We start from the raw sequence: 163,891 nt of genomic DNA on the forward strand, positions 1-163,891 counted from the left end.
TGTAGATCAGTGGGATTGGGAAATGGTTATGTCTCCCGAAAACCGAAACTTAGAATTCTTGAAACAAATTGTAAACAGAATATATGCTGCATTGGTAAGAACAGAGTATTTAGTATATGAGATATTCCCTACTATCACTCCTATTTTGCCTTGCAACATAAAATTCATACATGCAGAAGAGTTATTGCAAATGTATCCGGACCTCCCTGTAAAAGAGAGAGAAAACAAAATAGCAAAAGAATACGGAGCCGTATTCATCATTGGTATTGGCGGAGAGCTTAGCAATGGCAAACCACACGACGGACGAGCTCCCGACTATGACGACTGGACTACCAAGTCCGAAAACGGATACAAAGGACTCAACGGAGATCTTATCGTATGGAATCCTGTTTTGGAACAAGGCATGGAACTATCATCGATGGGAATACGTGTAAATAGAGAAGTACTATTGGAGCAGCTTCAGATATCAGGTCAGGAATCGAGAAAAGAGCTTTATTTCCACAAGCGTTTGCTAAACGAAGAGCTCCCACAATCGATAGGCGGCGGAATAGGACAATCGCGACTATGCATGTTCTACCTCAGAAAAGGGCATATCGGGGAGATACAAGCCGGACTATGGCCTAAAGAAATGTGCTCTGAAGCACTAAAGCTGGGCATGCCATTAATATAGTTCTGCACAGGCATGTTTTTTAAATAAATATTTTTACTTAACTTTATAATCTGGAGGATGTTTTTTATAACTAAGAACATCCTTCGATATGTTTATAACTTACATTCAGATTATGGAGAAAAAAGTAACGATTTTTTGTACAAACACAAATACATATCAGGACTTTCCTGCAGGAAGCAATCTTATAAAAATATTGGAAGGCTTTGACGTCAAGTCAGAATCTACCATCGTAAACGCAAAAGTCAATAATAAAACCGAACCTCTCGACTATTGCGTGTATCACAACAAAACGGTAACCTTTGTAGACCTAACAAGCCCATCGGGCATGCGGGCTTATGTACGCTCGCTTTGCTTTCTGCTGGCAAAAGCTGTTTCCGAAACTTTCCCCGAAGCTCAGCTTTATATCGAGCACCCCATATCGCTGGGTTACTTTTGTAAGATCAGCGACCGAGGTACGATCGACGAAAAAGCAATAGTGGCCATAAAGACAAAAATGCAACAATATATCGAGGCCGATATGCGCTTCGAAGCCGTTGAGGAAGAAACCGACAAAGTAGTGAAAATGTTCCGAAACAGAGGGTTTGAAGACAAAGCCTTGCTTCTCGAAAGTTCGGGAGAATTATACTCCAAATATTATAGGCTCAACGGATCGGTCGACTATTTTTACGGATGCCTCGTGCCTTCTACAAAATATATTCACCTCTTCGGGCTCGAACTCTACAATGATGGCTTGTTGCTACGTGTACCAAACCGAAGCAACCCGATTGAACTTGAACCTGTCATTTCGCAAGATAAAATGTACAATGTATACAAAGAGCATCTCAAGTTTCTGAATATCATTGGGCTCGATAATGTGGGAGATATGAACAAAGCGAATAAGATGGGTACAATGCCTAATATCATAAAGGTATCGGAAGCCTATCAGGAGAAGAAGATAGCAAATATTGCTACCGAAATAGCAGCACGGGCAAAAGAGGGTGTCAAGGTAGCACTTATATCCGGCCCTTCATCGTCGGGAAAAACAACATTCCGAATGCGGCTGGAAGTACAGCTGATGGTTAACCTCTTAAAACCGGTAGGACTATCGCTCGACAATTATTTTGTAGATAGGGAATTAACCCCTTTGGACGAAGATGGAGATTATGACTTCGAATCATTGTATGCATTGGATATAGCTAAGTTTAATGAAGACCTTCAGAAATTACTGAAAGGGGAGGAAATAGATTTACCGACATTCAACTTCACAACGGGAAAACGAGAGTATAAAGGAGACAAACTCCTGCTTGAAGAAAACTCAATCCTTGTGATCGAAGGCATCCACGGACTTAACCCCGAACTGACAAGAGATATACCTGACAACCAGAAATACAAGATATATGTATCTGCCCTCACTACCATTTCGTTAGACAACCACAACTGGATACCAACGGCAGACAACCGACTATTGCGCAGGCTGATACGCGACTATAAATACCGAAGCTATTCGGCAATCGACACTATTTCGCGTTGGCAGAGCGTACGCAGAGGTGAGGATAAATGGATTTTCCCATATCAGGAAAATGCTGATGTAATGTTCAATTCGGCTATGATGTACGAACTGGCAGCACTGCGCCGCCATGCCGAACCTGTATTGATGCAAGTACCCAACAGCGCACCCGAATATGCGGAAGCCCATCGGCTACTTAAGTTCCTGAGATACTTCAACTACATCAACGACAAAGAATTACCTCCTACATCTTTATTGAGGGAGTTTCTTGGAGGAAGCAGCTTCAAGTATTAGGATATAAAATAAAGAGTCGCAAAAGGAAGAATAGTATTACTTACTTTGTCATTTTAAATGAATACATCATTCTCTTTTGCGACTATTTTTATGATCAATGGAATCTAAATCCCAACACCTAGTCAGCTCTCAAAGCCTCAACAGGCTGTATAGAAGCTGCTCGATTGGCGGGCCACAATATCCCCGCTACAATAATCAATATCATCACCATCAGCGCAACTACCAACGCAATCAATATACGCTCGATAGAAACAGGAACTCGCCAAACGTCTAAAACATCACCGATAAGCATATTTATATAGACAATAAAAGCGGGAACGATAGACAAAGACATCAGGCACAACCCCTCCAATATCATATGGAGACGCACTTTTCCCTTATCTGCGCCTACCACCATACGGATACCAATCTCACTTCGACGCTGATATGTTCGCAACCAGAATGTACCGAAAACACCCAGAAACACAGTAATAAGTACAAAAACGACGACATAAACCATAGGCAGGATAGACTCCCTGATTTCTTTTCCTACAACATCCTCTCTAAACTTAGAAGAAGGTGTAACAGACGCTACATAAAGATTATTTTCTCGCAGACGGTCGCCCATATCATTCTGAAAATTATCCTGAAAATGCTTTGCACTCCCCGACTTAACACGAATAGAAATATCAACTCTGGTTACATCATTTTCTTTGCTCCAATCTTCAAGCCTTGAATTTGTTATAATCTCAAAGAAAGCTCCCTCGTATGGGAAAAACTCCTGACGCTTCATTATGCTACTAACAGCTATAACTCGGTTGGGATTCGTTCCTCGACCTCCCTCTTCGGGAAAAAAAACATCCCTTCCTATGGCAGCATTTGCGCTCCCATAGAGCTGCTCTGCAATATCCTGTGTCAGAATAATTTGATTCTGCCCGCTTTCTTGAACCCGAATAGGCTTATCATCAGCTGTACGGATACGAAATACATCAAAGTAAGAAGGAGTGACATACCTATCGCGAATAGCTTTTGTGATAACAGAATCCACTTTCAACGAGGCCCACACACCTCCCATCGAGTAAGGCGCCGAATGAAAAGATATTGCCACAGCTTCTACATCGGGATATAATTTTATCCGATCCAGCAAGCTGAGTAATGATTCCGTTGGGGTTTGTGTAATCTGCTCGGGCGCAACATAATTAGGGGCAATAGGGGATAGTGCTTTTAGTTTCAGCACGTAAGTATTATCTATATCAAAGCCTTTAGGTTCCAGATAGTTTTTAGCCCTGACATACAAAAAGTCGGACATAAGCAGTAGAAAGAGAAACACAACAATCAACTCCAATATCAGCCAACCATTATGCCGACGCTCTATCCATATTTGTTTAAAAAGATTCTTTATCATCGTTAATTGTTTTTTAATTCTCAGTATTTAATGACTCTACGATTTCTGCTTTGGCTATTCTCCATGCAGGCAAGATGGTAGACAGGATATTAATGAGCAGACAAACTAATATGGCGGCAACAAAAAGAGTAGGTTTCAGAATCATAGACCAATGCACGTTAACATCAGGATACCCCAACAAACTATCTTTTGCCATATATAAGAATAAGATAGACACTCCCACCCCGATAACACTTCCGATGAAGGTGATTGCAAAATTCTCTATAATAAGTTGCCCGATAATCTTTGTAGATGTTGCACCAAAAGCCTTTCTCAACCCAATCTCGGGGCTTCGCTTTTTAATTTGAGAAAACATAATACCCAAGAGGTTAAATATAGGCAAGAAAAGAAATAAAGCAGCAAGCGAGAGCATTCCCGAAAAATTACCATCCAGATGGTCGCCCTGCACATAGTAAAACATGCGTTGAGTACTCGTAATAGGCTGCTTCCATATATTGGCTTTGAATTCTTTCTGTCCCGAGTTAAAAGTAGCCACCCTACTTTGGGCTTNNAGTATGGCATCAAAATCACTCTTAGATTTAGCCAATATAAATACTTGAAATTCACCACCTATCCCTTCGGTAAAGTCAGCTTTCATCACCTCATCATTCAGCGAATAAGGAGTCCAGATTTCACCATAGGCTTCACTAACGGCATCACTTACAGAAGCTACAACTCCTAAGACTTTATAATCGACATAGTCTAATTGCATGGTTTTACCGGCAACATCCGTTGTTCCGAAAAATTCTCGTGCCACTTTATCGCTTATCACGGCTACCGGCATAGCCGAAGCAAACATCGACTCTGTATAAGAGGTTCCGTTTATAAAATGGAAATCGAATATTTTCCAAAAGTTTACATCCGTTCCTCTTACATCACATTCCCTGATCTTTTTATTGCCTTGAACCGAGGCTTGCTTTTGTGTCACATTAGAGGTAACAGCTGTCACTACCTCCGGAATTGTCATTTTATAAAAACACTGCTGCACGATATTATATCCCATTCCACCTCCACTATACCCTACATTATCTTTATTAAGACCTTCTATTACATCTATATAAAGCATTCTACCTCGTTCCGAAACCGGCGAAAAAGAAGCCGTTTTTATCTGATAAGTCAAGACCAAAATCATCATTGTGGCTACAGCTAAAACAGTACCTAAAATAGTAAAAAAGCCTACTAGAGGATTTTCCCTCAGCCCGGCGATTGCTTGTTTAAAATACTGCTTATACATACTCAATGCTTTTTATTTTATTACTGCTCTGTAAAACGAACAACAAAATAGAGTTGCTAATATTTATCCTCATACATTATTACTTAATCATCGGTCGATATATTTATTCCGAAGTATATAATCAAACGTCCTGCCAAAAACATAAATACCTAATAAACAAATAAATAACCAATAAATCAGTGTTCGATTTCGGACACTTTGTACGATTATGCTTTATCAAATTCGAAAATTACAATAAAAATAAACACGCAAATAGTTCGCTAAACAACCTTAAAGTTTTAAATTTGCATAACCATTGTTCATGTCAGATACACAAAAGTACCCGACAACCTAACCGCTAATTGAGAATTAAGCATATAGAGATTAGCAGAGCCTAATACTTCTAAAATTTAAATTTTCTAATCATGGGACTAAAAAAAATCTTATATCTGATATTATTGATTGCAACAGCTACAGCCTGCGATGACGATACACAAAGTAACATTAAAGAGATCCGAGCTTTTAGTGTAAACGCAATAGAAGCTACAATAGACCAAACAAATAAAACGGTAAGACTAACCCTGCCGAAGGGAAGTGACTTAAAAAAGATAAAACCGACGATTAAAGTATCGCCCAAATCATCCGTAAGCCCGAATTCAGAAATGGAGCTGGATTTCACCAATCCTGTAAAATATATAGTAACGGCAGAGGATGGCTCTCAGCAAGAGTATCTTGTGACTATAACCACGGCAAAATCATCAGATAAATACATCCTTGTTTTCAAGATCGGTCAGAACTCAGGCGACGTAGATTGGCAAAAAAACAGGGTAGACGCCGAAGTTCCCGTGGATACAGATTGGACTAAAATAACGCCTACAATAACCGTGTCGGAAGGTGCGACGATATATCCTGCTTCGGGAACAGAAGTTGACTTTACGAATCCCGTAAAATATACTGTTACAGCAGAAGACGGCAGCAAGGTTGAATATGTGGTTACAATATATGATGCCATCTCAAGAGCCACACCCGTTGCAGTATCTACAATGATAGAAACAGTAGATAAAGAGTCAACCCGCTATTATTTTTCATACAACTGGGCAAGAGAAATACAAGAGTATGCCACCGGGCATTCAGCACCACGGTTTATAACCAAATTTATCTACGACAAGGGAAAAGTAAGCGAGATACTCATTACTGAAGAAAACGAGCCGGAAGTAATAAGTGTTATATCCGATCTAAGTGTTACCTATCCCGACAACAAGACGGTTAACCTCACTGATAAAGCAACAAATGCGATATCTAAAATAAAATTGAATGATTGGGGAAAAGTAACCGAGTATACAAAAAACAATGGAGATATCGAAAAATTTGAATATGACAAACAGGGAAATATAATAAAGTATACGCATGCAAACGGAGACTTCGAAACAATGACTTTCGAAAACAGAAACGGTGCATTCAAAGACAGTTTCAAGCAACAATGGCTATCACTGTTCACAGTATCACCGGCCAAGGCAAATCCTCAGCAGATTACCTCTGTAACTACATACACCAAAGACGGACAACTCAAAGAAACAATTAATTATAAAAATCAATACAACATCACATACAACCTCTATCACTATTCTTATACAAGTGAAGGTGTAAAAACAAGCGTCAGTTTCTTCTACGAATAATAAATACAATAAAAGCGATTGCAAACCAAAAATGTAATCGCTTTTGATATGTCCTTAACACTTAGCTATTGAAGCTAAGATCGCATCGTATACAATTAATTATGCCCGGAATGAGGTACAGGCACAACAACAGGCACAGGAGTCCTATTGGGAGTACCGGCAAACCATTCTACTAATTTATCATTCAGAAAACGAATTGTATAGCTATTTCCATACAAGTTGTCGGAGTATGCAATTGTCTCCAAGTCACCCTCGGGAACCGCAACAGCCTCAAGGTGTGTATAGCTCGTACCCAACACATTCACAACCTCTTGCTTGGTCATGCCCAATCTGAGTTGTTTTACTTTCGAGTCTAAACTCCACACTCCACAAGAACATAGAGCAACCGTACAGAATAAAATAAACAGGAAAAATTTATTCAGTAGTATCCTTTTCATAGCATGTATTTTTATGATGTATCCTTGTTATTAAGACAAAAATACGAAGAAAAGGTTTAAATGTAAAAGTTTTAAAAATATAGTAAGAAAAATAACAAACAAGAATTTATCCTTTCAGTTTGTTTTGATTCTTATAAGATATAACAAACCCTCTTGGGATTATATTATTATGATTCTAACAATCCGGAAATTTCATTATTCGCCAATATCATGTTATCAAGAATTTTCTCCAAATTATTCTTCAATTCTCGCGAAAAACTATTCAATAATTGCAGATGAATTTCAACATGGCAATCGTCATCGATACCCAGAATTGTTTTAATACCTTTATATTTCAAATTAATATTTGCTGCAATATTAAGCATCTCCCCTCTCTTGTCTTCGGGTAGTTCGTAGCTGTGCAGGTTATAAAGGATCAGGCTGAACATTTCAGTCTCTAAAGGTATACAAACTACATTCTCGATATCGGCTCCAACAACATTATGAAGCGGACGAATACTAAATGTATTTCCGTTATAAATAAAAGTGATAAAGCGATCAACATGACACTCAGGAAATAAACCTCTCTCTTGTAAACAATTGTAGAATTCATTTTTAATGTCCATTTTTATTTTATTTACGCCTTTCTGTTCCCCTCGAAAGACAGGATAAATATATATGGAAGCGTGGGAATCAGCCGTACTATCACATTCAGAGGTATCGCCAAACACCCATCGCATAGATAGACAACTAACCCCACGCTCATATATAATTCATACTAAAAAACGTATAAACCAAATGAACGTGAGAGCCAATTGCTACTACCCCTATGCGATTAAAATTTGGCGATTTTCCGAATATGGGATAATACCTTAACACTTCTCGTTTAAAATCTATATAATCCCAATACAATCCGCTGACAGATTAGAATTAACACAAATTTAGACGAAATGCGCGACCCTTCAAAATATTTCAAATCAATAGTTTCGATAAAAAACGAATTTGTTAAATTATCATATCAATATTCACTAATGAACAAATAGCTGGCTATACGCTTCGTTATAATTCTTTATTTTGCTTGCAATTTCACACAAAAAGTCACATCTTCAAACAGAAGACATCCCCCCCTTATTTAAATACTGAATTTGATATATTGGAAGAATTTCTGTAGACAGAAAACATTGACAACTTTATTCACACTTCAGTAGTAAGCGATCTGCTTTTTGTAAAATTCATGTACAATCTCAATACCCATAATCGTGGTTGTGTTAACGTTCTTACAATACCCTACTAACTTTACACCTAAAAGCAGTATTTTTTAGGACAAAAAAAGCAACTACATTTCTGTAATTGCTTTTCTGTCATCAGAGCGGAAGACGGGGCTCAAACCCGCGACCCTCAGCTTGGAAGGCTAATGCTCTATCAACTGAGCTACTTCCGCAATGTATAATTTGCATCTCAAAAAGTGGGCAGTGAAGGATTCGAACCTCCGAAGACGTAAGTCAGCTGAGTTACAGTCAGCCCCAGTTGGCCGCTTTGGTAACTGCCCTTTTTGCTTTGCGGATACAAAGGTAATACTTTTATTTATTCCTCCAAATTTCTACGGTAAAAATCTATCATTTTTATCGCAGTTATTGCGCATTCATCCCCTTTGTTACCATGCTTGCCTCCGGCACGATCTATAGCCTGCTGCATGTCGTCGGTAGTTAAAAGTCCGAATATGAATGGAATATCATAGCGAATATTCATATCTGCGATACCCTGAGTTACGCCACTGCATACATAGTCAAAATGTGGAGTATCTCCTCTTACTACGCATCCGATAACGATAACGGCATCCACCGGCTTATTTTCTGCCAGATGTTTTGCACCAAAAACAAGCTCAAAACTTCCCGGAACAAAGTCGATCAGAATATTTTCTTCTTTCACCCCATGCTTTTTCAATGTGCTATACGCTCCATCAAGCAAAGGCTTCGTTATATTCTCGTTCCATTCCGATACCACGATACCGACTGTCATTTCTACTCCACTGGGCACTGTAGCCGGATCGTACGATGATAAATTATGGTATGCTGTTGCCATTTTTTATATATTTTGTTAGGCTGCAAAGATACCGATTGTAAACAAATATCCAAAACTCAAAAAAGCTTTATCGATCAAAAGCTTTATCTAAAAACTTTAAACAACTTCTTTAATTCTTAATTTTTATCAATTAGCGAAGTAGATTGCAAAGATTTAACTAATTTCGCACACTATATAATAAGGTATTACAAATCATTACAATGAAAGTAAAAATCATAAATAAATCGCAACATCCCCTTCCCGAGTATGCCACCCCTTATTCAGCAGGAGTAGACCTCAGGGCTAATATAGAAAATCCGATCACGCTAAAACCCCTCGAAAGAACGATGGTTCCTACAGGGCTCTATCTGGAACTACCACAGGGCTACGAAGCGCAAATACGCCCTCGCAGCGGATTGGCTGCCAAACACGGATTGACCGTACTGAACTCTCCGGGAACAATAGATGCCGACTATCGGGGCGAAATCCGTGTTATCTTAGTCAACTTATCCAACGACAACTTTGTTATAAACAATGGTGAACGAATTTGCCAGATGGTTATAGCCCAACATGCGCAAGTAGTATGGGAAGAAGTAGACTCGATCAGTGAGACTGAGCGTGGCGACGGAGGATTCGGACACACAGGAAAAAAATAAAAAAGAACTATATTCTTATATGAAAAGAACTATATACAGCGTCCTTCTCTTCTTATTTGTTGTCTCAGCATTCTCCGATCTATCGGCACAGAAGAAGACCGTCAAAAACAGTGTCGTATCTCAAGCCCAAGACCTGCCGATGGCTAAACTGTCGGAAGATGACAAGCGCAAGTTTGACTATTACTTTCACGAGGCTATGAATGCCAAAGCGACAAGTAAATTTGACTCGGCATTCGACCTTTTGGGATACTGCTTGGCTATCGATTCTACCAATGCCAATGTGTATTACGAATTGGGGAATTATTACAATTCGCTGGATAATAAAAATAAGGCATTGGATTTCTATCGTAAGGCTACAAGTTACGACGGAAGCAACTTCTATTACAACATGGCCTATGCAAGCCTTTGCCTAGAGTTTAAGCAATATAGCGACGCTATAGAACAGTTCGAAAAGCTTCTTGTATCCAACCCCGACAACTCGGACTTATATGTATATCTGTCGGAAGCCTATCGCATGGATGGAAACATACACAAGGCGATATCGACCCTCGACAAGATGGAGCAAATAGTAGGACTGAACGAAAAGATCAGCCTGCATAAGTACCAACTGTATACAGCGATAAAACAAGAGAGCAAGGCTTTTGCAGAAATACAAAAGTATATAGACAAATATCCGTACGAAATAAAATATCAGATATTGCTTGCCAACTTATACTTGCAAGCAGGGAAAAACAATGAGGCGTACATGGTCTACAGTAAAGCAAAATCCATCGACCCCGAAGATCCTTATCTGATATCGTCACTTGCTGAATATTACGAAAGAACAAACAACAAAGAGGCAGCCGAAGAAGAACTTCACACAGCCCTTATGAGCCGCAAGATGGAGATCGACACCAAGTTGGCTATTCTGGCTCAGTATGTAGGCACTTTGCAGCAAAACAGACAGGATACGAAGGTCGCCAATCAGCTGTTCGACTCCTTGATGGTACAACATCCGCAAGAGCCGAAGCTAAACCTCATGTATGGCAATCTGCTGATGATGCAAAACAAAAAAGAGGAAGCACGATTCCAATATCAGGTATTTGCAGAAGCCAATCCAACTAACCCGGTAGGATGGGAGCAACTGCTGAGCACAGCATTTCCTGATAGCTTAGACATGACAATCAGAGTTTGTAAGCAAGCCATATCATACAACCCCGAACAACCTCAGTTTTACTTCTACTTGGGTATTTCGGAGTATATGAAAGATGATTATAACACTGCACTGGAAACACTTCAAAAAGGAGTGGTATATGTAGACGAAGAAAACGTATCTCTTCTATCCGACTTCTACGGGCAAATAGGTGACCTGTATTACCACCTCAACAAGCTCGACAGCGCATTCCTTACCTACGACAAAGCGATAGAGTATAACCCAAACAACATGGGTGTGCTCAACAATTATAGCTATTTTCTTTCCGTAGCCAAGAAAAACTTGGACAAGGCAGAGAGAATGAGTAGCGTTACGGTAAAAGCAGAACCAACAAACCCTACCTATTTGGATACCTACGGATGGGTATTGTTTGAGCAAGGAGCTTACACGATGGCAAAAATATATATAGAAAACGCCATAAAGTATAGCGAAGAAAAAAAGACAGAAATCAGCAGTGAAGTACTCGAGCATTACGGCGATGTACTATACAAAACCGGAGAGACCGAAAAAGCACTGAAATACTGGATAAAGGCAAAAGAGAAAGGTGACAGCAAGTCGAAAACGCTGGACAAAAAAATTGAAACAAAAACTTACTTTGTCGAAAAATGAAACTATCCAACAGATATATACTTATAGTACTTGTCACTCTGGCAATACCTTTTGCTATCAGCAGTTGCGGATCGAAAAAGACGCTGACTACAGGAGGCACATTAGCCGAGAAAAACAACAATGAAGTGATTGCCGACGCCCTGAGATCGGAGCTCGATTATAAAACGCTGACCACAAAAGGCAGTATCGAGTTCAAGTCGGGCAAATCGTCACAAAAAGTTCCTGCGGTATTTAAAATAATAAAAGACAGTATACTTCAGGCTTCGGTACGAATACCGTTTATAGGGGGAGAGGCTATGCGCATCAACTTCACGCCCGACAGTATAGTTATTATAGACCGCCTAAAAAAACAATACATGGCCGAACGCTACAAAGACTCGAAAGTAGTTGCAGGCTTCGACTTCAATTATTACAACCTTCAGGCACTGTTTACCAACAGGTTGTTTATCCCCGGATATAAAGAGGTAGTAAATAAAGACTTCGGCAAATTTAAAGTTACTTCAACAAACGATACGTATCTGATGCAAACAAAAGGCAAAAGCGATTTGTTGTACAACTTCCAAGTTGATGCGTCCGACAGAATTATATCTACTCTTATCATTCAGGAGAAAAAGAATGTTTCCATCCAATGGGATTACAGCAACTTTATCAAAGACAACAATCGTGTATACCCCACAAATATGGAAGCGAAGGTTAGCTTTGCAAAAAAACAAGCCAACATCAATATTTCATACGACAATCTGGATATAGATAAAGACTTTAGTGTAGATACATCGATTCCTTCTAAATACAAAAAAGTTGGATTTTCGGATATTATAGGAGCTTACATAAAATTGAAATGAGAAAAACACTTCTCTTACTCACACTCGTCGTTAGTATTTCTTCTTTTGCTCAAACAGCCAAAATAAAAGAACTGGAGCAGCAAAGGAAAGATGCCTTGCGTGAGATTTCAAATACTGATAAGCTACTGCGTGAAACCAAGAAAACAACAACAAACCTCCTAGACAGAATAAAACTGATCTCGAACCAAATATTTTCGCGTCAAAAAGTATTAGGCCTTCTCGAACAGGAAGTGAGCGGTATATCTGCCGAAGAAATACAGATAGGGAAGGAAATTGTAATTCTCGAAGCCGAGCTTAAAGCGAAGCAAGCCAATTACGCCAAAGCAATCGATGCCATGCAACGCAACAGGCAAGGAGAAAACAAATTACTGTTTATCCTATCGGGCAAATCACTCACCGAATCGTACCGAAGAATGCGTTACCTGAGAGAATACTCGGAGTGGAGAAGTCAGCAGGCTGACGAGATAAAAGAAAAGAGCGAAACGCTCAAAGAAAGAAAAGAAGCGTTGAAGAAAGTAAAGACCGAAAAGGTGACGCTAATCAATCTTCGGTCTTCGGAACAAGATAAACTAAAGAAAGAAGAAACAAATTATCAGCAAGAGGTTAGCGAAGCACAAAGCAAACAGAAAGACCTCCAAAAAATACTGACTCAGAAGAGAAAGCAAGCCGAAGCCCTCGACAGACAAATAGCCAAGCTCATAGCCGAAGAGGTAGCCCGTCAGGAACGTGAAGCAAAACGAATAGCTGAGGAAAAAGCACGTGCAGAAGCAGCGAAAAATAATAATGCGACAACCAATAATAAGAATAAGACTCGGACTAGATCGAGTGAAAGCAGAACAACAACACGTACTCCTGTTGCCACTTCTACTCCCGAAAATATAACATTATCGAACAACTTTGCGGCAAATAAGGGTAGACTTCCTTACCCTATATCTGGAAACGCAACCATCACCACACGTTTTGGTACACACCAGCACAGCAAATGGAATGTAACCACCTCAAGCGGAGGTATAGACATTCGATCTCAGGCGGGAGCCGATGCCAAATCGGTATTTAATGGTGAAGTAACTTACGTAGCCGCAATTCCGGGATATAATACCTGTATCATTGTCCGTCATGGAAACTATTACACCTTCTATGGCAATATACAGAGCATATATGTGAAACAAGGTGATACCGTAAAAACCGGCCAGTCGTTGGGTAAAGTATATACCGATCCCGACACGGGCTACTCTCAAATGCATTTCCAACTCTGGCAAGGTACAAACAAGATGAATCCTGAACCTTGGCTAAGATAATGGATATGGAGAGAGACAGTTTTATCGAATTACCAATCATCACAGACCATCGGGGCAAGCTTACCTTTGCCGAAATAGGGCAGCATATACCGTTCGATATCTCTTGTGTTTCGCTGATTACGCAAAAGCAAGACTTAGAAAAGAACGAGCAGATATTGATTGCCTTGCAAGGCGTTGTAGAAATATCCGTTAACGATAGAAGATATACTCTCGACGAGCCTCACCAAGCACTTTATATTCAAGATAAAAGCGAGATAAAAAACATATCCGACAATGCTGTTGGCTTGATTATTTCATCAAAAAAGAATACTAAAGCTTCCGCTAAAAAAGCTTCTTCGTCAAATAGATATACAGTATCAGATTGTGCGCTGATCCCTCTGGAGGAGAATATAAATATAGCAAACGATATCCCCTTTTCAGTAAAGCGTGTTTTCTATATCTATGATATCCCCGAAGGAGAAAGAAGAGGGATGCATGCCCATAAACTTTGTCACGAAATACTGATTGCTATAAATGGCAGTTTCGTAGTAGAGTTGAATGACGGGATAAATAAAAAAACAGTTACCCTTGATAGCTGTTCTTACGGGCTTCATATTCCTCCCGGTATATGGGCGTTAGAGACAGAGTATTCGACCAACGCAAGATGTATGGCATTAGCATCGGACGAATACGATCCTATGAATTACATTCATTCTTATTCAGATTTCATCAAATACCGTCAGGATGGAAATTAAAATATACACGCCCGACTTCAAGCTCGAATGGGATAATTTTGTTCGCAATTCGAAAAATGGCACATTTCTTTTATATCGGGATTTTATAGAATATCACGGCAACCGCTTTAGAGACTATTCTCTACTCTTCTTCGAAAAAGGGAAATTGATTGCTCTTCTGCCCGGACATCTCGAAAACAAAGTGTTTTATTCTCACAAGGGATTGACATACGGCGGTATGATAATGAGCAAGGACACAAAAGCAAAAAATATATTATCTGCATTTGAGTACCTTACCATCACATTTCGCAGGCAAGGGATAAAGAAGATTGTTTACAAAGCTATTCCTCATATCTATCATCAGCAACCAGCAGAAGAAGACCTGTATGCCCTCTTTCGCAACAAAGCAGAGCTTACAGAACGAAATATATCATCGTCGATACTCATCTCCGAAAAAATAAAATATTCGGAACTACGAAAACGAGGGATAAAAAAAGCCGAAAAGAGCGATCTGAAAGTAAAAAAATCTGACAATTGGGAAGGTTTTTGGAAAATCTTGGAACACAATCTGCAAACACGATACAACAAGCAGCCGGTACATTCTCTGGAAGAAATTCTTTTATTGAAAAAGAAATTCCCTAAAAATATACATCTCTTTACGGTAAAAAATAAGGATAAAGATATAGTTGCAGGCTGCCTTATTTTCGAAACCAAAACAGTCGCACATATCCAATACATTGCAGCATCGGACGAAGGAAAGAAGAAGGGAGCTACAGATTTGCTGGTAGATCACATAATCAGTGAAGCATATCCCGACAAGAAGTATTTCGACTATGGGGTTTCCACCGAAGACAGTGGACTGTATCTCAACGAAGGACTGATAGAACAAAAAGAAGGGTTCGGAGCGAGAGCCACAGTATATGATATTTATACGATCAATCTCTAAAAATCAAAATTATAATTAGCGATATATTTACGCTTCCTGATATATCTACAAGTCCTTTATAATATAGAAAAAGAATATTTACATAGATGAATTTAAATTCTTTTATACGAAAAAAGAGCATCGATAGCATCTCTGGCGAGGGCGATTCTATGGGCTCGGGAATGAAAAGAGTACTCGGTGTGAGAGACCTGACGCTTTTCGGTATTGCTGCCATTGTGGGCGCAGGTATTTTCAGCACGATAGGACGTGCAGCTTTTCATGGAGGACCGGCAGTGTCGCTCCTTTTTGTTTTTGTTGCCATAGCCTGCATTTTCACAGCGCTGTGTTATGCTCAGTTTGCATCTATGATATCAGTGAGCGGTAGTGCATACACATACACCTATGTGTCGTTAGGCGAAATATTTGCATGGACAATAGGCTGGGCGCTGATACTCGAATATGCCGTATCGAATATGGTGATAGCAATTTCGTGGTCGGAATATTTCACCACCCTGCTGCAAGGGTTTGGCGTACAGTGGCCCGACTGGCTTGCCATAGGATACGCCACGGCATACAAAGCCCATAATGCAGTGTTGCATGGAGGTACAGACCTGCCTGCACACATACTAAAGGCTGCCCAAATATACCAGAATGCTCCCGAACTATTCGGCTCAAAAATATTGATCAACCTGCCTGCGGGACTTGTAGTTACCGCACTTACTTTTCTTGTCTTTTTGGGAATAAAGGAATCTAAAGCGCTCAACAATTTGCTGGTATATCTCAAGATAGGGATAATACTGGCCGTAATCCTTATCNNCAAGCCCGAAAACTGGTCTCCCTTTGCGCCAAATGGCATACAAGGCGTTCTCGGGGGTGTGGCTGCTGTATTCTTTGCCTTCATCGGCTTCGACTCTATATCTACCACAGCCGAAGAAAGCAAAAATCCACAACGGGACATGCCTCGTGCAATGCTTTACTGCTTGGGGATATGCACCATATTGTATGTTGCGATAGCACTTGTACTCACGGGAATGGTAAACTATAAAAACTTGGGTGTAGACGACCCTTTAGCATACGTATTCCAATTGGTAAATATGGATTTTGTGGCAGGGGTAATATCTTTTACAGCGATAATTGCTATCACGAGCGCAATACTTGTCTTCCAGATCGGACAGCCCCGTATATGGATGACAATGAGCCGCGACGGATTGCTATGGCCTAAGTTCTCGAAAATCCATCCCAAATACAAGACTCCGTCCTTCTCCACTATCATTACAGGAGTTGTAGTGTGTATACCATCTTTGTTTCTCGACATGCAATTTGTGGTCGATCTTACCAGTGTAGGCACATTCTTTGCATTTATCCTTGTGTGTTCGGGAGTGCTGTTTCTCGATCATAAAGGAGAAAGCAAAAAAGCTAAATTTAAGGTTCCCTACATAAATGGACAATATATCATTTTTATATTATTCATAGTTGGAGTATCTTTGTTTATTGGTAAAACCGATTATACAGAGGTTGTCGCCAGAAAACCCTTGCTGATAGTCTTTTGGGCTGTTTGGCTGGGATTGTCTGTTGCGGCATTCAGATATAAGTTTTCGTTGCTCCCCGTATTGGGAATCCTTACCAATTTATATCTGATGACAGAGCTGGGATGGTCAAACTGGGTAATGTTCCTTATATGGCTTGCAATCGGATTGATCATATATTTTGGATATGGATACAAAAAAAGTAAATTAACATTGCAAAGAGAACAGATAGGCAACCCGGGAGATTTAATGTAACATTATCAATCTCAACGAACAGTTGTTGCCATACATACAAAAATAACAAATAGGTCTGCGACCCTAAACATAACAGAATGAAAGAGAAAGAAATGATTTTCGGCATACGTGCTGTAATAGAAGCCATAGAAGCCGGAAAAGAAATAGATAAAGTAATTGTAAGACGTGAACTTCAAGGAGACCTTTCGAAGGAATTGTTTGCTTTGCTGAAATCACGAGACATTGCGGTGCAACGTGTACCCAACGAACGCCTCGACCGTTTTACACGCAAAAACCATCAGGGAGTAATTGCCTTCCTTTCGGCTATCACATACGAGCATATCGAAGACATCATTCCTTTCTTGTATGAGCAAGGGAAAGACCCTTTCATTTTGGTGCTGGATGGAATCACCGATGTGCGCAACTTCGGAGCTATTGCACGCACATGTGAAGTAGCGGGTGTAGATGCAATCGTTATACCGGCAAAGGGTAGCGTAACCGTAAATGCCGATGCCATAAAGACATCAGCAGGAGCATTGCTCAAAATTCCTGTATGTAAGGAGCAAAGCCTTACCAATGCGATTCAGTTCCTGAAAAATAGCGGAATAAAAGTAGTTGCAGCCACCGAGCGTGGTGCTGACGACTATACAGCTGTTGATTACTCTGGTCCAATAGCTTTTGTGATGGGTGCGGAAGACACGGGAGTATCGAACGACAACTTGAGAATAGCAGACAATCTTGTAAAAATACCTCAATTCGGCACAATAGGCTCTCTCAATGTATCTGTTGCCGCCGGAGTACTGATCTATGAAGTGATACGCCAGAAGGGCATAAAATAATTTTCATCATTCAAACTCAGCGTACAATGAAAAAAATAATTTCAACGAATAATGCACCTGCGGCAATAGGGCCATACAGTCAGGCTGTAGAAGTAAATGGTATGGTATTTCTTTCGGGACAACTTCCTATCGATCCGGCAACGGGTGATTTTCCCGAAGGTGGTGCTAAGGAACAAACCGAACAATGTTTCAAAAACATTAAAGCGATCCTTGCCGAAGCAGGTCTTACAACCGATAATATCATAAAAACTACCGTATTGCTAAACGACATAGCTCACTTTGGAGCAATGAATGAGGTGTATGCTACACAATTTTCGGGAACATTCCCCGCACGTTCGGCTTTTGCTGTCAAAGACCTGCCAAAAGGAGCATTGGTGGAAATAGAAGTAATCGCAGCCAAATAATATTTTATAAAAAAATCTTTACAGTAAAATAACCTCGTAATAATTGCGTTTCTCTGTTGTAGAAACTCAAAAGAATGACTGTTGACGAAAAATATATGTATCGTTGCCTGCAACTGGCACTCAATGGAAAAGGATTTGTAAGTCCCAATCCGATGGTGGGTGCTGTGGTAGTTCACAACGATAAGATAATAGGAGAAGGCTTTCACCGTGAGTATGGCAAAGCCCATGCCGAAGTGAACGCCATCGCCAGCGTGAAAGACAAATCATTGCTCAAAGAGTCTACCATCTATGTATCACTCGAACCATGTGCACACCAAGGAAAAACACCTCCATGTGCCCAACTGATCATCGACAACCAGATTCCGCATGTAGTTATCGCATGCCTCGACCCCTACCCTGCTGTTTCGGGACGAGGAATAAAGATGCTGCAAGATGCCGGCATAAAGGTTGATATAGGAATATTAGAGCGGGAAGCATGGGAGCTAAACAAAGAATTCTTTACCATACAAACAAAAGGCAGGCCATATATATACCTGAAGTGGGCACAGACTCAGGATGGTTTTATAGACAAAGCCAGAGACGAGAAAGACATTCCTCAGCCAACGCCGATATCGAATGAGTTTTCGAAAATGCTTGTACATAAGAAAAGAGCAGTTGTTCCTGCAATTATGATAGGTACAAATACAGCAATAAAAGACAATCCGTCGCTCACAACACGACATTGGTATGGAAAAAACCCCGTACGTGTTATACTCGACAGGCAAGGACGCATACCGCTCGATTATACGATTTTTGATGGAAAAGTAGAAACGATTGTATTCACCGAAAAGGAGTCTTTTCCGAAGCTGGAGAAGGTTACTTTCATCCAAATTCCATTCGACGAAAATGTATTGGAAAACATATTCACGACGCTTAAAAAGCGGAAAATCACTTCGGTACTCGTTGAGGGAGGACAAGAACTGCTTCAAAATATTATAGATAAACGATTGTGGGATGAAGCCTTCATAGAAATTTCGGGCATTACATTCAACAATGGAGTACGAGCTCCCATCATTGCGGGGCATGTCTTAAATGAGATAAATTGGGGGGCTTCTAAACACATTCATATACGTTTAGCCTAACCATAAAATTATATAAATATTAGATTTGTTGACGCATAAGCCGAAATTCTTTCTATTTTTGCACATTGATATTGAATAAAACTGATTAAAATAATGAAGTTGAAGAAATTTTCTTACCTACTACTTTTCGTAACTTTTTCACTCATTGCATTAAGTTCTTGTAATGATAATAATACGACTACTACAACTGAAGGCGGTTCTGCCGATGCTCAGATTTATTCGTTCAAGTTGTCAGCCATAGCGGTATCTTCTATCGACTCTGTCAACTATCCTATAATGGCAAAAACCAAATTTTCAATCGATCAGAGTCGAAACCTCATTTACAACATAGACTCATTGCCATATAAAACAAAAATAAAGAAATTTGCCACTACGCTCACATACTCGTCTTACGGCATCGGTAAGCTTCAGCTCGTATACCCCGATTCTATTGCAGAATGGAACGGTACAGATTCTATCAACTATGCATTAAATCCTAAAATCAAGGTATATGCGGCAAATGGTCTCGACAGCAGAGAGTATACGATAGATATACGAATACATAAAATAGACCCCGATACAATTATATGGCACAAGGTAGGTACACTACCCGATGCAGTTGGAATACAACAAAAAACAGTATTGAAAGACAATGACTTCTATACATTTACTGTTGCAGACGGCAACCTAGCTGTATATAAAGCATCAAAAAGTGCTCTTGCATGGTCTAAACATCCAATAACAACAGGACCTTCGGCTGCAAATATTGTAATAGAAAGTATAACACTATTCAACAATACGTTCTATGTTGTAGATAAGAACAATCAATCATACAGTTCTACCGATGGTATCAATTGGACAGCCAAGAACAACGAAGTAAAAGCTATTTATGGCGTATTACCGGGAGCCACTGCAGCAAAAGATTCACTCTTAGTAGCTACGGAGCAAGACGGTAAATACTACTTCGCTAAAACAGCAGATATGCAAACGTTGGTTCTTGTGAAGAACTTAAGTAGCAATCTATCCTCGAACGAAATAAGCCAAAGCTTTCCGGCTTCAGATTTCTCTCCGGTTACTTTTGTCAACAGGGCAAATCTGAGCAGCAATATGCTAACCATCACAGGAGGTAGAGGGTTCAACAATCAGCAATCGAACCTCACATGGTCTTTACGTGTCGGAGATGACAATCTTCTGGAGCTAGGTTCAAACCAAGTGAACTTACTATTCGGTGCGAATGACGGTGTCAGTTGTTTCTTATACGACACATACTTGTTTGCGCTAACAGGAAATATACTATATAAAAGTGACAGCATGGGGGTTAAATGGATTTTAGCTCCATCCAAAGAAAGTTTAAGTACAAGTATACCTAAAGCCTCGGGGCAATCGGTAATAGTAGATAGTGAGAACTATGTTTGGATATTCGGCGGAATACCAAAAACAGGATCTACGCCAGTCAAAGAGATTTGGAGAGGTCGCTTAAATCGTCTTATTCCGTAAGGTTCCCCCAGGTTAAAAACTGGCAGTCGATATACTTATTGTCTTACTTTTGCGTTAGATAAAGATAGATATTGAATAATAAATTTATAATGAGAAAAGAGATACTTTTAATTTTTATACTTATTTCAGCCTCTCTCTTCTCGTCTATCACACTCAACGCACAAGACGACTACAAATATGAGATTGGCGGAATGGCGGGCACATCTTTCTATATGGGAGATGCCAATAAGACAAAATTATATCAGAACCCGGGATTATCGGCCGGCGTTATTTTCAGATATAATAAAGACTTAAGATGGTCTGTAAAAAACAACTTTGTAATAGGCAAAGTATCGGGCGACACCAAAAACATGGGAAATAAATTTCCGCATGATCAGCAAGCATCCTTCAGCAGGATGTTTTACGAATTAGGAAGCCAGATTGAGTTCAATTTATTTAATTATAGTGATAAGTTCAGTTACCTTGGCACCAAACGGATAACACCATACGTGTTTACAGGTGTAGGAATAACTTTTGCTTCGGGAGAGAAGAAATTCTTAGATGCAAATATACCTATAGGCATCGGGCTGAAATACAAAATGAAAGATCGCTTGAATATAGGATTTGAATTCTCTTTCAGGAAATTATTCAGCGACTCATTTGACGTGACCGAGAAAAACAGTAAATTTGACCTCGATAGCCCTTATGGGATAAAAGGTAGCATATTCAAGAACAACGATTGGTATTCCCTTACAATGTTTACCATAACATGGGATTTCGGACGTAGAGTGTGTCCTTGCTTAAATTCTGATTAATTTAAAATAAAATATAAATGTCATATTTTGACCAAATAGATAAAACTAGAATACCCAAACATGTAGCCATAATCATGGATGGCAACGGGCGTTGGGCGAAAAGTCAAAATCTGGATCGCTCTTTTGGGCACAAAGAAGGCATTGTTGCTGTACGCAGAACAATAGAGGCAGCGGCCAAAGCCGAGATAGCCTATATAACCCTTTACACATTCTCTACCGAAAACTGGAAGAGACCCGAAGAAGAGGTTAAGGCACTGATGGCATTGATGATACAGGCTGTAGCCAACGAAACCCCTGATCTGATAAAAAACAATATACGGGTAAAGGTGATAGGTGATATAGACCGCCTGCCCGCCGACACACAGAAAGCGCTGGATTTCTGCTTGAATGAAACATCGGTATGTACAGGCACTACAGTTGTGCTGGCTCTGAGTTATTCTTCGAAGTGGGAATTGACAAAGGCCATGAAGACAATAGCAAGTGATGTGAAAGCCGGAAAAATAAAATTGGAAGACATCGAAGAATCTCTAATTCCACAGTATTTGTCTACGAAAGGAATTCCCGATCCTGATATATTAGTAAGAACCGGAGGCGAGCTGCGCATCAGCAATTTCCTTCTTTGGCAAATAGCATATTCCGAACTTTATTTCACAGATGAGCTTTGGCCCGACTTTAACGAAGAATCGTTATTCAAGGCCGTTGTAGATTTCCAAAACCGGGAACGCCGTTTTGGTAAAACCAGTGAACAGGTATCAACAAAACCATAGGTTCACAAATATAAGAGTAGCATTAATACTAATAAAAATATTATTCGATAATAATTCTTAGACCAAATATGTTAAATAAAGGTTTATTCTTTCTGACTGTTATTCTATGCCTTGTATCCACAGGAATACAAGCACAAGGGGTAGACAGCACCGAAATCAAAAATGTGAATAAGGCTCTTGAAGCAAATGTTCAGGATTTACCGCTAATTACATACAACTCCAGTAAGAAGTATGAAATTGCCGACCTTAAACTCACCGGTTTAGTGAATCCGATGTATGAAGATTACACATTGTTTGGTTTTGCACAGCTACAAGTCGGAGATATAATAGAGGTACCCGGCCCTGAAGTAACAAATGCAGTTCGCCGCTTTTGGAGACAAGGATTATTCTCGGATGTAAAAATTGCCGCTACAAAAATAGAAGGTAATAAAATATGGCTCGAAATCAACCTGAAAGAAAGGCCTCGTATTTCTGATATCGTGTATACAGGAATGAAGAAGTCGGAACGTCAGGATATCGCCGCTAAGGTTGGGATGGTGAAAAATCTGCAAATCACCCCATACCAAATGGACAGAGCCAAGACAATCATAAAAAAATACTTTGACGAAAAAGGATTCAACAAAGCAGAGATATCTCTGACTGAAACGCCTGATTTGTCGAAAGAAAATCATGTTATTCTTAACATTGATGTGGTTAAGAAAAACAAGACCAAGGTGAACAGAATCACCATAGAAGGGAATGAAGAGGTAGCCACCAGAACGCTGGAGAAAGCGATGAAAAAGACCAGACATAAAAGCAATTTTAAGTCTTGGCTTGCCAACTTCCTCCGTTCTACAAAGTATGTACCTGAAAGCTTTGAAGAAGATAAGAACAACTTGATCGCCAAATATAACGAATTGGGTTACCGTGATGCTACAATCCTTTGGGATACAGTATATACAGCTGATGCAGAAGGCAAACCTGATAAGGTAAACATCGACATAAAAGTGGATGAAGGTAAACAATACTTCATTAAAGACATCAAATGGGTAGGTAATACCGTGTATCAGACATGGCAATTGCAAACTCAGTTGAATATGAAACCGGGTGATGTTTACAATCAGAAGAAACTAACCGAGCGTCTTTCGGTAGACGAAGGTGCTGTGATGAATGTATTCTATCAAAATCACGGTTACTTATTCTCTAATGCCGACCCAGTAGAGGTAAATATAGAAAATGACTCTATCGACCTCGAGATACGTATTACAGAAGGCCCTGTAGCTAAAATCCGTAAAGTAACTATATCGGGTAACGATAGGGTATATGAAGATATCGTACGCCGCGAATTAAGAATAAAGCCGGGAGCTCTATACAGCCGTGATGACATTATCCGTTCGATACGTGAAATAGCTCAAATGGGACACTTTGACCCTGAGCAATTAAATAATCCGAAAATAGAACCGGATCAGGATTCAGGAACAGTAGATGTAGGCTTACCGTTGGTGTCTAAAGCAAACGACCAGGTAGAGTTCTCTGCGGGATGGGGACAAACAGGTATTATAGGTAAACTGAGCTTGAAATTTACAAACTTCTCTCTGAAAAACTTATTCAATCCGGGCACATATAAAGGAATTATTCCTCAAGGTGAAGGACAAACATTGACTCTTAGCGCACAAACAAATGCTAAGTATTATCAATCCTATTCCGTTTCATTCTTCGATCCTTGGTTTGGAGGAAAACGTCCTAACTCCTTATCTGTAGGTGCTTACTATTCTCGTCAAACAGACATAAACAGCCGTTACATAAACAACAGTTATGGTTATTCTGCTCTAAGCAACTATTATGGTGGCTATGGTAGTGGCTATGGCAGTGGCTACGGAGATTACAGTTTTGCAGCCGACCCGAACAAATCGATAACAATGATCGGACTATCGGTAGGTTACGGAAAACGTTTGACATGGCCTGATGACTATTTTACATTCCAAACAGAGTTGTCTTACCAAAGATATAGCATGAAAGATTGGGCATACTTCATCGTTAAAGATGGTATTGCAAACAACCTAAGCTTGAATCTTACACTGAGCAGAAGATCTACCGACAACCCGATATACACACGTCGCGGAACAGACCTATCTCTTAGCTTACAGGTAACACCTCCATTCTCGTTGTGGGATGGCAAAGACTATGCGTCGATGAAGAAAATCGATGGCTATTATGAGCCAAGCGAAAAATTCACATGGATAGAATATCACAAATGGAAATTTAAAGCAAGAACATATACATCATTATCTGATGTGGTGAAAACACCTGTATTGATGACTCGTGCCGAGTATGGATTTGTGGGTTATTTCAACAAGAATAAGAAATCTCCATTCGAAACATTCTATATGGGGGGTGATGGTATGTCAGGGTATTCGAGCACATACGCAACAGAAACAATCGGACTTCGTGGATATGAAAACGGATCGTTGGGCACACAGGCCAGTGCATATTCTCGTCTGGCTCTTGAGTTGAGATATCCGCTTATCCTAGAACCATCGTCTACGATCTACCTACTGGGTTTTGTTGAAGCAGGTAACGCTTGGAGTGATCTGAATAAATTCAATCCATTCGATCTTAAACGTTCGGCAGGATTTGGAGCACGTATCATGCTACCGATGATCGGACTAATGGGTATAGACTGGGCATACGGATTCGACCCGATCAATGGATCTCGTGATAACAGCGGAAGCCAATTCCACTTTATCATTGGACAAGAGTTCTAAAAAGCCTTTTAACATTATTTATAAGCAAGTTACTAAACTAAAAGATTAACTGTGCGTCTAATAGATATAACACATTAAATTTGACAGTTATGAAAAGATTATTATTACTATTTGCTCTATTTATCGGAATTGCAGCCGGAAGCTATGCTCAGAAGTTTGCATTGATAGATATGGAATATATATTAAAAAATATAAGCACGTACGAAACTGCTCAGGAGCAACTAAACGTAATGTCTAAAAAATGGCAGGGAGAAGTTGACAAAGTACAGCAGGAAGTAAAAAATATGTACAAGTCGTATCAGTCTGACCTTGTTTTTCTATCGGGAGAACAAAAGACTAAAAGAGAAAACGAAATTGTAGAAAAAGAAAAGAGTTTGCAAGAATTGAATCGTAAATATTTTGGGCCCGAAGGCGAGCTTTTCAAGAAAAGAGAAGCCCTTGTAAAACCCATACAGGACGACATTTACAACGCAATAAAAGAGATATCGGAAGCCAAAGGATATCAGCTAGTGATGGACAGATCATCAGCCGAAAGTGTTATTTTTGCTTCCCCCCGAATAGATATAAGTAATGAAGTTTTAGCAAAGCTCGGATATTCAAAATAATTATTTATATTTGTCACCTAAATAAAGAATAACTAATCAAATAGACTTATACACTATGTTAAAAAAACTATTTTTATTGCTGCTGATTGTTGCTCCGGTTTCAATATTTGCACAAGATAAATTGGCATTTATAAATGCAGAAGAGGTGTTCTCTAAAATGCCGGAACTAAAAGAAGTTGAATCTAAACTTGCAACAAAAAGCGAGACGATAAGAAAAAATCTGACAGCTTTAGAAAAAGAGTACAACGATAAAGTTGAGGCTTTCAAGGCAGATACAACCGGGCTTACCGAATCGATCGTACTTGACAGACAAAAACAGTTGGAAGATCTGCAAAACAGATATCAAACATTCTTGCAAACAAGCCAACAAGAATACGAAAAAGAACAACAAGCATTGATCACTCCATTGCAAGAAAAATTGAGAAAAGCGATCAAAGATGTTGGCGACGAAAATGGCTATACTTATATCTTTAATGCTGCTGCAACTCTTTATACAAGCCCTACGGCTGCTGTAGATGCTGCACCTAAAGTAAAAGCTAAATTAGGCATTACTAACTAATCTTCGTTAGTTATAAATCATACAAAAAAAGCTCTGATAGTTTTATCAGAGCTTTTTTATTGTGACTTTACTTTATATTTTCACACTACACATCATACATTTCCCTATCTCTATATTCCTTAGGTGTACACCCATACTTTTGAGCAAACTGCCTGAAGAAGGTGGCTCTGTTGGAGAATCCCGATTTATAAATTATCTCATCAATTGTCATTTTAGTATTTAGCAATAAGTTTCGGGCTATGTACAAACGGCTCTCCCGTATCATATCTGCGGGACTATCACTTTCTACTTCGCTCAACCTACGATACAAGTGACGTGGGCTCATATTCAGTTCTGCGGCAATAAACTGAGCCGAGAGTTTGCTATTCATTATATTCTTTTCGATGATATTGTAGATATCCTGAATAAACTTTGTATTCTCCTTGTGAGTCATCTTACCTTCGGATAGGTCAAATGCACTTAACGGTGAACTGAAATAGTCCTTCAGCGTCTCTTTGCGCGAAATAAGATGCTTTACAGATGTGCGCAAATAGTCTGCATTAAAAGGCTTGGCAAGGTACATCTCTGCGCCCGATGACAAACCTTCTATTTGTTCCTCTATTGTATGTTTTGCCGAAACCAATATCATCGGAATGTGTGCTGTCTTTTTATCCGATTTTATTTCCTTCGTAAGAGAGATTCCATCCCTGCCGGGCATCATAACGTCACAAATGATAATGTTAGGATGTATCTGTGTCAGCATCTCATCTACAAGCAATGGTTTATCTATAGGAATTACATTATACTCATCGGCAAATATCTCACTGATAAACCATAAGATTTCCACATCATCGTCGATAATAAAGATTGTTGGCTTCAACTTATCAAATGCATATTTCGGAAGCTCCATCATCGGTTCATAATCTTTTCTGATAGTGATTTCGGGTAAGGCCTGATTTTTATCAATCAGCACATCGGAAACTTCCTTTTGCGGTAGTTTCACAATAAAGTCGGTACGCTCATCGAGTATGCTGTTTACCTCAATCGTGCCATCCAGCAGCTTTACCATACTATAAGAGATGGCCAATCCCAAACCATTGCGGGAGAACTCTCTCTTGCCTTCACGATTCTCAAAGTCGTCGAGGATACTATATCTGTCAAAAATCCTTGTTATATTTTCGGCTTTAATTCCTTTCCCTGTATTGGATATAATCATCAACAGCTCATCGTTCTCCTGATATACTTCAACCTGTATAAACCCATTGATAGCCGTATATTTGAATGCATTCGATACCAAGTTAGACAAAATGGTATATACGAATCCCCGATCTGAATTCCAAATCAAAGAGCCTTCAATATCCTTGCTGAATTGTATGTTTTTCGATTCGGCCAAGTCGTTGAACGAGTCGCTTATATCATGCGCTATATCTGTGATCGAGAGCGGCTCTATCTGAGGAGATTTATTACCGGTTTCGATCCGCCTAAACTCGATAAGTTCTTGAATCAGGTCATTCAGGCGTTCGGCATTCCGTTGTATAAGCTGTGTATATTTCCTCACAAAACTATCGGACCCGGCATGCGACAAGATACGGTTGCAAGGGCCATATATCAGCGTCAGTGGAGTACAAAATTCATGGGCGATATTGGTAAAGAAACGCAGCTTAGACTCGTGTACTTCCTCCTGATGACGTTGTTTTATTTTCATCATCGCCTTATATTTTTTCTTCTTGTCTTTTATGATAGCTGCTCGTATAAGCAAATATATAACGGATATCACCATTGTTGCATACAACACATACGCCAACGGGGATAGATACCACGGAGGTGTTATTTTTATTGTAATCGAATATACGGGGCTTTCCTTGCCGGTAAGACGGTTCATGTACTTTATAAACAATGTGTATTCTCCCGGCGATAAACTTGTAAACGAAATATTATTAGACGTTCCATTATCAATCCACTGTTTACTCAGGTCATCCAGTTTGTAATAATATGTGTAATTATTCCCGTTTACGTAGTCGAGTGCAGTAAAAGATATAGAAAAGAAGTTTTGATTGTAATTAAGCTCAAGCGTCTCATTTTCTCCATTCGACTGTAAGAAGTCGAATATATTTTTCTCCTGACCAAAAATCATCAGATTGTCAAACTGAATGCGAGGAAAATACTCGGGCTGAGCCATACCCGTCTCCGAGATAGCCACAAAGCCATTGATGCCACCAAAGAATAAGATATCGAATTCTTCATCCTTAAAATAAGCCCCATCGCTATACTCTATAATTTGTAAGCCATTGAGATTTGAATATGTTTGAAAATTATCTTGTTCTATATTAAATTTGATAATTCCTCTATTAGTACTCAGCCAAAGATTATTTCTCTCGTCGGCCAATATACCATGAATGGTATTATTCGGAAAGCCGTTTCTTTCGTTAAATATCTTGTCGCTTCTACCCGAAACGTGCTTAACCAAACCAAAACTGGTACCAAACCAAAATGCATTGTTCGAATCTTTGATAATGGAGAATATATCATTTAGCGTTTGATTTATCCCCTTGTCGGGCACAAGCGTATCTAGTTTATGTTGATTTGTATTCAAGCTATATGCACCATATCCACGGTTTCCGAACCATAAAATAGAATCGTTTTCCTGATAGATTGTAAAAAAATAATTCTGAGAGTCTCTCCCGTCTCTTATCGTAACACGGCTTGCGTTTTTGAATACAGGAGCATTTTGAGTGCCTGCAACTGACACTTTTACAATCCCCGTACCCACTGTCGCCAGCCATAGCGTAGAGTCGTTAAGCTCACAGATGGAGTGTATGTATTTTACAGGTTCTCCGTTGGCTATCAGCGGCACTCGCTTTATCGACCTGTCGCTGTACGAATAGTAACTTAGTCCTTCTTCGCAACCAATCCACAGTATATTTTTCTTACTCTTCGCAAAGGCATATACAGAATTATCGGTGAGTGCAGTATTTCCTGTATTGCTATATTCGAGTGAGAATTTAGAAGGAGCTTGATTGAAATCATAATTCTTTATTTTCACAATCCCATCCCCCTTTGTACCTATCCACAGTGTTTTTTCTTTATCCAAAAACAAAGCTCTCACCGGCTTTTCGATATTCGCCGTAAACGTATTGAACACCGCAGACCTGATCGAGTACATATCATTCGAATACATATATACCCCTTGTCCATCGGTACCTATCCAAACCAAATCTTGATAGCGGTCATTTATTAAACAGAAAATACCCGATTTGATTCCTATATCTTCAGGCTGATAATTATCGAGCTTATCGGATACATATTTCAATCTCAACAGCCCATTGGTCTTGAATCCGATAAAGTAATCGTTGTGATGTTTTATTACCGAAGATATCTCGCCATTCTTCTGTATTATTTCTTTCAGATTCCTGACATAGTATTTTTTCTTATCGGCGAAATGGTATTCATACAAAGTGTAAGTATTATCTATAAAATAGACGATATCAGCAATACCTCTTTCGTAGAAACAATAAAGGAGATCTTCATTGTGAGAAAACAGCTTTTCTTTTTCCAGCTTTATATCGCCTTCCCTACTCTCTTTTATAAGGTATGCCGGATTAGACTGATCTCTTGTAAACACCTGAAGCTTGTTATCGGAAGTGATCACAAAATTGAGAATATCATCATATCTCAATCCTCTTAATATTATCTTCTCAAAGGTTTTGGTCTCCTTTTTATAATAATAAATACAATCATCCTCTTTGATAATACAGATATGGTTGTTCTTATCTTTTTGTATCAAATAGCGCCCTTTGAACTGATTGAAAGAATCAATCTTTTTAGTGCGTTTATCCAACCTGTTGAGCCCATAGTTTGTGTACACCCAAAGAATACCATCCTCTGTTTCCAATACATTTTCGATAAGATTACCCGACAAGTTGTTCTTCTCATCCGTTGGTTTGTATACTCGAATGCTAAGACCGTTAAACATATTGAGACCATCACAAGAGCCAAACCACAAGAAGCCGTCTTTATCCTGACAAATAGAAAGTATCGCACTGTTTGACAATCCATCATGGTTGGATATCTGGCGGAGATTATATGCATTTATATTCTGACACAATATAAGACCGATCAGAAAAAATGAAGCGTTTAACACGAATTTTTTCATGGATGTATTTTGTCCTAATTCTGATATAAGATTATGACAAAGATAAATATCTTACAGATAGTAAACGAGAAACAAATCCGCATTAACAGAAGCCACATATATAGATTTGAGACAATGTAGTATAGATTTATGACATGGCTCCAGAATTAATATTCTGCAATTGTTGCAGGTTTTAAGAAGAAGATATATTTGCTTTCGGAAAAGATGACTAATACCACTAACCTCTAAAACCTGTAAAAATGAAAAATATAACCTAAAGAGTGATCAACCTAATCCAAATCTAATTTAATCAAAATGCTCAGAATGTCTATTTCAAATTTAGACCTAAAGCGAATTAATCAAAAACAATCTTTTATTTAAATCTAACTATGGTATGATTAAGAGAAAGTACAAAAAAAACTTTGTCAGTTTAGTCTTGTCCCTGTTATTTATTGGGACACCATGCATCTTAAATGCCCAGACTGGCAATATTAATGAGCATCAACAATCACCTTCTGCAAAAAACACAGTAAAAGGAACTGTGAAAGATGAAACAGGAGAGCCTCTTGTTGGTGTTAGTGTAGTAATAAAAGGTACAACAAATGGAACAATGACCGACCTGGACGGTAATTTTTCTATTTCGTGTAACAAAAATGATGTATTACAAATATCCTATGTCGGATTTTTGACACAAGATATTACAGTAGGAAACAACTCCAACTTTCAGATAAAACTGAAGGAAGACCAAAAGGTTCTGGATGAAGTTATTGTGATCGGTTACGGTACTACTACCCGCAAAAGCGCAGTGGGTGCCGTTGATCAGGTAAAGGCAAAAACGATAGAAGAACGTCCGGTGGCTAATGTTACTCAAGCCTTACAAGGAGCTTCACCTAGTTTGACAATCCAACAACGCAGCATGGACCCGAATGACAACAACATGAATATCAACATTCGAGGGCTATCTACCATGAATAACAATTCTCCTCTGATCGTTATCGATGGATTAGTAACCGACAACTCCAGTTTGAACAAACTAAGCCCCGGCGATATTGATAATGTTTCGGTACTGAAAGATGCGGGAACGGCTGCCATCTATGGGTCACGTTCTGCAAATGGTGTTATATTGGTTACAACCAAGAGTGGGAAGAAAAATCAACGCCCTACCGTTCGTCTCGGAATGCAGCTTGGTACACAAGACCCTACCATTTTGTACAGACCGGTAGAAGGATATCAAAATGCGATATTGAAGAACCTGTCATTGACAAATGTAGGGCAAAGCGCAATGTATTCACCCGCAGAAGTACGTGACCTATACGATCACCGAAGCGAAGAGTACTGGAACTTTGACAAGATTATACAATCGGCAATGCAACAGTCGTACAATATGAGCGTTTCGGGTGGTAACGAAAATACAACTTACCTATTCTCCGGAGCGTATTTTGATCAGAAGAGTAACTTTGTTGGACCTAACTACGGTAAACAACGTTACAATCTGCGCTCAAATCTTTCGACAGAGGTAGGACGATTCAAGCTTTCTTCAATCTTATCATATACCCGCGACGACGGAAAGAAATCGGTTGATGGAAATGCGATTATCAACTCATCGCGTATACCTTCATACTACTGGACTAAAATGCAAGCCGACAATGGCAAGTATCTTGTAAATAGCTTGCTTACTGACCAAAACCCATTGGCAGGATTAAAAGAATCGGGATACGAGAAAGGAAATACCGACTACATTAATGCAAACATTAATCTTGAAGTAAAAATCATCGACGGATTGAAATTGCGTGGAGTTGTGGGAGCTGATATATACGCTTATCATCGTTTCATTAGAAGAAAAGAGGTGGATTTGTATAACAACGAGAACAATACAATCCCCGACATGAAAATGAATGCTAAGAGGAATACAGAAGATTACAATGAGAATAAACGCTTGATGAACTACCAGCTTTTGGCGGATTATCAAAAGACATTCAACAATTCTCACAATCTATCCCTGTTGTTCGGAGCAACGAACGAGTCGTATACATTCAAAAGCAATGAAGTAAAATTCATTAATACAGACCCTATCTTAGGCGTTCCGACAGAAACTCCTGAATCAGGAAAGTCTTCGCTTGAAGGCAGAAGAAAAGAAAGTATTACTTCTGTACTCGGACGTGCTTCCTACAATTATTTGGAGAGATATTACGCTGAATTCAGTTTCCGTGAAGACGGTTCTTCAAAGTTTGCGAAAGCAAATCGTTGGGGCTTCTTCCCTTCTTTATCTTTGGGATGGAGAATATCCGACGAATCATTCATGGGCTTCTATAAAGACAAACTGGGTGATCTTAAAATTCGTGGATCGTATGGTATCTTAGGAAACCAAAATATAGATCCGTATCAAACCCTTGTTACCTACAGTTTATACTCAAACACGTACGCATTTGACAATGACGTTGTAGGTGGAGCAGGATATAAATTTGGTAATGAGAACCTGAAATGGGAAAAATCAAAAACATTCAACATCGGAGCAGACTTCTCATTCCTTAGAGGAGCTCTATCGGGAACATTCGATTATTTCCACAAAACAACATCAGATATCCTTTTAGCACCACAAGTACCTACTGTATTTGGAACATCTCTTAGCTCCGAAAACATCGGAGAAATGAAAAATCACGGTTGGGAAATTACACTAAACTATCATCTGAAAACAGGAGAGTTTTCTCATGATTTTTCGGGAAATATAGGAGATTCTCAAAATAAAGTCACAAAACTTGTAGGAGGTAGGGAAATTTCGAAAGCTGACGAATACTTCATAATGAAAGAAGTAGGGCTACCATTCCGTTCTTATTACGGATATAAAATCGACAGCTACTTTAAAACAATGGAAGAAATCCAAACATCAGCCTTACCAGCAGGTATTTCATCTTCAGACCTTCGCCCGGGCGATGTAAAATATGTAGACCGTAACAACGACGGGGTGATCGACGAAAAAGACCGTTTCGTCTTAGGAAATGGATTCCCTCGTTACACATTCGGATTCACTTACAACCTAGAATGGAAAGGCTTTGACTTTAACTTCTTTATTCAAGGTGTTGGAAAACGTGATATGATGGTCCGTGGCGAGTTGGTAGAACCATTCCACTCCAATTATTCGTATGCTATTTACAAACATCAGCTAGACTTTTGGTCTCCAACAAATACCGATGCCACTTACCCTCGTTTGGCAGGAATAGGATCGGTTTCCAATTCTAACAACTATGGTATGGGGTCGGAAATCAACCGATTTGACGGAAAATATCTAAGACTGAAAAATATACAACTAGGATATACCATCCCTAAAAGCCTGACAAATAAACTGATGTTGCAAAGAGTCCGTGCATATGTAAATGCTCAGAATCTGTTTACATTAAGTAAAAACTCTTGGATCGATCCCGAATCTACCGAATTTGATTCAAACATGGGAGGAAATGCCAATAGTGCACGTAACTATCCTACCCTCAAGTATTTTGGTTTTGGATTAGACATTGAATTCTAACAAAAGAAACGATACAAAAATGAAAAAAAGACATATAATAAAATATCTGTTCTTATTGTCAATGGGAGCGTTTATATTCACAGGGTGTAACAACCTCGACCAAATGCCTTACGACAAGCATACAGATGAAACATACTGGCAATCAGTTGAAAATTCAGAACTATTGGTCAATATGGCATACAACCAAATGTATGGTGCAGGAAAAATGTGGACAGACGAAGCCTTGAGCGACAATGTTATTCAGGCCAGAGATGACAACGATCCTCGTAAAATCCGTAACGGCTTGGCAACACCTTCTCTCGGGCTATTTGCCAGCGAATGGAAATGGGCTTATGAAGGCATCAAAACATGTCATAAATACTTAGAGAATGTAGACCGTGTACCCGGTATGGACGAAAACCTTAAAGCAACAAGAAAAGCAGAGATTCGCTTCATCAGAGCCTTTCTATTCTTCCGCTTGGCTTATTTCTACGGTGACGTTCCTTTCTTCACAGAAGACATTACGCTGGCTCAGGCGAAGACCATATCACGCACACAGAAGTCTGTTGTTTTGCAGTTTGTACATGACGAACTCGACGAAATCATTGACATACTGCCTTCAAAAGGTGCGATAACCAACAAAGGACGTATAACCAATGCTGCAGCTGTTGCATTCCAAGCACGAGCTTATCTGTATGAAAACAATTGGCCAATGGTCGAAAAATATACCGATATGCTTATCAATCAGCAAGGCAAATATGGTGTTTACGAACTGTTTGGCGATTATGAAAGCTTGTTCCAATCTCAAAACAAGTATAACAACGAGGTTATTCTCGACTATGGCTATGCAACTACAAACCGCACATGGACTGAGATGTATGCACGCGTACCAATGACTTTGGGAGCTTTCTTAAACTCATGTGCACCGGTACAAGCACTTGTAGACGACTATTGGACAATCAATGGTTATACAATCAGTAAAGACCCTGCATATAATCCAAGCTCTCCATATACCAACAGAGACCCGCGCCTGACAGCAAGTGTTGTTTATGATGGATTCAATTGGGTAGATGAGAACGGAAAAGTATCAACTATACGTACTGCTTATGGAACAGGAACCAAAGACTCTTGGGAAAGTGTGAGCTCCAACAAGTCGGTAACAGGTTACTATACACGCAAGTATTTTGATCCGCAATCCAGAAAAACATTAAAAGACTATGCACAAGAGAACAATATTATCATGTTCCGTTATGCCGACGTTTTATTAATGTACGCAGAGGCAATGCTCGAACAAAACAAGATGAACCAATCGGTATGGGATGCTACCATTAAGAAAATCCGCACAAGAGCAGGATTTACAGCAGCCAGTGCCTTGAATTATCCTTCTACATTATCTACAGCCGAAATGCGTGAATTAATTCACCGCGAACGCCGCATAGAACTAGTATTCGAAGGACTGCGCTACTACGACATCGTAAGATGGAAAGAAGGAACAAAATATCTGAATGGAGTAGTGAACGGAGCTAAATTCGCAAACAACAATTCTTCGTATATAACATTGGATTCAAGAAAATTCAATGAAGGTAAAGACTATCTATGGTCGGTGCCTATCGAAGAAATAGTTAAGAACCCGAATCTAAAACCAAACAATCCCGGTTACTCCGAATAAATAACCTAAAGATTAATTAAATAGAAAAAACATACTATTATGAAAAAGATATTTTACAACATATTCGTATTGCTTTCATTTGTTATGCTAATGTCTGCATGCGGAACAGACGACATGGAATTTAAAAACGCAGATGTTACCGAAGTAAAAAAGCTATATGAGCCGGCTACCGAAAAAGCAATAAACCTTACATCAAGCGGTTCTCTTTACTTCTCTTGGGAACCTGCCATTGCCCAAGATGGCGGTGCACCTTTGTATGAAGTGTATTTTGATAAAGATGGAGGAGATTTTTCAAGCCCACTTTTCGTACTTTCATCAGATCTTAACGGATATTCCAGCGGAGCAGATATCTCTCACAAAATATTAAACAAAGTAGCAGCATTAGCAGGAGCCGAACCGGGTGAAACAATAACTTTGGCTTGGACTGTAGCTTCATCGAGAGGTATTAACCAGAAAATAAGCAAAGTAAGCAATAAGATTACAGTTACAAGAATCGAAGGATTGGAAGATCCGGGACAGGTTTTCATCACAGGAGAAGGCTCTGAGGTAGGAAGCGACTTGGGCAATGCTCTGCCAATGCACCGTTTGGGAGAAGGTGAGTACGAAGTCTATGTTAAACTTGTTGCAGGTGGCACATACAAATTTGTAGACTCCAAATCGGGAAGTCCTGCTGAATATTATATTGCAGACGGTAAGTTAAAAGAAGGTACTGAAGGTACAGCCAATACATTGAATGGTGTATATCGCATCAAAATTGATTTCGGATCAGCTTCAGCTTCTACCCCAGTGGAAATTACAGAAGTAGGATTCTGGTTCTGCCCAACAAATAGTGTTGAATGGAAACTGTCTTACCAAGGAAAAGGTGTTTGGAAAGGAGCAGGTCCTGTTACATTCAAACAAGAATCGTGGGGTAGAGACCAACGTTACAAATTCAGAGTATCACTCAAAGATTCGAAAGGTACAGAGTCTAAAGAAGATTGGGGTCCGGCTAATGCCAATGAAGATGGTACACCTTCGGGAACAGCCAGCTATTACAACTTAGCTATATACACTTCTATATCTCAATGGGATCACAAATGGAAATTTGCAAGCGACTTTGATGGAAAAACCGTTAATCTTACTGTAAAAATGGCCGGAGATACTTATACTCATGAGGTTTCTCTCTGATAAATAAAATCTGATATTAATCGGGAAGATTGACCCGAAAGAAAACCGTAGGGTCAATCTCCTTAGATATAAAGAATATGAAGCTTATGAAAAATATATATTTCGGGTTTATAGCATTAGTTTTGCTAGCCCTATCATCTTGCAACGATCCCAAGGATGAGTATTCGTACGGAACTTTGATAGAATACGATTGGAATGCCGCAGCCGATAGTGCATCTAATGCTTTGATAAATAAATTCTGGAACGAAACAGGCAACTATTTCAATTACGGAAACGACGACAAGGAACTTACATTCCACTATTGGCCCAATGCTCATGCAATGGATGTAGTGATAGATGCTTATCTGCGCACAAACGATAGTAAATACAGTGCTTACTTCGACAAATGGTTTGTGGGCGTGAAGATAAAAAACGGAAATACTTACGAGAATGCCTATGTCGATGATATGGAGTGGAACGCACTGACTATGATCCGCCTGTATAATATCACAAAAGATCAAAAATACTTAAATGCTGCTCAACAGTTGTGGGGCTGGATCAAAGATGCATGGTCTGAAGACGTAGGCGGTGGTATCAGATGGTGCACCGGATCGTGGGTAGCCTTTACAAAGAATGCTTGCTCAAATGCTCCCGCAGCCATCATCGGAGCACGTCTGTATCAAATAACTGAGAACGAAGAAGACCTCGAATGGGCGAAGAAAATATACGACTGGCAAAAACAAACGCTGGTAGTATCTTCGACAGGCGAGGTGAAAGACAATATCATTGTAGAATCGGGTGAAGTGAAAGGCTCTGCTCTTACATACAACGAAGGTACTTACGTGGGAGCAGGAGTAGAATTGTATAATATTACCAAAGATATCGTATATTTGAATGATGCAAAAAGAGCAGCCAATTATACCATCTCTACGCTTATAAACTCAAGCAGCAATGTATTGAGAGACGAAGGAACGGGAGACAATGGTCTGTTTAAAGGAATATTCATGCGCTACTTCCTCGAGCTTATCAAAGTTAACGACTTGGATGAAGCATACCGTCATAAATTTGTCACTTTCTTAAACAACAATGCCTATGTACTTTGGACTACCGGTGTATACAAAAAAGGAGAGTATGAAGACAACCTTCTGTTTGGTTCTTCGTGGGACTCTTCTCCGGTAAGCTTTACCCAACTTACATCACAAGCCAGTGGTTGTATGCTGATAGAGGCAAAAGCTGCATACGAGAATTTGAAAAAGTAAAAGATAATGAAACTTACGTACATTTTTTTATTTGCAATTAGTGTTGCCACAATAGGCTGTAGCCCAAAAGACAAAGGCAATACGAGTTCTAATCTACAGAGAGCCCAGCTAACGCTGGACTCTCTGTATCAAAATTATTCGGCACCCGATACCCGGTTGCTACGTGAAAACTATCCTTTCGATGACAAGTATACGGCTACGTATCTGGCATCGCAAGAGCAAGCGAATATTCCGAACCAATATTCGTACCTATGGCCTTACTCAGGAACATTCTCTGCTGTAAACGCCTTGTTTGAAACAACCAAGGATAAAAAATATCAGGAAATCCTTGATTCGAAAGTACTCCCCGGACTGGAAGAGTATTTCGATCAAAAGAGGAATCCACCTGCTTATGCGTCATATATAAACACTGCACCTCAGTCCGATCGGTTTTATGACGACAATGTATGGCTGGGTATCGACTTTACAGATACTTACACGCTAACCAAAGAAGACAAGTATCTGCAAAAGGCCAAAATGATATGGCAATTCGTAGCCAGCGGTATCGATTATAATCTGGGTGGCGGAATCTATTGGTGCGAACAAAAAAGAGAATCAAAAAACACATGTTCCAATGCACCCGGAGCAGTGTTTGCGCTCAAACTATTTGAGGCAACCAAAGACAGCACTTATTTTCAACAAGGGAAAACCCTGTATGAGTGGACAAAAAAACACCTGCAAGACCCTTCCGACTATTTGTACTTTGACAACATAAGGCTGGACGGAAAAATAGGTGAGGCTAAATTTCCATACAATAGCGGGCAGATGCTACAATCTGCATCTTTGTTGTATAAGCTCACAAAAGACAAGGCTTATCTTACCGATGCCCAGAACATTGCAAAATCTGCATATAATTATTTCTTTACAGATTTTACGACTTCTGACGGACAACAATTCAAACTGTTGAAGAAAAACGATGTATGGTTTATTGCGGTTATGCTTAGGGGATTTGTTGAATTATATCATTTGGATAATGACAAAACATATATAGATGCTTTCCAAAAAAATATGGATTATGCATGGAACAACATGCGTGAAGGCAACGGACTGTTCAATACAGACTGGAGCGGAAAGCAAAAAGATGAGAAAAAGTGGTTGCTTACACAAGCCGCAATGGTAGAAATGTATGGCAAGCTTGCATCTATCAATAAATGAAAAAATCAACATAAAGAAGACATGAAAAGAAAGAAAAACATTGGATTATGCGCCGTAGCGGCTGCAACATTACTAATGGGAGGAAAAGCGGCGGCTCATGACATAACTATCCGAAAGGATAATACGGTGGTAAGCTATAACGTTCCTACCGACTTTAAAAGCAACCGTCCACCCGTTGATCAAAGATTATTCAAATCGAAGGCTGTAGAAAGTGAGATAGTACGGATTAAGAAAATGATCAAAAATCCGAAACTGGCATGGATGTTCGAAAACTGTTTTCCAAACACACTGGACACCACTGTCCGCTATCGCAAAACCAACGGCAAAGACGACACTGTGGTGTACACAGGGGATATACACGCTATGTGGCTTCGCGATTCAGGCGCTCAGGTGTGGCCTTATGTGCAATTGGCAAACAGTGATCCCGAACTGAAGGCAATGCTTGCCGGAGTTATCCGCCGACAATTTAAATGTATCATTATCGACCCATATGCCAATGCTTTTCTTGATCCGCACGACCCGAATCCCGATCACCAATGGATGAGCGACATGACGGATATGAAGCTGGAGTTACACGAACGCAAATGGGAGATAGACTCGCTTTGCTACCCGATACGCTTGGCATACCATTACTGGAAAACAACAGGAGATGCAAGCATCTTTGATGAAGAGTGGTTGCAAGCGATCGAACTGGTATTACAAACATTCCACGAACAACAACGTAAGAATGGTAATGGCCCGTACAAGTTCCAACGCAAAACAGAGCGTCAACTCGATACCATGAATAACGACGGATGGGGCAACCCTGTCAATCCTGTAGGACTTATTGCATCGGCTTTCCGCCCGTCGGACGACGCCACAACATTTCAGTTTTTAGTTCCATCTAACTTTTTTGCTGTTACTTCGTTAAGAAAAGCAGCCGAGATATTGGCAACAGTAAACAAGAAGCCTGAGTTAGCAGAAAAATGTAAAAATTTGGCACAAGAAGTTGAGACAGCCTTAAAAAAATATGCTATCTTTAACCATCCTAAATACGGTCAGATCTATGCCTTCGAGGTAGACGGATTTGGAAACCAGTATTTTATGGACGATGCCAATGTGCCCAGTTTATTGGCAATGCCCTACTTAGGAGATATGGATGCTAATGACCCTATCTATCAGAACACACGAAAATATGTGTGGAGTAAAGATAATCCATATTTCTTCAAAGGAACAGCAGGGGAAGGTATTGGTGGTCCCCATATCGGATATGATATGATATGGCCTATGAGTATCATGATGAAAGCATTCACTAGCCGTGACGAAAAAGAAATTCAGAGATGTATAAAAATGCTTATGGATACCGATGCCGGAACAGGATTTATGCACGAATCGTTCAATAAAGACAACCCTGAAAAGTTTACCCGCGCATGGTTTGCATGGCAAAACACACTTTTTGGCGAATTGATCTTAAAGCAGGTAAACGAAGGTAGAATTGATATGTTAAACGCAATAAAATAAAACCTTTAATGAAAAAGAATCTAAAGCTCCTGATTGCAGTTTCCGTTATTTTAGCCTTTTTAGCAAGTGCTTGTGGCAGTGTTTCAAAAAACACTAAAATCGTAAAAACTCAATGCGAGTATTTAGATTCCCCTATAGGTATCGATGCCGAACATCCTCGTTTCACATGGGTGTTCGGTACTGATACCAAAGATTTCAGGCAAGAAGCTTACCAAATATATATAGCCAGCAGCGAAGAACTACTTGCTTCGGGCAAAGCGGATATATGGACTTCCAACAAAATAGAAAGCGCAACACCCCGTGCTATATACAACGGGGGCACAAAACTCACTTCACATACTCGTTATTACTGGACTGTAACAGTATGGGACAAGAAAGGAAAAACCCACACATCACCTATCAGCTATTTCGAAATGGCTAAAATGTCGAAAGCTGATTGGCAGGCAAAATGGATCACAGATTCGCACGACAAAGAGTTTGAACCTGCACCATTATTCAGAAAAGAATTTAAGACTACAAAGAAATTAATTTCAGCCCGTGTCTATGTCAGCGGCACAGGATATTACGAGATGTTTATAAACGGAAAAAGAGTAGGTGAAAACTTCCTTGATCCGGGTTACACACATTTCGACAAACGCATTTTATATGTTACACACGATGTAACACATCTTATCACCGAAGGAGACAACGCCATTGCGGCAGTTCTCGGAAACGGTTTTTACAACTGCCAGAGCAAAGCCGTATGGGACTTCGAAAGAGCCCGCTGGCGCGAACGCCCTAGTTTGCTGAGCGAACTAAGGCTTGTATACGATGACGGTTCTACCGACATCATATCCACAGACGAATCGTGGAAAACCAACATAGGACCTTATACATATAACAATATATACAGTGGCGACAGGTACGATGCCCGCCTCGAAGAAACAGGATGGAACACTGCCAACTTTGACGACTCTAAGTGGAGCAAAGTACAACCTTCAAAAGAACCTGCTCCGATATTAACTGCTCAGCAAATGCCGGGAATCCGTGCAGTAAAAGAGATCAAGCCAAAATCAGTAAAATCATTCGGAGATAAAATATATCTTTTCGATCTAGGAGAAAATATTGCAGGAGTTTGCCGTTTGTCGGTAAAAGGAGAAGTCGGCACGACATTCAAACTACGCCACGGAGAATTACTAAAAGCAGACGGACGACTCGAGCAAGGCAATATCAATGTTTATTATCGCCCTGAGAAAAAAGGAGAAGTATTTCAAGAAGATGTTTTTATCCTGAAAGGTACAGGAAAAGAAGAAGAATTTACACCTCAGTTCAGCTATCATGGCTTCCAGTATATAGAAGTGGAAAGTGATCGCCCTGTAACACTTACTGTGGATAACCTGACAGGATTATTCCTGCACACAGATATCCCTCAGGTGGGTAATTTTAGCAGTTCAAACAACCTGTTGAACAAGATATGGGCGGCAACAAACCAAAGTTATCAAGGCAACTTACACAGTATTCCTACCGATTGTCCTCAACGTGAGAAGAACGGATGGACGGCAGATGCACATGTTGCTATCGACTTGGCGTTGCTCAACTTTGATGGAATCACCTTGTACGAAAAATGGATGAACGACTTCATCGACAATCAACGTGAAGACGGTGTGATTGCGGGTATTATTCCATCTTCGGGATGGGGATTCGGCGACTGGCCGGGGCCTGTTTGGGATGCTGCGATGTTTATCATTCCCAATGCGCTGTACGACTACTATGGCGAGACCCGAAGCATAGAACACCTCTACCCTACTATGGTCAAATATCTGGATTATCTGAAAACAAAAGAAGTAGACGGAGGATACCTGAACTTTGGATTGGGAGACTGGGTATTTTACAAAGCTCAAACACCGAACGATTATACATCAACGCTCTACTATTATCACGACTATGTATTGATGGCACGCTTTGCCAAACTCTTAGGAAAAGATGCCACTCCATATCAACAAAAAGCAGAGCAGTTGAAAAAACTGATAAACAACAAGTTCTTCAATGCCGAAACAGGCGTTTATGCCAATGGTACTCAAACAGCTCAGGCGGTAGCCCTGTATATAGGAATAGTTCCCGAAGGAAAAGAACAGCTGGTTGCCGACAATTTGCACAAAACCGTTTCGGGGAATAATTACTTCCTCGACTTTGGGCTGTTGGGCAGCAAAACCGTTCCTGCTATGCTTACCAAATACGGATATGTAGAAGACGCTTACAAAATGGCAACCAAGACCGAAGCTCCATCGTGGGGCTACTGGGTAGAAACACAAGGATACAGCACCCTTGCCGAAACATGGACACTTAGTCCTGAGTTCCGCGATGCATCTATCAACCACATATTTATGGGAGATATCAGTGCATGGATGTACAACACATTGGCAGGGATCAATCTCGACAAAGACCAACCCGGATTTCAGAACGTAATCATCAGACCTCATTTTGTGAAAGACTTGGAATGGGTTAAGGGCGAATATAATTCTGTGAGAGGTTTGATAAAATCGGAGTGGAAGAGACAGGGAGATAAGATAAAACTTTCAGTAACCATTCCTGCCGGATCTACTGCAACGATATATGCAGACAAAGAATATACTGTAGGTTCAGGCGTTCACCAATATACAATAAAAGAGAATAAATAAGATATAAGCAGGAGATAAATGCCCGTTCGAATCCCTTGTTGGGACAAATAAAACAAACTAAACATTAATCTATAATAAACATGAAACACAACCTATTGTTATTACTATTTCTAAGCATTGCATTCAGTATAAGCGCTCAGAAAAAAGCAGAATTACAATCGCCTAATGGAGAGATAAAAGTATCTCTTAGTATTTCAGATAAGATATATTACACAATATCTTATAGCAATGATGTATTATTAGAAAATAATCATTTGAGTTTGAACCTCGGAAATGAAACGCTCGGACTCAATCCCAAACTATCGGGGCAAAAAACAAACAAAGTAAACGAGGTTCTTACCCCTGTTGTTCCTTTAAAATACTCATCTGTAAATAATCAGTATAATTCGCTCTTGCTCACTTTCAAAGGAGATTATTCTGTCGAATTCAGAGCCTTTGACGATGGTATTGCTTACCGTTTCATAACCAATAAGAAAGGAGATGTAGAAGTTCTAGGAGAAGATTTTGCTATCAATTTCCCTGCAAATTATTTACTTCATCTACAGCAGCCCGGTGGGTTTAAAACAGCCTATGAAGAATCGTATACACACGTTGAGAGCAATGAGTGGAAAGCTACAGACCGCATGTCTGTATTACCGGTATTGATAGATACAAAGAAAAAATACAAAATACTGATATCCGAATCAGATCTGTCGGATTATCCTTGCATGTTTCTTAAAGGGAATGGAGCAAACGGAGTACAATTTGTATTCCCGAAAGCTCCGCTCGAATTTGGAGAAGATGGCGACCGTAGCTTGAAGATAGTAAAGGAAGCGGATTATATAGCCAAAACAACAGGCAAAAGAAATTTTCCGTGGCGCTACTTCGTCATTACAAAAGACGACAAGCAGCTTATAGAAAATACAATGACATACAGACTGGCTACCAAGAGCCAATTGCAAGACGTATCGTGGATCAAGCCGGGACAAGTTAGTTGGGAATGGTGGAACGAAGCATCGCCTTATGGGCCGGATGTGAATTTCGTAGCCGGATTCAATCTTGAAACCTATAAATATTACATCGATTTTGCATCCAAATACGGTATCGAGTATATTATTATGGACGAAGGTTGGGCAAAAAGCACACGCGATCCTTATACTCCTAATCCGAAAGTAGATGTACATGAACTTATCCGCTACGGAAAAGAAAAGAATGTAGGCATCATACTATGGCTAACATGGTTAGTGGTAGAAAACAATCCTGATATATTCAAAACATTCAGCGAATGGGGTGTTAAAGGTGTTAAGATCGACTTTATGGATAGAAGCGACCAATGGATGGTGAACTACTACGAACGCATAGCCAAAGAAGCGGCAAAATACAATATTCTGGTTGATTATCATGGTTCATTCAAGCCTGCGGGAATCGAGTACAAGTATCCGAATATCCTTTCGTACGAAGGAGTAAGAGGCATGGAACAAATGGAAGGTTGTACCCCTGAAAATAGTGTCTATTTTCCATTCATGCGCAATGCTGTAGGCCCTATGGATTACACGCCGGGAGCAATGATAAGCATGCAACCCGAAAGATACTGCGGTCATCGCCCTAACTCGGCAAGCATAGGAACCAGAGCTTACCAGTTGGCACTGTTCGTTATTTTCGAAAGCGGACTTCAAATGTTGGCAGACAACCCTACCTTGTATTACAGAAATGAGGATTGTACCAAATTTATCACCGATGTGCCTGTAACATGGGACGAAACTCGTGCACTGGAAGCCAAAGCGGGAGAATATGCGGTTGTGGCAAAGCGCAAAGGCAATAAGTGGTATATAGGCGGTATGACAAATAACACAGAAAGACAACTTGAGATAAGCCTTGACTTCCTCAATGCCGGAACATCATATAAGATGACTTCGTTCGAAGACGGAATCAATGCCGGACGTCAGGCTATGGACTATCGCAGAAAAGAATCACACGTAAAATCGGGTGATAAGATACAGATAAAGATGGCTAGAAACGGAGGATTTGCCGCCGTAATAGAATAAGGTGAGTTATTTAGGTAACTCTTGTAAATAAAGAGCGATATTGGTTATTTAAGGAGCTGTCCCAAAAGGATGGCTCCATGCTTAAACGATCAAAAAGGCTGTCCCTGTTAGAAGAGACAGCCTTTTTAATATCATTGAATGAGGCCATTACTTTTGTATTTCCCTCAACTTGATCTTAGTTAATACTTGCTTGGTGTTTAATGGAAAATCGGCATCCATCATCCACGCATAGAAACTAGGCTCTCTTTTGAGCACCTCTGCTACCGGCTTGCCTTTATGTTTGCCAAAGTTGAACACCTCTATGCCATTCTCGTCTCTTATAATACGACCCGCAAGGTCTACATTGTTGTTGAAGAAAGAGAATTCCGCAGCCAGCTTTTCCATATCGTTTTCCAGATCAGGATATTTATCCAGCTGTGCTTTCAATACTTCGTAAGTAGCAAGTGTGTCTGCTTCAGCCGAGTGAGCATTATCCAAATTCTTGTCGCAATAGAACTTATATGCGGCTTCGAGCGTGCGTTGTTCTTTCTTATGGAAGATGATCTGCACATCTATCATTTTACGTTTTGAGAAGTCGATATCCACATCAGCACGAAGAAATTCTTCCGCAAGGAGAGGAATATCGAAACGGCTCGAATTGAACCCTGCCAAATCACAACCTTCCATCTGATCGGCCAAAGATCTGGCAATCTGCTTGAACGTCGGGCAGTCTTTCACATCTTCGTCAGATATACCATGTATAGCAGTTGCTCCTGCCGGAATTGGCATTTCCGGGTTGATACGTCTGGTCTTCATCTCTTCTTTCCCATTGGGATATACCTTCAGATAGGATAGTTCTACAATACGGTCTTTCACCGTATCTGTTCCGGTAGTTTCCAAGTCAAAGAATATGAGCGGATTCCTCAGATTTAGTTCCATAAGCTTTTTTATTAAAAAACTTTATCATCCCTCTCTTTTACAGAAGAATGATAAAGTTGTCATATATCTATTTTAGTTATCTATTACTTTCCTTAGTCGTTGAGCATCATTGGCATAAGCAGCATCAACAAGTCTTCATTCTCTTCATTTTCGGCAGGAATAATAAGCCCTGCACGTGAAGGGTCTGACAGTTCGAGTGAGATATCAGACGATGGGATATTGTTCAGAATATCGATAAGGAAACTTGACTTAAAACCTATGCTCATCGGTGTTCCTGTATAATCGCATGGAATAGTTTCTTCGGCGGCTGTAGAGAAATCTATATCCTGAGCCGAAACGATAATATTCTTGTCAGACAGCTGCAATCTGATGAGGTTACTTGCCTGATTAGAGAATACCGAAACACGTTTCAATGCATTGAGGAATGACAAACGATCGAGAATTACTTTGTTCGGGTTATTTTGTGGAATTACCGAATTATAATTTGGATAACGACCTTCTATAAAACGGCAAGTCATTGTATAGCTCGACATTTTTATATAGGCATTATTCTCATCGAATTTGATTTCTACTGTTTCAGATTCTTTTGGCAGAATAGCACGAAGTAAGTTTGCCGGTTTCTTTGGTAGAATAAACGAAGCACGTTCTGCTCCCTTTGCCGACAATGTTTTGCAACGTACCAACTTGTGTCCGTCAGATGCTACGAAAGTAAGATCTTCGGTGCTGATATCGAAGTAAACGCCATTCATCACCGGACGAAGCTCGTCGTCTGCACTGGCAAACAATGTGCGGTTGATACCCGAAAATAAAACCTGAGGCTCGATAGTCAGGCTAACGGCTGTTTCTTTCAACTGTTTAGGTTGAGGATAGTCTTCACCGTTTTGTCCGATAAAGTTATACTTACCGTTATGAAAGAAAATAAATGTCTCCAGATTGTCGCTATTGATCTCAAATGTAAGCGGTTGGTCAGGCAATTCCTTCAATGGATCCAACAGATTCTTTGCATTCACTGCGAACTTTCCATTACCGTCAGCCTCGTTCACTTCAAGAGAAGTAACCAAACGTGTTTCAGAGTCTGCTGCTGTAAGAGAGAGGGTAGAACCTTCGAGCTCGAGCAAGAAACAATCTAAAATAGGTAATGTATTCTTTGAATTGATCACCTTGCTTATTGCCTGCAAGTGACTTAATAATGCTGTACTGGAAACAACAAATCTCATATTTTCAGTATGTTTAAAGTTTTATTTTCAAATAATATTAATAGAGCAAATATAGTTATTTTTTATTACTTCTATCACCTTTATTTTGTTATAATCATCATAAAAATGAACTTGTAAAACTACCGGTCTATTTTCCTTCCTTTATCAAAAGGTGACAAAAGTGACAGATATTTTATATATTTTCTACTGTCACTTTTTCTTTTGTTGGGTACAACTAAGTCTTTAATAAAAATAGTTGTCGTATTTTTTCATCGTCTTAGGGGATTTGCAATCCCCATTATTTACTTATCATTGCCCTTAGGATTGCAAATCCTAAGGAACGAGTACTTAATCTATATTAAGATAATTTACTTCCTATTTATTAATAGGATTACACCCCCAACTTTTCTTTCAACCCTTCGGCTATCGCATCCAAGAAATCTTCTGTATTCAGATAATCGCCTCTGTGCATGGTGTCGCCATATACTAGCAAAGCAAGGTCTTTTGTCATCTTCCCTTTCTCTACCGTTTCTATACAGACCTCTTCCAGTTTTCTGGTAAAATCAACGAGCGCCCAATTTTCATCTAGTTTCCCTCTGTGAGACAATCCTCTTGTCCATGCAAAGATTGAAGCTATAGGGTTTGTTGATGTTTCTTTCCCTTGCTGATGTTGGCGATAGTGACGTGTCACCGTTCCGTGAGCAGCCTCAGCCTCCATTGTCTTGCCGTCAGGAGTAAGCAATACAGAAGTCATTAAGCCTAACGATCCAAAGCCTTGCGCTACTGTATCGGACTGAACATCTCCATCGTAATTCTTACATGCCCAAACAAAACCGCCATTCCATTTCAAGGCAGCAGCAACCATATCGTCTATCAAACGATGCTCGTAGGTAATGCCTGCTTTTTGGTATGCTTCCTTATAATCTTTTTCGTATACTTCCTGAAAAATATCTTTGAAGCGTCCGTCGTAAGCTTTCAATATAGTATTCTTTGTAGACAGGTACAATGGATATTTCTTTTGTAACGCCAGCTTGAAACACGAATGAGCAAACCCATAGATAGACTCATCGGTGTTGTACATTGCCAAGGCTACGCCATCCCCATTATAGTCGTACACGGTATGGGTTTGAGGTTCTCCCCCTTCAGGCGTATAAGTAATAGTAAGCTTCCCTTTTCCCTTTGTAACAAAGTCGGTCGCTTTATACTGATCGGCGTGCGCATGACGCCCTATAATGATTGGCTTGTCCCATGTATTCACCAAACGAGGGATATTGCTCATAATAATAGGTTCGCGGAATACTGTTCCGCCCAGTATATTACGGATTGTTCCGTTCGGAGACTTCCACATTTTTTTCAAACCGAACTCCTCTACACGAGCCTCATCCGGAGTGATTGTAGCACACTTGATAGCTACATTATATTTCTTAGTTGCCTCAGCACTGTCTATTGTCACCTGATCGTTTGTAGCATCACGGTTTTCTATACCCAGATCAAAATATTTGAGGTCTACATCCACATACGGGAGTATCAACTTATCTTTTATGTATTTCCATATAATGCGGGTCATTTCGTCCCCATCCATCTCCACAACGGGATTCGTCACTTTTATCTTTTGCATATTGATATTTATTTAAGTGATATTATTATTTATTTTGCTTGTATATCTTTCAGCCACATTTGCAGCAAGGTGAGCATCTGTGTATGATATTTAAAATTCTCTCTCATTCCCCAGCCATGTCCTCCTTCGGGGAATATGTACATTGTAGCCGCAATATTATTCATTTTCAGAGCATCGTAATAGCTGATACTATTGGCGGGTTGCACACTATCGTCATCGTCGCTAAGCAACAATATTGCAGGAGGCGTATTTACATTCACTTGTTTCTCATTCGAAAAAGTATAAGTATCCGCTTGTGAAGCATTCTCTCCCAACAGATTATATTTAGATCCGCCATGTGTAGCTACCTGCATGGTAATAACGGGATAAAAAAGAATGGAAAAGTCGGGGCGTGTACTTACTCCCGATGTGGCAAAATGGGTAGAAGCCGTTGCTGCAAGATGTCCTCCGGCCGAGAAACCCGCAATACCAATTTTATCCGATTTTATTCCCAATTCGGCAGCATGCGACCTTACATAGCGCATTGCTTGCCATGCATCATCTAACGGAATTTCTTTATGTTTGTTCGGCATCCGATACTTGAGGATAATACCTGCAATACCCTGTTTGTTGAGCCATTGTGCAAATTGTACCCCTTCGTGGTCGAAAGCCAGCCCTGCATATCCTCCTCCGGGGCAGATAACGACTGCAGCGCCTGTCTTATTCGCACCATCAGGCAAGTAGACATGAAGCTCGGGAACAGAAACATTGGTAAGCCACCCGCTACCTTTGTCATACTTCTCAGGTTCGGTGATACCGTTAACTGTTGGCGGATTCCCTTCCCATAATTTCACTACTTTTTGTGCACTCATAGACACGGATAAAAACAGAGACAGGATGCCCCCAAACACGAATATTCTTTTGCGCTTCAACATATATCTTTTGATTAATGACATGACATTGTTCAAAGATAAAGAAATTAGGTTTTAAATCAAATACACATCACTGCCTGTTTAGATTTTTTACGGAAGGAATTTTTGAGAATTCTTTCCAAAACTTCTCCTTTCAGCGCTCTTTTGCCATTCCGAGGTACGAAGAACGAAAATTTCACCGTGGAATATTTCATCCATTTGTATTACACAAGTTGTGAATATATACCAACCCGTTTATAGATTTTGACTATATTTGTGCCTTAAAAAAATATTTAAAACATGGAAACAGTACTAAGCGGTATCCGTTCTACCGGAAAACTGCATCTAGGAAACTACTTCGGTGCTTTGAGGAATTTCACAAGAATGCAACATGAAAACAAATGCTTCTTCTTCATAGCCGACTATCATTCGCTGACAACCCATCCCGATCCGAAAATACTACACGGAAACGTAAAGAACGTATTGACAGAATATCTTGCGGCAGGTATCGACCCCGAAGTATCGACAATATACGTACAAAGCGATGTGACCGAAGTATGCGAACTATATTTGCTACTGAACATGCACGCCTATATGGGCGAACTTTCGAAGACCGTTTCGTTTAAAGAAAAAGCCCGCAAACATCCCGATAATGTAAATGCTGGACTATTGACATACCCTACCCTGATGGCTGCCGATATCCTGATGCACAATGCAGACAAAGTACCTGTCGGAAAAGATCAGGAACAGCACTTGGAAATGACACGCAAATTTGCCCGTCGCTTCAACAATATGTATGGTGTAGAGTATTTCAAAGAGCCTGTAGCTTACAACTTTGGAGAAGAGCTGATAAAAATACCGGGACTGGACGGCAGCGGCAAGATGGGAAAATCGGAAGGGAACTGTATCTATTTGGACGAAGATGCTAAGAGCATTGAGAAAAAAGTAAAACGTGCACTTACCGACGAGGGACCAAAAGAACTGAACTCAGTAAAACCGGATTATATAGAAAACCTGTTCACCATACTAAAAGTGGTTTCTACCGACGAAGTAGTGCAACATTTCGAAGACAAATGGAATACATGCGAAATTCGTTACGGTGATCTTAAGAAGCAATTAGCCGAAGATATTATCAAGGTAACAACACCGATACGTGAGCGCATACAGGATATTCAAAACGATGATGCTTATCTGCACAAAGTAGTAACCGAAGGGGCGGAAAAAGCACGTGAAAGCGCACGCAAAACAGTTAGAGAAGTACGTGAANNGTGAAATAATGGGATTTAAAAAATTCTAAGATTTCTCCGAAATAATAAGATGAAAGTCTGAGGATAATTCTCTCAGACTTTTCTTTTTTAGCTGTCACATATTCTTTTTGAATAGTATATACCTACTATTTTTTTCATTAAGTTTGTATATTATATAAATAGAATACGAAAAGAATACTCAACAGAACTTACTAACATGGATAATAGTGAAAAATATAATCTGCTGGCTGAAGGCGAAACGGGGTTAGCCTCGGCAATGGGTATATACCCGAGAAGCAAAAACTTCAAGTTCGATGCTGCGCAGATAGAAAAATCCTTAGCACAAAACTCAGATTTCAATTTAAAATCGTTCAACAAGGTAGAAGTAGATATTGAATACTCAATAATGAGTTTTCATGCCGAAATAGAATACAAAGAAGCTATTTTTAATGTCGATCTATATATCAGCGACACAAAAAATATAAATCTAAACGATTACGGTTTTGCCAATGCTATAGACGAAGAATCACTACAGGCAGCAATGGAACAGGAATACTTCTTGGAGACTTCTCTATACTTCGAACTAAACCCACTGGATTCGTTTCATCTGCAATTAAAAATAATGAACGCCATTGTTCCTGATGCCAGTCTGGTTCTTGACTTCATGTCGTACAGATTATTATCGCCCAAATGGCTAAGCATGACAGCAAAATCGTCTATCCCCCCTTCTCCCGACTATCTATACACGCTGCACTGTGTGTATGACGAAGACGGCGAAAACGGAAACAGACGTTATTGGTTCCATACGCATGGTCTGCACCGTTGCGGGTCGGTAGAACTGGAAATGCTCAACTTCAGTCAGGGTGCTGAGCAAATGAATACGCTGATAAATATGACGGTAAAGAAATTCCTGACCGACCCGGCAAAAGAAAAAGAGAGATTTACCATCGGCTACGACGGCATGGGCATAAACCTCTGCTGGCTAAGATGGGAAGAGGCATTGAAAGATCTTCCTCAAAATATACTTGGAGGTGCGGGCGACCGCGACGAGGTGGACAATGTGCATGCCGAACCTTCGGGCATACTGTTTGCAGTAGAAGACGGCAATATGATTTCACCCGAAATATATACCTCTACTCTTGCCGAGAATCCAATTTACTATATAACTACAGAAGAAACAAACAGGATGAGCGCTTTGGCTAAAGAGCGTTTCGAAGCATTTGCCAATGTGTTCGGCAAAGAACATAAGCAGCCTGAAAAGAAATCATTCTTAAAGAGTTTATTTAACTCGAAAAAAGAAGAGGACGAAGCGGGTTGGACATTCCTTGTTAAGCTGGGACTCACTGTAGATAACCCGGAGTCGGAAACGGACAAAGAACACCTATGGTACGAAGTCATTTCCATAGCAGGAAAGCAGATAGAAGGAAAGTTACTGAATCAGCCTTATTGGATTGCAGGACTCAACGAAGGCGACATAAAAACATACCCATTGGATCTTCTCACTGATTGGGTTATCTATTCTCCGGATAATACATATACCCCTGATTCAATATATTTATTAATAGATTAGATAAAAGATGCAAACACTATCCGTTATTGTCCCCTGTTATAATGAAGAGGCAGTTATACAGGAGTTTTACAGGAGAACAAAAGAGGTTCTAAACTCACTCGATGATGTAGTGGGATATATAATTTTTATAAATGACGGTAGCAAAGATAATACGAGATATATACTCGATCATATAGCATCGCAGGATGATAAAGCGAGAGTTATTCACTTCTCTCGCAACTTTGGGCATCAACCCGCTGTAACAGCCGGAATGAATCTCTGTAAGACCGACCTGGCAGTAATTATTGATGCCGATTTGCAAGACCCTCCCGAATTGATTCCNNCATTGAAACGCAACGTAAGGAAGAAGCCAGCGTTGTTTACTGTGTAAGGAAAAAACGAGAGGGTGAAACTGCTTTTAAGAAAGCGACAGCCAAACTCTTTTACAGAACAATGAATAATCTATCGGAAGTAGAATTCCCGGAAGACACAGGTGATTTCCGACTCGTAGACAGAAAAGCGATAGATGCTTTCAACGGACTAAAAGAGAAAGGAAAGTATATTCGTGGACTTATCAGCTGGATAGGGTTCAAGCAAGTTCCATTCTATTACAACAGGGATGCACGCTTTGCCGGGGAAACAAAATATCCACTAAAGAGAATGCTCTCTTTCGCAAAAAAAGCTCTTCTTTATTTTTCCAAAAAGCCTTTGATGTTATCGATTAGTCTAGGTTCCATCGCTTTCTTTATTGGAATTATTTATGGATTGTGGGTGTGGCTCGGGCATCTTTTGGGCTTCACGAATGTGATTACAGGATGGACTTCTACGATAATTATAATTATATTCTTTGGCGGTGTACAGCTAATAACAATCGGAGTGCTGGGGCAATATATCGGAGTACTCTTTGATGAAGTAAAAAGCAGGCCGGAATATATTATAGATGAAAAGATAAACTTTGAAGAATAACCGATTGGTTATTCTTCTTTTATTTCTTCGTAATTGACATATTCGCCCTCATTTTTCGAGAATTTCTTTTGAGTGGTATCCTCAGCAGTCGACCGTGAATTGTTATTAGTCTGACGACGATTACTCTTAGCCCTATCCGAAGATGGACCAAAGAAACGAATGACCCTGCCCAAAAATATTCCTAAAATAAGGAAACCGAAAAGCCCGATAAGTAATAAGAATCCAAGAAATTTAAACATATAGTTACCAATATTTATAGACTATGAGAACAAAGATACGGAAATTATTATTTATTCATATCGTCTTCGGTGACTGTATAATTAACAAAAACTGAATTGTAAGCCTTAAAACAACCCAATGCACCGCCAACAATATTCGTAAGAGGATTTGTCCCCCCTCCGGCGGCAACACTGCTCAATGATCTGTAGAAAGTATACATTCCCTTATCCAATGTTTGCATCTCAATTCTTAGCTTATCTCCTGCCTTGAGTGCTTCGTCATTATTATCTTCCTTATCAAACAGTAGAATATTTTCCACTTTCAGCCCGTTGCGGTATTTATCGCTATCTAAGTATAAGGATTTCATCGCCTTTTCGTTTACATAGAGTGTTGTATAGTAATAATTCTCTACATCTACAGGATCATAAAATACCACACATGGCGAATAAATAGCCTCGTTGGCTACCGTAACTTTATAAATATAAACACTATCGATGGGTACGACATTGGGAATTTTAGCCTCGGATGTATAAATATTATCTCCTATGGTAACCTTCAATTTATATGTACGTCCTACCCTGCCTACAATTGAAGAAACATAGAAGCCGGCTTCCTGCTGGCTTTCTATAAGTATATCTGCATTATCTTTATCGTCTGTCAATTCGACCTTAGCCCCCGACAAACGGTTATAAGATTCTTTATCATAAAAACCTTTCGTTTGAGTCAACAGCACAAAACACGGTGCCCCTTCTTTTATAGAAGCATCAATTACATCTCTGGGCGGAGCCTGAGCAAGGTCTAGCTGAACAACCTCTTCACATGCCGTGAGCAATGCGAGAAGAAAAATTATATAAAGACATCTATTTATAATAACCATAATTTTCAGAACTTAAAGTTCCACGAAATTGAGGGTACAACACTAAACAAATAAATCATATACGACTCTGACGCTGACCTGTCATCTTCGTTTTGCCTAAAGCCAAACATATAAGTATTTTTACGGGCGTATGCATTATACAAGCCTAAGGAAAGCTCGGATGTATATTTCTTTGTCTTCTTCAAGACACACATAGCCCCCAAATCGAGCCGATGATAAGAAGGGGCTCTATAATGATTCCTGCCTTCGTAATAATATATGGCATGCCCATCGATAACATACTTACCCGAAGGAAATGTCATGGGGCTGCCTGTGGCAAAAACCCACGTAGCCGACAACGTCCACTTTTTGCTCAGTTCATAAATACCGACAGCAGAAATATCGTGCGTACGATCCTGATTGGCTGCATACCATTTACCGTCATTTATCTTATCTATTTTGCGTTCGCTGCGAGACAGGGTATAACCTACCCAACCATTAAAACGACCGTATTTCTTTTTCAGGAAAAGCTCCAATCCGTAAGCTCTTCCTTTACCAAACAAGAGTTCTGTTTCTATAACTTCTTTAGCCCTTACATCTGCCCCATCTTTATAATCTATCTGATTTTTCAGGTCTTTGTAATACACCTCTGCACTAAACTCAAAAATATTATTCTGAAAGTTGCGAAAATAACCCAACGAAACTTGATTCCCCACTTCGGGTTTTATATAATCGGTGTTCGATATCCAGCGATCAATCGGACTAGACAGATTCGATGTAGTGAGTAGATGCAGGTTTTGCCTTGTAAGCGCATAAGCCGCCTTAATAGACGACGACTCGTTTAGCTGATATGCTACCGAAATTCGTGGTTCGATGCTCCAATATGTTTTCAGAAACTCTCCCCTTTTGGTGGCAATTGTATCCTTTATAGACTGATCTTCTTCGTTGAAAGTATAATAGTCGCTTCCGCCCAGCACGCTGAAAGAAGACAGCCGAACGCCATAACTAAATTCCAGTTTATCGCTAAGTTTCATATCGTTAGAGGTATACAGTGTATTCTCCCATGAATAACGATGGGCATACGGCGATACTTTTAGTTGAGAAGGATCTTTACTTACCAATTCTCCGGGTACAATCTGGTGATAGATAGAGTTGAATCCCAAGCGTATCAAATTCTTTTCGTTGGGATAGAATACAAAGTCTTGATTGAAATTAACATCTCTTATCCGCGACATAACATTAAGCCCTGTCGTGAGGTCTACACTTACATTATATTTGTAGTCGGTATACGAAAGAGTGGTGGTCGAAACTTTTTTCGAATCAAAGATATGGTTCCATTTCAAAGCGGCGATTGTATTCCCCCAATCCATTGTTGCTATCTGATCAAGACCTAGTTTGTCCTTTCCATGATAAGCTGTCAGTGTCAGTTTATCTTTATTCGACAAAGCGTAAGTAAGCTTTGCATTCAAGTCGTAAAAGTATAACGTCGATCCTTTTACCTGCTCTACGCCCACCGTACGAGCCAAGGCATCAGCATAAGTACGTCTGGCAGAAACAATAAAAGATGATTTTTCTTTCTGTATGGGGCCTTCTAATGTAAGTCGGGAGGAGATCAACCCAATGCCTCCATTTATGTGATAGTTTTTCAAATCACCATCACGCATGCTCACATCGAGTGTCGAAGACAGCCGCCCTCCATATTGGGCAGGCATAGAACCCTTATAGATAGTCATATTATCTACAGCATCGGAATTGAATGTTGAGAAAAAACCAAAAAGGTGAGAAGGATTATACACTGTTGCATTATCGAGCAGTATAAGATTTTGATCGCTGCTACCGCCCCGCACATAAAATCCGATATTGCCCTCTCCCGCAGTTTGTACGCCGGGCAACAACTGAATTGTTTTCAAAATATCCCTTTCACCAAATAACACAGGGATTTTATTCATCGATTCTATTTCCAATTTTTCGACACCCGACTGCACTCGCTTCACGTTATCGTCCGATTTTACAGCCAATACCTCTATTTCCTTGAGAGATACAATATCTTTTGTCAAAACAATATCCTGAGAGAGATCCTTATCTATTCTGATCTTAAGGTGTTTGGTATCATAACCCAATAGCTTGAATATAACACTATATTCGCCCGAAGGCAATTGCAGAGAGAAGCTACCGGCAGCATCACTAAAACCGGCAGATTGGGTATGCTCTTTTGCAGCGATGGCAACACCGGCGAGCGGAGTATTATCTCCTTCACTATATATTTTGCCACTAAACACATATTTTTTCTGAGAAAAAGCGGCAATGCTAGTAAACAATATAATGACAGTTAAGAGATGATTCATATTAGCTTACTTCATCCGTGGATTCTATATATCAAACGGAACAGAAACTGTCTTATTCTCCAATGACATATTTTGAGGCCGGAATAACACAAAGATAAAATTAAATTATTAAGAACCTGTTTATTTCATTTCGAACAAGCTTTTATTTTTTCTAAAATTATCAAAATTTTCTCTCACCCCTTGCCTCTTTTTAACATTTAAAAAATATGTACCAAAAATGAAATACTTTTCATCTTTACTTCATAAGCAATCAAAGATGGACAATAACATGTTCTAAATACAATTCTGATTTATTTCAAATAGTTAATTCGGCTCAATAAGCCTAAGAACTGGTTAAAAAAAAGCAATAAATCGATTATTCGAATATTTTTTAATTAAAATAAATAACTTTACAATCTCAAATAAATTGCCTAATGATTCTGTCTGTGTTTGCAGGCAAACAATATGTTAATAATTAAATAATTTAATATAGTAATCTAATAGAACAATGACATTTAATTTAATCAGAATGACGAAGGCCATCTCAATATGGCTTATTTTGTGTGGATTTTTAAGTTCTTGTGAGGGGACGAAACAATTGGATGCGACACCAAATCTAACACAGTTTGTCGATCCGTATATCGGAACCGGCGACCATGGACACGTATTTGTAGGAGCAAACGTACCTTTTGGATTGATTCAATTAGGACCAACAAACTATTCGCAAGGATGGGATTGGTGCTCGGGATATCATATTTCAGATTCTACTATTATCGGTTTTGGACATATGCACCTTAGTGGAACCGGCATCGGTGACTTGGGCGATATTTCATTTATGCCTGCAACAGGTAACGTAGTTCTAAAAAGAGGAGATCTTAAAGACCCTAAATCAGGAATATATTCTTTATTCAGACGTGAGACCGAAAAGGTAAAAGCTGGATATTATGCTGTTCACCTCGACAGATTTAATGTTGATGTGGAATTAACCGCAACCAAAAGAGTTGGATTCCACAAATATACATTCCCTCAATCAGACTCAGCAAAGGTAATCATCGACCTACAACATGGTATCGGTTGGGACACCCCAATGGAAGGATACCTTGTTCAAGAAAACGACTCTGTAATATCAGGATACCGCTATTCGAAAGGATGGGCTGTAGATCAACGCATATTCTTCACAGCAGTATTCTCTAAACCAATGAAGCAATTTGTAGTATCAGATTCTACTGAAGTGAAAGCAGGAAATAGCATCAATGCAAGAAAAGCATACGGACAGGTATTATTCGATACAAAGGATAAAGAAAATATATATGTTAAGGTAGCTATTTCTCCGGTAAGCATCGAAAATGCAAAATTAAACATGCAAGCCGAACTACCGGGATGGAACTTTGAGCAAACAATTGCAGATGCAGACAAAGCATGGAACGAAGAGTTGAGCAAAATACAGATAGAAACAAACGATGCTGCCGCTAAACGTGTGTTCTACACAGCTCTTTATCACACAATGATTGCTCCATCCGAATTTTGCGATGTAAATAACGATTACAGAGGTTCTGACGGGCAAATGCACCAGAAGGGAGCTTTCAAGAATTACACTACATTCTCTTTGTGGGACACTTACAGAGCTGCCCACCCATTGATGACTATTATCCATCCTGAAAAGATGAGCGATATCATCAATACAATGCTTACAATATATCAGCAACAAGGCAAGCTTCCTGTATGGCACCTGATGGGTTGCGAAACAGACTGTATGGTTGGTAACCCGGGTATATCTGTTGTGGCAGATGCTATCTTGAAAGGTTATGACGGGTTTGATAAAGACCTGGCGTATGAAGCTATGAAAAAGTCGGCTATGCTGGACGAAAGAGGCTTGAACTATCTAAAGCAGTACGGCTATATCCCTTACGATAAAGGAAACGAAAGTGTTGCTAAAACAATGGAATATGCTATCGCAGACTGGACTATTGCTCAGGTAGCTCAAAAAATGGGAAAAACTGAAGATTACGAATATTTCTTGAAACGCAGTAAAGCATACACTCACTTTTTTGACAAGTCAACAGGCTTTATGAGAGGTCTTTCTTCTGATGGCAAATTCAGAACTCCATTCAATCCGTTCGAATCTGTTCATCGCGAAAACGACTATACAGAAGGAAATGCTTGGCAATATACATGGTTAGTCCCTCATGATGTACAAGGACTTGTAGACCTGTTTGGAAGCAAGGAAAAATTTGTACAGAAACTGGATTCTTTATTCATCGTAGAAGGATCGTTAGGGAAAGATGCTTCTCCTGACATCAGTGGATTGATCGGTCAATACGCTCACGGAAACGAACCGAGCCACCACGTAATCTATATGTATCCATACGTAGGTCAACCATGGAAAACAGCAGAAAGAGCTCGTGAAGTGATGTCTGTGATGTATCATGATCAGCCTGCAGGTCTTTCAGGAAATGAAGACGTAGGACAAATGTCGGCATGGTATGTATTGTCAGCTCTTGGATTCTATCAGGTTGAACCTGCCGGAGGAAAATATATATTCGGTAGTCCGATTGTAGACAAAGCAACTGTGAAGGTTAAAGATGGTAAGGTATTGAACATTGTAGCAAAAAACAACAGTGCTGCAAATAAGTACATCCAGAGTGTAACGCTTAACGGACAGCCTTACGACAAATATTATATCAACTTCAATGACATTATCAATGGCGGTACACTAGAGTTTACAATGGGCGACAAACCTTCCGAAACTTGGGGTACAACTGTAGATGTTATACAAGCAAGTGCGAAATAAGTAAATACGATAATTATTTATATGAGAAAAGCGAGAGTATAAACTTTCGCTTTTCTTTTTTTATATCTTTGTCTTTTAGCAAAATAGAATCTTAATAATTTAACCTGACTACTCTATGACTTCTGTGCCCACGGAAAAACCCAAACGTATAGCATCGATAGATATATACAGAGCTTTGACAATGTTTTTTATGATTTTTGTGAACGACCTGTGGAGTGTGAGTAATGTACCCCATTGGCTCGAACATGCGGCAGCTAATGAAGACATGCTCGGCTTTTCGGACATTGTTTTTCCTTCGTTTCTCTTTATTCTAGGAATGTCTATTCCTTTAGCTATTGAGATAAGGAAGAAGAAAGGTGATTCGAACAGTGGAATTTTGAAGCACATCATTATTCGTTCTATCGCTCTTTTGGTGATGGGTTTGTTTACCGTAAACCTTGAGTCGGGCGTAGCGGCGAGCATGGGCATCAGCAAACCTATATTTACATTGATCATGCTTCTGGCTTTTTTCCTTATCTGGAATGTATACCCAAAAACAGAGAATAGAACAAGGCAAAATTTATATTCCGGATCCAAAATTATAGGTATAGTCATTCTGGCCATATTAGCTTTTATATTTAGAGATGCTGATGGAGGGGTTTTTCAACCTCGTTGGTGGGGCATACTGGGACTTATCGGATGGACATATCTGCTATGTGCCATTTTGTATCTATTCCTAAACAAAAATAAAGGCTACCTCATTGTTGCCCTCTTTGCTTTTATACTACTATGCATTGGCGGGTCGAATCATTGGCTAGGTATTTTTGATGGAATTATCCCAGGCAATGGATGCTTTCATGCTTTTACGATGAGTGGGATGCTCATATCTCTGCTTTTCAATGAATCTGAACTAGGTATCGGCATAAAGAAAAAAATGCTAACATCGACCTTTATTGGTATTATATTCATTCTAGGCGGATTTGCAGCACACAACTTTTGGATTATCTCCAAAATACAAGCGACACCTACATGGCTATTCTTGTGCACAGGAATTTCTATCCTTTTGTATGTATTGATGTACTGGTTGACCGACATCGAGAACAAAGCATCTTGGTTTGGCATTATAAAACCGGCAGGGACAGCCACGCTTACCTGCTATCTGATCCCTTATTTTTTATATGCTATTTTCGTATTAACGTCATTTTCTCTTCCCGAATCGCTGACAACCTCTCCTATCGGATTAGTAAAATGTATCATTTTTGCATTTTTGACTATCGGGATTACAGCTCTATTGGGGAAAATACATATAAAACTAAAAATATAGGGATTTGTCGTATTTTTAGTAAGCAACTGGAAAATAGACCAATAAAAAACAACCTCTGAATAGCGCATCAAAATTTAGATACTTTTTCTAAAAAATGTATGGAAATTGTTTTGTAGAATAAAAAAATTAAATACCTTTGCATCGCATTTGAGAGAAAATGCAACCCCAACAAGGGCGTTTAGCTCAGCTGGTTCAGAGCATCTGCCTTACAAGCAGAGGGTCGGCGGTTCGAATCCGTCAACGCCCACAACAGAAAAAAGACTTACAAGAAATTGTAGGTCTTTTTTGCTTTTATACCCCTCTATTTCTCGATGGTTTTTTTCTCAGTTGAAAAGAAAAATGATATTCAATAAACAAGGCTCCATTTTTATCCTATTTTACTTTTAAGTAGCGGCAAATAGCAACTTGGTATAAAAAATAGAAGCATATGTATAATAGTTAGAATATCAATTATCATATATACTACTTTAGCATTCTACCGACAATCTTAACAGTATATTGTATTACATGAATAAGTTTTATTACACTATGTTGAAAGAAGCGATAAGTATTGATGCAAAATATATACAAGAATTACTTTCCTCTAACAAAGGCTTGACAATTGAAGAATTAGAAGAAATAACTGAATACAGAAATGACTATATATGCCTCGTTCTCGGGTGGCTGTCAAAAGAGGATATCATCAGCTATTGGGAAACAGATGAAGGGTTAGTTATAAAGCTAAACGACAACATATAATTACTGATCTTGATCTCAACACTATATTTATTTATTCAAGATTAAGGGTTCCCCCTGAATATATTGAAAAGAACTCTTTCTTATAGACCTCACCCAATGAGATTTCGTAGCCTCCAATAAATATACTGTGATGATCAAATGATTCTACATAATTTGTATTTACGATATATGATTTGCTTACACGCAAGAAAATATTCTGTGGCATTTTCTGATGAATATTCTTCAAATTCATAGCCGTAATAAGTTTTTGACTGGTCGTATATATAACAACATAATCTTTCAGACCTTCGATATACCTGATATCAGAAAATTTGATTCGATGAAACCTACGTTCTGACTTGATAATTAAAAAATCGTCCGTTCCTCCTTCTATTATACTTTTCTCAGTATCATCCGACAGTAGTTTCTTATAGGTTTCAGCCTTGTTTATGGCCTTTTCCAACCGCTCTTTAGCAATTGGTTTAAGAAGATAATCGATTGCATCCAGCTCATAGCTATCCAATGCATATTGAGAATATGCCGTTGTGAAAATGATCAAAGCTTTCTTTAGTAACTGAGCCGCAAATTCTAACCCTGTCACCATTGGCATCTCTATATCAAGGAAAATAAGGTCTACATCATTATCTTTCAAGAAAGCTAAAGCACTTGGAGCATTAGAGAACTTGCCTAATATTTCTACTTTGGATATTTCTTTTATCTGTGCTTGCAGCTCATCTCTTGCTAGAGGTTCGTCATCTACAATAATACAATTCATAGCGGAATTATCAATTTAACGTTATACTCTTTCTCTGAGACATCAATCTCCAGAGAATGATTTTCTCCATATAAAAGATCCAAACGCCTTTTTATATTCGCAAGTCCCAATCCATTATTTTTTCCTTTTGACGGAATATATTCAGGGTCTATCGAATTAATACAGGTAAAATACAGCTTATCTTTTTCTACGCTTATATTAATCCTAATGTAAGAATCGGTTCCTGCAATATTTACACTGTGCTTTACTGCATTCTCTACAAATGTGGTAAAAAGGTTCGGGGGAATAAATATACTTTTGTAGATCAGAGAATCTTCTTTACTCGGACTAATATCTACTGATAAGTTATCTCTCCTGAGTTTTTCCAAGTCGAGAAAGTTAGTAAGAAAAACAATCTCAGACTTAAGTAATATCTTTTCTTCATTATTCTCATACAGTTGGTATCGAAGAAACTCCGACAGTTTCATTATAACAATGACAGCTTTCTCCGGATCGGTACGCACCAAAGCTTTAATACCATTAAGCATATTAAAGAGGAAATGAGGGTTGATTTGATTACGTAATTCACTTAATTCCATTGTCAATGTAATATTATTCAGTTCCGTTATTTTTTCATTATCATGCACCCATCTTTGAAAGAGTTTTATCATTGTGGTCACCAATATAACAGCTCCGATTGTAATCGTACTTTGATACATATTTCCGTTGCCTGAGGTTTTATCATAATATACATTCTGTACTGGTTCGAAAATATGGTTTAAGAAATATCTCATCGTAAAGAGATCAATGACTACAAGTAAAAGCAGTAGAAATATATAAACGACATATTGGTTTTTGAAGAAGAGTCGGGGAACCAGAATATTCATATTGACATAAAATGTTATTATCATAACAATATATACAAAGAACAATCGGATATATCGGAAAACACCCGAATACTCAGAAAACTGGCCGGAACAAAATATAAGAATAAAAACGCCCAATAGGAGTACTATGTGCCGCAGTAATCGATATCGGTCATTAACCATCAATTGAAGAATCTTTGTGTTCTTTATTACAATCGGTTCGTATCCCATATATCCCCTCGAAATAAAATTTTAAACAAAGATAAAAGAATTACATCCCGTTTATTAAAATATTATACGAAACAACCTGAAAGACATACAAAATCCGAATTAGAAAGCAGATTAAAAAGACTTTAGTATAAAATGAAGCGGGTTTGGTATAAAATAAAAAAAAGGTTTCAGCATTATCTATTTCTTTGCCTCGTGATAATATTTAGTAAGCATTATACTCATCTTATTCAATAGTATATTTATGGAAGTGTCTAAAAGAATGGTCTTAGTCCTCGGCATTCTGATTTTCTCTATTCAATCTTTCTCTCAAAACAATGACAGTATACCTCCAATAGCAAAAGAAGGCTTAAATCCATCTCAGAGAGCTGCGGCTATTGCTGCTGCAAAATTCACAATAGCTCGTCCTTTAAACATCGAATTCACCCGATTGATGCCATATAACTTCACCTTGAAGGATGGGAACAATTCATACCCCGATAGCAAGGTCAAAGGACTATCTCAAGCAAAGATTAATGCCAATATCAACATTATACAGAAAAAGAATTGGCTTTTCGGAACTACTCTCGGATACAATTATATCTCGGTAAAGGCTGATATGACAGAGCCTTTTTCGCAAACGAGAAAGAATATAGATAATGATTTTCATTATTTCCATGCAGCAGCTAATCTAGCTTACATCTCAACTTTGTTCAAAAAAAGGACAGTTTTTACCTCCAGTATAATTGTTGATGGTAGCGAAAAGCATTTTGAACGACTAAGAGGGTTACTTACAGGAACAATGATAGTTAAAGCTAATGAACGGACAAAAATGAGTATTGGTTTTGCAATTCCTATCGATCCACTGTCTGAGGTACCTTTCATTCCTACTTTCTCATATGAACATAAACTCAGAAACGGGCTTATAGTGGATATTATCCTTCCCAAAAACGTGTATCTGAGAAAACATGTCTTTAGTAATGGCAGACTTTCACTAGGTGCAGAAATGGACGGTGCAACCTTTTATCTTTATAATATAGACGGTACAGACCAAAAGTACCAGTACAGGCAATTGGATATCAATTCGGGATTAGTTTATGAACACCTTATTGCAAACTCATTTCTGGTCACAGGCAAAACAGGAGTACGATTCACTCCGTCAGGCAGACTATTCAGAAAGCAGGATTCATATAGTGACCCTGTCTTGAAAGTGAGTGCTGATGGAGCATTTTATGTTTATATTGGGATATCATTTAGTCCGTCTTCGCTTATTGGTAAGAAAAAATAATATTCAATTAGCTTAATTTAAATTAGCTGATCAGTCCTAATGCAGATGCATACTTAACAGCCTCCATAGAATTATTTACATCTAACTTCTCTAATATTCTTTGTCGATGCGTATTAACGGTGTGGACACTAATAAACAACTGTTCTGAAATTTCCTTGCTCAGTAAGCCTTCTTTTATTAACTGTAGAACAGCTATCTCTCTAGTGGTAAGATCCGATACTTTTGGGGATAATAGGTTTTCAATAGGGAAAAACGTATTTTCTTTTACATTTAAGATATGGCCTCTCACCGTTTTAAAAGAGCTCTGGTCTGGAGATAAATCCAAAACACTTAACGATAACCATGCATTTCCCGACTTATCTTTTTCCAATAAGGTGTATTGTTCCACCACTCTCACATACTGACCGATAGCATTGCAAATACGAAACTCCGTGATCATTTTATAATCCTGTAAGTTTTCTTTATTCGCATGTAAAAATTTGAGCGCTGCAATACCGTTTCTTGTTAAAGAACGTAAATCGTCAGGATGCACACGTTCATCTATACCTTCTTTACAATCGCCAAATATTCCTCCAAAATTGAACGATGTATATACATGCTTCCTCTTATACATATCAAAAACCGTTATCCCGCTATTCGACACTCTAGCCAAATGAGAGAGCATTTGCTTATGATATTCGAGTAGAGAGTAATCAAGATCAGCTTCATTAAAACTCTGCAATGATAAAAGTCGTGCATGTTCCTTCTGTAAATCTTCCATACGGGCAATATAATGATAAATCAGTATTGATCTCCTAAGGGACAGTTTCTTCCTTTGTACAAAACAAAAGTAGGTAAAATCATGAACAAAACGTTATTATTTCTTTTATTAAACGTCCTGTCGTTAGGTATATTATATGCACAATCATCTCAGAATATACGAGGTATGGTATATGACAAAGAATCGAATAACCCTATTGAATATGCAACTGTAGCTGTACTAAATAGCAAAATCCCCTTAGGTGTAAGTACAGATAGCTTAGGACAATTTAAAATACAAAATGTTCCGATAGGGCGTTATGATATTCAGGTAACATTAATCGGCTATAATCCTATTATAATAAAAGAGCAACTACTGTCTTCGTCTAAAGAATTGTATCTGGAAATTGCAATGGTTGAAAACTTGAAACAACTTGATGAGATTGTTGTCACTCCTCAGATAAATAAGTCACAACCCTTAAATAATATGGCATTAGGCAGTGCCCGTATGTTGAGCGTAGAAGAAGCAAGCCGGTATGCAAGAGGGTTCGATGATCCCGCAAGATTAGCAACATCTTTTGCCGGTGTAACGAGTAGTGTAGGGAATAATGGTATTGTTGTCAGAGGAAATGCACCTAAATTTCTACAATGGAGAATGGAAGATGTTGAAATCCCCAATCCGAACCACTTTGCAGAAGTAACTACTTTCGGAGGTGGAGGGCTATCGGCATTAAGCAGTTTTGTGCTAGGTAATTCTGATTTTATGACAGGAGCATTCCCTGCTGAATATTCAAATGCTTTATCAGGGGTATTGGATATGAATTTACGGACAGGAAACAATCAGAAACGGGAAAATACAGTACAACTCGGTTTAGTAGGAATAGATATTGCTTCCGAAGGTCCATTCAAAAAAGGGAGCAATTCTTCTTATATATTCAATTACCGGTATTCAACACTAGGACTGCTCTCTTCTATGCTACCCGAAGATGCAGAGAATACAAAGTATCAGGACTTGTCTTTTAAACTTAATTTTCCAACAAAAAAAGCTGGTATATTTTCTATCTGGGGAGTGGGCTTGATTGATCGCTCGGGGCAAAAGGCAGAAACCGACCCTAGTAAATGGGAATATATTCAGGATAAAGAAGATCAGGATGTGAAACAATATATGGGAGTTTTTGGTCTGAATCACAAACTAAGAGTGTGGAACAATGCAACCCTTAAAACAACTTTGGCTACTACTGTTAGCGGTCTTGATATGCATACTGAAAGGATGAATGCTAATGTAAAACCTATTCCACAAAACTTAATCAAATCTACTAATTGGAATTTTGTATTCGCTTCATCGCTAAATAAGAAATATAGTAGGATACATACCAATAAAACAGGCCTAAGGGTTACAGGGCTTAAATATAATCTGTTATTAGAAGAAGCCACACATCAACAGCCAATGAATACCATAACCAATGAATCAGGTTTCAGTTCTTTACTATCAGCATATACTAATTCATCTTTACAATTTTCGGATAAATGGACACTTAATCTTGGTATCAATACGCAATTATTCACACTCAATAATAATTATACAATAGAACCTAGAGCAGCATTATCATGGAAATTTAGACCAAATCAATCTTTAGCTCTTTCTTATGGACTACATAGCAGATTAGAAATGTTGAATTACTACTTTACTAAATCGAAAGAGGGAGAACTCATTAACAAGAATATGGATTTTACAAAAGCTCATCATATAGTCCTGTCTTATGATCTTAATATTGGAAATGATTATCATCTAAAAATCGAACCTTATTTTCAACAACTATACAGTGTTCCTATTATAAGCGATAGTACATTTTCGTTTATAAATCTTCAAAATGACTGGTTCATAACCGATAAGCTTTCGAATAAGGGAAAAGGAGTGAATTATGGTATTGATATAACCTTTGAACGGTATATGTCAGAAGGTTATTACTATATGCTCACCGGATCTCTCTTCGATTCTCGTTACAAAGTAGGAGATAATAAATGGAGAAACACAAGATACAACAGAAAATTTGTATTCAACGTATTAGCAGGAAAAGAGTGGATGGTAGGACGCAGTAAACAAAATATGTTCAATGCTAATATTCGATTATCTTATCAAGGAGGAGACAGATACTCACCTGTCAATCTGGATGCATCTCAGAAAGAGGAAGATGCTATTTATGATGAGAGTAAAGCCTTCTCGAAACAGTTATCCCCGGCATTTCTGTTACACTTTAATGTAAGCTACAAAATTAACAAAAAGAGTTTATCTCATGAGTTTGCCATTAAAGTGCTAAATGCAACTAGTTGCAAAGACTACCAAGGTCATCGCTACAACTTTAAGACACATTTGGTAGATCCCGAAAGAGAAGCTATTATTATCCCAAACATTAGTTATAAGATTGAATTTTAGGCTATTCCTTTCATTGAGCATAGTTTGTTTTATTGAGCGATGTAGAATTGTTAAATAAAACAAACTATGTAGATTATACCAGAAACTCCGAAATAGCTTCCTCACATATCAGCCTTAATGGGTGCATAATGTAAGAGCAACACAAATCGTTCTGCGATCTATTTCTGAAAGTGCTGCTAACTAAAAGCTATCAGTTAGACCATCAAGTACTTTTATTGACAGAATATAATTATTTCATTAATTAATGTATTTACATCTTCAAATATTTCTTCCGGAAGCATTTCTTCTGCAATTTGATATTTTTTTATATTGAAATGGTTACATATATTTTCAATAATAGGCTTTCCCTCTTCGAATAGAGGTGCAATTGATGGAATTTTTTCTGATTGCAAGTAGTCTCCGTGAACAATACAACTGTGATTATCTATTAAAAACTGTCTGACACTTTCTTCACTGCACTTTGCTTTTCTTGCTATAGCAGATGGAGATAGCAGATAATTTTCCATTTCCCAACGTCTCCATCTTCGATATCTAAATTCATTATCTCCTTCAACTAAATCAGATGAATAAGTTCTATCCATCAAGCTTTGATGAGTATTCTCATAGAGTTCATTATCTCTATCTTCAAGACTAATACACTTTAACCCATTAATTTCATCTTTTAAGTGAAGAAAAAGTTGTTTCCTTTCTCTATGATTATTGGCGAAAGCCCATATGACTAGGTTATTAGGCCATGGCCTCGTTTTTTCGCACATTTTTTTCAATATATTGGCATCACTCTCATTTTCAACAAATAAAATTCTTCTATATCGTTGAACTAGATCTATTTTAGGAAAATATTCTGTTCCTAAACCTGATAATACCTTTACCTTATCAGATTCTTGTTTTAAATACCTAATATTATTGTTATCCACTGATAAAACTATCTCTGGAGAAACAGATTTTATTACTTCACATGAATGTGTTGCTATTAATACTTGTTTATTTAATTTTTGAGATATCTCTTGAAGTTTTTTTATAAGTTCTGTTTGTAAAGAATTATGTAAGTGGGCATCTGGCTCATCTAAAAGCAATATATCGACGTTAGGATTTATAGCGAAAGTATAAACACTTAACCATTGGAGAAACCCACTGCCTTCTACCATTATATCTCTTTTTGAATATGCTGAAAAAGGAGAGAATCGATTGTTTATAAATTCGCCTTTAACAAAGTCAACTTTAATATTTGTGTGAAAATCAGGATTGAAGAATTTAGGATATAAAACTCCTTTAAAAATTGAGAAAAGAACTTTGTTAAGTATTTCAAAGGAATCATCTTCTCTTAGCTCAGCCAATCCTGCTTTAGGTATCCTTGCTCTATTTTCCTTTTTCTCAGCTCTTATTTTTATATTTTGGTGATAAAGATCCATTATAGTATTCCGTAAAACAGAACCGGCGAGACCTTGACCTATTAACTTATTGNNCCATTGCTCTTTATCTGTTATACCAGCAAATGGAGGTAAATACGCAATTTTAGGGACAAAATCTCCTTCTTGAATATTTGATTCTAAATTTTTAATATATAATCTTTCTTGTGTTAATGCTAAACCTATTTTTAGAAACCTTTCGGGTCCATCTGGGATATCCCAGTAACATTTTATTGATAAACTATATCCACCTGTTGGTTTTAAATTAGTCCATAAATATTTTAAAGAAGGGATATTTATAGGAGTAAAATCATCTATACTTATACCGTAACCATCCCCACGGAACCCGGCGAGTATAGCTCTTGAATTTTTTTCATAGATCAAAACCGTTTTGCAATATTCCCAAATTGCCAAGGCATGTAGTATTGTTGATTTACCAGAATTATTTCCTCCAACAAGTAACGAGAGTCTGGACGGTATTAAATCTATATTTTTCAGATTGTACCGCTTAAATTTTTGAAGTTCTATTTTTTTTATCATACTAAGTATCAGATTTAAATATCTAGTAACAAATATACTGAAATAGGCCACACACTTAACCAATTTTGTTAAAATATTCCTGGAATTAAACCACATATACTTATCTAAAAATGAAAATAAGCCTTTATATTTACGTGCTTCATTTTTCAAAGGTCTCGTCAAACTCATAACTTCCAAATATGAGCCATTCAAATAATTGAAATCATATTGAAAAATAAAACTGTTTTCACTTACTTAACATCAGCTGACGATGATATGCTTTTCGAAATTATATTTTTTAAGTGATAAGTCCTGATTAATTAGTCCTATAAAATTCACTTTCAAAATCAAGTGAAAGAAGGGAAATAAAACCGTAACTCTTTTTTGTTTTCACATATACCTATTTCGATGAGAAACATTGTCTAAAATTATACAAAAGCTTAACTTTACAACAAATTCACAACAACAGTTCTATAAATGTGCTTCACTCTGCATTCACATTATGAATTATCTATCGGAAAAAATCAGAAAAGCCTGTTGTGTATTTACACCCTTAAAAATATATCAGGAGTCGGTTTTATCAGTATCAATTATCGTATCGTTGATGTATAATTTAAATTCTAACCTTGTTTAGCCATATGAGAAACAGATTGAGTTTTCCCTCTCTATTTCTATTCTTTGTATTAACCTTTTTTCAAACTCTTTCTGCTCAAATGCAAAAGATGGATAGCCTTGAAAATGTATTGAAGCTACACTCTTCAAATAATCGGGAGAGGGTGGATATAATGAATGAAATAGGTTACATTATATATTCGAAAGATACCCAAAAAGCTATGAAATACGCCTCTCAATCAGCCCGGCTGTCCGATCAGTTAAATTACGCCAAAGGGAAAGCTGTCAGCCTGTGGGTAAAGGGATTGGCTTATATCAAAAACGATAAACAGTCCTCACTCAATTATTTTCGACAAAGCCTCGTGATGGCAGAAGTCATCAAAGAACAAACGGTAATATGCAATTGTCTGATTGCAATAGGAAACGTATACAAAGAACTTGGTGACATACCCAAAAGTGATAAATCATACGAACGTGCTCTTAAAATAGCGAATGAAATAAATGATAAGAGCCTTTTACTGAAATGTCTCGTAAATGTAGCACGAAGCCATAGTACAAAAGGAGAATATACAAAAGCTATCGAAATACTCGAAAGAGCCATTCTCTTGGGCGAAGAACTAAAGGATTATCCCGTTCTGTCAAAAGCACTAAACAATTTGGCGTGGATTTATGGTACTCAAGGTAATTATACAGTAGCACTCGAATGCCATTTGAAGGCTTTGAAGATTAACGAGCAACTCCATGATAAGTCGGCAATGGTAGCGAATTATGTTAACATTGCCGGAATACAATCCGACCAGAGAGAGTATAAAGACGCCCTCAATTATCTTCAAAAAGCATTAAAGATTTCCGAAGAAATAAAAGATAATTTTAAGATATCCTCGTGTTTGGCTAACATAGGTCATATATATATGAACATGAACGATCCTCGTGCATTGGAATACTACGAAAAATCTTTAAGAATTGGAAAGAATAGCCAACTAAGCCTGACTATTAACATTTTAGTCAACATGGGTACTATATATACCCGAGAGAAAGAATTTCCTAAAGCGCTTGATCATCTCAATGAAGCATTTCTTCTTGCCGAAAAAATAGATTTAAAGCGAGCAAAAGCAGAGATATGGGTAAAAATGGGATTGATCTATATTCAAGAAAAACGTTATGCCGAAGCATTAGATTATTCCCAAAAGGGATTGAAGATAGCCAATGAATTGAAATTACTGAGTCTTCAAAAAGAGATTTATGGACAACTATCGGAGATTTACGCCGCAACAAATAATTATCAGGCAGCATATCAGAATCATATGCTATACAAATTATATAACGATAGTATATTCAACGAAAATAATATAAAGAAACTTGCAGACTTAGAGAGCGCTTATAAATACGATAAAGCAAAACAAGTCTACGAAATAGAAGCCCAGAATAAAGGATTAAAAATAAAAAGCCAACGGGCTGTCATTCTCTTCCTGATTGTAGCCTTCGTTCTTTTATTGTTACTCGTTATAATGACTACCCGTTCGTATAGACTGAAAAAGCAGCTTCTTCGCTTGGAGCTGGAAGAAATCAATACCGAACTGGAGAAAAATCAAAAGGAGATGACCTCAGCAACGCTTAAACTGGTACAAACAGCCGAACGAGATGTTCGCAGCATAAAGATGCTGGAGAATATTGAGAAGAACACAACCCCGGAAGTAAGAGACGATATAAAATCTTTAATTTTCGATTATAGATCACAGACATATAACTCCAACTGGGAGGAGTTTGAAATTTTATTTCAAAAGGTGCATCCATCGTTTTATAAAAATCTTAATGATCATTTTCCTATGCTGACTCAGAATGAACGTAAGCTATGCGTATTTCTTAAACTGAATATGACCAACAAACAAATAGCCCAAATAACATTCCAATCGGAGGAAGCACTCAAAAAAGCACGGCAGCGTTTACGAAAGAAACTCGAGATTGAACGAGATACGAATCTAGTGTCATTTATTCAAAACATATAAATTAATTCGACAAAGAGTAGGATTAAAAAACGTAAGAACGGGGTTATCCAGACATTGGGTAACCCTGTTCTTTTATTAAAAACGTATTATTAGATAGAGCATTCTTATTCATCCACCCCTCTTCACCTTTTTTCACATACAGATGTTAATCAGATACATACAGCGATTATACAATAATATTTTTAATTGTCCCCTTTTTGTCCCACTCCCTTTTTTAGATCCACTACATGATTATACTCTAATTTAGTGCTAGCAATTATTTATCCCAGGAACATCCCTATTCTTTATATATACGAAGATAAATGAATAGTATATCATGATAAAAAAACAAACAGAAAGAAACGATCAACCCGATGATCTAGCCTCTTTAGTGCCGACAGTAATTTGTGAAAGCTTTACTCTTCGAGGTAATATCAAGCAAACTCGAGCGATTCGTATCGAAGGCACTATAATTGGAAACATTGAGCAAGCAGAAACGGTAGTGATAGGAATGACAGGGACAATAAGAGGACATGTGAATACAAAAAAACTCATTGTCTTTGGGCATATCGAAGGAGACATATCAGCTTCCGAATCTGTACTAATAAAGTGTTCGGGGCAAATAATGGGGAGCATCAACACAGAAAATCTGAGTATGGACGAGGGTGCTATATATGAAGGCGAAATAATAATGAAGCCATCCTCACTATAAGAGATATATAAAACATATAATGCTATTATTTTAATTGTTAAACACTTTTTTGAAAAAACCTATGTATGAAATTCAATCCTTTCCGAGTTTAATTGAGATCAACAACACAGTTCTATCCCAAACCTCTAAAGATTTGCTTCATGGACTGAAGATTCAGCACAATGACAAATGGTATATCTGTGGTGATCTAGCCTTGAACGAAGGACAGTTACCTCATAAGCTGATAAACTCCTCTCCTGATGATATCGATTATCAGCTTCTTGCCAAAGCATCAATCCTGCTAGCCCAGGACAAGATAGAACAACCGCTAACAATTACAACAGGCTTCCCCTACTCAACCTATTATATTTATAGAGATAAAGCCGTTGAATTCTTCAAAAAAACCCACCTACTCGACTATGATGCATCAACCCACAATGCAGGGAATAAAAAGAAAGTTGTGCTGGATGTGCAAAGAGTTGAAGTCATTCCCGAAATTGTAGGATGCACAATTGCAATACGCAAAGGAGAGCCTAATATTTCGGGAAGTTTTTTTGTATTTAGTTGCGGCTTTGGCACTTTCGAGTCTATATTAAGCACCGATTCGGGAATCGTAGAACAGGCAATGGTAAGTACACACGGAATCCGTTATGCTGTAAATCTGATGATCAACGAACTGAGGAGTAAATATTATCTCGAGTTGAGAAATGTAAACCAGCTGGACGATGCTTTTCAGCGAGGATATATCTTTTTAAATCGCCAGAATGTTGATTTAAGAGAAATTCGTAAAAATGTTATCCAAACATACTATCAAGAAGTCATATCGCCCAATCTACGCAACATTATCAATGACTCCAACCTTGTGAAAACGAATCGGATATACTTATGTGGGGGTGCGATGTATTATCAGGAGTTAGTAGACTGTTTTATTGCAGAATTTGGACATTTCACCGAGATAACGGTATTGGATAATCCGGAAACACTCGCAAGCAAAGGATATGCTCTCAACTCTTTACGCCTCAGTGGGAGAAAAAGTTCGGCTCTTGGGATTGATATAGGCAATGCAACTACTGTAGTAACAAATTTCACAGGTGAATAGTATAAATAGGGTATAAAAAATGTTTTTCATCAAACGAAAAAAAGCCAAACCTATAGAAAAAGAAACAGCAGAAGAAATAGCTGTATCAAATCAAGACAAAGTTGTTTTAGGTGGATTTTGCTTTACAGGAATGCAAAAAGGAAACTTTTTTATAAAAGATAGGGCTATAGTGGATTCTACTGCGACTATTGATGGAAGCATAACGGCTACCGATTGCACAATCGGTGGTTTAGTTAAAGGGAATGTGTTTTGCACGAACACCATACAAATTAGTAATTCGGCTGTTATAGAAGGCTCAATTATGGCAAAAAAGGCTATTATGGAAACAGGATGCAGAATTAATGGGTCAGTATCATTTGCTCCAAAAGTAGAAGTTTCAATGTTAGCTACAAAACTTGTAGAGGCTGAAAAAATTATAGCAAACAAAAAGATTTCTCAAACCCGAGAACTTCTTACTGAAGAGACGAACATACCCCCAAAAAGCCCTCCTATACCTGAAACAATGCCAGTGGGTAAAGAACAGAAAAAAATAAATACACAAAAGCCTGAATCAACAATAGCTCAATCCGTAGATAATGGTAATAATTGGTGGTAAGTGAATTTTTTAGTAAACATTAGGCGAAAAACTTTGTTCCGGAGTGATCTTATATTAAATCATCACTTCCGGAACAGTTTTTTTATTTATAATTAAATATTTATATATCTTTGCAAGATGACTAAGATTTTACAGAAATCGGATTTGGTATTGTAAACAATCTGTCCTTTCAAAACAGATTGTCCTTTCGTTTACTCTCAAATAAACCTTTTTGAGAGGAATATTCATATTATTATAATTTAATTTTAACCTGCGTACATTAGTGCTACAGCATTGTCATGCTTGTATATGTGCGCTAATACAAATAACGAAATGAATAACGAAAATAAAACAATTCACGATTTCGATTTTAATTTAATCTGCGAGTTTTTCTCTAGCATGGAACGACAGGGTCCCGGTAGTACCGATGCAACACTCACAGCCCTTCGCTTTATTGATAACCTAACAGAAAAATCCCTTATTGCCGACATTGGCTGTGGTACAGGAGGGCAAACAATGACACTTGCCAAGCATATTGAGGGAAAGATTTCTGCACTGGATTTATTTCCCGACTTTATCAATATTCTGAATCGTAATGCAAAGCAGCTAGGCATGGAAGACAGAGTGAAAGGGATTGTAGGCTCAATGGATAATCTTCCTTTTCAGAATGAGGAGTTAGACCTGATTTGGTCAGAAGGAGCAATTTATAATATTGGCTTTGAACGAGGGTTGAACGAATGGCGTAAATATTTGAAAACAGGAGGGTACTTGGCTATCTCCGAGAGTTCATGGTTTACAGACGAACGCCCGGCAGAAATAAATGACTTCTGGATGAATTCATATCCTGAAATAGATACGATACCCAATCAGGTAGCCAAAATACACCGGGCAGGATATCTCCCTGTGGCTACATTTATTTTACCCGAAACGTGTTGGATAAAGTATTATTTTGCTCCTAAAGCTACTGCTGAAGATGTTTTCCTGAATAAATATGCAGGAAATAAAGCTGCTGAAGACCTGGTTACGTCTCAACGCTACGAAGCGGAATTGTACAGCAAGTATAAAGAATTCTATGGCTATACATTTTTCATCGCGAAAAAGGTAAAGCTATGATCGATCTGAATACTTATGGCTGGAGCGATAAATTAAGCCAGCTAAAACAAGAATCAATCCATAAAGCGTTGCCTCACGGACGGGTATCTATAGTCCATCGGACATGCTATGAGATTATCTCCGAAAATGGAATGTTCCAATGTGAACTGACCGGGAATATGATGTTCGGTAGATCAACTTACGATTTACCGAGTGTGGGCGATTGGGTAATTTTTCAGCCATTCGATGACCGGAAAGGGATTATAGTTGATATGCTTCCACGTGAACGGATTTTGTTTCGAAAGAAAAGTGGAACAGTATCTGATAAACAGGCCATTGCGTTGTACGTTGACAAAGCTTTTATTGTACAAAGTTTGGATGATAATTTCAATGTCCGTCGGGCTGAACGTTTTATGGCTCAGATAGTGGAAGGAAACATCAGCCCCATACTGGTACTCAACAAATCTGATTTGGAGTTTGAGAAAGAGAATATAAGCAACGCTATCAAGCACATTGCCGATCGGATACCTGTATTGTTTACAAGTATCCACCAGCCTCAAACGATTCTTCAGTTACGAGAGTTTATCGCAGAAGGAGAAACGGTTGTATTTGTCGGCTCTTCGGGTGTTGGGAAAAGTTCTCTGGTGAATGCACTTTGCGAAGAATCAATATTGCTAACCTCTGATATAAGTTCATCTACAGGAAAAGGACGGCATACATCAACACGTCGGGAAATGGTATTGATGAAGGGATCGGGAGTATTAATCGATACTCCGGGCGTTCGAGAATTTGGATTGGCTATTGAAAATCCGGACTCCCTTTCGGGAATGCTTGAAGTTTCTGACTACGAAGGATTGTGTCGTTTTAAAGACTGTGAGCATACAAACGAACCAGGCTGTGCTGTCTTAGAAGCAATAAATAATGGGACATTAGATCGTAAAGTTTATGAGAGCTATCTGAAACTAAGGAGAGAAGCTTGGCATTTTTCTACTTCGGAATATGAAAGACGCAAAAGAGATAAATCTTTTTCGAAACTAGTAGACGAAGTTAAGAAGCATAAAGAAAATCTCTAATATTCAATTTAAATAATGCAGGTATTTTACAATGCCTGCATTATTTTATTAAATATAAAAATTTAGAGATTAATCTCAATAGGATACACCCTTTATAGTTTCCAAAAAATCAGACTGGTTCTCATTGGTGTAATTTGTAAAGGTGCGGCTCTCGGATACCCGGTATATATACCGGATGTTGTAGTGGCACCAATACGAAACGAAATCTTGTCTCCTTTATTTCCACTAGCAGTAAGGGTTAGCGTAGTAGTCAACTGACTGGCTGTGGGATAGGCTGTCATATTTATCTCTGCTCCGTCTTCAAGAGTAACGTTCGAAGGTAAGTTATCGGCTGGCGCGAAATTATTGTCACCTTTAAGTGCCCACAAATACAACAATCCCCTATACCTGTTAGAAGCAGCATTGGCCGATTGATCCATGTATAATCTGAAGGAGAATACATAAGATCCGGTTTCGGGTAAAGTAATAAATGGTTCGTTTGTTTTGCCGGTAGCGGGGTCAGCCCAAAGTAGAACTCTCGAACGAGCAGGTCTCTCATGGGCTTTTGAATTTGTTTCGGGCTGTACACGATTACCCGACGCAACCCATAAATCTCTTCGCTCGATAACAGACGCAACTTCTTTTGTCTGTATTTCATTCCATTTATTATTGAAGAAGGTATATAAACCCGGTTCAAGTCCTATTCCCGGATTGTTGGTCGTATTATAAACTATCATTCCTGACACAGGATCGGGAACAGTAATATTGTCTGTAACACTTTCCAAAGCTATTCTGTTTGGTAGAAAAGCACTCTTAACTCCACCCAGTTGCAACTGTAGATTCGAATTATCGTCAGGAACAGCACCTATACCGACAGTCATACTACCTAAAGACGAATTGACTGACAAGTCATCCTTTTTTTGTGCTTCCTGTATTGTACCGCTTTGAGGATTGTTCGCTGCTCCATCGATATGTAATGCACCTTTAGGGTTTTGTGTTTTTATTCCGACCTGCCCATGAACATATAAAACACTTAAGCTGGCAATCAATAATATTATTATTTTCATTTTTTTCTGATTATTAAAATTTACTGTATCTTCCAATATACAAAAGTGGTTCGGTTTGCCTCATTTTTGTTAGTACTACCACGAAGATCCCAATTCAGTGCGCCATTCCGACGTCCTATCTTTATAATAATTTCATCATTTACTCTTAGATAGGGCGTGTACATTATTGGAAAGTAGGTATTGTTAGAACTGTTGCTGGAAGCTTTGCCTACAACCATATCTACCCTACTCAATAGCACTTCGTTATCAGCCACTTTCTTAAACAAGTACAAATAGTAATCATCAGCTACCTGTCCCGTATTATTGGTATTACTGGCAGTTTTCATACTTCCGTATAGCCTAAAAGAAAATATATATATTCCTGCATCATTTATAATAATGCTTTGATCGAGAGGAAACAGATTTGCCCCTGCTCCTGTAGTTGTGTTTGTAAGGGGGCTGGCTGATACATTAGTGGTCAACGCTCCGATTTTTGAAACAGTACTTGTCCCACTGTCTTCATAGTCGATAAGCCTTAGCCATTCATTATTCATATTCAGATAAGTACCCGGGCTGACATCATCTTCCTCCGCCCCTCCGGTATTTGTATTAAAAACGATCATTCCGTCATGCGGAGAGGGTACAGTATTATTATCCGATGCTGACTCCAAAGCAACTCGGTTAAGGAGTAAAGCTTTGTCCTGAGCATTCAATTCGAGCGATGCTTCCTTATTCAAAGGTTCGCCGCCTATTACAAGATTTGCTTCGTTATTTGCATTCAACTTGAATATCAGATCGTCTTTTAATTGACTACCGGTAGGGGTGGTCGAATTGTTCTTTTGTACATCTACATTAAGAATCCCAATCGGATTTGCAGTACCAATTCCAACCTGAGCCGTACATGTTCCTGCTAATAAAATAGCAAGGAATATAAATTGTATATACTTATTCATTTGCTTCTTTTTTAGATTTTGAAAAAAACAATTGAAGTTTCTCCCGGCTTTAAAGTCCATGAAGGAGTACCTTCATATGAAGCAATGCGTACCGAGATCCTTTCTCCCCGATGAGCATCAAATCCTAAAGTCAGCGGATATGNNTTCCTTGCGAAAAGGCAGTGGGGTCTATTTCGGCTATATCTAAAACTTTATCTACACTCCCATCACTTTTTAGTGAGACGGCAGCAACATATATCGTCATTTTCTGAAAGGATGAAACAGAGGGTATATCTCCAGATAAGGTAAGCATCATAGCATAAGCTGCATCCGACATTACTTCTATATAATCGGTAGGGATAGATGCCCCTATAGCTACTAGATTTAAAGGGGCAAAACCGGCTGTCTCGTTGGCAGAGCTATATAGTTTTGTAGTTGGCAGAGTCAGCTCAGAATAAAGTGTATATACCTTCGTCTGCCTGTTGCTTGATTCTGTAAGACAATACATCCATTTATTTAGAGCACTATTGAAAACATATAAGCCCGGAATAACGTTATTGGGCACCTCTCCTCCTCTGGCGGTATTATAAACAACCATTCCGTCCACAGGGTTTTTAATAGGATTACCTGCTGCATTTCCCCGAGCATCAATAAGAGCTACTGAGTTAGGAATAAAAGCTTTATTATTGGCTCCTAAACTAACCGAAGCCGAAGGGTGTTCGACATCATTTATTGAAACCGAAAGTCCGTCACTACCATCACTACCTACCAAAACTCCTTTGTTGTCGGCAGGCAATGTAAGACTTTTTATATGCAGTGCGCCTTCGGGTGACACAGCATTGATACCAACCTGGGAATAAAGTGAATAAGCACTGAAAACGAAGACTAGTCCACAAAAAATTATTCTTTTCATTTCGAATCTATGTTAAGTTTTTATTCACTATTTAATAAAATATGATCCCGAGACTACAATTATGTCGTTGGTTGCAATTGTTCCCATATTCATAAAGGTTCCTACACTCTCCCTTACATTTTGGATATAAATATTTCCATCGAAATCAATTTCACACTCTGCTGTAGTTGATATATTTCTTGCAGGGAAGTTCACTAAACAATTTACATTCATGTCACTCTGACTCGTCACTGTTGTAGAAGCAAAGGGTTTATATGTATCTTTATCTGTTCCGCTTGGTATTTCAGCTATCTTCTGCGAATTATGAGTAGTATTCCAAACACTGATATTTGTTCCTACTCGTTTTAGTTTGACAATAAAGTTAACAGCTTTACCATAACTTCTAAATTCTTGGCTTATCACCGACCAGCCGCTAGTAGCCTGCCAAAGATTAGTGAGTACCACATCAGGTATTTCAATATCACCAGCTCCTGACCCTACTCGTATCCACTGAGTTCCATCATTATAATAACACCCTTCGAAAACATCATCGTCTATGTCTTTTGTGTTATATACGAGCATTCCTTTAACATGCTCATTAAGTGGGCTCTTATTATTCAATGCGATCAGCTCAACACGAGGGAGTAATAGACCTTTTGTTGCTGTCCCATTACTATTTTCTTTCAAGTCCAGCAAAGCATCTTGATGCGGAGAAGCACTAGTACCTATTGTTACTTGTGATTGTGCTTCTTGGGGCACAAAAATTAGAATACCGATTAGTAACAAGACTCCTGAGAGTGTCCATCCATGTTGTTTCTGATTAAAGTTTGTTTGTTTCATGTAGTTTAACTGTTTTTTTTATTTATATAATATTTTGAATCTTCTCTACAAAATCTGAATGCTCCGCCCACATCTCAAACGGTGAAGAAAATAAGAGTAATACAATTAGCACATCTCTTCCTGATAGACTATTGAAGATTTGTCTTAGTAAACTATTGTATAATCATTATTTCACAAATAGATGGCTGTTGAAACAACTAAATGCAAATAAAAATAGGATCCTTGTTTACAATAGTTAAACCATAAACATTTAGACATAAGCGTAAAGATCTTCTAAAAGAGATTATTGTGTTAGATATTACGAACTCTAAAAAAATAGATTTATAGTTTGCTAAATAAGTAGAAAAAGTAATGTTGTAGGCATAAGTTATTGTTGATAGTTTTGTCTTTATTAATAGTTTGTCATTTGGGCGTAAAAATAGTACTTTTTATATAACAACATAAGAAATGCGCGCTTCTTTAACAAATATTATCTTTATCTATTAAATAAGAGCTATAGGAAACGATGTAAAAGTAAAAAAACAACAAGATCCTCAATATATAAGGTTAGTAAAAGTACAACCAAACTAACCGTTTAATATTACACTATAACTTCCCATTCCTCAACACCTCCTTCTATTATTTTAAACAAAGGATGTGGATTTAAATTAGCCAATGTTGGTAATTTATCGAATAACTCAGGGCTTCGTTTTTGAAGTTTTCTTCTCAGATGTTCAAATTCATATTCCAACTGTCCTTTCGTTACAGAGATTGGTAGTATATTTTCAATGAGACGGATCTTTTCCTTACTGTAATTATAGTTTCGTCTTACGGCCTCTTTATATATTTCAGTAAGAAAGGCGTCGATATAAAGATTGGGATCGGGGCTATTCTTAAAACGAATTAGCTGAGGATGATTCGTATAGCCTTTCGTATTTCCTAAAAGCACATTCTTAGCTAATAACCCTTCACGCCAGGAGGCATTAAGCCCTGCCGAATCAAGATACATCGGATGTAAAGACCATAGTCGCATATATTATTTTTCTAATAGTTTTTCGATCGTACCTGAGATTTTTGACGGATTGGTTATTGGAGCATAACGATCAACGATACTCCCTTCCCTATCAATCAAGAATTTCGTAAAATTCCATTTTATAGAATCGCCTAAGAATCCTTTACTATTTTCTTTCAGGTATTTATACAGAGGATCGGCATTCTCTCCATTTACGTCAATCTTTGCAAAGGTGGTAAATGTCGTTTTATACTTCATCTCACAAAACGAGGTAATCTCTTCATTTGTTCCCGGAGCCTGTTTCCCGAACTGATTGCAGGGAAAGTCCAATATTTCGAACCCCTGATCTTTATACTTAAGATATAACTCCTGTAAATCTTTATACTGAGGGGTGAAACCACATGCTGTAGCAGTGTTAACTATTAGCAGAACCTTCCCTTTATAATTGGATAAAGGAACATCATTACCTTTACTATCCTTTACGGTAAAATTGTATATACTCATATTTATTGCTTTTACCATATACAACAATCTCGACCGCTTTTAGATTAAATTATAACAAGTTTTAAAATATAATTATTTTAATAATCTTTCTCTTTCTTCCCACATATACAACAAAGCCGATTTCAAAGCTTGCTTAGAAGACTTCGGACTAAAACCGAGCTCTCTTCGGGATTTAGATATATCAAAATCCTGTACCAACCCATAAAACATATTGACTTCTTTGGTCGTCATAGCAGGAGCTTTCCCCGATATTTTAGCTCCAAATCCTAACAGAGCACCGAATAAATACAGTACAAACCGAGGAACAGGTATCGGCTTTTTAAGCCTCAGTTGCGGAAACAATTCATCAGCCAATTTGATTGACTCAGTAATAGTCATACATTTTTCATTCGCCAAAATATATCGTTCTCCCGACTTACCCTTCGTTGCAGCCAAAGCACAACCTTCTGCCACGTCATTTACATCTATCCAATTGAGGGTTATCTTGGTTTCGATAGGCAACTTATTGTTCAATATAGCCTTTAATATTTCATTCGAATTACTCAAGCGGTCTGCTATCACGCCCCCTATCATGGCTGAAGGTAATACGGCAACCAATTCGATATCATGCTTCTTTGCTAATTCGAAAGCGAGTTTTTCTGCATCATTTTTTGAGTTATAATACATATCCCTACGGTCGGGATTGTAGCCTGATTCTTCATTGATTGGTATTCCTTTTGTATAATCCAATGCGGCAATGGAACTGACATACACAATTCGCTTTACTCCGGCTTGGGCTGCTGCCTCTATCATGACTTTGCAGCCATTCATATTCACATCGTAGATCTCTTTTTGCGGATCTTTTGCCCACAGCTTAAAGACGGCTCCTACAGCATAGAAAGTATCAACACCACGCAAAGCCTGAAGCATTGAGTTCTTATCGGTTATATCTGCCTGTACAACTTCGCAATCAAGCCCCTCGAATGGTTTTGTATTCTTGATATTGCGGACAGATGCTCTTACTTGATATCCTTTGGCGATTAAAAGTCTTACTAAGTTATTTCCTAAATGTCCGTTTGCTCCGGTAACTAAAACGATATTCTTCTGTGTCATTGTTTTATATTTAATAATTATGACACAAAATTCGGAATCGTAAAATCAATTACACTTGACTTTTGTTAGTTAATCAGATTTCGTCTTATACGGCTAAGGCTTTCCGGTTTTATACCAAGGAAAGAGGCGATATATTGCAATGGAACATTCTGAATAATGTTCGGATAAGACTTCATTAGTTTAAGATAGCGCTGTTCGGCAGATAATGTTGCTAAATCTTTAGACCGCTCTTCATTATAGATTACAGATTCTTGTAAAACCTGCATTCCATAATCTTTCCAAAACGTGCTTATATTTATCAATTTATCATAATCCTGCTTGGTTATACGAAGTAGTTGGCACTCGGTAACAGTTTCTACATTTACCGAAGCTTTTGTTTGGTTTATAAAATCTGAAAAGGCAGTAAAGAAACCGTGAGGACAATTGAGATGCGTAGTAACTTCATCTCCATTATCGTTATAATAAAACAGGCGCATAAATCCCGATATGATATAATATAAATGCTGTGGAATTTTTCCTATTTCTTCCAAAATTCTGTTCTTTGGCATCAATACAGGCTGAAAAAGCGTTTTACACAGTTCAATGTCTTGTGATTGTATTTTATACCTAATTGAAATATCCTTGATCAGTTGTTCATGCATAGTCCAGAATCATTTCAATAATAAAACAATAATTGCAATCAGAGCAGGTACTGCCTGCTTGATAAAGATCGATTTTTGAGCTGTGACAGCGCCATAAACTCCTGCAATAGCAACACAGCTAAGAAAGAACAATGCTATATTCTGACTCCAATCAGAATCTCCAATCAGCAGTGACCAGATAAGCCCTGCGGCAAGAAAACCATTGTATAAGCCTTGATTAGCTGCCAATCCTTTTGTTTTCTCGAACAATTCATCGGGAATACTTTTGAAAGTTGTACGGCCTTTTGTAGTCCATGCAAACATCTCGATCCAAAGGATGTAGATATGTTCAAGAGCGACAAGACCTATTAATATTTTAGATAATATTTCCATCTTTTCTTCTTTTAGAGTATTACCTTACGAAGTAAAGATTTATTTTTCAAGATCGTTATTACAATCTTTGCTTTTTATTGTCTAATGCTATTTTTTCGATTCTTTACACAAATAATAAAGTAAATTCCGCTACGTGTATATATACTGTTTAAAACATTACAGGTTCCTGCATAACTGCAGAAACCTGAATGTGAGAGTAAGCAGAAGAAAAATATCTACACTCAATTATTTTATATTAATCAGCATCTATTTTTTAGGCGTAACTTTTACAAACTTTACACCATGATATGGAATATCTGCTTGAAAGTTATTTGTAAAATTACCAAGATCTTTTTGTCTCCAAAGATCTCGAACCGTTACTTCACCCTGAATACCAAGCTTAGAGAAATCTAATTGCATCTTATAAGTCTCATTCTGTATTGCTTCTGCACTATCCTGATCCCACAGGATGAAATACGGATCTACATGAAAAAGGCCTACAGCATAAGATCCATCATATAACTTCTTATACCAGATTTGTCCATTTTCTGTCATAATTTTAACGGCAGGAGCGACAAGAGGATCTTGATTGACAGCAATAACTTCTCTGTTTGTCAGCAGATTTAAAGTAAAGTCATCTATATTCGCCATATCGCAACCTATGAGCAATGGAGCAGAAAGTATACTCCAAAGAGAGAGATGTGAATATTGTTCATCGGCTGTCAGATATGAATCATGAACCTTTTCTCCCCAACCTTTCCCAAGCTTACCTATTACCAACATGTCGGGGTCATTGTACTTGCCGGGTGCTGTTGCCGGAGCACAAACATCCTGAAAGAATCCGATCGCTGTAACAACATTCCACTCATCTGTAATATCACGGGTAGTGCGCCACTGATTGCCACCGGCTTGTTCTCCCCAGTTCCATACATTGGGTGCACCATAACCAACACAGTAAACAATATCTCTATTTACTTTGTCCAAAGCTTTTCTCATTACGATATATGGCTCCTGAATTGATTTTTCTTCAGAATTTTTCTGTATTTCCAAGTAGCCGCAATGGTCATATTTTAAATAATCAACGCCCCATTTTTCCCATGTTTTTGCATCAATCTCCTCATGCTGATAGCTTCCGACATGACCACCACAGGTTATATGTCCGGGCGAAGAATAAATACCGAACTTTAATCCTAAGGAATGGATATAATCGGTTAAGGCCTTGAAATTAGGGAATTTCTCATTTGATAGGATTTCTCCTTGCTTTGTCCGCTCTTTGGCTTCCCAGCCATCGTCAATATTAACGTAAGTCCATCCGTGTGCATGTAATTTATCATTCATCATTCGGGCGGCGTCACGTACTTTTTCGTCATCTACCGATAGTCCCCAACAGTTCCAGCTATTCCAACCCATAGGTGGGGTTAGAGCTATTTCATCTCCAATTTTAAAAAGAACCTCTTTTTCATCGCGCCCTTTATCATTGCTAGCTTTTAGCAATACTTTATATTCTCCTTTTGTTTTTGCTTTACCTGTAATAAATCCTGTTGTCTGGTCTAACTTCAAACCATCAGGTAGCCCTGACGCTTCAAACTTCATCGGACGCTGACCTGTAGCCATTATTGTCCATAAGAATGGATTACCGGGACGAGCTCCATAAACCAGCGGATTGTTTATGATTGGATGTTCGGGTGATTGAGGTGTTAAAATATATTTCTCTTTGGCAATAGCTTTAGGCCATGCAGGAATAGGTTTTACTTCGCCTCGTGTAGTCACTTTCACATTGATCCAATCCGCATGATCATACATGATGCCATCTCCACATTCTTCGACAAGTAGCAATACTTTATCTATTCCAGACAAGTCAACATTAAATTCTTGAATAGGATCACCTTTCTTCACAACACCGCTTTTCCAAAGCTCTTTACGATCTCCTATAATCTTGAACTGAAATTTTCCCGCATAAAGATTATTATCATCAGCTCCTGCCAATCCGGATATGGATAATGCTTTACCATCCAAATCGAAAAGCATACGTCCGATTGAATGTGCCCCGATACCCCGTTCGTAAACCACTCCGTTTACGGTTAGAGGAGTCCATACTACAGATTTATTAATTTGAGGGGTTCCCCAGTCTTGCACATAACACGAGCTAGAGCCTAGTTCATCTATCCATACTTCTTTTATGGGACCATTATTACAAGATTGTACACTCAGAAAAACTGCCATTATTGCAGCCAAAAGTGTGAAGTTCCTTTTTTTTCTCATTTTTATGTTTTTCTAATATTATAAGTTATTCATAGATGTAGGCAGTATCTTTTTTGCCTGAAAACATCAGAGGCGATGACGATCGCATCATCGCCTCTGAGCAAACTAAATTTATCTACCTGCAAACCTTAACCACAACTAAAAATCTTCAATAATTTGCAGTTAATCACCTTTTTTGCATACCCGTATGTTATCAAAAGCAAAGTTACGCGCTATACTTTGATCTATTTCAATTCTCATATTGAAGGAATGGTAGTACATATTTTCCGGATAAGTTCCTGAATAGTTTCGCTTGAAAGGTAACGTTATCGTTTCCCAGCGATTGAAATTCTGGAATACAAAATCAGAAGGTTTCCATTCCATTGGTGCCGCATCCCAGAAGAGGTAATTGAAGAACTTAATCTTACCATCAACAAACTGGTTGGCGGTATAAAACTCACATTTTATAACATACTGATCCGAATGATCTAACATGTCGTCTGTTAGCGGCGTATTCCCTATTTCTATTATATACCACCAGCTACTCCAAGCAGACTTTTCATTTATATGCAAGTAATTACCACTCAATCGGTTTTTATCTTTCGGATCGGTAACTACATTGGTCATACTGCTTGGTACACGATTATCAAAGTCTACAATCATACATTCGTTGTCATAGTATCGTCCCGGACAAGTAGACTCTATCTCATATTTTAAAGACTTCACCTTTACTTTGATATTTTTATCTACACCAAGGGGAACTCTTGCTGTCAGATAGTTATTCGCCGATTTGATCACATTCGATGATTTGCCATTGAAATCAACTACAGCACTTACTGAATCAATTTCATAAAGATTAAAGAAGTCTCCATAAATCATGATTGTATCACCCGGCTGTGTATATTCATTAAACATACGAACAAGCTTAAGGTCGGGAGCAATGGTCTTTAGAGGATAGTCTTGACGACCCAATTTATTATAAATATAAACTTTATCAGTAGGCTCAAGAGATAGTTTAACCGGAACCTGCATATACAATACATCCTTCTCTGTATATACTTCTACCATATCAACTTTAGATTCATTCACATAAATAGAATCTATATTATGAATATCCAATCCCGTTCCATGAATAGCAATAAAATCTCCTAGTTTGGCTTCGGTAATCGGGGTGTTCAGATCATTTATTGTTGTTATGCCTGATATTTGAATTGCAGTAGCATTATTTTCATCTTCCGAACATGCTGTAAAAAACAATCCGAGAAGCAAAGCTGCACTCAAGCATAAGCTTTTGATATTAAATATTTTTTTCATTGATCAACTTATTAATAATTAATAAATCAGAATTACCATCCAGGGTTATTCCTATCGATATAAGGATTGGTATTTACAACATCCAAAGGAAGTGGTAATAAAAGATGTTTCTCTTCACGACGTTTAATAACATCATTCTCGTCTGTTACACCAATAGCATTCATCACTTGCAAATAGATACCCCATCTCAATAAGTCGAATCGGCGAATACCTTCAGCAGCAAACTCTTTTGATCGTTCTTCCAAGATGTAGGAACGGAAAGATTCTTTTGTAAATGGAACTTTCGCATTACGAGCTGAAGCGGTTGTACTATTGTTTCTTGCATTGAGCCAACCTATCTTTTCAAAAGCATCGGCAGTCGGGCCATTCAGTTCATTATCAGCCTCGGCATAGATCAACAATGTTTCAGGATAACGCATGTAAGGCCAATTCCAATCGGAACGTGTACCATCCAAAGGAGTAGTAATTGCGGCAAACTTCAAGAGTTTAGATCCATAAGTTACAGCAGAATTAGCTACTACATCACTTGGATCATAGCCTTTTTCGCCTTTGCGTACATATACACTATCACGCTCAGGATAAAACTGATAGGTCATTTTACCGGTCTGTTTGTTATAAGTGGTAGGAATGCGGTGCATTACACCCCAAGTGATACGCTCATCGTCCCAATCATCAAACAATTGCAACCAGTGGTCTCGCTGAATATAGTAACCACTCGACCATTCACCATTATTTTCAGGTTTAGGATAACCCAAATAGTCAGATGTTACATAGTTATAGAACAATGTTCCGTCTGAAGAAACAGTCTGTAAACAGAACTGGAATTCTGGTCCATTCTTATATCCTGCACTCCATAGTGTTTCTTGATTTGGAGCCAGACTAAATTCTTTTTCAGCAATAACCTCTCCGGCTTTTTCCTTAGCCAAGCGATAATATTCCTGAGAATCGAACTCTTCGTAACCTGCTACCAAATTTTTTTGATGTGTAATAGGAACAGGCATTAAGCGAGATGTTGTTCCATCAGGATTGGTTTTCTTTCCGGGACCACCTTTCACTGTTATCTGACCACTCTTCATAGAAGCAGAAGCAATAGTAGCATATACCTTAGCCAACAAAGCCTTAGCAGTACCTCGGCAAACATGTCCCTGTTTGTATTCAGAATCTGTACGTGGCATCAAAAGCTGTTCGGCTTCCAATAATGTTTCTATAATATGCTCATATACTTCTTTTACCGATGAGCGAGGCAGCTCTATAGCATTACCTTCCGATATCGATATTTTATACAACGGAATTGGTCCATAAAACTGTACCAGATTGAATTGTGCCCATGCCTTCAGGAAACGGAGTTCGCCCATAGCATTTTTGCGCGTTTTCTCGGGTACGGAAGTCATTTTGCTAACCAAAGAATAATGATAGTTAGCTCTATGGATAGTCTGAGAATAATATTTATAGAAATTATTATTTGATCCCTCATCATAGAAGTTTCCGGCTCCGATAGAACCAAAAGCCCATGTAGGTCCTGATTGGTAATCAGTATCAAAATTCACAATGTTATGATAGTTTCCCCACTCGAAAGGAAAATGCAGAGTATTATATGCTCCAGCAACTAATTCTTCATATTTTCCCGCAGCAACCAGTTTATCGTTAGAAGAGAATGTATACACTTCTTCATCCAAATCGCAAGAGGTCATCAGAAACAAACTTGTCACACAGATGCCCAATATTTTAGTAAGTTTCATATTCATGATTTTTATAATTTAAAAAGCTAATTGAACACCCAAATTAAATGTACGGGCACTTGGATATGAAGACATATCTACACCCCTGCGTGTAGGATCACTACCAAATGCATTTACATCCGGATCATACCAGTCATATCCCGAAATAGTAAACAGATTAGATACACTAGCCACTACATTGAGAGATTCTATATATTTTACAGGAGATGGCCATCTGTAACCTAAACTGATATTCTTACAGCGGAGGTATGAACCATCTACAACATAACGATCCGACGCTTTCATAGAGCGAGTATATGTTCCGTCAGCACGAGGCCATAGCGCATTATCTCTATTATCTGGAGTCCAACGGTTGTCCCAAACAAATTTCGGCATGTTACCTGAACCTGCTACATCAAAGCTTCTTAGGTTAGTATTCAAAATATCATTTCCCTGTGTTCCTTGCAGCAAGAAACTGAACGTCCAGTTCTTATAAGTCAATGTACTTGTCAGACCATATTGGAAATCAGGATTCGTATTTCCGATAATCGTTTTATCACGTTCGTCAATCATCGGATCATCGTCCATATTCTTATACTTAATCTGCCCTACCATACTCTTTATCTTAGAGTCTGACTGTGTTTTATAATAAGGATCGGCACGAACTTCTGCTTCGTTATTATAAAATCCATCTTCAACATAACCGTAGATAATACCAATAGGCTGTCCGTTTCTTCTCAGGAACATGCTTTCCATGCCCCATACAACATCGGAGAACTGATCGGCATTTAATCCTCCAATTACATTCTTATTAAATGAGATATTAGCATCCAAAGTCCACATCCAATCGGATGTTTTCACAGGCATAAAGTTTCCACTAAGCTCGAGTCCTTTGTTTACTACGTTTCCATAGTTACATGCTAATTCACTAAATCCGGAACTAGCATCTATATATCTGTATTGAAGCAAATCGGTAGTTTTCTTATAGTAATAATCTGCTGTTAGATTAACCCGACTGTTAAAGAAAGATACATCTAGTCCCAAGTCATATTGGTTTGTAGTTTCCCATTTGAGATCTACAGCAGCAGGTCCTCCCCAACGGTCTTCTGCCATACCCGATGTTTGGCTACCATCAAAAGGATAGTTCTGGATAGTAAAGCGAGAACGTGTGGCGTATGCACTGATCCCCTGATTACCTGTTTGTCCTGCACTTAAACGAAGCTTTAGATTATCAAAGAAATTTAGATTCTTAATAAATGCTTCTTCTCCCAAACGCCAAGCAATAGCTCCGGAATAGAAGTTAGACCAACGGTTTTGTAGAGCAAAACGGCTCGATCCATCACGACGGTATGATGCTGTAAACAAATATTTATCTCTCAGGTTATAATTACCACGAACCAAATAAGACATCAATTGAGATTTCCATCTGCCACTGCTTATTTCACGGTCTTTAATACCTGCATTGATATTATTATCTTCGGTATCATCCGTTGGATAATTTTTACTACTCATCGATTTGCTTTTACCCATCGATTTTTCATAAGTCATACCCACCACAGCATTAACAGCATGTATGCCAAATGTCTTATTGAATGATAGCAAAGATTCGGTTGTAAGACCTTCGTAAGCACTATCATCTTTTCGTCCATAACCATTTGTTGGTGCTTGCCCAGATCCTGTCCATCTGTTATAATACTGATTACGTTCATAAGAGTTGTAACCATAGCCTACATTCTGGCGGAATTTCAACCAATCAGCAAAAGTTACTTCTGCAAAGCCTGATGTATATACAGATAAAGATGTCAGAATATTTTTTTCTGTATGAGCTGTTAGGTAAGGATTAGCCAAACCGCTTGAAAAATCTTCTGAGAAACCAGAGTCAGCCTCGGGGTCAAAAACGGGACGAGTAGGATTAAATCCAATAGCGGATTCAATTACGCCATAATTTTCACTGTTGGTACGAGCCAAACGGTTGTCTGATTTAGAAAAAGTTATATTATTACCAATCTCGATCCAATTATTTACTTTGCGTGTATTATTGGCACGTACATTGTAACGTTTGTAATAAGAGTTAACAATGATCCCTTGTTGATCCAGCATCCCCCCTGAATACATAAAAGAACCATTTTTATCACCACCTGAAACGCTTAAATTATACTCCTGACTAGTGGCTGTGTGAAATATTTGATCTTGCCAATTTGTGCCATAAAACAATTTTCCATCCTGATTTCGATCATATCCATTCCTAAAATCATCAGGACTTGGTAGATACTCTCTCTTTATTACAATTTCTTGACCTGTAATAGGGTCTTTGCCTTTAGTTTCTGACCAACGTCCCGGAATTGGATAAGGAAGATTGGCAGCATCAACATAGCTTTTGCCATCATACAGATAGCCATTGACAACCAACTCATTTCTGTACTCGGCATATTCGGCAGCACTTAATACCGGAATTTTTTTAACGGCAGACGCCACATTAAAATTAGAGCTGAATACTACTTTTGTTTTTCCACCCGAACCAGACTTAGTAGTAATGATAACAACACCATTTGCAGCACGAGATCCGTAAATAGCGGTCGCTGACGCATCTTTCAATACCTCGATAGATTCAATATCATGAGGACTGATCATACTTAGCGGGTTATTTTTTTGCTTTGTTCCATAATCGGTTTCAGGAGCTTCGCCTGTAGTAAAAGGTATACCATCTACAATATAGAGAGGTTCGGTACTTGTAGTAAATGAGTTAGCTCCACGAATCTGGATACTAATCCCTGAGCCGGGAGCTCCATCTGCTTGCGATACAGAAACTCCGGCCATTTTACCTTGCAAACCCTGATTGATACTCACCGGATTTGTTCTAAGTAGTTCATCGCTTTTCAAAGAAGAAACGGATCCGGTAAGGTCTCTTTTCTTTACTGCACCATAACCTATAACCACAGTTTCTTCCAACATTTGGCTATCTTCTGTCAATACAACATCAATGGTATTTTTACCTTTTATAGCTACTTCTTGCGTTTGATAGCCTATAAAGGAGAAGATAAGCGTTCCATTCTTGGGAGCATCAATCGAGTAATGTCCATCAATCTCTGTGATTGTCCCCACATTTGCATTTTTTACACGGACCGTAGCACCAATAACAGGACTCCCTGATTCATCAGTAACCACACCTGTAATTTTTACTGATTGAAGAGCTTCTAATGTAGTAGCCTCCAAACTGTCCGGAACAAATATCAGTGCTATAATAAGCACCCATATGATTCCAGATATAGAACCGAATAGTCTTTTCATAGATTTAATTTTATAAAATGAGGTTTTTCACTGTATTAAAAGAATTCTCATAAAGTCTCGAATTTACCTTATAGATTACTAGTAAATTTTACACTATTAGCCTGATTCTATTTAATAGTTTAATAGTTCAATGATTTTTCGTTTAGTGTTTGTACGGGTGGCTTCTTCCCCATACAGTGGTTTTTTCTGAGACATTCATACTTTATCTGATTTTCGGATTAATAAATAATTCATCAACATATACTTTCTGAGGGGCGTCGAAAGCGACTTTGATGTATCGTGCATTTTCATTCAATTCGTCGAATAGTACTCCATCAATCCATGCATCATGCTTGTTGTTTGGGAAGTATGGTGCATCTTTAATAGAGGCGAGTTCATATTTTACTCCATCATTGGATGTGAAGACGTAAATTTTATATGGTGTTCCTATTTCCTCCTGATTGTAGTTGAGGCTGCGCATCAAAACCTTTTCAACCTTAGTTTTATTCTGCAAATCAACGACTATTTCGTGATGTCCTTTTTCAAATTTTAACCAACGGCTATCTAAACTATTCTCTTCTGCAACTTGTCCGTCAAGGAGATTTTTCAATCTTGTATCATTTATCATTTGAGGAGCGGCTGAATTTTCCAACTTCTCTTGCAAAGTGGCTTCAAATAGTTTCCAATATGCATTACCGTTTTTCCATGCCATATAATTATTATATAGCTCATTAGACCAAACAGGCTGACCTAACTGAAAGGGTGATTTTGGATCTTCGATAATACCCCCAAACATGAATGAAATAATCTTATCGACATGGGCGGAAGATGCTGCAACTTGCTGCGACAGTAAACGGGAATAAGCAGCCGGAATCAAGGCTGAATTACGGTCATTGGTTTTTTCCTCCCATGTAAAAGTTTCACAATTAGCCCAAAGTTCTATATTCAATCTATTGTGAATATCACGCATTCTTTGCCAGTTCTTTTTCAATCGTGGAAGTGTAAACTTGTCTCGTACGCAACCCACTTCGTCCTGATAGGCAATGATATCCACTTTGAGTTTTGCCAATTGCTTCTCATAATCGGGGTTATCGAATTCGGATAGTCCTATTCCATAGGGAGAAATCAATGTTTTCTTTCCGGGTGTCAATGTGTTTGCTTTTTCTGTCAATGTATTCACAGACTGTACCGCATGTTCGGCAAATATCGGACACAAGCAATCTTCTACAGGCAAATACCAACCGTAAAAAGCTTTATGATTTTTGTATAGAGTTGCCAGTTCCTCCATTATCTGAAGCTGACGTTTTTTAATCTCTGGGTCAAGCAAATTGTCATCCTGATCTTTTGCCCATCCTGTGCTCATAAAAACCTTCATGTTATGCTTTGCAGCTTCATCAAGAATGGCCTCTACGGGACTCTTTACGTTCTTATCGTATAACCAGGGCATCAGTTTCGATGGATAATAAGCTTTACCTTCATTGGCTACCTCCATAAAGACTAAATACTCGATACCCATAGCTGATAATTCTCGTACTTTAGCCTCCCATAGCTTAGGGCTGGCATTATCAAAATTTTGAGGATTTGTATATTTGTTCCTAACATCCTTATATGCTAAATTTATCCACGTACCGGTAATAGGTTGTACACCTAGAACCGCTTTATTCTTTTTCTCACTTTTTTGTTTATTGGGCACACCATTATCTGCATGTAATGTGTTACCCGGCAGTATCGCAAGTATTGCCAGTAATGCAATTACAACTTTACAAAAATTTTGCCTCATAATAGTTTATATTATATTAATAAAAAGTTTAATTACCACCAGATAAAATTATCAGCACCAAACCTGAAATAAAGAGAATCAACATCACTGTGAGTAATAGGTTGATAGACTTTGGTGCTCCTTTAAATTCCTTCCACACAAATAATCCCCACAAGGCAGCGACCATTGTTGCTCCTTGTCCCAGTGCGTAAGATATGGCTGGTCCTGCTTTTCCTGCAGCAATATAACTGCACGCAGTACCCAAAGCCCAGATACCTCCGCCAAGAAGACCTATCAGATGGGTTTTCATATTGCCTTTGAAGTATTGACTATATGATATAGGCTCGCCAACAAATGGCTTTTTCATCACAAGGGTGTTGAATAGGAAGTTGCTGATAAATATACCTATTGCAAACACAAACAAAGCTGAGTAAGGAGTGAGCATACCACTGGTTGGAGCTTCCAGATTTTCAAGATCCATAGACGCAGCAACAAAACGATAGAAGAACGACATCAATATACCGGCGCAAATAGCGATTGCAATTCCTTTTTTTCGAACGCCCTGATCTGATGAAGCCTTGGCAACTTTACTCGATGCAAATCCATTAAAAATGATAGCCAAAACGATCAGAAATACTCCTAAAAACAAAACAACAGGATCTCCCTTTGGTGTACTGAAATAATTGACAAATACCCCTAATACCAAAGCCAAGCCTACACCTACCGGAAATGCAACAGACATACCGGCGAGCGATACAGACGATGACAACAGTATATTAGATGCATTGAATATAACACCCCCAAGCAATGCACTCCAGAGATAGTTGGGGCTGACCTGAAGCAGATCTTCTACAAATCCTCTTCCATTTTCACCGAAACTACCTAATGTCAGTCCCCATACCAAAGAGAATAGAAGTATACCGACAACATAATCCCAATAAAACAGCTCGTAACGCCATGTTTTAGCCGCAAGTTTTTGTGTATTACCCCAAGAACCCCAACAAAACATTGTCACCCAACATAAGGCTACAGCTAATCCATAATTTTCAACAATATACATAACTGCTTATTTATAGGTTAATTGATTCGATTGATCCGAATAGATAACAGCCTCTCCGAAATAGACCTGTGCATCATTACGTGGATTAAGCCACTTGTAGCTTACATTATGTGCACTCTTTGGTAATTGATATCTGTGAAATAGATCTACTCTGCGGTTATCGATAGAAGTCGCTTTTGCCACCGGAAGATTTGCTGTTTCGATCAGATTTCCATCTATATACATTTCCACTTTGGCCACATACGATTCATCTGTGCATTTCACATAACCTTTTTGGACAAAACCGATCCCGTTAAAAGTAAAATCAAGCTTATCTTTTAATGTTGCGTTAATTTCCATTTTTTCAACAGGGTAATGACCTTCGAAGGATTTTTCATATTTTACAGCAACGGGTTTCTGAGTTTTAATCGTAATTTGATTATTTTCTACTTTACCACCTTCTTTTTCGATTACCTGCAAAGCGTGTTTTAAACCTAAGTCATACAATTTGTTCAATGAGACATCGGTATATGCAAACGGTCTGTCTTCAACCTCATATAGGCTTTCTTTCCAAGATTCAGGAATATTGGAATATCCCAAGATTGTACCTAAAATTCCTGCTGCCGTCGCTGCATTACAGTCAGAGTCTTGCCCACACCGAGCTGCGATATCCATAGTAGAAAAGAAATCTTTCTTACCATACAACAAACCAATTAAGACATAAGCACTGTTGATTTTTGCATCAATATTGAAGGGCAAGAATACTCCATCGGGACAACCCACTTCCGAAGACCATTTTTTTTGGCATTCAAACCATGTTTGTTTCCAATCGTTCGGATATTGTTTGTGCCAGTTTATAATGTCTTTCATGCAGAGGTAAAAGTCGCTCTTTTCGGGAATCGTTTTTAAAGCCTCAGTCACAATAAATTCCACATCGTCTGAAACAAAAGACATAGAATACAAAGCCCCGGTATATACTCCTCCATACCATCCATCTCCGTAGGTAAAAATATGTCCTACCTTATCAGATATCTCTGATGCCGCATTGGGCATTCCGGGAGTCATCAAACCGGAAAAATCTGCTTCAATCTGATAATCAATATCATCTGCATGCGGATTGTTCAACCAATGTCCCGACAGTGGAGGCATAATACCTTGTTTGATATTATATCGGGCCACCTGATTGGCATGCCAAAGAGGGAACTCTGTATTGGCAAAACTGACAGCAAATGAATCGGCAGGAGCTTGTAAACCTAAACGTTCAAATACATTAACGAAAATAATATCTACATATAAGTCATCATAGAGTCCGGGGAAAGTATCAAAATAATGCTTTACCCTGTCCTTTGACCATTTTATCGGAGTATAATCCTGAATTATAGTGCCGTTGTGGATAAATTCCACAGGCCCTCCGTACGTGCAGCCAATCGTTTTAGCTGCCCAACCTCCTTTTATTTTGTCTGCCAATACCTCTTTGGTCATAGACACCTCCGATGGCACTGATGTCTGAGTAACAGCAGAGCTACACGCTGTTGCCAACCCAATAACAAAATAAATGCAGATGAAAAGAAGTGTGTTTTTCATAATTTCAATCTTCTTCATTTAAGAAATTAATATTTAATTATTTTGCTTTATTTTTTCAGATTCGTCTTCCATTATATTGTAAGTTGAAACTTCGTATACATTGTTTATATTTCCATCCTTATCTATGAAAGACAAAGGAGTTCGGGTTTGATATATCTGAAGTTTCTTTATCAACACGCCATCTCTATAAATATTAAACCCGTTTACAGACTTAAATTCTGTTGGAATCCATTTGATTTCAATCCCGTTCGACACTTTCTGAACGCTCACATTAGGTACACTTTGAGGTTTATTTGTTTTAGGCAATTTACCGTCTTTGCAGTATTGCAAATATGCCTGATGGTATTCCGGATTTACTACATAAGGGCTGTTATAGTGACTGTATGCAAAGCAGATAATATTGCTTACATATCCATTTACAATATCTAGTTGCTTCTTTACACGTGTTAATGGCGCACTTGTCCAATAACGCTGATCGAACGTTTCTATATTTCCCCAAAACTTCAGACCCGGTTTACTATTGACTGCTTCCCTCAAGTTTTGGAACCATTCTGACAGATTATCAAGATTCAGGCCACCTGCTCCAACACAGTCTTGAGGGGAGAAAATATCTCCGATTCGAAAATGTGTTTGTTCGAATACATTTTTCCACATTTTCGAATATTCCTTAGCATCTCCGCCTACCTTATGATTCATAAAAGGAGATAGCATAAAAGGCATATCAGGAGTAATTTTAGTAAGGTAATCTAAGTTTGTATTTAATGCTTGTGCCAAAATAGCTTGACGCTCTGATGTCATACAATTTAAATTATCAACCTCCCAAACCCAATACCAACCATACATGGCATCGTTATATTTTTCTTTATATAAGGCAACCAATTCTTCAGCAACCTTATTTCCTATCTCCATCTGCCCAATCAGCCAACTCGCATCATAATCTACTTTCCACCATCTGTCGTTAAAATTCAATCCGACAAATACTCGTATTCCATTTTTTTGAGCACTACGAAGGCAATTCTCTAATGTTTTATTTTGGTTCTTCTTCGCTGTTAGAGTAGAAGGATAAGTGGAAGAAACCTTACCTTGTTCATTTGTTAGCAATGCCGGCGCATAAATAAGGTATTTCATCCCCCCTTCTTTAAGCATCTGCATCTCCTTGTCCCAACGGCTATCATCCCAATTGAGAACAAGCGATTCTTGTATAAAAGAACCATTAAAATGAGGAATACCAGAACCTTCATTCTTTTGCTCGAATGTATAGTGGGTGTAAGTTCCTTTAAGGTCTCTTATGTAAGAGTCGTATCTGGCTTCGTTTTCAAACAGATTAATAACACGCACTCCTCTACTAAGGGTTTCGGTGTAAGCCGCAGGGTAACCTGTTTTGCGTCCAAAAGCGAGTGCTATATTACCGTTTAAGTCAACCATATAATCATTGTTATGGTCGTGTCCTACAAAGACTCCAATCACATCTTTCTTTTCGATAAAAGAGGAAAACAACCCGGAGTTTACATTTGATGCGGCTACACCTTCTTGCTTTTCACCAAATTCGCGATATGACCATCTTGCAGTTTCATGCTCTGTCAATGGTATATGAAAAAAAGCCAGCGAAGGAAGCTTGTGATTATTACGTTTCGTAAACTCATCACTTGTTTTTCGATACCAATCTATCTGATCGTGCTTAATCCAATCATAGTATCCGAACGACCTATCACTTGATAAGTTATGAGAGTCTAACAGATAGAGTACCCATTTTTCAGACCGTCCGTCAGAAGACAGAATAGGAAGCGCACAGTTACCCGAACCTGAAAGCTTTCCTCCTTCTGCATCATAAGTCAGGTTGTAAGGAACAGTGCGTAAGTAATTGAGAATTTCAGATTTAGTCATATCTGTTTCATCATCATGATTTCCGAAGGTTACGGCAAAAAAGGTTTTCTCTCCGGTAAATAGGTTCGCTAACTTAGTCCAAGCCTGTAATGCATTCGAAGACACAACAATGTCTCCGGTGAGAATAACAAGATCAGGATGCTCTAAGCGGATAACTTCACGAATCAAATTACAAGTACTGTCATTTTTCTGCTTATAAGATTCACTTTCTACCCAGTGTAGATCTGTTAGTTGTACAATTTTAAACTTACCGTTGTTAAATTTTAAATTTGTAACCTGTCCGAAACAGGAAAAGCATATTAGCCAGCTAAATATAAAAAGTATATATTTTTTCATTTTTTTCTGTCTGTTCTAAAAGGAGCCAAAGGCAACCCGTTAATATCAAATAAATTAGGGATAGCATCATTCGTAAAGCAGTAGCGCACAGCTATGGGTTCTTTTGTTTTGGAAGAGGATACACTTATCTCGCCATTCTTATCTATCTTCGCATCAGCAGGATATATATTTCCTTCTTTATCCACAACTTCGAAATTCTGTATAACTTTATCTTTACAAGTAAGTTTTCCGATGGCAGTTGTGGTCACAATAATCTTATTTTTTTCTATACGTATCGAGTCTAGTTGAGGTGAATAAGGTTGTATATCTTTTTTATGATAAGTTTGATGCAACACCATATTAGCCAAACGCACACCCACCTGTTTTTTCAAACTAGGATGTATATCTGATATATCGTTTACCAGATCACTAACAACAACCATTCCCGTATTTTTTAATGTAGCTGCAACATCGGATTGTTGCTCCCGCAGATAAGCCGCATTTTTGTCTGCATAACCATTCCATGGGGCTATTTGCACAAAGTAGAATGGAAGATAACGATGAAATTCGTTTCGCCAGCCTCTTATCATACCATCAAGCAAGGTGCCGTAGCTTGCAGCACGTTCGTTATTTCCCTCCCCTTGATACCAGATGACTCCGGCAATAGTATAATTTTTAACCGGATTAATCATTGCATTATAAATAGAAGAATTTGCCGTAGGAGTCCAACTCTCAGGATGTTGCTTTGGTGATAGAGCGTATAACTCTTTCTCATGCTTGAAACTGAATTGATCGATCCATGGCTCTATTGAAGTGCCCCCCCAGTATGAGCCGATAAGTCCTATCGGAATATTTAGATGTTCGTTAAGGTGTTGTCCAAAAAAGAAAGCAACTGCACTAAAGTCTTTATAGGTATCTGGGGTGCAAACGACCCATTTTCCTTCAATCCGTTCAACCGGATATTTGGATGTTGCTTTAGATACTTTAAAAAAACGCAGATTTTTATTTTCTATCGCTTTTGTAATATCTCCCGCATCTAATACAGGATAACTCATCAAGTACTCCATATTAGACTGCCCGGAGCATAGCCAAGTTTCACCCATTAAGACATCATTAACCTCCCTCTCCAATTTGTTTTCCCAACCATAGAAACGAATACTATGCGGGCCTGTGAGGTCCGGAGTCTGGATATAAGCTTCCCATGCACAATATTCGTTCGACTTTGCATGTATAGTGTCTTGTGGTGTCCAGCTACATACAATTTTCAAATCCCATGCACCGGGACACCATCCCCAGAGTTTTACCTCCGAGTTGCGTTGCATTACAGCATGATCACTAATAATAGAGGGCAATATAAATTCGGGGGTTTGTCCCCAAAGAATAGTGAAAAACTGAATTGAGATTATAATTGCAAATATTCGTTTCATATATTTCACCGTTTGAAGTTTTGTTTTTTATACCAGCTCATATACTGGTTATACAATCTTACTGTTTCGTCGCGCAAACCGGCATGAGCCAGAGAGCCCGGTTTGTTCATTATACCTAGATACTGATAAACCAGAATTTTCTCTACAAAAGGAGAAATAGCCTCCATTTGGTGAATAATCCGAGTATCGAAATCGGCAGCAATTAAACTTCCATGCGTTGTTTGCTCAAAGTAAAAGAGTTCCATGTCTGCCCATATTTTTGAGCGTCCTGCTTTTTGATGAGCTTTACTTAAATTTTCGAAGAAACGTGCAGAATCGCTTAATTTTGTACCGCCCACACCTACGCCATCCTGATAGGCTACAATTTCTATATCAAGGTCTTCAAGTTGCTTAACAAAGGTGTCGTCACATCTCTGAGCTTTAATGTTATAAGGAGCAATTAGATTAACACAATTGGCATTCATCGACTTTGCAATCAGGGCACATTCGTTCACATAAGGAATAACATATTCTCCAAAATATGGCTCCAACCAAGACTCGTTAGGGAAATACCAGCCATAGAAACTCTTATGGTGACCATATTTAGCAAATATTTCTTCCATACATTTAGCTCGCTTTTTACCTAGCTCTTTATCTGTCATCATCTTGACAGCATCAAGATCGATAGACCAGAAATCGTTGCTGACAAAAAACTTAACGCCAAACTCATCGGCGGCAGCCAAAACCGTTTCGATAGGATCATCACAGCCCATTTTAAACTTCGGTGCTAACTCGCTATCATAAAAAGCCAGCCCATGCGCAGCAACATTCATCATAACGAGATATTCCATGCCGGTTTCACTAATCTCTCGGATTTTTTCGCGCCACTGAGAAGTGGTAAAGTTTCTTAAATCGTTATCCCAGTATACACCTTCCTTTCCTCCGGGATGCTGAAATTCGAACCAAGAACCGGCTATCGGTTTGATCTGTGATATACCGGCAGATTCTATAGAAGTTCTTCCTAAGCTTATATTAGGAAGCAACATTCCGGCGGCTCCTACACCTAAAGTTGTTAAGAAATTGCGTCGATCCATCATGTTGATATCTATAGTTATACTAATTCGCTTCGGTGAGGAATAGACGACTGTGCGCCCATTCTCGTTACAGCTATTGAAGAGGCTTGCGAAGCCATCTTTACAGCATGTTTAAGTGGCATATTTTCTGCTATGCCTACGCACAATGCTCCATTGAAGGTATCTCCGGCAGCCGTGGTATCTACAGCTTTCACTTCGAAAGAGTCTACACTGTAAGAGTTATTACCTTCTCTTACAAAACATCCTTTTGAACCTAAGGTGATAATTACATTTTTCGCCCCCATCTTGCTTAGTTTTTCGGCAGCCAGCGCAATATCCGAATCATTATTGATTTTTATACCTGTAAGCATTTCTGCTTCGATTCGATTGGGTGTAATCATATACAAGTAATTAAATAATGACTCGGGTAAGTGCCGAGCCGGAGCAGGATTAAGTATGACTTTCATCCCTTTTTCAAAAGCTTTTTTTGCTGCATACTCTACTGTGGCGATAGGACTTTCTAATTGCATAAGAAGGATATCCCCTTCACTCATTTCACTTTCGATCTTGTCGATATCTGATTCGTCTAATAGTAAGTTGGCTCCGGAAGCAACAACAATCGTGTTTTCGGCTTTTTCGTCCACATTTATTAAGGCTACACCCGAAGGATGCATCTTATCGCGAGTAATATATTCTGTACAGATTCCCTCCTTTGCCAACACCTCTATCGTTTGGTCTCCAAAAAGATCATCACCCAATCGGGCTACGAATATAAGATTACCTCCCATCCTTTTTACCGCAACAGCTTGATTAGCCCCTTTACCCCCTTGAGTCATAAGGAAATTTCCACCTAGTACAGTCTCCCCTGGGCCGGGAAGATGGGAGGATTTTACTACCATGTCTGTGTTAGAACTACCAACGACTATTATCTTTTTCATTATGCTACTAATGTTTATTTTTGATTCAGAATACTTTCTAAAACGGTCCAACATTGGTACAAGCCGCGCGGAACATGAAAACATCCTTTCCATTTTCCGCCCTTCAGAGGAAGCAATACTTCTCCTTGTCTGTTCAGGTATCCGAACCATTCGGGATGTTCCTGATCTTTAAAGTGCTCCCATGTATAACTATGTACTTTTTCAAACCATTCGAGACATTTAATGTCACCTGTCAGTTGATATCCTTTAAGTAAAGAGATAAGAGATTCGATATGTACCCACCAGAGTTTCTGATCCCATTCTAACTGTTGAGGCGGATAACCCAAACGATCCATATAATAAAAAACACCTCCATATTTTTTATCCCAACCATATTCGAGCATTGTCAGTGTTGTATTTTTCGCTTTGTCTATTAGTTCGGGTCTATTCAAACGCTTACCCAAATCCATTATAAACCACATAGCTTCTATAGCATGTCCCGGATTCATCAATCTTCCTTCGAAGGAATCGGACAATTCTCCGTTATCGAATACGTTCTCTACAATGATTCCACCGAGTTCAGGACGATAGAACACATCCATCACTTCGTGGATACAACTATCTATTACTTTATTGAGATATTCTTCGGTGAGTAGATGTTCGATCTCCAAAGCCAGATTACACAGAATCATTGGTAATGCAAAGTTTTTGAGGTTGCGAGTTCCGGGATAGAGCTTGTTCCATTTGCCTTTCGGATTATCTACTTTGGAAAGAATTACCTCAAATGTTTTGCGGGCTATATCTGCATATTCTTCATTGCCTGTAGCAAGGTTGAGCTGGCCAAAAGCCATTGTGGCAAAGGTATACGAGAATATATTATAAGGTTCAACCAAAGGGTTGCCTTCACGATCGAGAGAGAAATACCAGTTAAAATTTCCGTCATGACCATATTTTTTAAGAAATTCGCCCCCTTGGATAGCACATTCCAACCACTCTTCGCGTTTTTCCACTTTGTTGTAAAGCATTGAGAACATCCAAACTTCACGGCCTTGCAACCAGATAAATTTGTCTGTATCAAAAACATTTCCTTCGCGGTCAAGACATGTAAAATATCCACCAAACTCTTTGTCTTGAGAGTGTTTTATCCAAAAGGGAAGAACATTTTCTAACAACTCTTCTTTATAAAGATCTGCTAATTTCTTAAAATTCATAATTTTATACATATTTATATCTTCAACATCAATGTTATAGGCAACTAGTTTATTTGAGCTTTTCATATTTTAGCTGTTATAATTAGATTTATTTGTTAGTACTTGTCAGTAGAAACTTTTTGTTTATATATATTTCCAAAACGGTCTGTTACTTTTATCTCAATTATTGCATTCTTATCTATAGGTGTTGCCCTAAACAAATGGTCCGTTTTGATTGGCGTTATCCAATCATATTCTACACGTTCTCTATCCGAGCAAATAATTTTAGCTTCAGGATCATATCCTTCGAAGTGATTCATTACTCCCATATATTTGCCATTCTCGTACCACTCTACTTTCCACAGCTCATCCCAATTCCAAACATTTGCAATAATATCTTCAGGATAATCTTCAGAAGAAGCAATTGGATATCCTTTAAACTGATATGTATCAGGGTATCCCATACTTTTATATTTCCAAGTAACACTATTTCCTTCTACTTCATAAACGCCACAACCGCTAGGGGTGCCGTCTGTACATATATCTGCTTTCCAGAAAGTCCCGCATACAGCAGCTGTGTTATGTTCGATTAACCTGCTATTGAATACAACATTGCCATTATAGTGAGTATGCCCTGAAAATATATGAGCATCATAACCTTCTAAGAGATCATAAAGGCTGGAAGCATTACTGGTTTCATCGGGCAATAAGGCATTGAATTTTATATCTTTTGTTGAGCTGGAAGGAATATGCATAGCCACAAATATGAGATGATCTTTAGGCACATAGGATAAGTCTCTCTCTATCCATTGCAAGGTGCGTTCGTCTATATATCCTATATAACGGTAATGCCTATTAATGTAAAAACAATTGTTGAGAACGATGTAATGTGCCTTTCCTCTATTGAAAGAATAATATATCGGGCCAAAGAAATTTTCAAATGTTTTGTATGAATGCTCATGAGAGCGTACACCATATTCCATATCATGGTTACCAATACTCCTATAAAATGGAAGCCCTAAAGCATCCGAAGCCTGAATATATGAAGGGTATAATGATGGAGTATTACCTACTATATCCCCACAGTCTAAAACAAAAACGTCACTGTCTTTCTTTTTCTGATCAATATATTGATGAAGATCTTTTAAATATCTTACATATCCTTCTATATCCTTTTCTTTAGATACCTGAACATCTGCCTGAACGATGAAAGTATGCTTATTATCGTCCAGAGAATTCTTTATCAAATCAAAATCATACGCTTTATCTGAACTTTCTATATTTTGAAAAAAGCAAGGGATGCTTCCTTTCGTTTGTGGCAGATAGCCGGATGGAGTTGATATATATACAAACTTAGAATTGGCGTTTTGTGGTAAGGAATAATTACCTTCCATATCAGTCAGTGCAAAATCATAGCCATTAGAGACAACTACATTCGCAAGTTTTTCTCCCTGACATTTTATTTGCCCCTTTATTATATCTTGCGATTGCAAGGACATATTAAACCCCAGCAAATATAAAATACCGATAAATGATTGTTTGAATAGAAATTTCATCATGTTCCTTTTTAAATACTTTCTTCAATACCTATTTATAAAATATTAATTTCAATATCTATAGAAGCTTATCTTTTTACTATATCCGAGTGTATGTTTTTACTATTATATCTATATTGTAATAAAAGAAGGGATTTGTTTACAATATAGGCTCTTCGATTAACCATATTTTATTAATATAACGAGACAAATATACATATATTTATTAAATGCACAATATATAATTAAATATTTTATTATTAAGTTTATTTTAAGATTTATAATTTAGGAAGCAAATTACCCTTTCAGAGCTATTTTTATAGCTCCAATATTGAATTTATATATGATTAGAATTCACAAAAAATCAACCAAAGAATGAAAGACAGGACAGAAATGCAAGCCCAAACGGCTTATTTTGTTTAAAGAAAATAAATACAAAAACCGAAAAGCTTTTCGGTTTTTTGTTACTTCACAGAGCATCTCTGCTCCGCTAAGATATATAGGGCATTTCAGCTATAATATCAATTAATATATCTCAAACAATCTTGTACGCGCCAACAGACACGCCCCTACAACGCCGGCTTTATCTTTTAGCTTCGAGATACTAATTGTTGAATCTTTATTTACAAGATTTAAAGAGTATTTTCGTATTGCAGTTTTGATAGGTTGCATTATATAATCCTCCGTCATAGATACAAAACCGCCTATTATAACCATCTCAGGATTAAACACATTAATTAATCCGGCGATTTGTTCTCCCAATTTTCGCCCTATCTCCTCTACAAGATCTATGCAGAGAACATCCTCTTTGTTTACAGCAGCTATGATTTCATCCAGCGTAACATTATCTCCTTTCAATATCTTCTCCGACAGCAAAGATGATCCCCCCTCTTGAGCCAGTTCGAATAAACGACGATGCATGGCATGCCCCGAAGCTTCTGTCTCAAGACACCCTTTTTTACCACAATGACAGATAATTTCATTGTCATATATTTTCATATGACCAAACTCTCCGGCAAACCCGGATTTCCCGGTATAAACCTTACCATCAATGATAATACCGATAGCAAGCCCCCAACTAACATTTACAAAAATGATATTTTTCTCGCTATTCACACAACCCGCAAGATATTCTCCATAGGTCATGGCTCGTGTGTCGTTATCTATAGTCACTTTATATCCGTTCAATTTTTCGGATATAATATCGGCCAAAGGTCTTTCCTCAAAATAAAATATACTATAACTATAACCGGATTCAGGATTAACACGACCAGATATATTTACATTGATATTCAATATCTTATTCTTATCAACAGTCTGTTTATCTATAAAATCAAGAATTATATTACAAAGCTTATTTAATGCTTCCGGAGTATTTTGCATCTGATACGACACACCCATCGTCAGGTCTATCATATCCCCCTTGAAGTTTATAATACCTATATTTACAGCAGATTGCTTTATATCAACTCCGATAAAATATCCCGACTCAGGATTAAGGCCATACAGATTAGGATACCTGCCACCTGCTGTTTCCAGCTTTCCATAGTCATTTATATATCCGTCATCGTACATCTCGCCTATAAGCTTAGTTACAGTAGGAATACTTAAATCGAGTTCTTTTGACAGCTCAGTTATTGTAGAACTCCCATTCTGAATATAGTAGTTTATTATATTCTTCTTAATCAGTGCACTTTTTGTCCCTCTTTCAATCTCCTGAAGCAGCTGTATATTCATATCTTTTTGATAATTATGTATTTTTCTTGCAAAGAAATATCTAAACACAAAGCAAATATACTAAAAAAAATTATTAACCATTTATTTCCCTCTCTTCCCCTTATATATTAAATGATTTTTACCTAACTATTATTAATCTTGTTTTTTCGATAAGGCAAACTCCTTTTCCAGACTTGTAAGCGAGAGATATCAATCAAACAAATATAATAAACATAAAAACAAAACGACATGCATATAATTAATATTTTTATTAAATAAGATTGATATAAAAAAATATTTACTACATTTGTTTTTGAAAAGCTAAGAACACATTTCTTTCTCTATTTTAAATACCAGAAAAGGATTATTAGACGTGATGATCCTTAAAATCATCTCGAAGTACTTATATTTATTTTATAAACATCAAGTCTTCCCGAATAATAAAATACAATATATTTAACCAAATGCAATATAATGGAAGCAGATAATCGCAGAGATTTTTTAAAAAAGGTTGCACTGGGCGGGGTATCGGCCATGGCAATTCCGGCAATTACCTCGTGTAGAGGTTCAACTTCTACAGATAGTAAAATATTAGAAGCTGATACTTCTATTCAAAGTGACCTGATCGTACCCAAAGAAAACGGGATTCGAATAACAGGAACTTTTCTGGATGAAATATCCCACGATATACCTCATCAAAATTGGGGAGAAAAAGAATGGGATCTCGATTTTCGACACATGAAAAACATTGGAATCGAAACCGTCATACTGATTCGTTCGGGATACCGCAAATTTATCACATATCCTTCGAAATATTTATTAAAAAAAGGATGCTACATGCCATCAGTAGATTTGATAGACATGTATTTGCGATTAGCTGACAAATACGGTATGAAATTTTATTTTGGTCTTTACGACTCGGGAGAGTATTGGGATACAGGCGACCTCTCATCCGAAATAGAACATAATAAATATGTAATAGATGAAGTTTGGGAAAGCTATGGAGAAAAATATAAAAGTTTCGGTGGTTGGTATATCAGTGGTGAAATAAGCAGGAAAACGAAGGGAGCTATTGATGCCTTCTCCGCAATGGGGAAGCAGTGCAAAGATGTATCGAATGGTTTACCCACGTTTATTTCCCCATGGATAGATGGCAAAAAAGCAGTTATGTCTGCATCAGGACAGTTAACGAAAGCGGAATCGGTTTCGGTACAAGAACATGAAAAAGAATGGGGAGAAATCTTTGACGGGATAAAAGGCTCTGTTGATGCATGCGCCTTTCAAGATGGGCATATTGACTATGACGAGTTAGACGCATTCTTTGAGGTGAATAAGAAATTGGCAGATAAATACGGATTGAAGTGTTGGACAAATGCAGAAACCTTTGACAGGGATATGCCGATCAAATTTTTACCGATCAAGTTTGATAAACTTAGAATGAAACTTGAAGCTGCCAAACGAGCCAATTATGATAAAGCCATCACTTTCGAGTTTTCTCACTTTATGAGTCCACAGTCTGCATATCTTCAGGCTGGACATTTATATAACAGGTATAAAGAATATTTTAATATAAAATAATAACAAAAATTAGTTTTATGAATTCTAGTATAAATATAAGGTACATCAGCTTCTTATCTGTTGTTGCAGCATTAGGAGGTTTCCTTTTTGGGTACGACACTGCTGTAATATCAGGAACAATAGCGCAGGTGTCTGCACAATTTTCGTTAGATTCTCTTTCTCAAGGATGGTATGTTGGCTGTGCCCTTGTGGGCTCTATACTCGGAGTAATGAGCGCAGGGGTTCTCAGTGATAATTTTGGTCGTAAAAGAACATTATTGGTAGCAGCTATTCTCTTCACTATATCAGCTTTTGGATGTGCCATCTCATCCGATTTCGATCATTTGGTAATAGCTCGCATTATTGGAGGTATAGGTATCGGTGTGGTATCGATTATTTCTCCGCTTTATATCTCAGAAATCTCAGTTGCCGAATACAGAGGGCGATTAGTTTCATTGTACCAGTTAGCAGTAACAGTAGGTTTTTTAGGAGCATATCTGGTAAACTACGGGCTACTTAATTATTCGGTAAACGGAGCAGAACAACTCACCAACCCAACATTATATCATATATTTCATAGCGAAGTATGGCGTGGTATGCTGGGTATGGCAGCTATACCTGCAATATTATTCTTTATTGTGATTTTCTTCATTCCGGAAAGTCCAAGATGGCTGATATTAAAAAATCAAGAAACAAAAGCTAAGTCTATTTTGGCACACATCTATGGTTCTACAGAGTCGGCAATACATGAAATGAACGAAACAAAAAGAGTAGTAGGTAGCGAAACGAAAGCAAACTGGCGATTACTTCTCAAACCCGGCATAATGAAGGCTGTGCTTATAGGTGTGGCGATAGCCATGTTAGGACAGTTTATGGGAGTGAATGCCGTTCTTTATTATGGCCCTTCCATTTTTGAGAGTAGTGGTTTATCAGGAGATGACTCATTGTTTTATCAGGTGATTGTAGGATTAGTAAACATGCTAACAACAGTTCTGGCAATATTCATTATCGACAAAGTAGGACGAAAGAAACTGGTTTATTATGGAGTATCGGGCATGATCGTTTCCCTTCTTCTTATTGCGTTTTATTTCATCAAAGGAAATGATTTGGGTATATCAAACATATTCTTGTTAATATTCTTCCTTGCATACATCTTTTTCTGTGCGGTATCTATTTGTGCTGTTATTTGGGTATTATTATCAGAAATGTATCCTATCAAAGTGCGTGGTTTGGCTATGTCAATCGCCGGATTCTCATTATGGATAGGCACATATCTGATTGGGCAATTAACGCCTTGGTTCTTGGACAATCTGCACCCCGAAGGCACATTTATACTTTTTGCAGTGATGTGTGTTCCTTACATTCTGATTGTATGGAAGCTAGTACCTGAAACAACAGGGAAAACATTGGAAGAAATAGAAAAATATTGGGAAAACTGATATCTTAAAAAACTATTCAGAATAGAAATACAATATTCTCTTTGTTTCTAAAAACAAAACACTCGTAGCGCATAAATCACTACGAGTGTTTTTTAGTTACAACTAAAACTACCAAAAAATCCTTTATAAAGCCTGAGCCCTAGTCCACTCAGATGTGCCGTTCTCATTAATAGCCTCTATCGCAAAATAGTAAGGCTTCGTTTTATCCATACCCGCATAATAGTATTCATTTACATTATATACCATCACACAGTTATACAGTTTATCAGGCTGTTGCCCGATGTATATATTATAAGCATAAGCTCCGTCTACAGGCTTCCACTTCAGCCACCCGTTACGTTTGTCTGTCATATCTGAGCGTAAGACAATGAAGTCTTCCACTGCGCTGGGCTTATCTCCTTTTCCTAATCCAAAGGCTCTGAATCCTGATATTGCAAATTTGCCGGTTGGCATATGTATATTCTCAAGCTTCAGATAACGAGCTTCAACAGGTTTTGCCAACTCCACATAATCGTGAGGCACATCTTTCTGATTTTTACTCTTATCAATCAGCACGCTCCACTTCTTCCCATCCAAAGAATAATAAACCATATACTGATGATATGTTCCTGTTTGCTTGCCCATAAACTCTACATCCTGATCGGCATAATTAATCTGTATGGCATGTACAGAAGATATTTGCCCCAGATCGGAGATCAGCCACTCTCCTTTGTTCGCTGTCTGAGCACTCCAATATGTTTTTATATTTTCGTCCACTATATTATTTGCATAAAAAGCCCCAAGAGTAGATGATACTTGCACCGGCTTATTATAGTTCAACAGCATCCAACCTGTAAATCTGCTCTGCAAATGATCTGCTTCACCATTTGGCAAATAGTGAGGATAATCTCCAAATGTAGTATTACAATACATAACACCATCTTTATCGAATCCGGCTGGCCAGATACCGATGCGACGCTCAAAATTATTTTTTACATTGATTACCATTGTCGAGGTATGCCAATAGTTTTTCCAATTGTCCTGAAATGTAGCTCCATGTCCCGCACCTCTTATAAAACCTCCGGCCTTCATACTTAGCGGGAGAGATACATGCTCAAAGTAGCCTAGAGGACTATCACTGACTGCTACACCATCTCCATAGTGACTAAATTCAGTACCCGGACCACCCCATTGCAGGTAGTATTTTCCATTATGCTTTGTCATCCATGCACCTTCCATAAACGGCTTTAGGAAAGTATTATCCATATGTTCTCCAAACCGATGCCAACCGATGCGCTCATCATCAAGCAGCAAGAGTTCTTTGCGTGTTCCTATGGGTTGAAAGTTGCTGCGATTGAGTTCTATGCCATACAACGGATATACATTACTACTCCCGTTATACATATAAAGACGCTCGTCATCGTCAACAAAGAAAGCCGGATCCCAGCCTCCGATGTCGAATCGTTCTACGGCTTTACTCCACTCATTACCCTTGGGGTTGGTACTCACCCAAATAGGAAAAAGGCGAGAATAAGTAGAACCGAACACACAGAGTGAATCGCCTTGTACCCATGCTGCAGGAGCACAAAGATCGTCCCATTTGTTTGGCGTATTGTCAATAGCCTCTTGCGTAAGGAAATGACGTGACACAAAATGCCAGTCAGACATATCGCTACTCCACCAATACCCTGTTTGGTTAGTAGAAAACAGATAGTAATCTCCTTTATAATTCACAATTGCAGGATCTGCCGTAGCACGATGCTTACCCCATGTCAAAAAGTTGGGAATAGGGCCATATCCATAATCAATATTGATAGGATTACAATATGTTTTTTGCTGCGCCGACAGCCAGAAAGTCGCTGTAATAAATAACAATAATATACTTAATCTTTTCATATCTTAAAATAACACATTACTTCAAATGAGGGGATTCATATCCCAATTTCTTCAATCCGCTTTGCACATCAGGCTGACTCATAAACAGATTCCACAATAATCCTGTTCGGTAATTTTCGAGCATCACCACAGTTGTACCCTGATCTATTGCCAAATACTTCTGGGGATACCAGTTGTCTGTTTCACTAAAAGCATCATAAAAACCGTAAAGCCCCATCAATTTATCTCCCATGCTATAGAGCTTCCTCATCACTTTCATTGATTCTTCGGGAGTGTAAACGATAGAAGATAGTGCAGCAGTAGGCGCTATCACCCCAAGATCTCCTTTTTGAGTTGGCTCGTGAGCCGCATATCCTTTTACCGAATAGCTGGCAGTCAGTCCCCAACAGTCATCACCATAACCTTTATATCCTTTCGGGTTTCGAATGCAGTACGCTCTGTTTATGAGCGTATAATTTTTCATTTCTTCAAAATAATCTGCATACTTATCCTTTAGTCCCCTTGGGTCTAAGCCTAAGAAAGAATAATGTGCCCAAAACAAAGGCCCTACCTCTGTCCCCTGATAACGCATATTCAACTTGTAACCTTCTACCTCATGCGGACCAATAATCTTTCCATTCTCCCCCCATCCTTGCTCATACACACTTGCAGGAACACCATGAGTAGGAGATGACGCGGCAAGAATAAATGTTATAAGACATTCATTATAACCATGTATAGAGAAATTCATTTCCCAAGAATGTTCAGGACTCCAATGCCAGTACAATTGGTTTGTACCATTGCGATGCCAATTCCAGTCTACAGCCTTCCAAAGCTTATCAATACGTGTAGCAAGAGCTTTTTCTTCATCTGTTCCGTTTATATAATATTGATGTACAGCAAGAAGCCCTTGAAAAAGGAATGATGTTTCCACCAAATCTCCTCCATTGTCTTTATCACTGAACCCTACTACTTTACCTGTTTCTCCATTCCACCAGTGAGGAAATACCCCATGAAAAGAGTCTGCTTTTTCGAGAAAACCAACTATTTTGTTGAATCTCTCTAAGCCTTGTTCTCTGGTGATATATCCTCGCTCTATGCCGGAGATAATAGCCATTATCCCAAAACCACTACCACCTGATGTCACGGTATTTTTGTCATATTTGCCATAGTCTCCATCTACATGGAAACGTTCACGAGCCATGCCGCTAGTAGGCTCTGCCCCATCCCAGAAATATTGGAATGTCTTCCGCTGTACCGTATCTATTAATGCTTCATCAGATATTGCAGGAACTACTGCTGCTGCATTTTTATCTTTATTATTAGCACAGTTTAATAGACAGAGAGCAAGTCCGGAAACAAAAATAGCCTGTATTATTTTCATAAGATTCATTATTTCAACGTAAATCTTGCATTTTTCACATCACGGCTATTGCCTCCGATCATCACATCAAAGTCTCCGGGCTCGAAAACAAAGTTAAGATCATAGTCATAGAACTTCAACATTTCGGGTGTTATCTTAAAATTGACTGCCTTAGATTCTCCCGCTTTGATGAAAACTTTCTCAAAACCTTTCAGTTCTTTTACCGGACGGGTTACACTTCCCACAACATCGCGAATATATAGTTGCACTACTTCCGCTCCGTCTACTTTACTGTTATTCGTTACAGTCACACTTGCTGTTAATTCTCCATTTGCATCTATCTGTGTCGAACTAAGTTTCACATCACTATAGTCAAAATTACTGTAGCTAAGTCCAAAGCCGAACGGATATAAAGGATCGTTTGATACGTCGAGATAATTGCTGCGGAATTTTTCGAACCATTTACCTTCAGCTAATGGGCGACCTGTATTTTTATGATTGTAATACAATGGTATTTGCCCTACATTCTGAGGGAATGTGGTAGTAAGCTTTCCACTCGGATTTACATCGCCAAACAGAATATCGCCAATTGCATAAGCTGCTTCAGTTCCGCCAAACCACACATTGAGTATTGCAGGAACATTTTCATTCTCCCATGTAAGAGTCAACGGACGGCCTGTAAACAAGACTAAAATGACAGGTTTTCCTGTTTTCAATAATTCCTTTAACAAGCGTTGTTGAATATCAGGAATCCCAATTTCGGAACGACTGCTCGACTCGCCGCTATATTCTGACGATTCGCCCAATGCTGCTATAATTACATCTGCATTCTTGGCAATTTGCAATGCTTCATTTCTTAATTCTTCTTCTGTACGTCCATCACGTTGCAAGTCTCTTCCAAAAAGAGTTGCTCTTTGTTCCAACACCGGGTCGGTAGTTAAGTTACTACCCTTTGCATAAACTACATTCGCTTTGTTGCCAACCACCGCTTTTAGTCCGTCAACTACTGTTGTCGCTTTATTGAAATCTGCCGCTACACTCCATGTTCCGGGCATATTTTCACGGGTATTTCCTAATGGACCAACAACGGCAATCGTTCCCTTTTTACTCAATGGCAACACATTGTCATTTTTGAGCAAAACAAAACTTTCTGCTGCTATCTTACGCGCAAGAGCACGATGTTCGGGTGTATATACTTCTTTCTTTACCCTGCTTACATCGCAATATTTATAAGGGTCGGTAAATAATCCTAACTTATATTTTGCTTCAAGGATAAGACGACATGCCCTATTTATATCTGCTTCGGTTATCTTACCTTCATCTAACGACTTCTTCAAAGTTGTAAGAAAACCTTCACCAACCATATCCATGTCGATACCAGCACGAAGTGCACGAGCCGATACGGTTTGCAAATCACCGATACCATGATCTACCATTTCGTTGATCCCTGTAAAGTCTGTTACCACAAACCCATTGAATCCCCATTGTTTGCGCAAAACGTCTGTCATCAACCACTTGTTGCCCGTAGCCGGAACTCCGTCTACTTCGTTGAATGATGCCATTACGCTACCTACTCCCGCATCTACTGCTGCCTGATATGGATAGAAATATTCATTATACATGCGTTGGCGACTCATGTCTACCGTATTGTAATCACGCCCTGCTTCTCCTGCTCCATACAGTGCATAATGCTTTACACACGACATAATCTGATTGTTGGCCGTAAACGTTTTGTCTCCTACCCCCTGATACCCTCTTACCATGGCTTTGGCTATTTGTCCTCCCAAATATGGGTCTTCGCCATTGCCTTCAGACACACGTCCCCAGCGAGGATCTCTCGATATATCCACCATCGGGCTGAATGTCCAGCAAATACCATCGGCACTAGCCTCGATCGCTGCTATACGTGCTGATTTTTCAATAGCATCCATGTCCCACGAGCAAGACAGTCCCAATGGAATTGGAAATACCGTTTCGTATCCGTGAATAACATCCATCCCAAAAATAAGAGGAATCCCTAAACGGCTTTGTTCGACGGCAACTCGTTGCACATCTTTTATTTTTTCAACACCTTTTATATTGAAAAGGCCTCCGACAAGCCCTTTTTTAATCTTGCCTGCAATATCGCTGTTCTTTGCCTGTCCTGTAACAATATCTCCCGAACCCGGCAAATTGAGCTGACCTATTTTCTCCTCAATAGTCATTTTGCTCATCAGATCATCTATAAAGTGATCCATCTTTGTGTTTTGGTTCTGCTGTGCATTAGCGATCAGGGTACACCCAAGCAAAACAGTTGTAATAAGTTTCTTCATGTTTCTATTTTAATGTAAATTCTGTTTTTAATTTCGTATCCGAACTTCCGCCCACAAAAAGATGGAAGTCTCCCGGCTCGTAGACATAGTCAAGCTGTGAGTTATAGAATCTCAAATCATTCACAGATAAGGTAAAGTCTATTACTTTCGACTCGCCGGCTTTCAAGAATACTTTTTTGAATCCTTTCAGTTCTTTCACAGGGCGCGTAACACTTCCTACCAGATCACGAGTATACAGTTGTACAACTTCCTCTCCGTCATATCCGCCCAAGTTGGTAAGTTTCACACTCACTTTAAGCGGACTGTCTTTTGTTATCTCTTTTGATGATAACTCTAAGTCTGAATAGGCAAATGTTGTATAGCTCAGTCCATATCCAAAAGGATAAAGAGGTTCGTTAGAGACATCCCAATAACGAGATCCATATGCAAACTGAGGAACATTGGGATCATAAGGACGACCCGTATTTTTATGATTATAGAATAAAGGAATCTGTCCTACATTTTGAGGAAATGTCATTGTTAGTTTTCCTGACGGATTGTACTTTCCTGTCAGCACATCAGCAATAGCTGCACCTCCCATTGTCCCGGGAAACCAAGCCTCCAAGATTGCATCTAGATTATCCTTTTCCCAGTTTATAGTCAACGGTCGTCCATTTATCAAAACAAGAACTACAGGCTTTCCGGCCTTTTTTATCGCTTTGAGCAAATCCACTTGAACACCGGGAAGTGATAAGTTTGTGCGGGAATTATTTTCTCCCGACATATTATGGAACTCGCCCATTACCATTACTACAACATCAGAAGCGGCAGCTACTCTAATAGCTTCGGCAAACCCTTTTGTATCTTCACTTTGTATATCGCAGCCTTTGGCATAAGAGATTTTGTCTTTACCGATGGCTTCAACCAAACCATCATACACACTTACGGGAATCGTATCACGATTTCCCCTTGCAGACCAACAACCCAATATTTCATATTTATCTTTCGCCAAAGGGCCAATCAGTGCTATTCTCTTATTTTCTTTCAATGGTAAAGTCTGCTTGTCATTCTTTAAGAGAACTATCGATTTGCGTGCGATATCTCGGGCAGCCTCTTTATTTGCAGGTGTGAGAATATCGGTTTTCTCTCTGTTGGCATCACAATATCTATACGGATCTTCAAACAGTCCTAACTTATATTTTATTTTCAGAATTGCCCGAGCCGCCTCGGTCACATCTTTTTCCGAAACTTTTCCTTCATCTATAAGAGTTTTCAGATGATTCATATACACACCTCCCTGCATGTCCATATCTACACCGGCATTCATCGCTATTTCAGCAGAATGCTTCTCATCTTTAGCATATCCGTGCGGTATCATTTCATTGATAGAAGTATAGTCTGTAACTACAAATCCATTGAAATTCCATTTATCACGAAGAATGTCCTTCAGCAAGTATTTATTGCCTGTTGCTGGTATTCCGTTCAAATCATTGAATGAGGTCATTATCGTACCACATCCGGCATCGAGTGCTGCCTTGAATGGAGGAAGATATGTATTCCACAGTTCATTGAGAGACATATCCACCGTATTGTAATCTCTCCCTGCCATAGTTGCCCCATAAGCGGCATAATGTTTCACACAGGCAACTACAGTATTTACAGCCGATAGATTGTCTCCTTGAAACCCTTTCACACGTGCTGCTGCGATTAATGAGCCTAAATAAACATCCTCACCCGCACCTTCGGCTACACGCCCCCAACGAGGGTCACGAGAGATATCGACCATCGGAGCATATATCCAGTTTATACCTTCGGCTGTAGCCTCGGAAGCTGCTATTCTAGCCGAACGTTTCATCGCTTCGAGATCCCAACTGCACGACTCGGCAAGGGGAATAGGAAAGATAGTTCGCTGTCCATGAATTACATCATAACCAAAGATGAGAGGTATACCTAAACGGGTTTCTTCGACAGCTATCTTTTGCAGACTACGTGTATAGTCTGCACCCACAGCATTAAAGATACCCCCAACCATTCCTTTCTTGAGGTATTCTTTGNNATATAAAACCGTTTGCCCTATTTTTTCTTCCAGAGTCATTCGGCTAAGCAAGTCATCAACAAACCTATCCACCTCAGCATCCCTCTGATCTTTGTCTTTACCACAGCCCATAAGTATAAGCAGACAGAGCAAAGCAAAAGATGTAATCCAATTCAATCTCATCTTCAATTTATTTAATAAACACTTCTTTTACCATTCGCTGAACATCGGGGTCTTTCATAAACAGATTCCAAATAAGGCCTGTACGGTAATTCTCTATCATCACCGTTACGGGAGCTTGGTTAAGTCCCATATAAATGTTAGCACACCAATTTTCATTCAGATTGAAAGCATCACGGAAACCATATTCACCCCACAAGAAAGAACCATAATTACGATAATAATTCTTCAATGCCGCCATCGATTGCTCTGGCAGATAAGGGAATGAGGCCAAAGCCCCTGTCGGTGCCATCGTTCCCATATCCTGATGATCTACCGGTTCGGCGGCACGATAACCCCAAGGCCCGTCACTTGCGGTAAGCCCCCAGTTATCTGCTCCATATCCGATGTTCTTTTTAGGATTCTCTACACAGTAACGGTAGTTTATAAGAGCTATATTCCGAAAGTTCTCGAAGTAGTTTTCAGAAACATATTTATCTTTTATCTTGTGTGGATCAAGCCCTAAATATGAATAGTGAATAAAAAACAATGGCCCACCATTAGATACTCCCACATCGAGTTTTACTCCGAAATATGTATTTCCATTAGAGTACATTGCCCCATCACGTGTTTGTCCCCAGTCGGCACGATAATCCTGTGCCAGCTTTTCCTGACTAGCCCATCCCGAATAATACATATCTTTGCCTATACCGTGAGTTGGTGAGGCTATTGCCAGCAAATAGGTTATCATTGTCTCGTTCCAGCCGATAAGATTGTGATTTATGACCCATTCCTGATCGGGAGACCAGTGCCAATATAAATATTTACTGTCTTTTGTCTTCTTGAACCAATCCCATTCTATATTTTTCCACAGTTTGGTGATTGTATTCCTGATATATTTCTCATCATCACTGTTCTTGTCAAAGTATTGACGGGCTGTCAATAACCCTTGAAACAGAAAAGAGGTTTCTACCATATCGGCTCCATTGTCACGCATTCCGAAAAATGGTTCCACTTTACCTGTTGTTCCATCTATAAAATGAGCATAGCCTCCATGAAAAGTTTCGGCTTTGTCGAGAAATGCTACTATTTTTTTGAACCGTTGTATGGCTTCCTCCCGAGTAATATATCCTCTCTCTACACCGGTTACAATTGCCATCATTCCAAAACCAGAAGCTCCTGTTGCAATCATATTTCTACGTCCCGGAATATTTTCGAGGGCTAGCCCTGAATTTGGTTCTGCGCCATCCCAATAATATCTGAACGAGGCTTCCTGCACCATATCCAAGAGCTGTTCGTCGGTCATATAGCGGGTTGTTGCTTCTACGATATTAGATGGTTGTGATTCGGAGTAGTCATAATTTACACAAGCAATGCGGTAGCTGAATGTCTTATTCGGTTCGTTTGTGAAATCTGCATAACGACCTGTATAAGGATATTGTATGCCTACCTGCTTGAACTCTCTCCCATCTTGGGAGCGATATATTTTGATATATTTTGTATTTTCCAATCCTGATTTATCCCACCACAAGTCTACATGACGCTCATAGGCCTTTGCTTTTATCGCCGGGACTATCACGTCTGAAACAGGTTTTTTGATAGGGCTTAATTCTACCTGATCTATATATACAGTATGTTCTTTTCCGTCTTGTGAATTTTGTTTGAAAAGAACTTCTTTTATTTCTTTTGTGGTTTTGTAGCTTAAATTTTTAAATTCAGATAGAGGGATGGATACTGATACCCATTCCTCTTGTTTGAATTGAGATATATAGTCGTTAAGGTTGATAAAGGACGATGTAATTGTTTCTTTCTTGCTAATAGTACCGATGGCAATAAGAGGTAATTCTTCTGCATCTGTTCCCGATTTGACAAATAATTTAAAGTCCAATGATTTGCCTTCTTTCACAAAGTCTTTTCCCCTCCAATCATGATAAAGAATCGATGCCGACCAGCTTCCATTAGGTGCAGACACATAGTTTAATAGCAGTGAGTTTTTTGCTGTAAAGTATTCCTTTTCGGATACTGGCAATTTATTTTCTATATTCTGAATATAGCTAGGAGATGTGTAATCGGCTTTACTGTAATAGTAACGCCCTGTCATCAAACCATTGTCAAAAAAAATGTGATCGTATTCCGGTTCTTGCGCGGGAGCAGATAAACATCTTATAACTAACAGAGAAAAGATTATTCTTGATTTCATGATATGGCATTTACGTTGATAATAAAAACTTACATATTACAATATATTCAGTACAAGAAGAGACGAATACCCAGCACCTTTTCAGACGCTGAGTATTCTCTCCTGATAGTTTCTTATTTAAGATTTGGATTCAAATCTTTTTGAGCTTGAGGTATCGGATAAAATTCGGACTTACCTTCTGTAAATCCCGGAAGTGTTCCGGCAGCCTTGCCTGTACGTACAAGATCGAAGAATCGTTCGCCCCATTCGCACGCTAATTCAACTCGTCTTTCTTCCAAAATCTGATCCAATGTAACATTGGTCAATGTTGGCATTTTCGCTCTGGTTCTCACCAAATTGAAAGGAGCATCTCCATTTTCACCTTTACGCACTTTTGCTTCGGCATTCAATAGAAGGATGTCTGCATATCTCATCACACGGATATTATTACCAAATCCATACCCGGTTCTTCCTTCCGGAAGCTGTGTGCTAGGCAGATACACTTTCCCATTAAATACTCTATCGTTTCCATCTGCTGCTGTACTTGGTTTTAGCACATCTCCTTCCTTGGTTGTAGATCCCGCATACAAGAATGTAGTCTCTTTACGTACGGTCTCACCCCTGTCTTGGAATAGTTTTTCTAAAGAAGCACTAGGAACCATGAAGCCCCAGCCCCCTTCAATATTTGTTCCTACAAATCCATTTCTTGGGCCTTGGAATGCAAACCACGCATCAGACTCTATTGCTGTGCTACCAACCAAACCATATTGTAGTTCGAGTAAATTTTCGTTTGATAAGCATCCCGGCTTTTTGAAATAATCATAAAAATCAGGATAGAGCTCAAACTTGTTACTGTTGATGATCTCATTTGTTGCAGATAGTACAGCATCCCAATTGTTGATATCAGAGTTTGCTTTTGCCCTCAGAGCCAGAGCTGTATATTTAGTGACCTGACCTTTCAGAGGCATTTCGTTCGGACGTAAAGCCGGAAGATTGGCTTCACAGAAATCCATCTCATCATTAATAAACTTGTAGATATCAGCCCGAGGGGTAACATTAAGTGTACCTAATACTTCTTCGTTATTGGTAACAAGCAATGCATCGCCCCAAAATCTGGTTATCTGAAAATAGGCAAAAGCTCTGATAAAACGTACCTCTGCCTGATATTGGGTATTCAATTTTTTGTCTGCATCAGTTGTTGTATATTCGTTATACCTACTCAAGTCTACCAAAGCAGAGTTACAACTCAACACCAAATTGTACAAACCTGTCCATGATGAGTTTAACGCCCAATATCCACCAAGTTGATTGTATTCGAATGATTTCGCATAGTTTAACTCTCCCTGATCGGAAGGTGAAGAACCTTTATTTATATCATCACCTCTTACGCTCAGTAGCCCAAGTCTTCCCCAGAAACTAAGCCCACTTCCTCCACGCATACGTGCATAGATACCGATTAGCGGCTGGTTCATATTTTCGGTCAGAGTATAATCAAGCTCCTCGACATCTAATACATTTTCGGGTTCCTTATTTAGCCAGTCGCTACAACTGCTTAATAACAATAATGCTGATATAATGTATATATAAAATTTCATAACTATAATTTCTTATTTCTTTAATTAATATACTAATCTGAAACCAATACTGTAAGTTGAGGTTAAAGGATAAACATCGTTATCTATTCCATCAGCCACGTCTGTAGTAAATCCATTATAGGAGAAGAAGTTGAATGGTCGTTCTGCCGTAAAACTTACTCTTAAGCTAGATTTGTTTCCACTCTGAGGGAAAATATTCTGGAAAGTATATCCCAACTGTATATTCTGAATCGTAAATGTATTGGCACTTTCAACAAAGAATGAGTTGAAGCGGCTATATGTCCATGTATGTCCCAAAGCTGCGCCTGATACATATTTGTTTGTAGAGCCTTCACCTGTCCAACGGTTTTTAACGATATCTTCGTCGAAATTTATATCAGTTTGTTTTTGTCTTAAGAACCGTTTCTGATTCAAGATCTTATGGCCAAACTGTCCTTGGAATGCTGTACTAAAGTCAAAAGCCTTGTAGGTGAACCCGAGATTACCACCCAAGAAAAACTTAGGCAGTGGAGAACCGAGCAAAGTTCTGTCTTGGTCTGTCAGTTTTCCGTCACCATCTATATCTTTAAACTTAATGTCTCCCGGAACCGGTTTGCTGGCAATATCTGTTAAAGTTTTATCATTATCAATTTCTGCCTGATTCTGATAAATACCTTCCATTACATATCCATAGTAAGAGTCTACTGTCTGACCAATCTGTCTGATACGACCATAGTCTCCGGATGTAATTATGCGTTCCAAACCATCAAGGTGAGTGACTTTATTTTTTAAAGTCGACATATTTACACCAACATTGTAAGTAAAATCACGTCCGATCTTGTCTTCCCAGTTTAGAGAAACTTCTAAACCCGAGTTTTGGATCTCACCGTTATTCATTAATAATGACCCGGCTCCTAACTGAAGTGTCTTCAAGAACACAGCATCTTTTGTAGTACGTTTGTAATAATCAAGTTCTCCCGATAAACGGTTGTTCAGAACAGTAAAGTCCAAACCAAAATCCAATTCTTCTACTTTTTCCCATTTCAGAGAAGAGAAGAACGAAAGGCTGGATGTACCCGGCATAATCTGCCCGTTGAAATATCCGGTTTCTTGTGTAATGGAAGCAAATCCATCATTTCGTTGTATCTTATCGTTACCTAGCATACCCCAACTTCCTCTTAATTTCAGGAAGTCAAATACTTTCTGATTCTTCATAAAGTTTTCTTCCGAAAGGACCCATCCAAGACCTACAGAAGGGAAATATCCCCACTTTTGTTGATACTTAGAGCTACCATCGGCACGGAATGTAGCAGATAATAAATATTTGCCTGCATAGTCATACATCAAACGACCGAAAAACGAAGCGCCTCTATTTTCTTCTGCATTGTCGTACCAAGTATCGGCATCTGCTCCTTGTTCGATAATAGAACCGTTATGTAAGTACCAGTACTCGTCTCTTCCATCAGGAATACCTTCGCCTTGCAAGCGCATTCTTTCCCATCTCTCTTTTCTTATAGAATTACCTGCCATCAGAGTCACATTGTGTTTTTCAGCAAAAGTGTCTCTATAGGTCAGGATATTATCTATCAACCAATTGTTTGTATATTTCTGAGATTTAGTCAACTGTGTTTTCTTATTTTGTTGACTGGCCGAAACGGTATATATCGGCAAGAATAAACGATTGCGCTGGAAAGACAAATCCTGATTGTAAGAAGTTCTGAATGTCAACTTATNNAAGAAAGACAACTCCATGTAAAGTGCCGGAAGAACTTCTGTCACCCCCACTTTGTTGTTGTAATAATCAGCAATAGCCACCGGATTCCAGAAGTAGTTTGTTAGCCCTACATCTTGTGCCGATCCATATTTGGTAGGCGATGCAATGCTATTATTCGCATCATAAGCCGGATATATAGAAGGTGATGTATACGCATTACCAAAAGCACTATTATTTGCAAGCTTTTGATCACTGTTTACAACAATAAAGCTACCTCCTACTTTCAACCAGTTGGTGATACCTATATCTACTTTAGAACGCATATTTAATCTCTCATAACCATTGTCGCTATCTAAGATACCTTTCTGGTTCAAGTAACTAATACCGATTGAATACGTTGTTTTTTCTCCTCCTCCGTTAACATTTATAGCATGACTATGCATTGGTGCTACTCTCAATATTTCGTCATACCAATCGGTATTTACAGCAGGAATACCATTAGCACCACCAAACTTAGCGATAGACTGATCGATCGTATTTGTATTACCTATTTCTTTCATCACAGTGGCATATTGCTGAGAATTAGCCATCTTCACCAGATTGGAAGCTTTTTGCAAACCAAAGTAACCATCGTAAGTAACCTGAGGTTTTCTGTCTGTCAAGCCTTTTTTAGTTGTCACAATGATAACTCCATTCGCTGCACGTACTCCATAAATAGCAGCAGAAGAAGCGTCTTTGAGCACGCTCATGTTTTCAATATCACTGTTATTCAAGAAGTCGATATTATCGAAGAACATACCATCTACAACATACAGAGGTCCGGTTTTAGAATCATCATAATTTCCAACACCACGGATACGAACTTTAGGCGAACTACCCGGTTGACCGGTGTTGATTACCTGTAGTCCGGGCACTTTACCCTGCATTGCCTGCATCGGAGATGCTGTAAGATGCCTGTTGACATCATCCCCTTTGATAGTCGCAATAGGAGATGTCAAATCTTTGGCTTTTGCACTACCATAACCGATAACGACTGTTTCGGCAAGCATCCGGCTGTCGTTTTTCATAACGATATCGATACTTGCTTGTGAGCCAACGGCTACTTCTTGTGTTTGCATTCCCACATACGTAAATACTAAAACATTGCCTGTAGCTGCAGCAAGGGTATATCTACCATCAATATCGGTAATGGTACCATTACTTGTTCCCTTTATTTGTACAGTAACGCCAATCAGCGGTTCATTGGCTTCGTCCTTTATAATTCCTGAAATAGTTTTCGTTTGAGCATAAATATTTCCTGTGGTCAATATGAAACAAAACAGGAATAATAAATACCGCAAAATCAGTGAATTCAGATTCCCTGAAATAAAGTCTTTTTTGGATTTTTTCATAGTTCAAATTACTTTAATTAACTGTTAACCAATTAATCTAAATAATAAGGCAGGAGTAATGTTTACAATAGCCAACCGGCTATAGAGTGAGGTGACTCTTTCCATGATATTTAGATTTATGTCAAATTTAGAGCACACAGACAAGATCATGTAAAAGGAGGGTTCACATCAAATACGCACACGCTCTATTTAATATAAATTAACAATGCACACTTTCCACTCTATTATACATAAATATATGTATTACAGAATATTATTTAAAATTAATCAAGATTTAAAATAAAATCATTTAGATTCTGTGTAGACCTGAGGTTAAGTTTCTTCCTTAATCTATAACGATTGTTTTCGACCGATCTCGTCGACAAATTCATAAGAGAAGCAATGTCTTTTGTCTCGAGATTTAGCTTCAAACATGCGCAAAGTTTAAGGTCATTCGGGGTTAGTTCGGGGTAAAGTATCTTTAGCTTTTTGAAGAAATTAGTGTGTTTCTGTTCAAATTTTATCAATAAGATTTTCCAATCGTTATCATCCTCCAGATTATTGTTTAAGATAGGCAACACCTTCTGATATAAAAGCTTCAAAGTTTTATTATCACTTGAGAGACAGAACTCATCAATCACTTCTTTTATAGACAGTATAATCTCATTCTTTTGTATAGTAAATGAAGTCTGATCAAATATTTCCGCATCTTTTTTCTCTATTTCACTTTGCAATTCCTGATTTATAGTTTGTAGTCTTTCTGCTTCTCTCTGCCTAATTTTCTGCAAATGTTCATTTTTATATCTCCTTAGGATGATAACCCATACGATATATGCAACAAACATAATAAGCAATATATAGATCAGATAAGCCCACAAAGATAAATACCAAGGAGATAATACAATAAACTGAGCCGTGGTAATCTCCGATGTGTAGCCAATATTGTCTGTAGTACGGAGCATGAACGTATATGTTCCGGCAGATAAGCGGTCATAGGTTACTTTATCTATCTTCTGAGGTTTCGACCATTCATTATCTATTCCTACCAGCTTGTACTGGAATAAGAGATTCCGGCTTAATACCTGATCGGATATGAAACTAAAAGTAACAGAATTATATTCGTAAGGAACCTCAGACAATGTTGCCGGATCTCTAAAATCGAACTTTCCTTTCGTTGATTTTATCTCTAGGGTTTCAAGATATGGCCTATCCTGAACCGTCTTATATTTCTTTGCCGGAATTTTGTCATTATAGAGTAGGAAGCCATTATCTAAACAAATGAAGTTTATTGAATCATTCAAGATAGAAATATTCTCGTATCCTTCTACTAATGACAGTTTGTGAACACCTATATTGTATCTTTCGTCAATTTTGGCTTCACTGCCATCGTAACTGAATTTGAAAAGGCTTTTATCCGTTATAGCCCAAAATGAATTATCTTTGATATGAATAATTTTCTTTATTTTATTAATAGACTTAAAGCAGTTGTTCAGCTTCTCATTTGGCTTGATTGTATTATCTATTTCGTCATACGTCAGAAAATTATTATCACCAAACAAGATTATACGCCCTCCCACTTTAAACATCGATAATTTATGAGGCAAATTTTCTTGCGTATTATCTCCATAATAACTCCAATTCTTTACACCCATCACATCCTCATTGAATAGGTATCTGTAAGTCCCTTTGTATGGATGCTGAACCCATATATTTCCCAGATGATCGAGTTCACTCTTGAAGACAGGTCCTCGGCTCTCATCTATATCATACACCTTATTTGTTCCTTTATGAACTATCTTCAGATGATTGTAGGTCGATACAGCCAATATTTCAGCTTTATTTACCGTATATTCTTTTATATCATAGATGCCAGACATTATAAAGGGCAGGTAAGGATATGACTTATCATCCTCGATAATCATCGCTCCACGATTGTGGCAACATATCAGCTTATTGTCTATAACACGCAAGCTCCACACTTGTCCTTGCGTTCCGTTTACCAATCTAAGGTTTTCTAGAGAGTTTACTGATTGCAGTTTACCCTCAGGCATATAAAACAGACCCTGATTAGTTCCTATATAGAGTTTATTTTTCCAATAAAAAGCATCATATACAGCCCCTATATTTCCATTCGGATCAGTATAATAACTCATGTTGTCGAGATACTGTATATATGCTATCCCTCTGTCTAATCCCGCCCAGAAATTTCCGTTTTTGTCTTCGCGCAACGATAGTACCGTATTGTTGTTAAGCTCTGTGGCTGTAGAAAAATGATTTAATATATTGCCGTTTTCGTCAACCTCATATATACCGTTAAGGATAGAACCAAAAAAATATGTTCCTCGTGAAGTGAGTAATCCACAATTAAGTTCATTTAGCTTCAACGCTGATGAAATAGGAGTATTCCAAGGGGAGATTTTCTCTCCATCATAGATATAAAGACCGTTAGTTGCAGTACATATTAAATATTGATCTTTTTTGTAAGGTAAAATCGTTCTGACATCTTTCCCTGTAAAAAACGCTCCATCATTTATTTTGGTAAGTTTATCGTCTATCACTCGGAACAATTCGCCTTGCATTTCTTGTACCCAAAATTGTCCACGTACTTTCAGCAAAAAAAGAATATTCTTATTTATCTTTATTTGCTTAACAGTTTTATAATCATATATGAAAATGGAATTAAAAGATTGAAAGTACACCTTATTATCATTAAACCATATCTTCCAGAAATCATTCTCCTGCATCGATTTCTGATCAACCAAAGATTTTAATGATGTATATTTCAATTGCCCGGAAATATCTCTTTTCCAAAGGCCAAATTCTTCATAACCACCGGTAAATATGGTTTGATGATCGAGTACTGCCACACTCCTTACCACAGACCTGTTAGCCATCTGAAAAAGCTTCCACTCTACACCATTAAATTGCAGCAACCCGATATCATTTCCAAAATAAGTACACCCTCTTTCATCCTGATCTATAGACCAGTTTTTGTTTGCTGCACCGTATGTGTTTCTATCAAAGTTTACAATATATGGATTATTTGCTTTTGCAAAAGAGGAATATAAACAAAGCAATAGGATACATAATAAATAACTAGCATAACTCTTTTTCATGTGATATCTTGTGTTACATATTTGTCTATATTACTACTTCTACGAACTTGTACAAAAATAACAACATAATTTCAAATATATAAGATGATATGCAATCTAAACTTTTTGTGTTAAGAGTATACTGTAGTTAAAATCCTTTTATGAGGTAAACAGTAGAGATTGTACTCGTTTTAAATAAAAAAAATGCTTGTGNTAAATAAAAACACAAGCATTTCATGAGTATTATCCTTTTTATAAGTTACTTCTCAAGACTTATCGTAAAGTTGTAACTATATTCTTTATCAGTAAAACTATACTTGCTTAAAGGTCTTGCACCCCACGAATCTAAGCCGGCTACCCCGCGTTGAAACAAATCAACACAAAGTACGACTTCATTTCGAGGCAATACATCCGACCAGTGCTGTTGTTTTTTGGTTCTACCCGGATCCAGATCTTCCGGCTTATAATTAGTTGCACTTACAGACAAAGGTTGCCCTCCTTCAACACGAACACCTTTATTCTGGCCATTTGTGAGAGTCAGCCAACGCACATCAGTTTTATTTCCTGTTTCTTGTGGACGATAATAACTAAATGCCTGATCTTCTACTTTTCCTTTCCAAAGCCCCATGAATGTATCATGTTTGCGATCTATATAATTTTCATGAGGGCCACGTCCATACCATGCAAAGTCATTGTATTCTCTAGGCAAAGTCATTATCATTCCAAATCGCATCATATCCGGCAAATTATCTGACAATGCCTTATAATCAGCTTTTATATTCAGGCTTCCATCGTTATTTACAGTATACGTCAGATCTACTTTTGCTTCTATGGCAGACAATTTGCATTCATATTTTATAGCAATATTTCCGTCTTTCTCTTCACTGCCCAAATAGCTGTAACGCGTATTATCTCCTGCCACTTCCCACAAACGAAGATTAATCTGATCGTTTGCACCAAAGTCATTATCGGTAGGCCCTCTCCAGAAGTTGAGACGAGGCAATTCGCGCATTACAGGTCTTCCGTCGCTCTCAAACCGAGTAAGGCCACGACGAGTGTCTTTTGTCGCAAACTGATATTTCAGAGTTCCTACTGTTACGATTATCTGATCCTGCTCTTTAGAAATATTTAATGAGCCTGACTTTCCTTTTTCAGTAAAATAGTTGTTTGTATCGTATGCAAATTCTTCTTTTGCTACTTCAAATCCGGTCTTTAGGAAAGCTGTTTCTTTCTTAATGTAAGCGTAAACCTGTAAGAAATGCTCTACTCCCGGCTCAGCCTTTATTTGCGGTATATTTAGTTTCACATCTTTCTGAGAGTCGGCTGGGACGGATACGTCAAATGTTCCTTTCGATTCTACGTTGCCATTCTTCAACAATACCCATTCGTAAGAGTAATTGTCATTTGTAAGATCAGTGAATTTATAATCATTTATCACTGTTATGATACCATTATTCAAGTCTTTCGCTTTGAATAGTATATTCTGATACACTTTTTTTACGATGTGGGTATGTGGCAAATAATTCTGATCGGGGCTAATCATACCATCCATACAGAAATTTCCATCATTAACAAGGTTATATCCACCTAGGTCGCCACCATACGCCCAGAAGAATCTGCCCTGATCATCTTTTGCAGGGAAGCCATGATTGTACCATTCCCAAATAAAACCTCCTTGCATATTCTTGCTGCTACGCATAACGTCCCAGTATTCTTGCATATTACCCATACTATTTCCCATAGCATGTGCATATTCACACATAATATAAGGTTTCTCCAAATCTCTGGCAGCATCACGCTTCATAGACTCCCATGATGGATACATCGGGCAGAATATATCGGTATTCCTGTCTCTTTGATGTGCTTGTTCGTATTGCACTGGGCGGCTCTTATCTCTTGCTTTTGCCCAATCATAAGTATCGAAAAATGCTTTGCCATTGCCGGACTCATTCCCTAACGACCAGAAAATAACAGACGCATGATTTTTATCTCTTTCCACCACGTTCTTTATTCTGTCCATGTGAGTGGCATTCCATTCAGGAAGGTTAGATACATTGCTCGGACCATATCCCAATCCATGCGACTCTTGATTTGCCTCATCCACCAGATAGATTCCGTATTGGTCGCACAGCTTATACCACAATGTAGGCTGAGGATAGTGAGATGTACGCACGGCATTAATATTCAATTCTTTCATCAACTGTATATTGCGCATCATCACCTCGCGGTTTACAACCTGCCCTGTCTTATAATTATATTCGTGCAGATTGACTCCTTTAAAGTACACCTTTTTGCCATTAATAAGGACTTGGGCATTTTTGATTTCTATTTTACGGAAACCTATTTTACTAGATGTAACCTCTACAATATTGTTTTTCTCATCTTTCAGAGAGATCAGCAAAGTATATAAGTTAGGCGTTTCGGCTGTCCATTTTAACGGATTAGACACTGTACCGCTAAAAGTTGTTTCTTTCAAACCATTAGAAGGAACAGTTACTTTTTGAGATTTACTAAATACGCTTTTTCCTGCACCATCGAGCAAAGTAACTTCTACTGTTTGATTTTTATTCTGGGTAGCATAATTTTTCAATTCCACATCAAGACTAAACAACCCATTCTTGTAATTAGCATCCAAGTCAGGATGTGCAAAAAAGTCTGATATACGTGTCTCTGCTGTGCTATAGAGATAAACACTGCGGTTGATACCTCCCAATCGCCACATATCCTGATCTTCAATATACGACCCATCACTATATTTATAAACCTGACAAGCCAAAGTATTTTTCCCTTTTCGCACATAAGGAGTTATATCAAATTCAGCCGGGCTCTTCGCATTCTCGGTATACCCTACCTTCTGGCCATTTATCCACAGATACATAGCGGTAGTTCCTCCTTCAAAGTGAATGAACACTTTGCGTCCGTCCCATGTCTGAGGAAGATCAAATTGATGCTTATACGAACCTACGGGATTATCGTTCTCGTTTACATAAGGCGGATTTGTTGGGAATGGGTAAATTACATTGGTGTAAATAGGAATACCAAATCCGTTAAACTCCCAATTTCCCGGTACAGGCATATCTGTCCATTTGCTTACATCATAGTTTTCTTTATAAAAATCAGCAGGAGCTTCGGATGGCTTAGCCACCCAATGAAACTTCCAAGTACCATCTAACGACATAAAGTAAGGTGATGCCGAATAGTCATCTTGAGCTGCAAGCTTTGCATCGGGATAGGGCAAGAACGTGGCTCTGGGTTTTTCTTTATTAATAGCAAAAACTTCGGGGTTCTCCCAGTCTCTTGTTTGAGATGTTGCCATAACAGCAACCAAAAAGAATGCTAAGATCAAGTTTAATTTCATGAATTTTTATGATATAAAATTAACAATTAAATAATTTACACTGGCATTTGACTTAAAGATGTTAAATATAGTCATTTTCAACCATCCTCGCAAAATGTTTCTATGCTTTTGTATTCGGTTGTTATACAACAATAGCGGCTATAAGCATTCTATAAGCCGCTATCTGAAATCAAATGGGTAAAACTTAGGAGGAACTCATTCTCTAATGATCTACCAAAAGATATTTATTTTCTTTGAGGCAGAGAGGTGGTTAGCTCTCTTTCTTTGCGAAGCATTTTACCTGCTTCTCCTACCAACCATAAATAATGATCACTCTGCAATCCTTCTTCGATAGGAACAAAAGTGCTTCCCGATATGCCAACAGGAACTTGTGTTGCACATTTGAAGATGGCTGTTCCCTCATCAATTTCATCAAACATTGCTATATATAGAGACTTTGCACCTGCTTTTATCGACTCACTCATCTGTTTCCACAAGAATGAACCTCTATTGCGAGGTATCTGCGAGGTATTATCACCTTTCAGATTTTTCCAAGAGAAGCCAGGGAAGGCTAGCGGTACGTAATCTACTTTGTTTTCTTTACACCAGGCAATGTCTTCAGATATAAGCTTGGCAAAAGGAGAATATGAAGCCTCATTGTAACGCCCTACAAACCAAGGCATAATTATATCACTTTTTCTTATCAACTCATGGAGCTTCGGATCTTCCATAGTATCTGAAGTAAGAGTACGCCAGTATGTAGGGACTCCCAGCATAATACTAAATCCGCTTTCTTTAAGTTTATCCACCATGATTTCTATATCAGATAATCCGTATGCTCTATTGTCATTAAATCCTACACCCCATATTACCACCAATGGTTCGCCATTGTGATGGAGGTAAGACGGATTTTTCTTTTGGTCTTTGATGTCATAAGCTTTTACCAACTCGTCAAAATCGTCCAGCAAAACTTTTTCATCTCCCGAGCGCATGCCACTCAGGTCGTACATCACACATATAGCCCGTTGATATCTCTGCGCTGCCTTCATTGCCGAGGTGAGCACTTTGTTGAAATGATTCTTGCCGCTCGGATTCTTTATTTCATTCACAAACCGTTGCATAAATACACCATCGAGTCCATATTCTTTCATCCATCGAAAATGGGTATCAACAGTAGACTCGTCATACGAACTAAAGGTATATGCAGGGCTTCCATCGGAAAAAACAAACTCTGTCTTATATGTCTTCTCATATTCCGATACATCAGGCCAATAGTCGACTGAGCTCGATCCGGGACAGAATCCTTTTCTCCCTTTGTAATGATACCAACCCCTGTTGGCACCATCATCAGGGGTATTAAACCAACCCTGATAACCAGCCATTACCAAACCATTATACGAATCGTACTTATAGTTCTTATCATTCTCTTTCGAAGTGCTATTTTGTTTTTGTCCACACGAGACTATACAAGTCAATATGAAAAAGGATAGTAATATCGATTTTATTTTCATGCCTTATTCTTTCTTTGTTTCACGTTATCTTACCACAGACGATAATATCTGCTTCATAAAGTTTTTATCTGCCGAGTTGAAACGAATGTTCGTTTTTATCTGGGAATTATTCCTCAGATTCACCAATTTTATAACCATATGATTCCATCCTTTATCCAGCATTATATTAGGAACCTTAGTCTCTGCCTGCCCAACGCTTTCTTTTGAAAATACTTTATTCTTGTTCAAGTAAACTGCAAATCCACCTTCAAAGTCTAAAAACATATCTAAGCTCGGCATATCAGGCTCAGCCAGCAGATTACTCAATGAGCGTGGGCTATATATCCAAAAACTCATATAAGCTACAGCCGTTCTGTCTCTTTCGGGCTTTGCCAATGAAAATAATCCATTCTCCGCAATTGCTACTGCCCACGATTGATTGTCGGATATTATATTAAGTTGAGGAATAATATCCGCCTCACCCTTGAGAAAATCGGTTGACAATAAATCTTCTACCGAATCAGCATCTTTACTTAAGGATACAACTAGTGACTTTTGTAACTGCGCATTAGTATCTAATGCCTGCATACTTTTCATATTATCATTGGAGATAACAGCTCCCAGATTCAGCAGCATTTTGGTAAGTAAAGACTGGGTCTCCAATGCTATTTCTGAAAGGTCGAGTGTAGAAAGAATTATTTCAGCATTCCCTTGTTTGAGAGAGGCTATTACCACATCGGCCCCTTTAGATTCTCGCTCGCTACGGAAGACATTTGCGGTCTTCGATGTCTCAGCCTGATAATTCCAACGTTGCCAATCGGTATTGCATGCTCTCAATAATACATCAGATTTCATTACAAAATCTCCCGACATACCATAATGCATTGCCGTTTTGCCTCGTGGAATAAGCTCTGAGAAATAAAAATCAGCATGATTTAATCCTTGCAGCAAAACAGGTGTCCCCTCTTTCAGAAATGAAGTAGCTTTTCTGTCTTCCAACGATACAGAATAAGGAAGGATAGCATTGATGAAATCTCTTGATTGTGGATTTACTCCCATTACAAGAATTCTAGCTCCGGCTTCAATCGCCTTTTGTACTTTCAACTGTTGATCTTTGGTGTTTGTCGGAGGATTATTTCCGTCTATTATTACCAAAGTTTTATTTGTGATCTTTGCATCAGTGAGGATTTTCAATCCTAAATTTTCAAGATTTTCTTTTAGTTTCGAGTCCGCCGAGGCATATAATACAATCGCATCGACAGCTGGAACTACTTTTTCTATTTCTTTTTTATCTTCTATCTTTCCGCTATACGGTAGCATCGGCGTTGCATTAGCCTTGCGCACAGCATCTAGCAAAGGCCATTCTCTATAAAGCGGTAGCGATATATCATATCCCGGATTGAGAGTAGTAATATATGGGCCTAAGCGCTCGGGCTGCATGCCATATCCGCCTTCGTGAAAGTCGAAGAAGATACCATCATCTGCAACAGGAGGACGTGTTGTGTCTTTCATCCCCAACTCAAGAGGCTGCAATCCATACCATGCCAGATTGAATATACTGCTATACGAAGCATTCAGGTCACGTTGAGTTTTTATAAGCTCATAGCTTTCTATTGCTACACCCTCCATCCTACCGAGCATACTCTCGTAAGATCTATTATCGTTATACTCTGACGATTGTTTAGGAGTTCCGTAATATGCCATACTCTGCTCTCCTATCCCCCACGGTTTTCCTTCCGATGCCCATTTCCGCATACCGCCCATACCACCGTAGTGCCCGATAACAGTAGGCAAATCGGTTGGTCGGTCGGTTTCTCCATCGCCCGATATCCAAGGTCGTGTAGGGTCTAGTTCGGCGGTCACCTTTACCCATCGGTTTATCTCATCTAGTTGTTTTTGAATGAGCTCTTCGGGTGCTTTAAATACATGTACCGCTACAGGAACTGTTTCGTTACAAACACTCCAACCGAATACCGATGCATGGTTTTTATCTCTTTTTATAAGACGGCGAATATGCTCTACACAGCTTTCCCAATAATCGTCGCTATCTATCTTCGGTCCTCCGTCGCTCGACCAGATACCCGTTTCATCCAATATGCAAATACCCATTTCGTCGGCAACATCCAAATAAAAACGAGGGAAAGGCTGAGCATGTAAACGAACTGCGTTTGCATTCACATCTTTAAGCATACTAAACCATGCCCAAGGGTAGCGGCGTGTCATCTGAGGTACTCCCATAAAATGCCATGAGTCGCCCCTTAGGGATATCTGTTTGCCATTCAGCAACAATCGGTCTCCTGAAATTGTAAACTGACGCCAACCAAAACGGTTATACTTCTTATCTATTGTTTTATTGTTTTCGGTCACATTTACGACCAATCCGTAAAGATTTGGTGTTTCGGGTGTCCAATATTCAAGTTCTCCGTTTACAGCTTTTTCGATTGTAACTTTTGTGGTTGAATTGGGTTGCAGTACAACCTTCTTTTCTGTTGGAAAAGTCAATGATGCCTGAGCAGCAACTTCTCCTTTCTGTTCAGGACTTTCATTAATTGTACGCCCAGCCAGATTGTACCATTTTTTCACCTCAGCATCCAAGTTTACGGTTCGCTTCTGCAAAGATGCGTTTTTGATATCAAGTTCTATTTTTAATTTTTTATTCTGTACATCAGGCTGAATAAATAAGTCTTCTACATACACCTGATTATAGGCAAACATATATACATCTTGCCATATCCCTGTCATTTCGATACCCCACATAGACCCTCCTACGTAGGTTCTACGTCCATATTTTCCATGATTATCAAACAAGCTGCCTTTGGCTACACCCACAAGTATTTCATTTTCTTGTCCGGGCTTTATGAAAGATGTTATATCAGCTTCGAAGGGCAGGAATAATTCAAAGTTTTCAGCCACTTTCTGCCCATTTACATACACCTCGGTTTTTCCCATCACAGCTTCAAAATGAAGAATAACCTGTTTGCCACTCCAATCTGAGGGTACAGACACATTCTTCCGCATCCATCCTATCTCGGCTTTTTCCCATTCTTTGGGATAACTTGGATAAGCGGTAAAGTCTCCCCCCTGTCCGTCNNATGATTTACATTCCATGGTGACGGTATCTTTATAGCAACGTTTTCTTTTTTGAAAGTCACAGGCTTCTTAAAGTCTGACGCTTTCGCGCCATATATCGGCATAAAATCCCATTTACCGTTCAGGCATAACTCTTGTCTGTATGGCTTTTCTACATCATTTACCAATCCCTGCATAGGGTTGAACGGGTAAGGATATTTTATTCTTTCCGTTGCATAGATACTAATGGCAAGGGCAATCAGAACAGTTAGTATAAAATACTTTCTCATTTTTATTTTGTTTGGCATTTATTCAGGTTGCAGAAGCATTAACCTTTTAAATTTATAAAATTATCTCAGTTATTTTTCGTATAAAATCAATATAATAATACACTATAAAGTATTATTCAGGAATATTAATTACTCTCGTTTCGGCATTTTGATACTCAATGGTTTTTGTTTACGCATCATTTTTGTTGCTTCTCCTGTAAGCCACAAATAGTGGTCGGATGGCATACCGTCCATACCTACAAACTTGGCTATATCACTTACCGGAGGATTATCGGTACATTTAAAGATAGCTGTGCCTTCGTTTACCTCATCAAACATAGCTACGTAAAGCATACTAGCTCCGGCATTAATAGCTGTGGATATCTGTTTCCAGTAAAAACGCCCGCCCTGACGCGGTATCGATCCGGAGGGTTTAATATCATCAGGGAACTCGAACCTACTGAGATTATGCCAGCTAAAACCGGGTGTTACACAAGGCACATAATCTATTTTGTTTTGTCTACACCACTCTATATCTCCGATTATTAAGTCACGATAGCGATCCATATCATTGTGCAGTAGAGGAGAAAAACGCTGTACAGTCCACGGAAGAACAATATCTGCCTTGCGGATAATTGTATGCAAGTAAGGATCGGGAAGGCAGTCTGCATTGAGTTCGCGCCAGAAGGTAGGAACTCCAAGCATTACACTACAGCCTCCATATTCAGGATCATTTTTGAGAAAATCGATAAAACGATCAATACCGATATCACGAGTATTATAAGGCCTGTCGGGAAATCCGATACCCCATATCGCAACAAGCGGCTTACCATTAAAAAACAAATATGTTTTATTTCCTTTCTGGTTTGTCACCTTTATAGAGTCAACCAAGTATTTCCAGTCTTCTATGAGGCTTGAGCAGTCTTCTCCCGACTTGCTGAGTCCCGAAAGATCGTACATGATAGCGATAGCACGTTGATACTTAGACGCTGCTTCAAATGCATTCTTGATAACTGCCGTTTGACCGCCTTGCCGTGCTTTAGACTGAGCAGCACTGAAGAAGCGTTGCATAAAAACACCATCAACTCCATACTCCTGCATCCATTTGAAATGCAGATCAACTGTACTCTTATCTGTAGAACTGAAAAACCGTGCAGTAGACCCATCGGCTAGTTTAAGCCCCGTAGGATATGTTGTCTCGTATTCTCGCACATCGGGCCACATGTCTATGCGTACTTGTTTTTCGTCGGGATACATAACTCCATCCGCTGGAGCCCGAAACCACCCTTGGTACCCAGCCATGATCATTCCTTTATAACTGGGATATGCAGTCGTTGGCGCATGCTTTCGCGCTTGCGCCAATATTCTACCCGAGGGCAGCATTAATATTATTGCGGCAAGCACAAAAAAAATTCCTTTAAAATTCATTTGGTATTTTATTTAATTAATTGTTTCGTGTTCCTTTGCGATATCACTTAGCTACGACAATTCGTTAGGCGAATACATCTCCCCAACCGAGAGAAGAGATGAAGACATATTTCATGATATTTTTTACTTTAGTACAAAAAAAAAGGGAGATACTTAAATTTACATAAACACGCCTATTAATTAAGAATTAAAATTCAGTTAAAATGCTCTTTAAAGATAAAAGCTATAGAAACTCCCGTATTCCTTTATTTTTTAAATCACTTATTATAAAGTTCTCATAACTTATCATGAAAAAAATCATTAATTTTGTATATTACTTATTGGTTGTATTGTTCACACAAAGACCTTTTTAAATAAAAGCTTCCATGAAATACACACTCGCCCTATTTCTCCTGTTATTCAATATTGTCCAACCCTGCATATCAGATAATTCTGAGTACGGATTAAGATTTAAATCGTACGAGGCATTGGCAGTAGACCGGACAGGATTGCTTTTGGAAAACGGAAACTATATCGACATCAAAGACGAATTGACTCTGGAGTTTGATTTGAAATATGAGAATACATCTATATTATATGGCTCTACTGTAAAAATAATCAGTGAATCGAAATCCTCAGTAACTCTCGGATTTAGTTCGGGCAATAGCGGAAATTTTCCAATCATGGTAATTAATGATGAGATTGTACCCATATTAACTGATCTGAAACTAAACGAATGGTTTCACGTAGCAATAACGATATCAAATAAGGATCAATCACTAAAAATAAAGTATAAAGATTTTTCCAAAACTTTGACATTAAAGAAAGGAGATTGGAAGGAAGCCATTATCTGTTTCGGGAAGTCAAACCTTACAGGTTTTTCAACAGAAGAAGTTCCGCCGATGATCATAAAGGATATTAAGCTATCGCATGGAGATAAATTATTCAGGCATTGGATTCTAAAGCAGCATAATAAGACCGAATGCTATGATGAGCTGAAACAAGCGCAAGCCACAGTAATGAGCCCCGACTGGATAATAGACTCTTACGCCAACTGGACTAAGCATTTTTCATTATCTACAAACAATAAAACATATATACAGTATGCATTTGATGCAGGAAGAGGTATTATATATTTTATCCCTGACAATAAACAGATTATTTCTTACAATGTAATCACCAACCAGCAAGATACTATATATGTAAAATCTGGAAGGCCTGCCAATATAAATACGAATCATGTTGTTTTTAACCCTAAAAAGAATGAACTGATTTCGTATAATCTGGAGGAAAAGTTTATATCTGTTTTTTCTTTCGAAAATAAGACATGGAGCAGCAACCGTGCACCTGCTTTAGAACCGTCGTATTGGCATCATACATCGGCTTTGTGGAATTCTAATTCCTCAATAATTACATTCGGCGGCTATGGGTTCTATCGATATAAAAACGATTTGACCGTGATCAATCCCGCCACCAGTGAATGGAATACCCAACAACTAAATGTAATTTCCCCTCGCTATTCATCGGCATCGGCAATCGTTGGCGATACATTGTACATTTATGGAGGAGAAGGAAACCAAAGCGGAAAACAGGAATTGACTTCTATCATTACCGCCGACCTTTATGCTATCGACCTGAAAACAATGAAAGTATCTCTATGCTGGGAATATAATAATTCTAATCATTTTCTGCCATGTGGAAATATGATCTATAACAAGGAAGAGGATTCATTTTTGGTTATATCAAAAGCTCTTGGAAAACAAATATTGCTAAAGGTGGCCAGACAAAAACCTGTAATTGAGGAATTGGCCTACATAGACTCTTTGGAATTGAATGCTGATTACAATTTTTCGACTCTGATGAAGCCGGAAAAAGAAAACAAACTGTACGCTCTATTCTGTAAGGATTACAAAAGAGGCAATTCGGAAATCGATCTGTATAGCATAGCATATCCGCCTATAGCGTCTGGCCAAATATTACAATCTGCTAAAACCTCCGAGTCAAATGAGTCTAAAACAATATATATTGTAGCAGCTTTCGCTGTGATATGCTTAGTCGTAGGATACACCATTTATATAAGAATGAGAAAGAAGAAAGAGAAATCTATTCATTCCGCTTTCTCATTAACGGATGATCTTACAGAAGATGAATCCCTGATAAATAACGATGAAATATATTACGATCGTTCTCGTCAGGCAATTTCCCTACTCGGTTTTTTCAACGTAAAGGACTCTGAGGGTAAAGACATTACAGATCTCTTCACTCCAACACTAAAAAGTCTGGTACTTGCTATAATCTTAAATAGTGAAAATGGCCCCGGCATAAACAGTAAAGTGATAGATAGCCTGATATGGCCCGACAAAGATGAAAAATCGGCAAGAAACAACAGAAATGTATCCATGAACCGGCTGAATCAGGTGCTAGAAAAGATTGGGAATGTGCAAGTACAAAACAACAATAGCTTCTGGAAGATAGCCATTGAAGATAACTCTATCTGCGATTATCTTGAGGTACTTAAATACATGAGGCTACCTCAAAAGGCAATAATGGAAGATACGGATTCCGAGTCCAAGCTATTGGAACTATTAGGTTATGGGCAGCTCTTACCTTTCACTCAAGAAGAATGGCTGGACTCTTTTAAAGCCACATATTCAGATTTTGCCATCGACTTTTTATTGGGCATACTTCTGCGTGAAATTAATTCAGGAAAAGCCAACGCTATTCTTAAGGCATCTAATCTGATTTTCTTATTTGACACACTCAATGAGGAAGCGCTTTTTGCGAAATGCAGAGTGTATTACAAACAAGGTAAAAAAAGTCTTGCTAAAAGTACATATAACAGCTTTTGCAAAGAGTATGCAACACTGTTAGGCGAAAAATATCAAGTATCTCTGGCTCAGATCATCAGCAGTAATTAGTGTAAGGATAGAAATATCATAAAGAAAAGGCTGCCTGAGAAGTAATTTTCAGGCAGCCTCTTTACATTTATGGACATTAATAAGCAAATGCTAACTTTAATTTCACCCCAATAGATATTGGATGCATTTTTTCGGTAAGGGCTTTTGTAACCTCTGTTTTAAGATACTTTGATGTAGTTATACTATTTACTTCGAAATCGGATGGATGTTGCTTATTATACCCCAACAAAGAACCCTTTTCTTTGTTTTTCCGCACATCGTTAAGTCCGTAATCACAGTATACTCCCGAATAAAGAGCTAGCTTATCGGTAAGCCTCCATTTATTTCCAACCTCGGCAGATAACATAAAAGACAGCTTCATATCCAAATCAGCTTTCTTCTCTGCCCCTGCAAAATGTCCTATACCATTTACTTCATTATCTTTATCGATAAGAAGATCAATATCGGCATAATAAGCAGTAGTAGACAAATCAGAAAGACTAGTCGTATATTTTCCACTTACCGGTATTCCTATTTTCCCTCCAACGGCAGCATAAAAACCTTTCGATACAGATTGTTGGAATTGAACCATAAGAGGTATATTCAATAATGTAGCATTCTGCTTCTCTTCAACCGAATGAATGGAATATGCAAATCGAAATTCATCGTTATTGGCATCTATAGCATTATACTCATCAGAGATATTATCCATAAGTCCTTTCGAGCTCATAAAAGATAATTCGAGCCCGGTATTCAAGGCCCAGTTTTCTGAGAGAAAGTAATTGTAACCCACCCCAACAGAAGAACCAAACGCCAGCTTATTATCTCCTTCATTTATTTTATATTTCAATGAAGATATTCCTCCCGTTGCAGAGAAAAACATTTCATGCTTGTTATCCTGCGAGCGTATGGCAGAACTGATAAGTAATGCCATAGCCAACAGAACTGTAATTTTCTTGATTTTCATACATTATACTTATTTTGCTATTATCTTAAACTCTTCTTCAAAGCCACTCTTTGTTCGAAGTTTTACTATAAATGTTCCTGCTTTGGATAGTGTAAACGGTGTTACTTTACCTACCACAGGAATTGATTTTTCTAAACTTCCCGCAATAGTGTATACTTGTAGTTTTGCCCCTTTCAACATATCCTCATCCAGATCTGTTTCCAAACTGATTACTTCCAAAGCATTCACCGGATTAGGATATACTTTTGTTGACGAACTCTTAAGGAGTGCACTTCCCTGACAGGTAGAAAAACTTTTCCCGTCTGCGGTGGTCATCCTTACAGAATATAAAGCAGCTTTTTCGAGTATATCAGTTTCTTTACCTCCGGCAGAATAATATTGTTTGTTGGTTCCAATCTTTTCTCCATTTCTAAACCATTGGTAATCTTTGAAAACGTAACCTCCATTTGTAGCCGCATTATTATTAATAGCCAAGATATTGTTCCACTTCTGTACTACTATACTATTGAAAGGAATTGGCACCTCTACTTTCAGCGTATAGTTTTTGCTTGCTATACCATCTGCGGCAGTTACTGTAATAACCTTCTCATACAAACCCGGCTTTTTCACATCCATAGAGAAAGACTTGCCTCCACTTACTGTGGCTCCGGTAGCAGGAATAACGTCCACATCGATCTTATCCGCTGAGGAACCACAATCTAAGACATAAGTATTCTCAATATCCCAATCGTCGCCATTTACTTTCAGCAAACTTATGTCGGTATCTGAATATATATCGCTCAGGTTAGGAACAATATATTTATCCTTGTCTGCATCTAACTTGTAGTAGAAAGCAACACTAAAATTATATAATGGATAATGTTTCCCTTCAATAACATTCCCTGAAGCATCCATAGGCTCTCCGCTTGTAGTAGGCGAGTTGTTCCATGTTTTATGTTCATAATTGAAGAATGCCTGATAGTCATCGCTATCGCGCAGATTCCCATGTCCTCGCAAGTTGCGTCCCGACAAAGTAGCATCTACACCTGCATAAGTAACCTCGATAGCTCCATCCAGATTATTGGCACAAGTGATTAGAACACAATCCTGTTCCGACCCGTCTATCACTACGTTTTGGATGCTTTGTTCTACATCGTTCAGATAAACGTTAAATCCATAATTAGGCATTTCTAACAAGGTTTTGGTATCAAGTACCAGTGGAAGCTTCGGAGCAATGTATTTTATGCGGACTTGCTTTTGATTTCCTTCAACACGAGAGATTTCTATTGGTTGCAGAGGTGTAAATGTTTCACCTAAAACCTTTGTTTTATATATCACCTTTCCTATCATCTCGCCATACCAACGGTAACCATTTGCATCCAAGTGCCCTCCAACGTCTGTCATCGGATAGATGGGGCCAACACAGATAATATCACTATTTGCATTCGCTGCTTCGAGTTGCGCCATTCCTATTTCTAAGCTTCGACCCTTTATATATTGAGCTCCTGCCTGATAGGTATAGAAGACCGGATTGTCAGCCTGCTGGTACTGTGCTTTAGCATCTGCTTGCATATTATTTTTTAGCGTCATAAGCAAATTCTTATATGTCGCTTTATCTCCCGATGCAGTCCCCTCGTGTCCATCAAGTCCTGTACCATACTCGTTGTAATAATTGAATTCTCCTTGCATGAATATGATAGCCGGACAAGAAATAGTACTGTTGATTCTGTCAACAATCGTTTTTGCCTTTTCCAGAGCTGTGATATAATTATTATATAATACTTCCGAGCCTTGGTATTCTTTCGAAAGCTCTTCTATATTCTTTCCACTTGTTCCACTCGATGTTGCCAAAATACGATTTTCTTTACCCGTAGCATCATGTATTAACGGAACTTGCTTACGTAAATGATTGACAGCTCCGTGCAACGGACTCTCACCCAAAGCTGTACCATGCTCGGTGGCTACTAAAGGGCTCAATGTGTTCAGTGCCTGATTTCCATAATTTATCCAGACTTGGCTTCCTATCATATAGTTTCCATCAAGGTTATCGGTAGACAGCTTATCCGATTCATGACCTGTAGACAAGCTTTGTCCGTACATGATGTAATGCTCATAGTTGTGAGAGTTGGAGATCGGTGTGGTTGCATTTGTATTATATACCCTAAATTCATGTATCGACCAGTAAGCTCCGGGGTTAGTTCCTGTCTGAACAATTCGGATATATCTAGCCTTCTGTTCATCAAACTTTATAATGAAGCTATTCGGGCTGCCATTACCTGTGTGTATAGGGCTTCCCCATGTTGTACCGTCATTAGAGACATATACTTCGTAAGAAACAGCAAAATCATTCGGGCTCTTGGTACAGTCCAACACCAATTTATCAAACTCCTGTTCTTTTCTCATATCTACCATAAACCATTGTCCCGGAGCTTGAAGAGCTTCTGTATCCCATCGGGTTTCATCATCATAATCTATTGCATTCTGAGCCGCATTCGTATTATTCGATGCAGAAGCAATCCATCCTGTCATATCCAGAGGAACTTCCTCGGCTACTTCTTCAGACTTATAAACATAAAATTCGTGGATTGACCAGTATAAGTCTTTCGATCCGGTTTGGTTTATTTTTATATATCGTCCTTTTACTGTTTGGTCTAAGATAACAAACAACATGTTGCTATTCCCTTTTCCTGTAGCTACGCTATTCCACGAAGCCCCATCACTTGACACGAGAATCTCATAACCTACAGGGTAATCTCCCGAGCTGGCTGAATAATCAAGAATAATAGCATCAATATCTTTTTCTTCGTTCATATCTACCAAGAACCATTGCCCCGGAGCTTGAACTGCTTCAGTATCCCATCGGGTAGCAGGATTGCCATCCAATGCGTTTCTTGCGCCATTTGTATTATTCGATGCCGAAGCCGACCAGCCTGTACGGTCGTAAACATTTTCGCCTGACAGCTTTGGAGAATGGGCAAGGTTATTTTTCCAAAGTTTCACATTGGCAGTATTAATTCCCGAAGAGTTTGTTATCGACGAAACGACTGACAATCCGGCTTCTCCTCCCGCTATCAAAAGGTTGTTGACAGGCATAACAGATGAAGCCTGAAGGCTCAACTCTGAGCCGGAAGCTAATGAAGCCAATCCTGTTTGTCCGGGATGATGGAAGTGCGCCGTTTGCATTTCTACCTTTCCTCCCGACAATGCAAGTCCTTTTGTTGGATTTCCCCAATAGTCTGAATTAAAGAAAGTAACCTTCCCTGTAAAGTTCGGGCTTGTTTCAATATATCGGCTATCGCTGCCAAAAGCAACGATCTGGGTATTGATCAGGTCAAAAGACTCGATTCCGCTTCCAACTACTTTGAATGCACTTATGCTTCCGTCTATACCCAATCCTAAAGATGAGCCTTTAGCATTGTTATTCAAGATAAAGCCATTATGTCCTCCAAAGATAAAGTCGTTATATAAGCGTAAGTTTTCACACGAACCTACTTCTAAGAACTGAAGATGATTTGTTCCATGCACGTAAGAAGCGTCTATGAGATTTCCTTCACTACTCGGATTAGGAGAATTTGGCCAGCTTCCCCATTTCGATTCGCCACCGTAGGCATAAGCGTTTACATTCACATGCACATTTTGTACAATCCCGTCTTTGGAATTGCCGCCTACCTTTACACCCGATGTAAATACATGTCCCATGACATAGTCGACAAAATGATTATCACATTTGTAAGTAAACAAGTCAAGAAATTTATCTGTAGCTCTTACCCCTATATTTATAACATAGGCATTAGCTCCTGTAGCCTGTATACAGTAAGGATATGATGGCATATTAGGTAGCAATCGCGCATCCTGTTCGGGATAATTAAACGCTAGTGCACGAATACCGCTATTTGAAGACAACTTAATAAATGGGGTTCCGTTCGGACTGCCTTTGTCTGCATAAACTTCTATAATACTACCTTTGCCAAGTGGAGAAGAAGGAATATCAGACGCACCTCTTAGTTCTACCCCCGAAGGAATTGTCAGGTGTCCCAAGACTTTATACTTACCCGGAGGAAGAAAAACAATCCCTCCCCCATCAGTTCCGGCCTGATTCAAGGCTGTTTGTATGGCATTCGTATTATCGGTTGTCCCATTGCCTATAGCATTGTATGGTGCACCCGCAGCATTGTAAAGCACTTCTCTCGATGGCTTTCTGCTCTGATCCTGTATTTTCTCAAAGCTTGGTACTTGTGCCATAGAAACAGGAGTATGATCTATTACATTTTCGAGAATAGATTTATTCTTGATATCAACCCCTTTCGAGAAACGATTTCCATTTAAAATAGACCTCGCAGCAATGCCAATAGTTATCTGGGGCTTATCATTGTTGAAGTCATTATTGTTGGCAACAAGCGAACCTCCGCCGATGTTGATTGCACCTTTGCTTACTAACGACTGATTCAACAAAATTTTTGTACCCGATGATTTATCCACTGAAATAGCCTCGGAGATAGCTTCAATCTGAGAAGCTTGTATCTGAAATACTCCGCCTGTATTCGGTCTGAAAGAAAATCCGGTTTCACAATTCTGTATTTTCAGGTTAGAACACAAGAGCCCTACATCATTCACAGCTTCTGCATAGACTGCTGTCTTACAATCCTTAAACGTCAAATCATAATAATGCCCGTTTGGGGTAAAACCTTCGCTACCTGCCGACATTGAATAGCCCAATAATATTCCTTTATTGTATTTTTCTACATTCACATATGTCGTATACGACCAGTCGTTCCTGCGCATAACAATTCCTGTTCCATGCTCGTATATCCAGTTGGCAAAAGTACTTCCGGCAGCAGGAGAACCTGTCAACCCTGATGAAGCCCAATAACTTGGTGAAAAATCGATATTCTCGATTCGCCCTACATCACCTATATTATCTATTTCTACACCTACCGAAAGCGGTGTTCCATACATTCCATTTACAATAGGGCAGCCGCCTGTATTTGTTCTCGAATACATGAGCCCGATATATGAATTTACAAATGTCACGTTCTTTGCATTCGCAAAGTCATTACCCCAATAGCCGGGTTTTCCGAACAAAATAGATGGGGGATATGCAACTATATTATCGGGGTTCTGTTCGGGATACCAAATAGCGATATCCATAACAGCCGATGCAGATTCGAGAGTGAGCAAAGGCGAGCCATTCACATCGCCCCTACCGGCAAATCCCATAAGGATCGTACCACCTATCGGCTCTCCTTTCACAGGTTTTTTCCAATCGCCACGGAGAATAACTCCTTTAGGAATTATCAGTCCACCATTGATTACATATTTGCCATCGGGCAGATAAAGAGCGCCTCCACCCCATGTTGCTATGTCGTTTAAAGCTGTTTGTATCGCAGCTGTATTATCGGTGACTCCGTCGCCCACAATGCCCCTATCGGTAGCCGATAAGGCGGAAACAAAGGTTTCTAATTTAGGATACTGATCCGATCCCGAGGCCTTCCACGATTGTCCGTACAATGGACTATACACTCCAAGAATAAAGAGTATAATCCAAACAAGAGATTGTCTTGTAAACACTCTGTAATGTGAAGAATTTTCCATGATTGATAATGTTTTTGATAAAAAATTAGATTATATAGGCATATAAAGAGCGTGTAGACGGCTCTAACGGTTACGTTTCGAGCCGACCACTTTAATTGTTTACGACAATAAGCTCTTCAACAGTTTTTCTAAGAAATCAGTGCTTTCTGAAGATGAAAAGAAGCTACTGAAATCTATTTCGCTGGCATTAGATTATACTTTTCAGATAACCTGATATCGGAAGAAGACGCTCCAACCATAAATTCATATACTCCTTCAGGAACTACAAATTTCCCCAACTCTTCATTCCAATATCTCAACTGTTCTTTTTTGATTTCAATTTCAATTCTCTTCGTTTCTCCTTTCTTTATAAAGCTTCTTTTAAAACCTTTCAATTCTTTAATAGGCATTATTACTCCTGTTTCGGGTAACTTTACATATACCTGCGAAACTTCATCTCCATCCATCTTACCGGCATTCTTCAGGTCGAAAACCAGATTTATGAATTCGTTATTTTCGGTCAGTCTAAGATTCTTATATACGAAAGATGTATAACTTAGACCATATCCGAAAGGATATAAGGGTTTCCCTTTGAAGTACTGATAGCCTCGTCCTTTGGTTACATCATAATCATCAAAAGCAGGAACTTCATTCAAGCTGCTATAATATGTAAGAGGTAGTCTTCCGGCAGGATTATAACAACCAAATAATACCTCGGCTACAGCCTTTCCTCCCTGTTCACCGGGATACCAAGCATTAACAATCGCCGGAATTTTGTCTTCCATCCAATTGATTGCAAGAGAACTTCCCGCAACCAACACAACCGTAATATTTGGATTCACTTTATAGATTTCCTGTATAAATTCCATCTGATCAGCAGGCAAGTGTATATCGTATCGGTCTTGTCCTTCTCTCTCTATCGTTTTATTGACACCTAATACAGCAACTACCTGCTCGCACTCACGAACAGCTTTACCCGCTTCGCCATACATATCAAGTCGCTGTTGTGTTCCTATAGTTGGTATTTTCCAGTAAAGCTTAGCAACAGAATTATCCCGATTATTAAAATATTCGGCTCTAAGATCATACTCCTTCCCTGCTTCAAAATAGTAAGTAACCGAATCTGTAGCAATGCTCCTTTCTTGCCAAGCATCTATGAGTTTTTCGCCATTGATGAAAAGACGAGAGCCATCATCGGCAGTATAGTACAACGTATAATTTCCCGACACGGTGGGTTTGAGTTTCCCTGTCCAACGGATAGATAATGGAAAAGGCGGAATAAAGGGATCGGGAGCCTGATTAGCAGGCTCAAAGTTTACCCACTCCTCGGTACGCACTTTCGGTGTACCCGATAGTTCCATATTTGTAAAATATTCCGATTTCAATCCTTGTGGAAAATAAGACGCAGATATCATTTCTTTTCCATCGGCAGCAGATTTCCATGGTGCATATACGACTTTCACATCCTTCCCTACCTGATCTTTTATTCCTTGCAATATAGAAATGGGGGCATTGGCGGGAATACCGCTGTAATCTCCGAACTCACTGTTACCGGCATTTATACCTACAACTGCTATTGATTTTATCTTTTTAGGGTTTAACGGTAATGCCTTGTCTTTGTTTTTCAACAAGACAATACTCTGACGTGCCGATTCGAGAGCCAGTTCTTTGTGTTTTTCTGACCCTATCACCGAAGGCGATATTTTGCTGTACGGGTTATGATCAGGATCATCAAATAATCCTAATTTCATCCGTGTCCGCAGCACTCTGTATGCAGCAGAATCGATGTCAGCTTGCGAAACCATATACTGATTGTATGCATTCAAAAGAGGTTGCATATATACATCATCGCCACACTCGAGATCAAGTCCGGCTTTGATTGAAAGTGTTGCTGCCGCTTCTTTTGTCTTCACATATTTCATCGCCGAAACCAGAAGGCTTGGACCTCCACAGTCTGAAACAACATATCCGTTAAATCCCCAATCATTCCTTAAGACTTTGGTCAACAACCAAGGGTTTGCCGTACACGGAACATCATTAATGGCATTGTAAGCCGACATGATGGAGGCTGACTTCCCTTCTCTTACACACATTTCGAAGGCAGGAAGATAATATTCCCTCAATTGCCTTTCCGATATCTGAGGATTCGCCGTAAAACGATTATGTTCTTCATTGTTTGCAGCAAAATGTTTTGGAGTAGCTACTATTTTAAGATAAGTAGGATCGTCTCCCTGCAGGCCTTTTACAAATGCAGTACCTAAAATGCCCGACAAATAAGGATCTTCTCCATAGGTTTCGGGAGTACGCCCCCAACGTGGGTCACGAGCCATATTCACGGTAGGAGACCAAAATGTAAGAAGGTCGGTGAAGCGTTCTTTTTGAAGCCTACCCTGCTCCAGTTGATTCCATCTCGCACGTGCTTCGTCAGAAATGGCTGTTGCTATCTGATAATGCAACTCTGGATTCCACATGCTGGCAAGTCCTATAGCTTGCGGAAATACGGTGAACCGTCCGGGGCGTACCACTCCATGCAGAGCCTCATTTCCATGATAGTATTTAGGAATTTCTAAACGCGGAATGCCGGGCGAAGTGGCGGTAAGAAGGCTTATTTTTTCTTCTATCGTTAGTTTTGACAATAAGTCTATGATACGATCGTGCATAGGAGCTCTTTCGTCTCTGAATAATTGCTCTTGCTGTGCACATAATGGGATATGACTAACAAGTACAAGCCACATGATAAACAGCAGTTTACCATAACGTTTTCTAAAAAATATCATGCTTTATAATGTTGAATTATTTGTTAAATAGTTTTATAAACAGAGAGTATTAGAGTTTCTTCAGCTTCGGTCTATTTATTTGATTAAAACAACGATACAGAGAAAATATATTTTGTATACTTCTGTACCGTTGTTACTTCAACCTTTTTTACCTAAATCTACATCATTATATACATCGACTCCCATCTATAACTTTTTCTATTTTTTTAAGGCTGCCTGAGAAGTGATTTTTGAACTTCTCATGACAGCCTCTTATAATCATTATGGTATTGTTATTTCTTTAATCTCAGAATAATTATATCCCTTTACGATAGGATCTGCAACACGTGCGCCGGCTCTGAGGTAGAATTTGCGCCCCGACTTAAGCCCGTCGATAGTCATAGAATGCTCGGTTGCATAGATCGTAGCATTAGTCATACCTTTCAGGTCTAGTTCGTTTCGGCCGTAATCGCTTATGTATGCACCATTACCCACAAAGGATGTATTGTTTACAAAAACCTTCGCATCGGTAACCTGATACATATCCACCTCACTCGAAATCTTGAACTTGACAGTAGCAGAAGTTCCGTTCTGAATGATATCTGTTATTTCGAGATGTAAATATGGTTCAACAGTGAAATCTTGAGTTACTGTACCTTTGATATCTATTTCTACCGGATCGATGGGAACAAAAGGTCCATTTTCTAAAGTGACTCTGTAGTGTCCTTTGAAAATCATGGAATTGAAATATGTTCCATCCTGCTTATTCCCAAAATATTGAGGGGTTGGAGTATCACTCCAGCTCAATTCTTCGAGCTTGATACGCATATGCCCTGTTTCGGTCATCATCGGTTTTCCTGTAAATTTGTCATAAACAGTCCCTTTAAGCGTTTCTTTCGGTGAATCAAAATCATCAATATCTGTCATACAAGATGTAACAGTGAATGCGATTGTGATGAAGAATAAATATTTAAATATCTTTTTCATAACTCCTGATTTTTAATATAGTGGATTATTAGGTAATAGATTAGGGTTCTTACCTATTTCACCACCAGGTATAGGTTCGTAATATTGTATTATATTGAATGTGTACCCTGTACGATGAGGCTCTTCCGCCTTCTTAAATATCCATTTATTCTCATTGATGATATAATATGGATAAAGGGCATGGTAGCGTTTCTCTCTTATTTGTTCACCGATTCTCCAACGACGCAAATCCCACCAAGTCTGGTTTTCGAAGGCTAATTCACATTGACGCTCTGTTCTGATTTTATCTATTGTCAATTCAGAAAGGTTTAACGAGTTGTCGCCACCTCTATTTCTTATCTTATTGATCTGAGTCAAAGCATCTGCTTTCATTTCGCCTGTTCCTAACTCAAATGCAGCTTCTGCCCTATTAAGGAGTACCTCTGCATATCGAATATCAATCCACGCTTGGGTAGATTTCCAAAGATTTGCTTCGGCAACACTTACTTTATAATTGTTGTACTTCCTCATGTGCAAACCAGTAGGACTGGATGGCGATGCAGCTGTACCAATACCATCATAACCTATAATGTTGTACTCTTTACCATTGGTCGCTTTATATTTCGCATAGATATCATTGGTTCTTATCGGCTCTGCTGTAAGACTATAATTCTCATAGAGTCCTGCCTGCACATCAACTACTTTTCCTCTGAAAACTTCTCCCGGGAAGAGGGCTATTGCTCTCTGACGTGGAGCCAAAGTAGTCAACAGATCTTCTCTTGCATTGAATTTTATAGGATTGCCTTGCGTGTCGTTTACCTTTACTTCTCCAAGCATTTCAACAACATCTAATGTAGGGCAAAGAGCACCCGCATAGCTACTCGAGCTAGACCGTGGAGAAGCAAATGCATCCCAACTATGACGAGATCCCTCTACGTTGTCCATATAAACGAAGTCTTTTATAAACACGTTTTCGGGGCTATTCGTATCTAAGAATACATCTACATAGTTTTGCACCAGATCAGGATTTTTTTGATACAGATCATAATGACCTTCAAGCAACTTAGCGGCATCATAGCTCTGTTTGAAATAATCTGTAGCTCTACCTTCAGGTATACCAACCAATCCGGCATCGTGAGCAGGAGTTCCTACAAAGTAATCTTTGCCATATTTGGCGATAGAACCCGCAAACAACATGGCTCTGGATTTCAATGCAGCTGCAACATATTTATTAGCTCTGCCGGATACGCTTCTCTCGGGTAAGTGATCGACAGCCCATTGCAAGTCTTCGCTAATAAAATCATAGACAGCTTCTTCCTTATCTCTCGGAACTCTCAGTTCCTCAATGGTTTGTTCAGGATATGATTGCAATTCTTTTACGATAGGCACTCCACCATAGCGTTTTACCATTCCAAAGTAATAGTATGCTCGACAAAAACGAGCCTCAGCCAACCATGCATTCACTTGCTCTTCGGTATACTTTGAAGCATATTCTCCCAAGTATTTAAGAAAATAATTTGCATTACGAATATCTGAATAAGGCCAGTAACCAAAACCATTTCCGTTTATATCCCACTGTCTGAAATCATTTGCCTGAAGCCATTCTCCTGTATTTGCTCCTAATCCCCAGAAAGCTGTAAACTTATTAAAGCCTTCTGTTCTGTTATATTTGAAGTCCTCAATGGGCAACTCACTATACAAACGTGTCAAGTAGGCTGTTACACCCGATTCTGAGTTGAAGATATCTTTATCAGTCAATATATTAGGGGGATCAACTTCGAGATCGTTACAAGCAAAGAATCCTCCAACAACCAAAGCCAATAATAAATATTTTAATTTTTTCATAATAGTATATCTTTAAAAAGTAAGACTAAAGCCGACATTATATGTACGAGTTAATGGATACATATAGCCATATAAGTCATTTTCGGGTTTATCATTAGCATCTGCTCCTCCGCCCGGATGCTCTGGATCGATATATTTCAAGCCTGTAAGAGTAAACAGGTTATAAGCATTTACATAGATGCGGGCATTGCTTACCCCAACCTTTGTTGTCAGTTTTTTAGGCAATGTATAGCCAAGCTCTATAGACTTCAGACGCAAATATGCAGCATTCTGAACTGCTCTTGTACCTTCGCCCCATGCAGAACCGTTACCTGTCATCGGGAAGAATCCTGAAGTCCATTCCGTATTCGGATCATAAACATCGGCATTAGGATCTGTCGGATGCCAACGATCCATAAAGAAATCTAAGGTGTTCTTATCAAACGCTAATGGCACATTTAACATTTCGTAATATCTTGTCCACGACTTAGCTGTTCCCTGAAATAGCATATTTATGTCTATCCCTTTATATTCAGCAGCCAGAGTAATACCATAATTTATATAAGGCAATTCTCTTGTGGCAATAGGAGTTTCGTCCCAACCATCAATAACACCGTCTCCATTCAGATCTTTATAGTAATAATCTCCCGGCAATGTAGCATGGTTTCCTCCGCCTGCATTGACGTCATAATTAAGGATCTGGTCGTAAGAGGTAAATTGTCCGCCATAGGTTTGTCCCCACCAGATGTTTTTGTAACGATTGTTGTAATTGCCTTTCCAATGTTCGTATGAGTTACCTGCTCGTCCTTGTTCGAAATAGTCGTTTTTGGTACGAGTAAGCGACATGTTTGCAGACACATTATAAACAAAATCACTAACTTTATTTCTGTGAGTCAAAACAACTTCATATCCCATTGTTTTATCACTATTCAGGTTCTCCTGAGGAAGTTTAGCTCCATAAGTTCCCGGTAGTGAAAGTAGACGGTCTGTAAACAGCCCTTCTCTTTTTCTGATAAAATAGTCATATTGGAAACCAAGTAAACCATCCCATAGGTCAATATCTACTCCAATATTAAATGTCTTAGAGGTGTACCATGTAAGGTATGTATTGGCTATACCACGGAATCCGATACCATTAATAAATTCACCTCCAAATACAGCACCTCCCGAAGGATAATCATATCCGGTAAGGAATTGATAGTTTAATGCTCCGTCATCACCCATTTCACCATAGCTGGATCTGATCTTCAGATTATTAATAAATGATAGTGGCTCAAACTCCTTCACAAACTTTTCTTCCGAAATTCTCCAACCGGCAGACGCAGATGGGAACCATCCCCAACGACCATTTGAACTAAATTTGGATGAGCCGTCACGTCTGAAGCTGAATTCGAGCAAATATTTTGACGCATAATCATAGTTGACACGACCTACGAAACTTTTTCGCTGCTGATCATAAAGTCCTCCTGCATCCATACCTGCAACCTGACCGTCTGCATCACCCGCAAACAGGTGTAAAACCTCTAAGGAAAGATTACGTTGTGCATTGAAGTTGTCTCCTTCATTACCACTTTCTTCATAAAGGAACAACGCCTTCACATTGTGTTTTTCGAAGAATGTACGGTCATAATTCAAAGACAGCTGCATCAAATTTGAAATATTTTTACCAAATCCGCGTGCAACTTTAGACGGTGTATTTTTCACATACTCATTATATGTATCATTTCCTGTATCATATTTGTAAAGTGAGTATGTTCTCACATAATTCTTCCAGTCATTATCTTTATAGTCGTAGCTATACATTGCTTTTGCCGAAAGACCTTTCACTCCGGGTACATCAAAGATCAATGCCAAAGACGACTGAAAAGAACGTCCTTTATTATTAAAGTATCCCGACTTGTTAGGGTCCATCAATAACAACGGGTTTTCGTCTGTTTCGGCTGTAGGATACAATGGATTGTTATTGGCATACATCGATTCTGTCGATTTTGCCAACCATGTATTCTTAATCAGGTTCCAAGAACCGCCATTGATATCGTTGCGTTCGTCCATCATACCCGCTACCCTGAATTCACTTCTCAAAAAGCTTGTAATCTTAGCATCAACATTGGCTCTTACATTCCACTTATCATAATTCGGATATTTAGTCTTGGTTATACCATCTTGTTTCATATATCCAAGATTAAAGAAGTATGATATATTTTTAGAAGATCCCGCCATATTCAACGAGTGTTGCGACTGAGGAGTTATATCTCTCATAACAGCACCTCTCCAATCGGATGAAACACGAGTACCATTATTGAAAGCTTCAAACTCACTCTCTCCGTACGGAAGTGGTACAGGGTTAACATAGTTATTGTTGAAATTTCTTCTTGATGCCTCGTTCTTCAATGTCATATATTGAATTGCATCGGTACTGTTAGGAAAACCAATAGGTTGCTGGAATCCGAAGTTAGCCGAATATGTTATATCAAACTTACTGCCTTCCGAGTTTCCTTTTCTTGTAGTGATCAGGATTACACCGTTAGCTGCACGTACACCATAAATAGCGGCAGACGCATCTTTAAGTACCGATATACTCTCTATTTCGTTCGGGTCCATTCGGGCAAAGTCGTCGCGCGGCACACCATCTATTACGACCAAAGGATTTCCTAATCCTCGGATATCGAACCGGTTATTAAAGCTACCGGGCTCGGAACTTCTCTGAACAACCCTTACCCCGGGAATCTTCCCGGTCATCATGTTCACTAAGCTCTCATTTTTTGTTGTGCTTATTTCTTTATTATTTATTGCAGAAACAGCACCTGTGAGGGTAGTCTTTTTTTGAGTTCCGTAACCCACCACTACAACCTCATCTAAAACCTGACGATTTTCTTCCAGTATTATAGACAGATTATTCTGATTATTTACAGGTACTTCTTTCTTACTGAATCCTATATATGATACAATTAGTACATCATTTCGGGAAGTTTCGATACTAAACTTGCCGTCAACATCAGTCATTGTTGCTTTTGTAGTACCTTTGATGGTAACGGATGCTCCTATGATCGGATCATTTGATGAATCATATACAGTACCCTTTGTTATCTGGGTTTGTGAATATGCCAAAAGCGACATAAACATAAATAAGAGAAGAAATAGAAACCGTGTATGCAAGTTCCTGAATCTTTCTTTCGGAATTGATTTTTCTTGATATTTTTTCATAATCTATTTATTGTTTTTCAAAAAAACGGTTAAACAATTTTCATTACAATTTTAAGGCTCAGTCAGGAGGTGTTTAATAAGAACATACTAAAAGGAGATTTTTAAGGTTATAAAAATATGATTAGTCGTTAACGTTCGTCAAAGTAAAAGAGGAGTACTTAAAAAAGCAGAAGAATAAATGTTAGTTCTGTATTAAATATTTATTAAAATGCATTTAATTAGAATTAAGCAACCTTTTATGATTGTATCTTTCTCATTAGCAAGCAATACCAAAACCGACCAATTTTCTCAAATCAGCCTATTTTATTATTAAGTATAGTCTCTTGCTATCATATACGAGAGGAACATCCGAGCATTTTAATTCAATAAAGGCATTTATCTCTTCTAACTTCTTATTTATATAGAGACAAAAATAATCAAAAGCTTCATAGAATAAATTCTTTTGAGAAATTAAAGAATGTAAAGCAGATACTATGAATTCTTTCCTGATAACAAAAAATATAATATCTTAGAACCTAATTAACGACATATTGATGAATATAGACAAGATATCGGAAGAAAGGCTTTTTCAGAACAATACAAAAGAAGAAATAATTCGCTGGTGCCGCCAATTGCAGTTTTTCCATTACATGCGTTCGCGTGGAGGACACAACTGTGAGGGTGATTCGTTCTGTGTTTACTTCCAATATGACAACAGAGAAGACTTAATTGCTAAACTTTCGCAGATAGGAGTAACCTTAAATACCTTGCCGGAAGGAGCAATTGCTTTCGATCCGTTAGAATCGTATTCTATCGATGATCTGGACAAACTTAGAATAGTAATACCTCACTTCTGTGATTTCGAACAGCCTCAATACGTAGAGATATACGGATACAAAGCGCATGTGTGGGTAATGAACAACCGTTTCGAAATTTCGGTATCAGGTAATAAAGACGAACAAACATATAAAGTCTCAGAAAAAGACTTCGAAGTATGTCTTGCTCTTGAAGTAGAATTTGATAAGCTGGGTTGGAAATCAATTTTAGACGAAGAGATCAAAAATCAAACTCATTGCATATCCAAAGAGAAGTATCCTGAATTATTCGAATAAACATCTGATATTTTACGTACACCATATTCTACGGAGGGGCGCGATATAAATGTTTTAAAACATTTTTCAGCCATCAAAAACTTTATAACAATCTATTATATTGCTATTTACTCTACACAGCACAAAATATGTGTGCGCACACATATTGATTAGTTATCATTAATAGTTATATTTGCAATAATTTGTGTGTGCGCACACAATTAATAAATGAAGTTAACTGGCAAACCTGATTCAAGAAAATAAAACCATAAAGCTCATGAAACACTTTCTAGATGACAATTTTGTATTGCAAAATGAAACAGCTCAGCAGTTATATCACGAGCATGCTAAATCATTGCCTATTATAGACTACCATTGTCACCTCGATCCTAAAATGATTGCAGAAGATTATCAATTCGACAATCTGGGAGAGATCTGGTTGAGTGGGGATCACTATAAATGGCGTGCAATGCGTACAAATGGCATTAGCGAAAGGTTTTGTACAGGAAAAGATACCAGCGATTGGGAAAAGTTTGAGAAATGGGCAGAAACAGTGCCCTACACCATGCGTAACCCGCTATATCACTGGACGCATTTGGAATTAAAAACCGCCTTTGGGGTTACCAAGTTATTAAAACCTGAGACAGCAAAAGAGATATATGATGAGTGCACAGCAAAACTTCGCACGCCCGAATTCTCAGCTCGAGGATTGATGAAGCATTACAACGTTGAGGCTGTATGCACAACAGATGATCCTGTAGATTCATTGGAGTATCATGTAGCCCTAAAGAATGAGGGCTTCTCTATAAAAGTACTCCCTACTTGGCGTCCCGATAAAGTAATGGCGGTAGAAGTACCTCATGTATTTCGCACCTATGTAGAGAAGCTATCTGAAGTTTCGGGCATATCAATCAGTAACTTTACTGACCTGATTACTGCCCTCCGCAAACGTCACGACTTCTTTGCCGGTGTAGGCTGCAAGCTCTCCGATCACGGTATGGAAGAGTTTTATGCAGAAGATTATACTCAGAGTGAAATAGACACCATTTTCAACAAGGTATATGGAGGCAAAGAGCTGTCACGAGAAGAGATCATCAAATTCAAATCTGCCATACTCGTAGAAGGGGCAATCATGGATTGGGAAAAAGGCTGGACTCAGCAGTTTCATTATGGTGTCATCCGAAACAATAATACTCGCCTGTTTAAGCAAGTGGGGGCAGATACAGGCTTCGACTCGATCGGTGATTTTACAGTAGCTAAATCATTGTCAAAGTTTCTTGACAGACTGGACGTTGACAACAAATTGACTAAAACAATCATATATAACCTGAATCCACGCGATAATGATATGATTGCAACCATGATTGGCAATTTTCAGGATGGTTCTGTTGCAGGAAAAATACAGTTCGGATCGGGCTGGTGGTTCCTCGACCAAAAAGCGGGGATGGAAGCTCAAATAAATTCTCTATCAAATCTTGGACTAGTGAGCCGCTTTGTGGGCATGCTAACAGACTCCCGAAGCTTTTTGTCGTACCCTCGTCACGAGTATTTCCGTCGTATACTATGCAACCTCATCGGAACAGATGTTGAACAAGGGTTACTCCCCTATTCCGAATTACCGTTTCTGGGCAAATTGGTTGAGGACGTATCATATTACAATGCTAAAAACTTCTTTAAGTTCTAAAGATCAATCTTAAAATATAAAATCGGACTGATGGCGATATGGGCACTTTCTCTACTGACAAGTTATATTAAACCTTAAGCAGAATTGTAAACTCAAAAAATCAATAGAAATGAAGAAATTATATTTAATAATATTATCTACGATATTCTTATTAGCTTGTTCCGAGAAGGATGTTATAATTTCGATCGAAAACCCGACAGATTTTGATCGGATGACAGAATTAGTAGAAATACCCATCGATAGCATCAAGGATAGGATTGTGGTATCAGACAGTCTGGTTTATATTATTAAAACGACCGAAGGTGAAATTATACCTTCGCAAGTGACATACGACCGTAAGATTATTTTTCAACCACAATTAAAAGCAAACGAGTCAAAGTCATTCATAATAGAAACGGGAGAGATTCAACACTTTACACCTAAAACATTCGGACGGCTTCTTTCCGGACATAAAGATGGCTTCGTTTGGGAAAACGATCGTGTGGCATTTCGTATGTATGGTCCTGCCGGTATTGAAACAGATAGTCCCGGGAACGGTATAAATATCTGGTACAAACGCACAAATAATCTTATCATAGACAAATGGTATAAAGAGGATGCTTCGGGAACAATATCCTATCAAGAAGATCCGAGCGAAGGACTCAATGATTATAAGGCAGGCTATAGCCTTGGGGCAGGTGCTATGTCTCCGTATGTAGACAGCAAACTTTGGTTGAACCAAAACTTTGTATCAGAAGAACTCCTTGATAATGGTCCATTGCGCACAACGTTCAAACTGACTTATAATAATCTGAATATAAACGGACAATCTGTAGCCGAAAGCAGAACAATCTCGTTAGATGCAGGCTCTCAATTATCAAAAGTTATTCAGGCATACACCATAAAAGAAACAATGCCTGTAGCTGCCGGCTTTGTTAAACGAGAGAAGGGAGATTCAATTGTCAGCTCTTTAGACAAGAACTATATTATTTACGCAGAACCAACAACGCCCAAAACGTCCGGCGTATATCTAGGACTTGTTTTTCTTCAAGGTATGACAGAAAGCAAGATAGACACGTATGAGATAATTAATCCTGTAACAAACAAAAAAGAAAGACAAACTCATGTTCTGGGAGTTACAGCCCAACAACCCAACATTCCGGTAACATATTATACAGGTTATGGTTGGTCTGAATTTGGGTTCCCTATGTTGAGTGATTTTGAGCGATATATCCAAACCTTTTCGGAAGGTTTAAAACATCCATTGATAATTAAATATAACTAAACGCTAGAATATTATTAGATTCAAAACAATGAAGAAAGTAGTAACATTCGGGGAAATCATGCTACGCCTTAGTACTCCCGGATATCAAAGATTTATACAGTCTACAAACCTGAATGCTACATTTGGAGGCGGAGAGGCCAACGTAGCCGTATCTCTATCCAACTATGGTATTTCTACCGACTATGTAACCCGCTTACCTGAGAATGATATAGCAGAATGGTGCATCTCTGATCTGAGAAAGTACAATGTAGGTGTTCAGAATATTATACGAGGTGGTGACCGTGTAGGCATTTATTATCTGGAGACTGGCGCAGTAGCCCGTGCTTCGAAAGTTATCTACGACAGGGCAAATTCTGCGATGGCAGACATAAAGCCCGGAATGGTAGACTGGGAAGAAGTATTTAAAGATGCCCAATGGTTTCACTGGACAGGTATTACACCGGCTCTATCGCAAGGAGCGGCAGATGCGTGCTTGGAAGCCATCAAAATAGCAAACAAGAAAGGTATTACTGTTTCTACAGACCTCAACTACAGAAAAAATCTCTGGAAATATGGCAAAACAGCTTCTGATATTATGCCGGCCTTGGTTGAAGGTTGTGATATCATTTTAGGCAATGAGGAAGATGCTGAAAAGGTTTTCGGTATCAAGCCCGAAGGTTTTGACGTAGCACATACCGCAGGAGATGTGGATGCCGCAGAATTTGAGTCGGTATGCACTCAGTTGAAGAAACGCTTTCCACGTGCTAAGAAAGTGATTATCACATTGCGTGGATCTATTAATGCAAACCATAATACATGGGGAGGCTGCTTATATTCCGATAAGCTTTATCAATCGAAAAGATATGACATCACACACATCGTTGATCGTGTAGGCGGAGGAGACTCTTTTATGGGTGGGCTTATCTACGGACTTATCACCTACCCTGCTGACGATCAGAAGGCTCTCGATTTTGCGGTTGCAGCATCATGTCTGAAACATACAATATATGCCGATTATAACCTTGTAACGGTAGCCGAAGTAGAGAATCTGATGAAAGGGGATGGCTCGGGGCGTGTTTCAAGATAAAGATTGAAAAAATAGTAAACAACTAAAATATGAACAGCAAGCGGGTATGATAACTCGATCCATTGTTTTTATTGATATATATGTAAAACATACCTGTTTGCTTGTTCTTGCTTTTTGATATAATACCTTTTAATTCTAAAATAAAACGACTATAGATGGCACGATTTTCAAGAATAAAAGCCTGTCAGGTAATGGCAGAGACAGGAATGGTTCCTGTTTTTTATCATAGCGACCTTGAAACCTCCAAACAGGTACTCAATGCTTGTTATGAAGGAGGTGTAAGAGTATTCGAATTCACCAATCGAGGTGATTTTGCGCATGAAATATTCCGAGAGCTGAATAAGTGGGCAGCCAAAGAATGTCCCGAAATGATATTGGGTATCGGATCTGTTGTCGATGCCGGTACAGCATCTTTGTTTTTACAGCTTGGAGCCAACTTTGTGGTAGGCCCATTATTAAATCCCGACATCTTCAAAGTGTGCAACCGCAGGCAAGTAGCATATATTCCCGGTTGTGGATCGGTATCCGAAGTTGGTTATGCACAAGAGTTGGGTGCAGAAGTAGTAAAAATATTTCCGGCAGGCGATGTGGGAGGTCCTTCATTTGTGAAGAATCTAAAAGCTCCGATGCCTTGGTCGAATATTATGGTGACAGGCGGAGTAGAACCCACAGAAGAAAATCTGACGAAATGGTTTAAAGCTGGGGTTACTTGTGTCGGTATGGGCTCAAACCTATTCCCGAAAGAGATTATCGCAGCAAAAGATTGGGGTAGAATAACGCAAATGTGTAAGATGGCTCTTGAGATAATAGCGAAAGCAAAAACAATATAAAAACACCTTATGAATACCGGAAAAACAAAAATGACAAATTACAGGTGGACCATCTGCCTGATGCTTTTCTTTGCTACTACGATCAATTATCTCGACAGACAAGTACTATCTCTTACTTGGGACGAATTTATAAAACCTGAATTTCATTGGGATGAAAACCACTACGGAACAATCACTTCCATGTTTTCTTTTATATATGCGGTCTGTATGCTATTTGCAGGTCGCTTTATCGACTGGATGGGCAGCAAAAAAGGATTCCTCTGGGCTATCGGAGTATGGTCGGTAGGAGCATGCCTTCATGCTGTCTGCGGACTGATAACCGAAGCACATGTCGGTCTGCATAGTGCAGCAGAATTGGCTGCGGCAACAGGTGATGTTGCTGTAGTAATCGCTACATTTAGCATGTATTGTTTCTTACTTGCCCGTTGTATATTAGCCTTGGGCGAGGCGGGTAACTTCCCCGCTGCAATCAAGGTAACGGCCGAATACTTCCCGAAGAAAGACCGAGCTTATGCAACCAGCATCTTTAATGCCGGAGCATCCATTGGCGCATTAATCGCTCCTCTGAGTATCCCTTTGCTGGCAAAGTGTTGGGGATGGGAAATGGCTTTTATCGTAATTGGAGCATTAGGCTTTATTTGGATGGGATTTTGGATATTTATATATGACGCACCGGCAAAGAGCAAACATGTAAATGAAGCTGAACTGGCATACATAGAACAAGACCGAGATGAAGAAGGCATTATAGATACCGGAAAAGCAGAGGATGAAAAGAAGATACCTTTTTGGAAATGCTTCTCATACAAACAGACATGGGCATTTGCAGTAGGCAAATTTATGACCGACGGAGTATGGTGGTTCTTCCTCTTCTGGACACCTTCATATCTGAATACACAGTTTGGCATAAAGACCTCCGAAGGATTGGGTATTGCATTGATATTTACGCTATATGCAATCACCATGCTTTCCGTTTTGGGAGGAAAATTACCAACCATCATCATGAACAGGACAGGAATGAATCCATACGCCGCACGCATGAGAGCGATGCTTATCTTTGCTTTCTTCCCGCTGGTTGTATTATTTGCGCAACCGCTGGGTACTATTTCGCCATGGCTACCTGTCATAACCATTGGTATAGGCTGTGCAGCACATCAATCGTGGTCGGCTAATATTTTCTCTACCATAGGAGATATGTTTCCGAAAGGAGCTATTGCATCCATCACAGGGATAGGCGGTATGGCCGGAGGAATAAGCTCTATGATCTTACAAAAGTCTGCCGGAAAGCTCTTTGTCTACTCAGACGAAGTACAGCTTACATTTATGGGATTTGAAGGAAAGCCGGCAGGATACTTTATTATATTCTGTATATGTGCTTTTGCCTATCTTATAGGTTGGGTTATAATGAAGAGCTTGGTTCCTCATTACAAACCAATCACTGATTTATAAGGTTTTAATTTTTACACACTAGGTCGATTAATAAAATGAGGCTATTCTAAAAAGAGGAAGAGGCTGTCCCCCAGAAAAAAGGACAGCCTCTTTAGTTTTGTTGTCTCACTAGGACTAAATAATATCTATTTTCAATCGACTTGGTTTTATCGGAAACATAGTGTATATAGCCATATACGGATATTTAGAAATAACTAAGACAAAGTTAGATTAAATTAGATATAAAATATTCGTATGATTATTCGTACGATAATTATAAAATCAATAGATTTGTGGAGAGAAAAGAATAACAAATATGGCTAGTGTTAGATTTTACCTATATGATGCAAAAGCTCAGACAACAAATATATATTTCCGTTTGAGTTATGGAGCATTTGAGATAGTGTGGAAAATCCAGTGTTAATT

At 38.7% G+C, this 163,891-nt stretch carries 106 protein-coding genes, 3 tRNA genes and 1 pseudogene (1 of these 110 running past the window's edge); 51 read left to right on the plus strand and 59 right to left on the minus strand.

From position 1 onward, the window contains the following. On the plus strand, nt 1-670 hold the 3' portion of the coding sequence (asnA, locus tag B3P17_RS01040) for an aspartate--ammonia ligase (RefSeq protein ID WP_252638378.1). It extends 368 nt beyond the left edge of the window; only the last 670 of its 1,038 coding nucleotides appear in the window; its start codon lies beyond the left edge, outside the window; its stop codon occupies nt 668-670. A 112-nt stretch (nt 671-782) separates the two neighbouring features. Continuing rightward, nucleotides 783-2,450: a nucleoside kinase gene (locus B3P17_RS01045; protein WP_252638379.1), complete on the plus strand. Its 1,668-nt coding sequence runs from the start codon at nt 783-785 to the stop codon at nt 2,448-2,450. A gap of 118 nt (nt 2,451-2,568) precedes the next feature. Here the strand turns inward: B3P17_RS01045 and B3P17_RS01050 are convergent, their stop codons facing one another. Continuing rightward, nucleotides 2,569-3,834 carry an ABC transporter permease gene (locus tag B3P17_RS01050; protein ID WP_252638380.1) on the minus strand — a complete coding sequence of 422 codons (1,266 nt, stop codon included), beginning with the start codon at nt 3,832-3,834 and terminating at the stop codon, nt 2,569-2,571. Nucleotides 3,835-3,847: 13 nt separating this feature from the next. Continuing rightward, on the minus strand, nt 3,848-5,107 hold the full coding sequence (locus tag B3P17_RS01055) for an ABC transporter permease (protein ID WP_291102664.1): 1,260 nt from the start codon (nt 5,105-5,107) through the stop codon (nt 3,848-3,850). Nucleotides 5,108-5,511: 404 nt separating this feature from the next. Here B3P17_RS01055 and B3P17_RS01060 point away from each other — a divergent pair, with 404 nt between their 5' ends. Next, nucleotides 5,512-6,762, plus strand: a complete 1,251-nt coding sequence (locus B3P17_RS01060; protein ID WP_252638382.1) for a DUF5018 domain-containing protein — start codon at nt 5,512-5,514, stop codon at nt 6,760-6,762. A 95-nt stretch (nt 6,763-6,857) separates the two neighbouring features. Here the strand turns inward: B3P17_RS01060 and B3P17_RS01065 are convergent, their stop codons facing one another. The 5 genes from B3P17_RS01065 to ribH form a co-directional block, all read right to left on the minus strand. Further along, the gene (locus B3P17_RS01065) at nt 6,858-7,199 is read right to left on the minus strand and encodes a hypothetical protein (protein ID WP_135104594.1); all 342 of its coding nucleotides are present in this window, start codon (nt 7,197-7,199) and stop codon (nt 6,858-6,860) included. Between the two features lie 167 nt (nt 7,200-7,366). Further along, a complete protein-coding gene (locus B3P17_RS01070; RefSeq protein WP_135104593.1) occupies nt 7,367-7,804 on the minus strand; it encodes a hypothetical protein in 438 nt (145 codons plus the stop codon). Nucleotides 7,805-8,546: 742 nt separating this feature from the next. Further along, nucleotides 8,547-8,619, minus strand: a tRNA-Gly gene (locus B3P17_RS01075). Between the two features lie 25 nt (nt 8,620-8,644). Beyond that, nucleotides 8,645-8,727, minus strand: a tRNA-Tyr gene (locus tag B3P17_RS01080). A gap of 35 nt (nt 8,728-8,762) precedes the next feature. Then, entirely contained in the window at nt 8,763-9,260 is a 498-nt protein-coding gene (gene ribH / locus B3P17_RS01085; RefSeq protein ID WP_252638383.1) for a 6,7-dimethyl-8-ribityllumazine synthase, read from the minus strand. Nucleotides 9,261-9,460: 200 nt separating this feature from the next. On the opposite strand from ribH, the gene dut reads away from it, so the two are divergent. From dut to B3P17_RS01165, 16 genes are all read left to right on the plus strand, one after another. After that, a complete protein-coding gene (dut, locus tag B3P17_RS01090; RefSeq protein ID WP_006843835.1) occupies nt 9,461-9,895 on the plus strand; it encodes a dUTP diphosphatase in 435 nt (144 codons plus the stop codon). Nucleotides 9,896-9,914: 19 nt separating this feature from the next. Continuing rightward, on the plus strand, nt 9,915-11,696 hold the full coding sequence (locus B3P17_RS01095) for a tetratricopeptide repeat protein (RefSeq protein WP_291102672.1): 1,782 nt from the start codon (nt 9,915-9,917) through the stop codon (nt 11,694-11,696). Next, nucleotides 11,693-12,538, plus strand: a complete 846-nt coding sequence (locus B3P17_RS01100; RefSeq protein WP_252638385.1) for a DUF4292 domain-containing protein — start codon at nt 11,693-11,695, stop codon at nt 12,536-12,538. Before B3P17_RS01095 ends, B3P17_RS01100 begins: the two co-directional genes overlap by 4 nt. Further along, entirely contained in the window at nt 12,535-13,836 is a 1,302-nt protein-coding gene (locus tag B3P17_RS01105) for a murein hydrolase activator EnvC family protein (RefSeq protein ID WP_252638386.1), read from the plus strand. The genes B3P17_RS01100 and B3P17_RS01105 overlap by 4 nt, the downstream gene beginning before the upstream one ends. Nucleotides 13,837-13,841: 5 nt before the next feature. Then, a complete protein-coding gene (locus tag B3P17_RS01110; protein WP_291102677.1) occupies nt 13,842-14,570 on the plus strand; it encodes a sugar 3,4-ketoisomerase in 729 nt (242 codons plus the stop codon). Next, a complete protein-coding gene (locus tag B3P17_RS01115; RefSeq protein WP_252638388.1) occupies nt 14,560-15,495 on the plus strand; it encodes a GNAT family N-acetyltransferase in 936 nt (311 codons plus the stop codon). Before B3P17_RS01110 ends, B3P17_RS01115 begins: the two co-directional genes overlap by 11 nt. 161 nt (nt 15,496-15,656) lie before the next feature. Then, on the plus strand, nt 15,657-17,255 hold the full coding sequence (locus B3P17_RS01120) for an amino acid permease (protein WP_422653385.1): 1,599 nt from the start codon (nt 15,657-15,659) through the stop codon (nt 17,253-17,255). A gap of 77 nt (nt 17,256-17,332) precedes the next feature. Further along, nucleotides 17,333-18,073 carry a 23S rRNA (guanosine(2251)-2'-O)-methyltransferase RlmB gene (rlmB, locus tag B3P17_RS01125; RefSeq protein WP_252638390.1) on the plus strand — a complete coding sequence of 247 codons (741 nt, stop codon included), beginning with the start codon at nt 17,333-17,335 and terminating at the stop codon, nt 18,071-18,073. Nucleotides 18,074-18,099: 26 nt separating this feature from the next. Beyond that, entirely contained in the window at nt 18,100-18,477 is a 378-nt protein-coding gene (locus B3P17_RS01130; RefSeq protein ID WP_006843843.1) for a RidA family protein, read from the plus strand. Nucleotides 18,478-18,551: 74 nt separating this feature from the next. Further along, nucleotides 18,552-19,598 (plus strand): bifunctional diaminohydroxyphosphoribosylaminopyrimidine deaminase/5-amino-6-(5-phosphoribosylamino)uracil reductase RibD, encoded by a 1,047-nt coding sequence (gene ribD / locus B3P17_RS01135; RefSeq protein WP_252638391.1) that lies wholly within the window; start codon nt 18,552-18,554, stop codon nt 19,596-19,598. A 93-nt stretch (nt 19,599-19,691) separates the two neighbouring features. Next, complete coding sequence (locus B3P17_RS01140; RefSeq protein ID WP_252638392.1) at nt 19,692-21,074, plus strand: DUF6242 domain-containing protein; 1,383 nt, start codon at nt 19,692-19,694, stop codon at nt 21,072-21,074. A gap of 89 nt (nt 21,075-21,163) precedes the next feature. Beyond that, on the plus strand, nt 21,164-21,868 hold the full coding sequence (locus B3P17_RS01145) for a DUF6089 family protein (protein ID WP_135104580.1): 705 nt from the start codon (nt 21,164-21,166) through the stop codon (nt 21,866-21,868). A 17-nt stretch (nt 21,869-21,885) separates the two neighbouring features. Further along, entirely contained in the window at nt 21,886-22,635 is a 750-nt protein-coding gene (locus B3P17_RS01150; protein ID WP_252638393.1) for an isoprenyl transferase, read from the plus strand. 68 nt (nt 22,636-22,703) lie between these two features. Beyond that, entirely contained in the window at nt 22,704-25,379 is a 2,676-nt protein-coding gene (locus tag B3P17_RS01155; RefSeq protein WP_006843848.1) for a BamA/OMP85 family outer membrane protein, read from the plus strand. Between the two features lie 89 nt (nt 25,380-25,468). Further along, complete coding sequence (locus tag B3P17_RS01160; protein WP_006843849.1) at nt 25,469-25,984, plus strand: OmpH family outer membrane protein; 516 nt, start codon at nt 25,469-25,471, stop codon at nt 25,982-25,984. A gap of 55 nt (nt 25,985-26,039) precedes the next feature. After that, nucleotides 26,040-26,543, plus strand: a complete 504-nt coding sequence (locus B3P17_RS01165; RefSeq protein ID WP_252638394.1) for an OmpH family outer membrane protein — start codon at nt 26,040-26,042, stop codon at nt 26,541-26,543. Nucleotides 26,544-26,628: 85 nt separating this feature from the next. Here B3P17_RS01165 and B3P17_RS01170 read toward each other — a convergent pair whose 3' ends face one another. Beyond that, nucleotides 26,629-30,675, minus strand: a complete 4,047-nt coding sequence (locus B3P17_RS01170; RefSeq protein WP_291102692.1) for a two-component regulator propeller domain-containing protein — start codon at nt 30,673-30,675, stop codon at nt 26,629-26,631. A 373-nt stretch (nt 30,676-31,048) separates the two neighbouring features. Here B3P17_RS01170 and B3P17_RS01175 point away from each other — a divergent pair, with 373 nt between their 5' ends. The 8 genes from B3P17_RS01175 to B3P17_RS01210 all read left to right on the plus strand — a co-directional run bounded on the left by B3P17_RS01175 (nt 31,049) and on the right by B3P17_RS01210 (nt 45,602). Beyond that, complete coding sequence (locus tag B3P17_RS01175) at nt 31,049-34,174, plus strand: SusC/RagA family TonB-linked outer membrane protein (protein WP_252638396.1); 3,126 nt, start codon at nt 31,049-31,051, stop codon at nt 34,172-34,174. A gap of 19 nt (nt 34,175-34,193) precedes the next feature. Beyond that, the gene (locus tag B3P17_RS01180) at nt 34,194-35,822 is read left to right on the plus strand and encodes a RagB/SusD family nutrient uptake outer membrane protein (RefSeq protein WP_252638397.1); all 1,629 of its coding nucleotides are present in this window, start codon (nt 34,194-34,196) and stop codon (nt 35,820-35,822) included. A 39-nt stretch (nt 35,823-35,861) separates the two neighbouring features. Further along, nucleotides 35,862-36,989: a SusE domain-containing protein gene (locus B3P17_RS01185; RefSeq protein WP_252638398.1), complete on the plus strand. Its 1,128-nt coding sequence runs from the start codon at nt 35,862-35,864 to the stop codon at nt 36,987-36,989. A gap of 86 nt (nt 36,990-37,075) precedes the next feature. Beyond that, the gene (locus B3P17_RS01190) at nt 37,076-38,227 is read left to right on the plus strand and encodes a glycoside hydrolase family 76 protein (protein WP_252638399.1); all 1,152 of its coding nucleotides are present in this window, start codon (nt 37,076-37,078) and stop codon (nt 38,225-38,227) included. A gap of 6 nt (nt 38,228-38,233) precedes the next feature. Continuing rightward, complete coding sequence (locus B3P17_RS01195) at nt 38,234-39,421, plus strand: glycoside hydrolase family 76 protein (RefSeq protein ID WP_252638400.1); 1,188 nt, start codon at nt 38,234-38,236, stop codon at nt 39,419-39,421. A 21-nt stretch (nt 39,422-39,442) separates the two neighbouring features. After that, the gene (locus B3P17_RS01200; RefSeq protein ID WP_252638401.1) at nt 39,443-40,921 is read left to right on the plus strand and encodes a glycoside hydrolase family 125 protein; all 1,479 of its coding nucleotides are present in this window, start codon (nt 39,443-39,445) and stop codon (nt 40,919-40,921) included. A gap of 8 nt (nt 40,922-40,929) precedes the next feature. Next, a complete protein-coding gene (locus B3P17_RS01205; protein ID WP_291102733.1) occupies nt 40,930-43,578 on the plus strand; it encodes an alpha-L-rhamnosidase in 2,649 nt (882 codons plus the stop codon). 80 nt (nt 43,579-43,658) lie between these two features. After that, nucleotides 43,659-45,602, plus strand: coding sequence for a glycoside hydrolase family 97 protein (locus tag B3P17_RS01210; RefSeq protein ID WP_291102736.1), 1,944 nt, complete (start codon nt 43,659-43,661; stop codon nt 45,600-45,602). Nucleotides 45,603-45,749: 147 nt separating this feature from the next. Here the strand turns inward: B3P17_RS01210 and B3P17_RS01215 are convergent, their stop codons facing one another. The 4 genes from B3P17_RS01215 to B3P17_RS01230 all read right to left on the minus strand — a co-directional run bounded on the left by B3P17_RS01215 (nt 45,750) and on the right by B3P17_RS01230 (nt 50,248). Continuing rightward, complete coding sequence (locus B3P17_RS01215) at nt 45,750-46,520, minus strand: 3'-5' exonuclease (protein ID WP_135104567.1); 771 nt, start codon at nt 46,518-46,520, stop codon at nt 45,750-45,752. A gap of 92 nt (nt 46,521-46,612) precedes the next feature. Continuing rightward, nucleotides 46,613-47,737, minus strand: a complete 1,125-nt coding sequence (gene dnaN / locus B3P17_RS01220) for a DNA polymerase III subunit beta (RefSeq protein WP_135104566.1) — start codon at nt 47,735-47,737, stop codon at nt 46,613-46,615. A gap of 370 nt (nt 47,738-48,107) precedes the next feature. Further along, the gene (locus tag B3P17_RS01225) at nt 48,108-49,334 is read right to left on the minus strand and encodes an isocitrate dehydrogenase (NADP(+)) (protein WP_006843862.1); all 1,227 of its coding nucleotides are present in this window, start codon (nt 49,332-49,334) and stop codon (nt 48,108-48,110) included. A 29-nt stretch (nt 49,335-49,363) separates the two neighbouring features. Next, entirely contained in the window at nt 49,364-50,248 is an 885-nt protein-coding gene (locus B3P17_RS01230) for an alpha/beta hydrolase (RefSeq protein WP_291102741.1), read from the minus strand. A gap of 276 nt (nt 50,249-50,524) precedes the next feature. Between B3P17_RS01230 and trpS the strand changes: the two genes are divergently transcribed. The 3 genes and pseudogenes from trpS (at nt 50,525) to B3P17_RS01245 (ending at nt 53,986) form a co-directional block, all read left to right on the plus strand. Next, nucleotides 50,525-51,496, plus strand: coding sequence for a tryptophan--tRNA ligase (gene trpS, locus B3P17_RS01235; protein WP_291102744.1), 972 nt, complete (start codon nt 50,525-50,527; stop codon nt 51,494-51,496). Between the two features lie 192 nt (nt 51,497-51,688). After that, entirely contained in the window at nt 51,689-53,041 is a 1,353-nt protein-coding gene (locus tag B3P17_RS01240; RefSeq protein ID WP_252638406.1) for a DUF4026 domain-containing protein, read from the plus strand. A gap of 7 nt (nt 53,042-53,048) precedes the next feature. Beyond that, nucleotides 53,049-53,986 (plus strand): annotated as a pseudogene (locus B3P17_RS01245) (glycosyltransferase family 2 protein). Between the two features lie 8 nt (nt 53,987-53,994). Here the strand turns inward: B3P17_RS01245 and B3P17_RS01250 are convergent. From B3P17_RS01250 to B3P17_RS01260, 3 genes are read right to left on the minus strand one after another with little or no spacing between them, the layout of a single operon-like run. Continuing rightward, entirely contained in the window at nt 53,995-54,225 is a 231-nt protein-coding gene (locus tag B3P17_RS01250; protein WP_252638408.1) for a DUF4834 family protein, read from the minus strand. Nucleotides 54,226-54,272: 47 nt separating this feature from the next. Further along, entirely contained in the window at nt 54,273-55,082 is an 810-nt protein-coding gene (locus tag B3P17_RS01255; RefSeq protein ID WP_252638409.1) for a DUF4249 domain-containing protein, read from the minus strand. A gap of 5 nt (nt 55,083-55,087) precedes the next feature. Next, on the minus strand, nt 55,088-57,406 hold the full coding sequence (locus tag B3P17_RS01260; RefSeq protein WP_252638410.1) for a TonB-dependent receptor: 2,319 nt from the start codon (nt 57,404-57,406) through the stop codon (nt 55,088-55,090). 487 nt (nt 57,407-57,893) lie between these two features. On the opposite strand from B3P17_RS01260, the gene B3P17_RS01265 reads away from it, so the two are divergent. From B3P17_RS01265 to B3P17_RS01280, 4 genes are all read left to right on the plus strand, one after another. Continuing rightward, on the plus strand, nt 57,894-60,176 hold the full coding sequence (locus tag B3P17_RS01265; RefSeq protein WP_252638411.1) for a GH92 family glycosyl hydrolase: 2,283 nt from the start codon (nt 57,894-57,896) through the stop codon (nt 60,174-60,176). A gap of 115 nt (nt 60,177-60,291) precedes the next feature. After that, nucleotides 60,292-61,479 carry a DUF5009 domain-containing protein gene (locus B3P17_RS01270; RefSeq protein ID WP_252638412.1) on the plus strand — a complete coding sequence of 396 codons (1,188 nt, stop codon included), beginning with the start codon at nt 60,292-60,294 and terminating at the stop codon, nt 61,477-61,479. Between the two features lie 172 nt (nt 61,480-61,651). Next, nucleotides 61,652-61,726 (plus strand) — tRNA-Val (locus B3P17_RS01275). A 260-nt stretch (nt 61,727-61,986) separates the two neighbouring features. After that, nucleotides 61,987-62,217 carry a winged helix-turn-helix domain-containing protein gene (locus B3P17_RS01280; RefSeq protein WP_252638413.1) on the plus strand — a complete coding sequence of 77 codons (231 nt, stop codon included), beginning with the start codon at nt 61,987-61,989 and terminating at the stop codon, nt 62,215-62,217. A gap of 31 nt (nt 62,218-62,248) precedes the next feature. On the opposite strand, the gene B3P17_RS01285 is transcribed toward B3P17_RS01280, so the two are convergent. Both B3P17_RS01285 and B3P17_RS01290 read right to left on the minus strand, forming a co-directional pair. Then, nucleotides 62,249-62,971, minus strand: coding sequence for a LytR/AlgR family response regulator transcription factor (locus B3P17_RS01285; protein WP_252638414.1), 723 nt, complete (start codon nt 62,969-62,971; stop codon nt 62,249-62,251). After that, the gene (locus tag B3P17_RS01290) at nt 62,968-63,861 is read right to left on the minus strand and encodes a sensor histidine kinase (RefSeq protein ID WP_252638415.1); all 894 of its coding nucleotides are present in this window, start codon (nt 63,859-63,861) and stop codon (nt 62,968-62,970) included. Before B3P17_RS01290 ends, B3P17_RS01285 begins: the two co-directional genes overlap by 4 nt. Before the next feature lie 427 nt (nt 63,862-64,288). On the opposite strand from B3P17_RS01290, the gene B3P17_RS01295 reads away from it, so the two are divergent. Beyond that, nucleotides 64,289-65,311, plus strand: a complete 1,023-nt coding sequence (locus B3P17_RS01295; RefSeq protein ID WP_252638416.1) for a hypothetical protein — start codon at nt 64,289-64,291, stop codon at nt 65,309-65,311. Nucleotides 65,312-65,333: 22 nt separating this feature from the next. Here B3P17_RS01295 and B3P17_RS01300 read toward each other — a convergent pair whose 3' ends face one another. After that, nucleotides 65,334-66,071 (minus strand): response regulator transcription factor, encoded by a 738-nt coding sequence (locus tag B3P17_RS01300; protein ID WP_252638417.1) that lies wholly within the window; start codon nt 66,069-66,071, stop codon nt 65,334-65,336. Nucleotides 66,072-66,152: 81 nt separating this feature from the next. Between B3P17_RS01300 and B3P17_RS01305 the strand changes: the two genes are divergently transcribed. Then, nucleotides 66,153-68,483 (plus strand): TonB-dependent receptor, encoded by a 2,331-nt coding sequence (locus B3P17_RS01305; RefSeq protein ID WP_252638418.1) that lies wholly within the window; start codon nt 66,153-66,155, stop codon nt 68,481-68,483. Nucleotides 68,484-68,695: 212 nt separating this feature from the next. On the opposite strand, the gene B3P17_RS01310 is transcribed toward B3P17_RS01305, so the two are convergent. Then, nucleotides 68,696-70,597, minus strand: a complete 1,902-nt coding sequence (locus B3P17_RS01310) for an ATP-dependent nuclease (protein ID WP_422653384.1) — start codon at nt 70,595-70,597, stop codon at nt 68,696-68,698. Between the two features lie 533 nt (nt 70,598-71,130). Between B3P17_RS01310 and B3P17_RS01315 the strand changes: the two genes are divergently transcribed. The 6 genes from B3P17_RS01315 to rsgA all read left to right on the plus strand — a co-directional run bounded on the left by B3P17_RS01315 (nt 71,131) and on the right by rsgA (nt 77,534). Beyond that, entirely contained in the window at nt 71,131-73,026 is a 1,896-nt protein-coding gene (locus B3P17_RS01315) for a tetratricopeptide repeat protein (protein ID WP_252638420.1), read from the plus strand. 316 nt (nt 73,027-73,342) lie between these two features. Further along, nucleotides 73,343-73,717 (plus strand): bactofilin family protein, encoded by a 375-nt coding sequence (locus B3P17_RS01320; RefSeq protein ID WP_252638421.1) that lies wholly within the window; start codon nt 73,343-73,345, stop codon nt 73,715-73,717. Between the two features lie 61 nt (nt 73,718-73,778). After that, nucleotides 73,779-74,795, plus strand: coding sequence for a ParM/StbA family protein (locus B3P17_RS01325; protein ID WP_252638422.1), 1,017 nt, complete (start codon nt 73,779-73,781; stop codon nt 74,793-74,795). Between the two features lie 19 nt (nt 74,796-74,814). Continuing rightward, the gene (locus B3P17_RS01330; protein WP_252638423.1) at nt 74,815-75,390 is read left to right on the plus strand and encodes a polymer-forming cytoskeletal protein; all 576 of its coding nucleotides are present in this window, start codon (nt 74,815-74,817) and stop codon (nt 75,388-75,390) included. Between the two features lie 312 nt (nt 75,391-75,702). Next, complete coding sequence (locus B3P17_RS01335; protein WP_252638424.1) at nt 75,703-76,482, plus strand: class I SAM-dependent methyltransferase; 780 nt, start codon at nt 75,703-75,705, stop codon at nt 76,480-76,482. Next, a complete protein-coding gene (gene rsgA / locus B3P17_RS01340; RefSeq protein WP_252638425.1) occupies nt 76,479-77,534 on the plus strand; it encodes a ribosome small subunit-dependent GTPase A in 1,056 nt (351 codons plus the stop codon). The genes B3P17_RS01335 and rsgA overlap by 4 nt, the downstream gene beginning before the upstream one ends. Before the next feature lie 92 nt (nt 77,535-77,626). Here the strand turns inward: rsgA and B3P17_RS01345 are convergent, their stop codons facing one another. From B3P17_RS01345 to B3P17_RS01450, 22 genes are all read right to left on the minus strand, one after another. After that, nucleotides 77,627-78,580 carry a hypothetical protein gene (locus B3P17_RS01345; protein WP_252638426.1) on the minus strand — a complete coding sequence of 318 codons (954 nt, stop codon included), beginning with the start codon at nt 78,578-78,580 and terminating at the stop codon, nt 77,627-77,629. A gap of 20 nt (nt 78,581-78,600) precedes the next feature. Beyond that, a complete protein-coding gene (locus tag B3P17_RS01350; protein WP_252638427.1) occupies nt 78,601-79,512 on the minus strand; it encodes a hypothetical protein in 912 nt (303 codons plus the stop codon). A gap of 919 nt (nt 79,513-80,431) precedes the next feature. Then, complete coding sequence (locus B3P17_RS01355) at nt 80,432-81,223, minus strand: hypothetical protein (RefSeq protein ID WP_291102771.1); 792 nt, start codon at nt 81,221-81,223, stop codon at nt 80,432-80,434. Nucleotides 81,224-81,803: 580 nt separating this feature from the next. Next, the gene (locus B3P17_RS01360; protein ID WP_252638430.1) at nt 81,804-82,235 is read right to left on the minus strand and encodes a pyrimidine dimer DNA glycosylase/endonuclease V; all 432 of its coding nucleotides are present in this window, start codon (nt 82,233-82,235) and stop codon (nt 81,804-81,806) included. A gap of 3 nt (nt 82,236-82,238) precedes the next feature. Continuing rightward, the gene (locus B3P17_RS01365; protein WP_252638431.1) at nt 82,239-82,718 is read right to left on the minus strand and encodes a glutathione peroxidase; all 480 of its coding nucleotides are present in this window, start codon (nt 82,716-82,718) and stop codon (nt 82,239-82,241) included. 72 nt (nt 82,719-82,790) lie between these two features. After that, complete coding sequence (locus tag B3P17_RS01370; RefSeq protein ID WP_291102776.1) at nt 82,791-83,810, minus strand: NAD-dependent epimerase/dehydratase family protein; 1,020 nt, start codon at nt 83,808-83,810, stop codon at nt 82,791-82,793. Nucleotides 83,811-83,875: 65 nt separating this feature from the next. Then, on the minus strand, nt 83,876-84,358 hold the full coding sequence (locus B3P17_RS01375; protein WP_291102778.1) for a Crp/Fnr family transcriptional regulator: 483 nt from the start codon (nt 84,356-84,358) through the stop codon (nt 83,876-83,878). A 102-nt stretch (nt 84,359-84,460) separates the two neighbouring features. Further along, entirely contained in the window at nt 84,461-84,823 is a 363-nt protein-coding gene (locus B3P17_RS01380; RefSeq protein WP_291102781.1) for a DUF1304 domain-containing protein, read from the minus strand. Between the two features lie 246 nt (nt 84,824-85,069). Continuing rightward, nucleotides 85,070-87,064 (minus strand): NPCBM/NEW2 domain-containing protein, encoded by a 1,995-nt coding sequence (locus B3P17_RS01385; protein WP_291102784.1) that lies wholly within the window; start codon nt 87,062-87,064, stop codon nt 85,070-85,072. Between the two features lie 162 nt (nt 87,065-87,226). Beyond that, a complete protein-coding gene (locus B3P17_RS01390; RefSeq protein ID WP_291102787.1) occupies nt 87,227-88,357 on the minus strand; it encodes a glycan-binding surface protein in 1,131 nt (376 codons plus the stop codon). Between the two features lie 32 nt (nt 88,358-88,389). Continuing rightward, the gene (locus B3P17_RS01395; RefSeq protein WP_291102790.1) at nt 88,390-90,096 is read right to left on the minus strand and encodes a RagB/SusD family nutrient uptake outer membrane protein; all 1,707 of its coding nucleotides are present in this window, start codon (nt 90,094-90,096) and stop codon (nt 88,390-88,392) included. 18 nt (nt 90,097-90,114) lie between these two features. Continuing rightward, entirely contained in the window at nt 90,115-93,363 is a 3,249-nt protein-coding gene (locus tag B3P17_RS01400) for a SusC/RagA family TonB-linked outer membrane protein (RefSeq protein ID WP_291102793.1), read from the minus strand. Nucleotides 93,364-93,565: 202 nt separating this feature from the next. After that, nucleotides 93,566-95,122 (minus strand): DUF4434 domain-containing protein, encoded by a 1,557-nt coding sequence (locus tag B3P17_RS01405; protein ID WP_291102794.1) that lies wholly within the window; start codon nt 95,120-95,122, stop codon nt 93,566-93,568. Nucleotides 95,123-95,150: 28 nt separating this feature from the next. After that, nucleotides 95,151-96,161, minus strand: coding sequence for a GRP family sugar transporter (locus B3P17_RS01410; RefSeq protein ID WP_291102797.1), 1,011 nt, complete (start codon nt 96,159-96,161; stop codon nt 95,151-95,153). Between the two features lie 6 nt (nt 96,162-96,167). Then, on the minus strand, nt 96,168-97,724 hold the full coding sequence (locus tag B3P17_RS01415; protein ID WP_291102883.1) for an ADP-ribosylglycohydrolase family protein: 1,557 nt from the start codon (nt 97,722-97,724) through the stop codon (nt 96,168-96,170). A gap of 33 nt (nt 97,725-97,757) precedes the next feature. Further along, nucleotides 97,758-99,944: a DUF4434 domain-containing protein gene (locus tag B3P17_RS01420; protein WP_291102800.1), complete on the minus strand. Its 2,187-nt coding sequence runs from the start codon at nt 99,942-99,944 to the stop codon at nt 97,758-97,760. Then, nucleotides 99,941-101,350: a sialate O-acetylesterase gene (locus B3P17_RS01425; RefSeq protein WP_291102802.1), complete on the minus strand. Its 1,410-nt coding sequence runs from the start codon at nt 101,348-101,350 to the stop codon at nt 99,941-99,943. The genes B3P17_RS01420 and B3P17_RS01425 overlap by 4 nt, the downstream gene beginning before the upstream one ends. A 5-nt stretch (nt 101,351-101,355) precedes the next feature. Continuing rightward, a complete protein-coding gene (locus B3P17_RS01430; protein WP_291102805.1) occupies nt 101,356-102,426 on the minus strand; it encodes a DUF4434 domain-containing protein in 1,071 nt (356 codons plus the stop codon). 14 nt (nt 102,427-102,440) lie between these two features. Continuing rightward, on the minus strand, nt 102,441-103,340 hold the full coding sequence (gene rbsK / locus B3P17_RS01435) for a ribokinase (RefSeq protein WP_291102807.1): 900 nt from the start codon (nt 103,338-103,340) through the stop codon (nt 102,441-102,443). Between the two features lie 14 nt (nt 103,341-103,354). Further along, complete coding sequence (locus B3P17_RS01440) at nt 103,355-104,530, minus strand: AGE family epimerase/isomerase (protein ID WP_291102886.1); 1,176 nt, start codon at nt 104,528-104,530, stop codon at nt 103,355-103,357. Nucleotides 104,531-104,625: 95 nt separating this feature from the next. Beyond that, nucleotides 104,626-106,065 (minus strand): calcineurin-like phosphoesterase C-terminal domain-containing protein, encoded by a 1,440-nt coding sequence (locus B3P17_RS01445; protein WP_291102889.1) that lies wholly within the window; start codon nt 106,063-106,065, stop codon nt 104,626-104,628. Between the two features lie 504 nt (nt 106,066-106,569). Continuing rightward, nucleotides 106,570-107,781, minus strand: a complete 1,212-nt coding sequence (locus tag B3P17_RS01450; protein ID WP_291102810.1) for an ROK family transcriptional regulator — start codon at nt 107,779-107,781, stop codon at nt 106,570-106,572. A gap of 453 nt (nt 107,782-108,234) precedes the next feature. On the opposite strand from B3P17_RS01450, the gene B3P17_RS01455 reads away from it, so the two are divergent. Continuing rightward, nucleotides 108,235-109,338 carry a DUF4434 domain-containing protein gene (locus B3P17_RS01455; protein WP_291102813.1) on the plus strand — a complete coding sequence of 368 codons (1,104 nt, stop codon included), beginning with the start codon at nt 108,235-108,237 and terminating at the stop codon, nt 109,336-109,338. A gap of 17 nt (nt 109,339-109,355) precedes the next feature. After that, on the plus strand, nt 109,356-110,756 hold the full coding sequence (locus B3P17_RS01460) for a sugar porter family MFS transporter (RefSeq protein WP_291102816.1): 1,401 nt from the start codon (nt 109,356-109,358) through the stop codon (nt 110,754-110,756). 123 nt (nt 110,757-110,879) lie between these two features. Here B3P17_RS01460 and B3P17_RS01465 read toward each other — a convergent pair whose 3' ends face one another. From B3P17_RS01465 to B3P17_RS01520, 12 genes are all read right to left on the minus strand, one after another. Next, entirely contained in the window at nt 110,880-112,631 is a 1,752-nt protein-coding gene (locus B3P17_RS01465; protein WP_291102819.1) for a family 43 glycosylhydrolase, read from the minus strand. Between the two features lie 16 nt (nt 112,632-112,647). Continuing rightward, nucleotides 112,648-113,994, minus strand: a complete 1,347-nt coding sequence (locus B3P17_RS01470; RefSeq protein WP_407933613.1) for a glucoamylase family protein — start codon at nt 113,992-113,994, stop codon at nt 112,648-112,650. 8 nt (nt 113,995-114,002) lie between these two features. Further along, on the minus strand, nt 114,003-116,285 hold the full coding sequence (gene bglX, locus B3P17_RS01475; RefSeq protein WP_291102825.1) for a beta-glucosidase BglX: 2,283 nt from the start codon (nt 116,283-116,285) through the stop codon (nt 114,003-114,005). Between the two features lie 4 nt (nt 116,286-116,289). Further along, complete coding sequence (locus tag B3P17_RS01480) at nt 116,290-118,482, minus strand: glycoside hydrolase family 3 N-terminal domain-containing protein (RefSeq protein WP_291102828.1); 2,193 nt, start codon at nt 118,480-118,482, stop codon at nt 116,290-116,292. 7 nt (nt 118,483-118,489) lie between these two features. Beyond that, nucleotides 118,490-120,658, minus strand: a complete 2,169-nt coding sequence (locus B3P17_RS01485) for a glucoamylase family protein (protein WP_291102831.1) — start codon at nt 120,656-120,658, stop codon at nt 118,490-118,492. 113 nt (nt 120,659-120,771) lie between these two features. After that, nucleotides 120,772-122,232: a RagB/SusD family nutrient uptake outer membrane protein gene (locus tag B3P17_RS01490; RefSeq protein WP_291102833.1), complete on the minus strand. Its 1,461-nt coding sequence runs from the start codon at nt 122,230-122,232 to the stop codon at nt 120,772-120,774. Between the two features lie 24 nt (nt 122,233-122,256). After that, nucleotides 122,257-125,316, minus strand: a complete 3,060-nt coding sequence (locus B3P17_RS01495; protein WP_291102836.1) for a SusC/RagA family TonB-linked outer membrane protein — start codon at nt 125,314-125,316, stop codon at nt 122,257-122,259. Between the two features lie 263 nt (nt 125,317-125,579). Next, nucleotides 125,580-128,411 carry a triple tyrosine motif-containing protein gene (locus B3P17_RS01500; protein WP_291102839.1) on the minus strand — a complete coding sequence of 944 codons (2,832 nt, stop codon included), beginning with the start codon at nt 128,409-128,411 and terminating at the stop codon, nt 125,580-125,582. 238 nt (nt 128,412-128,649) lie between these two features. Then, nucleotides 128,650-131,748 carry a glycoside hydrolase family 2 TIM barrel-domain containing protein gene (locus B3P17_RS01505; RefSeq protein ID WP_291102842.1) on the minus strand — a complete coding sequence of 1,033 codons (3,099 nt, stop codon included), beginning with the start codon at nt 131,746-131,748 and terminating at the stop codon, nt 128,650-128,652. Between the two features lie 224 nt (nt 131,749-131,972). Further along, nucleotides 131,973-133,238, minus strand: a complete 1,266-nt coding sequence (locus B3P17_RS01510; RefSeq protein ID WP_291102845.1) for a glycoside hydrolase family 71/99-like protein — start codon at nt 133,236-133,238, stop codon at nt 131,973-131,975. 24 nt (nt 133,239-133,262) lie between these two features. Further along, a complete protein-coding gene (locus B3P17_RS01515; protein WP_291102848.1) occupies nt 133,263-136,325 on the minus strand; it encodes a glycoside hydrolase family 2 protein in 3,063 nt (1,020 codons plus the stop codon). A 380-nt stretch (nt 136,326-136,705) separates the two neighbouring features. Beyond that, nucleotides 136,706-137,938, minus strand: coding sequence for a glycoside hydrolase family 71/99-like protein (locus tag B3P17_RS01520; protein WP_291102891.1), 1,233 nt, complete (start codon nt 137,936-137,938; stop codon nt 136,706-136,708). A gap of 410 nt (nt 137,939-138,348) precedes the next feature. Here B3P17_RS01520 and B3P17_RS01525 point away from each other — a divergent pair, with 410 nt between their 5' ends. After that, on the plus strand, nt 138,349-140,880 hold the full coding sequence (locus B3P17_RS01525) for a Kelch repeat-containing protein (protein WP_291102851.1): 2,532 nt from the start codon (nt 138,349-138,351) through the stop codon (nt 140,878-140,880). Between the two features lie 76 nt (nt 140,881-140,956). Here the strand turns inward: B3P17_RS01525 and B3P17_RS01530 are convergent, their stop codons facing one another. From B3P17_RS01530 to B3P17_RS01555, 6 genes are all read right to left on the minus strand, one after another. Next, nucleotides 140,957-141,826 (minus strand): outer membrane beta-barrel protein, encoded by an 870-nt coding sequence (locus tag B3P17_RS01530; RefSeq protein WP_291102854.1) that lies wholly within the window; start codon nt 141,824-141,826, stop codon nt 140,957-140,959. Nucleotides 141,827-141,835: 9 nt separating this feature from the next. Next, complete coding sequence (locus B3P17_RS01535) at nt 141,836-147,397, minus strand: discoidin domain-containing protein (RefSeq protein ID WP_291102857.1); 5,562 nt, start codon at nt 147,395-147,397, stop codon at nt 141,836-141,838. A 173-nt stretch (nt 147,398-147,570) separates the two neighbouring features. Beyond that, complete coding sequence (locus B3P17_RS01540) at nt 147,571-150,111, minus strand: glycoside hydrolase family 3 protein (RefSeq protein WP_291102894.1); 2,541 nt, start codon at nt 150,109-150,111, stop codon at nt 147,571-147,573. Nucleotides 150,112-150,414: 303 nt separating this feature from the next. Further along, complete coding sequence (locus tag B3P17_RS01545; protein ID WP_135104511.1) at nt 150,415-151,119, minus strand: DUF3823 domain-containing protein; 705 nt, start codon at nt 151,117-151,119, stop codon at nt 150,415-150,417. Nucleotides 151,120-151,131: 12 nt separating this feature from the next. After that, entirely contained in the window at nt 151,132-152,943 is a 1,812-nt protein-coding gene (locus tag B3P17_RS01550) for a RagB/SusD family nutrient uptake outer membrane protein (protein WP_291102860.1), read from the minus strand. Between the two features lie 12 nt (nt 152,944-152,955). After that, a complete protein-coding gene (locus B3P17_RS01555) occupies nt 152,956-156,126 on the minus strand; it encodes a SusC/RagA family TonB-linked outer membrane protein (protein WP_291102863.1) in 3,171 nt (1,056 codons plus the stop codon). 533 nt (nt 156,127-156,659) lie between these two features. Here B3P17_RS01555 and B3P17_RS01560 point away from each other — a divergent pair. The 6 genes from B3P17_RS01560 to B3P17_RS01585 all read left to right on the plus strand — a co-directional run bounded on the left by B3P17_RS01560 (nt 156,660) and on the right by B3P17_RS01585 (nt 163,486). Then, entirely contained in the window at nt 156,660-157,217 is a 558-nt protein-coding gene (locus tag B3P17_RS01560; protein WP_291102866.1) for a hypothetical protein, read from the plus strand. 256 nt (nt 157,218-157,473) lie between these two features. After that, on the plus strand, nt 157,474-158,880 hold the full coding sequence (gene uxaC / locus B3P17_RS01565; RefSeq protein WP_291102869.1) for a glucuronate isomerase: 1,407 nt from the start codon (nt 157,474-157,476) through the stop codon (nt 158,878-158,880). Between the two features lie 109 nt (nt 158,881-158,989). After that, nucleotides 158,990-160,144, plus strand: coding sequence for a DUF4861 family protein (locus B3P17_RS01570; RefSeq protein WP_291102872.1), 1,155 nt, complete (start codon nt 158,990-158,992; stop codon nt 160,142-160,144). Nucleotides 160,145-160,172: 28 nt separating this feature from the next. Then, entirely contained in the window at nt 160,173-161,210 is a 1,038-nt protein-coding gene (locus tag B3P17_RS01575) for a sugar kinase (protein ID WP_291102875.1), read from the plus strand. Between the two features lie 155 nt (nt 161,211-161,365). Then, nucleotides 161,366-162,040: a bifunctional 4-hydroxy-2-oxoglutarate aldolase/2-dehydro-3-deoxy-phosphogluconate aldolase gene (locus B3P17_RS01580; RefSeq protein WP_291102878.1), complete on the plus strand. Its 675-nt coding sequence runs from the start codon at nt 161,366-161,368 to the stop codon at nt 162,038-162,040. A 9-nt stretch (nt 162,041-162,049) separates the two neighbouring features. Beyond that, nucleotides 162,050-163,486 carry an MFS transporter gene (locus B3P17_RS01585; RefSeq protein WP_291102880.1) on the plus strand — a complete coding sequence of 479 codons (1,437 nt, stop codon included), beginning with the start codon at nt 162,050-162,052 and terminating at the stop codon, nt 163,484-163,486. The last annotated feature ends 405 nt before the right edge of the window (nt 163,487-163,891 follow it).

This window comes from Dysgonomonas sp. UBA7630 (assembly GCF_002483985.1).
GTDB lineage: Bacteria > Bacteroidota > Bacteroidia > Bacteroidales > Dysgonomonadaceae > Dysgonomonas.

Coding starts and splice junctions, on each gene's coding strand:
- B3P17_RS01045 (WP_252638379.1), top strand. CDS start 783: ATGGAGAAAAAAGTAACGATTTTTTGTACAAACACAAATACATATCAG.
- B3P17_RS01050 (WP_252638380.1), bottom strand. CDS start 3,834: ATGATAAAGAATCTTTTTAAACAAATATGGATAGAGCGTCGGCATAAT.
- B3P17_RS01060 (WP_252638382.1), top strand. CDS start 5,512: ATGGGACTAAAAAAAATCTTATATCTGATATTATTGATTGCAACAGCT.
- B3P17_RS01065 (WP_135104594.1), bottom strand. CDS start 7,199: ATGAAAAGGATACTACTGAATAAATTTTTCCTGTTTATTTTATTCTGT.
- B3P17_RS01070 (WP_135104593.1), bottom strand. CDS start 7,804: ATGGACATTAAAAATGAATTCTACAATTGTTTACAAGAGAGAGGTTTA.
- ribH (WP_252638383.1), bottom strand. CDS start 9,260: ATGGCAACAGCATACCATAATTTATCATCGTACGATCCGGCTACAGTG.
- dut (WP_006843835.1), top strand. CDS start 9,461: ATGAAAGTAAAAATCATAAATAAATCGCAACATCCCCTTCCCGAGTAT.
- B3P17_RS01095 (WP_291102672.1), top strand. CDS start 9,915: ATGAAAAGAACTATATACAGCGTCCTTCTCTTCTTATTTGTTGTCTCA.
- B3P17_RS01100 (WP_252638385.1), top strand. CDS start 11,693: ATGAAACTATCCAACAGATATATACTTATAGTACTTGTCACTCTGGCA.
- B3P17_RS01105 (WP_252638386.1), top strand. CDS start 12,535: ATGAGAAAAACACTTCTCTTACTCACACTCGTCGTTAGTATTTCTTCT.
- B3P17_RS01110 (WP_291102677.1), top strand. CDS start 13,842: ATGGAGAGAGACAGTTTTATCGAATTACCAATCATCACAGACCATCGG.
- B3P17_RS01115 (WP_252638388.1), top strand. CDS start 14,560: ATGGAAATTAAAATATACACGCCCGACTTCAAGCTCGAATGGGATAAT.
- rlmB (WP_252638390.1), top strand. CDS start 17,333: ATGAAAGAGAAAGAAATGATTTTCGGCATACGTGCTGTAATAGAAGCC.
- B3P17_RS01130 (WP_006843843.1), top strand. CDS start 18,100: ATGAAAAAAATAATTTCAACGAATAATGCACCTGCGGCAATAGGGCCA.
- ribD (WP_252638391.1), top strand. CDS start 18,552: ATGACTGTTGACGAAAAATATATGTATCGTTGCCTGCAACTGGCACTC.
- B3P17_RS01140 (WP_252638392.1), top strand. CDS start 19,692: ATGAAGTTGAAGAAATTTTCTTACCTACTACTTTTCGTAACTTTTTCA.
- B3P17_RS01145 (WP_135104580.1), top strand. CDS start 21,164: ATGAGAAAAGAGATACTTTTAATTTTTATACTTATTTCAGCCTCTCTC.
- B3P17_RS01150 (WP_252638393.1), top strand. CDS start 21,886: ATGTCATATTTTGACCAAATAGATAAAACTAGAATACCCAAACATGTA.
- B3P17_RS01155 (WP_006843848.1), top strand. CDS start 22,704: ATGTTAAATAAAGGTTTATTCTTTCTGACTGTTATTCTATGCCTTGTA.
- B3P17_RS01160 (WP_006843849.1), top strand. CDS start 25,469: ATGAAAAGATTATTATTACTATTTGCTCTATTTATCGGAATTGCAGCC.
- B3P17_RS01165 (WP_252638394.1), top strand. CDS start 26,040: ATGTTAAAAAAACTATTTTTATTGCTGCTGATTGTTGCTCCGGTTTCA.
- B3P17_RS01170 (WP_291102692.1), bottom strand. CDS start 30,675: ATGAAAAAATTCGTGTTAAACGCTTCATTTTTTCTGATCGGTCTTATA.
- B3P17_RS01175 (WP_252638396.1), top strand. CDS start 31,049: ATGATTAAGAGAAAGTACAAAAAAAACTTTGTCAGTTTAGTCTTGTCC.
- B3P17_RS01180 (WP_252638397.1), top strand. CDS start 34,194: ATGAAAAAAAGACATATAATAAAATATCTGTTCTTATTGTCAATGGGA.
- B3P17_RS01185 (WP_252638398.1), top strand. CDS start 35,862: ATGAAAAAGATATTTTACAACATATTCGTATTGCTTTCATTTGTTATG.
- B3P17_RS01190 (WP_252638399.1), top strand. CDS start 37,076: ATGAAAAATATATATTTCGGGTTTATAGCATTAGTTTTGCTAGCCCTA.
- B3P17_RS01195 (WP_252638400.1), top strand. CDS start 38,234: ATGAAACTTACGTACATTTTTTTATTTGCAATTAGTGTTGCCACAATA.
- B3P17_RS01200 (WP_252638401.1), top strand. CDS start 39,443: ATGAAAAGAAAGAAAAACATTGGATTATGCGCCGTAGCGGCTGCAACA.
- B3P17_RS01205 (WP_291102733.1), top strand. CDS start 40,930: ATGAAAAAGAATCTAAAGCTCCTGATTGCAGTTTCCGTTATTTTAGCC.
- B3P17_RS01210 (WP_291102736.1), top strand. CDS start 43,659: ATGAAACACAACCTATTGTTATTACTATTTCTAAGCATTGCATTCAGT.
- B3P17_RS01215 (WP_135104567.1), bottom strand. CDS start 46,520: ATGGAACTAAATCTGAGGAATCCGCTCATATTCTTTGACTTGGAAACT.
- dnaN (WP_135104566.1), bottom strand. CDS start 47,737: ATGAGATTTGTTGTTTCCAGTACAGCATTATTAAGTCACTTGCAGGCA.
- B3P17_RS01225 (WP_006843862.1), bottom strand. CDS start 49,334: ATGCAAAAGATAAAAGTGACGAATCCCGTTGTGGAGATGGATGGGGAC.
- B3P17_RS01230 (WP_291102741.1), bottom strand. CDS start 50,248: ATGTTGAAGCGCAAAAGAATATTCGTGTTTGGGGGCATCCTGTCTCTG.
- B3P17_RS01240 (WP_252638406.1), top strand. CDS start 51,689: ATGGATAATAGTGAAAAATATAATCTGCTGGCTGAAGGCGAAACGGGG.
- B3P17_RS01250 (WP_252638408.1), bottom strand. CDS start 54,225: ATGTTTAAATTTCTTGGATTCTTATTACTTATCGGGCTTTTCGGTTTC.
- B3P17_RS01255 (WP_252638409.1), bottom strand. CDS start 55,082: ATGGTTATTATAAATAGATGTCTTTATATAATTTTTCTTCTCGCATTG.
- B3P17_RS01260 (WP_252638410.1), bottom strand. CDS start 57,406: ATGAATCATCTCTTAACTGTCATTATATTGTTTACTAGCATTGCCGCT.
- B3P17_RS01265 (WP_252638411.1), top strand. CDS start 57,894: ATGACATTTAATTTAATCAGAATGACGAAGGCCATCTCAATATGGCTT.
- B3P17_RS01270 (WP_252638412.1), top strand. CDS start 60,292: ATGACTTCTGTGCCCACGGAAAAACCCAAACGTATAGCATCGATAGAT.
- B3P17_RS01280 (WP_252638413.1), top strand. CDS start 61,987: ATGAATAAGTTTTATTACACTATGTTGAAAGAAGCGATAAGTATTGAT.
- B3P17_RS01285 (WP_252638414.1), bottom strand. CDS start 62,971: ATGAATTGTATTATTGTAGATGACGAACCTCTAGCAAGAGATGAGCTG.
- B3P17_RS01290 (WP_252638415.1), bottom strand. CDS start 63,861: ATGATAATAACATTTTATGTCAATATGAATATTCTGGTTCCCCGACTC.
- B3P17_RS01295 (WP_252638416.1), top strand. CDS start 64,289: ATGGAAGTGTCTAAAAGAATGGTCTTAGTCCTCGGCATTCTGATTTTC.
- B3P17_RS01300 (WP_252638417.1), bottom strand. CDS start 66,071: ATGGAAGATTTACAGAAGGAACATGCACGACTTTTATCATTGCAGAGT.
- B3P17_RS01305 (WP_252638418.1), top strand. CDS start 66,153: ATGAACAAAACGTTATTATTTCTTTTATTAAACGTCCTGTCGTTAGGT.
- B3P17_RS01315 (WP_252638420.1), top strand. CDS start 71,131: ATGGATAGCCTTGAAAATGTATTGAAGCTACACTCTTCAAATAATCGG.
- B3P17_RS01320 (WP_252638421.1), top strand. CDS start 73,343: ATGATAAAAAAACAAACAGAAAGAAACGATCAACCCGATGATCTAGCC.
- B3P17_RS01325 (WP_252638422.1), top strand. CDS start 73,779: ATGTATGAAATTCAATCCTTTCCGAGTTTAATTGAGATCAACAACACA.
- B3P17_RS01330 (WP_252638423.1), top strand. CDS start 74,815: ATGTTTTTCATCAAACGAAAAAAAGCCAAACCTATAGAAAAAGAAACA.
- B3P17_RS01335 (WP_252638424.1), top strand. CDS start 75,703: ATGAATAACGAAAATAAAACAATTCACGATTTCGATTTTAATTTAATC.
- rsgA (WP_252638425.1), top strand. CDS start 76,479: ATGATCGATCTGAATACTTATGGCTGGAGCGATAAATTAAGCCAGCTA.
- B3P17_RS01345 (WP_252638426.1), bottom strand. CDS start 78,580: ATGAAAATAATAATATTATTGATTGCCAGCTTAAGTGTTTTATATGTT.
- B3P17_RS01350 (WP_252638427.1), bottom strand. CDS start 79,512: ATGAATAAGTATATACAATTTATATTCCTTGCTATTTTATTAGCAGGA.
- B3P17_RS01355 (WP_291102771.1), bottom strand. CDS start 81,223: ATGAAACAAACAAACTTTAATCAGAAACAACATGGATGGACACTCTCA.
- B3P17_RS01360 (WP_252638430.1), bottom strand. CDS start 82,235: ATGCGACTATGGTCTTTACATCCGATGTATCTTGATTCGGCAGGGCTT.
- B3P17_RS01365 (WP_252638431.1), bottom strand. CDS start 82,718: ATGAGTATATACAATTTTACCGTAAAGGATAGTAAAGGTAATGATGTT.
- B3P17_RS01370 (WP_291102776.1), bottom strand. CDS start 83,810: ATGACACAGAAGAATATCGTTTTAGTTACCGGAGCAAACGGACATTTA.
- B3P17_RS01375 (WP_291102778.1), bottom strand. CDS start 84,358: ATGCCAAAGAACAGAATTTTGGAAGAAATAGGAAAAATTCCACAGCAT.
- B3P17_RS01380 (WP_291102781.1), bottom strand. CDS start 84,823: ATGGAAATATTATCTAAAATATTAATAGGTCTTGTCGCTCTTGAACAT.
- B3P17_RS01385 (WP_291102784.1), bottom strand. CDS start 87,064: ATGAGAAAAAAAAGGAACTTCACACTTTTGGCTGCAATAATGGCAGTT.
- B3P17_RS01390 (WP_291102787.1), bottom strand. CDS start 88,357: ATGAAAAAAATATTTAATATCAAAAGCTTATGCTTGAGTGCAGCTTTG.
- B3P17_RS01395 (WP_291102790.1), bottom strand. CDS start 90,096: ATGAAACTTACTAAAATATTGGGCATCTGTGTGACAAGTTTGTTTCTG.
- B3P17_RS01400 (WP_291102793.1), bottom strand. CDS start 93,363: ATGAAAAGACTATTCGGTTCTATATCTGGAATCATATGGGTGCTTATT.
- B3P17_RS01405 (WP_291102794.1), bottom strand. CDS start 95,122: ATGAGGCAAAATTTTTGTAAAGTTGTAATTGCATTACTGGCAATACTT.
- B3P17_RS01410 (WP_291102797.1), bottom strand. CDS start 96,161: ATGTATATTGTTGAAAATTATGGATTAGCTGTAGCCTTATGTTGGGTG.
- B3P17_RS01415 (WP_291102883.1), bottom strand. CDS start 97,724: ATGAAAAACACACTTCTTTTCATCTGCATTTATTTTGTTATTGGGTTG.
- B3P17_RS01420 (WP_291102800.1), bottom strand. CDS start 99,944: ATGAAAAAATATATACTTTTTATATTTAGCTGGCTAATATGCTTTTCC.
- B3P17_RS01425 (WP_291102802.1), bottom strand. CDS start 101,350: ATGAAACGAATATTTGCAATTATAATCTCAATTCAGTTTTTCACTATT.
- B3P17_RS01430 (WP_291102805.1), bottom strand. CDS start 102,426: ATGATGGATCGACGCAATTTCTTAACAACTTTAGGTGTAGGAGCCGCC.
- rbsK (WP_291102807.1), bottom strand. CDS start 103,340: ATGAAAAAGATAATAGTCGTTGGTAGTTCTAACACAGACATGGTAGTA.
- B3P17_RS01440 (WP_291102886.1), bottom strand. CDS start 104,530: ATGAATTTTAAGAAATTAGCAGATCTTTATAAAGAAGAGTTGTTAGAA.
- B3P17_RS01445 (WP_291102889.1), bottom strand. CDS start 106,065: ATGAAATTTCTATTCAAACAATCATTTATCGGTATTTTATATTTGCTG.
- B3P17_RS01450 (WP_291102810.1), bottom strand. CDS start 107,781: ATGAATATACAGCTGCTTCAGGAGATTGAAAGAGGGACAAAAAGTGCA.
- B3P17_RS01455 (WP_291102813.1), top strand. CDS start 108,235: ATGGAAGCAGATAATCGCAGAGATTTTTTAAAAAAGGTTGCACTGGGC.
- B3P17_RS01460 (WP_291102816.1), top strand. CDS start 109,356: ATGAATTCTAGTATAAATATAAGGTACATCAGCTTCTTATCTGTTGTT.
- B3P17_RS01465 (WP_291102819.1), bottom strand. CDS start 112,631: ATGAAAAGATTAAGTATATTATTGTTATTTATTACAGCGACTTTCTGG.
- B3P17_RS01470 (WP_407933613.1), bottom strand. CDS start 113,994: ATGAAAATAATACAGGCTATTTTTGTTTCCGGACTTGCTCTCTGTCTA.
- bglX (WP_291102825.1), bottom strand. CDS start 116,285: ATGAAGAAACTTATTACAACTGTTTTGCTTGGGTGTACCCTGATCGCT.
- B3P17_RS01485 (WP_291102831.1), bottom strand. CDS start 120,658: ATGAAATCAAGAATAATCTTTTCTCTGTTAGTTATAAGATGTTTATCT.
- B3P17_RS01490 (WP_291102833.1), bottom strand. CDS start 122,232: ATGAAATTTTATATATACATTATATCAGCATTATTGTTATTAAGCAGT.
- B3P17_RS01500 (WP_291102839.1), bottom strand. CDS start 128,411: ATGAAAAAGAGTTATGCTAGTTATTTATTATGTATCCTATTGCTTTGT.
- B3P17_RS01505 (WP_291102842.1), bottom strand. CDS start 131,748: ATGAAATTAAACTTGATCTTAGCATTCTTTTTGGTTGCTGTTATGGCA.
- B3P17_RS01510 (WP_291102845.1), bottom strand. CDS start 133,238: ATGAAAATAAAATCGATATTACTATCCTTTTTCATATTGACTTGTATA.
- B3P17_RS01520 (WP_291102891.1), bottom strand. CDS start 137,938: ATGCTGCCCTCGGGTAGAATATTGGCGCAAGCGCGAAAGCATGCGCCA.
- B3P17_RS01525 (WP_291102851.1), top strand. CDS start 138,349: ATGAAATACACACTCGCCCTATTTCTCCTGTTATTCAATATTGTCCAA.
- B3P17_RS01530 (WP_291102854.1), bottom strand. CDS start 141,826: ATGAAAATCAAGAAAATTACAGTTCTGTTGGCTATGGCATTACTTATC.
- B3P17_RS01535 (WP_291102857.1), bottom strand. CDS start 147,397: ATGGAAAATTCTTCACATTACAGAGTGTTTACAAGACAATCTCTTGTT.
- B3P17_RS01540 (WP_291102894.1), bottom strand. CDS start 150,111: ATGTGGCTTGTACTTGTTAGTCATATCCCATTATGTGCACAGCAAGAG.
- B3P17_RS01545 (WP_135104511.1), bottom strand. CDS start 151,119: ATGAAAAAGATATTTAAATATTTATTCTTCATCACAATCGCATTCACT.
- B3P17_RS01550 (WP_291102860.1), bottom strand. CDS start 152,943: ATGAAAAAATTAAAATATTTATTATTGGCTTTGGTTGTTGGAGGATTC.
- B3P17_RS01555 (WP_291102863.1), bottom strand. CDS start 156,126: ATGAAAAAATATCAAGAAAAATCAATTCCGAAAGAAAGATTCAGGAAC.
- B3P17_RS01560 (WP_291102866.1), top strand. CDS start 156,660: ATGAATATAGACAAGATATCGGAAGAAAGGCTTTTTCAGAACAATACA.
- uxaC (WP_291102869.1), top strand. CDS start 157,474: ATGAAACACTTTCTAGATGACAATTTTGTATTGCAAAATGAAACAGCT.
- B3P17_RS01570 (WP_291102872.1), top strand. CDS start 158,990: ATGAAGAAATTATATTTAATAATATTATCTACGATATTCTTATTAGCT.
- B3P17_RS01575 (WP_291102875.1), top strand. CDS start 160,173: ATGAAGAAAGTAGTAACATTCGGGGAAATCATGCTACGCCTTAGTACT.
- B3P17_RS01580 (WP_291102878.1), top strand. CDS start 161,366: ATGGCACGATTTTCAAGAATAAAAGCCTGTCAGGTAATGGCAGAGACA.
- B3P17_RS01585 (WP_291102880.1), top strand. CDS start 162,050: ATGAATACCGGAAAAACAAAAATGACAAATTACAGGTGGACCATCTGC.